Annotated in this window: 198 protein-coding genes, 5 tRNA genes and 1 pseudogene (2 of these 204 cut by a window edge); 67 read left to right on the forward strand and 137 right to left on the reverse strand. The window is 67.2% G+C overall.

The features are described from left to right. Positions 1-1,023, forward strand: partial view of an ATP-binding cassette domain-containing protein gene (locus AC5RWG_RS01840; protein WP_494166306.1) — the 3' portion only. It extends 1,365 nt beyond the left edge of the window; 1,023 of the gene's 2,388 nt are visible here — the last part of the coding sequence; its start codon lies beyond the left edge, outside the window; it ends in the stop codon at positions 1,021-1,023. Positions 1,024-1,615: 592 nt separating this feature from the next. On the opposite strand, the gene AC5RWG_RS01845 is transcribed toward AC5RWG_RS01840, so the two are convergent. From AC5RWG_RS01845 to AC5RWG_RS01855, 3 genes are read right to left on the reverse strand one after another with little or no spacing between them, the layout of a single operon-like run. After that, positions 1,616-1,861 (reverse strand): GNAT family N-acetyltransferase, encoded by a 246-nt coding sequence (locus AC5RWG_RS01845; RefSeq protein ID WP_494166307.1) that lies wholly within the window; start codon positions 1,859-1,861, stop codon positions 1,616-1,618. Continuing rightward, complete coding sequence (locus AC5RWG_RS01850) at positions 1,858-3,042, reverse strand: cation:proton antiporter (protein ID WP_494166308.1); 1,185 nt, start codon at positions 3,040-3,042, stop codon at positions 1,858-1,860. Before AC5RWG_RS01850 ends, AC5RWG_RS01845 begins: the two co-directional genes overlap by 4 nt. A 2-nt stretch (positions 3,043-3,044) precedes the next feature. Next, positions 3,045-3,536 (reverse strand): cation:proton antiporter regulatory subunit, encoded by a 492-nt coding sequence (locus AC5RWG_RS01855; RefSeq protein ID WP_493999740.1) that lies wholly within the window; start codon positions 3,534-3,536, stop codon positions 3,045-3,047. A 309-nt stretch (positions 3,537-3,845) separates the two neighbouring features. On the opposite strand from AC5RWG_RS01855, the gene AC5RWG_RS01860 reads away from it, so the two are divergent. Continuing rightward, on the forward strand, positions 3,846-4,985 hold the full coding sequence (locus tag AC5RWG_RS01860; protein ID WP_494166309.1) for a glutamate--cysteine ligase: 1,140 nt from the start codon (positions 3,846-3,848) through the stop codon (positions 4,983-4,985). A 49-nt stretch (positions 4,986-5,034) separates the two neighbouring features. On the opposite strand, the gene AC5RWG_RS01865 is transcribed toward AC5RWG_RS01860, so the two are convergent. The 5 genes from AC5RWG_RS01865 to AC5RWG_RS01885 form a co-directional block, all read right to left on the reverse strand. Beyond that, positions 5,035-5,511, reverse strand: a complete 477-nt coding sequence (locus tag AC5RWG_RS01865; protein WP_494166310.1) for a VOC family protein — start codon at positions 5,509-5,511, stop codon at positions 5,035-5,037. 112 nt (positions 5,512-5,623) lie between these two features. Then, positions 5,624-5,953 carry a hypothetical protein gene (locus AC5RWG_RS01870; RefSeq protein ID WP_494014006.1) on the reverse strand — a complete coding sequence of 110 codons (330 nt, stop codon included), beginning with the start codon at positions 5,951-5,953 and terminating at the stop codon, positions 5,624-5,626. A gap of 226 nt (positions 5,954-6,179) precedes the next feature. After that, positions 6,180-6,704 carry a hypothetical protein gene (locus AC5RWG_RS01875; protein WP_494166311.1) on the reverse strand — a complete coding sequence of 175 codons (525 nt, stop codon included), beginning with the start codon at positions 6,702-6,704 and terminating at the stop codon, positions 6,180-6,182. Further along, on the reverse strand, positions 6,701-7,288 hold the full coding sequence (locus AC5RWG_RS01880) for a sigma factor-like helix-turn-helix DNA-binding protein (RefSeq protein ID WP_494023067.1): 588 nt from the start codon (positions 7,286-7,288) through the stop codon (positions 6,701-6,703). The genes AC5RWG_RS01875 and AC5RWG_RS01880 overlap by 4 nt, the downstream gene beginning before the upstream one ends. Before the next feature lie 62 nt (positions 7,289-7,350). Continuing rightward, positions 7,351-7,722, reverse strand: coding sequence for a VOC family protein (locus tag AC5RWG_RS01885; protein WP_494166312.1), 372 nt, complete (start codon positions 7,720-7,722; stop codon positions 7,351-7,353). Positions 7,723-7,858: 136 nt separating this feature from the next. Between AC5RWG_RS01885 and AC5RWG_RS01890 the strand changes: the two genes are divergently transcribed. Both AC5RWG_RS01890 and AC5RWG_RS01895 read left to right on the forward strand, forming a co-directional pair. Beyond that, positions 7,859-8,266, forward strand: a complete 408-nt coding sequence (locus AC5RWG_RS01890; protein WP_494166313.1) for a DUF3054 domain-containing protein — start codon at positions 7,859-7,861, stop codon at positions 8,264-8,266. A 47-nt stretch (positions 8,267-8,313) separates the two neighbouring features. Then, on the forward strand, positions 8,314-8,595 hold the full coding sequence (locus AC5RWG_RS01895; RefSeq protein ID WP_493978425.1) for an Lrp/AsnC family transcriptional regulator: 282 nt from the start codon (positions 8,314-8,316) through the stop codon (positions 8,593-8,595). A gap of 103 nt (positions 8,596-8,698) precedes the next feature. Here the strand turns inward: AC5RWG_RS01895 and trpD are convergent, their stop codons facing one another. Further along, positions 8,699-9,751, reverse strand: coding sequence for an anthranilate phosphoribosyltransferase (gene trpD, locus AC5RWG_RS01900; protein WP_494025926.1), 1,053 nt, complete (start codon positions 9,749-9,751; stop codon positions 8,699-8,701). Between the two features lie 148 nt (positions 9,752-9,899). On the opposite strand from trpD, the gene ctaE reads away from it, so the two are divergent. The 4 genes from ctaE (at position 9,900) to qcrB (ending at position 14,201) form a co-directional block, all read left to right on the forward strand. Beyond that, on the forward strand, positions 9,900-10,538 hold the full coding sequence (ctaE, locus tag AC5RWG_RS01905) for an aa3-type cytochrome oxidase subunit III (protein WP_494166314.1): 639 nt from the start codon (positions 9,900-9,902) through the stop codon (positions 10,536-10,538). A gap of 82 nt (positions 10,539-10,620) precedes the next feature. Further along, the gene (gene qcrC, locus AC5RWG_RS01910; RefSeq protein ID WP_493999750.1) at positions 10,621-11,433 is read left to right on the forward strand and encodes a cytochrome bc1 complex diheme cytochrome c subunit; all 813 of its coding nucleotides are present in this window, start codon (positions 10,621-10,623) and stop codon (positions 11,431-11,433) included. Between the two features lie 90 nt (positions 11,434-11,523). Next, the gene (gene qcrA, locus AC5RWG_RS01915) at positions 11,524-12,552 is read left to right on the forward strand and encodes a cytochrome bc1 complex Rieske iron-sulfur subunit (RefSeq protein WP_494166315.1); all 1,029 of its coding nucleotides are present in this window, start codon (positions 11,524-11,526) and stop codon (positions 12,550-12,552) included. 2 nt (positions 12,553-12,554) lie between these two features. Next, positions 12,555-14,201 carry a cytochrome bc1 complex cytochrome b subunit gene (gene qcrB / locus AC5RWG_RS01920; RefSeq protein WP_493999751.1) on the forward strand — a complete coding sequence of 549 codons (1,647 nt, stop codon included), beginning with the start codon at positions 12,555-12,557 and terminating at the stop codon, positions 14,199-14,201. A 240-nt stretch (positions 14,202-14,441) separates the two neighbouring features. Here qcrB and AC5RWG_RS01925 read toward each other — a convergent pair whose 3' ends face one another. From AC5RWG_RS01925 to AC5RWG_RS01950, 6 genes are all read right to left on the reverse strand, one after another. Next, entirely contained in the window at positions 14,442-15,227 is a 786-nt protein-coding gene (locus tag AC5RWG_RS01925; RefSeq protein ID WP_493999752.1) for a GntR family transcriptional regulator, read from the reverse strand. A gap of 143 nt (positions 15,228-15,370) precedes the next feature. Further along, entirely contained in the window at positions 15,371-15,772 is a 402-nt protein-coding gene (locus tag AC5RWG_RS01930) for a cytochrome c oxidase subunit 4 (RefSeq protein ID WP_493999753.1), read from the reverse strand. Between the two features lie 2 nt (positions 15,773-15,774). After that, entirely contained in the window at positions 15,775-17,502 is a 1,728-nt protein-coding gene (gene ctaD, locus AC5RWG_RS01935; RefSeq protein WP_493999754.1) for an aa3-type cytochrome oxidase subunit I, read from the reverse strand. A gap of 17 nt (positions 17,503-17,519) precedes the next feature. Continuing rightward, positions 17,520-18,365: an aa3-type cytochrome oxidase subunit II gene (gene ctaC / locus AC5RWG_RS01940; RefSeq protein ID WP_494025927.1), complete on the reverse strand. Its 846-nt coding sequence runs from the start codon at positions 18,363-18,365 to the stop codon at positions 17,520-17,522. Positions 18,366-18,538: 173 nt separating this feature from the next. Continuing rightward, positions 18,539-18,925, reverse strand: coding sequence for a HesB/IscA family protein (locus AC5RWG_RS01945; RefSeq protein ID WP_493978415.1), 387 nt, complete (start codon positions 18,923-18,925; stop codon positions 18,539-18,541). A gap of 138 nt (positions 18,926-19,063) precedes the next feature. After that, the gene (locus AC5RWG_RS01950; RefSeq protein ID WP_494025928.1) at positions 19,064-20,443 is read right to left on the reverse strand and encodes a M20/M25/M40 family metallo-hydrolase; all 1,380 of its coding nucleotides are present in this window, start codon (positions 20,441-20,443) and stop codon (positions 19,064-19,066) included. A 110-nt stretch (positions 20,444-20,553) separates the two neighbouring features. Between AC5RWG_RS01950 and AC5RWG_RS01955 the strand changes: the two genes are divergently transcribed. Further along, positions 20,554-21,138, forward strand: a complete 585-nt coding sequence (locus AC5RWG_RS01955; RefSeq protein WP_493999757.1) for a DUF3043 domain-containing protein — start codon at positions 20,554-20,556, stop codon at positions 21,136-21,138. 163 nt (positions 21,139-21,301) lie between these two features. On the opposite strand, the gene AC5RWG_RS01960 is transcribed toward AC5RWG_RS01955, so the two are convergent. Next, entirely contained in the window at positions 21,302-22,369 is a 1,068-nt protein-coding gene (locus AC5RWG_RS01960; protein ID WP_494025929.1) for a quinone-dependent dihydroorotate dehydrogenase, read from the reverse strand. A gap of 92 nt (positions 22,370-22,461) precedes the next feature. Here AC5RWG_RS01960 and AC5RWG_RS01965 point away from each other — a divergent pair, with 92 nt between their 5' ends. Beyond that, positions 22,462-23,478 carry an alpha/beta hydrolase gene (locus AC5RWG_RS01965; RefSeq protein WP_494014014.1) on the forward strand — a complete coding sequence of 339 codons (1,017 nt, stop codon included), beginning with the start codon at positions 22,462-22,464 and terminating at the stop codon, positions 23,476-23,478. Positions 23,479-23,502: 24 nt separating this feature from the next. On the opposite strand, the gene AC5RWG_RS01970 is transcribed toward AC5RWG_RS01965, so the two are convergent. The 3 genes from AC5RWG_RS01970 to leuA all read right to left on the reverse strand — a co-directional run bounded on the left by AC5RWG_RS01970 (position 23,503) and on the right by leuA (position 26,872). Further along, positions 23,503-24,303 (reverse strand): isoprenyl transferase, encoded by an 801-nt coding sequence (locus AC5RWG_RS01970; RefSeq protein ID WP_494025930.1) that lies wholly within the window; start codon positions 24,301-24,303, stop codon positions 23,503-23,505. After that, the gene (gene recO / locus AC5RWG_RS01975) at positions 24,300-25,052 is read right to left on the reverse strand and encodes a DNA repair protein RecO (protein WP_494023061.1); all 753 of its coding nucleotides are present in this window, start codon (positions 25,050-25,052) and stop codon (positions 24,300-24,302) included. Before recO ends, AC5RWG_RS01970 begins: the two co-directional genes overlap by 4 nt. A 68-nt stretch (positions 25,053-25,120) precedes the next feature. Further along, positions 25,121-26,872, reverse strand: a complete 1,752-nt coding sequence (gene leuA / locus AC5RWG_RS01980) for a 2-isopropylmalate synthase (protein WP_494166316.1) — start codon at positions 26,870-26,872, stop codon at positions 25,121-25,123. Between the two features lie 211 nt (positions 26,873-27,083). Between leuA and AC5RWG_RS01985 the strand changes: the two genes are divergently transcribed. After that, the gene (locus tag AC5RWG_RS01985) at positions 27,084-29,024 is read left to right on the forward strand and encodes a M13 family metallopeptidase (protein WP_494166317.1); all 1,941 of its coding nucleotides are present in this window, start codon (positions 27,084-27,086) and stop codon (positions 29,022-29,024) included. Between the two features lie 6 nt (positions 29,025-29,030). Here the strand turns inward: AC5RWG_RS01985 and AC5RWG_RS01990 are convergent, their stop codons facing one another. From AC5RWG_RS01990 to AC5RWG_RS02010, 5 genes are all read right to left on the reverse strand, one after another. After that, the gene (locus AC5RWG_RS01990) at positions 29,031-30,722 is read right to left on the reverse strand and encodes an LCP family protein (RefSeq protein WP_494166318.1); all 1,692 of its coding nucleotides are present in this window, start codon (positions 30,720-30,722) and stop codon (positions 29,031-29,033) included. A gap of 115 nt (positions 30,723-30,837) precedes the next feature. Further along, positions 30,838-31,779 carry a GTPase Era gene (gene era, locus AC5RWG_RS01995; protein ID WP_494167086.1) on the reverse strand — a complete coding sequence of 314 codons (942 nt, stop codon included), beginning with the start codon at positions 31,777-31,779 and terminating at the stop codon, positions 30,838-30,840. Between the two features lie 50 nt (positions 31,780-31,829). After that, on the reverse strand, positions 31,830-33,164 hold the full coding sequence (locus tag AC5RWG_RS02000; RefSeq protein ID WP_493999765.1) for a hemolysin family protein: 1,335 nt from the start codon (positions 33,162-33,164) through the stop codon (positions 31,830-31,832). 9 nt (positions 33,165-33,173) lie between these two features. Beyond that, positions 33,174-33,647, reverse strand: coding sequence for an rRNA maturation RNase YbeY (ybeY, locus tag AC5RWG_RS02005; RefSeq protein ID WP_493978405.1), 474 nt, complete (start codon positions 33,645-33,647; stop codon positions 33,174-33,176). After that, positions 33,644-34,750 (reverse strand): PhoH family protein, encoded by a 1,107-nt coding sequence (locus tag AC5RWG_RS02010; protein WP_494167087.1) that lies wholly within the window; start codon positions 34,748-34,750, stop codon positions 33,644-33,646. Before AC5RWG_RS02010 ends, ybeY begins: the two co-directional genes overlap by 4 nt. Before the next feature lie 278 nt (positions 34,751-35,028). On the opposite strand from AC5RWG_RS02010, the gene AC5RWG_RS02015 reads away from it, so the two are divergent. After that, entirely contained in the window at positions 35,029-36,030 is a 1,002-nt protein-coding gene (locus AC5RWG_RS02015; RefSeq protein WP_494014019.1) for a GerMN domain-containing protein, read from the forward strand. 23 nt (positions 36,031-36,053) lie between these two features. On the opposite strand, the gene AC5RWG_RS02020 is transcribed toward AC5RWG_RS02015, so the two are convergent. The 3 genes from AC5RWG_RS02020 to hrcA all read right to left on the reverse strand — a co-directional run bounded on the left by AC5RWG_RS02020 (position 36,054) and on the right by hrcA (position 39,104). Then, positions 36,054-36,881, reverse strand: coding sequence for a 16S rRNA (uracil(1498)-N(3))-methyltransferase (locus AC5RWG_RS02020; RefSeq protein ID WP_494166319.1), 828 nt, complete (start codon positions 36,879-36,881; stop codon positions 36,054-36,056). A 2-nt stretch (positions 36,882-36,883) separates the two neighbouring features. Continuing rightward, positions 36,884-38,017, reverse strand: coding sequence for a molecular chaperone DnaJ (dnaJ, locus tag AC5RWG_RS02025; protein ID WP_494149117.1), 1,134 nt, complete (start codon positions 38,015-38,017; stop codon positions 36,884-36,886). A gap of 73 nt (positions 38,018-38,090) precedes the next feature. Beyond that, entirely contained in the window at positions 38,091-39,104 is a 1,014-nt protein-coding gene (gene hrcA / locus AC5RWG_RS02030; protein WP_493999769.1) for a heat-inducible transcriptional repressor HrcA, read from the reverse strand. A 146-nt stretch (positions 39,105-39,250) separates the two neighbouring features. Between hrcA and AC5RWG_RS02035 the strand changes: the two genes are divergently transcribed. Both AC5RWG_RS02035 and AC5RWG_RS02040 read left to right on the forward strand, forming a co-directional pair. After that, a complete protein-coding gene (locus AC5RWG_RS02035; RefSeq protein WP_493999770.1) occupies positions 39,251-40,093 on the forward strand; it encodes a DUF3097 family protein in 843 nt (280 codons plus the stop codon). 109 nt (positions 40,094-40,202) lie between these two features. Further along, positions 40,203-40,625: a DUF4870 domain-containing protein gene (locus tag AC5RWG_RS02040; RefSeq protein WP_493999771.1), complete on the forward strand. Its 423-nt coding sequence runs from the start codon at positions 40,203-40,205 to the stop codon at positions 40,623-40,625. Positions 40,626-40,681: 56 nt separating this feature from the next. Here AC5RWG_RS02040 and AC5RWG_RS02045 read toward each other — a convergent pair whose 3' ends face one another. Then, complete coding sequence (locus tag AC5RWG_RS02045; RefSeq protein WP_494157144.1) at positions 40,682-41,167, reverse strand: DUF4188 domain-containing protein; 486 nt, start codon at positions 41,165-41,167, stop codon at positions 40,682-40,684. Between the two features lie 55 nt (positions 41,168-41,222). Between AC5RWG_RS02045 and AC5RWG_RS02050 the strand changes: the two genes are divergently transcribed. Further along, on the forward strand, positions 41,223-41,855 hold the full coding sequence (locus tag AC5RWG_RS02050) for a TetR-like C-terminal domain-containing protein (RefSeq protein WP_494166320.1): 633 nt from the start codon (positions 41,223-41,225) through the stop codon (positions 41,853-41,855). On the opposite strand, the gene hemW is transcribed toward AC5RWG_RS02050, so the two are convergent. Both hemW and lepA read right to left on the reverse strand, forming a co-directional pair. Then, positions 41,797-43,026 (reverse strand): radical SAM family heme chaperone HemW, encoded by a 1,230-nt coding sequence (gene hemW / locus AC5RWG_RS02055; protein ID WP_494166321.1) that lies wholly within the window; start codon positions 43,024-43,026, stop codon positions 41,797-41,799. The genes AC5RWG_RS02050 and hemW overlap by 59 nt on opposite strands. A gap of 47 nt (positions 43,027-43,073) precedes the next feature. Next, positions 43,074-44,927, reverse strand: a complete 1,854-nt coding sequence (gene lepA / locus AC5RWG_RS02060; RefSeq protein ID WP_493999775.1) for a translation elongation factor 4 — start codon at positions 44,925-44,927, stop codon at positions 43,074-43,076. 233 nt (positions 44,928-45,160) lie between these two features. On the opposite strand from lepA, the gene AC5RWG_RS02065 reads away from it, so the two are divergent. The 3 genes from AC5RWG_RS02065 (at position 45,161) to AC5RWG_RS02075 (ending at position 47,022) form a co-directional block, all read left to right on the forward strand. Beyond that, positions 45,161-45,739 carry a type II toxin-antitoxin system PemK/MazF family toxin gene (locus tag AC5RWG_RS02065; protein WP_494166322.1) on the forward strand — a complete coding sequence of 193 codons (579 nt, stop codon included), beginning with the start codon at positions 45,161-45,163 and terminating at the stop codon, positions 45,737-45,739. 267 nt (positions 45,740-46,006) lie between these two features. Then, positions 46,007-46,267, forward strand: a complete 261-nt coding sequence (gene rpsT / locus AC5RWG_RS02070) for a 30S ribosomal protein S20 (RefSeq protein ID WP_493978395.1) — start codon at positions 46,007-46,009, stop codon at positions 46,265-46,267. A gap of 248 nt (positions 46,268-46,515) precedes the next feature. Then, complete coding sequence (locus AC5RWG_RS02075; RefSeq protein ID WP_494166323.1) at positions 46,516-47,022, forward strand: DUF2231 domain-containing protein; 507 nt, start codon at positions 46,516-46,518, stop codon at positions 47,020-47,022. 3 nt (positions 47,023-47,025) lie between these two features. Here AC5RWG_RS02075 and holA read toward each other — a convergent pair whose 3' ends face one another. The 3 genes from holA to AC5RWG_RS02090 form a co-directional block, all read right to left on the reverse strand. Next, positions 47,026-48,033, reverse strand: coding sequence for a DNA polymerase III subunit delta (gene holA / locus AC5RWG_RS02080; protein WP_494166324.1), 1,008 nt, complete (start codon positions 48,031-48,033; stop codon positions 47,026-47,028). 143 nt (positions 48,034-48,176) lie between these two features. Further along, positions 48,177-50,366, reverse strand: a complete 2,190-nt coding sequence (locus AC5RWG_RS02085; protein ID WP_494166325.1) for a ComEC/Rec2 family competence protein — start codon at positions 50,364-50,366, stop codon at positions 48,177-48,179. 566 nt (positions 50,367-50,932) lie between these two features. Further along, positions 50,933-51,739, reverse strand: a complete 807-nt coding sequence (locus tag AC5RWG_RS02090) for a ComEA family DNA-binding protein (protein ID WP_494166326.1) — start codon at positions 51,737-51,739, stop codon at positions 50,933-50,935. A gap of 253 nt (positions 51,740-51,992) precedes the next feature. Between AC5RWG_RS02090 and AC5RWG_RS02095 the strand changes: the two genes are divergently transcribed. The 3 genes from AC5RWG_RS02095 to AC5RWG_RS02105 all read left to right on the forward strand — a co-directional run bounded on the left by AC5RWG_RS02095 (position 51,993) and on the right by AC5RWG_RS02105 (position 54,153). Next, positions 51,993-52,568, forward strand: a complete 576-nt coding sequence (locus AC5RWG_RS02095) for a hypothetical protein (protein WP_494166327.1) — start codon at positions 51,993-51,995, stop codon at positions 52,566-52,568. A gap of 214 nt (positions 52,569-52,782) precedes the next feature. Next, a complete protein-coding gene (locus tag AC5RWG_RS02100) occupies positions 52,783-53,337 on the forward strand; it encodes a phosphoribosyltransferase family protein (RefSeq protein WP_494014032.1) in 555 nt (184 codons plus the stop codon). A 105-nt stretch (positions 53,338-53,442) separates the two neighbouring features. Further along, entirely contained in the window at positions 53,443-54,153 is a 711-nt protein-coding gene (locus tag AC5RWG_RS02105; RefSeq protein ID WP_494166328.1) for a hypothetical protein, read from the forward strand. A gap of 146 nt (positions 54,154-54,299) precedes the next feature. Here the strand turns inward: AC5RWG_RS02105 and AC5RWG_RS02110 are convergent, their stop codons facing one another. The 4 genes from AC5RWG_RS02110 to glpK form a co-directional block, all read right to left on the reverse strand. Beyond that, positions 54,300-54,884, reverse strand: coding sequence for a hypothetical protein (locus AC5RWG_RS02110; RefSeq protein WP_494023043.1), 585 nt, complete (start codon positions 54,882-54,884; stop codon positions 54,300-54,302). 97 nt (positions 54,885-54,981) lie between these two features. Continuing rightward, positions 54,982-55,938 (reverse strand): DegV family protein, encoded by a 957-nt coding sequence (locus AC5RWG_RS02115; RefSeq protein WP_494166329.1) that lies wholly within the window; start codon positions 55,936-55,938, stop codon positions 54,982-54,984. A gap of 17 nt (positions 55,939-55,955) precedes the next feature. Next, positions 55,956-58,445 carry a leucine--tRNA ligase gene (gene leuS, locus AC5RWG_RS02120; protein ID WP_494166330.1) on the reverse strand — a complete coding sequence of 830 codons (2,490 nt, stop codon included), beginning with the start codon at positions 58,443-58,445 and terminating at the stop codon, positions 55,956-55,958. 164 nt (positions 58,446-58,609) lie between these two features. Further along, complete coding sequence (gene glpK, locus AC5RWG_RS02125) at positions 58,610-60,124, reverse strand: glycerol kinase GlpK (RefSeq protein WP_494166331.1); 1,515 nt, start codon at positions 60,122-60,124, stop codon at positions 58,610-58,612. A 313-nt stretch (positions 60,125-60,437) separates the two neighbouring features. Between glpK and AC5RWG_RS02130 the strand changes: the two genes are divergently transcribed. The 3 genes from AC5RWG_RS02130 (at position 60,438) to AC5RWG_RS02140 (ending at position 64,570) form a co-directional block, all read left to right on the forward strand. Then, positions 60,438-61,316 carry an alpha/beta fold hydrolase gene (locus AC5RWG_RS02130; protein WP_494166332.1) on the forward strand — a complete coding sequence of 293 codons (879 nt, stop codon included), beginning with the start codon at positions 60,438-60,440 and terminating at the stop codon, positions 61,314-61,316. Further along, entirely contained in the window at positions 61,313-62,398 is a 1,086-nt protein-coding gene (locus AC5RWG_RS02135; protein ID WP_494109270.1) for a glycosyltransferase family 4 protein, read from the forward strand. The genes AC5RWG_RS02130 and AC5RWG_RS02135 overlap by 4 nt, the downstream gene beginning before the upstream one ends. A 615-nt stretch (positions 62,399-63,013) precedes the next feature. Beyond that, positions 63,014-64,570 (forward strand): HNH endonuclease, encoded by a 1,557-nt coding sequence (locus tag AC5RWG_RS02140; RefSeq protein WP_494166333.1) that lies wholly within the window; start codon positions 63,014-63,016, stop codon positions 64,568-64,570. On the opposite strand, the gene AC5RWG_RS02145 is transcribed toward AC5RWG_RS02140, so the two are convergent. The 25 genes from AC5RWG_RS02145 to rpsD form a co-directional block, all read right to left on the reverse strand. Then, on the reverse strand, positions 64,492-66,627 hold the full coding sequence (locus AC5RWG_RS02145; protein WP_494166334.1) for a primosomal protein N': 2,136 nt from the start codon (positions 66,625-66,627) through the stop codon (positions 64,492-64,494). The two genes, AC5RWG_RS02140 and AC5RWG_RS02145, sit on opposite strands and share 79 nt — an antisense overlap. 5 nt (positions 66,628-66,632) lie before the next feature. Next, the gene (gene metK, locus AC5RWG_RS02150) at positions 66,633-67,838 is read right to left on the reverse strand and encodes a methionine adenosyltransferase (RefSeq protein WP_493999792.1); all 1,206 of its coding nucleotides are present in this window, start codon (positions 67,836-67,838) and stop codon (positions 66,633-66,635) included. A gap of 157 nt (positions 67,839-67,995) precedes the next feature. Continuing rightward, positions 67,996-69,276, reverse strand: a complete 1,281-nt coding sequence (locus AC5RWG_RS02155) for a bifunctional phosphopantothenoylcysteine decarboxylase/phosphopantothenate synthase (protein WP_494166335.1) — start codon at positions 69,274-69,276, stop codon at positions 67,996-67,998. Between the two features lie 24 nt (positions 69,277-69,300). Then, positions 69,301-69,564: a DNA-directed RNA polymerase subunit omega gene (gene rpoZ, locus AC5RWG_RS02160; protein ID WP_493999794.1), complete on the reverse strand. Its 264-nt coding sequence runs from the start codon at positions 69,562-69,564 to the stop codon at positions 69,301-69,303. A 42-nt stretch (positions 69,565-69,606) separates the two neighbouring features. Next, positions 69,607-70,179, reverse strand: coding sequence for a guanylate kinase (gene gmk / locus AC5RWG_RS02165; protein WP_493999795.1), 573 nt, complete (start codon positions 70,177-70,179; stop codon positions 69,607-69,609). A 12-nt stretch (positions 70,180-70,191) separates the two neighbouring features. Next, positions 70,192-70,509 carry an integration host factor, actinobacterial type gene (mihF, locus tag AC5RWG_RS02170; RefSeq protein ID WP_493999796.1) on the reverse strand — a complete coding sequence of 106 codons (318 nt, stop codon included), beginning with the start codon at positions 70,507-70,509 and terminating at the stop codon, positions 70,192-70,194. Between the two features lie 173 nt (positions 70,510-70,682). Continuing rightward, positions 70,683-71,558, reverse strand: coding sequence for an orotidine-5'-phosphate decarboxylase (gene pyrF, locus AC5RWG_RS02175; protein WP_494166336.1), 876 nt, complete (start codon positions 71,556-71,558; stop codon positions 70,683-70,685). After that, positions 71,551-74,850 carry a carbamoyl-phosphate synthase large subunit gene (carB, locus tag AC5RWG_RS02180; RefSeq protein WP_494166337.1) on the reverse strand — a complete coding sequence of 1,100 codons (3,300 nt, stop codon included), beginning with the start codon at positions 74,848-74,850 and terminating at the stop codon, positions 71,551-71,553. Before carB ends, pyrF begins: the two co-directional genes overlap by 8 nt. Continuing rightward, positions 74,850-76,055: a glutamine-hydrolyzing carbamoyl-phosphate synthase small subunit gene (gene carA, locus AC5RWG_RS02185; RefSeq protein WP_494025954.1), complete on the reverse strand. Its 1,206-nt coding sequence runs from the start codon at positions 76,053-76,055 to the stop codon at positions 74,850-74,852. The genes carB and carA overlap by 1 nt, the downstream gene beginning before the upstream one ends. Positions 76,056-76,063: 8 nt before the next feature. Beyond that, a complete protein-coding gene (locus AC5RWG_RS02190; protein WP_494166338.1) occupies positions 76,064-76,564 on the reverse strand; it encodes a PH-like domain-containing protein in 501 nt (166 codons plus the stop codon). 1 nt (position 76,565) lies between these two features. After that, positions 76,566-77,894 carry a dihydroorotase gene (locus tag AC5RWG_RS02195; protein ID WP_494166339.1) on the reverse strand — a complete coding sequence of 443 codons (1,329 nt, stop codon included), beginning with the start codon at positions 77,892-77,894 and terminating at the stop codon, positions 76,566-76,568. After that, positions 77,891-78,895, reverse strand: a complete 1,005-nt coding sequence (locus tag AC5RWG_RS02200; protein ID WP_493999802.1) for an aspartate carbamoyltransferase catalytic subunit — start codon at positions 78,893-78,895, stop codon at positions 77,891-77,893. The genes AC5RWG_RS02195 and AC5RWG_RS02200 overlap by 4 nt, the downstream gene beginning before the upstream one ends. Then, the gene (pyrR, locus tag AC5RWG_RS02205; RefSeq protein WP_493999803.1) at positions 78,892-79,485 is read right to left on the reverse strand and encodes a bifunctional pyr operon transcriptional regulator/uracil phosphoribosyltransferase PyrR; all 594 of its coding nucleotides are present in this window, start codon (positions 79,483-79,485) and stop codon (positions 78,892-78,894) included. Before pyrR ends, AC5RWG_RS02200 begins: the two co-directional genes overlap by 4 nt. 233 nt (positions 79,486-79,718) lie before the next feature. Continuing rightward, positions 79,719-80,138: a transcription antitermination factor NusB gene (nusB, locus tag AC5RWG_RS02210; RefSeq protein ID WP_493999804.1), complete on the reverse strand. Its 420-nt coding sequence runs from the start codon at positions 80,136-80,138 to the stop codon at positions 79,719-79,721. After that, positions 80,138-80,701 (reverse strand): elongation factor P, encoded by a 564-nt coding sequence (gene efp / locus AC5RWG_RS02215; RefSeq protein WP_493977527.1) that lies wholly within the window; start codon positions 80,699-80,701, stop codon positions 80,138-80,140. The genes nusB and efp overlap by 1 nt, the downstream gene beginning before the upstream one ends. 340 nt (positions 80,702-81,041) lie before the next feature. After that, entirely contained in the window at positions 81,042-82,139 is a 1,098-nt protein-coding gene (aroB, locus tag AC5RWG_RS02220; RefSeq protein WP_494139205.1) for a 3-dehydroquinate synthase, read from the reverse strand. Continuing rightward, a complete protein-coding gene (locus AC5RWG_RS02225; RefSeq protein ID WP_493999806.1) occupies positions 82,136-82,678 on the reverse strand; it encodes a shikimate kinase in 543 nt (180 codons plus the stop codon). The genes aroB and AC5RWG_RS02225 overlap by 4 nt, the downstream gene beginning before the upstream one ends. Beyond that, a complete protein-coding gene (gene aroC, locus AC5RWG_RS02230) occupies positions 82,678-83,877 on the reverse strand; it encodes a chorismate synthase (RefSeq protein WP_493999807.1) in 1,200 nt (399 codons plus the stop codon). Before aroC ends, AC5RWG_RS02225 begins: the two co-directional genes overlap by 1 nt. A 32-nt stretch (positions 83,878-83,909) precedes the next feature. Beyond that, positions 83,910-84,824 (reverse strand): shikimate dehydrogenase, encoded by a 915-nt coding sequence (locus AC5RWG_RS02235; protein WP_494167088.1) that lies wholly within the window; start codon positions 84,822-84,824, stop codon positions 83,910-83,912. Further along, positions 84,821-86,377, reverse strand: coding sequence for an endolytic transglycosylase MltG (gene mltG / locus AC5RWG_RS02240; protein WP_494166340.1), 1,557 nt, complete (start codon positions 86,375-86,377; stop codon positions 84,821-84,823). Before mltG ends, AC5RWG_RS02235 begins: the two co-directional genes overlap by 4 nt. Beyond that, positions 86,374-86,946 carry a Holliday junction resolvase RuvX gene (gene ruvX, locus AC5RWG_RS02245; RefSeq protein WP_494076820.1) on the reverse strand — a complete coding sequence of 191 codons (573 nt, stop codon included), beginning with the start codon at positions 86,944-86,946 and terminating at the stop codon, positions 86,374-86,376. Before ruvX ends, mltG begins: the two co-directional genes overlap by 4 nt. Before the next feature lie 8 nt (positions 86,947-86,954). Next, positions 86,955-89,633 carry an alanine--tRNA ligase gene (gene alaS, locus AC5RWG_RS02250; RefSeq protein ID WP_494166341.1) on the reverse strand — a complete coding sequence of 893 codons (2,679 nt, stop codon included), beginning with the start codon at positions 89,631-89,633 and terminating at the stop codon, positions 86,955-86,957. Between the two features lie 76 nt (positions 89,634-89,709). Next, entirely contained in the window at positions 89,710-89,943 is a 234-nt protein-coding gene (locus AC5RWG_RS02255) for a DUF6167 family protein (RefSeq protein ID WP_494023022.1), read from the reverse strand. 18 nt (positions 89,944-89,961) lie between these two features. Continuing rightward, on the reverse strand, positions 89,962-90,345 hold the full coding sequence (locus tag AC5RWG_RS02260) for a DUF948 domain-containing protein (protein ID WP_493999812.1): 384 nt from the start codon (positions 90,343-90,345) through the stop codon (positions 89,962-89,964). A gap of 251 nt (positions 90,346-90,596) precedes the next feature. After that, positions 90,597-91,223 carry a 30S ribosomal protein S4 gene (gene rpsD / locus AC5RWG_RS02265; RefSeq protein ID WP_493967703.1) on the reverse strand — a complete coding sequence of 209 codons (627 nt, stop codon included), beginning with the start codon at positions 91,221-91,223 and terminating at the stop codon, positions 90,597-90,599. A 270-nt stretch (positions 91,224-91,493) separates the two neighbouring features. Between rpsD and dtd the strand changes: the two genes are divergently transcribed. Beyond that, positions 91,494-91,946, forward strand: coding sequence for a D-aminoacyl-tRNA deacylase (dtd, locus tag AC5RWG_RS02270; RefSeq protein WP_494014056.1), 453 nt, complete (start codon positions 91,494-91,496; stop codon positions 91,944-91,946). Positions 91,947-91,996: 50 nt separating this feature from the next. On the opposite strand, the gene AC5RWG_RS02275 is transcribed toward dtd, so the two are convergent. From AC5RWG_RS02275 to aspS, 3 genes are all read right to left on the reverse strand, one after another. Next, positions 91,997-93,421 (reverse strand): replication-associated recombination protein A, encoded by a 1,425-nt coding sequence (locus tag AC5RWG_RS02275; protein WP_494166342.1) that lies wholly within the window; start codon positions 93,419-93,421, stop codon positions 91,997-91,999. Positions 93,422-93,473: 52 nt separating this feature from the next. Next, positions 93,474-94,085, reverse strand: coding sequence for a GNAT family N-acetyltransferase (locus AC5RWG_RS02280; protein ID WP_494166343.1), 612 nt, complete (start codon positions 94,083-94,085; stop codon positions 93,474-93,476). 82 nt (positions 94,086-94,167) lie between these two features. Further along, entirely contained in the window at positions 94,168-95,964 is a 1,797-nt protein-coding gene (gene aspS / locus AC5RWG_RS02285) for an aspartate--tRNA ligase (RefSeq protein WP_494166344.1), read from the reverse strand. Positions 95,965-96,175: 211 nt separating this feature from the next. Here aspS and AC5RWG_RS02290 point away from each other — a divergent pair, with 211 nt between their 5' ends. Further along, a complete protein-coding gene (locus tag AC5RWG_RS02290; RefSeq protein ID WP_494166345.1) occupies positions 96,176-97,426 on the forward strand; it encodes an APC family permease in 1,251 nt (416 codons plus the stop codon). Between the two features lie 55 nt (positions 97,427-97,481). Here the strand turns inward: AC5RWG_RS02290 and hisS are convergent, their stop codons facing one another. After that, on the reverse strand, positions 97,482-98,831 hold the full coding sequence (hisS, locus tag AC5RWG_RS02295; protein WP_494166346.1) for a histidine--tRNA ligase: 1,350 nt from the start codon (positions 98,829-98,831) through the stop codon (positions 97,482-97,484). A gap of 195 nt (positions 98,832-99,026) precedes the next feature. On the opposite strand from hisS, the gene AC5RWG_RS02300 reads away from it, so the two are divergent. The 3 genes from AC5RWG_RS02300 (at position 99,027) to AC5RWG_RS02310 (ending at position 102,174) form a co-directional block, all read left to right on the forward strand. Next, positions 99,027-99,818, forward strand: a complete 792-nt coding sequence (locus AC5RWG_RS02300) for a peptidylprolyl isomerase (protein ID WP_494166347.1) — start codon at positions 99,027-99,029, stop codon at positions 99,816-99,818. Positions 99,819-99,881: 63 nt separating this feature from the next. Further along, positions 99,882-101,465: a DUF349 domain-containing protein gene (locus AC5RWG_RS02305; protein WP_494166348.1), complete on the forward strand. Its 1,584-nt coding sequence runs from the start codon at positions 99,882-99,884 to the stop codon at positions 101,463-101,465. Between the two features lie 97 nt (positions 101,466-101,562). Further along, positions 101,563-102,174 carry a type IV toxin-antitoxin system AbiEi family antitoxin gene (locus AC5RWG_RS02310; RefSeq protein WP_494166349.1) on the forward strand — a complete coding sequence of 204 codons (612 nt, stop codon included), beginning with the start codon at positions 101,563-101,565 and terminating at the stop codon, positions 102,172-102,174. 58 nt (positions 102,175-102,232) lie between these two features. Here the strand turns inward: AC5RWG_RS02310 and AC5RWG_RS02315 are convergent, their stop codons facing one another. From AC5RWG_RS02315 to pdxT, 9 genes are all read right to left on the reverse strand, one after another. Then, positions 102,233-104,443, reverse strand: coding sequence for a RelA/SpoT family protein (locus AC5RWG_RS02315; protein WP_494014064.1), 2,211 nt, complete (start codon positions 104,441-104,443; stop codon positions 102,233-102,235). Between the two features lie 270 nt (positions 104,444-104,713). Then, entirely contained in the window at positions 104,714-105,709 is a 996-nt protein-coding gene (gene secF, locus AC5RWG_RS02320; protein WP_494023015.1) for a protein translocase subunit SecF, read from the reverse strand. After that, complete coding sequence (gene secD, locus AC5RWG_RS02325; RefSeq protein ID WP_494023014.1) at positions 105,710-107,437, reverse strand: protein translocase subunit SecD; 1,728 nt, start codon at positions 107,435-107,437, stop codon at positions 105,710-105,712. A 111-nt stretch (positions 107,438-107,548) separates the two neighbouring features. Then, positions 107,549-107,992, reverse strand: a complete 444-nt coding sequence (gene yajC / locus AC5RWG_RS02330) for a preprotein translocase subunit YajC (RefSeq protein WP_494023013.1) — start codon at positions 107,990-107,992, stop codon at positions 107,549-107,551. A gap of 142 nt (positions 107,993-108,134) precedes the next feature. Beyond that, positions 108,135-109,220 carry a Holliday junction branch migration DNA helicase RuvB gene (gene ruvB / locus AC5RWG_RS02335; protein WP_493987107.1) on the reverse strand — a complete coding sequence of 362 codons (1,086 nt, stop codon included), beginning with the start codon at positions 109,218-109,220 and terminating at the stop codon, positions 108,135-108,137. Between the two features lies 1 nt (position 109,221). Continuing rightward, positions 109,222-109,857 (reverse strand): Holliday junction branch migration protein RuvA, encoded by a 636-nt coding sequence (gene ruvA / locus AC5RWG_RS02340; RefSeq protein WP_494014068.1) that lies wholly within the window; start codon positions 109,855-109,857, stop codon positions 109,222-109,224. Positions 109,858-110,021: 164 nt separating this feature from the next. Continuing rightward, positions 110,022-110,582 (reverse strand): crossover junction endodeoxyribonuclease RuvC, encoded by a 561-nt coding sequence (ruvC, locus tag AC5RWG_RS02345; RefSeq protein WP_493999827.1) that lies wholly within the window; start codon positions 110,580-110,582, stop codon positions 110,022-110,024. Between the two features lie 26 nt (positions 110,583-110,608). Then, the gene (locus AC5RWG_RS02350) at positions 110,609-111,364 is read right to left on the reverse strand and encodes a YebC/PmpR family DNA-binding transcriptional regulator (protein ID WP_493999828.1); all 756 of its coding nucleotides are present in this window, start codon (positions 111,362-111,364) and stop codon (positions 110,609-110,611) included. Positions 111,365-111,366: 2 nt separating this feature from the next. Then, positions 111,367-112,032, reverse strand: coding sequence for a pyridoxal 5'-phosphate synthase glutaminase subunit PdxT (gene pdxT / locus AC5RWG_RS02355; RefSeq protein ID WP_494109286.1), 666 nt, complete (start codon positions 112,030-112,032; stop codon positions 111,367-111,369). Positions 112,033-112,208: 176 nt separating this feature from the next. Between pdxT and AC5RWG_RS02360 the strand changes: the two genes are divergently transcribed. Further along, a complete protein-coding gene (locus AC5RWG_RS02360) occupies positions 112,209-113,504 on the forward strand; it encodes a MurT ligase domain-containing protein (protein ID WP_494166350.1) in 1,296 nt (431 codons plus the stop codon). Further along, a complete protein-coding gene (locus AC5RWG_RS02365; protein WP_493999831.1) occupies positions 113,504-114,226 on the forward strand; it encodes a type 1 glutamine amidotransferase in 723 nt (240 codons plus the stop codon). Before AC5RWG_RS02360 ends, AC5RWG_RS02365 begins: the two co-directional genes overlap by 1 nt. 76 nt (positions 114,227-114,302) lie before the next feature. Here AC5RWG_RS02365 and AC5RWG_RS02370 read toward each other — a convergent pair whose 3' ends face one another. Next, on the reverse strand, positions 114,303-115,676 hold the full coding sequence (locus AC5RWG_RS02370) for a CapA family protein (protein WP_494166351.1): 1,374 nt from the start codon (positions 115,674-115,676) through the stop codon (positions 114,303-114,305). Positions 115,677-115,778: 102 nt separating this feature from the next. On the opposite strand from AC5RWG_RS02370, the gene AC5RWG_RS02375 reads away from it, so the two are divergent. Next, positions 115,779-117,827 (forward strand): M3 family metallopeptidase, encoded by a 2,049-nt coding sequence (locus tag AC5RWG_RS02375; RefSeq protein ID WP_494166352.1) that lies wholly within the window; start codon positions 115,779-115,781, stop codon positions 117,825-117,827. A 96-nt stretch (positions 117,828-117,923) separates the two neighbouring features. Here AC5RWG_RS02375 and pdxS read toward each other — a convergent pair whose 3' ends face one another. The 8 genes from pdxS to AC5RWG_RS02415 all read right to left on the reverse strand — a co-directional run bounded on the left by pdxS (position 117,924) and on the right by AC5RWG_RS02415 (position 127,883). Then, positions 117,924-118,838, reverse strand: a complete 915-nt coding sequence (pdxS, locus tag AC5RWG_RS02380; RefSeq protein WP_494014074.1) for a pyridoxal 5'-phosphate synthase lyase subunit PdxS — start codon at positions 118,836-118,838, stop codon at positions 117,924-117,926. Between the two features lie 124 nt (positions 118,839-118,962). Continuing rightward, entirely contained in the window at positions 118,963-119,574 is a 612-nt protein-coding gene (pgsA, locus tag AC5RWG_RS02385) for a phosphatidylinositol phosphate synthase (protein WP_493999835.1), read from the reverse strand. Positions 119,575-119,581: 7 nt separating this feature from the next. Further along, positions 119,582-120,160, reverse strand: coding sequence for an HIT family protein (locus AC5RWG_RS02390; RefSeq protein WP_493999836.1), 579 nt, complete (start codon positions 120,158-120,160; stop codon positions 119,582-119,584). Positions 120,161-120,162: 2 nt separating this feature from the next. After that, a complete protein-coding gene (thrS, locus tag AC5RWG_RS02395; protein ID WP_493999837.1) occupies positions 120,163-122,175 on the reverse strand; it encodes a threonine--tRNA ligase in 2,013 nt (670 codons plus the stop codon). 156 nt (positions 122,176-122,331) lie between these two features. After that, complete coding sequence (locus AC5RWG_RS02400) at positions 122,332-125,925, reverse strand: DNA polymerase III subunit alpha (protein ID WP_494166353.1); 3,594 nt, start codon at positions 125,923-125,925, stop codon at positions 122,332-122,334. 99 nt (positions 125,926-126,024) lie between these two features. After that, positions 126,025-126,339, reverse strand: coding sequence for a DUF6504 family protein (locus tag AC5RWG_RS02405; protein ID WP_493977563.1), 315 nt, complete (start codon positions 126,337-126,339; stop codon positions 126,025-126,027). Positions 126,340-126,600: 261 nt separating this feature from the next. Beyond that, positions 126,601-127,035 carry an SRPBCC domain-containing protein gene (locus tag AC5RWG_RS02410; RefSeq protein ID WP_494166354.1) on the reverse strand — a complete coding sequence of 145 codons (435 nt, stop codon included), beginning with the start codon at positions 127,033-127,035 and terminating at the stop codon, positions 126,601-126,603. Between the two features lie 140 nt (positions 127,036-127,175). Beyond that, a complete protein-coding gene (locus tag AC5RWG_RS02415; RefSeq protein WP_494073861.1) occupies positions 127,176-127,883 on the reverse strand; it encodes an SOS response-associated peptidase in 708 nt (235 codons plus the stop codon). Between the two features lie 168 nt (positions 127,884-128,051). Here AC5RWG_RS02415 and AC5RWG_RS02420 point away from each other — a divergent pair, with 168 nt between their 5' ends. From AC5RWG_RS02420 to AC5RWG_RS02430, 3 genes are all read left to right on the forward strand, one after another. Further along, the gene (locus tag AC5RWG_RS02420) at positions 128,052-128,309 is read left to right on the forward strand and encodes a glutaredoxin domain-containing protein (protein ID WP_127512700.1); all 258 of its coding nucleotides are present in this window, start codon (positions 128,052-128,054) and stop codon (positions 128,307-128,309) included. Between the two features lie 164 nt (positions 128,310-128,473). After that, the gene (locus AC5RWG_RS02425) at positions 128,474-129,562 is read left to right on the forward strand and encodes an S-(hydroxymethyl)mycothiol dehydrogenase (RefSeq protein WP_494166355.1); all 1,089 of its coding nucleotides are present in this window, start codon (positions 128,474-128,476) and stop codon (positions 129,560-129,562) included. Then, a complete protein-coding gene (locus AC5RWG_RS02430; RefSeq protein WP_494023007.1) occupies positions 129,559-130,188 on the forward strand; it encodes an MBL fold metallo-hydrolase in 630 nt (209 codons plus the stop codon). The genes AC5RWG_RS02425 and AC5RWG_RS02430 overlap by 4 nt, the downstream gene beginning before the upstream one ends. Positions 130,189-130,328: 140 nt before the next feature. On the opposite strand, the gene moaA is transcribed toward AC5RWG_RS02430, so the two are convergent. Both moaA and AC5RWG_RS02440 read right to left on the reverse strand, forming a co-directional pair. Continuing rightward, positions 130,329-131,438 carry a GTP 3',8-cyclase MoaA gene (moaA, locus tag AC5RWG_RS02435; protein WP_494166356.1) on the reverse strand — a complete coding sequence of 370 codons (1,110 nt, stop codon included), beginning with the start codon at positions 131,436-131,438 and terminating at the stop codon, positions 130,329-130,331. A 59-nt stretch (positions 131,439-131,497) separates the two neighbouring features. Then, entirely contained in the window at positions 131,498-132,277 is a 780-nt protein-coding gene (locus tag AC5RWG_RS02440) for a lipoate--protein ligase family protein (RefSeq protein ID WP_494167089.1), read from the reverse strand. A 152-nt stretch (positions 132,278-132,429) separates the two neighbouring features. On the opposite strand from AC5RWG_RS02440, the gene AC5RWG_RS02445 reads away from it, so the two are divergent. After that, positions 132,430-133,053, forward strand: a complete 624-nt coding sequence (locus tag AC5RWG_RS02445) for a uridine kinase family protein (RefSeq protein ID WP_494166357.1) — start codon at positions 132,430-132,432, stop codon at positions 133,051-133,053. 7 nt (positions 133,054-133,060) lie between these two features. Here the strand turns inward: AC5RWG_RS02445 and AC5RWG_RS02450 are convergent, their stop codons facing one another. Further along, positions 133,061-133,666 carry a DnaJ family domain-containing protein gene (locus tag AC5RWG_RS02450; RefSeq protein WP_493999846.1) on the reverse strand — a complete coding sequence of 202 codons (606 nt, stop codon included), beginning with the start codon at positions 133,664-133,666 and terminating at the stop codon, positions 133,061-133,063. Between the two features lie 195 nt (positions 133,667-133,861). On the opposite strand from AC5RWG_RS02450, the gene AC5RWG_RS02455 reads away from it, so the two are divergent. Further along, positions 133,862-134,761 (forward strand): ribonuclease Z, encoded by a 900-nt coding sequence (locus tag AC5RWG_RS02455; RefSeq protein ID WP_494166358.1) that lies wholly within the window; start codon positions 133,862-133,864, stop codon positions 134,759-134,761. 108 nt (positions 134,762-134,869) lie between these two features. Then, complete coding sequence (locus tag AC5RWG_RS02460) at positions 134,870-135,124, forward strand: hypothetical protein (RefSeq protein ID WP_494166359.1); 255 nt, start codon at positions 134,870-134,872, stop codon at positions 135,122-135,124. Between the two features lie 59 nt (positions 135,125-135,183). Here the strand turns inward: AC5RWG_RS02460 and AC5RWG_RS02465 are convergent, their stop codons facing one another. Next, a complete protein-coding gene (locus AC5RWG_RS02465; RefSeq protein ID WP_494069123.1) occupies positions 135,184-135,369 on the reverse strand; it encodes a hypothetical protein in 186 nt (61 codons plus the stop codon). A 149-nt stretch (positions 135,370-135,518) separates the two neighbouring features. Between AC5RWG_RS02465 and AC5RWG_RS02470 the strand changes: the two genes are divergently transcribed. Continuing rightward, the gene (locus tag AC5RWG_RS02470; RefSeq protein WP_494166360.1) at positions 135,519-136,355 is read left to right on the forward strand and encodes an aldo/keto reductase; all 837 of its coding nucleotides are present in this window, start codon (positions 135,519-135,521) and stop codon (positions 136,353-136,355) included. 35 nt (positions 136,356-136,390) lie between these two features. Here AC5RWG_RS02470 and pdxR read toward each other — a convergent pair whose 3' ends face one another. After that, on the reverse strand, positions 136,391-137,785 hold the full coding sequence (gene pdxR, locus AC5RWG_RS02475) for a MocR-like pyridoxine biosynthesis transcription factor PdxR (RefSeq protein WP_494166361.1): 1,395 nt from the start codon (positions 137,783-137,785) through the stop codon (positions 136,391-136,393). Between the two features lie 132 nt (positions 137,786-137,917). On the opposite strand from pdxR, the gene AC5RWG_RS02480 reads away from it, so the two are divergent. From AC5RWG_RS02480 to AC5RWG_RS02495, 4 genes are all read left to right on the forward strand, one after another. Continuing rightward, positions 137,918-138,805: a dihydrodipicolinate synthase family protein gene (locus tag AC5RWG_RS02480; protein WP_494166362.1), complete on the forward strand. Its 888-nt coding sequence runs from the start codon at positions 137,918-137,920 to the stop codon at positions 138,803-138,805. Between the two features lie 44 nt (positions 138,806-138,849). Next, a complete protein-coding gene (locus AC5RWG_RS02485) occupies positions 138,850-140,016 on the forward strand; it encodes an MFS transporter (RefSeq protein WP_494166363.1) in 1,167 nt (388 codons plus the stop codon). A 149-nt stretch (positions 140,017-140,165) separates the two neighbouring features. Continuing rightward, entirely contained in the window at positions 140,166-141,239 is a 1,074-nt protein-coding gene (locus AC5RWG_RS02490; RefSeq protein ID WP_494166364.1) for a DNA polymerase IV, read from the forward strand. A 91-nt stretch (positions 141,240-141,330) separates the two neighbouring features. Next, complete coding sequence (locus AC5RWG_RS02495; RefSeq protein WP_494069130.1) at positions 141,331-141,699, forward strand: cupin domain-containing protein; 369 nt, start codon at positions 141,331-141,333, stop codon at positions 141,697-141,699. A gap of 95 nt (positions 141,700-141,794) precedes the next feature. Here AC5RWG_RS02495 and AC5RWG_RS02500 read toward each other — a convergent pair whose 3' ends face one another. Next, on the reverse strand, positions 141,795-142,415 hold the full coding sequence (locus tag AC5RWG_RS02500) for a hypothetical protein (RefSeq protein ID WP_494166365.1): 621 nt from the start codon (positions 142,413-142,415) through the stop codon (positions 141,795-141,797). A 434-nt stretch (positions 142,416-142,849) separates the two neighbouring features. On the opposite strand from AC5RWG_RS02500, the gene cmtR reads away from it, so the two are divergent. Together cmtR and AC5RWG_RS02510 are read left to right on the forward strand one after the other, a co-directional pair. After that, entirely contained in the window at positions 142,850-143,203 is a 354-nt protein-coding gene (gene cmtR / locus AC5RWG_RS02505; RefSeq protein ID WP_494101535.1) for a Cd(II)/Pb(II)-sensing metalloregulatory transcriptional regulator CmtR, read from the forward strand. Next, positions 143,200-143,871, forward strand: a complete 672-nt coding sequence (locus AC5RWG_RS02510; RefSeq protein ID WP_494166366.1) for a cation diffusion facilitator family transporter — start codon at positions 143,200-143,202, stop codon at positions 143,869-143,871. The genes cmtR and AC5RWG_RS02510 overlap by 4 nt, the downstream gene beginning before the upstream one ends. A 164-nt stretch (positions 143,872-144,035) precedes the next feature. Here the strand turns inward: AC5RWG_RS02510 and AC5RWG_RS02515 are convergent, their stop codons facing one another. Next, the gene (locus AC5RWG_RS02515) at positions 144,036-144,776 is read right to left on the reverse strand and encodes an aquaporin (protein ID WP_494166367.1); all 741 of its coding nucleotides are present in this window, start codon (positions 144,774-144,776) and stop codon (positions 144,036-144,038) included. A gap of 46 nt (positions 144,777-144,822) precedes the next feature. Here AC5RWG_RS02515 and AC5RWG_RS02520 point away from each other — a divergent pair, with 46 nt between their 5' ends. Both AC5RWG_RS02520 and AC5RWG_RS02525 read left to right on the forward strand, forming a co-directional pair. Further along, a complete protein-coding gene (locus AC5RWG_RS02520; protein ID WP_494025973.1) occupies positions 144,823-145,497 on the forward strand; it encodes an arsenate reductase/protein-tyrosine-phosphatase family protein in 675 nt (224 codons plus the stop codon). A 158-nt stretch (positions 145,498-145,655) separates the two neighbouring features. Continuing rightward, positions 145,656-146,078 (forward strand): arsenate reductase ArsC, encoded by a 423-nt coding sequence (locus AC5RWG_RS02525; RefSeq protein ID WP_494025974.1) that lies wholly within the window; start codon positions 145,656-145,658, stop codon positions 146,076-146,078. A 128-nt stretch (positions 146,079-146,206) separates the two neighbouring features. On the opposite strand, the gene AC5RWG_RS02530 is transcribed toward AC5RWG_RS02525, so the two are convergent. The 5 genes from AC5RWG_RS02530 to nrdH all read right to left on the reverse strand — a co-directional run bounded on the left by AC5RWG_RS02530 (position 146,207) and on the right by nrdH (position 151,075). Continuing rightward, positions 146,207-146,488, reverse strand: coding sequence for a hypothetical protein (locus AC5RWG_RS02530; RefSeq protein ID WP_494025975.1), 282 nt, complete (start codon positions 146,486-146,488; stop codon positions 146,207-146,209). Positions 146,489-147,007: 519 nt separating this feature from the next. Continuing rightward, positions 147,008-147,985, reverse strand: a complete 978-nt coding sequence (gene nrdF / locus AC5RWG_RS02535) for a class 1b ribonucleoside-diphosphate reductase subunit beta (RefSeq protein WP_493999860.1) — start codon at positions 147,983-147,985, stop codon at positions 147,008-147,010. 166 nt (positions 147,986-148,151) lie between these two features. Further along, a complete protein-coding gene (gene nrdE / locus AC5RWG_RS02540) occupies positions 148,152-150,272 on the reverse strand; it encodes a class 1b ribonucleoside-diphosphate reductase subunit alpha (protein ID WP_494001260.1) in 2,121 nt (706 codons plus the stop codon). Positions 150,273-150,289: 17 nt separating this feature from the next. After that, positions 150,290-150,772, reverse strand: a complete 483-nt coding sequence (gene nrdI, locus AC5RWG_RS02545) for a class Ib ribonucleoside-diphosphate reductase assembly flavoprotein NrdI (RefSeq protein WP_493999861.1) — start codon at positions 150,770-150,772, stop codon at positions 150,290-150,292. A gap of 60 nt (positions 150,773-150,832) precedes the next feature. Further along, positions 150,833-151,075, reverse strand: a complete 243-nt coding sequence (gene nrdH, locus AC5RWG_RS02550) for a glutaredoxin-like protein NrdH (RefSeq protein WP_127513743.1) — start codon at positions 151,073-151,075, stop codon at positions 150,833-150,835. Between the two features lie 646 nt (positions 151,076-151,721). Here nrdH and AC5RWG_RS02555 point away from each other — a divergent pair. Then, positions 151,722-152,645 carry a LysR family transcriptional regulator gene (locus AC5RWG_RS02555; protein ID WP_493999862.1) on the forward strand — a complete coding sequence of 308 codons (924 nt, stop codon included), beginning with the start codon at positions 151,722-151,724 and terminating at the stop codon, positions 152,643-152,645. Positions 152,646-152,876: 231 nt separating this feature from the next. Here the strand turns inward: AC5RWG_RS02555 and AC5RWG_RS02560 are convergent. The 12 genes from AC5RWG_RS02560 to AC5RWG_RS02615 all read right to left on the reverse strand — a co-directional run bounded on the left by AC5RWG_RS02560 (position 152,877) and on the right by AC5RWG_RS02615 (position 165,325). Beyond that, positions 152,877-152,949: transfer RNA gene (locus tag AC5RWG_RS02560), tRNA-Ala, on the reverse strand. Between the two features lie 71 nt (positions 152,950-153,020). Continuing rightward, positions 153,021-153,093, reverse strand: a tRNA-Ala gene (locus tag AC5RWG_RS02565). A 142-nt stretch (positions 153,094-153,235) separates the two neighbouring features. Further along, positions 153,236-153,622, reverse strand: a complete 387-nt coding sequence (gene rsfS, locus AC5RWG_RS02570; RefSeq protein WP_493999863.1) for a ribosome silencing factor — start codon at positions 153,620-153,622, stop codon at positions 153,236-153,238. Between the two features lie 40 nt (positions 153,623-153,662). Then, on the reverse strand, positions 153,663-155,114 hold the full coding sequence (locus tag AC5RWG_RS02575; RefSeq protein ID WP_494166368.1) for a hypothetical protein: 1,452 nt from the start codon (positions 155,112-155,114) through the stop codon (positions 153,663-153,665). 34 nt (positions 155,115-155,148) lie between these two features. Continuing rightward, the gene (gene nadD / locus AC5RWG_RS02580) at positions 155,149-155,793 is read right to left on the reverse strand and encodes a nicotinate-nucleotide adenylyltransferase (protein WP_494001261.1); all 645 of its coding nucleotides are present in this window, start codon (positions 155,791-155,793) and stop codon (positions 155,149-155,151) included. Between the two features lie 45 nt (positions 155,794-155,838). After that, positions 155,839-156,072 (reverse strand): hypothetical protein, encoded by a 234-nt coding sequence (locus tag AC5RWG_RS02585; protein ID WP_493999865.1) that lies wholly within the window; start codon positions 156,070-156,072, stop codon positions 155,839-155,841. Between the two features lie 123 nt (positions 156,073-156,195). Beyond that, positions 156,196-157,512: a glutamate-5-semialdehyde dehydrogenase gene (locus AC5RWG_RS02590; protein ID WP_494166369.1), complete on the reverse strand. Its 1,317-nt coding sequence runs from the start codon at positions 157,510-157,512 to the stop codon at positions 156,196-156,198. Between the two features lie 82 nt (positions 157,513-157,594). Further along, positions 157,595-158,728, reverse strand: coding sequence for a glutamate 5-kinase (proB, locus tag AC5RWG_RS02595; RefSeq protein ID WP_494014138.1), 1,134 nt, complete (start codon positions 158,726-158,728; stop codon positions 157,595-157,597). Continuing rightward, positions 158,718-160,268: a GTPase ObgE gene (obgE, locus tag AC5RWG_RS02600; RefSeq protein ID WP_494166370.1), complete on the reverse strand. Its 1,551-nt coding sequence runs from the start codon at positions 160,266-160,268 to the stop codon at positions 158,718-158,720. Before obgE ends, proB begins: the two co-directional genes overlap by 11 nt. 125 nt (positions 160,269-160,393) lie before the next feature. Further along, entirely contained in the window at positions 160,394-160,654 is a 261-nt protein-coding gene (gene rpmA / locus AC5RWG_RS02605; protein WP_136785451.1) for a 50S ribosomal protein L27, read from the reverse strand. 55 nt (positions 160,655-160,709) lie between these two features. Then, positions 160,710-161,018, reverse strand: coding sequence for a 50S ribosomal protein L21 (gene rplU / locus AC5RWG_RS02610; RefSeq protein ID WP_493977453.1), 309 nt, complete (start codon positions 161,016-161,018; stop codon positions 160,710-160,712). Between the two features lie 485 nt (positions 161,019-161,503). Further along, positions 161,504-165,325: an Rne/Rng family ribonuclease gene (locus tag AC5RWG_RS02615; protein WP_494166371.1), complete on the reverse strand. Its 3,822-nt coding sequence runs from the start codon at positions 165,323-165,325 to the stop codon at positions 161,504-161,506. Positions 165,326-165,719: 394 nt separating this feature from the next. Between AC5RWG_RS02615 and AC5RWG_RS02620 the strand changes: the two genes are divergently transcribed. After that, a complete protein-coding gene (locus AC5RWG_RS02620) occupies positions 165,720-166,394 on the forward strand; it encodes a vitamin K epoxide reductase family protein (protein WP_494166372.1) in 675 nt (224 codons plus the stop codon). Positions 166,395-166,520: 126 nt separating this feature from the next. Here AC5RWG_RS02620 and ndk read toward each other — a convergent pair whose 3' ends face one another. The 9 genes from ndk to AC5RWG_RS02665 form a co-directional block, all read right to left on the reverse strand. After that, entirely contained in the window at positions 166,521-166,937 is a 417-nt protein-coding gene (gene ndk / locus AC5RWG_RS02625) for a nucleoside-diphosphate kinase (protein WP_493977451.1), read from the reverse strand. A gap of 75 nt (positions 166,938-167,012) precedes the next feature. Further along, positions 167,013-167,534 (reverse strand): DUF4233 domain-containing protein, encoded by a 522-nt coding sequence (locus AC5RWG_RS02630; RefSeq protein WP_494166373.1) that lies wholly within the window; start codon positions 167,532-167,534, stop codon positions 167,013-167,015. Between the two features lie 8 nt (positions 167,535-167,542). Further along, the gene (locus tag AC5RWG_RS02635; RefSeq protein ID WP_494166374.1) at positions 167,543-168,895 is read right to left on the reverse strand and encodes a bifunctional folylpolyglutamate synthase/dihydrofolate synthase; all 1,353 of its coding nucleotides are present in this window, start codon (positions 168,893-168,895) and stop codon (positions 167,543-167,545) included. Positions 168,896-168,909: 14 nt separating this feature from the next. After that, complete coding sequence (gene ileS, locus AC5RWG_RS02640) at positions 168,910-172,191, reverse strand: isoleucine--tRNA ligase (protein ID WP_494166375.1); 3,282 nt, start codon at positions 172,189-172,191, stop codon at positions 168,910-168,912. 440 nt (positions 172,192-172,631) lie between these two features. After that, positions 172,632-173,006 (reverse strand): hypothetical protein, encoded by a 375-nt coding sequence (locus tag AC5RWG_RS02645; RefSeq protein WP_494129078.1) that lies wholly within the window; start codon positions 173,004-173,006, stop codon positions 172,632-172,634. Continuing rightward, positions 172,990-173,466, reverse strand: a complete 477-nt coding sequence (locus AC5RWG_RS02650) for a hypothetical protein (protein WP_494129079.1) — start codon at positions 173,464-173,466, stop codon at positions 172,990-172,992. The genes AC5RWG_RS02645 and AC5RWG_RS02650 overlap by 17 nt, the downstream gene beginning before the upstream one ends. Positions 173,467-173,902: 436 nt before the next feature. Beyond that, on the reverse strand, positions 173,903-174,646 hold the full coding sequence (locus AC5RWG_RS02655) for an SDR family oxidoreductase (protein ID WP_494166376.1): 744 nt from the start codon (positions 174,644-174,646) through the stop codon (positions 173,903-173,905). Positions 174,647-174,716: 70 nt separating this feature from the next. Then, entirely contained in the window at positions 174,717-175,028 is a 312-nt protein-coding gene (locus AC5RWG_RS02660; protein ID WP_494129081.1) for a hypothetical protein, read from the reverse strand. 253 nt (positions 175,029-175,281) lie between these two features. Further along, on the reverse strand, positions 175,282-175,650 hold the full coding sequence (locus tag AC5RWG_RS02665; protein WP_494022982.1) for a DUF488 domain-containing protein: 369 nt from the start codon (positions 175,648-175,650) through the stop codon (positions 175,282-175,284). Positions 175,651-175,792: 142 nt separating this feature from the next. Between AC5RWG_RS02665 and valS the strand changes: the two genes are divergently transcribed. Together valS and AC5RWG_RS02675 are read left to right on the forward strand one after the other, a co-directional pair. After that, the gene (gene valS / locus AC5RWG_RS02670; protein ID WP_494166377.1) at positions 175,793-178,417 is read left to right on the forward strand and encodes a valine--tRNA ligase; all 2,625 of its coding nucleotides are present in this window, start codon (positions 175,793-175,795) and stop codon (positions 178,415-178,417) included. Positions 178,418-178,593: 176 nt separating this feature from the next. Next, positions 178,594-180,192 (forward strand): annotated as a pseudogene (locus AC5RWG_RS02675) (class I tRNA ligase family protein); the annotation flags it as partial. Between the two features lie 465 nt (positions 180,193-180,657). Here the strand turns inward: AC5RWG_RS02675 and AC5RWG_RS02680 are convergent. From AC5RWG_RS02680 to AC5RWG_RS02725, 10 genes are all read right to left on the reverse strand, one after another. Then, complete coding sequence (locus AC5RWG_RS02680; protein WP_494166378.1) at positions 180,658-181,278, reverse strand: mycothiol-dependent nitroreductase Rv2466c family protein; 621 nt, start codon at positions 181,276-181,278, stop codon at positions 180,658-180,660. 120 nt (positions 181,279-181,398) lie between these two features. Further along, a complete protein-coding gene (clpX, locus tag AC5RWG_RS02685) occupies positions 181,399-182,691 on the reverse strand; it encodes an ATP-dependent Clp protease ATP-binding subunit ClpX (protein ID WP_494026014.1) in 1,293 nt (430 codons plus the stop codon). A 58-nt stretch (positions 182,692-182,749) separates the two neighbouring features. Then, positions 182,750-184,042: an ATP-dependent Clp protease ATP-binding subunit ClpX gene (gene clpX, locus AC5RWG_RS02690; protein WP_493977441.1), complete on the reverse strand. Its 1,293-nt coding sequence runs from the start codon at positions 184,040-184,042 to the stop codon at positions 182,750-182,752. A 202-nt stretch (positions 184,043-184,244) separates the two neighbouring features. Further along, entirely contained in the window at positions 184,245-184,916 is a 672-nt protein-coding gene (locus AC5RWG_RS02695; RefSeq protein ID WP_493977440.1) for an ATP-dependent Clp protease proteolytic subunit, read from the reverse strand. A 40-nt stretch (positions 184,917-184,956) separates the two neighbouring features. Continuing rightward, positions 184,957-185,571, reverse strand: coding sequence for an ATP-dependent Clp protease proteolytic subunit (locus AC5RWG_RS02700; RefSeq protein ID WP_493999879.1), 615 nt, complete (start codon positions 185,569-185,571; stop codon positions 184,957-184,959). Between the two features lie 489 nt (positions 185,572-186,060). Further along, positions 186,061-187,506: a trigger factor gene (gene tig / locus AC5RWG_RS02705; RefSeq protein WP_494022978.1), complete on the reverse strand. Its 1,446-nt coding sequence runs from the start codon at positions 187,504-187,506 to the stop codon at positions 186,061-186,063. 54 nt (positions 187,507-187,560) lie between these two features. Further along, positions 187,561-187,633 (reverse strand) — tRNA-Pro (locus tag AC5RWG_RS02710). Between the two features lie 138 nt (positions 187,634-187,771). Beyond that, a tRNA-Gly gene (locus tag AC5RWG_RS02715) sits at positions 187,772-187,842 on the reverse strand. 277 nt (positions 187,843-188,119) lie between these two features. Continuing rightward, positions 188,120-189,022: an Fpg/Nei family DNA glycosylase gene (locus tag AC5RWG_RS02720; protein WP_494166379.1), complete on the reverse strand. Its 903-nt coding sequence runs from the start codon at positions 189,020-189,022 to the stop codon at positions 188,120-188,122. Positions 189,023-189,034: 12 nt separating this feature from the next. Continuing rightward, on the reverse strand, positions 189,035-189,508 hold the full coding sequence (locus tag AC5RWG_RS02725) for a ribose-5-phosphate isomerase (protein ID WP_494076846.1): 474 nt from the start codon (positions 189,506-189,508) through the stop codon (positions 189,035-189,037). 126 nt (positions 189,509-189,634) lie between these two features. Between AC5RWG_RS02725 and glsA the strand changes: the two genes are divergently transcribed. From glsA to AC5RWG_RS02755, 6 genes are all read left to right on the forward strand, one after another. Continuing rightward, positions 189,635-191,491, forward strand: a complete 1,857-nt coding sequence (glsA, locus tag AC5RWG_RS02730; protein ID WP_494166380.1) for a glutaminase A — start codon at positions 189,635-189,637, stop codon at positions 191,489-191,491. Between the two features lie 15 nt (positions 191,492-191,506). After that, complete coding sequence (locus AC5RWG_RS02735; RefSeq protein ID WP_494166381.1) at positions 191,507-193,060, forward strand: glycosyltransferase; 1,554 nt, start codon at positions 191,507-191,509, stop codon at positions 193,058-193,060. A gap of 127 nt (positions 193,061-193,187) precedes the next feature. Then, positions 193,188-195,740, forward strand: a complete 2,553-nt coding sequence (gene pepN, locus AC5RWG_RS02740) for an aminopeptidase N (RefSeq protein ID WP_494167090.1) — start codon at positions 193,188-193,190, stop codon at positions 195,738-195,740. Positions 195,741-195,959: 219 nt separating this feature from the next. Beyond that, positions 195,960-198,074: a DUF6541 family protein gene (locus AC5RWG_RS02745; RefSeq protein ID WP_494166382.1), complete on the forward strand. Its 2,115-nt coding sequence runs from the start codon at positions 195,960-195,962 to the stop codon at positions 198,072-198,074. An 88-nt stretch (positions 198,075-198,162) separates the two neighbouring features. Continuing rightward, a complete protein-coding gene (locus AC5RWG_RS02750; protein WP_493999886.1) occupies positions 198,163-198,636 on the forward strand; it encodes an OsmC family protein in 474 nt (157 codons plus the stop codon). Between the two features lie 39 nt (positions 198,637-198,675). Further along, positions 198,676-199,203, forward strand: a complete 528-nt coding sequence (locus AC5RWG_RS02755; RefSeq protein ID WP_493999887.1) for a globin — start codon at positions 198,676-198,678, stop codon at positions 199,201-199,203. Positions 199,204-199,231: 28 nt separating this feature from the next. Here the strand turns inward: AC5RWG_RS02755 and AC5RWG_RS02760 are convergent, their stop codons facing one another. Both AC5RWG_RS02760 and AC5RWG_RS02765 read right to left on the reverse strand, forming a co-directional pair. Further along, a complete protein-coding gene (locus tag AC5RWG_RS02760; protein ID WP_493999888.1) occupies positions 199,232-199,909 on the reverse strand; it encodes a DUF8185 domain-containing protein in 678 nt (225 codons plus the stop codon). Further along, positions 199,906-200,436 carry an acyl-CoA thioesterase gene (locus AC5RWG_RS02765; RefSeq protein WP_494022972.1) on the reverse strand — a complete coding sequence of 177 codons (531 nt, stop codon included), beginning with the start codon at positions 200,434-200,436 and terminating at the stop codon, positions 199,906-199,908. The genes AC5RWG_RS02760 and AC5RWG_RS02765 overlap by 4 nt, the downstream gene beginning before the upstream one ends. 155 nt (positions 200,437-200,591) lie before the next feature. Here AC5RWG_RS02765 and AC5RWG_RS02770 point away from each other — a divergent pair, with 155 nt between their 5' ends. Continuing rightward, the gene (locus AC5RWG_RS02770) at positions 200,592-201,476 is read left to right on the forward strand and encodes an acyl-CoA thioesterase (protein ID WP_493999890.1); all 885 of its coding nucleotides are present in this window, start codon (positions 200,592-200,594) and stop codon (positions 201,474-201,476) included. Positions 201,477-201,568: 92 nt separating this feature from the next. Here the strand turns inward: AC5RWG_RS02770 and ettA are convergent, their stop codons facing one another. Then, on the reverse strand, positions 201,569-203,251 hold the full coding sequence (gene ettA / locus AC5RWG_RS02775) for an energy-dependent translational throttle protein EttA (RefSeq protein ID WP_493999891.1): 1,683 nt from the start codon (positions 203,249-203,251) through the stop codon (positions 201,569-201,571). A 90-nt stretch (positions 203,252-203,341) separates the two neighbouring features. Then, a complete protein-coding gene (locus AC5RWG_RS02780) occupies positions 203,342-203,896 on the reverse strand; it encodes a single-stranded DNA-binding protein (RefSeq protein WP_494022971.1) in 555 nt (184 codons plus the stop codon). A gap of 232 nt (positions 203,897-204,128) precedes the next feature. Between AC5RWG_RS02780 and AC5RWG_RS02785 the strand changes: the two genes are divergently transcribed. The 6 genes from AC5RWG_RS02785 (at position 204,129) to AC5RWG_RS02810 (ending at position 214,192) form a co-directional block, all read left to right on the forward strand. Next, on the forward strand, positions 204,129-204,983 hold the full coding sequence (locus AC5RWG_RS02785) for a hypothetical protein (protein ID WP_493999893.1): 855 nt from the start codon (positions 204,129-204,131) through the stop codon (positions 204,981-204,983). Positions 204,984-205,302: 319 nt separating this feature from the next. Further along, a tRNA-Arg gene (locus AC5RWG_RS02790) sits at positions 205,303-205,375 on the forward strand. A gap of 812 nt (positions 205,376-206,187) precedes the next feature. Beyond that, positions 206,188-207,723 carry an endonuclease/exonuclease/phosphatase family protein gene (locus AC5RWG_RS02795; protein WP_494022970.1) on the forward strand — a complete coding sequence of 512 codons (1,536 nt, stop codon included), beginning with the start codon at positions 206,188-206,190 and terminating at the stop codon, positions 207,721-207,723. 196 nt (positions 207,724-207,919) lie between these two features. Further along, entirely contained in the window at positions 207,920-209,821 is a 1,902-nt protein-coding gene (locus AC5RWG_RS02800; RefSeq protein ID WP_494166383.1) for a glycosyltransferase, read from the forward strand. A gap of 255 nt (positions 209,822-210,076) precedes the next feature. Continuing rightward, a complete protein-coding gene (locus tag AC5RWG_RS02805) occupies positions 210,077-212,944 on the forward strand; it encodes a GH25 family lysozyme (RefSeq protein ID WP_494022968.1) in 2,868 nt (955 codons plus the stop codon). Positions 212,945-212,986: 42 nt separating this feature from the next. Continuing rightward, entirely contained in the window at positions 212,987-214,192 is a 1,206-nt protein-coding gene (locus AC5RWG_RS02810; protein WP_494022967.1) for a CDP-glycerol glycerophosphotransferase family protein, read from the forward strand. On the opposite strand, the gene AC5RWG_RS02815 is transcribed toward AC5RWG_RS02810, so the two are convergent. Together AC5RWG_RS02815 and AC5RWG_RS02820 are read right to left on the reverse strand one after the other, a co-directional pair. Beyond that, entirely contained in the window at positions 214,189-217,632 is a 3,444-nt protein-coding gene (locus tag AC5RWG_RS02815) for a CDP-glycerol glycerophosphotransferase family protein (protein WP_494022966.1), read from the reverse strand. The genes AC5RWG_RS02810 and AC5RWG_RS02815 overlap by 4 nt on opposite strands. Next, the gene (locus tag AC5RWG_RS02820; protein ID WP_494022965.1) at positions 217,629-218,831 is read right to left on the reverse strand and encodes a stealth family protein; all 1,203 of its coding nucleotides are present in this window, start codon (positions 218,829-218,831) and stop codon (positions 217,629-217,631) included. The genes AC5RWG_RS02815 and AC5RWG_RS02820 overlap by 4 nt, the downstream gene beginning before the upstream one ends. 558 nt (positions 218,832-219,389) lie before the next feature. Here AC5RWG_RS02820 and AC5RWG_RS02825 point away from each other — a divergent pair. Further along, complete coding sequence (locus tag AC5RWG_RS02825) at positions 219,390-221,411, forward strand: acyltransferase family protein (RefSeq protein WP_494167091.1); 2,022 nt, start codon at positions 219,390-219,392, stop codon at positions 221,409-221,411. Here AC5RWG_RS02825 and AC5RWG_RS02830 read toward each other — a convergent pair whose 3' ends face one another. Beyond that, a complete protein-coding gene (locus AC5RWG_RS02830; RefSeq protein ID WP_494073829.1) occupies positions 221,412-222,731 on the reverse strand; it encodes a glycosyltransferase family 2 protein in 1,320 nt (439 codons plus the stop codon). It lies immediately after the preceding gene. Between the two features lie 235 nt (positions 222,732-222,966). Here AC5RWG_RS02830 and AC5RWG_RS02835 point away from each other — a divergent pair, with 235 nt between their 5' ends. Beyond that, entirely contained in the window at positions 222,967-224,067 is a 1,101-nt protein-coding gene (locus tag AC5RWG_RS02835; protein WP_494022963.1) for an acyltransferase family protein, read from the forward strand. Between the two features lie 16 nt (positions 224,068-224,083). Here AC5RWG_RS02835 and AC5RWG_RS02840 read toward each other — a convergent pair whose 3' ends face one another. Further along, on the reverse strand, positions 224,084-225,370 hold the full coding sequence (locus tag AC5RWG_RS02840) for a polysaccharide pyruvyl transferase family protein (protein ID WP_494022962.1): 1,287 nt from the start codon (positions 225,368-225,370) through the stop codon (positions 224,084-224,086). A gap of 117 nt (positions 225,371-225,487) precedes the next feature. After that, a complete protein-coding gene (locus tag AC5RWG_RS02845) occupies positions 225,488-225,949 on the reverse strand; it encodes an FAD synthase family protein (RefSeq protein WP_494022961.1) in 462 nt (153 codons plus the stop codon). A 681-nt stretch (positions 225,950-226,630) separates the two neighbouring features. Here AC5RWG_RS02845 and AC5RWG_RS02850 point away from each other — a divergent pair. After that, entirely contained in the window at positions 226,631-228,088 is a 1,458-nt protein-coding gene (locus AC5RWG_RS02850) for a stealth family protein (protein ID WP_494022960.1), read from the forward strand. A 990-nt stretch (positions 228,089-229,078) separates the two neighbouring features. Here AC5RWG_RS02850 and AC5RWG_RS02855 read toward each other — a convergent pair. Further along, positions 229,079-230,686 carry the 3' portion of a hypothetical protein gene (locus tag AC5RWG_RS02855; protein ID WP_494073826.1) on the reverse strand. Its footprint extends 63 nt past the window's final position, so the window shows 1,608 of its 1,671 coding nt (coding positions 64-1,671); the start codon falls outside the window, past its right edge — the gene reads right to left on this strand; it ends in the stop codon at positions 229,079-229,081.

The following is a 230,686-nucleotide window of genomic DNA, read 5'->3' on the forward strand; positions in this document are numbered from 1 at the left end:
GGCGGGACGATCTGCTTCGAAGGCAGCGTTGAGGAACTGCGGGGGAGCGACACCACCACCGGCCGCCACTTCGACGACCGGGCGTCCCTGAAGGAGTCGGTCCGCCCGTTCACCGGTGCCTTGGAGGTCCGGGGCGCCTCGACGCACAACCTGCAGGACGTGGACGTCGACGTCCCGCTCGGAGTACTCGCGGTGATTACCGGGGTCGCCGGCTCGGGCAAGAGTTCGCTGATCCACGGCTCGGTCGCCCGCCGCCCCGGCGTCGTGGTGATTGACCAGGGAGCGATCAAAGGGTCCCGGCGCAGCAATCCGGCCACCTACACCGGATTGCTCGAACCGATCCGCAAGGCATTCGCCAATGCCAACGGCGTCAAGCCGGCTTTGTTCAGCTCCAATTCCGAGGGCGCGTGCCCCGTCTGCAACGGCGCCGGCGTCATCTACACCGAACTGGGCATCATGGAAACCGTCGAGTCCACCTGCGAGGAATGCGAGGGGAAGCGGTTCCAGGCGGCGGTGCTGGAATACAGGCTCGGCGGCCGGAACATCGCGGAGGTGCTCGCCATGCCGGTGACCGAGGCGGAGGAGTTCTTCGGCACGGGCGACGCGCGGACGCCGGCCGCCCACAAGATCCTGGAGCGGCTCGCCGACGTGGGACTCGGCTACATGACGCTGGGCCAGCCGCTCACCACGCTGTCCGGCGGCGAGCGGCAACGGCTCAAGCTGGCGACCCAAATGGCCGAAAAGGGCGACGTCTACGTGCTCGATGAGCCAACGACGGGACTTCACCTGGCCGACGTCGAGCAGCTGCTCGGCCTGCTGGACCGCCTCGTCGACTCCGGCAAGTCGGTCATCGTGATCGAGCACCATCAGGCCGTCATGGCCCACGCCGACTGGATTATCGACATCGGGCCCGGGGCCGGGCATGCCGGCGGCCGCATTGTCTTCGAGGGGACGCCTGCTGATCTCGTCGCCGATCGTTCCACGCTGACCGGCAAGCACCTGGCGGCTTACGTCGGCGCCTGAAGACTAGGTTGCCGCCGGAGTGCCGAACTCCGGCGGCAGCAGGCGGGTGCAGAGTTATGTCAACCTGATGATGGTTTGAGGGGAGTCCCGAAGTCTTGCGAGGGGCCCGCTTGAGCACGCGGCGGCCGATAAGAGCCGTTCCGGCCCGCTATCGGGTCTCGCCTCGAATTTGCAGCACAGATAGCGTGACATTGAGTCCTGGCTGCCTGTGGCCAACGTTCGGTCGTGAGCTCGTGTCTCCGTGGACGACAAGGATCATTGGACCCACGAGCCGAACACAGCCGGCCTGCAGCGAGATGCACCGGTCGGCCGCGCATGCCAGAACATCGAAAGCTGGCCAAAACGCGCAGCCAACGACCGCGTATACATGCGCCGCAGCAGGAGGCGAACCGCCACGGATTGGGTCCCCGCTCAGGCCTTTCCGTAACGCCGATAATCCACATTATGTCAAGTAACGGCTCGGCTGGGGCATCCATCCTGTCCCCTGACGGCCGGGACTTCAGAGACGTGCTGCCCAGGGCCAGATTGCGCTGAAGCGCGGGCGGCGGCGTCTTGAAGAGCACAGCGCCGTCGGTATTTGGACGGTCGCACGTCAGCGGAACCGGGCGAAGACGCGGACGGGACCTGATTCGAAATCCGATCCCTCGGTCAGTCCCATGGATTGGTAGAAGGCGCGTTGCCGAGGTTCATCATCGGTGATGAGCACCGTTTGCCGAACGTGCCGGTACCGCTCTTCTATGTGGGTGAAAAGGGCGCGCCCGACGCCAGTTCCCTGAAAGGCCGGGTGCACCAGGATGTCTTGCCCGCGTGCCCCGGCTTCGGCGTAAAAAGTCTTCACCTCGGTTCGGGGCCCGGTTTCGGCAGGCCCTTACCGTCCGCTCGAGGCACCCATGCGTCGCTGAAGCGGGCCAGAAGAGGACCTGCGACCGCCAGGATCATCACATATGCTGCGGCGATGGGCCCCACCACTGTGTAGCCTGCCGCAACCGCCAGACCGGCAATGACGACGGAAAACTCACCCCGGGTGACCAGGGCGGCCCCCGCCCGGAGCCGTCCACGCTGCCGCACGCCTTCCTTTCCTGCTGCCCACCAGCCTGTACCCAGTTTCGTAGCAGCGGTCACGACGGACAACAGCAGGGCTGCCGGCAGGATGGGCCACATATCCGCAGCATCGATGGCCAGGCCGAAGGTCACAAAGAAGATCGCAGCAAAGAGGTCGCGCAGCGGGCTCAAAACGTGCCGGGCACGGTCGGCAAAGTGCTGAGGAATCGCTATGCCCACCAGGAACGCGCCGACTGCTGCGCTGGCGCCCATACCCTCGGCCACTCCGGCAACGGCCAATGTAATGCCGAGGAGGCGCAACATGACCTGTTCATTCTGGGGATGAGACAACAGACGTCCCATCCGATACCCGGCCTTGCGTGCCGCGACAAGGGCGAGTGTCACAGCGCTTGCGGCCAGGGCGACTCCCCCGGCTGCCTGCCAGGCTCCGCCGCCGGCAAGGACCACCACCAGGATGGGCAGGAACAGTGCCATGGCCATGTCTTCCAGGACCAGTATCGACAGCACCGCCGGCGTCTCCCGATTTCCCAAGCGGCCCAGGTCATCAAGCAACCTGGCGATAATGCCGGACGAGGATATCCAGGTGACTCCCCCAAGCGCCAAAGCCGCCTGCCACGGCAGCTGCAGCACCAGTCCCAGCAGGAATCCAGGTACCGCGTTCAGCAGGAAATCGATCAAACCCGAGACACGATGCCGCTTGAGGCTGTACATCAGCTCGGCCGCGGAGAACTCGAGTCCCAGCAGGAGCAGCAAAAGGACAATGCCGATCTCCCCCGCGGTTTCCACGAAGGGCCCCGCGGCATGCACCGGCAGCAGTCCGTCCTCTCCGAACGGCAAGCCGGAAAGGAGGTAAAACGGGACCGGTGATAGGCCAAGCCTGTGGGCCAGAAGCCCGAGCCCGGATAGGACGGTGAACAGCACTCCCAGTTCGATCAGGAGGAGCGACAGGTGTGTCACGTTCAGGTGGCGGTCGGCGCATTGATGAGGGCTTCAAGTGCGGCGAGCCCGTCGGCCGACCCCAGGGCTATCAGGTCATCGTTGGCCAGGAGTTGCTCTTGCGGGGTCGGGCCCGTGATCACGCGCTCTCCACGTATGATCGCCACGATTGAGCACCCCGTCCGGCTGCGGGCCTTGCTGTCACCCAGCGCCCGGCCCGCATACGGTGAGTCGGGCCGAACGGTGAAGCGGCTGGTTTCCAATCCCGGGACCTCCCTGGAAAGGTCCGCAAAGCGCTGCGTGATCCGGGGCGCGCCCAAGAGCTCGGCCAGCTGTAACGCTTCTTCCGGTTCCAATTGGAGCTTGCTGATTGCCCGGTCCGGATCGGCCTCGTCAAAGGTAAGGATGTCGGCCCCGCCATTCCGGTCTATCACGAGGGAAAAATTGACGTTGGTCCTCGTCTTGAGGTCATAACGCATGCCGACGCCGGGGAGCATGGTTTCGACGATTTCCACAGCACGATCCTAGGGTGAGGGCCGATATACGCCGGCTCACAACGGCACAGACCCCGGGGCGGCAAAGCGGCCTTGCGAAGATCAGGCCGTGGGATTCTGATCGGTTGCGGGCCCTGCCGGAGGTGCATGCGCGCCTCCGTGACGGCTACGGTATCCCGTTTTGCGCCCCGGCGGGACCCCTGAATGTGGTCATGACCGCGGGCGAACCTGATCAACAGGCGTGAACGTGCCGCGTCCGGCCCCCCAAGGAATGTCCGGCGGGCCGCGACGGTCTTTCGCCAAGCCCGCCTGTGGTGAACACTAAACAGCATGCGAACCTTTGGCGTGGAGGAAGAGCTGCTCCTGGTGGACGCCAAGACCGGCGCCCTGGCCTCCGTCTCAGAACAACTGCTCCGGGGGCAGGGAGAGCCTGCGACGTTGGATACACCTCGGGATACGGCGTCCCGCAGAGGCTACAAGGGCAGCCTGATGTCGGAGGTCAAGCAGGAACAGCTCGAAGCGGTGTCCGCTCCGTACAAGGATTTGCAGGAGCTGGCAGCGGGTATCAGGGCCGGGCGCGCCGAGGCTGACCGACAGGCGCGGCGTTTTGGCGCCAGGGCTGCAGCATTGGGCACCTATCCCCTGCCCGCCACTACCAGCCTCGTGCCGCGCCCGCGATACCAGGCCATGGAAGCCCGGTTCGGTCTGACGCTGCACGAACAGCTGACGTGCGGTTTCCACGTGCACGTTTCGGTTGCCTCCGATGAGGAAGCCGTTGCCGTGCTTGACCGGATCCGGGTCTGGCTGCCGGTCCTGCTAGCGCTGAGCACCAACTCCCCCTTTTGGCAGGGCGTGGACAGTGGCTACGCCAGCTTCCGCTACCAGGTCTGGAAACGGTGGCCCACCGCCGGGCCGACCGGCATCTTCGGCTCCCCCGCTGCCTACCACCAACTGTTGGGGATGCTGCTCGAGTGCGACGTGCTGCTGGATAAGGGCATGATCTATTTCGACGCGCGGCTCGGTCAACGGCATCCCACGGTCGAAATACGCGTGGCCGATGTCTGCCTGCAAGCGGAACAAGCTGCCGCCGTGGCCGCCTTGTGCCGGGCGCTGGTAGAGACGGCTGCCCGCCAATGGAGCGACGGCAGCCCGCCGCCTCCGGTACCGGCAGAGCTGCTGCGTCTTGCGTCCTGGCGGGCCAGCAGGTCAGGACTGGAAGACGAACTGCTCCACCCGTTGAAGAGCGACCGCACCCCGGCCCGAAACGTGGTCAGCGCCCTGCTCGAACACGTCGGCCCCGTGCTGGCGGAAACGGACGATCTGGAACCCATACAGGTCGTCGTCGACGGAATCCTTCGCGACGGCACCGGCGCGGCAAGGCAGCGGAGAGTCCTCGCGCGCCAGCACAGACTCACCGACGTCGTCTTCGACGCAGTCAGGAACACGCACCTGCCGGCCGGCATCCTGTGAGCACCCGGCCGGCGGCAGCGGACAGAAAGGGCTCGCGGCGGACAAGGCGCTAGCCGGCGTCGTAGGCGCGCTGCAGTTCGGCGATGTCGATCTTCCGCATCTGCAGCATGGCTTCCATGGCACGTTGGGCCTTCTGCGCATCCGGTCCCCCGATCAGCAGCGGCAGCACCGAGGGAATGATTTGCCAGGACAATCCGTACTTGTCCTTGAGCCATCCGCATTGGCTCTCGGCACCGCCGTCGGCGGTCAGGGCGTCCCAGAGCCGGTCGACCTCCGCCTGGTCCTCGCAATCCACCTGCAGGGACACGGCCTCATTAAACGTGAACTGGGCTCCCCCGTTCAGGGCCGTGAAGGACTGGCCGTCCAACTCGAACTCTACGGTCAGCACCTGGCCTTCCATCCCGGGACCGCTCTCGCCGTAATGCGTTACGTCCAGGATCTTCGAGTTCTTGAACAGCTGGACATAGAACTGTGCCGCCTCTTCGGCTTCGCTGTCGAACCACAGGCATGGCGTGATCTTCTGCATGATGGGCTCCTCCCCTGCGTCAGGCGTACCAGAACCGCCCCTCGAACGTCCATGAATCGGGTGTTCAACGTGAACCGGGCACCCACCGGCAGCCAAACATTATGCCTCCGGCTCAGCCGGGGGCACCGGCCAGCACCGGGGCCGTGGCGTCCCTGCCACCCGGGTCTATCACCTGCAGGCGGCACCCCTCCCCTTCGGGCGCCGCATAACCGGGAAGCTGCTTGCTTTCACTGCAGCGGTGAAGCTCTTCCAGCGCGGCAGCTTCAATCCGGGCATGCTGAAGGTTGATGGTGACGCCCCGACCGGGCGCAAGGGCGCTGGTGCGGCGAACCAACGAATACAGCGCCACGATGTTTCGGGTTGTCACGTGCCCGCGCACTTCGATATTGGCGGATTCCCGATCGATATCCAGCCGGACGACCACTCGCAGTTTGGGATCCATGCTTTGTCCCCTCAAGAGTTCCCCATGGCCGCTCCTTGACCGGTGATCATCATAAGAGGCCGAATGTGGCGTGGGCAACAGACCGCGGGCAATATTTCGTGGGGACGGAACACGGGCCCAGCAGGGGCGGCGGCAGCACCGGGCGGGACCGTGGTTTTTGTTACGGACTGCGCGCCGCTGGCCTGGCGCCGCCGCCTTGGCCCGGGAATGCCGAGCCCGCCTGCGCTCAGCGCAGGAGAACCGCGATGCCGGTAGCGGCCGCGGCCCACAGCACGCTCGCGAAGGTGCCCAGGATAAATCGCTCGGCCGCTCCGGACTGACCGAGTTCGGAATACCGACCCAGGCCTTTCACCGCGAGGACGACTGCCAATCCTTCCGGCCACTCGGCCAGCAGGGTGGCCGCGATGGCCGTCCGCTCGAGCACCCCGATCCAGGCCCCTCCGCGGAGCACCGGGGATGCTTCGGGGTCGGTGTGGTTGTCAGGGTGCGAGGCATTGAACGACAACCGCAGGATGGTCACGGTGGCCGGGCCACCGCCGATCGCGGCGGCCGCCACGCCCAGCGCATAGGCTGCCGGGCCTAGACCGCCCGACCCCAGGACCGCCAACAATGCCGCAATGCCCAGGAGCAACAGCGATACGGCGCTGGCGGCGTACAGCCAGCGGTTGCCCCGGCCCTGGAACCGCTCGAAGTACATGGGCGCCGCCACGGCCGCGGCCACGCAGAGCGTGAGCAGTGCGATGACGCTCATCGGTCGGCCCCTTCCAGCAACGCTTGGGCCGCCAACCGTGCGCGTCGCCACTCGGGCCAGAGCCCACTGTGCAGCCTGCTGGAGACGGCCTGCTGGGTGATCCCCAGCCGGTCGGCAATTTGCTGTTGGGTCAGTCCTTCATCACTGAGCAACCCGGCTTCCGTCGCCTGCCTGCTGCGCTTCCGTGCCACTGATACCAGCAACTGCAGCACCGCTTCGGCATGGCCGGCCTCCTCGCGGGCACCGGAGACGGCGACGTTGCCGGGCGATGTCTTGGCCGCGGTCACCGCTTCGCGCGCGCGCTCGAAGGCCTCGCCGGAACCCGCGCGGGTAGACTCCGGGAGCGGGGTGACGACCCCGCCCACGCCTATTCCCACGCTCCAGTGGTTGCTGACCGCCAGGTCCAGGGCAAGATCAGCCGCGACGGCCGGGTCGGCGACCACCGCCTGCATCTCGTCGCCGGCGGTGCGTTCGAAACCGCGCACCAGCGGACGGGACGGGTCGTCATTCAGGGCGCCGAGCGCGCCCTCGACGAGGTCCACGTGGCGCCGGGAGCGCCGCTGATCGACCGTCAACACATACATACAAATCCGCTTCCTTGTTGCTCAAGCGACAAGTATGCAGGGTTGTGGGCACGGGTGCAACCTTAATCCGCCTGCTCGTGGCTGACCAACCCCACGAGATTGCCTTCCGAGTCGCGGATGAAGCCCATCCATTCATCCATGCCGGCAGGTCCCAAGGCACCATCGGCATGCCGGAAAATGATGTGTGGTTCTTCGGCAACCGGTATTCCCCGGGCGCGCAGTTCCTCGACCCGGTCCCGCACCGAGTCGACCTGCAGATACAACAGGGCGGCCGGCGCGCCCACCTCCAGCAGCAGCCGCACGCCGTCGAGATCGAAGAACACCAGGCCCGGAGGGTCGAAGACCCCGGCCGGCGGATAACCGAGCAGGTCGGTGTAGAAAGCGGTGGCCCGCTCGAGCTCGTGCACACCGAGCGCGACCTGTGCCAACTTCATGGCTTCCGCTCCTCCCCATCCGCCGCGGGCTTCGGCCCCTGACCAGCCGACCGGCTTCGGCCCCTGACCCGTCGCCAGGGACCCGACCGGCTCGTCCTCGAATCGTACGCCCGTGCCTGCCCGATAGTGTGGAGGGGTGACTGAAACATCGCCCCGGCTCCGCGCGGGCATCCCGTTGGTGGCAGCATCGCTCGCCCTGGACCTGGCCGCCATCGTCATTTTTGCGGCGGCGGGCCGAAACACGCACGAACACGGAATGGCGCTGGCCGGAATCCTGATCACCGCGAGCCCGTTCCTGGCCGGGGCCCTCGTAGGCTGGCTGGCCTCGCGCGCCTGGCGCCGGCCGGCCGCCCTCTGGCCGACCGGAGTCGCGGTCTGGCTGGCCGCAGTGGCCCTGGGGCTCGCCCTTCGCGGCCTCGCGGGCGGCGGGCTCGCGCCGTCCTTCCAGATCGTGGCCTTCCTGGTGCTCGGCGCCCTGCTGTTGGGGTGGCGCGCGGCCGCCGCACTGTTCATCAAACTACGTTTCGCCCGACGGGTGGAATAACCTCGGACATAGGGAAGAACACCCAGTTCCAGCAGAAAGGCAGTGCAGTGGCTACAGCATTCGTTCTCATCCGCACCGATGCGACCCGGATTCCGGAGTGCGCCCAGGAGATCTCCGAGATAGAGGGCATCAGCGAGGTCTATTCGGTCACCGGGGAATGGGATTTGATCGCCGTCGCACGGGTCGCCAAGCACGACGAGCTGGCCGATGTCATCGCCGACCGGCTCTCGAAGGTCCAGGGCGTTCAGGCAACGACCACTCACATCGCCTTCCGCGCTTATTCCAAGCACGACCTGGATGCAGCCTTCTCGCTCGGGTTCGAGCACTAGGCTCCACGGCCCAGGCGGAGTGCCCCGGACATTTTGTCCGGGGCGCTCCTTGTTAATTGTTCTTAATTGTTAAGCTGTTGCGGCCCACGCGCGGGCCGGGAAGTCAGCGGGTAGCGTCGATCCAGCGCTGCAGCGCCTCGGCCGCGGCACCGCTGTCGATGGCTTCCTCGGCCCGTTCCAAACCGGCGGCCAGCCGCTCCAGCAGCGGAGCGTCGGCTGTTGCATCGTTGGCCACCAGGGCGGCGGCTGCGTTGAGGACGACGGCGTCGCGCACCGGCCCCTTGTCCCCCGCGAGCACGCGGCGCACCACTTCGGCATTCGCGGCGGCGTCCCCGCCGCGCAGGTCGTCCAGCGTGGCCCGGGGGATGCCGAGGTCCAGCGGGTCCAGGTCGTGTTCCGTCACGGCGCCGCCGCGCACCTCCCATACCGACGAGGGGCCCGTGGTGGTCAGCTCGTCCAGGCCGTCCCCGCCGCGGAAGACGAGTGCGCGGATGCCCCGGGCGGCCAGCACGCCGGCGATGAGCGGCGCCAGCCGGGCATCGGCAACGCCGATGGCCGCCGCCGTGGGATTCGCCGGGTTGGTCATCGGACCCATGAAATTGAAGGCGGTGGCCACCCCGAGTTCCGCGCGCACCGCGCCCGCATAACGCATGGAGGGGTGGAACACCTGCGCGAAGCAAAACGTGATCCCCGCTTCGACGGCGGTCTGCGCCACGCGGTCCACCGGGAGGTCCAGGCGCACGCCCAGGGCTTCGATCACATCGGCCGAACCGGACGACGACGACGCGGCGCGGTTTCCGTGCTTGACGATCCGGGCCCCGGCCCCCGCGCACACCAGGGCGGCCATGGACGAGATGTTGACGGTGTTCTGCCGGTCCCCGCCGGTACCGACGATGTCCAGCTTCTCCCCCGGGATGTCAATCGGCCGGGCGTTGCCGACCATGGCCTCCACCAGGCCGGTCAGCTCGTCGACCGTCTCCCCCTTCGCCCGCAGCGCGACCAGGAAGCCGGCCATCTGCGCGTCGGAGGCCCCGCCGGACATGATTGTGTTCATCGCCCACTGGGTTTGGGCCGCCGTGAGGTCCTGCCGGGAGATCAGGGCAGAGATCAGTTCAGGCCAGGTGGGTGTGTTCTGAGCGTTGGGTTCGGTCGTCACTTCACTAGGTTATCTACGTTTTGTAGAAACTTCCGGATTGTTAACTTCCGCGCCGTTCCGCGGAATCCGGCGCTTCAGGAACCGGAACGCGGCGCCACGCGTTCAAATGCATTGGTGAAGTGGGCAGATTTATAGACATAATGGCCTTGTGACAACTGCAACCCAAGCCCCCAGTACCCCGGCGCATCCAACGCTGAATCGCCCCAACCTGGTTTCCGTCGGAACCGTTGTGTGGCTCTCCAGCGAGCTGATGTTCTTCGCCGGCCTTTTCGCTATGTACTTCACCCTCCGCGCCACCTCCGGCGAGATGTGGGCGATGGAAACCGAGAAGTTGAATGTTCCGTTTGCGCTGGCCAACACCATCGTTCTGGTGTCCAGTTCCTTCACCTGCCAGTACGGCGTCTTCGCCGCAGAGCGCTTGCAGGCCCGCCGCTCCGGCGGGCTCTTCAATGTCGCCAAGTGGGGCATGGTCGAATGGTTCCTGCTGACATTCATCCTCGGCGCCATCTTCGTCTCCGTCCAGGCCTACGAATACGCGATGCTCGTCTCCGAAGGCGTCTCGATGTCCTCGAACTCCTACGGTTCGGCGTTCTACATCACCACCGGCTTCCACGGCCTCCACGTCACAGGCGGCCTCATCGCTTTCCTGCTGATCATCGGCCGCGCCTACGTCGCCAAGAAGTTCGGCCATTTCGAAGCCACATCGGCCATCGTCACGTCGTACTACTGGCACTTCGTCGACGTCGTGTGGATCGCTCTCTTCATCATCATCTACTTCCTTAAGTAGACGGCCGGAAGGTCCGCGCCTCGCTGCGAACCGAGCCAGCCGAACATCTACGCACACGCACCGCAAAGTTAGGAACCAACAAGTGAAGGCACTCTCCCAGAGACGACGACATCCCCTGGCGGCCGTTGCCCTGCTGCTCATGGGATTGCTCGTCACCGGCGGACTGTACGCCGTTGCCGGGAACGTCAACGAGGCCAAGGCCCAAACCACCACCTTTTCCGCGCAGGACATCGAAGAGGGCGAGAAGCTCTTCGTGGCCAACTGCGCAACTTGTCACGGAATCGGTGCTGTCGGGGCCCCGGAGGGTGCGCACGGCAACCAGGCCGGTCCGTCGCTGATCGGCGTCGGCGCCGCAGCCGTGGACTTCCAGGTAGGAACCGGCCGCATGCCCATGCAGATGTCCGGCCCCCAGGCACTGGAAAAGCCGAACCAGTTCAACGAAGAGCAGACCATGCAGCTGGCGGCCTACGTAGCCTCCCTCGGCGCCGGTCCCGCAATTCCGGCGGATGAATTCCTCGACGTCTCCCAGGGTGATCCTGCGGCCGGCGGTGAGATCTTCCGGGTCAACTGCGCCATGTGCCACAACGCTGCCGCAGCAGGTGGTGCCCTGACGCGCGGCAAGTTCGCGCCGGCGCTTAGCGGCGTCAGCGAAGCGCACATCTACGAAGCCATGGCCACCGGTCCGCAGAACATGCCGGTGTTCAGCGACGCGAACATCTCCCCGGAGGAGAAGCGCGACGTCATCGCCTTCCTGAAGACCATCGAAGAGCAGCCCTCCCCCGGCGGGATCTCGCTTGGCGGGCTCGGCCCCGTGTCCGAGGGCCTGCTGATGTGGACGCTTGGATTGGGCGTGGTCATCGCGTTCACCATTTGGCTGACCCAGCGGTCTTCCTAACCTTCGCTTCCGGCGGCCCAACGGGCCGCCGGAGAAGCGCCAACAGTCATTAATGAGTTTTGAACTATTTAGAGAAGGATGAGAGGGATCATGGGCGACCATAGTCACGGCAGTCCGAACACCTCGGGCACCGTTGCTACGGCTGGTCAGAGCGACGTGGAGAAGTTTCAGGATCCTGGACTCCCCCCGCACCGCCCGCGCCGTGCCGACAAAGATCCCCGGGCGGAAAAGCGAGCCGAACGCCAGGTTGCGATACTCTTCGTAATCTCCATCATCGGCACCGTACTTTTCTTCGTCGGGTACTTTGGCATCCGCTTGGATGACACCACCGCAACGCTGCGACTGCAGAACTTCACCCTCGGCATGGGCACCGCTTTTGCCATGCTGGGCATTGGCGTGGGCATTGTCCACTGGGCCAAGACCCTCATGCCGGACCACGAGATCGTCGAAGAGCGCCACGAGGTCCGCACCGAGGAAGACCGCAAGGACGCCGAGCAGATCATCGGCCAGGTCCTGGACGAGTCCGGCATCTCCCGCCGCCCGCTGATCCGCAACACTCTGATCGGCGCCGGCGTGCTGGCGATCCTGCCGGCCATCGGCATCTTCCGCGACCTGTCCAAGGACCTGAACCCTGAGGTGCTGCGGCATACCATGTGGGACGCAGGCGTCCGGTTGACCCGCGACCCCAGCGGCACCCCGATCAAGGCCTCGGATGTCACCATTGGTTCCGCGTTCCACGTCATCCCCGAGGGGCTCAACGAGGCCGAGCACAAGCTCGAGGAGAAGGCCAAGGCCGTCGTCCTCCTGATGCGCCTGAATCCCGACGTCCTCCAGATCTCCCCAGGCCGCGAAGACTGGAACTACAATGGCATCGTTGCGTACTCAAAGATCTGTACCCACGTTGGCTGCCCGGTGGCGCTGTACGAACAGCACACGCACCACCTGCTCTGCCCTTGTCACCAGTCGACCTTCGATGCCGCCCAGGAATGCAAGGTAGTGTTCGGCCCGGCCGCGCACGCCCTTCCCCAGCTGCCGATCAGCGTCGACGACGAGGGCTACCTGATCGCCACGAGCGATTTCCATGAACCTGTCGGACCGAGCTACTGGGAGCGTGGCTAAGCATGAGCGCTTCAACTGATACCTACGTACCCAAGACGCGGGTCGGGCGGATCACCAACTTCGTCGATACCCGCGTCGGCGGTTCGGGGATCGTCAAGGAATTCGGTCGGAAGATCTTCCCCGACCACTGGTCCTTCATGTTCGGCGAAGTGGCGCTGTACTCCTTCGTCATCCTGCTGCTCACCGGAACGTTCCTGACGTTCTTCTTCGATCCTTCGATGGCCGAGACGCACTACGACGGACCGTACGTGCCGCTCAAGGGCGTCGAAATGTCCGTCGCCTACCAGTCCACCCTGGAGATCTCGTTCGAGGTCCGCGGCGGCCTGTTCATGCGTCAGCTGCACCACTGGTCTGCGCTGCTGTTCGTTGCCTCGGTCTCGTTCCACATGCTGCGCGTGTTCTTCACCGGCGCGTTCCGCCGCCCGCGTGAGCTGAACTGGGTTGTCGGCTGCGTCCTGTTGATCCTGGCCCTGGCAGCCGGCTTCACCGGCTACTCCCTGCCGGACGACCTGCTCTCCGGTAACGGCCTGCGCATCATCGACGGCGTGATCAAGGCAATCCCCTTGGTTGGTACCTACATATCGCTGTTGCTGTTCGGCGGCGAGTTCCCGGGTACGGACATCGTGGGCCGCCTGTACGTGCTCCACATCCTGCTGGTCCCGGCCTTGATCCTCCTGATGATCGCCGTCCACCTGTTCATGGTTGTCGTGCACAAGCACACCCAGTACCCCGGCCCCGGCCGTTCCGAGACCAACGTCGTCGGCTTCCCGATCGGCCCGGTCTACGCGGCCAAGGCAGGCGGTTTCTTCTTCGTTGTCTTCGGCATCCTGGCCGTCATTGCCGCGAACTTCCAGATCCTGGCGATTTGGGACTACGGCCCCTACGACCCCTCCCCCGTCTCGGCCGGTACCCAGCCTGACTGGTACATCGGCTGGGTGGACGGCGCGCTGCGTCTGATGCCCGGTGTGGGCGAGTTCGTGATCTTCGGCCGGACCATTTCGCTGAACGTGCTCATCCCGGCCCTCGGCCCGGCGGCCCTGCTGTTCACCGTGATGTTCGCTTGGCCGTGGATCGAAAGCTGGGTGACCAAGGACACCCGCGAGCACCACATCCTGGACCGCCCGCGCAACGTCCCGTTCCGCACCGCCACCGGCGTCGCCGGCATCGTCTTCTACTCGGTGATGTGGGCAGCTGCCAGCTCCGACTTGATCGCCACGCACTTCCACGTGTCGCTCAACGACGTGACGTACTGGCTGCGCGCCCTGTTCTTCCTGGGCCCGATCCTCGGCTTCATCGTCACGCGCCGCATTTGCCTGGCGCTGCAGCGCAAGGACCGCGAGATCGCCCTCCATGGCCGGGAGACCGGACGCATTGTCCGCCTGCCGCATGGCGAGTTCATCGAGGTCCACGAGCCGCTGAACGAGTACAAGCAGTACCGGCTGGTCAGCTACGAGTCGCCCGAGGTAATCCCGGCGCAGCCGAACAGGGCCGGGCACATCAAGCGCTCCGAGAAGCTGCGCGGTGCCCTGTCCCGGTTCTTCTTCGAAGACCGTGTGGCACCGGTTACCCCGGCCGAGCTGGAGGCTGCACACAGCCACCACGCCGAGGTCGAGGCACCCGCCGAGAAGGCGGAAGTCACCGCCCGCTAAGGCAATATCCACATAGAGAAATGGCCCCGGACCTGGTCCGGGGCCATTTCTCTATGTCTCACCCCTTTGCTTCACCGCGGTGGGGCACCCTGCGTATACCGGGCGGGACGGGCTCTCACGGCGACCACGGGCGGCACGCGGCCGCACGGCTAACGCGCTCCCCCGGCGCAGCAGTAGCTCTGGGCCCGGCCGGCGGCGCCGTTTGCGGCCGAGACGGCCTTCAGCAGCGCCGTACAGCCGTTAGAAGCGCTTGACGTTGTAGGAACGCGGCGCACGTCCCCCGGGCCGTTGCAGCGGCACCCACAGCTTGTACCGGTCCGCGCGGTAATACGAGATCGAGAAGTCGACCATGGTTTTGGAGACGTAGGCATGCCGCTGGATCTTCAGCAGCGGCGATCCGATGTCCACGCTCAGGAGCCGCGCGATGGAGGGCTGGGCCGCGGTCGCCTCAATCGTGTCCTCGCCCCACTCCATGATGAGTCCGTATCGTTCGCTCAAGACGTTGTACAGCGACGACGGCGGGCCCTCGTCGAGGATCCCCGGCACGCGCTGAGCTGGAATGAAGTTTTCGTCCACGCTCATCGGTTCGGCGTCCGCCAGCAGCAGGCGGCGGAAGCGCACCACTGGCTGCCCCTCCTCGATCTGCAGCTCGCGGGCCACCAGCGGGGTGGCGCCGATCTGCTCGAAGCTGAGGACGCGGGCATCGGGAACCATGCCGCGGCGTTGCATCTCTTCGCTGTAGGAGGTGAGCTTGACCTGCAGGTCCAGCTTCGGCTGCCGCACAAACGTTCCCAGGCCGACAATCCGTTCGAGCACCTGTTCGGCGACCAGAGAGTCGATCGCCTGGCGCACGGTCATCCTCGCCACGCCGAAGCGTTCGGCCAGCTCCCTCTCCGAGGGAAAAGCGGCCCCGGGTTCGCAGCGCTCCTGGGCATGCCTGCGCAAAATGTCCCTGAGCTGGACGTGCTTGGCGGTACGGGAGGAGCCATCGAGCCCACCCTCGATCGCTGCGGCGTTCACGGACATGCGGCCTCCTGCTCAGCCGGTTGGATTCCCTTTCATCCTATCCGGTCTAGACCAGCGTCGCCGCGCCCGGCCGCCCGGCGTGGACGACGAAAGGGTCCGGAACCCTGACGGTTCCGGACCCTTTCGTCGTGTAGCTGCGGGAATCAGTGCGCGTGGTCCCCGCGGCTGTATTCGTAGACCCAGCCGATGATGGCCACCGTGGTCAGGCCAACGGCGATGTAGACGATCCACCAGCCGACCGCCAGGCCCATGAACCCAGTGGCGGCACCGAGACCGAGCACGATCGGCCACCAGCTCCACGGGCTGAACATGCCCTGCTCGCCGGCACCCTCATGGATTTCGGCGTCGACCCGGTCCTCCGGACGGGCACCGATGCGCCGCGCCGTAAACCAGAGGTAACCGCCGATCATCAGGGACAATCCGGCCGTCAGGTACAGCGCCAGCCAGCCGACGGGCTCTTCCCAGTTCCCCATGTAGCCGTAGACGGTGGCAACGAGGGCGAAGAACGGCGCAAGCGCAATGAATAGCCAGGCTTCAATCTTCACAGTTATGCGTCCTTCTGGTCAGCGGGACCGGCCATCTGGGCCACCGGTGCCGGAGTCGTCGGGGTGTGCCGCGGTGCCAGCTCCGGGTGGTGCAGGTCCAGGGCGGGGCGCTCCGACCGGATGCGGGGCAGCGAGGTGAAGTTGTGCCGCGGCGGCGGGCAGGAGGTCGCCCACTCAAGCGAACCACCGAAGCCCCAGGGGTCGTCGACCTCGACCTTCTTGCCGTTGCGCCAGGTGATGTAGACGTTCCAGAAGAACGGGATCATCGAGGCGCCCAACACGAAGGATGCAACCGTGGAGAACTGGTTCATCGCGGTGAACCCGTCTTCCGGCATGTAGTCGGCGTAGCGACGGGGCATGCCCTCGACGCCGAGCCAGTGCTGGATGAGGAAGGTGCCGTGGAAGCCCAGGAACAGCATCCAGAAGTGGATCTTGCCGAGGCGCTCGTTGAGCATCTTGCCGGTCCACTTGGGCCACCAGAAGTAGAAGCCCGCGAACATTGCGAACACGACGGTGCCGAAGACCACGTAGTGGAAGTGCGCCACCACGAAGTAGGTGTCGGAGACGTGGAAGTCCAGTGGCGGCGAAGCCAGGATGATGCCGGTCAGGCCGCCGAACAGGAAGGTCGCCAGGAAGCCCAGGCTCCACAGCATGGGCGTCTCGAAGGTGATCGATCCGCGCCACATCGTGCCGATCCAGTTGAAGAACTTCACCCCGGTCGGCACCGCGATGAGCATCGTCATGAAGGCGAAGAACGGCAGCAGCACCGAGCCGGTGACGTACATGTGGTGGGCCCACACCGTCACGGACAGCGCGGCGATGGCGATCGTGGCGTAGACCAGGCCCTTGTATCCGAAGATCGGCTTGCGGCTGAACACCGGGAAGATCTCGGAAACGATGCCGAAGAACGGCAGGGCGATGATGTAAACCTCAGGGTGGCCGAAGAACCAGAACAGGTGCTGCCAGAGGATGGCACCGCCGTTCTCCGGGTTGAAGATGTGCGCACCCAAGCGCCGGTCGGCGCCGAGGGCGAACAGCGCCGAGGCCAGGGGCGGGAATGCCATCATGACGAGGATGGCGGTGACCAGCGTGTTCCAGGTGAAGATCGGCATCCGCCACATGGTCAGGCCCGGGGCGCGCATGGTGATGATCGTGGTGATGAAGTTGACCGAACCGAGGATGGTGCCGAAGCCGGACAGCGCCAGGCCGAAGACCCACAAGTCCCCGCCGACTCCCGGTGAGAAGGTGGTGTTGGACAACGGTGCATAGGCAAACCAGCCGAAGGAAGCGGCGCCCTGCGGGGTGATGAAACCGGCCACCGCAATGATGCTGCCGAACAGGAAGAACCAGAAAGCCAGCGCGTTCAGGCGCGGGAACGCTACGTCGGGGGCACCGATCTGCAGCGGCATGATGACGTTGGCGAAGCCGGCAAACAGCGGCGTGGCGAACATCAGCAGCATCACCGTGCCGTGCATGGTGAACAGCTGGTTGTACTGTTCCTTGGTCTGCAGGATCTGCATGCCGGGCTCGAACAGTTCGGCGCGGATGACCAGGGCCATCACGCCGCCGAGGCAGAAGAAGATAAACGACGCGATCAGGTACATGTACCCGATGGTCTTGTGGTCCGTGGAGGTGATCCAGTTGACGACGATGCGCCCCTTGGACACCGGCACGACGCGCGGAGCTACCGTGGTAGCCCGGTCGTCAGCTGTGTATTCGTACGTTGACACTTGTGGCCCTCGCTCCTTTACTCAGACGCTTCAGCGTAGGGGTTGCGGTCGTACTCTTCGCCGAGCTGGCCGTCCTTGAGCTTCGCCATCTGAGCGTCGAATTCAGCCTCGGAGACCACCGCGACACGGAAGAGCATTTCGGAGTGGTACTCGCCACAAAGCTCGGCGCACTTGCCGTCGTAGATGCCCTCACGGGTGGGGGTGAAGTTCAGGAAGTTGGTCTTGCCCGGGATCATGTCCACCTTCTGCAGGAAGGCGGGAACCCAGAACGAGTGGATGACGTCGCGGGAGTTGATCTGCAGCTCCACGCTCTGGTTGACCGGCAGGTACAGCGTGGGCAGGGTCTCCGGGACGCCGGTCTCGCCGGTCAGGTGGGCCTGCACGCCGGCAAAGTACTTGTCCTGCTTGACGTAGTTGAAGTCCCAGGCCCACTGCTTGCCGCGCACGTCGACGACGACGTCCGGGTTGTCCACCCGCTCGGTGATGTTGGACGTGGTCTTGTCCGTGAAGTAAAAGAAGACCATGACCATGACCACGGGAACCGCGGTGTAGAAGATCTCCAGCGGCAGGTTGTAGCTCAGCTGGCGCGGGTAACCCGTTTCGTCCTTGCGGCGGCGGTACGCGATGATGCACCAGAGGATCAGGCCCCAGGTCACGACACCGACGGCCAGCGCGGCGATCCATCCGTTGACCCACAAATCAATGATTTCGGGCGTGTGGTTGGTAACGTCCCGCTCGGTGGGCAACCAACCCAAACGGACTTCTTCTGAACATCCCGTCAACAACAACGCACCGAGTGCACCCAGACCTGTAGCCTTGGCGATTCTGGCGCGTCGACTGCCGGTTCGAACCTGCGAACTCACAGACGGCCCTTCCTCTTTGTTTCGTGCAAGTGATGCGGCCATGGCAGAGCTGAGCCTGGCCGCATATCCAGTTTTACTACTCACTGTAGAGCTTACCCGCCCACATGACTTCCATGTGACAGGCTCCCCCGTGCGTCGGCCGTCCCGGCGGCCGGAGAGCGCCCTGCAGGCCCTTAGTGGAAGGAGTCTCCACAGGCGCAGGAGCCACCGGCGTTCGGGTTGTCGATGGTGAAGCCCTGCTTGGAAATCGTGTCCTCGAAGTCGATCGAGGCGCCCGAGAGGTAAGGAACGCTCATCTTGTCGACGACGACCTCGACCCCGTCGAAATCACGGACAGCGTCTCCGTCGAGCATCCGCTCGTCGAAGTACAGCTGGTAGATCAGGCCGGAGCATCCGCCCGGCTGTACGGCAACGCGCAGGCGCAGATCCGTGCGGCCTTCCTGCTCCAGGAGGCTGCGGACCTTTCCGGCGGCGACGTCGGTCAAAGCGACTTCATGCGTGGGCAGTTCTGCCGCTTCGGGTGCCGTGGTGGGGGCGGACGAGTTGGTCGTTGCGCTCATTGCACTTCCTTATCTATTTCGGGCCGTCCGGTGACCTGCTGCTATTACTCAGTGGTGCGTCGGGCTTCCCATCCATCGTACGTCTGGTGGGCCGAAATGGGATAACTCTCCCCCGCCTCCAGCCTGGCCCGAACAGGCCTAGAGTCCCTCGCCGTTCAACCGTGCCAGGAGCAGGGCCTGGGCCAGGACCGCGTTGCGGAAGTCCCCAAGATGCAGCGACTCGTTGGCCGAGTGCGCCCGCGAGTCGGGGTCCTCGACGCCGGTAATCAGGATCTGTGCCTCCGGATAGACCTCCGTGAGGTCGGCGATGAACGGGATGGACCCGCCCATGCCGGCCTCCACCGGCAGCGTGCCCCACGCCTGCTCCAGGGCCCACAGCGCCGCCCGGGCCGCGGGCGCGGAGGTGTCGGTGGCAAACGCGTGGCCGCGTTCCCCCGGCACGAACGTGGCGGCGGCGCCGAAGGGCGCGTGGGCGGCAACGTGCGCGGCCACCGCCTCCATCGCCCGGTCCGGATCCTGTCCCGGTGCCAGCCGCAGGCTGATCTTGGCGCGGGCGGCGGGGATCAAGGTGTTGGACGCGAGCTCGACGCTGGGGGCGTCAATGCCGATCACCGACAGGGCCGGCTTGTTCCAGAGCCGGTCGGCAATGCTGCCGGTGCCCGCAAGCCGCACGGACTCGAGCACCGACGAATCGCGGCGGAAGTCTTCTTCCGGATAGTCCACCGAGGCGGCGGGAGCGGACACGAGGCCCTCGATGGCGACAGCCCCGTCGTCGTCGTGGAAGGTGGCAATCAGCCGGGCCAGCAGCGTGGGCGCGTCCAGCAGCGGCCCGCCGAACATGCCCGAATGGACGGCGTGTTCCAACACCCGCAGCTCCACGGTGCCGTCCACCAGGCCACGCAGGCTCGTGGTCAGTGCCGGGACGCCGACCTTCCAGTTGCTGGAGTCGGCGACGATGATGGCGTCTGCCCGCAGCAGTTCGCGGTGAGCTTCGAGGAACGGGCGGAAGCTTGGCGAGCCGGCCTCCTCCTCCCCCTCGATAAACAACGTAATGCCGAGCCCGAAATCGTCTCCGAGGACCTCCAGCAGCGTGCGCAGCGAGGACAGGTGGACCATGATCCCGGCCTTGTCGTCGGCCGTTCCGCGCCCATAGAGGCGGCCGTCGATCTCCGTGGCCTTGAACGGTTCCGTCCGCCAGAGCGCCGGGTCCCCCGGCGGCTGCACGTCGTGGTGGGCATACAACAGGACGGTCGGCTTGCCGGCCGCGGCCGGGCGGCGGGCCACGACGGCGGGGCCGCCGGCGGCCTCGCCGTTCGCGACGCTGAGGATCTGCACGTCCTCCAGGCCCAGCTCCCGGACCATGCCGGCTACGGCATCCGCGCTGCGCGCCAGGTCCTCCGGGTCGAAGGCCGGCCAGGCGATCCCCGGGATCGAAACCAGCTGTTCCAACGAGGAGATGGTGAGCCCCATGCCGGCGTCGACTGCGGCCGCAAGTTCGTCTACGTTCACATTGGTCATAGTCGACACCCTATCGCCCGGGCTCCGTCGCGACGATGGCCCCGTGACTCCCCCGGCGGCGCGGGTCCCAAGCGGGACAACGGCCGTACGCGGTCCGGTATTCTTGACTGGTGTTCGGACGTAAAAAAGAGGCTCCCACGCCCCAGGAAACCATCGACCAGGCCAACGACGCCCAGCAGCCTCGATACGGCAAGGGCGCGCCCACGCCCCGGCGCAAGGACCAGGAAGCTGCGCGCAAGCGCCCCCTGGTCCCGAACGACCGCAAGGCCGCCAAGGAGGCCAACCGGGCCGCCATGGCGGATCAGCGGCTGAAGATGCGCGAGGCCATGAACACCGGCGACGAGCGCTTTCTGCCGTTGCGCGACAAGGGGCCGCAGAAGCGCTTCGTCCGCGACTTCGTGGACGCCCGCTGGGTGCTGGGCGAATTCCTGATCGTCTTCGCCCTCATCTTCGTGGTCCTCAGCTTTATCCGCGACCTCAACGTCCAGGCGTTCATCCTGTTTGGCTTCTGGGTGCTGCTGGCGCTGGTCGCCATCGATGCCTTCATCCTCGGCCGCCAGCTCAAGAAGCGCCTGGCCGCCAAGTTTGGCGACGTGGAGCGCGGGGCAGTCTGGTACGGCGTGATGCGCGGGCTGCAGCTGCGCCGGATGCGCCTGCCGAAGCCGCAGGTCAAGCGCGGCGAATACCCCGCCTGATCCAGCGGGGAGGGGCCGGTCGAAGGGTCGGGAGCATCGCGGCTCCCGGCCCTTTCGCATGCCATCGGCCGGGAGCATCGCGGTTTTCGGTCCTTTTGCATCCCATCCGAGGCCCGGTCGCCCTTCGGAGGGCATGCCGGGGCGCCGGATGGCGCGGGTCGGTTCAGCGCCGGCGCTTGGCCAGGCCGCGGTTGATGCGGCTTGCCCAGAAGGGTCCCTCGTACAGGAACGCCGTATAGCCCTGCACCAGGGTCGCACCGGCGTCCAGCCGCTGCTGCACGTCGCCGGCCGTCTCGACACCGCCCACGGAGATTAGCGCCAGGTCGTCCCCGACGGCGGCGCGCAGCCGGCGCAGCACGTCGAGGGAGCGCTGCTTCAACGGGGCCCCGGAGAGGCCGCCTTCCCCGCAGGCCGCGATCTTGGTGTCGTCCGAGACAAGGCCCTCGCGGGAAACCGTCGTGTTGGTCGCGATGATGCCGTCCAGGTTCAGTTCCAGCGCGAGCCGGGCGACGTCGTCGATGTCCTCGTCGCTGAGGTCCGGGGCGATCTTCACCAGCAACGGGACATGGCGGCCGGCCGCGGAATCGGCGGTCTCCCCCACTGCCCGCAGCAGCGGCCGCAGCGTCTCCACGTTCTGCAGCAGCCGCAATCCGGGCGTGTTCGGCGACGAAACATTGACCACGAGGTAGTCGGCGGACCGGGCCAACAGCCGGGTGCTCTTCAGATAGTCCTCGGTGGCATCGGCCAGTTCCACCACCTTCGTCTTGCCGATGTTCACGCCGATGACGGGCCGGAGCGTGCCGTATCGGGAAGCCAGCCCGCGCCGGGCGGCGGCGATCCGCGGCGCGACGGCGGCCGCGCCGTCGTTATTGAAGCCCATCCGGTTGATCACGGCGCGGTCCTCGACCAGCCGGAACAGCCGGGGCTGCGCGTTGCCCGGCTGCGCGCTCCCGGTGATGGTGCCGACCTCCACCGCGCCGAAACCCAGGTCGGCCAGCGCCTCGATGCCGAAACCTTCCTTGTCGAAGCCCGCGGCCAGGCCGAACGGCGAGGGGAAGGTCAGGCCCAGCGCCTCGGTGGCCAGGGACGGATCCGGGCGCGTGACGCGGCGCAGCACTGCCCCGGCCCCGCACCGGTGCGCGGCACGGATGAGCTGGAAACCGATTCGGTGGGCACGCTCGGCGTCCATCCAGGAGAACGCGGCGCGGAAGAAGGCGGGGTAGAGGCGCATGGTCCTAGTTTTCCGTGCGGAGGCCGCCGCACCAAACCGTGTCCACCCGGCGATAACATGGGGGCAGCAACCGGACAGAGAGGAAGGACCACGTGGCGACGGCAGCCGACTGGCAAGAAGACATCCTCGGCCCGGAGTTCGAGTCCACGGTCCTGCAAGTGCCGGCCCCCGGCGGGCGGGAGCAGCGGGCGACGCTGATCCGCTACCTGCCGCACTCCCCGCAGCGCTCCCCCGGCGGGCACGCCGTCCTGTATGTGCACGGTTGGAGCGACTATTTCTTCAACACGGAACTGGCGGAGTTCTGGCACCGCCAAGGCGTGGCGTTCTTTGCGCTGGACCTGCACCATCACGGACGCAGCCTGCGGGAGGGGGATCCGGCGGGCTTCGTGACGGACCTGCGCCAGTACGAGGACGAGATTTCGCTGGCGCTCGATCTGATCCGTGAGGAACGCGGCCAGTCGGAGACGAAGATCACGCTGATGGGACACTCCACCGGAGGGCTGGTGGCGGCCCTGTGGGCGGCGGAACACCCGGGCGAGCTGCGCGCCCTGGTCCTGAACAGTCCCTGGCTGGAAATGCACGGCAGCTCCCTGGTCCGGCGAGCCGCCGGCGCGGTGCTGGAACCCTTGTCCCGGCTCAAGCCGGAAACCGAGATCAAACTGCCGGTCCGGGGCTTCTACTACCGCAGCATCAGCCGCACCGCCGAGGGCGAATGGGATCTGGACCCCAGGCTGCGGCCGCCAGAGTCCTTCCCCGTGCGCGCCGGTTGGCTCAGCGCCATCTGGGAGGGACAGTCGAAGGTCGCGAAGGGGCTGAAGCTCGAGATCCCGGTGCTGGTGATGTCTTCGACGCGCAGCATGAACGGCTCGGTCTGGCACGAGGACATGAGGAGCACCGACGTGGTGCTGGACATCCGCACCATGACCGAGCGGGCGGTCCGGCTGGGATACAGCGTCTCCATCGAGCAGGTGCATGACGCCCTGCACGACGTGTTCCTCTCCCGCACCGACGTGCGGCGGGACGCCTATGCCCGGCTGCAGCGCTGGGCGCAGGCCTACGTGTTGCAGGACGACCGGACCGAGGACCTTACGGACACCCAGCAGCGGTAGTACGGCCGCCGCGGTTGCAACCGGCTAGGCCCCGCCGGCCGCGGCGGCGTCCACCGCTCCCCCGTACCGCCGGTCGCGGCGGGCGTAAATGTCGATGGCTTCCCAAAGGGTGCGGCGGTCCACATCGGGCCAGAGGGTATCCATGAACACCATCTCCGCATACGCGGACTGCCACAGCATGAAGTTGGAGAAACGCTGCTCCCCCGACGTGCGCAGGAACAGGTCGACGTCCGGCAGGTCCGGCTCGTCGAGGTAGCGCTGCACGGTCTTTTCCGAGACCGACGACGCCCGCAGCCGTCCGGCCGCGACGTCGGCGGCGATGGCGGCGGCGGCATCCGCAATTTCCGCCCTCCCGCCGTAGTTCACGCACATGGTCAGGGTGCAGGTGGAGTTGCCGGCCGTCTGTCGCTCGGCGACCTCCAGTTCGTTGACCACCGACTTCCACAACCGGGGCCGGCGGCCGGACCAGCGGATCCGCACCCCCCAATCGTCGAGCTGGTCGCGCTGGCGGCGCAGCACATCCCGGCTAAAGCCCATCAGGAAGCGGACCTCTTCCGGGGACCGCTTCCAGTTCTCGGTGGAAAAGGCATACACGCTGACGTGTTTGACCCCGATTTCGATTGCGCCGGCCATCACGTCCAGCAGGGCCGCTTCCCCGGCGCGGTGCCCCTCGGTCCGCGGCAGCCCGCGCTGGTTCGCCCAGCGGCCGTTGCCGTCCATCACGATGGCCACGTGTTCCGGGACCAGCGCCGGAGGCAGGGCGGGCGGTTTGGCGCCGGAGGGATGCGGCCATGGCTGCTGCGGTTGCCGGGAAATCGGGGTCACACTCGCTCCACATGCTTGAGGGATTTCAGGGTTCGTTCAAGGTGCCACTGCAGGTAACTGGCCACTAGGCCGGCGGCCTCACGGCGCGGGCCGGCGGCGGAGGCGTCCGCTGCCGGCCAGTCTCCGGAGAGCAGGGCGGCGAGCAGCTGCATCGTTTCCGGTGCGGGCGAGGCCGACCCGGGCGGACGGCAGTCGTGGCATACCGCGCCGCCCAGCGGAGCGGCAAAGGCGGTATGCGGCCCCTGGGCGCCGCACCGGGCACACTGGTCGAAGCTCGGGGCCCAGCCCGCCGTCGCAAGCGCCCGCAGCAGGTAGGAATCCAGGATCAGCTCGGGCGCGTGCACGCTGCGGCTGAGCGCCGAGAGCGCGCCGATGACCAGCCCGTACTGCGCTCCTGCCGATTCGCCGTCGACGTCGGTGAGTTTTTCCGCCGTCTCGCAGATGGCGGCGGCGGAGGTGTACTTGGTGTAGTCGGCGGCGATGTCCCGCCCGTACGGCCCGACCATCTGGGCCTGCGTGACGATGTCCAGGCTCCGGCCGGAGACCAGCTGCAGGTCCGCGACCATGAAGGGTTCCAGCACCGCGCCGAACTTGCTGCTGGTGCGGCGCACGCCTTTGGCAACCGCCCGGATCTGGCCGTGCTGCCTGGTGAGCAGCGTGATGATCCGGTCGGCCTCGCCGAGTTTGTGGGTCCGCAGGATGACGCCCTGGTCCCGGTACGTGCGGGAGGCGAAGGATCTGTTGGACACCGTCCCATTCTCCCACTAAAGCGGGCTCCCCCGCCGCGGCACGGCAGGGAAGCCCGCTGGACGGTTCCCTAGAGCGAGCCGGCGGCCTTGGCGCCTTCGTCGCGGATGGCGCGGTTCACCGCGGACACCACGGCTTTCAGGGAGGCCATGGTGGTGTTCGTGTCAATGCCGATGCCCCACAGCACCCGGTCGCCCACGGCACACTCCACGTAGGCGGCGGCCCGGGCGTTGCCGCCCTCGGAGAGCGCGTGCTCGGTGTAGTCCAGTACCCGCACATCCACGCCGTCCTGCCGGAAAATTTCCAGCAGCGCGGCGATCGGGCCGTTGCCTTCGGCCGTGCGGCGGCTCTGGACGCCGTCCACGCCCATGGTGGCGGTCAGCTGGAAGGAACCGTCATCGGCGCTGTCGGTCTTGACGGATCCCAGGGTGTAGTGGCCCCACCGGTTGTCCGGGGTCGGCAGGTACTCGTCGGTGAAGGTCTCCCACAGCTGCGCGGGGCTGACCTCGCCGCCCACGGTGTCCGTGCGCCGCTGGATGACGCCCGAGAACTCGATCTGGGCGCGGCGCGGCAGGTCCAGGTTGTGCTCGTGCTTGAGCAGGTAGGCCACGCCGCCCTTGCCGGACTGCGAGTTCACCCGGATCACGGCTTCATAGCTGCGGCCCAGGTCCTTCGGATCGACCGGCAGGTAGGGCACCGCCCAGACGAGTTCGTCCACCGTCTTGCCCTGGGCGTCCGCGTCGGCCTCCATGGCCTCGAAGCCCTTCTTGATGGCGTCCTGGTGGGAGCCGGAGAATGCGGTGAACACCAGGTCGCCGCCGTACGGGAAGCGTTCGGGCACCGGCAGCTGGTTGCAGTATTCGACGGTGCGGCGCACTTCGTCGATGTTGGAGAAATCGATCATCGGGTCGATGCCCTGGCTGAACAGGTTCAGCCCCAGCGTCACCAGGTCCACGTTGCCGGTCCGCTCGCCGTTGCCGAACAGGCAGCCCTCGATCCGGTCGGCGCCGGCCAGGTAGCCCAGTTCCGCCGCCGCCACCCCGGTGCCGCGGTCGTTGTGCGGGTGCAGGGAGAGGATCACGTTCTCGCGGTTGTTCAGGTTCCGCGACATCCACTCGATGGAATCGGCGTAGACATTCGGGGTGGCCATCTCCACCGTGGCCGGCAGGTTCAGGATGACGTTCCGGTCGGCGGAGATCTCGAAGACGTCGGTGACGGCGTTGCAAATGCGGGCCGCGAATTCCAGTTCCGTGCCGGTGTAGGACTCGGGCGAGTATTCGTAGGTGATCTCGGTGCCCTTCAGGCCCTCTTCATACTTCCGGCACAGCCGGGCGCCCTGCAAGGCGATGTCCACGATGCCGTCCTGGTCTTCCCGGAACACCACCCGCCGCTGCAGCACGGAGGTGGAGTTGTACAGGTGCACGATGGCGCGGCCGGCGCCGGCGATGGACTCGTAGGTGCGCTCGATCAGGTGCTCGCGGGACTGCGTGAGGACCTGGATGGTCACATCATCGGGGATCCGGTCGCCTTCGATCAGCTGCCGGACAAAGTCGAAGTCGGTCTGCGATGCGGACGGGAAACCGACTTCGATCTCCTTGTAGCCCATTTTCACCAGCAGGTCGAACATCTTGTGCTTGCGTTCGGGGCTCATCGGATCGATCAGCGCCTGGTTCCCGTCGCGCAGGTCCACGGCGCACCAGCGCGGGGCCTTCGTCATCACCTTGTCCGGCCAGGTGCGGTCGGGCAGTTCTACGGCGATCTGGTCCTGGAAGGGAATGTACTTATGGATGGGCATTCCGGAGGACTTTTGTGCGTTTCGCATTTTGGTGTGTGGCCTTTTCTCATGTGAGCTAATCGAAAAATTTTGGCCGGGCAACACAAACTCCGCAGCGAGGGTTCGGCCTGTCAAACAGTAGTTCGCGTGGCCTCGCCGCGGCAGCTAAGAAGGAGCATTCCTGCGCGCACAATTTCACACTAGCACGGTGCGTAGGATGTGAGGGAATAGATGAAAGCAACGAAGAAATGAGGCGCACATGAGCCGCTCCGGCATCGTGTTGTCCAACGTCGACCCGGCCGTCCGCCCGCAGGACGACCTCTTCCGGCACGTGAACGGGAAGTGGCTGGCGGAGACCGCCATACCCGACGACCGGGCGCTGGAAGGCTCCTTCACGGCCCTGCGCGACGCATCCGAAGAATCCGTGCGGGCCATCATCGAAGACGCCGCCGCGCACCCGGATCCCACCAGCCCGGCGGGTAAGATCGGCGTCCTCTACGCCGGTTTCATGGACACCGACACGGCCGAGGCCAAGGGCTTCTCGCCGCTGGCGGAGCAGTTCGCCGCGATCGCGAAGATTTCCGACCGGGACGGGCTGCGCGAGGCCATCGGGGCCTTCAGCCGCAGCGGCGCCGCGTATCCGCTCGCGTTCTTCGTCAACAACGACGCCGGCGACCCCACCCGCTACCTGATCTACCTGTACCAGGCGGGACTGGGCCTGCCGGACGAGGCGTACTACCGCGAGGACGACTTCGGCCCCATCCGCGAGGCCTACCGGGACTACGCCCGGAAGATGCTGCAACTGGCCGGCTTCGACCCGGTGCAGGCGGACGCGGCACTGGATCTGGAGCACAAGCTGGCGGCCGGCCACCTGGACAAGGTCTCCTGCCGCGACCCGCAGCAGACCTACAACCTGCGCACCGCCGGGCAGGTGGCCGCCATGGCGGACTGGATGCCTGACTGGCTGGCGGCACTGGGCCCCGAAGCGGGCGGCGCGGCCGAGCTGGTGGTCTGCCAGCCCGGGTTCCTCGGCACGCTCGACGCCCTGTTGGACAGCGAGCCGCTGGAGGCCTGGCAGGCCTGGCTGCGGCTCCACGTGCTGACGACGGCGGCGCCTTATCTTCACGACGAAGCGGTCCAGACGCACTTCGGCTTCTACGGCCGCACCCTCAGCGGCACCCCGGAACTCAAGGAGCGGTGGAAGCGCGGCGTGTCCCTGGTGGAAGGCGCCCTCGGGGAGGCCATCGGGCAGGAATACGTGGCGCGGCATTTCCCGCCGGCGCATAAGGAACGGATGGAAGAACTGGTCGCCAACCTGCTGGCCGCCTACCGGGAGAGCATCTCCGCCCTGCCGTGGCTCAGCAGCGCAACGATCGGGAAAGCGCTGGAGAAGCTGGCGGCCTTCCGCACCAAGATCGGCTACCCGGAGAAGTGGATCGACTACTCCGCCTTCGTGCCCGGGAACGATGTCTGGTCCAACGTCCTCGCCTCCAACGAGTTCGAGGTCCGGCGCAACCTGGCGAAGCTGGGTAAGCCCATCGACGAGGCCGAGTGGCACATGACGCCGCAGACCGTCAACGCCTACTACATGCCGACGATGAACGAGATCGTCTTCCCCGCGGCGATCCTGCAGCCGCCCTTCTTCGACGCCGACGCCGACGCCGCGGCGAACTACGGCGCCATCGGTGCGGTCATCGGCCACGAGATCGGCCACGGCTTCGACGACAAGGGATCGCAGTACGACGGCACCGGCGCGCTGCGGAACTGGTGGTCCGACGAAGACCGGGCCGCCTTCGAGCGGCTCACCGGCCAGCTGGTGGCCCAATACGCGGCGCTCAGTCCGGCGGAGGCTCCCGGCAACACGGTCAATGGCGAACTCACCCTGGGCGAGAACATCGGCGACCTCGGCGGGCTGGCCATCGCGTACCGCGCGTACCGGCTGAGCCTGGCGGGCCGGGAAGCCCCGGTGATTGACGGGCTGAGCGGCAGCCAGCGGTTCTTCTACTCCTGGGCCGAGTGCTGGCGGCAGAAGATCCGTTCGGAGGAGGCGGCGCGCCGGCTGGCGATCGACCCGCATGCCCCGAACGAGTTCCGCTGCAACCAGGTGGTGCGCAACCTGGACGCGTTCCACGAAGCGTTCGGCACCGCTCCGGGCGACGGGCTGTGGCTCGACCCGGCCGAGCGGGTCAGGATCTGGTAGCGGCTGCTAGAAGGCGCCGGGCTGCTGGCAGGTGACCTGGTCGGCGGTCTGGCCCTTGAAGCCGCCGGCCACGCCGCCGGTCTCGGCCAGTTGCGTACCGCTGGCGAAGTCCCGACCGACCGAAAGCGCGACGCCGTAGTGGTCGCCGGAGGCGAGGACGTTGGCCCGGGGGACGTTCAGTTCTTCCGCGAGGGAGAGGGCCACGTGTTCGAATCCGGCCGAGTAGAACAGCTGCGTGGTGGTGCGTTCGGATCCGCCGTCGCCCGGGGCCGCCAGCAGGTACCCCAGCGCCTGCAGCTGTTCGGCCAGTTCCTCGTCGCGGCCGGCCGCGCCGGAGGCGTTGATTACCTCGACGGGCTGCACGGCCGGGTCGAAGGACGGCACGCCGGCCGTCTGGTCCCCGCCCGGCGCGGTCGTCGCCCCGGCCGTCGGCCCGCCGTCGTCGGTTGCCGTCGGGGACGGAGTGCCGCCGCCCGAGGCGCCGGCCGCGGGTTCTCCGCCGGCCTCCCCCGTGGTCGTCGGGTCGGGCGACCCGGCGGTGTTGACCTCCGGTGCGGTGACGTCGCCGTCCTGGCGCAGGATCCGGAACAGGGCCTGTCCCGGTTCCTCGTCCAGGACCAGGCGGTTCTCGTCCATGGGGGCGCTCTTAGTGGGCAGCGCGACGAACGCGACCTTCCCCAGGTCAACGCTCTTGACCCGGTCGGCCAGGGCCAGCAGCCGGGAAACCTCGGCCAGTCCTTCGTCCACCGTGAGGTTGTTGACCACGGCCTCGGCGATGGAGTAGAGGCGGGGCACGTTGGTCAGCGTGCCTTCGGACTGGATCTTGCGGGCCATGGACGCCAGGAAGCTCTGCTGCGCACGGATCCGGCCGCGGTCTCCGCCGTCGCCGAAGGAGTGCCGGGTGCGCAGGAACGCCAGCGCCTGCTCGCCCTGCACGGTGCTGACTCCGGCGGGGAGCCGCAGCTTGGAGTAGGTGTCATTGATGGGCTCGTTGACGCAGACTTCCACGCCGCCGATCACCGTGGAGAGCTCCTTGACGGCGTTGAAGTCGGCCATCATGAAGTGGTCGATCTCCAGGCCTGTCATTTCGTTGACGGCCGCCACGGTGCAGCCGGGGCCGCCATAGGTCAGGGCGGCATTGAGCTGGGCATCCTGCTGCTCCGGGTACACCTCGCCGGTCTCCGGATCGGTGCAGGTGGGGATGGTGGTGAGCAGGTCGCGCGGCAGGCTGACCACGGTGACCCTCTCCCGGTCCGCGGACAGGTTCATCAGCATCATCACGTCCGATTTACCGAAGCCGGCCGACGAGCCGTCCGAGCCGTACCGGCCGTCGCTGCCGGCGCGTGTGTCGGTACCCAGGATGAGGATCTGCACGGGATCACGGCTCAGGTCCACCGGCAACCCTTGGGCGCCGGTGCCCAGGTTCAGCGGCGAGGTGCTGATGCTGTCGCGCAGGCCCACGATTTTGAACACCACGACGCCCACACCGGCCGCCAGGGCCAGCGCCAGCGCGCCCGCCACGACCTTCAGCCACAGCAGTTTGGGCCCGCGGCGGCCCATGTGCCTCGGATTGGCGGCCCGCGCCTGCGCGCGCCGCGGCGCGCCGCCGGCCGGTGACCGCGGGGCGGGATCCTGCCCCGCGGGCGGCTGTCCCGTCGGGGTCTGCGGGTCATCACCGGAACTGCCGCGATGATCCACGGGATACCCCTCTGCACGGTTGTAAGCCAGATAAAAAAGACGCGGCCAGCCCATCACTGGCCGCTAAGTATTCTACGGGTTGCGGCCGGGGAAAGTTCCCGGCGGCGCCGGAGGCTCAGAAACCGAGCCGCACCAGCTGCTTGGGGTCGCGCTGCCAGTCCTTGGCTATTTTTACGTGCAGGTCAAGGTAGACGCGGGTGCCCAGCAGGCCCTCGATCCCCTTGCGCGCACGGGTGCCGACGTCACGGAGCCTCTCCCCGCCCTTGCCGATGATGATGGCCTTCTGCGACGGACGCTCCACGAAGAGGTTCACCCGGACATCCAGCAGCGGGTTGTCGGCGCTGCGGCCTTCGCGCGGAACGATCTCCTCGACCACCACGGCCAGCGAGTGGGGCAGTTCATCGCGCACGCCCTCCAGCGCCGCCTCCCGGACCAGCTCGGCCACCATCACGGCTTCGGGTTCGTCCGTGAGCTCGCCGTCGGGATAGAGCGGCGGCGACAGCGGCATCCGCCGGACCAGCACATCGGCGACCGTCTGGACCTGGTCCCCCTTGGCGGCGGAAACCGGCACGATGTCGGCGAAGCCGTCCGGGCCGAAGATCTCCGCGCCCAGTGCCGCGACCGCCAGCAGCTGCTCGGCCAGCGCCTGCTTGTCCATCAGGTCCGTCTTGGTCACCAGTGCCACCACGGGCTTGCGGGACAGGGCGGCCAGCTGGTTGGCAATGAAGCGGTCGCCGGGGCCGATCTTCTCGTTGGCCGGCAGGCAGAAGCCGATCGCGTCCACTTCGGCAAGCGTGTCCGCCACGAGGTCGTTCAGCCGCTGCCCCAGCAGGGTCCGGGGCCGATGCAGGCCGGGCGTGTCCACCAGCACCAGCTGGGCATCCGGCCGGTGCACGATGCCGCGGATGGTGTGCCGCGTGGTCTGCGGTTTGGCGGAGGTGATGGCCACCTTCTGCCCCACCAGCGCGTTGGTCAGCGTGGACTTGCCCGCGTTCGGGCGGCCCACCAGCGACACGAAACCGGCGCGGTAGTCCTTGGGCCAGCCGCTGGACGGCATGGCCACGGCCTTGTCGGTGCTGTTGGCGCCGGTGGCGTTTTCGGGGTTGGTCATCGTTCCCTCTCCGTCCCGGGCATCCGGGCGGGGTCATCGGCGGCGGCAGCGCCGTCGTCGTTGGCGTACTGGTTCCGGGCGGGCGCTTCGTACCAGGCCAGGACATGGCTGACGCGGTTGCGCCGGCCCTCCAGCCGTTCGGCGCGCAGGTGCAGGCCGTCCAGCTCTACTTCGCTGCCGACGATCGGCACCCGGCCGAGGCTTTTGGCCAGCAGCCCGCCGACGGTGTCCACCTCTTCGTCGTCCAGCTCCAGATTGAACAGCTCGCCGACGTCGTCGATGCCGGTGCGCGCACTGACCCGGTACAGGCCGTCCGGCAGCGCCTCGATTTCGGGGCGCTCGGTGTCGTATTCGTCGACGATTTCGCCGACGATCTCCTCGATGAGGTCCTCCAGCGTGACCAGGCCGGCGGTGCCGCCGTATTCGTCGATCACGATGGCCACGTGCGTGGACTCGCGCTGCATCTCCTGCAGCAGCTCGCCGACCGACTTCGACTCGGGCACGTAGCGGACCTCGCGGCAGATCTGGTCCACCAGCATGCCGGCGCCGTGGTCCTCCCGGCCGTGGATCCGGGCGGCCACGTCCTTCAGGTAGACGATGCCGCGGATCTGGTCCGCGGTGTCCATGATCACGGGGATCCGTGAATAGCCCGACTGCAGGAACAGCGTCATGGCCTCCTGAAGGGTGGAGCCGGAATCGATGCTGAGCATGTCCGTGCGCGGCACCATCACCGCCCGGACCTTGGTATCGCCCAGCTCGAAGACGGAGTGGATCAGTTCCGCCTCGGTGTCCTCGATCATGTCGGACTCGTTGGCCCGGTCCACGAGTTCGCGGAACTCCTCTTCGGTGAAGAAGGCCGCGTCGGCGCGCGGCGCGTTAGGGGCCACCGCGCTGCCCAAACGGACCAGCCATTGGGGCACGGGACCGAGGATCGAGCACAGCAGCCTGACCAACAAGGCGGTGGAAAGCACGACGGCGCCGGCGTGCATCCGGCCCAGCTGCCGCGGGGAGACCCCGACCAGCACGAATCCGACGGCGGCCATGGTGACGGTGGCCAGCAGTCCGGCCAGCCAGATGTTGTCCAGCAGGTCGTGGAACAGCAGGGCGATGGCGACGGCGGCGGCCATCTCGAACCAGACGCGCCAGAAACGCAGCCCGTGCATGTGGGCCGCCGGCGAGGCCAGGATGAGGCGCAGGCTGCGGCTCCGCCCGGAACGCAGCAGGTTTTCGGCGTCGTGGCGCGGCAGGTAGGTGAAGGCGGCCTCGGCGGCGGTCAGCACCCCGGCGAACAGCGTGAAAGCCAGCGTCATGGCGGCGAGTATCCAGAGCATCGCCGGGCTCTACAGGGTGGTTTCGGTGGGGGCTGCCTTGCCGGTGAAGGAGGACAGCAACTGGCGCTGCAGGCCGAACATCTCTTCCTTCTCGGCCGGCTCGGCGTGGTCGAAACCGAGCAGATGCAGGATGCCGTGCGTGGTCAGCAGCAGCATTTCGTCCAACAGGCCGTGGCCGGCCTTCTTTGCCTGCTCCTGCGCCACCTGCGGGCAGATCACGATGTCGCCCAGCACGCCGGGCGGGCCCGGCTTCATCGCGGTGCCGGGACGCAGTTCGTCCATCGGGAAGGACAGCACGTCGGTGGCGCCCGGCTCGTCCATCCACTCGATGTGAAGCCGCTCCATCGCTTCGGTGTCGACCATGATGATGGACAGTTCCGCCTCCGGATGGACGTAGAGCGAGTCCAGCACGAACCGTGCCAGCCGCACCAGCTCTTCCTCGTTGGCGGCGACGGCCGATTCGTTGTTGACCTCGATGCTCATGCTCGATCCTCCGGGCCGGCTTCCATGTCCGTCTTCCGCCTGGCCGCGGGTGCGCGGCGCGGTCCCCGGCCGCCGTCTGAGCGGCGCGACTCGTCCCGGCCGCCCTCGCCGCGGCGGGACTCGTCCCAGCGGCTGTACGCCGTCACGATGTCGCTGACCAGCCGGTGGCGGACCACGTCGGTGGCGTCCAGCCGGGAGAAGCGGACGTCCTCCACGCCGTCGAGTATTTCGCTGACGATCTTCAGGCCCGAGCTGGTGCCGCCGGGCAGGTCGATCTGCGTCACGTCCCCGGTCACGACCATCTTGGAACCGAAGCCCAGCCGGGTGAGGAACATCTTCATCTGTTCCGGGGTCGTGTTCTGCGCCTCGTCCAAAATGATGAACGCGTCGTTGAGCGTGCGCCCGCGCATGTAGGCCAGCGGCGCCACTTCAATGGTGCCCGCGGCCATCAGGCGCGGAATCGATTCCGGGTCCATCATGTCGTGCAGGGCGTCGTAGAGCGGGCGCAGGTACGGGTCGATCTTGTCGCTGAGCGTGCCGGGCAGGAAGCCCAGCCGCTCCCCCGCCTCGACGGCGGGTCGGGTCAGGATGATGCGGTTGACCTCTTTGTGCTGCAGGGCCTGGACCGCCTTGGCCATCGCCAGGTAGGTCTTGCCGGTGCCCGCGGGGCCGATGCCGAACACCACGGTGTGGTTGTCGATGGCTTCGACGTAGTTCTTCTGGTTCAGGGTCTTGGGCCGGATGTTGCGGCCGCGCGAGGAGAGGATGTTCAGCGTCAGGACTTCGGCCGGCCGCTGCGCCGACTGTTCGCCGAGCATGCGCAGCAGCTGGGCGACCACCTGCGCGGTGATCCTCGTATCCTTCGCTGCCAGGGCGCGGATCTCTTCCACCACGTTGAGCGTGAGCTGCACCGCGTCGGCGGGGCCGGTGATGGAAAGTTCGTTGCCGCGTACATGCAGGTCCACATCGCTGAACTCCGACTCGATGACCCGCAGCACCTCGTCGTGGGCGCCGAGCGCCCTGACCATGTGTTCCGACGAATCGAAATGGACGGAACGGCTGCTTGATCCCAGCGGATCGACATCCAGGCGTGATTGGGACATAGTCCGGCCGATGTGGCCTTTCATCGCTCCTTCGGTGGGCGCTTGCTGGCGGTAACCGGAAATGGATCCGGTCCCGACGGTACAAGTCCATGCTACGGCACGAGCCGCCGCGCAGTCCTCTGCGGGGACGAAAAACGCCTTGGTATCGATCCTGCATCAATCCTGCATCAGTCCGGTTGAGCGCCGGTTAAAGCAGCCATCAGCCCCCCTCCCGTATGCCAAGCTAGTGAGGCAGGAAAGGCGGCAGCAGCCCTTTTCGGCCCACAAAAACCCGGTCATTGCCAACGTCAGAAGGGATCGAAAGCATCACCAGCAACCAGCTCCGGCAGCCTGCAGGCTCGGTCCCAACACGCCGCTTCGGTGCGTGGTTGGCCCTGGTCACTGCCTCATCGCTGGTGCTGCTCGGATGCTCGCCGCAGGCCGCCGGCGGTGGCGGCGGCGGACAGACCTCCATGCCCAATCCCACCGACCCCGCTTCGGCCAGCAGCCCCCTGGTCTCCAGCGTGCCGGTCGAGACCCTGCGCTCCTCGGAGCTCTCCCCCGTCTATTGGCTGGGCACCAATGCCGGGAACGTGTTCCTGTACCGCGAATACCGCCAGGCGGAGAACCTGGGTGATCCCATTACGACGGCGGTGGCCGCGCTGACGCGGCTGCAGCCCCTCGATCCGGACTACTTCAATCCGCTCAGCCCGGCGAGCAAGGTGGGCGCCTCCATCACCAACGGGTCGGTCATCACGCTGGACATTTCCTCGGACGCGTTCAGCCGCCGCGTGGATGCCGGCATCGCCGAACGGGCCGTGCAGCAACTGGTCTTCACCGCCACGGCTGCGGCGGCGAACGCCGGGCTGAGCACGTCGGACGATCCGCTGGAAGTGGTCATCCTGGTGGACGGACATCACGGTTACGAAGCCTTTGGCCATGTGCCGCTGGGCCAGCCGATGGGCCGGAACAGCAGTCTGGCGGCCCCGGTATGGATCATTGATCCGGCCGACGGTGCCACCGCCGCCGGACGCGTGGAGGTGTTCGGCCGCGGCGTCGCGTACGAATCGGAACTGAGCTGGCAGATTTTCCGCCTGGCCGGCTCCGACGACACGTCCGAAGGCGACCTGGTCAAGGACGGCACGGCCCTCGTCGATGCCGACAGCGGGCAGATCGGCGAGTTCCGGTTCAGCCAGAAGCTGGACCCGGGCACCTACCGGCTGTACGTGTTCCAAAAGGACCAGGACGGGCGGACCGACGAACGGCAGAATGCGGACAGCAAGGTCTTCACCATCACCTAGGCCGGTGCTGCTGACCGACGTGGTCAGTGCCAGCGGCCCAGCAACTCGCTGAGCAAGGTCAAGGCGGCGGGTCCGGCCGTGGAGGACCGCAGGACGTGCGGCCCCAGCCGCACGGCCACCGCCCCGGCGTCGAGCATCGCCTCCACTTCGGCCTGGCTCATCCCGCCTTCGGGGCCCACGATCATCAGCACGCGCCCCGCGCCGCCGGTACGGGCTCCGGGCAGGGCAGCGCCGCCGCCGTTTCCGCCGCGCTCCCCGACGGAGGAGCCGGCACGCAACCCGGCCCCCTCCACGGCGTCGGCCACAGTGCCTGCGGCGTCCTCGTGCAGCAGCAGCGAGAGCCTGCTGTCCCGGATCAAGGCACAGAGCCCGGCCCGTTCCACCAGCGGCTCCACCTCCGGAACGCGGGCACGCCGCGACTGCTTGGCGGCCGCCCGGACCGCCAGCTGCCATTTCGCCGCGCCCTTGGCCGCCTTGTCCGCCCTCCAGCGCACGATGCTGCGTTCGGCCTGCCACGGCACCACGGCATCGACGCCCAGTTCGGTGGCCGCCTCGATGGCAAGTTCGTCGCGGTTTCCCTTGGCAAGCGCCTGCACCAGCACCAACTCCGGGTCGGGCCGCGGCTCCTGCAGGATCCGGAGCGCGCGGACGGTGAGCTTGCCTGAGGTGCCGGCAACGGCCTCCCCTACCAGCCGCCGGCCCCGCCCGTCGGCCAGATCGACGGCTTCACCCGGTTCGATCCGCTTGACGGTGACGGCGTGCCGCGCCTCGTCGCCGGCCAGGGTGAAGCTGTCGCCCGGAGCGACGTCGTCGAGCTCGCCCGGAGCGGTGAAGAACAGGTGGTTGGTCACGCCTAGAGGTTACCGAGCCGGTCCCGCAGGCGGGCGAAGACGCCCGTGCCGGAGGACGCCAGCTTGCCCTCGGTGTATTCCTCGCCGCGGGCCCTGGCCAGCCGGCGCAGCAGGTCCTCCTGCTCCGCATCCAGCTTGCTCGGGGTCTCCACATGCACGTGCACCTGCAGGTCGCCGCGACCGTAGCCGCGCAGGTGGGTCACGCCCAGGCCGCGCAGGGTGAGGGTCTCGCCCGCCTGCGTGCCGGGCTTGATGCTGACTTCCTGTTCGCCGTCGAAGGTGTCCAGCGTCAGGTCGGTGCCCAGCGCGGCGGCGGTCATCGGCACCGAGAGCGTGACGTGCAGGTCGTCGCCCTCGCGGATGAAATTCTTGTCCGGGTTCACGCGGATTTCCACATACAGGTCGCCCTGCGGGCCGCCGGCGGGGCCTGCTTCACCCTGGCCGGCCAGCTGGATCCGCGTTCCGGTCCCGACGCCCGCCGGGAGCTTGATGGTCAGCGAACGCCGGCTGCGGACGCGGCCCTCACCGTTGCACTCGTTGCAGGGGTCGGGAATGACCGTGCCGAAGCCCTGGCAGCTGCCGCACGCGGCAGTGGTCATGACCTGGCCCAGGATGGACCGGACCGCACGCTGGACCTGGCCGGATCCGCCGCAAATGTCGCAGGTGCGCGGGCTGGTGCCGGGGCGGCAGCAACTGCCGTCGCAGGTGGGGCAGACGACGGCGGTGTCCACTTCGATTTTCTTGTTGACGCCGAAGACCGCGTCCTTGAGGTCGATCCGCACGTTGATCAGGGCGTCCTGGCCGCGGCGGGTCCGGGAGGCCGGACCGGCGCCGCCCGCTCCGGCGCCGCCGAAGAAGCTTTCGAAGATGTCCTGGAAGGCGAACCCGGACCCGGAGAAGCCGCCGCCGAAGCCGGTGTCGTTGCCGTTCTCGTTGCCGGTGGTGTCGTAGACGCGCCGCTTCTGCGGGTCGGACAGCACCTCGTACGCGTGGCTGACCTGCTTGAACTGTTCGGCTGCCTCCGGGCCGGGGTTCACGTCCGGATGCAGCTTGCGGGCCAGCTTGCGGTAGGCCTTCTTGATTTCCTCGGTGGAGGCGTCCTGGCTGACACCGAGGGCGTCGTAGTGGTTACTCACCTTGTAGTACTTCACTTCCTGGGGATCGGTTCACCGGCGCCGACGGCCGGTGCGGACACTGCGCGGCGTGTGGCTAGCCGGCGAGGATCCGTGACAAATAACGTGCGACGGCGCGCACCGCGGCCATGGTGGTGGGATAGTCCATCCGGGTGGGGCCGAGGATGCCGACCTTGGCCGTCGCGCCCGGGCCGTACCCGGTGGCCACTACGGAGGTTTCGGCCAGCGAACCGTAGGGGTTTTCGCTGCCGATGCTCACCGACATGCCACGCGCGTCCTGATGCAGTTCGGAGAGCAACTGCAGCAGCACCACCTGTTCTTCAAGAGCCTCGAGGATGGGACCGATGCTCAGCTGGAAGTCGACCGTGGAACGGGCCAGGTTGGCCGTGCCGGCCATCAGGATCCGCTCCTCGTTCGTGGCCGCGGCAAGCTGCGAAAGCTGCGACGCCAGGGCCTCGGCCGTGCCCGTCGGCCCCGCCTGCGGCGGCACCGGGGAGTTCTTCAGCAGCCCCGGCACTGCCGCCAGCGGCTTCCCGGACAGCACCGACAGGAATGCTGCGCGCAGCGTGGCCAGGGCATCCTCGGTGACGTCCGCCGGAAGCGCCGCGACATGCTGCTCCACCTTGCCGTTGTCCGCGATCAGCACGACCAGGGCCCTTTTGGGAGCCAGAAGGATGAACTCGATGTGCCGCACCTTGGCAGCACCCAGCTGGGGATACTGGATGACGGCCACCTGGTTGGTCAACTGGGACAGCAACCGCACGGTGCGTTCCATGACATCGTCAAGGTCGTCGGCGCCTTCCAGCAGTTTCTGGATGGCGCGGCGCTCGGGGGCAGAGAGCGGCTTGACGTCCGAAATCCGGTCCACGAACAGGCGGTAGCCCTTGTCCGTGGGAATCCGGCCGGCACTGGTGTGCGGGGCGACGATCAGCCCCTCTTCCTCCAGCGCCGCCATGTCGTTGCGGATCGTGGCTGACGACACGCCCAGACTGTGCCGGTCGACCAGTGCCTTGGAGCCCACCGGCTCGCGCGAGTGCACATAGTCTTCGACAATGGCGCGGAGCACTTCCAGCCTCCGGACCTCGCTCACTGCACTCCTCCTGTCTCCAACTCGTCTGCGGACAGACCGTTAGCACTCAACACGTCCAAGTGCTAAGTCTAATACGTCGCCGCCGTTGTTAGCATTGTCGGGCGGCCGTGCCGTGAGGACGACAACCAGCAGAGGACTTAAAGTTTATGAGCAGCTACGGCTGGGGCCCCCAGGATCTCACCGCCCCCAAGGCCCGGGCATTGCGCGAAATCGGCGCCGAACCGGGACTGGTGCTCGAGGACGCACAGAGCGGGTGGGTCGGCGCCGTCGTCCGGGTGGAGAAGTCCGGCGGAGTGCATCTGGTGTCGCTGGAAGACCGCCGGGGCAAGGTCCGCTCGTTCCCGCTGGGTTTCGGCTTCCTGTTCGAGGGCGAGCCGGTGAAAGTGGTGCCGGCGGCGCCGGCGGCGAAGGCTCCCGTCCGGCAACGGACGGCCTCCGGTTCGGTCAAGGTCGAGGGACAGCGGGCCAGGGTCGCGCGGGCCAGCCGGATCTGGGTCGAAGGCAAGCATGACGCCGAACTCGTGGAGAAGGTCTGGGGAGACGACCTCCGGGTGGAGGGGATCGTGGTCGAACCCCTGCACGGCGTGGACGATTTGGCAGCGGCCGTGGCGGACTTCTCCCCCGGACCGCAGCGCAGGCTCGGCATCCTGGTGGACCACCTGGTCCCCAACTCCAAGGAGTGGCGGATAGCCGAGGCGGCCATGGCCGTGCCCGCGGCGGCGGGCAACGTACTGATTGTTGGCCACCCCTACGTCGATGTCTGGCAGGCCATCAAACCGGCGGTCATCGGGCGGTCCGCGTGGCCGGTGGTTCCGCGCGGCACCGATTGGAAGACCGGCATCCTCGCTGGCCTCGGCTGGCCGCACCGGACCCAGATAGACATCGCCGATGGCTGGAAGAGGCTGCTGGGCAGTGTTAACACCTATGCCGACCTGGAGCCCAGTCTCCTGGGCCGGGTGGAAGAAGTCATTGATTTCCTGACGGTTTGAGCCGGCTACGGCCGGCGCCCCCGCCCGCGGAATGCACCGGGAGACGGGCTGGAACAGCTAGGCTAGGAACAGAAGTGAGCCGTCAGAAGATTTTCCGAAGGTAGGTCCAGTGTCCGAGAACTCTGCTCGTCAGCAGCAGCCGGAGCGCAAGTCCGCTCCGCGCCAGCAGTACCAGAGCGCGTCGGCGTCCGCTTTGCCCCTGACCCCTTCGGAGGACCGGCAATGGGCCACCATGGCGCACTTCGGCGGCATCCTGGGATGCTTCCCGTCGCTGGCGATCTACCTGATCTTCAAGGACCGGGGTCCCTTTACCGCCCAGGAGTCCAAAGAGGCCCTGAACTTCACGGTTCCGCCCACGGCGGTGGCCATCATTGCGAACCTGCTGATCGTCATCCCGGCGGTCAGCGGGCTCTTTGCCGTCATCGCGGCCGCCATCTGGGTCTTCCTCACGGTCTATTCCGTCATTGCCGGCGTCAAGTGCAACCGCGGCGTTCCCTACCGGTACGCCTACAACCTGCGCCTGTTTCGGTAGCTCTGACACTCGGCCCGCACAGCCGCTCCACTAGCCCTGCCGGCCCTGCCGCCCTCCTACCCTGACTGCCGGGAAAACCGCTGGCGGGCGGTGTTCATCCCCGCCGCAATCGGCACATGGGCGGTCGCCGCGGCCAGGCCGAAGCGCGGCATGTCGCTGTAAACACTCTCCCGGCCCCCCGGCACCGTCTCGTACGTTTCGTGCCATACGCCGACGTCCCCGCTGCCTGCCGATTCGCGCATGAACCGCCGCCAGGGTTCCAGGTGCGGCGCCGAGCGGTCGGACGCGAACCGCTGCAGATGTTCCGGGCTCTTCCAGTAGCTGAGCATGATCGTGGTGCGCCCGAACCATTGGTGGAAGCCCAGCAGGCCGGCCTCCGGCGATGCCGCCAGGTGCGCCAGCATCGCCGGCATCGCTGACGCGGTGCGGGCCACCTTGCCGATCTTCCACCAGCGGTTGGCCCGCATCCCGATGAGGAAGACCGTGACCCGTTCGCCGCCCGGATCGGCTGTGTACCGTCCTGTGTGTACGTGTTCCGACATGAGCCGATTCCTTTCGTAACAGTGTTACAGAACATTGTTATGGAATACTGGGGTCATGGCAAGACCCATAGTCCACGATGATTCGCTGCGCCGCACACTCCTCGATACTGCCGCGGCCCTGATCGCCCGCAACGGCGCCCCCGCCGTGTCGCTCCGCGCGATCGCGGCGGCGGCCGGGACGTCGACGACGGCGGTGTACTCGCTCTTCGGCGGGAAGGCGGAGCTGCTCACCGCCATCCTCGACGACGGTTTCGCCTCCTTCGCGGCCTCCCAGCAACGCGCCGCTCCCGACGGACTGGAGGCGCTGGGCATGGCTTACCGGGCGTGGGCCCTGGAGCATCCGGTCCTGTACGGCCTCATGTTCGGCGGTTCATTGGCCAGCCAGGTGCCGTGCCAGCCGACGCCCGGCGCCGCGGAACCGGCGATCGCGCCGCTGTTTGCCGCCGTCGCCGCCGCCCTGCCCGGGGCATCGGACGACGACGTCGCGTCCATGGTGGGCGTGGTGTGGGGCCAGGTCCACGGGCTCGTCTCGCTGGAGCTGGCGGGCGCGCCGGCTGCCGGGTGGAGCTGGGACTCCGCCTACGAGGCGGCCCTGCACCGGATCGGCCTGTCGCTGGAGGCCGGCGCGGTCAGTCCTCGAGCAACCGCCGCACCACGGCGTCGGCCAGCAGCCGGCCCTGGAGGGTGAGCCGGATCGTCCCGGCGAAGGCCGCGGCCGGGTCGACCAGGGCGTCGGCGATCAGCCCGGCCACGGCCTTCCGGCCGTTCGGGCCCAGGTCCCGGGTCTGCAGCCCGTCGATGATGCGGGTCTGCAGCATCACGTGTTCCAGCTGGCGGGTGCCGGCGTCCAGCGTTTCGCGGCCGGCTGCCGGAGATACCCCCGTGGCCAGCCGCTGGGCGTAGGCCGCGGGGTGCTTCACGTTCCACCACCGGACGCCGCCCACGTGCGAGTGTGCGCCCGGGCCGGCTCCCCACCAGTCGTCCCCGCGCCAGTAAGCCAGGTTGTGCCGGCAGCGGTCCTCGGGAGTGCGGGCCCAATTGCTGACCTCGTACCAGCCGAACCCGGCCGCGCCGAGCCGCGCGTCTGCGATCTCATACTTGGCGGCGTGGTCGTCGTCGTCGATTCCGGGCACCTCGCCGCGGCGGATCTGCGCCGCGAGCTTGGTCCCGTCCTCGACGATCAGGGCATAGGCGGAGATATGGTCCGGCGCGCAGGCGATCGCGGAGTCGAGGCTGGCCTCCCAGTCCGCAATGGACTCCCCCGGCGTGCCGTAGATCAGGTCCAGGCTGACGTTCAGCCCGGCGTCGCGGGCCCACTGCACCGCCTGCGGCACCCGTTCCGGGTTATGGGTACGGTCGAGGACCTTCAGCACATGCGGCACGGCCGACTGCATGCCGAAGGACACGCGGGTGAAACCGGCGTCGGCCAGGATCTTCAGTGATTCCGGCGTGACCGAGTCCGGGTTGGCTTCCGTGGTGACCTCGGCGCCCGGCTCCAAACCCCACAGGTCCGCGGCCTGGCGAAGCATCGACGCCAGGTCCGCCGCCGGCAGCAGGGTCGGTGTGCCGCCGCCAAAAAACACGGTGGCCAGCGGACGGTCGGGCAGGCCGGAGTCACGCAGCACCCGCGCCGCCAGCTCCAGCTCCGTGTTCAGGGTGCCCGAGTACTCATCCTGCGACGCGCCGGAACCCAGTTCCTTGGCGGTATAGGTGTTGAAATCGCAGTAGCCGCAGCGCACCCGGCAGAACGGGATGTGCACGTACAGGCAGAACGCGCGGTCCTCCGCGCCTGCCGCTGCCTGAGCGGGCAGCAGGCCGTCGGCCGGCGCCGGGTCCCCCACGGGAAGGACGCTAGGCACTGAGGCGCGCCTCCGCCGTCGTCGTTGTGGTCACAAGCACTGCAGAGCTACTTCTTTGCCTTGTCCTTGGAGTCATCCGATGACAGCGCGGCGATGAAGGCCTCCTGCGGGACCTCCACGCGGCCGACCATCTTCATCCGCTTCTTGCCTTCCTTCTGCTTCTCCAGCAGCTTCCGCTTACGGGAGATGTCGCCGCCGTAGCACTTGGCCAGCACGTCCTTGCGGATGGCGCGGATGTTTTCGCGCGCGATGATACGGGAACCGATGGCGGCCTGGATGGGCACCTCGAACTGCTGGCGCGGGATGAGTTCGCGCAGCTTGGAGGTCATCATGACGCCGTAGCTGTAGGCCTTCTCGCGGTGCGTGATGGCGCTGAACGCGTCGACCTGTTCTCCCTGCAGCAGGATGTCCACCTTGACCAGATCGGCCACCTGTTCGCCGTCGGCTTTCCAGTCCAGCGAGGCGTAGCCGCGGGTGCGCGACTTGAGGTTGTCGAAGAAGTCGAAGACGATTTCCGCCAGCGGCAGCCGGTAGCGCAGCTCCACGCGGTCCTCGGAGAGGTAATCCATCCCCTTCATCTCGCCGCGGCGGCCCTGGCAGAGCTCCATGATGGTGCCGACAAACTCGTTGGGCGCGAGGATGGTCGCGGAGACCATCGGCTCGCGGACCTCGGAAACCTTCCCGTCGGGATACTCGCTCGGGTTGGTGACCGTGAGGACCTTCTTGTCCTCCAGCGTGACCTCATAGACCACGTTGGGGGCGGTGGAGATCAGGTCCAGGTTGAACTCGGCCTCAAGCCGTTCCCGGGTGATTTCCAAGTGCAGCAGCCCGAGGAAGCCGACTCGGAAGCCGAAGCCGAGGGCCGCGGAGGTCTCAGGCTCGTAGATCAGTGCCGCGTCGTTGAGCTTGAGCTTGTCCAGCGCGTCGCGCAGTACCGGGTAGTCCGTGCCGTCGATCGGGTAGAGCCCGGAAAAGACCATGGGCTTGGGGTCTGCGTAGCCGCCCAGGGACTCCGCTGCCGGCTTGAGCAGGTTGGTGACGGTGTCGCCAACCTTGGACTGGCGGACGTCCTTCACGCCGGTGATCAGGTAACCGACCTCCCCGACGCCCAGGCCGTTGGAGGGGGTGGGTTCGGGCGAGCTGACTCCGATTTCGAGCAGTTCGTGGCTGGCCCGGGTAGACATCATCTGGATGCGTTCGCGCGGCGAGAGCTTTCCGTCAACCACGCGGACATACGTGACCACGCCGCGGTAGGTGTCGTAGACCGAGTCGAAGATCATCGCGCGGGCCGGTGCGTCCGCGTCGCCCGTGGGGGCCGGCAGGTCGCGCACGATCTTGTCCAGCAGCGCTTCGACGCCCACGCCGGTCTTGCCGGAGACCTTCAGCACGTCTTCCGGATCGCCGCCGATCAGGTTGGCCAGCTCGGCCGCGTACTTTTCCGGCTGCGCGGCCGGCAGGTCGATCTTGTTCAGGACCGGGATAATGGTGAGGTCGTTCTCCATCGCCAGGTAGAGGTTGGCCAGCGTCTGGGCCTCGATGCCCTGGGCCGCGTCCACCAGCAGGACCGCGCCTTCGCAGGCTGCCAGGGAACGGGAAACTTCATAGGTGAAGTCCACGTGGCCCGGGGTGTCGATCATGTTCAGGGCGTAACTGACGTCGTCAAGCTCCCACGGCATGCGCACGGCCTGGGACTTGATGGTGATGCCGCGTTCCCGCTCGATGTCCATCCGGTCCAGGTACTGGGCCTTCATATCGCGCGGCTGGACCACGCCGGTGAGCTGGAGCATCCGGTCGGCAAGAGTGGACTTGCCGTGGTCGATATGGGCGATGATGCAAAAGTTCCTGATGATCGCCGGATCGGTGGCGGCAGGCACCGGTGCGGTGCGGGCCATCGGTGACACAGATGGTTCCTTACTCTCAGACAAGCGGGCTACGGCAATGCGGCCGGGTCGACCAGCACGCTGAATTTGCTCAACTATAAGTGTCCCACGCCTGCCCGCGATCCGCGCACCCGGGGGCGTGCCTGCCGGGACCGCGCGGGTGCCGGATCGCTGGACCCGCCGATCTCGCCTGTGGTGCTGATTCGGCAGCCCCGCCGATATCGCGGCCGTGCCGCCGTCGGTAGCCTAGGGCCATGGCTTTTTCCCAGCGCGGCCTCAACCGTCTGCTTCGTTCCGCCGTGCGGGCCCTGCGCGGTCTGTCCGGTGCCGGACACTCCGGAGGTTCCACCCAAGGACGCGGTCCGGTGGCCGGCAGGCAGGGCCAGCCTCCCGGGGGCGTGGCCGGGCGCCGGGGTGCGGAATCCGGTCCGGGCTCGGCGTATCCGGGCGACTACCGGGGCACGGGGACCATCAGCTACTCCCCCGAGGCCGACGGCGCGCCGGATCCGGGCGAGATTGTCTGGACGTGGGTGCCGTACGAGGAGGACTACACGCGGGGCAAGGACCGGCCCGTCCTGGTCATCGGCTACCACCGCGGCCTTTTGCTGGCGCTCATGTTGACCACGCGGGACCGGAACAACGACGGCCGGCGCGACGGCGACTACCTGGACCTGGGCTCTGGCCCCTGGGACGTGCGGGGCCGCCCGAGTGAAGTCAAGCTCGACCGCGTGCTGCAACTGGAGCCGGCTCGGGTCCGGCGCGAAGGAGCGGTGCTGCCGCGGGCCTCGTTCGACGAGGTTGCCCGGGCCATGCGCCGGCGCGGCTGGAGCTGATCGGAGGCGCGGCTGGCAGTCCCGGGCTGGGCATCGGTCGGGGCGCGGCCTGTCGGCCCCCGACTGGTCCGCCTCCGGGGCGCAGCGTGTCGGCTCCCCGCAGGTCCGCCGCCCTGAGCACGGATCTGCTAACATTTATAGCTGTGTGTCCGCGCAGGTCGACGGGCACCTCGGGCCGGTTGCCATTACGGTACCCCACGCCGCTCAGTCAATGACCGGACCGACTGCCCTCAAAAGACCAAGTTCCTCAACAAAGAGAGTTATTTCGTGGCCAATATCAAGTCCCAGAAGAAGCGCATCCTCACCAACGAGAAGGCACGCCAGCGCAACATCTCGGTTCGGTCCGAGCTGAAGACCGCCATCCGCGCCGTGACCGGTGCCGTCCAGTCTGCCGACCAGGACGCCGCCGCCACCGCCCTGGTCGCCGCGAGCCGGAAGCTCGACAAGGCCGTCAGCAAGGGTGTCATCCACAAGAACAACGCCGCGAACCACAAGTCTTCGCTGGCCAAGAAGGTCAACGCGCTCTAAGCAGCGCGTTCCGGCCGAGAGGCCGACCCAAGCCAAGGCCGGAGGCCGCCACCCGTTCGGGGAGGCGGCCTCCGGCTTTTGTGCATCCGGCTGCAGACGGCGGCCTGCCCGGAGGGTACCTTTGGTTGTGTCCCGTTGGGCGGGTTTTCTCCCGCGGGGCGCTGGGGGCCAGCGCGGGCCGGTAGCTGGGGCGGGATGGGGCGGGCGAAATGAACGGCGCGAATGCTTACTTGCGTTTAGTCGACCGGATGGGGCGTTCACCCGCCCTGGACGGGGCGGTCAGGGTGCTGGGCGGGCTGGGCGCTCCCTTGGTCGGGAAGCCGGCCTTCAGGCGGTTCTTCAGTGGGGTGGACACGGCCATCCCTCCGCACGCGGTCCTGACCGACGCGCCGTTCGGTGCCTGGTTCATGGCCGTGTTCCTCGACTTGTTTGACGACGATGGAGGAGAACGCCGGGCTGCCCGCCGTCTGGTCGGTCTGGGTGTGCTGGCCGCCCTACCCACCGCAGTGGCCGGTCTGGCCGAGTGGACCACCGCGGACCCGGCCACGCGGCGCATCGGCGTTTTGCATTCAGCGGCAACCACGGCAGCCACCCTGGTATTCGCCGGCTCGTGGCTGGCCCGCCGGAGGGGACGTCAGGGGCTGGGGATCGGCTTGGCGCGGGCAGGCTCTGCCGTTGCGATCGCCGGGGGTTTCCTCGGCGGCTACATGGGCAGCCGGGTCCGGGGACACGGCGGAAGCGCAAGCGGCGCCTGAGGTTCAGCGGCGCGCGCTGGTGGCGATCAAGGTGACGGCCCGTTCCACGGCATATTCCGGGTCGCGGCCCTCGCCTTTGACCTGGGCGTCGGTCTCGGCCAAAACCTGGATGCAGCGGGCCAAGGCATCTGATTCCCACAGCCGCGCGTCCCGGCGGGCCTGGTCGAACTGCCACGGCGCCATGCCCAGGTCGCGTGCGTTGGCCGACGCGCTTTTGACCTTGGCAATCTGGCGCAGCTTCATGGCCAGCACGGCGACGATCGGCACGGGATCCACCCCGGTGGCCAGTGCGTGCCGGAGGGACGACAGGGCCGCCGCGCCGCGGCCGGAAACGGCCGCATCCGCGACCTTGAAGCCGGTGGCTTCGACCCGCCCGCCGTAGTACTTCTCGACCGTTTCTTCGGTGACCGCACTGTCGGCGTCGGAGATCAATTGGGAGCAGGCGGCAGCCAGGTCCGGGAGCGACGAGCCGACGGCGGCCACCAGGGCCTGAGCCGCGGCGGGTTCGATGGCCCGGCGGGCCGACTTGAACTCCTGCCTGACGAAGTCCAGTTTTTCGGAGTCCTTTTTCATGGCCTGGCAGTCGACCACGGGGGCGCCCGAAGCCTTGACGGCGTCCAGCAGTTTCTTTCCGCGGGTCCCGCCCCCGTGGTGCAGGACGAGCCAGACGTCCTCAGCCGGTGCCGCCACATACGCCAGCAGGTCCGTGAGGAACTCGTCGTTCATCTGCGCCAACGACGACGCCTCGATGAGTTTCGCTTCTCCGAAGAGGCTGGGGCTGGCCAGCATGGTGAGTTGGCCGGTGGTGTAGGCGGAGGCATCGAGCTGAACCAGCTCGAGGCCCGGGTTCCGGCCACGCAGGAGGCCCCGGACGCGTTCCTTGGCCCGGTGGGCCAGGTACTCTTCCGGACCGCTGACGAGCACGACGGGGGCCGGCTCGACGTCACGCCAGGAGACGGTGACGGCGCTCTTCTTGGCGGCCGAAGAGCGGGATCCGGGTGGCGGGTTCACGGCAGGTTCCTCCTTGTTCAGGTCCAGAGTTTCACGATCCGGGCCTTTTGCCCAAAGCAGTCCCCGCTGCCGCCTCGCTCGGTCTCCGCTACTAAGCGGGCTCAGGTCACCCATACGCGTCGGCTCGGGTCTCCGCTGCCCGGCTAGCGGTTGGCGCGGACGGACAATTCCCGGTGGCCGACGTCCACGAAGACGGTTCCCAGCTCGTCGGTCCTGAGGACGTGCGTGCCGGCCGCCTGAAGCGCCGCCAGGATTTCATCCGCCGGATGGCCGTACTCGTTGCCGGCGCCCACGGAGATCAGGGCCGCCGCGGGCCGCAGCGCTGTGATGAGCGCCGTTCCCCCGTTCCGGGCGCCGTGATGGCTGACCTTGAGCACGTCGACGGGGAAGTCCGGGCCCAACCGGCGCATCAGGGCAGGCAATTGCTCCTCCTCCAGGTCACCGGTCAGCAGCATCCGCGTCGATCCGCCGGCAGGAGAGGGCAGGGTGATATCGATAACGAGGCTCGCGTCGTTTTCGGACAGGCCGGCGCTGCCCTCCACCGGCCAGTGCACCGCCCATTCAACTGCTCCGGACGATCCGGAAAGGCCCGCGAAGGCACGCTCTGCCTGAAGCCGCCGCTCTTCAAGCGAGGCCAGCACGGAAGCCGGTGGCGCTGCCTCGGCGCTCGAGTACAGAACCCGCGCTGTTTGCCGTCCCGCCACGGCTCCCGCGAGTCCGCCGTAGTGGTCCAGGTGCATGTGAGTCAGCACCAGCAGGTCGATCCTTTCCACGCCGAGTCGGTCAAGGCACCGGTCCATCGCCTCCGGGTCGGGTCCGGTATCCACCACGATCGCGCTGCCCTCGCCCGTCCGCACCACCAACCCATCACCCTGTCCGACGTCGCAGGCCGCCACGTCCCACTCCCCCGCCGGTGCCGGCCGCGCCAGCGCAGCCGCCAGCGCCCCAGCCGCGAGCCCGGGCAGGGCCGTCCAGCAGACCAGCTTGAACAACGCAGCGCGCATGCCGGAAGCGACGCCGCGCCCCTGCAACTCCGACCCGCCCTCGTCGTCGGACCCAAGATGCTTCTCCTGCGAATCCCGCCGCCTGTCCGCGGCCCGCAATCCCCACAGGAGCGCCAAGCCGGCACCTGCCGCTCCCGCGGCACCGAGCGGGCCACCTGCCCACGGCAGCGCGGCCATGGGCAATTCGGAGAACCAGCGGGCGACCCCGGCGATCCACAAGGTCATCCAGCCCGCGGCATAGAGCACGGCGGCGCCCGGTCCGGGAAACAGCGGCAGCAGCCCCGTCCCGATCATCCCGGCAACCGTGATGAAAGGAACCAGCGGTCCCGCAGCCACATTGGCGGGGACAGCATACAAGGCCAGTTCGGGCTGGAGTTGGACAATGACCGGGGCACAGAAGACCTGCGCGGCCAGCGGCATGGCGACCGCGTGCGCCAGCGGGACCGGCAGGAAGCGCTGCAGCCGGCGGGAACACGCGGTCCCCAGCAGAACGAGGGAGAGGGTGGCCAACACCGAGAGCACGAAGCTGTAACTGGCGGCCAACCACGGATCCACGATCAGCAACACCAGCACCGCAACGGCCAGGAAGGACAGCGCTGCCCTGCGCCGCCCGCTCAGTACCGCAATTACTCCCAGCGAGCCCATCACCGCCGCCCGCAGCACACTGGGCTCCGGCCGGACCAACAGCACGAATCCGGCGAGACCAACAAGGCCGGCAGCCGCCTTCGCCCACCGGGGCAGCCTGATTGCCGATCCGAGGAGGTAGATGAAGGCCAGCACGTAGGAGACATTGGCGCCGCTGACGGTGAGAAGGTGCGTCAGCCCGGTACGCCGCATGGCCTCCTCGAGGTCCGCACCCTGGTGTTCCTTGTCCCCCAGCACCATCCCGGGAAGGAGCCCCCGGGCGTCGGGCGGCAATCCGGCCAGCGCCGCCACGAACTGGGCGCGCAGGCCCGAGACCCACGCGTCCAGGGGTGGTGCCGACCGCTCCGACGGGGCGGTGGACGTTATCAGCAGGGCGTCGACGGCCTGGCCGGGGTCCGCCCGGACGAGCTTGCCGGAGGTCCGCAGCCGCTCGCCGAACCGCACGTGGGACCACTCCGGCCCACCGAGGACCAGCACCGGCGTGTCGGCCTCGAACCGCACCCGGCCGGCCGTGGCCTCGACGATAGTCGCGGTCAGGTGGAAACGCGGGCCGCTCCCAAACTGCCGCGGCGCCTTCACTTCGGCAGCGTCCCCAGTGGCCACCAGGCGGGCGGTGATGGTCTGCTCGCCGGTGATGGCCGTCCCGATCGGGCCCGCCAGCCGCTCCGCCTGCTGCAGCCCCACCGTCAGGGCAAGCAGCCCGGTGCAACTGCACAGCACAATGACGACGGCGATGCCCCCCGCGCCGCGGCGGCCGCGCCGAGGCCGGTTGCGTGGGTTAGCTCCGTTCCCCTGCTGCCGGGCCTGCGGGTGGTGCCGGTTTCCCTGCCGTGGGGGCCGTGGCTGGGGCGGGTCTTCCCGGGTTCGATGGTGGCGTGCTGGCATGCTGCCCGGTCCAGGCAGGAGCCGGGCCGACCGCAGCGGTAACAGCAAACGGGCGGTCGTTGCACAGGCAGTTCCCAAGAGCACACCCGCAAACAGCAGGGCCACCCCCGGCGGCGCGTGCGGCAGGGCCAAGGCAGCTGCCCAACATGCCGCCGCCGCGAGCCCCAGGCGAAGATCCAGGCGCCGGCCTCGGGCCTCTGCCGCGGCGGCCTCAGCGGCCGCGGGATCCGGCTTGAGGTGCCGCAGCAACCACCGGCCCAGGTCGCTGCGCCGTCTGGGCAGCTGACCCAACTCATTCTGGTCCGGCGCCACGACAGTCGGACGTCGGGCCGCATCCGCGTACCGCTGCCAGCGCGGCGACCGGCTCATACCGACACCAACTCCACCAGCGCCTCCAGCATGACGGGCCCGATGCCTGGCACTGCATCGAGATCCGACGGCTGCCCGTACGGGCCGTGCTGTTCGCGAAACTCGACAATCCGGGCGGCAAGCACCGGTCCGACCCGGGGCAGTTCGAGGAGCTCCTCGGCCGTCGCCGTATTGATGTTGATCTTGGCAGCCGGACCGCTCGCGGCGCCGCCTCCGCCTGACTCCTGGGCGCCGCCGCCGGAGCCCCCGCCGGCACCGCCGCCGCCTCCCGAACCGGCCGCCGGTTGCGACGGCCCGGGCGCATCCCGCGTGGGCACATAGACCTGCTGTCCATCGGTCAGCGGCGCCGCCAGGTTCAACTCCTCAAGCCGAGCCTTCTTCGTCGCACCCCCGGCAGCGTCAATGGCCTCGAACACCCTGGAGCCGTCGGCCAGCCGGACGATCCCCGGCGAGGCGACGGCCCCGGCCACATGGACGATGAGGCCGGGGCCGTCGCCTGACGGTTCATCCGCGGTCTCCGTACCGTCCTCGCCGGCAGCAGAGTGCGCTGCTGACGGCTTGCCTTTCGTTTCTTCGTCGGCAGCCGGGCCGGCAGCCCGGTCGGACGTCAGCGGAATGCTCTCCAGGATGGGAGCAGCCGAGCGGCTCACGTCAGCCGTGGCCAGCGAAACAAGTCCGTAGCCCAGGCACAGCCCGGCCACCACGAACGCTGCCCCGAGGGCTATGCGGAAGCGCGGAGTCCGCTGCGCCCGCGACGCGATGCCGCCGCGGGCGGTTGCCGGAAGCCAGCGGTGTCGGCTCATGCGGCAACACTAGGTCGGCGGTGCTGCGGCCCGGCCGGCTGGCAAGCACCCGTGGACAACGGCTCCGGCGGCGCCGTCTGTGGAGGAAAGGAATACGCAGCCTTGGGATGGCCTTTGCAGTCCGAAGACCTCCGCGACGACGCCTCTCCTGACAACGACGCCCCCTAGTCTCTGCTTCCCTGCTTTTTGACCGACGTGACACGCATGTACCTCTTGACGCGTATTGTCTGTTCGGCAGAAATCAGAAATCTGCATGGACAATCAAATCGCCAGCAATACTGAGTGCATGGGAAACGATCGCCACCGACTAAGTGTCGAAACTGCTACCTCGTACTACACGGAATTTTCCACAGGACGAGAGCACCCGGTGGACTTCCTCGGATTCCTGGTTGACGGTCGGCCCCTAAAGGACCTACTGCGAATTACAGAAGACGCGGCGCGGCCGGAACATGAAACCACCGCACTACGTGATGATTGGTCACCGAAGGCTGCATTGGAGTACTTAGACCGACTGCTGGGACATATGCCGGGTGACTTCGACGACGGGCGTATTGCGCTCCTGCTCTGTCCGGTCTGCGGCGATCTATGGTGCGGCACGGTAAGCATGGAACTGTCGCAGACGCCCCAGACAATCACATGGCAGAGATTTGGCTGGCAGGCCGCTGACGACGAGCCTTGGATCTTCCCGGGCCAGTCCTTCACCTTTGAACGGACCGAATACGAAAACCTTCTGCAGGATCTTCGGGGGCACTATGAAGAGCGAGCTTCCCGGCCTACGCCGCTCAAAGGTTTTCGACGCTTATTCGCGCCCCGCACGGACCGAAAATAGCGGACATACTGGCCGTAGCCCGTCGACTTCGGGCGTGAAGCAGGAGGTTACCCAAGATAACAAGCCCCCGGATTCGTTCCGAAGTCCCCAAGGGACCGCGGCGGCAGGCCAAGCAACGGGGCATTCTCAGCGCTTTCGCACTCCCACTGGTGGCATGGTTCCAGCTAGGCATGGGGATGCCTGCGAAACGGTCTTGGATATTAGGATTCAGCCCATGGCCGCGAAACCTAGAGCACTCCGACAGCGTATGGCGGAGCTATTCGAGTGGAAAACGACCCGCTCAATCAACCAAAACTACTTCAATCTTTTTAGTTGGTGGCGGGAGCCAGAGGTTTTGGCCGGCATAGGCGAACTGCTCGCCGAACCTTTCCGCGCAGCCGCTCCCACCGTTGTCATTGGCCCGTCGGCCAGCGGGTACCTGACAGGGGCACTGACTGCGTCGACTCTGGGCGTCGGGTTCTGTCCAGTGCCAAAAGACGCAGCCCCAACCTTCGACAGCGATCCCTGGGTCACAGTCACGAGCCAGCCCGACTATAAAGACCGCCACCTTCAACTTGGGCTCCCCAAAGGCCTCATCAGATCCGGAGACCGCGTCCTTGCCGTGGACGATTTGGTCGATACAGGCGGTCAACTCTTGGCGCTCCAACGACTCACCCACGAAATCGGCGCGACGTGGGTTGGAGCATCGGTTCTAATCGACAACCTCAAAGAAAGCCAGCCCCGGCGCCAGTTGAACCTCAAGTCTGTCTTCCACGTTCGAGACTTCTGATCAATCCTGCGAACACCCGCATGCTGCCGCGTCCTGATGTGCGGCGTGCAGGATGGGCGGCAGAGCGGGCGGGGTATCTACCGCCCGCTCTGCAATACTGCAGGCATGGAAACCCTGATGCATCGGCGGGCGTGGCTTGACGATGTGGCGGCTCCAGGCCGCCCCTGGGTAGTGGCCGCTGTGGCTGTCGCAGCCATTGGCATGCTGTTCCTCCTCCTTGAGCTGGCGACCCGGCCCGATGCTGAGCTGTTGCCTGGGTATTTGATCGTGTACGCAGTGATTGGGCTGTTCATTTACGGTCCTGGTCGCAGAGATGTCACTTGGGGCCGCGTCTTGGCATTCGTTCTGCCCGGTTTGTTGATGGTGGCGCTGTGGGTGCTGGGCACCGGCTACTGGGGCGGGCTTTGGTTGCTGGGCCTGCCGGCCTGGGCCATCGTCTGCCGGCGCTGGGACGATTACGGCGGGACGCACCGGGCGGCAAAGCTGGCACTTTTCGTGGTGCTCCTGGCGGCGTCGTCGCTGTTCTTCGTCTTTTACGGGCTCTACCCGTTTCTCGGTACCGCCCTACTCGCCATCGTGCCGGTAGTACCGCTGGCACACTTCATCGCGTCGCCTGCTTACAGGCAGCGGCTCCTGCGAGCCGCCGTCGAGTTCCTGCTCTCCTGCGCGGTCGTTGCAGTGGCGCTGACGCTGCCGGAGCTCGGATGGGCTTCGCCGCGGGGCTTCGCCGGCGCGGCGGTGCTGGCAGGGCTGTTGATGGCAGCGTGGGCCGGCCGGCGCTCGGTCGCAGTAAAGCCCGGGCCTAGGTACTCCTGAAGCTGGTGTCGCGTTGAGCAACAAATTTCCCGGTACCTGTTAGAGATGATGGCCCCGTCATGGCTACCTACAAACCGGAGCAGCTCGCTTAGGCCTGGCATCACCGCCGGCTTCGCCCGGCGTGCCTCGACCACGGTTGTGAGCGTTCAATCGCCATCGTTTGTTCCGTAGACGAGCCGGTGCAAGGAGTTGAGGCTCATCTCATCAGCTGCCACTTCCACTTCACCGTCGCTCGTTCGGATACTGACCACGCGCTGGTCCCTTCGGAGCTCCTTTCGCGTATGCGGAGGCGGCACCCGTTGCTCGGGGAGTGGCTGGACATGGAGGATTCGGGGGGCTCCGATAGCCTGGTCCAGGCCAAAGGGTTCGATGACGTTGCGCTCTCTGAACACGATGGTGCCTGGTTTGAGCTGAGCCGACCCGGGTGCCCAGCGGTCGCGCAGTGACCCGGGCACAGCGTTGGGGTACCGGAGGAGGCAATCAATGATCCCGCGTTCTTCGATATCCACGATCAGACGCTTGCGTTTGTCGCGTCTCACACCGGCGAGCAGCAGGGCTTCGACGAGGATGACTACCCCGAGGCTGGCGAGGATCCGGGCGCCCAGGTCCGCATTCGGCAGCAGCATATTTGCAGGCAGCAAAGCCACCATGGGCAGCCACCACATGGCGTGATCAGAGATGCGCTCCAGTTTGCTTTTCGGAGCGCGTGTCCATACTTCGGGCGCGGCCATGTTTCATTGTCGTTCCTTCACCTTTGGAATTACTGGCACACGAGTATCGATATGAGAGTTGTGCCGCAGGTAAGCAAAAGGTTGTTCCCCGGAACGACTAGTCCAGGGGCGGCGTCGGCGGCCCGACGACCACCGCGACCACGCCCAGGCCGGTGTGGGCGGCCAGGACAGAGGGCACCGGGGTCAGCAGCACCTCGTCGCTCAGGTACTGCTGCAGGGTATCCGCGATAGCCCGGCTCTCGGTTTCGTTGCCGAAGTAATGCACCGCAACCCGGGGTTCGTAGTCGAGTTCCTCGATCCGGCGCACCACCAGCTGCTGCAGCCGGGCCTGGGCGCGGGCGGCGGTCCGAACCTTCTCCAGCGGCAGGATGGCACCGTCGCGGATGGCCAGCAGCGGCTTGATCGCCAACAGGGAGCCGAGCAGGCCGGAGGCGGCGGAAATCCGGCCGCCGCGGCGCAGCTGATCCAGGCTGGGCACGTAGAAAAAGACGTCGGAACACACGGCGGCTGCCTTGGCGCGATCCGTCACGGCCTGCCGGTCGAGACCGCTCTGCGCCGCGACGACGGCGTCAATGACGGCGAATCCTTCACCCAGAGCGGCGCTGCGCGTGTCCACCACTTCCACCGGGATGCCCACGCCGTCGGCGGCCAGGCCTGCCGCTTCGATCGTGCCGGAGAGTTCGGCCGAGAGGTGGATGGAGACGATCGCGTCGAAGCCCAGGTCTTCGAGCTCCCGGTAGGTCCGCTCCAACAGCCCCGGCGACGGGCGAGACGTCTTGATGTCGCGCCCCTCGGCGAGCCCGACCGCCAGGGCGGACGCGACGTCGTCGACGCCTTCCCCGTAAATCTGCCCTGAGATCATCACCGGCATCGGCACCACCCGCAGCCAGTCCGCGGTGTCCGGCTGGGTGACCCAGTCCGCGGGCAGCGAAGCCGCCGAATCCGTGACGACGGCGACCCGGTGCCGCGGCGGCTGCCCGGGCCGGGCAGTCGCCTGCTGCTGCTGGTGCAGCAACTGCTTGGACCGCTGTACGAGGTGCTCGAGCCAATTCATCGGGGCCGGGCCGCCGGTCAGGCCGGCACGATGTTGACCAGCTTCGGCGCGCGCACAATCACCTTGCGCACTCCGCGGCCGTCAAGGGTCCGGATGATCTGCGGCGAGGCCAGGGCGAGCTTCTCCAGCTCGTCCGCGTCGACGTCGGCTGCCACCTCCAACCGGTCGCGCACCTTCCCGGCCACCTGCACCACGGCCGTCACGGTGTCCTGCACCAGCAGGGACTGGTCCACGGCCGGCCAGGACGCCTTGACCACGGACGGTTCGTGGCCCAGCCGGGCCCAGAGGTCCTCCGCGGTGTAGGGGGCAAACAGGCTCAGGATGATGGCCACTGCCTCGGTGGCCTCACGGACGGCCGGGTCGGCGGCACCGGGTCCGGCGTCGATGGCCTTGCGGGTGGCGTTGACCAGCTCCATGAGCCGGGCGATGACCACGTTGAACTTGCCGGCGTCGAGCAGTTCTGCGGCATCGGCAACGGTCCGGTGGGTGACCGAGCGCAGGGCGCGGTCGCCGTCGTCGTACTCCGTGCCCGGAGCGGAGGCGACGTCCTGTCCCAGCCGCCAGGCGCGGGCCAGGAACTTGGCCGAGCCGGAGGGGGAAACGTCCGCCCAGTCCACGTCGTCTTCGGGCGGGGAGGCGAAGATCATGGTCAGGCGCACGGCGTCCACGCCGAACTTGTCCAGCTGCTCGCCCAGGTCCACGCCGTTGCCCAGCGACTTGCTCATCGCCTTGCCGCCGTTGAGCACCTGGCCCTGGTTCAGCAGCGCACGGAACGGCTCGTCGAAATCGATCAGGCCCATGTCCTTGAGCACCTTGGTGAAGAACCGGCTGTAGAGCAGATGCAGGATGGCGTGCTCGACGCCGCCGACGTACTGGTCCACCGGCAGCCAGCGGGCCGCGGCGTCCTTCTCGAACGGGCCCTCGGCGTAGTCCGGCGAGGCGAAGCGCAGGTAGTACCAGGACGAATCCACGAACGTGTCCATGGTGTCGGTGTCCCGGCGGGCGGCCTTGCCGCAGTTCGGGCAGTCGGTGTTGACCCAGTCCGCGGCCGAGGCCAACGGCGAGGTGCCCTTGGGCGACAGGGCTTCGCCGCGCAGGTCGTCGGGCAGCCGCACGGGCAGCTGGTCATCGGGAACCGGGACCTCGCCGCACTCGTCGCAGTGGACGATCGGGATCGGCGCGCCCCAGAACCGCTGCCGGGACAGCAGCCAGTCGCGCAGCCGGAAGTTCACGGTCTTCTCGCCGGTGCCGGCCGCCTCCACCAGATCGATGGCGCGGGCGATGGCTTCGGTCTTGGACAGGCCGTCCAGCTCGCCGGAATTGATCAGGGTGCCTTCGCCGCTGGTGGCGATCCCGGTCTCGGCCGGATCCCCTTCCCCGGTGTCGACGACGGCGCGGACCGGCAGGTCGAAGGCCTTCGCGAAGTCGAGGTCGCGCTGGTCGTGCGCCGGGACGGCCATGATGGCGCCGGTCCCGTAGTCTGCCAGCACGTAGTCGGCGGCCCAGACCGGCAGCTTTTCGCCGTTGAGCGGGTTGATCGCGTAGCGGCCCAGGAACACGCCGGTCTTCTCGCGTTCGGTGGACTGGCGCTCGATGTCGGAGAGTGCCTTAATCTGCTCCCGGTAGGCCATCAGCGCATCGTGGTGCTCCGGGGCCACCAGGTCCAGCGCCAGGTGCGCGTCGGCCGCGACCACGAAGAAGGTGGCGCCGTTCAGGGTGTCGGGGCGGGTGGTGAAGACCGTGACGTCCCGGGCCGGGCGTCCGCCCGCCTCCTCCACCGTGAAACGGACGTGCGCGCCCTCGGAGCGGCCGATCCAGTTCCGCTGCATCGCCAGCACGCGCTCCGGCCAGTGGCCCTTGAGCTCGTCCATGTCGTCCAGCAGCCGGTCGGCGTAATCGGTGATCTTGAAGTACCACTGGTTCAGGCTCTTCTTGGTCACGGGCGTGCCGCAGCGTTCGCATGCCCCGTTGACCACCTGTTCGTTGGCCAGGACGGTCAGGTCCTTCGGGCACCAGTTGACCGGGGAGTTCTTGCGGTAGGCCAGGCCGCGCTCGTAGAACCGCAGGAACAGCCACTGGGTCCAGCGGTAGTACTCCGGGTCGGAGGTGTGCAGCCGGCGCGACCAGTCGGCGCTGATCGCGTAGCGCTTGAAGGACGCCGCCTGGGTATCGATGTTGGCGTAGGTCCACTCGCTGGGGTGGGCGTTGCGCTTGATCGCGGCGTTCTCGGCCGGCAGGCCGAAGGAGTCCCAGCCGATCGGATGCAGGACGTCGTAGCCCTTCAGCCGCCAGTAGCGGGCCACCACGTCGCCCATGGCAAAGGCTTCGGCGTGGCCCATGTGCAGGTCGCCGGAGGGGTAGGGAAACATGTCCAGCACGTAGCGGCGTTCGCGGGAACCGTCGTCGGCGGGAGCGAAGACATCAAGTTCCTCCCACACGGCCGGCCACTTGGCCTCCATGGCGGAGAAACTGTACTCGTGCTGTTCCGTTCCCGGCTGCGTACTCACTGTGCTTGCCTCGTCCTCTTGTCTGTACTGCGCACTGGCCTGACTCCCCTAGACACACAAAAGCCCCTCGGCATCGGAGGGGCGGGCCGCTGAAGCAGGGCTTGGGCCCCGCGGCAGCGGCTAGCTAAGGAGCAGTGCGAACATGGGACCACTTTACCGCACGTTCACAGGACATCGTCGTCGACCCAGTCGAAGGTCCGGGTGACCGCTTTCTTCCACAAACGCAGCCTGCGTTCCCGCTCTTCCGCCGGCATCTGCGGCTCCCACACCTTGTCCTGCACCCAGTTCCTAGCCAGCTGTTCCGTGTCCTCCCAGAATCCGACGGCGAGGCCCGCGGCGTAGGCGGCTCCCAGCGCCGTGGTCTCGGTGACCCGCGGCCGCCTCACGGGCACGCCCAGGATGTCCGCCTGGAACTGCATCAGCGCGTCGTTGGCGACCATCCCGCCGTCGACTTTAAGACCGGTCAGCGGCACCGCGGCGTCCGCGTTCACCGCGTCCAGGACCTCCCGGGTCTGGAAGGCCGTGGCCTCCAGCGCGGCCCGGGCAATGTGCGCCTTGGTCACAAAGCGGGTCAGGCCGACCAGGGCGCCGCGCGCGTGCTGCCGCCAGTACGGGGCGAACAGGCCGGAGAACGCCGGCACGAAGTAGCAGCCGCCGGTGTCCTCGACCGTGCCCGCCAGTTGCTCCGCCTCCTGCGCGGACGAGATCAGGCCCAGGTTGTCGCGCAGCCACTGGATCAGCGACCCGGCGACGGCGATGGACCCCTCCAGCACATAGTGCGGCGCCGCCTTGCCCAACTGGTAGCCCACGGACGTCAGCAGGCCGTGCGACGACCTGACGATCTCCTCGCCCGTGTTGACCAGCACGAAGCACCCGGTGCCGTAAGTGTTCTTGGCCTCGCCGGGGTTGAAGGCCGCCTGCCCGAACGTGGCCGCCTGCTGGTCGCCGAGGATGCCCGCGACCGGGACGTGCCGCAGCAGCTGCGAGCCGTGCACGGTCGCATAGGGCTCGGACGAGGAGCGGATCTCCGGCAGCATCGCGGCCGGCACGCCGAAGGCGTCCAGAATCTCCCCATCCCACTGCAGCGTGCGCAGGTCCATGAACAGGGTGCGGGAGGCGTTGGTCACGTCGGTGGCGTGCGTGCCGCCGTCCGGCCCGCCGGTCAGGTTCCACAGCACCCAGCTGTCGGTGGTGCCGAACAGCAGCTCGCCGGCCTCGGCCCGTTCCCGCGCCCCGTCCACGTTGCGCAGGATCCAGGCCAGCTTGGTCCCGGCGAAGTAGGGCGCCAGCGGGAGACCGGTCTGCTCGCGGAAGCGGTCCACCCCGCCGTCGGCGGCCAGTTCGTCACAGATCTGCTGCGTGCGCACGTCCTGCCAGACGATCGCGTTGTAGACCGGCCGGCCGGTGCTCCTCTCCCACACCACCGTGGTTTCGCGCTGGTTGGTGATGCCGACGGCGGCGATGTCGTGCCGGGTCAGGCTGGCCCGGGACAGCGCCGTGCCCACCACCTCGCGGGTGTTGTCCCAGATTTCCAGCGGGTCGTGTTCCACCCAGCCCGGCTGCGGGAAGATCTGCCGGTGCTCGCGCTGGCCGGTGGAGACCGGCGTCCCGGAGTGGTCGAAAATAATCGCGCGCGTGGAGGTGGTCCCCTGGTCGATCGCCAGCACGAACTCCGCCATCTGTGTCCTCCACGCTCCGATCCGGGCCTCGGTGCCCGGCTGCTGTCGAACCTAACCGGCGGCGCACGGCAGCGTCAATCGAGCTCGCCCTCGCCGTCGTCCGCCGTGCGGCCCGCTTGCGGCGTGTGCCAGCCGGCGCCTGCCTCCGTATCTGCGCCCCGCGCCTGTCCGATGCCAGCCCCGGCTGTGCCCTCACCTGTGCCGCTCCCGCGGCGGTCGCCGTCGTCGGCCCTGGGCAACATCGGCCGCGCTGCGCGGCAACGCGCCCGCAGGTCGGTAGAGTCGAAGGCATGAAATCAGGAAGGACCCCGGCGTGACCGCCGTTGCCGACCGTGCGGTGCGCCGCGAACTTCTGCTCGACGGCGCCCGGGTGCGCTACTGGGAATATCCCGCGGACGACGACGGCGCGCCCACCCTCCTGGTCATCCACGGCTTCCGCGGTGATCACCACGGGTTGGAACTGGTGGTGGGCCGGCTGCCCGGTTACCGGGTGATCGCCCCCGACCTTCCCGGCTTCGGCGAATCGGAGCCGCTTACTGCCGGCAGCCACGGGATCGAGGGTTACACCCGGTTCCTGCACGCCCTGGCCGGCGAACTCAAGCTGGGCCCGGACACCTACATCCTGGGACACTCCTTCGGGTCCATCGTGGTGAGTCACTACCTGGCGGCGCATCCGGGCAGCTTCCGGGCCGCCGTCCTAGTCAACCCGATCAGCGAACCCGCGCTGCAGGGACCCAAGGCGATCCCCTCCCGGCTCGCCGGGTTCTACTACTTCGCCGGGGCCAAGCTGCCCGAGCGGCTGGGTCTCTGGCTGCTGCGCCACCGGCTGATCGTCCGGGGCATGAGCATCATGATGGCGAAGACCCGCGACCCGCAGCTGCGTTCCTACATCCACGGGCAGCACGACGCCTACTTCAGCGCCTTCGCGAACCGGAGGGTGGTGCTGGAGGCCTTCCGGGCGTCCATCTCCGCCGATGTGGCGCAGGTCGCCGGCCTGCTGGAGCTTCCGGTCCTCCTGATCGCCGGCGAACGGGATGACATCGGTTCCGTGGCGAGCCAGCGCAGGCTCGCGGCGATGATCCCGGACTCCCGGCTGGAAGTGATCCCCGCCGTCGGGCATCTGATCCATTACGAAACCCCGGCAGCGGCCGCCGCCTTCATCCGGGACTTCATCGACGGAATGAGTGCATGAAACTCCTGATTGACGCCCGGTTCACCCGCACCGACCAGCTGGACGGCATTAGCCGCTACGGCGCCAGCCTCATCGAAGCCGCGTCCAGGCTGGCGGACGTGAGCATGCTGATCAACGACGAGCGGCAGCTGCAGTTCCTGCCCGACGTGCCCTGGGTCAAGATCAATAGCCCCCTCTCCCCCGCCGAACTCTTCGTGGCGCGCCGCGTGAACAAGCTGGGCGCCGACGTCGTCGTCTGCCCGATGCAGACCATGGGCAGTTTCGGCCGCAGATACGGGCTGATCCTGACGCTGCACGACCTGATCTACTACTCCCACCCCAAACCGCCGGGCTTCCTGCCGAAGCCGGTGCAGTGGCTGTGGCGGCTCTACCACAAGGCCTACTGGCCGCAGCGCCTGCTGTTGAACCGTGCGGACACGGTGGCCACCATCAGCCACACCACGCAGGCGCTGATGGAACGTCACCGGCTCACCCGCAGGCCGATCCGGATTGTTTCCAACGCCGCCCAGCCGCAGGGAGCGCCGCGTGATCCCGCCGGCGGCCGCGACAAGACGCTGCTCTACATGGGCTCGTTCATGCCGTACAAGAACGTTGAAACCATCGTTGACGCCATGGCGCTGCTGCCGGACTACCGGCTCCATCTGCTCAGCCCGGTGCGTCCTGATCGGCAGGCCGAATTGGAGGCGCGGGCCGTCGACCCTCGCCGGCTGGTCTTCCACAACGGGATTTCCGACGACGGGTATCAGCAGCTGCTGCAACGGGCCACGGCGCTGGTCACCCTCTCCCGCGACGAAGGCTTCGGCCTGCCGCTGATCGAGGCCATGGCAGCCGGGACACCGGTGATCGCCAGCGACATCCCTATCTTTCGCGAGGTCGGTGGCGGCGCCGTCACGCTCGTGGACCCGGATGAGCCCGCCGACTTCGCAGCGGCGGTGGCGGCGCTCGACCAGCCCGGTGCCTTCCGCGCGGCGTCGGAGGCCAGCATCCGCCGAGCGGCGGCCTACGACTGGAACGAGTCGGCCAAGCAGCTGGTCGCCGCCGCCGAGGAAGTGCTGGAACGACGGCGGGGCCGGTCCCGTTAGTTTGGTGGCCGGCAGGCGGGGAGGAGCCGTTGGATGTCGTTCCTGAAGCGCCCGATCGACACGTCGACTCATTTCTTCTTCCCACACCGCGCGAGCGGGTGGAGCTGCTGACGGCGGATGTCCGTCCCAATGTGGCGCCTTCGGTCAGGGACACTCCACAGTCTGCCGTGCTGCCGTCACCTGCACCGTCGCCGTCATCGTCACCGTCACCGGCACCGTCACTGGCAGCGGCAGCGGCACCGTCAGCGGAGGCGGAGGCCGCGTCCTCCGAAACTGTCAGTGGCGGCGGATAGCCTGTTTTCAGTAGCAGTTCGCACCATCGTTGGCCGCCGGGTTGTGGGTTTGCCGGCGGCGTCCGCGGATCCGCCCAGGGTTCGTGACCGCTCGTAGTCGAGGCCATGCAGTGCGCATGCTGAAGATTGAGACGCTGAGATGTTTGATCCGGCCGTACCCGAACCTCCCGCTGCGGGATTCCCAGCCGCAGGGGCGGGGGCCGCAGCACCGCCTGCCGCAGCCGCGGACACTGCAGCATCGCCTTCACCTGCAGCAGGACCGCCTGCCGGAGCCCCGTGGGTCACAGACCCGGCCGCCCTGGAATCACCTGCTGGCAGCGGTTTGTTGCGGGAGCCCGGACCGGCCTCGGCTCCGCTGGATTCTGCCGCTGTTCGCGCTGCTGCCGTTGCCCTCGCGGGCATCGACGTGGGTGCGTCGGAGCGGGAGTTGGTGGAGGAGCTGACGGCGTTGGAGGGTTTGAAGGCTGCCGCCGCGGCCGCGCAGGCCAGGGTGCAGGTCGCGTTGGAGGAATCAATGCGTGCCCGCCGTGCCTGCGCCGGGATTCCGAAAGACCGGCAGGGCGCCGGGGTGGCCGCCCAGATCGGGTTGGCCAGGCGCGAGTCCCCGCACCGTGCCTCGGTCCTGCTGAACCTGTCCCGGACCCTGGTCACACAGATGCCGCACACCCTGGCCGCCCTCGCCGCGGGGGACCTGAACGAATACCGGGCCGAGATCCTGGCCCAGGAAACCGGCTGCCTGTCCCCGGAGCACCGGGCCCGGGTTGACCGGGAACTGGTCGGGAACCGGGACCGGCTGCACGGGCTCGGGAACCGGGCGCTGCGGGCCGAAGCCAAACGCCTGGCCTACCGGCTCGATCCCCGCTCGGTGGTGGACCGGGCGGCGAAGGCCGAAGCGGACCGGCATGTGTCCTCCCGGCCCGAACCGGACACGATGGTCTCGGTCCGGACCCTGCTGCCGGTGGTCCAGGGGGTGGCGGTGATGGCCGCCCTGCACAAGGAAGCGGACCGGCTGCGCAGCACGGGCGACCCCCGGTCGCGGGGCCAGATGATGGCCGATACCGTGTTCGAACGCGTCACCGGCCGCAGCACCGCCGACCCGGCCCGGCTGGAAATCCAGTTGGTGATGACCGACCGCGCCCTGCTGCGGGGTGAGGCCGAACCGGCCTGGCTGACCGGGCACGGCATCGTCCCGGCCCGTTACGCCCGCAACCTCACCCGCCCGCCGCAAAAGCCGGCACCGGCGCCAGCACTGGCAGCAACCGGCGGCAGCCCGCCGGGCGGGGCCGGGCAGCAGGCGCCGCCGGCCGGGACCGAACCGGGGTGGAAGACCGCCCGCGAGCAGGCCCAACGCACCAAGGTATTGCTACAGGCCAGCGTGGAGGACGTCTGGGTCCGCCGCCTCTACACCGCGCCGGGGACCGGGCAGCTGTTGGGGATGGACTCGGCCGCACGGAGATTCCCGGACGGGATGCGCCGGATGATCCACGCCCGCGACGCGGTCTGCGCAAGGCCCTGGTGCGACGCCCCGATCCGGCACATCGACCACATCGTGCCCTGGTCACAAGGCGGTGAAACGACCATGGCCAACGGCCAGGGACTGTGCGAACAATGCAACCAGTCAAAGGAAGCCGAAGGCTGGTCCAGCCGCACCCTCGACGGACCCCACCACACGGTGGAAACCACCACCCCCACCGGACACACCTACACCTCCACCCCGCCACCACTACCAGGCACGCCGCTGACGGAAGCAAAAGCAGCCCCTGCGTCCCGCGCCCGCCGCCGGACCGCGCGTGCGGAAGGTTACAGCAGGTCGGTCCCATCGCAGCGCACCTGCACCGGGTCGGGGACGCGCTTGGCGGACAGCGCCGCCTTGCGGTGACGAAGCGCGGCAGTCACGCGGGGTCCGTCCTGATAGCTGAAGAACAGCAGCAGGCGGTGCTCGCTGCTCTCCCCGGATCGGGCCGAAAGCTCAACGGGCCCGACGCATCGAAGGCTGCCGCTGAGCTCAAAGTCCGCCATGAAGGCTTCAATGCCTGAGGGCTTCCCGGTCAGGGCGGCGATCCTGACGGCTGGGGGAAGCTGAAGCTCACGCCGCAACTGAATTTCCCGGGCTGCGGCGCCGGAGGGGTCCCACCGTACCAAGGGCGCCACAACCGCGTCTTGGTCGGCGGTGACTACCACCAGCCCCCCTTCGGACGACGGCTGCACCAGCGACGCGGCGCGGAACCACCGGCGCAGCACGTCTTCGGGGGTGCGCAGAGACTCGCGGCTGAGCATGGCGTTGCCATCCAGCAGCAACGCCGCGGCGTACCCATCGGGCGCCACCGGCTCGGCTCCCGGTGTTGCGACCACTAGGGCTTTACGTGACTCGACCACGGACTTGATGTGTTCCCCCGAGGAAGACACGACCGTCGCCCCTGGGAACGCACGTCCCAGTTCTTCCGCCGTGCGCAGGGCGCCGACCGCAGAGGCGCGGAGCCTGTGCGACCCGCATTCCGGGCAGGAGTAGTTCGTGGCCAACCGGCCGCACCACCGGCACGCCGGCGCCGCGGACCGGCCCGGCTGCGCCAGCGGCCCATTACAGTCGGTGCATCTGGCAGGCGTGCGGCAGTCCTGGCAGGCAAGGGCAGGTGAAAAGCCGGTCCGCGCCACCTGGACCAGCACCGGGCCGCGCTCCAGGCCTTCCTTGGCGGCGAGCCACGCGGCATGCGGCAGGCGGGCATGGCGCAGCATGGGATCGCGTTCCTGTTGGAACGAATCCGCCGTGTTGAGGATCCGCGGGGTCGCCTGGCGCACGAACGGCCGGGCAGGTGTGAGCGCCGACGCCCAGCCGCTCTCAACCAGGCGCTGTGTTTCGCCGCTGCGCGAGACACCGGCGAAAAGGGCCGCGCAACCGGCCTGTGCCGTGCGCAGCAACAACACCTCGCGCGCATGCTGGTACGGGGAACGCTGCTCCAGCAACAGGTCGTCGCCGTCGTCCCACATGGCTACCAGTCCCAGATCCTGCACCGGAGCGAAGGCGGCCGAGCGCGTCCCCACGGCCACCGAGACCTCACCATGCAGCAACCGCAGGTAGTTCCGGTAGCGGGGCGTCGGCCCATCCTCGGCAGTCAGGCGGACATACTGGTCCGCGCCGAGGACGCGCTCCAGTTCGGCTTCCAGCCGTGCCAGGTCCTTGGCGTCCGGGACGACGACGACGGCGCCGCGGCCGCTCTGCCGTACGCTCGCCACGGCGTGGGCTACCTGGGCCGTCCACGAAGCAGGGCCGTAGGACTTGTGGCTGGCCAACACGGCACGCGGGGCCGCACCCGACGCCAGCCGGGCCAGAAACTCGCCGGCGCCGTCATAACCGGCGAAGGCTCGCTCTGCGCCATCCGCGACCGGCACGGTAGCCGGAGGCGCGGCGGTAGTAGGAGGTGCCGGGTCAGCCGAAAGTGCCGGGCCGGCCGAAGGCCCGGTGCTAGCCGGAGGTGCCGGGTCAGCCGACTGGCCCGCCTCCCGGGCGGCGAATTCCTTATCCACCTTGGCGACGCGCGGCGGGATGGCGGCGCGCAGTACGTCGCTGACATTCCCTGCGTAGCGCTCGGCCACGGACGTGGCCAGCCGGAGCAGCTCCTCGGTCAGCACCGGCTGCGCGGAAACCACCTTGGCCAAGGGCGCCAGCTTGACCCCTTCCGGCACCTCCGACGTGCGGCGGGTGATGTACCCGCTCATTTCCTGGCCGCCGAAACGAGCCTTGACCCGCGCGCCGGGAACAGCGTCGTCGTCCAAATTCTCCGGCACGAGATAGTCGAAGATCCGGTCCAGATGTGGCAGCGACGTTTCGATCAGCACCTGCGCCACCGGGTCGTTCGCCGCCGCCGGCGAGGTACCCGGCGCCTGCTTGGGGGCACCGAAGCCCTGCAGCAGGCTCAGCTGGTGCGGATCAGAGCCCATCAGGCTCAGGCGTTGAAGTAGCTGCGCAGCGCGTCGGCCCGGTCGGTTCGCTCCCACGTGAAGTCGGGATGTTCGCGGCCGAAATGGCCGTGCGCCGCGGTCTGCTTGTAGATGGGCCGCTTGAGCTGCAGGTCGTCGATGATGCCCAGCGGACGCAGGTCGAAGACTTCCTCGATCGCCTGGGCGATGCGCGCCGGGTCAACGGTCTCGGTTCCGAAGGTTTCGACGTAGATGCCGACCGGCCGCGCCATCCCGATGGCGTACGCGATCTGGATCTCGGCGCGCCGGGCCAGTCCCGCGGCGACCACGTTCTTGGCCACCCAGCGCATGGCATAGGCAGCGGAACGGTCAACCTTGGACGGATCCTTGCCGGAAAATGCGCCGCCGCCGTGACGGGCCATGCCGCCGTAGGTATCCACGATGATTTTGCGTCCGGTCAACCCGGCGTCGCCCACCGGCCCGCCGATCACGAAGTCGCCGCCCGGATTGAGGATGTAGCGCACGTTGGTGGCATCCAGGGAGCTGGCCGCAAGCACCGGCTCGATCACGCGCGAGGCGAGGTCAGCACGCAGGTGTTCGAGGTCCACGCCGCCTTCATGCTGGCTGGAAATCACGACCGAGTTAACCGACACCGGCTTGTCGCCGTCATAACCGATGGTCACCTGCGTCTTGCCGTCGGGCCGCAGATACGGAAGCGTCCCGTCCTTCCGCACCTCGGTCAGACGCTCGGACAGCCGGTGCGCGAGCCAGATCGGTGCGGGCATCAAGACGTCGGTCTCGTCGCTGGCATAGCCGAACATGATGCCCTGGTCACCGGCACCCTGGGCATCGCGCGCATCGATGCCGGTCCCCTCGCGGGTTTCGAACGAGTTAAAGACCCCGGAGGCAATCTCCGGCGACTGCTGCCCGATCGAAACCGACACGCCGCAACGCTCGCCGTCAAACCCCTTATCCGAGGAGTTGTACCCGATCTCCAGGATGGTGTCGCGGACAATCTGCGGGATCTCCACATAGCCCTTCGTGGTGACCTCACCGGCCACGTGTACCAGGCCGGTCGTCGTCAGCGTCTCTACGGCTACCCGCGACTCGGGATCCTCGCGCAGCAGCGCGTCGAGAATGGCGTCGGAAATCTGGTCACAGATCTTGTCCGGATGGCCTTCGGTCACGGACTCGGACGTGAAGAGCCGCAGATTGCTGTCAGAAGAAGTCACAGACATACCTTACTTGCTGGCGAGGACCGCCACGGAACGGTTGAGGCGGCCTCGAAAGGCCGGGTCATGGAGCGAAACGGTAGTACACAGGGGGTCACGGGCGGGCCGGTTCCCGCGGCCGGCCGGAAGCGCCCGCGCGCAGTGTCAGCGCGCAGTTTCAGCGGGAGAGTTCGGCGGTGATGCGCTCGACGACCACGGCCGCCGCGCTGTCTTTGCTGCCGCGGTGGGTCTGCAGTTCGACGCCGCTGCGCGCCAGCACCGTGATCTCGGTGTCATCCTGCCCGAACACCAGGTCGCGGCCCACGCGGTTGAGCACCAGCAGGTCGCAGCCCTTTCGCTCGAGCTTGCTGCGCGCGTAGTCGAGCACGTCGCCGCGGTCGTCGCCGGTCTCCGCGGCGAAACCGACGATCAGCGGCACATCGCCGGGGCCGCGCTGCTGCACGACCTCCACCAGGATGTCCGGATTCCGCACCAGCGTGATCACGGGGTCGTCGGCGTCGTCGCGCTTCTTGATCTTGGTGTCGGTCACTTCAGCCGGACGAAAATCGGCCACGGCGGCTGCCATGATGACGACGTCGGAGCGCGCCGCCGCTTCGAGCGTCGCCTCGCGCAGGTCCAGGGCGGTTTCCACGGAGCTGGACTTGATCCCGTCCGGGATATCCACCTCAAGGTGGGCGGCGATCAGTTCAACCTCTGCTCCCGCGGCCGCAGCGGCGCGGGCCAGCGCCACGCCCTGCTTGCCGGAGGACCGGTTGCCCAGGAAGCGCACGGGGTCCAGCGGTTCGCGGGTGCCGCCGGCGGTGACCAGGACCCGCTTGCCGGCCAGCGGACCGGGTTCCGGAGCCGCGAGGGCGGTGGCGGGCGCATCCGCCGGCCAGCCGGCCTCCGCCGTCGTCCGCGGTTGCAGAGTCCCGTCTGCGAGGGCTGCGGTGATGAAGTCGTAGATGTCCGCCGGTTCGGGCAGCCGGCCGGGGCCGGTGTCCTTGCCGGTGAGCCGCCCGATGGCCGGGTCCATCACCGTGGTGCCGCGGCCGCGCAGCGTGGCCACGTTCGCCGCGGTAGCCGGGTGCTGCCACATTTCGGTGTGCATGGCCGGCACAAAGACCACCGGCGCGGTGGCCACCAGCAGGGTGTTGGTGAGCAGGTCGCCGGCCAGGCCGGCCGCGGCGCGCGCCAACAGGTCCGCTGTGGCCGGGCATACCACCACGAGGTCGGCTTCCTGGCCGAGGCGGACGTGGTTGACCGACTCGACGGCATCGAACACGCTGTTGCTCACCGGGTTGCCGGAGAGGGCCTCCCAGGTGGCGCGGCCAACGAACTTCTCGGCGGCGTCGGTCGGGATGACCGTCACCTCGTGGCCGGCTTCCTTAAACAACCGAAGCAGGGATGCCGACTTGTAGGCGGCGATCCCGCCGCCTACGCCCAAAATGATCCGCATGCCTGCCCCGGTGTTAGACGCTGGTTACTCTGCAACCTTTTCGACGGGCTTGCTGACCAGCAGGCCCTCGTTGATTTCGCGCAGTGCGATGGACAGCGGCTTCTCGTTCAGCTTGGTGTCCACCAGCGGGCCGACATACTCGAACAGGCCTTCGTGCAGCTGCGAGTAGTAGGCGTTGATCTGGCGGGCACGCTTGGCACCGTAAATCACCAGCGCGTACTTCGAATCCGTTGCTTCCAGCAGGGAGTCGATCGGCGGGTTGATGATGCCTTCGAGGTTGGTCGACACAAAATCTCCAATGGGTTCCGGGATGTGTTCTTCGGGGCCCGCTCAGCGCGGGTGCGGAACAAGTCCCATCAATGAAACGAGCTCGTCTGCCGCCCGCTTGACATCGTCATTCACGACGGTGAAATCGAACTCGGGCTCGGCAGCAAGTTCCAGTTTAGCGGTTTCCAGCCGGCGCTGCTGTTCCTCGGGTGTTTCCGTGCCGCGCCCTACCAGCCGGCGGACCATTTCCTCCCAGCTGGGCGGGGCCAGAAACACGAACGTGGCATCGGGCATGGACTGCTTGACCTGCCGGGCGCCCTGCAGGTCGATCTCCAAGAGCACGGACTTTCCGTCTGCCATGGCCTCTTCCACGGTGCGCCGCAGCGTGCCGTAGCGGTTCCGGCCGTGCACCAGGGCCCATTCCAGCATGTCGCCGGCCGCCACCAGGCGGTCGAACTCTTCGGGGCCGACGAAAAAGTAGTGGACGCCGTCCTGCTCGCCGGGCCGCGGTTCCCGGGTGGTGGCGGATACGGAAAGCCAGACGTCGGGGTAGTTGTCGCGGATATAGGTGGAAACGGTGCCCTTGCCGACGGCGGTGGGGCCGGCGAGAACGGTCAGGCGGGGTTTGTCGGACATATCTTCCATCTGTTACTGGGATTCCAAGTGGTCTATCAGGGCTCGCCGCTGGTGGATGCCGAGCCCGCGCAGCCGGCGGCTGGGCGCGATGCGGACCGCCTCCATAATGGCGGCGGCGCGGACCGGTCCGATGCCCGGCAACGATTCGAGCAGGTCGGCCACGCGCAGCCGGCCGACCGATTCCATCGACCCGGCCGCCTCGATTACCTCGGCGACGGTCATGGCGCCGGATTTCACTTTGGCCTTGATTTCCGCGCGCTCGACCCGGGCGGCCGTCGCTTTCAGCCGGGCGGTGGTGCGTTCGCTCTCCGTCAGCGGTCGAAGACCCACAGCTCCTCCAGACAATCCGGCCCGTCGGACAAGATGCCGGGCGGGCATATTGGGCATGAATTGAACTTACCAGAACGGCACCACCGCGGCTGAGGGCCGCTGCCCGGCGCAGGAGGTGTGGACCGGGCAGCCGATTGCCGGCCGCACGAGGCCCCGCCTGGTCGGCTTGCTGCTCAAGCCGAGAGGCCCGCCAAACCGGCCAGGGTGCGGTCCGCGGCGGCGCGCAAGCCGGCGGTGTCCGGGCCGGCCTGGAGGATGTCCCGGCTGGAGGTGGCCAGGACGTTCCCGACGGCGGAGCCGAAGGCCGCCGCGATGTCCGCCCCGGTGGCACCCTGGGCGCCCAGCCCTGGGGCCAGCAAGGGCCCGTTGACCGCGGCGAGGTCCAGCCCGAGCCGTTCCATCACCTCGGCCCGGACCGTGGCGCCGACCACCAGGCCCACGGAGCCCAGCTCACCGGAGCGGCCGGCCTCGGCGTTGTCCGCCGCGGCCGCTTCCGCGATCCGGGCGGCCACGGATTCGGTGCCGCCGACGTGCTGCACGCTGGCGCCCTCCGGGTTGGAGGTCAGCGCGAGCACGAACACCCCGCGGCCGGTTGCCGACGCCAGGTCCAGCGCCGGCCGCAGCGATTCGTACCCAAGGTAGGGGCTGAGCGTCACGGCGTCGGCCGCCAGCGCAGAGCCGTCGCGCAGCCACGCGTCCGCGTAGGCGGCCATGGTGGAGCCGATGTCGCCGCGCTTGGCGTCGGCGATGGTCAGGGCACCGGCCTGGGCCGCGGCCGCCAGCAGCTTCTCCAGCACCGCCATGCCGGCCGAACCGTGCCGTTCGTACAGGGCCACCTGGGGCTTGAGGGCGGCAGCCTGCTCCCCCACCGCGTCCAACACGGTGAGGGAAAAGCGTTCCAGCCCTCCGGCGTCGTCGTTCAGTCCCCAGGCGGAGAGCAGCGACGGGTGCGGGTCGATCCCCACGCACAGCGGCCCGCGGGCCTCCATCGCCGCCCGCAGCCGCTGCCCGAAGGCGGCGCGCTGCGGCCGGGCGTGCGGCTCAGGCATGGAAGGCGGCCTTCAGGTTCTCCGCGTGCTCCTGCAGGCTGGTGACGTCCCACTCGTACTGGCGCATCGCTTCGATGGCCTGGATGGCGGCGCCGAACTCGGACACCGTGGTGATGATCGGCGTGCCCACCGACGTCGCCGCCGCGCGGATCTCGTAGCCGTCGCCGCGGGCCTGGCCGCCGGAGGGGGTGTTGAGCACGAGCCCGATCTGGCCTTCGGTGATCAGGTCGACGATGGTGCCCTCGCCGTCGTCGGACCGTCCCTCGGCGACCTTCCGCACCGTGGTGGACTGGATGCCGTTGCGGCGCAGCACCTCGGCCGTGCCGCCGGTGGAGAGGATCTCGAAGCCCAGGTCCACCAGTAGCTTGACCGGCATGATGATGGAGCGCTTGTCGCGGTTGGCCACCGAGACGAATACCTTGCCGGACGTGGGCAGGGCGCTGCCGGCCGCGGCCTGGCTCTTGGCGAACGCGGTGTCGAAGTACTTGTCGATGCCCATGACCTCGCCGGTGGAGCGCATTTCCGGGCCGAGCAGCGAGTCGACCACGGTGCCCTCCGGCGTGCGGAAGCGGCTGAACGGGAGCACCGCTTCCTTCACCGCCACCGGTGCCTCCAGCGGCAGCCGGGAACCGTCGCCGGTCTCGGGCAGCACCTTGTAGACGCTGCGCAGCATGTCGATGTCCACGCCGGTACCGATCAGCGCCGCGGCCTTGGCCAGCTGCACGCCGGTGGCCTTGGACACGAACGGGACGGTGCGGGAAGCGCGCGGGTTGGCCTCGATCACGTAGAGCACGTCGGCGGCCAGGGCGAACTGGATGTTGATCAGGCCGCGCACCCCCACGCCCTCGGCGATGGCGGCGGTGGCCTTGCGCACCCGGTCCAGCACGTCGGCGCCCAGGGTGATCGGCGGCAGCACGCAGGCGGAGTCGCCGGAGTGGATCCCGGCCTCCTCGATGTGTTCCATGATGCCGCCGACGTAGAGGTCCTTGCCGTCGTAGAGGGCGTCGACGTCGATCTCGATGGCGTCTTCCAGGAAGCGGTCCACCAGCACCGGATGGTCCGGCGTGATCTCGGTGGCGTTGGCGATGTAGCGCGACAGGTTGGCCTCGTCGTAGACGATCTCCATGCCGCGCCCGCCCAGCACGTACGACGGGCGGACCAGCACGGGGTAGCCGATCTCGTCGGCGATCTTCTTCGCTTCCTCGAAGGAAACCGCCGTGCCGTTCTTCGGGGCTACCAGCCCGGCCGAATCCAGCACCCGCTGGAAGGCGCCGCGGTGCTCGGCCAGGTCGATGGCCTCCGGCGAGGTGCCCAGGATCGGGATGCCGGCGTCCGCCAGTGCCTGCGCCAGCTTCAGCGGGGTCTGGCCGCCCAGCTGCACGAACACGCCGAGCACGCCGCCGGTGCGCTCCTCCGCCGCGATGACCTCCAGCACGTCCTCGAGCGTGAGCGGCTCGAAGTACAGGCGGTTGGAGATGTCGTAGTCGGTGGAGACGGTCTCCGGGTTGCAGTTGATCATGACCGTCTCGTGCCCGGCCTTGCGCAGCGCCATGGTGGCATGGACGCAGGAGTAGTCGAACTCGATGCCCTGGCCGATCCGGTTGGGGCCGGAACCGAGGATGATCACCGACGGCTTCGCGTGCAGCTCGACCTCGTCCTCCTCGTCGTAGGACGAGTAGTGGTACGGAGTGTAGGCGGCGAATTCGGCGGCGCAGGTGTCCACCGTCTTGAACACCGGACGGATGCCCAGCGCGTGACGGACCCCGCGGACCACTGCCTCGCTGGTGTGGCTGAGCTTGCCGATTTGTTCATCCGAGAAGCCGTGCCGCTTGGCCAGCCGCAGGATGTCCTCGGTCAGTGCCGGCGCCCGGCGGATTTCGGTGGCCACTTCGTTGATCAGCTGCAGCTGGTCCAGGAACCACGGGTCGATCGACGTGGCTTCGAAGACCTGCTCGACGGTGGCACCGCCGAGCAGCGCCCGCTGCACCATCGAGAGCCGCTCGGTGGACCCGACCCTGGACCTGGCCAGCAGTTCGGGCACGTCGTAGTCGTTGACCGGGTCGAACTCGAGCTGCGACCCCTTCTGCTCCAGCGACCGCAGCGCCTTCTGCAGCGCCTCGGTGAAGTTGCGGCCGATGGCCATCGCCTCGCCGACAGACTTCATGGTGGTGGTCAGCGTCGGGTCGGCGGCCGGGAACTTCTCGAACGCGAAACGCGGAACCTTGACGACGACGTAGTCCAGCGTCGGTTCGAAGGCGGCCGGGGTCTGCTGGGTGATGTCGTTGGGGATCTCGTCCAGCGTGTATCCGAGCGACAGCTTGGTGGCGATCTTGGCGATCGCGAAACCGGTGGCCTTGGAGGCCAGCGCGGAGGACCGGGAGACGCGCGGGTTCATCTCGATCACGACGACGCGGCCGGTGTCCGGTTCGATGGCGAACTGGATGTTGCAGCCGCCGGTGTCGACGCCGACTTCGCGGATCACCGCGATGGAGATGTCGCGCAGCTTCTGGAACTCGCGGTCGGTCAGCGTCATGGCGGGGGCGACCGTGATGGAGTCGCCGGTGTGCACGCCCACCGGATCGAAGTTCTCGATCGAGCACACCACGACGACGTTGTCGTTCTTGTCGCGCATCATCTCGAGCTCGTATTCCTTCCAGCCCAGGATGCTCTCTTCGAGCAGCACCTCGCTGGTGGGGCTGTATTGGATGCCGGCCCCGGCGATCCGGCGCAGGTCGTCCGCGTTGTAGGCCATCCCGGAGCCGAGGCCGCCCATGGTGAAGGACGGGCGCACCACCATCGGGTAGCCCAGTTCCTCGGCCGCGGCGAAGGCCTCGTCCATCGAGTGCACGATCACGGACTTGGCGGACTCGGCGCCGCAGCGCTCCACCACGCCCTTGAACTTCTCCCGGTCTTCGCCGAGTTCGATGGCGGCGATGTTGGCGCCGATCAGCTCCACGTTGTACTTGTCCAGCACGCCGTTCTTGTCCAGCGCGATCGCGGTGTTCAGGGCGGTCTGGCCGCCCAGCGTGGGCAGCACGGCGTCCGGGCGCTCCTTGGCGATGATCTTTTCGACCACCTCCGGTGTGATCGGCTCCACGTAGGTGGCGTCGGCGAACTCGGGGTCCGTCATGATCGTGGCGGGATTGGAGTTGACCAGGATGACCCGCAGGCCCTCCTCCTTCAGCACCCGCAGCGCCTGCGTGCCGGAATAGTCGAACTCGGCCGCCTGTCCGATCACGATGGGACCGGAACCGATGACCAGGACGGACTTCAGATCTTCTCTCTTGGGCATTACTTGCTTTCCTTCATGGTCTCGGAAGCGGTCCCGGTCTGGTTACGGCGGGAGTTCATCAGGTCGGTGAAGCGGTCGAACAGGGGCGCCGCATCGTGCGGTCCGGCGGCCGCCTCCGGGTGGTACTGGACGGAGAAGGCGGGGATGTCCAGGCAGTTCAGGCCCTCGACGACGTCGTCGTTGAGGCAGACGTGGCTGACTTCGACCCGGCCGAAGCGCTCCTCCGGGGCCAGAGTGGGCCCGTCCAGCGGGGCGTCGACGGCGAAGCCGTGGTTCTGCGAGGTGATTTCGACCTTTCCGGTGCTCCGGTCCATGACCGGCACGTTGATGCCGCGGTGGCCGTAGCGCAGCTTGTAGGTGCCGAAGCCCAGGGCGCGGCCCAGGATCTGGTTGCCGAAGCAAATGCCGAAGAACGGCAGGCCGGCGTCGAGCACCTTGCGCAGCAGCAGCACCTGGCGGTCGGCCGTGGCGGGGTCGCCGGGCCCGTTGGACATGAACATGCCGTCGGGCGCGACGGCCTGGATGTCGTCGAAACTGGCGGTGGCGGGCAGCACGTGCACCCGGATCCCGCGCTCGGCGAAACGGACGGGGGTCATGGCCTTGATGCCCAGGTCGAGGGCGGCGACGGTGAACCGCGGCTCCCCGTCCCAGCCGTGGTCGGCCGGGTCTACGGTGTAGGCCTCGGTGACGCTGACCTCTTCGGCGAGCCGGGCGCCTTCCATCGCCGGCTGCGCGGTGACCTCGGCCAGCAGCTCCGCGGCGGGGCGGGCGGCCGCGTCACCGGAGAAAATGCCGGCCTTCATGGCGCCGCGTTCGCGCAGGTGGCGGGTCAGGGCGCGGGTGTCCACTCCCTGGATGCCCACGATGCCCTGGTTGACCAGTTCGTCGTCCAGGCTGCGCTCGGAGCGCCAGTTGGAGGGACGGCGAGCGGGGTCGCGGACCACGTACCCGGCCACCCAGATCTTGCGGGACTCCGCGTCGTCGTCGTTCACGCCGGTGTTGCCGATGTGCGGTGCGGTCTGCACCACCAGCTGGCGGGCGTAGGACGGATCGGTGATGGTCTCCTGGTAGCCGGTCATGCCGGTGGAAAAGACCGCCTCGCCCAGCGCGGTGCCCTGCGCGCCGTAGCTGCGGCCGCGGAAGGTCCGGCCGTCTTCGAGCACCAGCAGCGCCGGTGCGGAGAGGTAAGTTGTTTCTGCGCTCACGATAGGTCCTAGTCTTCCTGTACGGCGGGTAGGTATGTCTGCAGCTGCGCCAGCAGCGGGTGTTTGTCGGCGGCCTGCCGGGTGCGGAAGGCCGTGTCGACCTCGCGCTCCCCCAGCTTCCACGTGATCACGGCCAGGCCCTCGGACTCCACGAACTTGCCCACCATGCCGCTCTCGGTGCGGACGTCGGAGATGCTTTCGGCCGGAATGTAGAGGTCCGTGGAGCCGGGCCGCTCGATCAGCACGCCGTGCGGATAGGTCCGCAGCGCCGCCTTGGTCCGGATGCCGAGGCCGTGGACGGCGACCCGGTCCAGCCAGTCCCCCGCCGTCGTCGTGACCACGTACATGCCCTCGTAGTAGCCGGTCGGGTTGGCGGTGTCCGCCGGGACCTGCGGGAGCGGTGCGATGTCCCGCTGCCGTTTGAGCCGGTTCCGCCAGCCGACGGCCAGCAGCACCATGAGCACGACGGCGACGGCGAGCATCACCAGGCCCGCTTGCATCTGGTTCATCTCAGGCCTCCCCTGCCGGGCGTGCCGGCGTGTTCAGGGCGCGGTCCAGCACCGTCGGGTGTCCGTTGAGGAAGGTGGCGACCACGCGGCCGGGCAGCTCCCGGCCGGCGAACGGCGAGTTCCTGCCCTTGGTGGCCATGGCGGCGGGGTCCACCGTCCAGCGGGCCGCCGGGTCCACCAGGGTGATGTTGGCGGCCGATCCGGCGGCCAGCGGCTGGCCCTGGCCGGACAGCCGGCCGATCCGGGCCGGCATGGCGGAGGTAATCCGGGCGAAGTCGGCCCAGCCGATCAGGCCGGATTCGACCATGGTGTGCTGCACGACGGACAGCGCGGTTTCCAGCCCGGTCATGCCCATGGCCGCCTGCGCCCACTCGCACTCCTTCGCCTCCGAGGGGTGCGGCGCGTGGTCGGTGCCGATGACGTCGATGGTGCCGTCGGCCAGGCCGGCGCGCAGCGCCTGCACGTCCTCGTCGGTGCGCAGCGGCGGGTTGACCTTGTAGACCGGGTCGTAGCTGCGGACCAGTTCGTCGGTAAGCCACAGGTGGTGCGGCGTGACCTCGGCGGTGACCTTGATCCCGCGGGCCTTGGCCCAGCGGATGAGCTCCACCGATCCGGCCGTGGAGACGTGGCAGACGTGCAGGCGGGAGTCCACGTGCTGGGCCAGCAGCACGTCGCGGGCGATGATGCTCTCTTCCGCGACGGCCGGCCAACCGGTCATGCCCAGCACCGCCGAGACGGTTCCCTCGTTCATCTGCGCCCCGTCGGTCAGCCGCGGCTCCTGGGCGTGCTGCGCGATCACGCCGTCGAACGCCTTGACGTACTCCAGCGCGCGGCGCATCAGCACCGGGTCGGACACGCAGATCCCGTCGTCGGAAAAGACCCGGACCCGGGCCCGGGAGTCGGCCATTGCGCCGAGCTCGGCGAGCCGTTCGCCGGCCAGGCCCACGGTCACGGCGCCCACCGGGCGGACATCGGCCCAGCCGGCGGTCCGGCCCAGCGTGTATACCTGCTCGACCACGCCGGCGGTGTCGGCGACCGGCGTCGAATTGGCCATCGCGTGCACGGCCGTGAAGCCGCCGAGGGCCGCGGCCCGGGTGCCGGTCTCCACCGTCTCCGCGTCCTCGCGGCCCGGCTCGCGCAGGTGTGTGTGCAGGTCCACCATGCCCGGCAGCGCGATCAGCCCGTCGGCATCGATGTCGACGGCGCCGGCCGCGCTCAGGCCGGTGCCCGCCTCCGCGATTCTCCCGCCGCGGAGCAGCAGGTCGGCACGCTCGCCGCCGGTCAGCGAAGCCCCGCGGATCAGGTAGGTGGTTTCGCTGGACTCGGTCACTTGGCCTCCTGGGTGGCGGTGGGAGCGGGGGCGGCGGATTCGGTGCCGCCGGAGAGCAACAGGTAGAGCGCGGCCATCCGCACGGCAACACCGTTGCGTACCTGGTCCAGCACGGTGGACCGCGGCGAGTCGGCGGCCGCCGAGGAAATTTCCAGACCGCGGTTCATCGGGCCGGGGTGCATGATGATGGTGCCGGCGCGGCCGGAGGCGTCCAGCGCCGCCAGGCGGCGGTCGTCGAATCCCCAGCGGCGCGAATACTCCTGGGTGGACGGGAAGTAGGCGGCGTTCATCCGCTCCCCCTGCACGCGCAGCATCATGACGGCGTCGGTGCCCTCGGCCAGCGTGGCGTCCAGGTCGTAGCTGATCGTGCACGGCCACTGGCGGCTGCCCACCGGCAGCAGCGTCGGCGGGGCGACCATGGTGACCTCGGCGCCGAGGGTGCGCAGCAGCCACAGGTTGGAGCGGGCCACCCGGGAGTGCAGGATGTCCCCGACGATGGCCACCTTCATGCCGGCGAGGTCGCTCCCGGCCGAGGCGGTGCCCGTGAGCCTGGCCCAGGTGCGCCGCAGCGTGAACGCGTCCAGCAGCGCCTGGGTGGGGTGTTCGTGGGTGCCGTCGCCGGCGTTCACCACGGCGGCGTCGATCCAGCCCGAGCCGGCCAGCCGCGCCGGTGCCCCGGAGGCCCAGTGCCGGATCACGACGGCGTCCGCGCCCATTGCCTCCAGTGTCTGGGCGGTGTCCTTGAGCGATTCGCCCTTGGAGACCGAGGATCCCTTGGCCGCGAAGTTGATGACGTCGGCCGAGAGCCGCTTGGCGGCGGCCTCGAAGGAAATGCGGGTGCGGGTGGAGTCTTCGAAGAAGAGGTTGACCACGGTGCGGCCGCGCAGCACGGGCAGTTTCTTGACCTCGCGCTGGGAGACCGCGGACATCTCCTCGGCAGTGTCGAGGATCTGCACCGCGTCCTGCTTGGCCAGGTCCGCGGTGGAGAGCAGGTGTTTCATGCGCTGACGTCCTCGATCACTACTTCGTCGGCCGCCGGTGCGCCGTTGTTGGTGTCGGTCTCGGCCAGCCGGACCCGGACCTTCTCCTTGGAGGAGGTGGGAAGGTTCTTGCCGACGTGGTCGGCGCGGATCGGCAGCTCGCGGTGCCCGCGGTCCACCAGCACGGCCAGCCGCACGATCCGTGGCCGGCCCAGATCCACCAGGGCGTCCAGGGCGGCGCGGATGGTGCGCCCGGAATAGAGCACGTCGTCGACCAGCACCACGACCTTGTCGTCGATCCCCTCGGCCGGCAGCTGGGTGGGCAGCGGCGAACGCGTAGGATGCCGGCGCAGGTCGTCGCGGAACATGGTCACGTCGAGCTGGCCGATGATTTTGTCGGCGGCGACGGAGGGGTCGGCGGCGGCGATCTTGGCGGCCAGCCGCCGGGCCAGCGGGTAACCGCGGCGCGGGATGCCCAGCAGGACCAGGTCCTGGGAGCCTTTGTTCGCCTCGAGGATCTCGTGGGCGATACGGGTCAATGCGCGGTTGATGTCCGCTTCGGCAAGTACAACGCGCGACGATGCCGGCTGCGCCGGGTGGTCCGTGTTCATCTGTTGCCGCCTCCTTCCCCGCCTCACTGGACGGAATTTAAAGGTTGCTTGCGCCCTCAAAATTACCATGCCCGCCTCCGCTCCTGCCGTTCGTGACGGCTGTGCGACGGCGATGCGCGGACGATGTGCGCAAGCTCACCTGCGCGGTGCGGAGGTGCCGAACGCGGCGACGGCGGGTGCCCGGGAATGCGGGCACCCGCCGTCGCGCGTGGGGATGGTGGCTGCGGGCCGGGTCAGGCCAGGAGCGTGGGCTTGAGCTGCTGCAGCCGGCCCAGCAATCCGTTGACAAAGGACGGCGACTCGTCGGTCGAGAGCGTCTTGGCCAGCTCGACGGCCTCGCTGACGGCGACGCCGTCGGGGACGTCGTCGTTGTAGAGCAGTTCCCAGGAGCCGACCCGCAGGATGATCCGGTCCACCGCGGGCATCCGTTCCAGCGTCCAGCCCTGGGCGTAGGTGGCCAGGAACTCGTCGATGGTGGGCTGCAGGGCGGCGACCCCCTCCACGATCTGGGCGGTGTAGGGGTTGATCACCTGGTCGGTGTTGCCGCGACCGGCCAGCGCATCGGCCGGGGACACGCCGCGCTGTTCGGCTTCAAAGAGGACGTCGACGGCCCTGCGGCGGGCTTTGCCGCGGGCAGAAGTGGGAGCACTCACTAGTCGTTGACTCGTCCCAGGTAGTCGCCGGTGCGGGTGTCGACCTTGACCTTGGTGCCGGTCTCCAGGAACAGCGGAACCTGGATCTGGTAGCCGGTCTCCACGGTGGCGGGCTTGGTGCCGCCGGTGGAACGGTCGCCCTGCAGGCCGGGCTCGGTGTAGGTGATCTCCATGACCACGGAGGCGGGCAGCTCGATGTAGAGCGGGATGCCGTCGTGCATGGCGATGTTGACCTTGATGTTTTCCAGCAGGAAGTTCTCGTCGTCGCCGACCACCGGGCCGGGGACGGTGACCTGGTCGTAGTCCTGCACGTCCATGAAGACGAAGTCGTCGCCGTCCTTGTACAGGTAGGTGTAATCGCGGCGGTCAACCGTGGCGGTCTCGATCTTCAGGCCGGCGTTGAACGTCTTGTCCTGGATCTTGCCGCTGACGACATTCTTGATCTTGGTGCGCACGAACGCGCCGCCCTTGCCCGGCTTCACGTGCTGGAACTCAATGACGTTCCACAGCTGGCCGTCCAGCTTCAGCACGGTGCCGTTCTTGATGTCGTTGGTCGTGGCCACAGTTTCACTTTCGTCGATGATGGCGGGCCGCGGGCGGAAAGTCCGCCCGGCCCGGAGCGAAGTCCAGCAGACATTCTACCTGCTGGCGGGTTGCCGCCCGAAGACGGGGCCTGCGGACGGGCTGGCCGCGCCTTGGCCCGGAGCGGCCTTGGCGGCCGGCAACGCCAGCCGCTGCCGCTGACAGGGTGGGCGGTTGAGTCCCACGTTTGGCCCTAACTGCCCACGTCTTGGCAGCGTGAAGGGCCCTGACGTGCGGCGATGTCCGGGCCCGCCTGCCAAACGTGGGAGCGAACCCAAGGCGCGCCGGACCCCGGCACCACCTCCGGCGCCGGCGTCGGAACTACTCGGCGATCTCCTGGTAGGCGGCGAACAGCAGCGAGGTGTCCGGCACCTCCAGGATCCCGGGCTTGGCGAGGCCGTCGAGCACCACGAACCGCAGCAGGTCGCCGCGGGCCTTCTTGTCCCGCTTCATCCCGTCCAGCAGCGCGGCCCAGCGGTCGCGGCGGTAGGTCACGGGCAGTCCGAGCGACGTCAGGATCGCCTGGTGCCGGTCGGCGGTGGCGTCGTCCAGCCGGCCGACCATCCGGGACAGCTCGGCGGCAAAGGCCAGGCCGATCGAGACGGCCGCGCCGTGGCGCATCTGGTAGCGCTCCGCCAGCTCGATCGCGTGGCCGAGGGTGTGCCCGTAATTCAGGAACTCCCGGCGGCCCGACTCGCGCAGGTCGGAGGAGACGATCCCGGCCTTGACCCGGATGGACCGCTCGATGATCTCGCGCAGCTGCGGCGTGCCGGCGGTGCTGGCGGCCTTGGGGTCCGCCTCGACCACCTCCAGGATGGCCGGGTCGGCGATGAAGCCGCACTTGACCGCTTCGGCCAGGCCGGTGACCAGTTCGTTGGGCGGCAGTGTCTGCAGCGCGTCCAGGTCGGCCAGCACCGCGGCCGGCGGGTGGAACGCACCGACCAGGTTCTTGCCCTCGGCGGTGTTGATGCCGGTCTTGCCGCCCACCGCGGCGTCCACCATGCCCAGCAGGCTGGTGGGGATGTGCACCACCTTGACGCCGCGCAGCCAGGTGGCGGCCACGAAGCCGGCCACGTCGGTGACCGCGCCGCCGCCCACGGCCACGATGGCGTCCGAGCGGGTGAAGTCGTTCTGTCCCAGCACCTGCCAGCAGAACGAGGCCACCTGGATGTGCTTGCCCTCCTCGGCGTCCGGAATTTCGGCGGTCAGCGCCTCCAGCCCGTTGGCGGCCAGGTCCTCGCGCACGGCGTCGCCGGTGGCACGCAGCGCGCGCGGGTGGATCACCAGGACCTTGCGGACCCGCTCCCCCAGCACCTGCGGCAGGCGGCCCAGCAGCGCGTGGCCGACGACGACGTCGTACGCCTCCTGGGGCGTGTTCCCGGTGACCGGGATGGTGGTTGCCTCGGCGGTGTTGCTCACTGTTCGTGCCTTTCATCAAGCAGTTGTCTCAGTTCGGCCAGCAGTTGCTGCTGTGATTTGCCGCGGGTGTCCAGCACCAGGTCCGCCAGCCGCTCGTAGACCGGCCGGCGTTGTCCAAAGGTCTCGATCCAGCGGCCCACGGGGTCGCCGGCCAGCAGCGGCCGGCCGGTGTCCTTGATGATGCGCGGCCGCACGGTATCCACGTCGATGTCCAGGAAAACCACGGTGCAGTCGGCCAGCAGTTGCTGGGTGCCGGTGTCCAGGATGGCGCCGCCGCCCAGCGAGACCACGGCGGGCGGCCGGCCGGCGGCGAGCAGTGCGGCCACTTCGCGGGCCTCGAGCTCGCGGAAGGCGTGCTCGCCCATGGATGCGAAGATCGCGGTGATCGGACCGTGGCGTTCGACGAGCCGCTTGTCGCTGTCGGCGAAGGCGAGGCCGTGCCGGCTGGCGAACTGGCTGCCCAGTGTCGACTTGCCGGACGCCATCGGGCCGATCAGGACCAGGTGGCGCCGCAGCTTGAGCGGCTGCCCGGCTGCCATTAGCGGCCGATCGAATCCAGCGACTCCGGGATCGCCGCCAGGTAGGACCGGAGGTTGCGTGCCGTCTCGCTCACGGAGTCGCCGCCGAACTTCTCGGTCACGGCCTCGGCGAGTACCAGGGCCACCATCGCTTCTGCGACGACGCCGGATGCCGGCACCGCGCAGACGTCCGAACGCTGGTGGTGGGCCTTGGCGGGCTCTCCGGTGGTGACGTCGATGGTGGACAGCGCGCGGGGCACCGTGGCGATCGGTTTCATGGCCGCCCGGACGCGCAGGGTCTCCCCGATGCTCATGCCGCCCTCGATGCCGCCGGCCCGGTTGCTGGCCCGCACGATGGTGCCGTCTTCGTCGCGGACGATCTCGTCATGGGCTTCCGATCCGCGGCGGGCGGCGGTGAGGAAGCCGTCGCCGACCTCCACGCCCTTGATGGCCTGAATTCCCATCAAGGCGGCGGCCAGGCGGGCGTCCAGCCGTCGGTCCCAGTGCACGTAGCTGCCCAGTCCCGGCGGCAGGCCGTAGGCCAGAACCTCGACCACGCCGCCGAGGGTTTCGCCGTCCTTGTGCGCCTGGTCCACTTCCAGCACCATGGCCTCGGACGTCTCGGCGTCGAAGCAGCGCAGCGGATCTTCGTCCAGTGCCAGGACATCGCCCGGCCCCGGAAGCGGACAGCCTTCGGGTACGGAGACCCGGCCGACCGCGGTGGTGTGGCTGACCAGCCGGATGCCCAGCGCGGCGAGGAATTTCGCGGCCACGGTACCCAGGGCCACGCGGGCCGCGGTCTCGCGGGCGCTGGCCCGTTCCAGCACGGGGCGGGCTTCGTCGAAGCCGTACTTCTGCATGCCGGTGAAGTCGGCGTGGCCCGGCCGGGGCCGGGTGAGCGGGGCGTTGCGCGCCAGGTCCGCCAGGGCCGCCGGATCCACCGGGTCGGCGGACATGACGGTTTCCCACTTGGGCCATTCGGTGTTGGCAACCTCGATGGCCACCGGGCCGCCCTGGGTCAGGCCGTGGCGGACGCCGCCCACCAGGGTGACCTGGTCCTTTTCGAACTTCATCCGGGCGCCGCGGCCGTAGCCGAGACGCCGCCGGGCCAGGGCATCCTGGACCTCGGCCGCGGTCAGTTCGACGCCGGCAGGGACGCCTTCAATAATGCCTACCAGGGCCGGACCATGGGATTCACCGGCGGTTAACCAACGCAACATGGTTTCAATACTGCCATGCATCGGCGGGCTGTTTAGCGCCGCGGTGCACCTACCGCGTCACACATCACATTTGTGACTTCGGCGGCGTCGGTGAAGCGATCGCCGGCGAACAAGCGCACCTGTTCCACGGCCTGGTAGATGAGCATTTCCAAACCATGGACTACCGACCCGCCGTGGCGCTGCCAGACGGCTGCCAGGTCGCTGGGCCAGGGATCGTAGGCGACGTCGAGCAGCACGCGTCCGCTCCGGTCCGTTCCGGCCTCCGCCGCCAGCTCCGCGGCCAGTGAATCGGCGGCGCGCGGCGGCAGTGTGCAGATTACCGTCCCGGCCTGCCGCAGCGCGTCGGCCGCCTGGTCCCATCCGGCCACCCGCAGCGGCAGGCCGACGTGCCGGGCGATGCCTTGCACGCTGCCGGCGCCGGCCGGATTCCGCAGGCACAGGGTCACCTCGGACGGTTTCAGGTCCGCCAGCGCGGCCGCGGCCGCGGCGGCGGTGCCGCCGCCACCGAGGATGACCGCCGGCCCGCCCTCTGCGACGCCGCCGTGGCGCAGCGCGCCGACGATGCCGGCCACGTCGGTGTTGTGGCCGGAGAGCGTCACCCGGCCCCCGCCGTCGTACTCGGGAACCACAGTGTTGAGCACTCCCAGCACGTCCACCAGTTCGCTGACCCGGTCCATCTGGCCGACCATGGCGGCCTTCAGCGGCATGGTCACCGACAGCCCTGCCCAGTCCCGCTCCGCGCGCAGGTCCCGGACGAACTGCGGCACCCGGTCCGCCGTGAGATCGATGGCCCGGTAGCTGCAGTCGAAGCCGATCAACTCATAGGCCGCGCGGTGCAGGGCCGGCGACCGGGAGTGGTCGATCGGATGGCCGAGCACCGCCGCCTGGTACTGCCGGGAAGCGGGCCGCGTGCCGGCCGGCACGCCGTCCGCGGGACGGGCGGTCAACTGCACCGGCCCTCTTCCTGCTCGCTGCACCACTGCAGGTATTCCTTGGTGTACGCGTTGTGCTCCGCCAGGGTCTCGGCGAACTTGGTCTCGCCGGTGTCCAAGTTGACCGTCACCCAGTAGTAGTAGGGGACGTCGGCCGGGTTGGCGGCCGCGTCGATGGCAGGCCCGCCGGGTGAGTTGATCGGCCCAGCCGGCAGCCCGGTGTGCGCGTACGTGTTGTACGGATTGGACTTGTCGGCCTTCTCCTCGGGCGTGATGTCGTAGCCCTTCCGGCCCAGCCCATAGGTGACCGTGGCGTCGGACTGGATCAGGCCGTTCGTCTCGGTGTTGTCCGGCTTGAGCCGGTTCTGAATGGCCCCGGCGACCTTGGCGTAGTCGGCCTCGCCGGCCTCGGCTTCGATGATGCTCGCGATGGTCAGCACCCGGAACTGTTCCTGCGGATCGGTGATGCCGTCCGCGGTCAGCCGCTCCTTGGTGTTGGCGACCAGTTCGGAGATGATGTCCTCCGCGGTGGCGTCCAGCGGCCAGCGGTATTCTCCGGGGAACAGGTACCCTTCCAGGTTCCGTGCGTCCTTGGGCAAATCGAACTGCTGCGGATTCTTGGCCAGCTCCGCGAACTCGGAGGCCGGGATCTTCGTGCCCTTACTCAGGGCGTCGAACACCTCGTTCTGCCGCCAGGTGCGGTTGATGGCAACGTAGGAAACCTTCTCCCCCACGTCCGCGAGCAGGATGGCGGCCGCGTCGGCGGCGGGCAGCTTGTACTGCATCTCATAGTCGCCGGGCTGAACCTCGCGGCCGTTGGCCTGGCTGGCCAGCTCGCCCAGGAATATTTCGCTGTTGGAAACGATGTCCTGCTCCACGAGGGAACTGGCGATGGCCAGCGGGCCGGCGCCTTGTTCCACGGTGAAAGTCACCTGCCCCTCCCCGGGGCCGGCGTAGTCTTCGGGGCCGCCGCCCATGCCGAGCAGGTTCTGCAGGAACAGCACGACGCCGACCAGTCCGGCGGCGAAGACCGCGAACACCACCAGCATGATCGTGTTGCGCCGGCGGCGGGCGCGCTGCTTGCTGCGGGGCGGGCCCTTCCGGCCGGGCGCCGGTCCGTCCTCGAAAAAGTCCAGCCGGCCGTCGTGGTAGACCTGTCCGTCGTCCTGGTACACGACGCCGTCGTCGGCGACGTCCCAGTTTTGCTCCGCTTCGCCGTCCTCGGCGGGAACCTGCTGCTGGACGACGGTGGCCGGCTCCGGTTCATCCCAGGCGGCCCGTTCGTCCTCGATAATGGGTTCCGGCTCGGTCCAGCCGACCGCAACCGGTGCGTCCCCGACGCCGGGTTCCGGCTCGTACCGAGCCTCGGCGACGGGGGCCGCGGGCGCGGCGGGGGCCGCGGGCGGAGAAGGCCACGCCTCGTCTACGGGCGCTTCCTCCCATTCGGGTACGGCGTCGTCGTCCCAGTACGGCGGGACGGTGTCGTCGAAGCGCGGGTCAGCGGCCTGGCGGCCGCGTGCGGCGCGCCGGGACGGCAGGTTGTTCCAGTCGTCGGGGTGCTTGCTCATGTCCCGGGGTCCCCGCTTCGGTCATGTCCGTGCGAAATCGTCGGCTCCTCATGGCTGGCAGCCGGCACATGGCTGCCGGCGGGCGGTGCGACAGGTGTCCCCACGTCCTGCCCTTGGGCCCGTTGCATGTCAATAGCCTGCTGCAGTATACCCACTGCGGCTACCTGATCAACTACTTTACGATGTTGACGCGTATCCATACCAGCCTCCCGCAGCCCGCGGTGCGCCGCCACCGTCGTCAGGCGCTCGTCGATCAGGTTGACCCGGGCGCCCGACCCCGCCCCGGCCAGCGCTGCGGCCAGCTTCCGGGCGTAATCGCGGGCCATTTCGGTGGAGGCCGAGTCGCCGCCGGAGAGGGTGCGCGGCAGCCCAACGAACACCTGCACGGCGTCCCGCTCGGCGGCCTCCCGCACCAGGACCCTGACGTCGCTGTCTTTCTTGGCGTCGCGCTTCAGGGTGCGCACCGGGGTGGCCAGGATCCCGTCCGGATCGCAGCTGGCCACGCCCACGCGCACCGCGCCGACGTCGACACCAAGCTTGGTGCCGTGCGGATAATCGGGAACAGACACCGGATGCCCTAGCGGTTGGCGACCGCGGCCGTCACGGCGGCCAGTGCCTCGTCGATCTTGGTGGCATCGGACCCGCCGCCCTGCGCGACGTCGTCCTTGCCGCCGCCTCCGCCGCCCAGTACTCCGGCGGCGGTCTTGACCAAGGCGCCGGCCTTGACACCGGCGGCACGGGCGGCCTCGTTGGTGGCCACAAGGATCAGGGGCCGGCCGTTGGCCACGCCCGTCATCGCCACGGTGACGGGGTCGGAGCCCAGCCGCGTCCGCAGGTCCAGGGCCAGACTGCGCAGGTCGTCCGCGCCGCTGAGTTCGCCGGCATGGTGCGCCAGCAGCCGGACCCCCGCCACGTCCTGGGCCTGGGCCACCAGCGAGGCGGCCGAGGCGGCGAGCTGTTCCTTGCGGAGCTTGTCCAGCTCCTTCTCCACGGACTTGAGCTTGGCCAGGGTGGCGGAAATCCGCTCGGGCAGCTGTGCCCCCGGCACCTTCAGCATTTCGGAGAGTTCGTTCACCAGCGCGCGCTCGGCGGCCATGTGGCGGAAGGCCTCCATGCCCACGAACGCCTCCACGCGCCGGTTGCCCGAACCCACCGATGCCTCGCCCAGCAGGGTCAGCGAACCGATCTGCGAGGTGGCCTCCACATGGGTGCCGCCGCAGAGTTCGCGGGACCACGCGCCGTCGATCTCCACCACGCGCACGGTGTCCCCGTAGGCCTCGCCGAACAGCGCCATGGCGCCCAGCTCGCGGGCCTGGGCCAGCGGCATGACGCGGGTCTGGACCTCGAAGTTGTTGCGGATGGCCAGGTTCGAGACCTCTTCGACCTCCGACTTGGCGGCGTCGGAGAGGCCCTCGCCCCAGGAGAAGTCGAAGCGAAGGTAGCCGGCCTTGTTGAAGGAACCGCGCTGCAGCGCCTCCGGGCCCAGGATCTGGTGCAGGGCCGCATGGATGATGTGCGTGCCGGTGTGCGCCTGCTCGCCGGCCTGGCGGCGCTGGGCGTCGACGGCGGCCTGCACCATGGCGCCGGAGGGCAGTTCGCCCTCGCGCACCACGGCCTTGTGCACGCTCAGACCCTTGACGGGCTTCTGCACGTCGAGCACCTCGACCACGAACCCGTCGCCGGTGATCAGCCCGACGTCCGCGGCCTGCCCGCCGGCCTCGGCGTAGAACGGGGTGGCGTCGAGCACCAGTTCGATTTCCTCGCCCTGGCCGGCGAAGCCGCGCACTTCGCCGCCGCGGACGATGCCTCGCACCGTGGATTCGGTGGTGAGTTCGTCGTAGCCGGTGAAGACGGTCTCGCCGTCGGCGAGCATCTCGCGGAAGACGGTCACGTCGGCGTGGCCCAGCTTCTTGCCGCGGGCGTCGGCCTGGGCGCGCTCGCGCTGTTCGGCCATCAGCGTGCGGAATCCGGCCTCGTCCACCTGCAGGCCGGCTTCCTCGGCCATCTCGAGGGTCAGGTCGATCGGGAAGCCGTAGGTGTCGTGCAGGGTGAAGGCGTCCTCGCCGGAGATCGGCTTGGCGGCGGCCTTGGATTCCTTCACGGCCTCTTCGAGCCGCGCGGTGCCGGAGGCGATGGTGCGCAGGAACGCCTTCTCCTCGGCGTAGGCAATCCGGCTGATGCGCTCGAAGTCCTCGGCCACTTCCGGGTAGGTGCCCTTCATCGCATCCCGGGAGACCGGCAGCAGGTCCGGCAGGCAGGCGCGTTCCACGCCGAGCAGGCGCATGGCGCGCACCGCGCGGCGGATCAGCCGGCGCAGCACGTAGCCGCGGCCCTCGTTGGAGGGGGTCACGCCGTCGGAGATCAGCATCAGGGCGGAGCGGATGTGGTCGGCCACCACGCGCATTCGCACGTCATCGCCGTGGTGCGGGTCGTCGTCGGACTCGGCGCTGGTGTACTCCTTGCCGGAGATCTCCGCGGCCTTGTCCAGCACGGGGCGGACCTGGTCCGTCTCGTACATGTTCTCCACGCCCTGCAGGATCATCGCGAGGCGTTCCATGCCCAGGCCGGTGTCGATGTTCTTCTGCGGCAATTCGCCTAGGATCTCGAAGTCTTCCTTGCCGATGCCGGCGCCGCGCTGGTACTGCATGAAGACCAGGTTCCAGATTTCGATGTAGCGGGTCTCGTCGGCGATCGGGCCGCCCTCGATCCCGTACTCCGGGCCGCGGTCGTAGAAGATTTCCGAGCAGGGGCCGGCCGGGCCGGGCTGGCCGGTGGACCAGTAGTTGTCCTTCTTGCCGGACTTCTGGATCCGCTCGGCCGGAACGCCCACCTGGTCGCGCCAGATGGCCAGTGCTTCCTCGTCCTCTTCGTACACGGTGATCCAGAGCTTCTCCGGCGGCAGGCCGTAGCCGCCCTGCTCCACCGGGCTGGTCAGCAGTTCCCAGGCCATCGCGATGGCCTGTTCCTTGAAGTAGTCGCCGAAGGAGAAGTTGCCGCACATCTGGAAGAACGTGCCGTGCCGGACGGTCTTGCCGACCTCTTCGATGTCCGCGGTGCGGATGCACTTCTGCACGCTGGTGGCGCGCGGGTACGGCGGCGTCTCGCGGGCGGTCAGGTACGGGATGAACGGCACCATGCCGGCCACGGTGAACAGCAGCGAGGGATCCGGCGACACGAGGGACGCGGAGGGGACCACGGAATGGCCCTTCTTCTCGAAGAAGTCGAGCCAGCGGCGGACAATCTCATGGGATTTCATGGTGCCTGTGTCTTACCTTCCGGGGTGCAATACGGTTGTGGGCGCCGGGCTGCGGCTTCGGTGACCGTAAAAAAACTTATCGCTTGCGGACGTCGTCGGCGGAATCGATGCCCAGGGCCAGGCGCAGGTCGGTTTCACGTTCCTGCATGCCGTCGCGGACCGCGTCGGCGAAGTTGGCCACGGAATCGGCCACCTGCGCCAGGGCGCGGTTCAGTCCCGCCGGGCCCAACGCGTCACGCGTTTGGGACACCTTGCGTACCGCGAGCACGCCGATCGCCACGCCGGCGGCCATCCAGATCATTCGCTTCATGTCGGTTCCTCTTTCCGGTCAGCGGCCGCGGCGGCGCTTGCCCTCGGGCGCGCCCTTGCCGGCGGAATTGAAGGCGCTGCGCACGCCGTAGGAGAAGGCGGCCACCTTGATCAGGGGCGAGCCCAGGGTCGCGGAGACCAGCGAGGTCAGGGCCGACAGGTTGGCGGAGGCGTCCGAGACGTGGTTGGAGATCCCGTCGACCTTCCTGAGCTGTTCGTTGGTGGTGCTCACAGTGGTGGTGACTTCGCCGATCAGCGGCGTGGTGCCGTCGCTGATGTCCCGGATTGCCTGGCGCAGTTCGTCAAACACCTTGCCGAGCTTCCAGACCGGTATGGCCAGCAGGGCCACCAGCACCGCGAACACGCCCGCGGCGATCAGACCGGCGATATCTCCACCTGACATGGGCTCAAACGCTCCTATTTGTTGGTTCTTGGCGTACTCCGGTTCCGCGCGCGGCATGGGCGGGCCATCGGCTGCGGGTTCCGGCTAACGACGGCGGGGCGCACCTGGACGCAGGCACCGTACCGCCACTGACAACACCTTACCTACTGAACAGCCCGCGGCGATGCCGCGGGCTGTTCAGCGCCGGCCCCGCGCACGGGGACGGCATCTCGCAGGTGCTGTCCCGGGGTTTCACGCCCGGGACAACGGGCCTAGCGAGCGTAGTATTCGACCACCAGCTGCTCTTCGCAGGTCACGGGGACCTCGGAGCGCTTGGGGCGGCGGACCAGGCGGGCCTGCAGCTTCTCCAAAGCGACATCCAGGTACGCCGGAACGTTGGGGAGCACGTCGCGGTGAGCGCCGGCAGCTGCCACCTGGAACGGGGGCATCTTCTCGGAGCGCTCGTGGACGTGGATCAGCTGGCCTTCGGAAACGCGGAAGGACGGGCGGTCCACGCGCTTGCCGTCAACCATGATGTGGCGGTGCACCACCAGCTGGCGGGCCTGGGCAATCGTGCGGGCAAAGCCGGCACGCAGCACCAGGGCGTCAAGACGCATTTCCAGCAGCTCGATCAGGTTTTCACCGGTCAGGCCGGCGGTGTTGCGGGCTTCCTCGAAGACACGGGTCATCTGTGCTTCGCGGATGCCGTACTGGGCACGCAGACGCTGCTTCTCGCGCAGACGTACGGCGTAGTCACTGTCCTGCTTGCGGCGGGCGCGTCCGTGCTGGCCGGGGCCGTACGGGCGACGCTCCATGTACTTCTCAGCCTTGGGCGTCAGGGCAATGCCAAGGGCACGCGAAATGCGGACCTTGCGGCGGGCTCGTGTGTTGTTAGCCACGATGTCCTTCCAGTTATGTGCGGTGCAATGGTTTGCTGGCCTCCATGTATCGGAGAGCGTTGGTCAACCGCTACCTTCAGCTACAGTCCGTTCGCGGCACGCGTCTGGCCCCACCTCTGATGTGATCCGGGGTTTGACGGCGCGTGAAGAACGGCTTGCCAGTCAGCCAACCATTCTAGCAGCAGCTCGGGTTGCTGCCGCACGCGTCCGGGTGCCGGCTTCCGGCCGCCGCCATTCGTGTGCAGCGGCGGCTTTGCCTAGGCTGGGTCCATGCGAGCCATTTTGCAGCGCGCCAGCCGCGCCAGCGTCAGTGTCGACGGCGCCGTGGTGGGCGCCCTGCCCGGTCCCGGACTGGTGGTGCTGGTCGGCGCTACCCACACCGACACCCCTGACGACGCCGTGGCGCTGGCGCAGAAGACCTGGCAGCTGCGGATCCTCGACGGCGAGCAGTCGTGTGCCACGGCCGGCGCCCCGCTGCTGGTGGTCAGCCAGTTCACCCTGTACGCCGATACCCGCCGCGGCCGGCGGCCGTCCTGGTCGGCGGCCGCCCCGGCGGCGGTCGGCGAACCCTTGGTGGAGGACTTCGTGGCGGCGCTGCGGGTGCTCGGCGCGCAAGTCGAAACCGGCGTGTTCGGCGCCATGATGGAGCTGGAGCTGGTGAATTCGGGCCCGTTTACCATCAGCCTGGACACGGAGGACTTCGGCAAGCCGCGCCGCGATTAGGGTGTGCCGCGCCGGGCAGCGCCGTCGTTGGAGGCCGGGCACCGCCGTCGTTATTGGCCGCGGATGATCTTCCGCAGCCGGTCCACCCGGGAGGAGATCTCCCGCTCGGCGCCGTTGGTGGTCGGTTCGTAGTAGTTCCGGCCCACCAGGTCGTCTGGTGCGTACTGCTGGGTGGCGATCCCGTGCGGGGCATCGTGCGAGTACACGTAGCCCTTCCCGTGGCCCATCCCCTTGGCGCCGGCGTAGTGGGAGTCGCGCAGGTGCACGGGAACTCCCTGGCCGCGTCCGGCGCGTACGTCCGCCACTGCCGCGTTGATCGCCAGGTAGCAGGCCGGTGACTTCGGTGCGGTGGCGATGTGGACCACGGCCTGGGCCAACACCAGCCGGGCCTCGGGCATGCCGATCAGCTGCACGGCCTGGGCGGCGGCGACGGCCGTCTGCAGCGCGGTGGGGTCGGCCATGCCGACGTCTTCGGACGCATGGATTACGATCCGGCGGGCCACGAACCGCGGGTCCTCCCCCGCCTCCAGCATCCGGGCCATGTAGTGCAGCGCCGCGTCCACGTCGGAGCCGCGCATCGACTTGATGAAGGCGCTGGTGATGTCGTAGTGCTGGTCGCCGGCCCGGTCGTAGCGCAGCGCGGCACGGTCCATGGCACGCTCGGCATGGGCGAGCTCGACGAGGACCGGGGCGCCGTCCTCGCCGGTTCCGCCGGAATCGCCCCAGGCCACTCCGGCGGCGGCTTCCAGCGCGGTGAGGCCGCGGCGCGCGTCGCCGGCTGCCAGCCGCACGAGGTGTTCCAGTGCCTCGTCGCTCAGGGCAACCCGCCCGGCCAGCCCGCGCTCGTCCGCGACGGCGCGCACCAGCAGGGCCTCGATGTCGGCGGCGGTCAGCGGCTGCAGCGTCAGCAGCAGCGAGCGGGACAGCAGCGGCGAGACCACGGAGAACGACGGGTTCTCGGTGGTCGCGGCGACCAGCACCACCCAGCGGTTCTCGACGCCGGGCAGCAGCGCGTCCTGCTGCGCCTTGTTGAAGCGGTGGATCTCGTCCAGGAACAGCACGGTGGTGATCCGGTGCAGGTCGCGGGCGGTCAGGGCCTCGTCCATCACCCGGCGCACGTCCTTGACGCCGGCGGTGATGGCGGAGAGCTCCACGAACTTGCGGCCGGGACCGCGGGCGATCACGTGCGCCAGGGTGGTCTTGCCAGTGCCCGGCGGGCCCCACAGGATCACCGAGGACGGTCCCGCCGGTCCGGTGGCCGCTCCGCCGGTGGCCAGCAGCCGCAGCGGCGATCCCGACTGGAGCAGGTGCTGCTGGCCGACCACGTCGTCCAGCGTGCGCGGCCGCATCCGGACCGCCAACGGGCTGCGCGGACGCCCGGATCCGGCGTCGGCCTCGCCGTCGGAATCCGGTCCCCGGCCGTCGCCGTCGTAGTCTTCATCGTCGCCCGCGGCGGCACTGAACAAGTCACTCACACGTCAAGGCTATCGTTGCCCCCTGACGCCCGGGCACCGGCCGCGTTATTCCCTAAAAGTCGATGCGCATCACGGCGCGGCGGGGCGTGGGGCGGGTGACCTCGCGGAACCCCGCCGCGCTGAAGATGCTGTGGCTGCCCACGTACAGTTCGCCCCACGTCAGCCGCTGCCCGGGCTTGGGAATGAGCGGGTAGCCCTCGATGGCGCGGGCGCCGTTCTCCTTCGCCCAGGCGGCGGCCGCGGAAGCCAGTGCCCGGCTGATCCCGCGGCGCCGGAAGCCGGTCCTGGTGGTGAAGCACACCGCCGCCCACACCGTCCCGTCGTCGGGGTCTTCGTCGCGTCCGGCCCACACCACCCTGCTGGTGCGCAGGCGCCGGTAGGCCGTCCGGGGTTCCACGGCGCACCAGCCGGCCGGTTCGCCGTCCAGGTAGGCCACCAGGCCGCTGGTGGAACCGGCCTCTGAATCACCGCACCGGGTTTCGGCCCGGAGCCGGAAAGCCCGTTCCTCGATCAGCCACTCCCGCCACCGGGCCGCCGGGGTCTGGAACCACTGGCATTGGCAACGCGCCGCTTCGCCGCGGGTGCCGAAGACTGCCTGCAGGTCCTCCCAGGAGGCTTGGTTTGCCGGGACGACGGCGACGCCGGCGCCGGTAGCTGTCTGCATGCTCCCAGCAGACAGCACGGCGGGCACGCACCGCAAGGGGTGCGCGCCCGCCGTCGTACGTCAGGGACGGATCAGTGCCCGACTACTCCGCCTTGGCCCCGGCCTCCTTGGCCGCGTCCTTGGGCTGCGGCTTGGCGTCGACGCCGGCTTCCTTGCGCTGCTGCGGCGTGATCGGTGCCGGCGCTGCGGTGAGCGGGTCGTAGCCGCCGCCGGTCTTCGGGAAGGCGATGACCTCGCGGATGGACTCCTCGCCGGCCATCAGGGCGACCACGCGGTCCCAGCCGAAGGCGATGCCGCCGTGCGGCGGGGCGCCGTACTTGAAGCCCTCCAGCAGGAAGCCGAACTTGGTCTGCACGGACTCCTTGTCCAGCCCCATCACCTTGAACACGCGTTCCTGCATGTCCCGCTGGTGGATACGGATGGAGCCGCCGCCGATTTCGTTGCCGTTGCAAACGATGTCGTAGGCGTAGGACAGCGCAGACTCCGGGTCGGTGTCGAAGGTGTCCATGAACTCCGGCTTCGGCGAGGTGAAGGCGTGATGCACGGCCGTCCATTTACCGCCGCCCACGGCCACGTCGCCGGAGGCGACGGCCGCCTCGGCAGGCTCGAACATGGGCGCGTCGACCACCCAGACGAACGCCCAGTCGCCCTCGTTGATCAGGCCGGTGCGGTGGCCGATTTCCACGCGCGCCGCACCCAGCAGCGCTCGCGAGGCGGCACGGTCGCCGGCCGCGAAGAAAATGCAGTCGCCGGGGTTGGCGCCCACGGTGCCCGCGAGGTTCTCGCGCTCGAAGTCGGTGAGGTTCTTGGCTACCGGGCCGGTCAGCTCCCCGTCCTCCTGAACCAGCACGTAGGCAAGGCCCTTGGCGCCGCGCTGCTTGGCCCACTCCTGCCAGGCGTCCAGGGTGCGGCGGGCCTGCGAGGCCCCGCCGGGCATGACCACGGCACCCACGTAGGGCGCCTGGAAGACACGGAACGTGGTGTCCTTGAAGAATTCGGTCAGCTCGGTCAGTTCCTGGCCAAACCGCAGGTCCGGCTTGTCCGAACCGTACTTGTCCATCGCCTCGGCGTAGGTCATCCGCGGGATCGGGGTGCTGATTTCGACGCCGATCAGCCGCCACAGGGCCTGCACGATCCGCTCGCCCAGGGCGATGATGTCGTCCTGGTCCACGAAGCTGGCCTCGATGTCCAGCTGGGTGAACTCCGGCTGGCGGTCGGCGCGGAAGTCCTCGTCGCGGTAGCAGCGGGCAATCTGGTAGTACTTCTCGAAGCCGCCCACCTGCAGCAACTGCTTGAACAGCTGCGGGGACTGCGGCAGCGCGTACCAGGCCCCCGGGGCCAGGCGCGCCGGGACCAGGAAGTCGCGGGCGCCTTCGGGCGTCGAGCGGGTCAGCGTCGGGGTCTCGATCTCCACGAATCCGTCGCCGTGCAGGAGCTCGCGCGCCACCCGGTTGGCTTCCGAGCGCAGCCGCAGCGCCTTCGAGGGGCCCGGCCGGCGCAGGTCCAGGTAGCGGTGCTTGAGGCGGGCCTCCTCGCCCACCTCCACGTGCTCGTCCACCTGGAACGGCAGCGGGTCGGCGGTGTTGAGGACGACGACGTCCTCCGCCATGACCTCCACCTCACCGGTGGCGAGGGCCGGGTTCTCATTGCCCTCCGGGCGCTTCTCCACGGTGCCCTTGATCTGCAGCACGTATTCATTGCGGAGCGAATGGAACACGTCCTCCTCGCGGACTACTACCTGCGCCACACCGGAGGCGTCGCGCAGGTCCAGGAACGCCACACCACCGTGGTCGCGGCGGCGGGCCACCCAGCCGGCGAGGGTAACGGTTTGTCCGATGTGCTCGGCCCTGAGGGTGCCGAGGTCGTGTGTGCGCAGCACAACAGTCCTTCCGGTAGAACGATTCGCTCATCTGTTCGCCGCCCGCTGTTTACCTGGTGCGGCGGCGGGGTACGGCTATGGTGAGTGGAGATGTAGACGAGTTTACCGTTGATCAAGCTGCGCCCCGGACCTCGGCTGCCGCCGCGCGAGGGGAAATGGCCCGGACCGGCCGGCCGGCGCGGGGCGCAGCGGGCAAGGAGCTGGAGCAACTGTGAGTAGTGAATCGTCGCTGGAACGCCGCCTCGGCGGGGTCGACGCGACCACCGTGGGCGTCGGATCCATGATCGGTGCCGGCGTCTTCGTGGTGTTTGGTCCCGCGGCCGCCGCGGCCGGTTCGTGGCTGCCGCTGGCGCTGGGCATCGCGGCGTTCGTGGCCTATTGCAACGCGGCGGCGACTGCGCAGCTGGCCGCCCTCTACCCCACCAGCGGCGGCACGTACATTTACGGACGGAAGCGGCTGGGCGAATGGCCCGGCTTCCTGGCCGGCTGGAGCTTCGTGACCGGCAAGATTGCCTCCTGCGCGGCCATGGCCCTGACCTTCGGCCTCTACGTTTTCCCGGAATATGCCACGGCCGCTGCCGTGGCCGCCGTCGTCGTGCTGACCTCAATCAACCTGCTGGGCATCACCCGGACCGCTTGGGTGACCCGGTGGATCGTGTCGTTCGTGGCCGCCGTGCTGGTGTTCGCGGTCGTTGTGGCCTTCGACGCCGATCCGGTCGGGGTCCCGGGCGGGCAGATTGCCGCGTCCCCGTACGGTGTGCTGCAGGCCGCGGGGCTGTTCTTCTTCGCCTTCGCCGGCTACGCCAGGATCGCCACCATGGGCGAAGAGATCCGGGAACCGAAGAAGCTGATTCCGCTCGCTATTTTCTCCGCGCTGCTGATTACCTTCGTGCTCTACGTGCTGATCGGCCTGGGACTGCTGCGCTACCTGGGACCCGAGCTGCTGGCGGAGAGCGATGCCCCGCTGCGCGCCGTCATGGAGGAGGTCGGCGGCGGCGTGGGCACCACGGCCATGGGCATCGCAGTCGCCCTCGCCAGCCTGGGCGCCCTGCTGGCGCTGATCGCCGGTGTCGGCCGGACCACGTTCGCCATGGCCCGGGAAGGCGACCTGCCGCGCGTCTTCGCCACGGTGGGCACCCGGTTCAAGGTTCCGTGGGCGGCGGACCTGGTGGTGGCCGCCGTCGTCATTTTCCTGCTGCTCACCCAGGATGTGCTCGCCGTGGTCGGGCTCTCCAGCTTCGGCGTGCTGATTTACTACAGCGTCACGAATGCGGCCGCCCTCACCCTCGACGAGCGGCCCTGGCACGCGCCGAAACTGCTGAATGTCGCAGGGCTCCTCGGCTGCCTGCTGCTGGCCTTCACCCTGCCGGTCACGTCCGTGGTGATGATGCTGGCCGTGCTCGGCGCGGGCGTGGTCGGCCGCGCGGCGCTGGCGCCGGTCCGCCGCCGTCCGGGAACCTGAGCGGGGTCGCCGCCAACCGCGGCTGCTGAGCAGGGCCGCCCGACCGCGGCCGCCCTTAGTGGGCGGCCGCGGTGATCTGCGGGGCCAGATCCTCCGCCGGAGGGGTCCAGACCGCCGGATCCGCCGCGGCCTGGTCGCCGGAGCGAATGTCCTTGACCTCATGGCTGAGGCTGCCGTCGTCGGCCACGGAGGTGAACCAGACGTAGGGGATGCCGCGGCGGTCCGCGTACTTGATCTGCTTGCCGAACTTGTCTGCCTTCGCGGCCACCTCCACGCTGATGCCGCGTGAACGCAGCTCCCCCGCCACGTCCTGGGCCTGCGACCAGCTGTCCTCGTTGGCCAGGGCGACCAGCACGGTCGTCGGCACCTGCCGGGACGCCACGGCGAACTCTTGTCCCAGGATCCGCATGACCAGCCGTGTCACGCCGATGGAGAGGCCGACGCCGGGGAAGGTCCGGTTGCCCTTGGCCGCCAGCGCGTCGTAACGGCCTCCGGAGCAGATGGATCCCAGCTGCTCATGGCCCACAAGGACGGTTTCGTAGACCGTGCCGGTGTAATAGTCCAGGCCGCGGGCGATGCTCAGGTCGGCCAGCACCTTGCCCGGGGCGCGCCGGTGCGCCTCGCCGACGACTTCCTCCAGCTCGGCCAGGCCGGTCTCCAGCAGCTCGTGCCGGACTCCGAGCGCCCGCACCTGGTCCACGAAGGAGGTGTCCTCGGTCCGGATGGATGCCAGCTTCAGCGCGGCCTGCGCCTGTTCGTCGGTGGCGCCCAGTTCTTCCTGCAGCAGCGCGGCAACCTTCTCGGGACCGATCTTCTCCAGCTTGTCGATGCTGCGCAGTACCCCGGCGGTGTCGGTCAGCCCGATCCCGCGGTAGAAGCCTTCGGCCAGCTTCCGGTTGTTTACGCGCAGCTTGAACTCGGGGATGGGCAGCGCGCTGAGGGCCTCGACGATGACGAGCGCCAGCTCCACGTCGTAGCGGAAGGGCAGCTCGCCGTCGCCCACCACGTCGATGTCCGCCTGGGTGAACTCGCGGGCCCGGCCCTCCTGCGGACGCTCGCCCCGCCAGACCTTTTGGATCTGGTACCGGCGGAAGGGGAAGGCCAGGTGGCCGGCGTTCTCCACGACGTAGCGGGCGAACGGGACCGTAAGGTCGAAGTGCAGGGCCAGCTTGTCCTCGGACTTGCCCTCGGATTCGTCGGCCTGCAGGCGGTGCAGGCCGTAAACCTCTTTGTCGATCTCGCCCTTGCGCAGCAGCTGGGCCACGGTTTCGACGGCGCGGGTCTCGATGGAGGAGAAACCGTGCAGCTCAAACGTCCGGCGCAGGGAATCCAGAACATGCAGCTCCACAAGCCTCTCCTGCGGAAGCCATTCCGGGAAGCCTGACAGGGAGGCCTTGCGTGCCATACGGACGTATCTCCTAGTAGATGAGGGGTAAGGATGAGGCGGGTGCATTGAAGCCGACGGCGGTGCTGCGGCACCGGATCGCTAGACTTGCTGCTGGACCAGTTTAAGGCCTGCCACGGCAGCGGAACCAAACGCGCTGCCGGGCGCCGCCCCGGCGCCGGGCGGAGCCGTTCAGCGCAACGACCAGGAGGAGCTTTGGCCCGGAGCCGTCATGACCGCGAAACCCGGCGCCGCATCGCCCGGATGGAGGCCAAACGCGACCTGCGCCGGCAGCAGGCGGCGCGGCGCAAGCGCGACAACATCATCGCCGTCGCAGCCTTGGCGGCACTGGTAGCCGGCGGCGTGATCGTCCAGATGACCGTGTTCGCCTCGAACCCCACTCCGTCCGAGGTGGAACAGGTCCGCCGAGGCCTCGAAGACCCGCAAGGCGTCGCCTCGCCGCCGCCCTCCGCCAACGCGGCCGGCATCCCGTCGCCGGAGATCGCCGAGGGAAAGGTCTTCAACGGCACCATCGCCACGAACGAGGGCGATATCGGTGTGGAACTGGACGGCAACGTGGCGCCGCAGGCGGCAGCGGTCTTCAGCACCTTGGCCCGGGACGGTTTCTTCGAGGGCAAGAACTGCCACCGGCTCACCACCGCCGCCAGCATGGGCGTGCTGCAGTGCGGTTCCGTGGACGGGGCCGGCGGCGGCGATCCCGCATACCAGTGGGGCCCGGTGGAGAACACCCCCGAAGACGGCGTGTATCCGGCCGGCACAATCGCCGTCGCCCGCGGTGCCGATACCTACAGCAACGGGACGCAGTTCTTCATTGCGTGGAAAGATTCCACCATCCCGCAAGATACCGGCGGCTACACGATTATGGGTAAGGTAACCGAAGGGCTGGACGTCATCGAGCAGATCGCGGCCGGAGGCGTCGAGGATGCCGACAGCCAGGACGGCCCGCCTAAGATACCGGTAACAATAGAGTCGTTCACCCTCCAGTGAGCACCCCACCACGATGGTGCCGCTGAATACGCGGCCCCAGGCACAAGCGAAAGAGTTCTAGCGGTGACACCCAGTCAGCAATCCGACGAAGCAGCCCAGACCGCCGAGACCGAACAAGCCGCAAACGGTTTGGCAGCGGAACAGGTTCCGACCGACCAAACGGCAAACGGCTCGGCAGCCGGCCAGCCGCCTGCCGCAGAGGCGGCACCCGCTGAGCTGGCAACCGAGGACGAGGCCCAGGCCGCGCCCTCCCCCAGTGCCCCGATGCCGGCAGGCAAACCGGCCCCGAAGCCCGCCCCGGGCCGCAAGCCCACGCCTGCGGCCATGCCGGGAAAGATTGCTGCCGCTGCCCCCGCACAGCACGTCATCCCTGTTCCGGCGGTCGCCTCCACACCGCTGTCCGAGGCGTCCAAATGGGCCCGCGTCACCGACGACGGCCACGTCTTCCTGCTGGTCGACGGGCAGGAGCATCCGGTCGGACAGTACCCGGACGCCAGCAAGGACGAGGCGCTGGCCTACTTCGTGCGCAAGTATGACGATGTGGCGGCCCAGGCTGCCCTGCTGGAACAGCGGGTCGAAGCCAAGGCTCCCTCCAACGACATGCACAAGACCCTTGAGCATCTGAAGGCCCAGGTGGCCGAGCGGCACATGGTGGGCGACGTGCCCGCGCTCGAGTCCCGGCTGGCGAAACTTGGCTCAGCCATCAGCGAACTGCAGAAGGCCGAGAAGGCAAACCAGGAAGCCCAGCGAGCCGCAGAACTGGCGGCCCGCGAAGCCATCGTCGCCGAAGCCGAGGAGATCGCCGGCAAGGACCCGTCGTCGGTGCAGTGGAAAACCAGCAGCGCCCGCATGAACGAACTCTTCGACGCGTGGAAGGCCGCCCAGAAGAACGGCATCCGGCTGGGCCGCAGCACCGAGGACGCACTGTGGAAACGGTTCCGCTCGGCACGGACGGTCTTTGATCGGCACCGCCGCGCGTTCTTCAGCCAACTGGACAGCGACAACGCCGCGGCAAAGGCCGCCAAGGAAGCCCTGATCGCCCGGGCCGAAGAGCTTTCCACCTCCACGGACTGGGGCCACACCGCGGCCGAGTACCGGAAGCTGATGGACGATTGGAAGGCATCCAAGCGCGCCAGCCGCAAGGACGACGACGCGCTCTGGGCCAGGTTCCGGGCGGCGCAGGACAAGTTCTTCGCGGCACGCCAGGCCGCCAACGAGGCAATCGACCAGGAGTTCGCCGCCAACCTGGTGGTCAAGGAAGCGCTGGTCGCCGAGGCGCAGGCGCTGCTGCCAGTGACCGACCTGTCCGCAGCCAAGAAGGCCCTGCAGTCCATCCGTGATCGTTGGGAGGAAGCCGGCAAGGTTCCGCGCGGCGACATGCAGCGGATCGATGCCGGCCTGCGCAAGGTCGAGGATGCGGTCAAGGCCGCGGAGGACGATCACTGGCGCCGGACGAATCCGGAGACCAAGGCCCGCACCAACAGTGCCCTGTCCCAGCTCGAGTCGGCCATCGCCGGGCTCGAGGATGACCTGGTTCAGGCCGAAAAGGCCGGCGACCAGCGGCGGATCGCCAAGGCCCGGGAGGCCTTGGAGGCCCGCCGCCAGTGGCTCGACACGCTGCAGCGCTCAGCGGAGGACTTCTCCTAGAGGACTAAGCCCTACACAACCCGAGGGCCCCCGAACGGCTTTCCACAAGGCGTTCGGGGCCCTTCGGCTGTCCCGGCCCGTTTGGCATGCTGTCTGCATGGCCCGTCTACATCCCGCCGCCACGGCGGCTGAACGTACCGCCCAGCCCGCGCCGGCGGTACTGCGGCCGGGGCATCCGTTCAGCCGCAGCGAACTTGAGTGCATGCGCTTGGAGGGCCTGTTAGTCAACGTCTACGGTCCGGGGTTTGCCTTGCCATGGGAGCCGATCACGCCCCGACACCGGGCGGCAGCCGCGTACTTCAGCCTGCCTGGGCATGTCCGCCGGAAAGTGGTGCTGGGGAGGATGACGGCGGCATGGGTCTACGGCTGCGCGCCGGCCCCGCAGAAACTCTCGGTGCTGCTGGACCACCGGCACAGGACCACGTCGCAGGGCCGGTACCGCCTTGCCCTGATCCACGAAGTGACACTGGGCCCCCTGGATACCGTGACCATCGGCGGGGTCCCGGTCAGCACGCCGCTGAGGACCGCACTGGACGTGGCCCTGCACGTTCCGGACCAAGAGGCCATCCCCGTGTTGCGGGCGCTGGCCGGGGCCAGCGGGCTCGACTGCCCGCTGGACGCCGTCCGGCAGGCGGTCGAGGCGAGGCCGAGGCTGCCGGGCAAGGCCCGGGCCCTGCAGCGCCTGGACTCGGCGACGGGTACGGCCTGACGGCGGGAACGTTCCTGCGGGGCGGCCGCGGAGTGGCGTTTCCCCGCGGGCGGGCGGATCAGCGGCGCTGGGACCCCGAGGTGCGGTACACGTCGTAGACGCCGTCGATGCGCCGGACCGCGCTGAGCACATGACTGAGGTACTTCGGGTCGCCCATCTCAAAGGAGAACCGCGAGATCGCGAGCCGGTCGCTCGAGGTATGCACCGTGGCGGAGAGGATATTGACATGGTTCTCGGCGAGCACCCGGGTGACATCGGAGAGCAGGCTCTTGCGGTCCAGCGCCTCGACCTGGATCTCCACCAGGAACACGCTGGACTGGGTGGGCGCCCAGGCGACATCGACGATCCGGTCGGGGCTTTCGCGCAGCTCCGCCACGTTGCGGCAGTCGGATCGGTGCACCGACACCCCCGAGCCCCGGGTGACGAATCCGATGATGGGATCCGGCGGGACCGGGGTACAGCACCGGGCCAGCTTGACCCAGACGTCGCCGACCCCCACGACGGTGACGCCGGAGTCCGGATGCTTCGGCCGCCTGACTGTCGTCGGGAGCGACGGCTCGGCCTCCTCGACCGCCTCGCGTCCGCCGAGCAGGCCGACCAAGTGCTCGATCACGTTCTGGGCGGACGTATGGCCGTCGCCCACGGCGGCGTACAGCGCCGACACGTCGGCGTGGTGAAGTTCCTGCGCCACTGACATCAACGCGTCGTGCGTCATCATCTTCTGCAGCGGCAAGTTCTGCTTCCGCATGGCGCGGGTGAGCTGGTCCTTGCCCTTTTCGATCGCCTCTTCGCGGCGCTCCTTGGTGAACCATTGGCGGATCTTGTTCCGTGCCCGCGGGCTCTTGACGAAGCCCTGCCAGTCCTGGCTGGGACCGGCGCCCTCCGCCTTGGAGGTGAAGATCTCCACCCAGTCGCCGTGGCTGAGTTCGCTGTTCAGCGGGACCAGCTTGCCGTTGACCCGGGCACCGATGGTGCGGTGGCCGACCTCGGTATGCACGGCATAGGCAAAGTCCACCGGCGTTGATCCTGCCGGCAGCGCCATGACTTCGCCCTTGGGCGTGAAGACGAAGACTTCCTTGGCGTTGATTTCGAACCGGAGGGAGTCCAGGAATTCGGCGGGGTCGCTGGTCTCCTGCTGCCAGTCGACCAGGCTGCGCAGCCAGCCCATGTCACCGCCGTCGGCCGTCCCGCCGCGGGCAATGTCCTTGTACTTCCAGTGGGCCGCGACGCCGTACTCGGCGCGGCGGTGCATCTCGTGGGTGCGGATCTGGATTTCCACCGGCTTGCCGCCCGGGCCGATTACCGTGGTGTGCAGCGACTGGTACATGTTGAACTTGGGCATGGCGATGTAGTCTTTGAACCGGCCGGGCAGCGGGTTCCAGCGCGCATGCAGGGCACCGAGTGCCGCGTAGCAGTCGCGGACCGTATCCACCAGTACCCGGATGCCCATCAGGTCGTGGATGTCGTCGAAGTCCTTACCCCGCACGATCATCTTCTGGTAGATGGAGTAGTAGTGCTTGGGCCGGCCGGTAATCGTGGCCTTGATCTTCACGGCGCGCAGGTCGTCGCCGATCTTGGTGCGCAGCGTCGTCAGGTACTTCTCCCGTTCGGGGGTGCGCTCCCCCACCATCCGCACGATCTCTTCGTAGACCTTCGGGTGCAGGGCCGCGAAGGAGAGATCTTCAAGCTCCCACTTGATGGTGTTCATGCCCAGCCGGTGCGCCAACGGGGCGAAGATCTCCAGGGTTTCGCGCGCCTTCTTCGCCGACGACTCCGGCGAGACAAAGCGCCAGGTCCGGGCGTTGTGCAACCGGTCGGCCAGCTTGATCACCAGGACGCGGATGTCCTTGGCCATCGCCACGACCATCTTGCGCACGGTCTCGGACTGGGCCGCGTCGCCGAACTGCACCTTGTCCAGCTTGGTGACGCCGTCCACCAGCATCGCGATTTCCGGACCGAACTCCGCCTTCAGGTCGGCGAGCGTGTACTCGGTGTCTTCGACCGTGTCGTGCAGCAGGGCGGCGGCCAGCGTCGTGCCCGTCATGCCCAGTTCCGCGAGGATCGTGGCCACAGCCACCGGGTGGGTGATGTACGGGTCGCCGCTCTTGCGTTTCTGCCCGCGGTGGCTGCGCTCGGCCACCACGAAGGCGCGGTGGATCAGGTCGAAGTCCTCGCGCGGGTTGTTGGCCCGGACGGTGCGCAGCAGCGGCTCCAGGATGGGCGAGTAGCTGGTCCCGCCCCGGCCGGCCAGCCGGGCAAGCCGGGACATCGTCCGTTCCCGGCGCCCCGGGAAGGCATGGCGGACCGGTGCGTTGCCCGGGACTTCGGCGGCTGCGGGCACCACAGAAGGACCAGGATCCGGTGTCACACCGGCGTCACTGGCCTGGTCTGTCGACCTGAGGTGTTCGGCCAATCCTTCCCGCCTTCCCGATGAGTCCTGGAACCGACGCTACAGCCCGCAAGGCAGCGGCGCACAGCCCAGCACTGTTCCGCAAACCATTCTATGCTCGTCCGGCGGCCCGGTCGTTCCGGTACGGCATCACCCGACGGGGGCGGCCTCGGTGCGGCGCCGTTCTTCCACCTTCTTGGCCTGCTTGAGCAGCGCCGGTTCCTTGGCCCGGAGCCGCGCATACATCGGCGCCGCAATGAAGATTGTGGTGGCGGTGCCGATGATGATGCCGATGAACAGTGCCAGGGACACGTCCTTCAACGTGCCGGCGCCGAGCAGGAACGCGCCGATGAACAAGATGGCGGCGACCGGCAGGACGGCGACCACCGAGGTGTTGATGGACCGGACCAGAGTCTGGTTCACGGCGAGATTGACCTCCTCCGCGAAGGTCCTCCTGGTGGACTTGTCCAGGTCTTCCGTGTTCTCGCGGATTTTGTCGAAGACCACCACCGTGTCGTACAGCGAGTACCCCAAAATGGTCAGGAAGCCGATGATCGCCGAGGGCGTCACCTCGAAGTCGCTCAGCGAATAGATGCCGGCGGTCACGATGAGCACCACCACCAGGCCGCTGAGCGCGGCGACGGACATCTTCCAGGTCCGGAAGTACAGCGCCATCATGATCGCCGCCAGCACAACGAACACCACCAGGCCCCAGATCGCCTGCCGGGTCACGTCGGCACCCCAGGTGGGACCGACATACGAGGACGTCACCTCGTCTGACTCGACGTCGTAGGCTTCGACGAGGGCGTCGCGCAGTTCCAGGGTCTGGTCGTCGTCCAGGCGCTCGGTCTGGATCCGCATGGTCCCCGGGGCGATGTTCGTCACCCGGGGATCGGCATCCGCCGCGACTTGGGCCACGGCCGCCTCGCCGGGGCCGACGTCGGTGTTTTCCACGTTGGACACGGTGAACTCGGAGCCGCCGCGGAAGTCGATGCCCAGGTTGAACCCGCCCTTGACGAACGGCACCACGATGGACAGGAGGATCGCGGCGGCGGCAATGCCGAACCAGAGCCTGTACTTGGAGACAAAGTCGTAGGAGCGCTTGCCGGTGTAGAGATCGTTGCCCCACTTAGCAAAGTTGGCCATTTAGTTGCTCTCCTTGTCGGACCCGCGGCCCGCGCCGCTGGTGGCGCGCTGCTTCTCGGCCGCCCGGCGTTCGGCGATGGTCTGGCGGCGGTCGGCTTCGGCAGCCGCCGCGGCGTTCTTGGCCCGCACCGGCACCTTGCGTTCGCCGGGCTGGCGGATCCTGCCCGCCCCGCGGTACAGCGGCACCGCGTCCAGCAGGCGCGGATCCAGGCCGGAGAAGCGGTGGCCCTCGCCGAAGAACTTGGTGCGTGCCAGCAGCTGCATGGTCGGGTGCGTGAACATGAAGACCACCAGGAGGTCGGCCACCGCGGTCAGGCCCAGCGTGAAGGCAAAACCGCGCACGTTGCCCACCGCCACGAAGTAGAGCACGACGGCGGCCAGCAGGTTGACCGCCTTGGAAGCCAGCACGGTTTGCCGTGCGCGCTTCCAGCCGTTGTCCACGGCCGAGACCAGGCCCCGGCCCTCGCGCAGTTCGTCGCGGATGCGTTCGAAGTAGACGATGAACGAGTCGGCGGTCTGGCCGATCGCCACGATCAGGCCGGCGACCCCGGCCAACGACAGCCGGTAGTTTTCGGTCCAGCCCAGGATGGCAATCGCCAGATAGGTCATGAGGCCGGCCACCACCAGCGACGCGATGGTCACGAGGCCGAGCATGCGGTACTGGAAGATCGAGTAGGCGGCGACCAGCACCAGGCCGATGAGTCCGGCGATCAGGCCCATTCGCAACTGGTCGGCGCCCAGCGTGGCGGAAATCTGCTGCTCGCTCTGGATCTCGAAGCTGATCGGCAGCGCGCCGTACTTCAGCTGCTCGGAGAGGACACGGGCCGATTCTTCCGTGAAGTTGCCGGTGATCTGCGGCTTGCCGTCGGGGATGACCGCGTTGGTCGTGGGAGCGGAAATCACCTCGCCGTCCAGCACGATGGCGAACTGGTTCTGGGCGCCGGAGAGCCCGAACAGCCGTTCGGTCACTTCCTTGAAGGTTGCGGTTCCCTCGCTGTTGAACTCGATGTTCACCGCCCACTGGTTCAGCGTCTGTCCCTGGGTGCCGCGCACCTGGCCAAAGCTGGAGTCGGCGATGTCGGTGCCGGGCACCTCCACCGGGCCCAGGATGTACTTCATGCCGGTATCCGGTTCGCAGGCGACCGTCGGCTTGGCCGGGTCGGCCGGCTCGGTCTCCTCTGCGGCCGCGGCCGGGTCAAGGCACTCCAGCGCCTCGAACTCCTGGTAGAGCTCCGGGGTGATCCAGTTCAGGTCGCTGGCGTTCTTCGGTTCGGCCGCCGGTTTCGGAAGGTCCGCTTCGGGCGTCCGCTCCTCCTCCGGAACGGCGGAACCCGGTGCAACGGTGAGCACCGGGCGGAATTCCATGGCGGCTGACGCCTGGATCAGTTCGCGGGTCCGCTGGTCCGGGACACCGGGCAGGCTGACCACCACGTTGCGGCCGGACTGCGTGGTGATCTCGGCCTCCGCCACGCCGGAGCCGTCGACGCGCTGGCGGATGATCTCCACGGCCTGGTTGAGCTGCTCGGCGGTGATCTCGCCTCCGCCGCCCTGGACCTGCGGAGCCAGGATCATCTGGGTGCCGCCCTCAAGGTCGAGCGCCAGCTTGGGCGCCCAGCTTGCCTGGCCGGTGAATACACCGCTGCCCAGGATGACGGTGCCGGCGGCCAGGAGCACACCGAGCCAGATAAGTGTCCGCCGCGCAATGCTGGTGGAACCGGATCGTGCCATGGAAGATCTTTCTCTCATCGGCTCAGTCGGCCGGAGGAACCGGCCGGTACATGGCGAAGTGGCGGGGCATGCCCCGCCACTGCACGCCTATACGGCTAAGCCGTCGCTGGCCTACTTGGTGTCTTTGTTCTGCTCTTCGTTGAGCCGCTTAAGGGTGTCCTCGGCGGATTCCTCCGGGCGGGTAGCGCTTTCCGCGGTGAGGGACGAGGCGTCGTCAGGAACCTCGGGGGCCTCCGGCGTGACGACTTCGTTCACAGCCTGGGTGTGCACGGTGGCGGTGTTGCCCGGCGACAGTTCAAGGACCACCTTGTTGTTGTCAGGGTCGAGGGAAACGACGGTGCCGAAGAGGCCGAACTGAGTCATCACCTCGGTACCCGGCACCATCTGCTCCTTGATGCGCTCGGCCTTTTCGCGCATCTGCGCCTGGACCTTCTTTTGCTTGCGGAACATGAAGAAGATCAACAGCGCGAAAACGGCGAACAGGGCGATGGTCATCACGTCGATGCCGCCCGACTGCTGCTGGGGAGTGGTGCCGGTGAAGAGATTTACGAACACAGGGAAGTTCCGTCCTAGAAGTCTGGAGCGGACCGGTAGGAAAATCCGGACCGTGTACGCAGCCTGCCGCGTCCCGTGGGGGACGGCGCACTCCGCACGTTCCTACCATTCTACGCGGTGACCGCCCTGACACGGTCAAGCTTCAGTTTTCGGCGAAATCCGTGTCCGGCTCCAGCAGTTCCGAGAGCAGGTCTTCGGTCTGTCCCGCGGCCAGGTGATCCGGCACCGCCAGCCCCAGGTGTTGCCAGGCCGCGGCGGTGGCGATCCGTCCGCGCGGCGTCCGGCCGAGCAGCCCTTCGCGGACCAAGTAGGGCTCGGCCACCGTCTCCACCGTCTCGGTTTCCTCGCCGACGGCTATGGCCAGGGTGGATAAACCGACGGGCCCACCGCCGAACTTGGTGATCAGGGCGGTCAGCACCGCACGGTCCAGCCGGTCCAGTCCCCGTTCGTCGACTTCGTACATATCGAGCGCCGCCGCTGCCGCACGCGCATCGATCTCCTCGATCTTGTGCACAAGGGCCCAGTCCCGCACCCGGCGCAGCAGACGGTTGGCGATGCGGGGCGTGCCGCGGGAGCGCCCGGCGATCTCGGCGAAACCGGCCGAACTGACCTTGAGGTCCAGCAGCATGGCCGAGCGGCGGAGCACCAGCTCAAGCTCCGCGACGGCGTAGAACTCCAAGTGCCCGGTGAAGCCGAACCGGTCGCGCAGCGGCCCCGGCAGCAGCCCGGCCCTCGTCGTGGCCCCGACGAGGGTGAACGGCGGCAGGTCGAGCGGGATGGCGGTGGCGCCGGCGCCCTTGCCCACCACGATGTCCACCCGGAAGTCCTCCATCGCCATGTAGAGCATTTCCTCCGCCGGCCGCGACATCCGGTGGATCTCATCCAGGAAGAAGATCTCCCCTTCGGTCAGCGACGACAGGATCGCCGCCAGGTCGCCCGCGTGCTGGATCGCCGGTCCGGAGCTGATGCGCAGCGGCGCGTTCATTTCCGCGGCGATGATCATGGCCAGCGTGGTCTTGCCCAGTCCGGGCGGGCCGGACAGCAGGACATGGTCGGCTGTCCGTTCGCGGATCCGGGACGCCTCCAGCACCAGCGACAGCTGCTGGCGGACCCGGGCCTGGCCCACGAAATCGTCCAGGTTCTTGGGGCGCAGCGCCGATTCGATCGCCCGTTCTTCGGTTTCCGACGTGTTGGCGACCAGCCGGTTGTTCTCGGAATCCTCCGCCACGCTAGTTCACTCCCGCGGTCCGCCGGGACGCGCCGGTCCGGGCGCCGTCCTGGCCGAGCCTGCGCAGGGTTAGCCGCAGCAAGTCGCCCACGTTACCTGCCGCTGCCGCCTCCGGATTTTCCTCGGCGGTGGTGTCCACCGCCGCGGCGGCGTCCTTCTCGGACCAGCCCAGGCCGGCCAGGGCCTCCTGCACCTGTCCCTTCCAGCCGCCCTTCTGCTGGGGGGCCTGCTCGCCGGTGGGGATCAGCTTCCCGGCCAGCTCGAGCACGATCCGGCCGGCGAGCTTCGGCCCGATACCCGGAACCTTGGTGAACGCCTTGCTGTCCCCCTCCGCGGCGGCAACCCTCAGCGCCTCGGGCGAGTGCACCGACAGCGCCGCCAGGCCCAGCCTCGGGCCGACCCCGCTGACCGAGATGAGGGTTTCAAAAACTTCCCGTTGCGCTGCGTCCTCGAAGCCGAACAGCGTCATGGAGTCTTCGCGCACAATCATGGTGGTGGCCAGTTCGGCCTCCCGCCCCACGAACAGCGTGCCCAAGGTCTGCGGCGTCGCCTGGACGAGCATGCCGAATCCGTTGACGTCGATCACGGCCGATTGCAATCCCACGTGGGCGACGACGCCGCGCAACGAGCTAATCATGAACTCAACTCCCAATTCCGGCACTGCGGCCCGGAGTCCGCCCCGCCGGCAGCACGGCGGCGGATTGTCCGAACATATCTACGAATAGCTTACGGGGCAGCACGGACATTGCCGGCCACCGCCACACCGTGGCACCGGTTCCGGCGGCCGCCGCCGGCCCCACGTCAGCGGCGGGTGCGCTTGGCCTTCGCTTCGGCCTCCGCCCAGAGCCGCTGCGCCGTCGTCATCCCGCCGCCGGCAGCCGGTCTCGCAGCTCCGCCGCGCCAGGCATGGGTGATGGCCAGCGCCAGGGCGTCCGCGGCATCGGCCGGCCGCGGCGGGGTGTCCAGCCGAAGGATCCGGGTCACCATCTTGGTCACGGCGGCTTTGTCCGCCTGCCCGTTGCCGGTGACCGCCGCTTTCACCTCGGTGGGCGTGTGCAGCGCGACGGCGATCCCGCGGCGTGCTGCCGCCGCGATGACCACCCCGGATGCCTGCGCGGTGCCCATCACGGTACTGACATTGGTCTGGCTGAAGACGCGTTCGACGGCGAGCACGTCCGGGGTGTGCGCGTCGAGCCATTCGTCGATCGCGTCGGCAATCTTCAGCAGGCGCAGCTCCAGCGCCATGTCCGGGGTGGTCCCCACCACACCGACGTCCACAAGGGAGGAGCGCCGGTTCGGTTCAACATCGACCACGCCCAGGCCGCAGCGGGTCAGGCCCGGGTCCACTCCCAGCACGCGCATGACGGGCGCCGACGGCCGGACCGGTGTCAGTCGTTCTCGATTTCGGCGAGGACGTCCGCGCTGATGTCGGCGTTGGAGTAGACGTTCTGGACGTCGTCCAGGTCCTCGAGGGCATCCACCAGCTTCATGAACTTCCGGGCCGCGTCCGCGTCGAGCTCCACGGCCATCGAGGACACGAACTCGATCTCGTCGGTTTCGTATTCGATGCCGGCTTCTTCCAGTGCGGCCACGACGGCGCGCAGGTCCGTGGGATCGGCGTGGACCTCGAAGTTGTCGCCCTGCTCCTTGACTTCCTCCGCGCCGGCTTCGAGCACCGCCATCAGAAGGTCGTCTTCCGTGAGTTCGTTCCTGGGCAGGGACACCACGCCCTTGCGGGAGAACATGTAGGACACCGACCCCGGGTCGGCAATGGTGCCGCCGTTGCGGGTGATGGCCAGGCGAACCTCCGAGGCGGCCCGGTTCTTGTTGTCGGTGAGGCACTCGATCAGCACAGCGGAGCCCTGCGGCCCGCGGGCCTCGTAGATGATTTCGCTGTAGTCCACCGTTTCGCCGGTCAGGCCGGCACCGCGCTTGACCGCGCGGTCGATGTTGTCGTTAGGAACCGAGGTCTTCTTGGCCTTTTGGACGGCCAGTTCCAGCGCGGGGTTGCCGGACATGTCCGCTCCCCCGTTGCGCGCCGCTACCTCAATGTTCTTGATCAGCTTCGCGAACGACTTGGCACGCCTGGCGTCGATCACGGCCTTCTTGTGCTTGGTGGTTGCCCACTTGGAGTGTCCGGCCATGCTTACGCCTCTCCTCTGACGATGCGGATGAAAAGTTCGTGGATGCGGCGCTCCCCCGTAATCTCCGGGTGGAAGGATGTCGCCAGCAGATGCCGCGAACGCACTGCCACTATTCTAGCTGTCCCGTGCAAAGTGTCGGTGTGGGAGGCCTCCTCCGGCTGAACGGCAGCCAGGACCTCCACGCCCTTGCCCACGCGTTCCACCCAGGGCGCACGGATGAACACGGCGTGGACCGGCGCCGGGTCCTGGCCGGGAGACGCCGCGCTGAACTCCAGGCCCCGGAAGTCCAGGTCGGACTCGAACGATTCGCGCTGCCGGCCGAAGGCGTTCCGCCGCACCGTTATATCCAGGCCGCCCAGCGTCTGCTGCGGTTCGCCCTTCAGGTCGGTGGCCGGGTCTGCAATCTCCCGGGCCAGCATGATCATGCCCGCGCAAGAACCGTAGACCGGCATGCCCGCCTCGATCCGCCCCTTCAGCGGGTCGGCCAGCTCAAAGATGCGGGTGAGCTTGTCGATCGTCGTGGATTCACCGCCGGGGATCACCAGGCCGTCCACGGCCGCCAGTTCCGCCGGCCGCCGCACCGGCACCGCCGTGGCGCCGCTGTGCTCCAGGACGGATAGATGTTCGCGGACATCGCCCTGCAGGGCAAGCACACCAATCGTGACCACGGTGACGGTTCCTCGGAGTTCGCATCGGGGCCGCCTCAGTGGCGGCCGTACGGAAAAACAGTAGTGCCAACCGGTCCGGCGGTGTTAAACGGTGCCCCCCCCTCCCCTGTGGTGACCGACACTGTTCGGCCCGGGCCGACGGCGCCGGGGCACGGCGGCTTGTATAGTCTCTACTCATGCGACACCTCCTTGCGACCGTTGCCGGAAAGGCCGTAAAGGCGGTAGCCAGGCTCCGCGGCGGCGGTTCCGCACTGCCCGGCCTGGTGGCCGAAAAAATCGATCCGCAGTTCCTGCCGCGCACGCTCGGCGAGCTGCCGCGCGGCGTCGTGGTGATCAGCGGGACGAACGGCAAAACCACTACCACCAAGATGGTGGTGGAGCTGCTGCAGGGGCAGGGCCTGAAGGTGTTCACGAACCGGACGGGCAGCAACTTCACCCGCGGCGTGGTCGCTGCCGTGCTGGGCGACTCCGACGCCCGGGGCCGGCTTGACGCGGACATTGCCGTGTTGGAGCTGGACGAGGCCCACGCGGTTCACTTCGTCAAACTGGTGGCCCCGCGCTACAGCCTGCTGCTCAACGTCATGCGCGACCAGCTGGACCGCTTTGGCGAAATCGAAACGACCGCGGGTTTCCTCCGGCAGATCGCCGCGGCGACGACCGAGGCAGTGGTACTGAACCGGGAAGACCCGCGCATCGCGGCGCTGGCGGGCGCCGTGGCCGCGCCCCGGGTCGAATACTTCGGCCTGGCGCCGCAGCTGCGCCACATGTTCCCGCACGACGACGAGATGCGGTCCGCCGCCTCAGCCGACCCATCCGGCGCCACCGCCGCCGACGCCGGCCGGCCGAGCGCCGACGTCGTGCTTTCGGCCTGCGAAGGGGCCGCCGCAACCTTCCAGCTGGACGGCCGCGAGCTCGAGGTCGAGCTGAAGCTGACCGGCGTCTACAACGTGTTCAACGCCGCCGCGGCGTTGGTGCTGGCGCGGACCGTGTTGGGCCCCGCGGTGGACGAGCCGGAGCTGCTGGCGTCGCTGGAGAACGTGACGCCGGCCTTCGGCCGCGGCGAATCGCTGACCGTCAACGGCCAGCCGCTGGACCTGGTGCTGGTGAAGAACCCAGCCGGCTTCCGGCTGGCATTGAAGTCCTTCCCCGCCGCCGGCTACCGGACCATGATCGCCATTAACGACAACTACGCGGACGGGCGGGACATGTCCTGGCTGTGGGACGTCGACTTCGATTCGCTGCGGGACACCGGCGTGGCCGAGGTCTCCGGGGTCCGGGCACGCGACATGGGGCTGCGCCTCTTCTACGAGGACGTTCCGGTGGACCGGGTGGACACCGACCTCAATGCCTCGCTGCAGCGGTTCATTGCGGGCGGTCCGGAGACGCCGAAGCGCATCTACTGCACCTACACCGCCATGCTGGCGCTGCGCCGCGAGCTCGGCAAACTGACCGAAGTGGAAGTGGTCTCCTGATGGACGCTCCTGTTATCGACCTGCTCCAGCTCTACCCGCGGGACATGAACATCTACGGCGACTGGGGGAATGTCCTGGTGCTGCGCAAGCGCCTGGAGCTGCGCGGATACGACGTCCGGCTGCACGAGTACAACCCCGGCGACGCGTTCCCCGAGCAGGTGGACCTGATCGTGGGCGGCGGCGGCCAGGACTCCGGCCAGAACAAGATCCAGGCCGACCTGCTGGCCCAGGGCGGCCGGCTGCGGGAGCTGGCCGAGGACGGCCTGCCGATGCTGGCGGTCTGCGGCCTCTACCAGCTGTTCGGCCACCGGTTCACCACCCACACCGGCGAGGTCATCACCGGCATCGGGCTGCTCGATGCCGAAACCGTGGGCGGGCCCACCCGGTTGATCGGCAACACCGTGCTCGAAAGCGGCGAGTTCGGCACGGTTATCGGGTACGAGAACCACAGCGGACTGACCACCCTCGGCAGCGATGTCCGGCCGTTGGGACGGGTCACCAAGGGCCAGGGCAACAACGGCACCGACGGCACTGAGGGAGCCCGCTACCGGAACGTCATTGCCACCTACCTGCACGGTTCCCTGCTGCCCAAGAACCCGGCCGTGGCCGACTACCTGATCCGCCACGCCGTCGAGCGGCGCTACGGCAGCTTCAACGACGTGCCGCTGGACATTCCGCATGAGGCCGAAGCCCGCGCCGACGCGGCCGCCCGTCCGCGCTGACGCCGGCGGACGCTGACGCTTGGCAGCCACTGACGCCAGGCCGTCGCTAAGCCAGTCCGGGCGACGGCCCGCGGCGTCAATCGCCGCTGAGCAGCCACTCGCGGGCGACGTCCGTCGGGGCTCCCATGGACTCGACGGTCGCCTTGGTCCGTAGCCGGCTGGCCGCGTCCGCCTGTTCGGACACGCACCAGTCCCCGGACTTCGCGGCTGCCGCCAGCGCATCCGCTGCCACCGGGCACCAGCGGTGCCCGGGTCCGTCGAACGTGGCCGGCAGCCAGTCCAGCCCCGCCACCTCCCAGGCGCCGTCGTCGCCGGCCTGGCTGAACCTGGCCCGAACCATCAACCCCTCGGTGTTGAGGATGTTCGGGGTTGCATGCGCGGCGAGGGTGTTGCCCAGCCCGTAGACGATCCAGGTGCCGTCGTAGCGCTCAATCGGCTGGACGGAGTGGCTGTGGTGCCCGTACACCAAGGAGAACTCGCCGCTGTCGGCCAACGCGTGGGCAACCTCCTGCTGTTGCGGGCTGGCGTAGGCGGTGTATTCGTCCCCGGCATGCACCGCTCCCAAGACGATGTCCGCGCCCTGCGCCCGGGCCTTCCTGGCCTTGGCGATCATCGCCGGGGGATCCAGCACGTCCACCTGCCAGGGCCGGTCCGGCTCCAGCCCGTTCAGCGAGAAGGTGCCGGTGATAACCGCGATCCGCGCGGCCGGGGTGTCCAGGACCAGTACCTCCTCGGCCTCGGCCGCGCTGGCGTAGGTGCCGGTGTGTGCCAGGCCGCGCGCGTCCAGCGCCTGCAGGGTCCGTTCCAGGCCGGCGGTGCCGTGGTCGAACGCGTGGTTGCTGGCGGTGGTGCAGGCGTCGTAGCCCAGGGCGGCGGCGGCGTCGAGGATCTGCGGCGGCGCGTTAAACGCCGGGTAGCCGGAGTACGGTCCGTCGTCACCGGCCAACGGGGTTTCCAGCTGGCAGACGGCGAGGTCGGCGGTGTCCAGGTATTGCTCCTGGGCCGCCAACATCGGCTCGAAGTCCAAGGTTCCTTTCCCGGTCCGCCGGGCGTCGGCGGCCGCCTGCTCCCAGAGCGGCTCGTGCAGCAGCAGGTCGCCGGTGAGGGCCAGGGTGGCGCAGCGGATTCCCGGGCACGCCGGGCCCGCGCCGGCCGTCGCCGCCGTCTCCGGGGCGGGCTCCGGTGCGGAGGTCGACGGCGGCGCCTCCCCCGCGCCGCCGCTCCCCGGTGGGCCGGATCCGGAGGGCGCAGCCGCCGGCTTAGTCGCGGCCGGCGCGGTGCCGGGCGGTCCGGCGGCCTCCGGCCCCGGGCCGCAGCCGGCCAGCAGCAGGGCCGCGATGGCCAACGCCGCCGCCGGTGCGGGAGTCCGCGCCACCGCTGCCCGGTGTATGCATCGGCCCGCTTCCCGCACCGGGGAACCGGCCGGCCCGTCGGGCGGCTGCCTGTTCATGCCGCCAGTGTAAGTCCGGCTGTGCCCTGCACCACGGCGGCGCGGCGGCGTGCCCCCGGCAGGGACGGCGGGGACGCCGGGTACCCATGGCAAAGTGGTGGCATGGCCAACCCCTTCCTGGAACCCAGTGTCCTCCCCTATGAGCTGCCCGATTTCGCCGCGATCCGTCCCGAACACTATCCGGAAGCGTTCGAGGCCGGGTTCCGCGAGCAGCTGGCGGAAATCGACGCGATCGCGGCCAATCCGGCACCGGCGACGTTCGAGAACACCGCCGTTGCCTTCGAACGCTCCGGCCGCACGCTGTACCGGGTGAGCGCCGTGCTGGACAACTTCGCCGCCGCCGACGCCACCGACGACGTGCTGGAGTTGCAGCAGCGGATGGCCCCGCAGCGGGCCGCCCACCGTGACAACATCTACCTGCATGCGGCGCTCTGCCGGCGGGTCTTGGCTGTCGACGAAGCCGCCGAAGGCCTCGAGGGCGAAGACCTGCGCCTGCTCGCCGAGCTGCGCAAGAAGTTTCGCCGGGCCGGCGCCCAGCTCCCCCCGGCAGACCAGGAGCGGCTGCGCGCCATGAACGTGGAGCTGTCGGAGCTGGACGCGGAGTACTCTCGGGAACTGCTAAACGCCGGCAATGCCGCCGCGGTACATGTCACCGACCGCGCACAACTGGCCGGGCTCGCCGACGACGACCTGACCGCCGCCGAACTCGCGGCGCGGGACGCCGGTTACGACGACGGATGGCTACTGGTCCTGACCCTGCCAACCGCCCAGCCGGCGCTGGAAACCCTCACCGACCGCGGCACCCGCCGCCGCCTGCATGAGGCATCGGTGGGCCGCGGCGAAGCGGGCCACCGGACGCTGGAGCTGGCGGCCCGCACGGCGGAGCTGCGGGCCGAGCGGGCCGCGCTGCTCGGCTTCGCCAATCATGCCGAGTATGTGCTGGACGGGCAGACGGCGCCCTCGCTCGCGGCCGTGCAGGACATGCTGGCGCGGCTCGTCCCGCCGGCCGTCGCCAACGCCCGCGCCGAGGCGGAGATCCTCGCCGAGGCGGCCGGCCACCCCCTCGAGCCGTGGGACTGGGCCTACTATGCGGAGGTTGTGCGCCGCCGCGACTACAGCGTGGACCTGGCCGGACTGCGGCAGTACTTCGAGCTCGAACGCGTGCTCGCCGACGGCGTCTTCTTCGCCGCCAACCGGTTGTACGGGCTGCGGTTCGAGGCCAGGCCGGACCTCGCCGCCTATCATCCGCAGGCCCGGATCTGGGAAGTGATGGACGACGACGGTGCCCGGCTGGGCCTGTTCATCGGCGACTTCCATACCCGGGACACGAAGAACGGCGGTGCCTGGATGGATTCGCTGGTCGAGCAGTCCCACCTGCTGGGACAGCGCGCCGTCGTGATGAACAACCTGAACATCCCGAAGCCCGCTCCCGGCGAGCCGGCCCTGCTCAGCTACGACAACGTGGTGACGCTTTTCCACGAGTTCGGCCATGCGCTGCACGGCCTGCTGTCCCGGGTGGAGTACCCCGGCCTCTCGGGCACCAACGTGCCCCGGGACTTCGTGGAGTACCCGTCGCAGGTCAACGAGATGTGGATGCTGGAGCCGGAGGTCGCCGGCAGCTACGCCAGGCACCACCTGACCGGCGAGCCGTTGCCGCGGGAGGTGGTGGACCGCATCAAGGCTGCGCAGCTGTGGGGCGAAGGCTTTGCCACCACCGAGTACCTGGCCGCGTGCGTGCTCGACCTGGCGTGGCACAGCCTGTCCGCCGGGCAGCGGGTCGAGGATCCGCCGGCCTTCGAACGGCGGGCGCTGGCCGACGCCGGAATCGACCTGCCCCTGGTCCCGCCCCGCTACCGCACCGGCTACTTCAAGCACATCTTCGCCGGCGGCTACGCGGCGGGCTATTACTCCTACATCTGGAGCGAAATCCTCGACGCAGACACGGTCGCCTGGTTCGGCGAAAACGGCGGACTCCGGCGCGGCAACGGAGACCGTTTCCGCCGCGAACTACTCTCACGGGGCAACAGCATGGACCCGCTGCAGGCCTACCGGAGCTTCCGCGGACGGGACGCCGACCTCGCGCCGCTGCTGGCCAGGCGCGGCCTCGACCGGGCCAGCAGCGCCCCGGCCGGCCGCGGGGACGTCCCGTAACGGCGGCCCCGGAAGGGCACCCCCCCCGGAAACGGCAAACGCCCGGTCCCGCACTGTCGTTGTCGTGCGGGACCGGGCGTTCGCCGTCGTCGGTACTTACCAGCCGCGCTCGGCGAGGCGGTGCGGCTGCGGGATCTCGTCCACGTTGATGCCGACCATGGCCTCGCCCAGCCCGCGCGAGACCTTGGCGATGACGTCCGGGTCGTCGTGGAAGGTGGTGGCCTTGACGATCGCGGCGGCGCGCTCGGCCGGGTTGCCGGACTTGAAGATGCCGGAGCCGACGAACACGCCGTCGGCGCCCAGTTGCATCATCATCGCGGCGTCGGCCGGGGTGGCGATGCCGCCGGCGGTAAACAGCACCACGGGCAGTTTGCCGGTGGCGGCGATTTCCTTGACCAGCTCGTACGGGGCCTGCAGTTCCTTCGCGGCCACGTACAGTTCGTCTTCGGGCATTGCCGACAGGCGCTTGATCTCGGAGCGGATCTGGCGCATGTGGCCGGTGGCGTTGGAGACGTCGCCGGTGCCGGCTTCGCCCTTGGAACGGATCATGGCCGCGCCCTCGTTGATGCGGCGCAGGGCCTCGCCCAGGTTGGTGGCGCCGCAGACGAAGGGAACGGTGAAGTTCCACTTGTCGATGTGGTTGGTGTAGTCGGCCGGGGTCAGCACCTCGGACTCGTCGATGTAATCCACGCCGAGGGACTGCAGCACCTGCGCCTCGACGAAGTGGCCGATGCGGGCCTTGGCCATCACCGGGATGGAGACGGCGTCGATGATGCCGTCCACCATGTCCGGGTCGCTCATCCGGGACACGCCGCCCTGGGCGCGGATATCCGCCGGAACGCGTTCAAGGGCCATCACGGCCACCGCACCGGCGTCTTCGGCGATGCGGGCCTGTTCGGGAGTCACGACGTCCATGATGACGCCGCCCTTCAACATTTCGGCCATGCCCCGCTTGACGCGGCTGCTGCCGGTCACGGGCGCGTGAGTTGAAGTTTCTTCACTGCTGGACACTAAAAGCCCCTAGGAGTCGGTAGGAAACGTACACCTAATCATACGTCCGGCCCGGTGCGCTGGGTCACCGATGACGTAACCTTCCTCGGGGCCCCAACCGGGGGCCTGGGCGGTCCGGGGCGGATCAGGCGGTTTGCTGTGTCTGACGGTAGACGGCCATGATCCGCTGGGCCACGGTCAGCAGGCTGGCGGCGGCCAGCAGCACCAGGACCACCAGCAGGACCACCTCCGGCAGGCCCAGTCCGGTCAGGCCGGTGAAAACCAGGACGGATACCAGGCGCTCGGAGCGTTCGGCCAGGCCCACCGCGGCGGTGCAGCCCAGCGACTCGGCCTTGGCCCGGGCATAGGAGACCAACGAGCCGAGCAGCAGGCATACGAGCGCGGAGACGGCGATGGCGGTGTTCTCCCCGCCGGTGAAGAACCAGATGGCCACGCCGGCGAACACCGCGCCGTCGGCCAGCCGGTCGAGGGTGGAATCCAGGAAGTTGCCCCAACGGCTGTTGCGCTCCAGCATGCGCGCCATCAGGCCGTCCACCATGTCGGAGAAGACGAACGCCGTGATGAAAACCGTTCCCCAGAACAGCTCCCCCAGCGGGTAGAACACGAGCGCCCCCACGGAGACCCCGAGGGTGCCCACGATGGTGACGGCGTCGGGCGAGACGCCCATCCGGATCAGGGCACGGGCCAGCGGCGAGAACAGCTTTCCGAAGAACCCGCGCGCGTACTTGTTGAGCATCGCCGCGCTACCGTGCCGGCCAGGCTTGGGATACCTGCTTGCGGACCTCGTCCAGGGTCTCGGTGATCGCCTTGGTCTGGGCGATGATCGGGAAGAAGTTCCCGTCGCCGCCCCACCGGGGCACCACGTGCTGGTGCAGGTGCGCCGCCACCCCGGCGCCCCCGGCTTCGCCCTGGTTCATGCCCAGGTTGAAGCCGCTGGGGTTGGCCACCTTCCGCAGGACCCGCATCGCCGTCTGGGTCAGCTCGGCGAACTCGGCGGTCTCCTCCGCGGTGATGTCGGTGTAGTCGGGCACGTGGCGGTACGGGCAGACCAGCAGGTGCCCGGGGTTGTAAGGAAACAGGTTGAGCACCACGTAGGCGAACTCGCCGCGGTGGACGATCAGCGATTCCTCGTCGGGGCGGGCCGGAGCCACACAGAACGGGCACTCGTCCTTGTTCTTGAACTGGCCCTGGCCGCCCTTGACGTAGGCCATGCGATGCGGCGTCCAGAGCCGCTGGAAGGCATCCGGCACGCCGGGCAGCTCAAAGCCGTCCGTCACCTCGTCGCCGGTCCGGTCGGTCATGGCTTCGGTCGTCTCGGCCATCGTCAGTTGCCGCGCCTGGCGGCGGCCTGCACGATCCGGGACACGGCCTCGTCCACCGGGATGCCGTTGTCCTGGCTGCCGTCGCGGAAGCGGAAGGAGACGGCTCCGGCCTCGGCGTCCTCGCCGCCTGCGATCAGCACGAACGGAACCTTGTCCTTGCTGGCGGTCCGGATCTTCTTCGGGAAGCGGTCCGAACCCAGGTCGGCCTCGGCGCGGATGCCCTGAGCGCGCAGCTTGGCCACGATCTCCAGCATGTAGTCGTTGAACGCCTCCGCCACCGGGATGCCGACCACCTGGACCGGGGCGAGCCACGCCGGGAAGGCGCCGGCGTAATGTTCGATCAGCAGGCCCATGAAGCGCTCTACCGACCCGAACAGGGCGCGGTGGATCATGACCGGGCGCTGGCGGCTGCCGTCGGCTGCCTGGTATTCGAGTTCGAACCGTTCGGGCAGGTTGAAGTCCAGCTGGATGGTGGACATCTGCCAGCTGCGGCCGATCGCGTCGCGGGCCTGTACCGAAATCTTGGGGCCGTAGAAGGCCGCTCCGCCCGGGTCCGGCACCAGTTCCAGGCCGGATGCCTCGGCGACCTCGGCCAGGGTGCGGGTGGCCTCGTCCCAGACCTCATCGGCGCCCACGTACTTCTCCGGGTCCTTGGTGGAGAGCTCCAGGAAGAAGTCGTCGAGCCCGTAGTCCTTGAGCAGGTCCAGCACGAAGTTGAGCGTGGTGGTCAGCTCGTCCTTCATCTGCTCGCGGGTGCAGTAGATATGGGCGTCGTCCTGGGTCATGCCGCGCACTCGGGTCAGGCCGTGGACTACGCCGGACTTTTCGTAGCGGTAGACGGAGCCGAATTCGAACATCCGGAGCGGCAGCTCGCGGTAGGACCGGCCGCGCGAGCGGAAAATCAGGTTGTGCATCGGGCAGTTCATCGGCTTCAGGTAGTAGTCCTGGCCGGGCTTGACGACCTCGTTGGTTTCGGGGTCGCGGGTCTCGTCCACATGCATGGGAGGGAACATCCCGTCCCGGTACCAGTCCAGGTGGCCGGAGACCTCGTACAGGTTGCTCTTGGTGATGTGCGGGGTGTAGACGAACTCGTAGCCCGCCTCGGTGTGCCGCTGCCGCGAGTAGTCCTCCATCGCCTTGCGGACGATGCCGCCCTTCGGGTGGAAGACGGGCAAGCCGGAGCCGAGTTCATCCGGGAAGGAGAACAGGTCCAGTTCGGCGCCCACCCGGCGGTGGTCGCGGCGCTCTGCCTCGGCCAGCCGCTCCTGGTAGGCCTTCAGGTCTTCCTTGGTGGGCCAGGCGGTGCCGTAGATGCGCTGCAGCTGCTTGTTCTTTTCGTTGCCCCGCCAGTAGGCGGCGGCCGAGCGGGTCAGCGCATAGGCGTTGGAAATCAGCTTGGTGTTGGGCAGGTGCGGCCCGCGGCAGAGGTCCTTCCAGACCACTTCGCCGCTCTTGGCGTCCACGTTGTCGTAGATGGTCAGTTCGCCGGCGCCCACTTCGATGCTGGCGCCCTCGCCGGCCTCGTCGGAGTGGCCCTTGAGCCCGATCAGCTCTTCCTTGTACGGCTCCCCCGCCATCTCGGCGAGCGCTTCGGTCTCGGAGACGGTGCGGCGGACGAAGCGCTGGTTGGAGTTGACGATCTTGAGCATCATCTTCTCCAGCTGCTTCAGGTCCTCCGGGGTGAAGGGCTCATCGACGTCGAAGTCGAAGTAGAAACCGTCGGTGATGTACGGGCCGATCCCGAGCTTGGAGTCCTTCCGCAGCTGCTGGACCGCCTGGGCCATGACGTGCGCGGTGGAGTGGCGCAGCACGTTGAGCCCGTCGGGAGAGTCGATGGTCACGGCTTCGACCTTGGCCCCGGCCGGGATCGGCTGGTCCAGGTCCTTCAGTTCGCCGTCGACGCGGACGACGACGACCTCCCGCCGGGCGCCGTAAAGGTCGGCTCCCGTCGTGCCCTCGGTCACCTGGTTCTCTTCGCCGTCGACGATGAGGGTGATGTTCTGGGGCGCTGACACAGAGGTCTCCTTATGGTGGATGTAAGCCGTTACTGCAGCGACATACTTGGGCGCTGCAAGCCTCTACGATCGTATCCGCTGACGCGAAGCCCGACCAACACCGCCGCGGCGGGGCTACGCGCCCGCTGGGGCCGGCGAGCCGCCTCTGGCCGCGCATCATCCTGCCCGGTTCCCGTGGCTACCGGCCAGCCAGGACCCGGCCGGAACGCGGTGATCCAGTCCTTCGGCGGCCATGCGGCGGGCAAGTTCGCCAGTTCCAAGCTTTTCCTGGCGGGCGGCGTCCCTGCCGGCCGCCGGTGTTGCCGGCCCTCGTCCTGCCGCCGGTGTTGCCGGCCCCCGTCCTGCAGCGGCCCCGGAAGGAACAGGGTGCCCCGGCAGCGGCAGGCTGGCGGTGTCCGAAAGGTCCCACGCCTCCAGCGCCTGCAGCCCGATTCCCCTGGGGCCGGTCCGCCGGGTGAGGCCGCGGATGAGCAGCATCTCGGTGCCGAACAGCAACGGGCCGGAGCGTTCCTGGGCTTCCTGGAAGAAGGTGGCGTCCACGCAGCCGGTGCCGTCGTCCACGCTGATGAAAACCACCCGACGGCCGCCGCGCATGGGCGGTGTCTGGGTGGCCACACGGATGCCGGCCACCATTACTTCGCTCCCGTTGCGCATCTGCAGCAGGTCCTTGGCCTGGGTGACTCCGAGTTGGGCCAGCAGCGGAGCGTAGCTCTCCATCAGGTGGGAGCTGGCGTCGATCGAGAGCAGGTCCAGTTCGGTGCGCACCTTGTCCACCGTGGTCGGTTCCGGGAAGACCGGGACCAGATGGCGCAGCTCCAAGTCCCCCAGCGGCAGGGACAGCTGGCCCTCGGTGGGCTGGTAGCGCTGGGGAACCGGGCGGCTGTCCGGCTGGTCCAGATGGTAGACCAAATCCGTCCGGCTGGCCGCCCGGCCGCCGCGCTGGCCGGTCCGGCGGTTCAGCTCGTCGAAGGCGCCCAGCTGGGCCAGGCGTTTGAGCGCGGGTTTGCCGACCTTGGCCCGCGCGCGCAGGTCGGCCAGCGATTCGTACGGCTGGCCGACGACGATGCGTTTGAGCTCGGCCGCCGAGAGCCCGTAGATGCCGGTCAGGCTCAGCCGGATCCCCAGCTTTTCGCCGCTGCCGGAGGGAACGCGTTCCACCTGGTAGCGGTCGGTGCTGCGGTTGATGTCCAGCGGCAGGATCGGGATGCCCAGCCGCCGCGCTTCGGCCACCAGCAGGCGCAGCGGGTACATTCCCGGATCGTGCTGCCACAGCCCGGCCAGGAACGCCTCGGGGTGGTGGGCCTTCAGCCAGGCCGTCTGGTAGGTGGGCACCGCGAAGGCGGCCCCGTGGGCTTTGCAGAAGCCAAAGCTGCCGAAGGACTTCAGCGTGCCCCACACCGTGTCGACCACCTCCGGCGGATACCCCCGGTCCAGCGAGGCGTTGCGGAAGTATTCCTCCACCGCGGGTTCGGCTTCCTCGTTGCCCAGCAGCCGGCGGAATTCGTCCGCCTTGGCCAGTCCGCAACCGGTGAATACGTCGAAGGTCCGCAGGACCTGTTCGTGGAAGATCGTGACGCCGTGGGTTTCCTTGAGGACCGGAATCAAATCCGGGTGCGGGAAGCGCTCCGGCGCCCAGCCATGGCGGTGTTCCAGGAACGGCCGGACCATATCCGATTGCATCGGCCCCGGACGGAACAGCGAAATGTCGATAATCAGGTCGTTGAAGTCCCGCGGGGCCATCTTGCCCACCAGCTCGCGCTGGCCCGGCGATTCAATCTGGAAGCATCCCAGGGTGTGGGTGCTGCGGATCAGCTCATAGGTCGGCTCGTCGTCCAGCGGGACCTGTTCCAGGTTGATGGTCCCGTCCGCGGCAATGTAGTCGGGCCCGGTTCCGTCCTCGCCCACCGGATGCCGGCCGGCTGCCGTCACGGCGTCCTTGCCCGGATGTATGCGGGCTATTTCCTTGAGCGCGTAGGCGATGGAACTCTGCATCCGCACGCCCAGCACGTCCAGCTTGAGCATGCCCATCGGGTCCATGTCGTGTTTGTCGAACTGGCTCATCGGCAGACCCAGCCCGCTTGGCTGGGTAGGGGTGCGGTCCAACAGCGAGCTGTCGCCCAGGATCACGCCGCAGGGGTGCATGGAGATATGCCGGGGCAGCCGGTCCAGCCGTTCGGTCAAATCCACCAGCAGGTCCAGTTGCTGGTCCTGCTCCACCTGGGCGGAAAACGCGCGCAGCTCCGGCTTCTCCGCCATCGCCTCACGGAACTGGCGCGCGGAGAACCGCCAGAGCTGTTTGGCGATGCCCGAAATCTCCTCCTCCGGCAGGCCCAGCGCCAAGCCGGCGTCGCGGACCGCCCCGCGGGCACGGTAACCGTTCTGCATGCTCATCAGGGTGACCCGCTGGCTGCCGAAACGGTCGAAGATTTTTTGGTAGACGTTGTGCCGCTCTGCACTTTCCACATCGATGTCGATGTCCGGCAGGGTGGAACGGTCCTGGGAGAGGAAGCGCTCGAAGATCAGCCCGTGGTCCAGGGGGTTCACGTGGCTGATGTAGAGCAGATAGTTCACCAGGCTCGAGGCACCCGATCCCCGGGCCGCGGCGCGCACGCCCATCCCGGTGATCATGCGCGACACTTCGGCCACCGTCAGGAAGTAGGAGGCGAAGCCCAGCCGCGAGATGATGCCCAGCTCATGGGCCAGCCGGTCCCGCAGTTCCTTCTCCGCCCGTCCGGACATTCCGCCAAACCGTTCGGCGATGCCGGTTTCGCAGCGCTGGACCAGCTCGGCCACGGGATCCCCGTCGATCCCGATGACGGAGGCTTCGGGGACCACCGGGCGCTTGAACCCCATGTCCCGGTAAGGATCCATGCGGCACCGGTCGGCCACCGCTTCCGTCGTGGCCAGCAGGCGGATGACGTCCTTGCTTCCGCCGCCGGCTGCCTGCACGATTTCCCGCGCCAGGGCCTGCATCCGGTCGGGGGATTTCAACCAGCCCTGGGCGCTCGGCTGCAGATCCGGCAGCTTGGACAAGGCTGTCAGCGCCCTCGCCGAGTCCAGCACATCTGCAGTGGCGGCGCCGTCCTCTTCGCAGTAGCGCACGGCGTTGGTAAGCACTGCGGGAAGATTCAACTCCCCGGCCAGGTTAAGCATCCGCACCGCGTGGGCGGTACTGAGATTCTCCCCCGGGGCACTCAGGTGGGAGACAATTTCCACTGCGAGCGCCCCGGCCGGCAGTCCGCTGCGCCAGCGTCCGGCCAGCCGGCGGGCTTCGGCGTAGCTACGGCGGCGCAGCGCCTGTCCGACGTCGGAAAAAGGACCCACCAGCACCGTCAGGGCCGGTCCGCCGTCCGGAATGCCCGCATGCCGGGCGAGTTGATCCACCGTCACGCCGGGCGTCCGGCGGCTGGCGGAACGCCCGCGGGCAGCCGTGCCGGCGTGGGCTTCCGAGACCAGGCGGCAGAGCGCATGGTAACCGCTGCCCTGGTTCCCGCCATGGGCCAGCACCACAACGCGGCCGGTGTCCCGACCGCCGCCGTCTTGGACGGCCAGGTCCACGCCGACTATCGGATCCATCCCCGTCGCCAGGCATGCCTTCAGGTGCTTGACCGTGCCGTAGAGACCGTCCCGGTCGGTGCAGGCCAAGGCGTCGGCACCGAAGGAAGCGGCCGCTGCGGCCAGTTCCTCCGGCCAGGAGACACCGTAGTGGGCACTGTACGCCGTGGATACGTGCAGGTGGGTAAAGCTCATGGACATTCCAAACAACGGTCGGGTCTCGGGATCGGCATCCGGCGGACTGCCGGGGCGAACCGGGGGCTGACAGAAAGGCCGGCGGGTACCGTGGTGCGGTCAGGCGCTCAGCTCCCGGACGGCATCATGGACGCGGATCAGGCGCCAGCGTCCGGTATCCACCTGATGGGAAAGGTCCAGGGTGCGGATCTGCGACCGGCCGTTCAGCCGCGCCTGCACCCGCCAGATCTCATGGTCCACCAGTCCCGCGCCCCGGCCCCGTTCCGCACGCAGTTCCTCCGCCCACCATTTGCGGCGTTCGTACCAACGCACCGGTTCCGCGACGATGCGGTAGCTCCTGCCCTGCCAGCGCAGCCGGAGCGGCTGTCCGGCAGGGGAACACACAACGTCAACTGCTTCGCTGAAAACACCCATGTCCCAGTCGCCTTTCATCTGGACAACGGGTCATAATCCCCGGCGAGCGCCCCTGCCAACACGCCCGCCGAAGAACTTGACCCTCTTATTCTATTCGAATATGTATTCGAATCCAAGATCAAGCCTAGGTTCGGGCACTGACAAAATCGGGCCTCCCGCCGACGTCGGCTCAGCGCGCGGCCGCACTGCGGCTAAGTGCAGCAGCACGGCCTACCGTGCAGGTAGGACGGCCAGGTGCGTGCCGTGCGGCGGCCAAGGAGCCTAGCCGTCGTGCTCGGCGAGGTACTTCACGTCGCCGACCAGCTTGTCCCACATCAGCTTGGAGTGTTCCGCCGCCTCGGCGGTCTCGTTGTTGTCCTGCGACAGCGTGAACTCCGTGCCGCCCGGAACTTCCTCCAGCGTCCAGACGAGACGGTGGTAGTTCTCGGGCACGTCCTCCCGGCCGGACAGCGGGCTGAAATGCGTGACGACCAGCCGCCGTCCGGGTTCGAACTCCAGCACCTGGCCCTTGTCCTCGTACGCCTCGCCCTCCCACTCGCCCCGCCAACGGATGGGCCCGCCAACGCTCCAATCGGTCTGCACGTCGGTGCCGAACATGAATCCCCTGATGGCCTCGGGGTCCGTGATCACGGACCAGACACGGTCCGGCGGCGCCGCAATGGTCGCCGTCGAACTGGCCACGTACCGTCCGGACATTGGCTTCCTCCCCTGGTTCCCGCCGTGGCGCCGCGGGTGCGGCTACTCCATCCCAGCTTCCGGCAGCCGGGGCCGGCGCACAATGGCTGCGGGGACACCGCTCAGGGAACGATCCCCGCTTCCGGGCCGCCCGACGGCGCTCATGCTGCCTCGTCGATGAGGTCGGGCCCGTTGTTGCGCACGTTGTTGACCTTCGAACTGACCCGCCGCGGGACAAGATGCGGTTCGGGCATGGCCTCCAGCAGCTGCCGCACGTCGGCCTCGGATGTTGTTTCCGGATCCAGCCAGTCCGCATAGAGGCCGGGCGGAACGATCAGCGGTGTCCGGTCATGGATATGCCCGAGCGCATCGGCCGCCTGGGTGGTGATGATGGTGCAGGTGCGCAGCCACTTCTCCGGGTGGTCTTCGGGCAGGGCCGGGTCGGGCCAGTTCTCGAACAAAGCCGCGAAAGCCAGCGCCTCGTCGCCTGCGCCGTGCAGGTAGGTCGGGATCTTGCCGTCCTCGGTCTTCTGCCATTCGAAATACCCGTCGGCAACAAGCAATCCGCGCTTCCTGGCCGCCGCCTTGCGGAACGAGGGTTTCTCCGTCACGGTCTCCATCCGCGCGTTGATCAGGCGGGCGCCGGAGCGGGGGTCCTTGGCCCACGGCGGCACGAGGCCCCACCGCGCCAGGATGAGTTTCCTGGACACTCCCTCGCCGTCGGCCTGCTTGCGGTCGATGATCAAGGGGACCTCGTCGGTCGGAGCCACGTTGTAGGAAGGCTGGATCTCTTCGACGTAGGACTCATCGACGTCGAAGGAAGCCACCAGGTCGCCGGTGCTCCGGGCCATGACGTATCTGCCGCACATGCCTCCATTATGGTCCAGCCGCGCGGCGGAAGCCCGGCAAGCGGCCCGAAACAGCCGCGCACCCCGGCCGGACTCCCCGCCCGGCAGCCGCCGCCGCCGGCGCCGGGAATGACCGCGCCCGGTGCGACGTTGACATGTACACAAGCTTTCAGACCAGAAGGAGCCATCTTGGATTACACACCTGCTGCCGGAACCGTCACCATGTTCTCCACCACCTGGTGCGGGTACTGCCGACGCCTGAAGACCCAGTTCGATGCGCAGGGCATCGGCTACACCGAGATCAATATCGAAGAGGTCCCCGGCACCGCGGAGCTCGTCGAGAAGCTCAACGACGGAAACCAGACGGTTCCCACCCTGCTCTTCCCGGATGGCAGCAGCGCCACGAACCCGCCGCTCTCCCTGGTCAAGGAACGCCTGGGCGTCTAGCAGCGGCAGGCTCCACCGGCGGAATCCGGACCGCGGGCCACGGGGCGCCGCAGTTTCCATAACAATCGTTTTGGAAATTGTGGCGCCCCTCTTTTGTTCCTAGGATGGGGCAGGAAGGCCGACGACGGCCTCGCCAGACTTCGCTAGGAAGGAATCACTCCCGCATGGTTCACAAGGTTCGGGCAGTAGTGGCCCTGGAAAAGAATGCTCCGGTCTCCATCGAAACCATCCTGGTTCCCGATCCGGGCCCGGGCGAGGCGCTGGTGGACATCCTCACCTGCGGCGTCTGCCATACCGATCTGCACTACAAGCAGGGCGGGATCAACGACGACTTCCCGTTCCTGCTCGGCCACGAAGCCACCGGCGTGGTCAGCGCCGTCGGCCCCGACGTGACCGATCTTGAGCCCGGCGACCGCGTCATCCTGAACTGGCGCGCAGTGTGCGGCGAGTGCCGGGCCTGCCGGCGCGGTGAAGCCCAGTACTGCTTCAACACGCACAACGCCACCCAGAAGATGGCCCTCGAGGACGGCACCGAGCTCTCCCCCGCCCTGGGCATCGGTGCCTTTGCCGAGAAGACCCTGGTGGCCGCCGGCCAGTGCACCAAGGTGGACGACGACGTCGACCCGGCGGCGGTCGGACTGCTCGGCTGCGGCGTCATGGCCGGCATCGGCGCGGCGATCAACACCGGCGAGGTCAAGCGCGGCGAATCCGTGGCCGTGATCGGCTGCGGCGGCGTAGGCATCGCCGCCATCGCCGGTGCCAAGCTGGCCGGCGCCACCACGATCATCGCCGTCGACATCGACGACAACAAGGTGGAGCTGGCCAAGTCGCTGGGTGCCACGCACGGGATCAACTCGAAGGAACAGGACCCGGTGGAGGCCATCCGGGCGCTCACCGGCGGCAACGGCGCCGACGTCGTGATCGAAGCGGTCGGACGTCCGGAAACCTACAAGCAGGCGTTCTACGCCCGCGACCTGGCCGGGCGCGTGGTCCTGGTGGGTGTCCCCACGCCGGACATGAAGATCGAACTGCCGCTGCTGGACGTGTTCGGCCGCGGCGGCTCGCTGAAGTCCTCCTGGTACGGCGATTGCCTGCCGTCCCGCGACTTCCCGATGCTGGTCAGCCACTACAAGCAGGGCAACCTGGACCTGGACGCCTTCGTCACCGAGCGGATCAAGCTCGACGAGGTTGAGGCCGCGTTCGACAAGATGCACGAGGGCAAGGTGCTGCGTTCGGTGGTGGAGGTCGCATGAGCGCGGCAATCGAAAACCTGGTCACCTCGGGCACGTTCTCGCTGGACGGCGGCACCTGGGACGTGGACAACAATGTGTGGATCGTCGGCGACGCCACCGAGGTCATCGTCATCGATCCGGCACATGATCCGCAGGCCATTGCCAACGCCGTCGGCTCCCGGAGCGTGAAGGCCATCCTGCTCACGCACGGTCACGACGACCACATCCGCGCCGTCGGTGAATTCCGGGACCTGGTGAAGGCACCGGTTTACCTGCACGACGCCGACCGGATGCTCTGGGACGCCGTCTTCCCGGACAGCGCGCCCGACCACGCGATCGAGGACGGCGACACCTTCGAGATCGCGGGGGCGCGGCTGCAGGCCATCCACACTCCGGGCCACTCCCCCGGATCGGTCTGCTTCCACCTGGCCTCGCAGAACGTCCTGTTCAGCGGGGACACGTTGTTCAACGGCGGTCCGGGAGCCACCGGCCGCAGCTATTCCAGCTTCGAAACGATCATCGAGTCGATCAAGGGCAGGCTGCTGACGCTGCCGGCCGAGACCACGGTGAAGACCGGTCACGGCGATTCCACCAGCATCGGCGCCGAAGCGCCGCAGCTCGACGAGTGGATTGCCCGCGGCCACTGAGTAAGTCCGGGCCCAGTCCCGCACCGCCCGCGCCCGACCGTATTCCGGTTCGGGTGCGGGCGGTGTGCTGTCCGGGGCCGGATCCGGCTTGCCGGCGGTGGCGCCATCGGTTCCAGCGCGGCTGCGGTGCGGCCGTCCGATCAGCCGCCGATGTAGTGCATCTCGACCCTTTGCCCTGGCCAGCCGGTGGCCGGGGGCGCCTCGCGCGGCGCCCGACCGGTCCCGTTTCCGGCGGCCACGCCCGCGGTCTCGGCGCTACGCAGTTCCGAGTAGCGGTCCGAGCGGCCCCGCCAGACGCCGGAGAGCACGCGCGTCAGTTCGCCGTCGTCCGCGCCGCCGCGCAGCAGGGCGCGCAGATCCGTCCCGCCGGTGCCGAACAGGCAGGTGAAAAGCTTCCCGTCGGTGCTCAGCCGGGCGCGGGTGCAGCCGTGGCAGAACGCCTGCGTGACGCTGGAGATGGTCCCGATTTCGCCGCCGCCGTCGCGGTATCTGAAGCGCGTGGCCGTCTCGCCGGGGTACCGGGGTGCCAGCGGTTCCAGGGGCAGGTCGGCATCGATCCGCCGCACGATCTCGGCCGACGGGACGACCTGCGCCAGGTTCCAGCCGTTGGTCGTGCCCACATCCATGTATTCGATGAACCGGACGATGTGGGGTGTGCCGTGGAAGTGGCGCGCCATGGCCGGGACGCCGCCGTCGTTCTGGCCGCGCTTGACCACCATGTTGACCTTGACCGGGCCCAGCCCGACCGCGGCCGCGGCCTCGATGGCCTCCAGCACCGCGGCGACGGGATAGTCGACGTCGTTTATCGCGCGGAAGGTGGCGTCGTCAACCGAATCCAGCGAGACGGTTACCCGGGACAGCCCGGCCGCCTTGAGCGCCTCGGCCTTGCGGGTCAGCGCCGAGCCGTTGGTCGTCATCGCCAGGTCCAGCGGACGGCCTTCGGGCGTGCGGAGCCCGGCCAGCCCGGTGACCAGGTCCTCGATTCCCCGCCGCAGCAGCGGTTCGCCGCCGGTCAGCCGCAGCTTTTCCACCCCTTCGGCGGCGGCGATCCGGGCCACCCGGACGATTTCGTCGAAGGTCAGCAGCTGGTCCTTGGGCAGGAACACGAAGTCGCGGCCGAATACTTCCCTGGGCATGCAGTAGACGCAGCGGAAGTTGCACCGGTCGGTGACGGAGATCCGCAGATCCCGCAGGGGCCGGCCCAGTGCGTCGTCGAGGGTGTGCGGACCGTGCTGCGCTGGCCCGTCCATGGTGTGCCTCCGCTGCCGGGACTCGAAGTCCCCTCCAGACTAGGCTGGCCGGGCGTCGACTACAACGGGGCCGGTTCCGGGACCTGCACGCGGGCCAGCAGGTCGGCAAACGCCCCGTCCGCCACGTCGGCGTAGCCGGCGTACGCCGCCCGCAGCGCCTGCTCCACCGAGTCCACGCCGAGGCCGGGCAGCAGGTCCTCGGCCGCGCCGGCCGTTGCCGGATCCCAGTCCAGGCCGAGTGCGTCGTAACTGGCAGTGAGGACCTCGCGCAGCGGTGCCGCATCCTCCACCACCACGACGGAGGAAAACAGCCAGGCACCGGCCACGACCCGCTGCGCGGTGCCCACCAGCTTGATCCTGCGCAGGGGATCAACCGGGTACGCGCCGTGGATGCTGAACTCACCCGGGCAGTACTCCCCCGGGATTTCGCCCACGCCGGCCTCCAGCCCGGTGGCCCGCAGGCCGCCGGCGATGAGCTCCCCGAACCGGCCGAAACGCTTTTTCGCGCCGGCAATGGCATCGGCCAGCGGCTCCACATGGTCCAGCACCAGGCAGCCTTCGTGGTACGCGGCCGCGCGGCCGCCCGCCTTGCGCACCAGCGGTTCGAATCCACGTTCGCGGCAGCGGCGGGCCGCCTCCGGAAAGCCGGGCAGATGCGCGTCCCGCTGCCCGAACGCCACCGTCGGTGCCGGACGGTACACGCGCATGGTAGGGCCGAGCCGTCCCTGCTTGGCCGCGGCCAGCAATGCCAGTCCAAACTGCAGGTCCGCCTCCGCGCCGAAAGACTCCGGCTGGCGGACCCAGTCGAGCCCGCCAGGGCCCTGCGCCGACTGCTCCAAAGTGATGCCTGCTTCCTGAACCTGCTGATCCGCGCCGCCGGTCGCGGCGGATGCCCCTGCCATTTTACGGCCCGGGGCCATAAAGTGCAGTCCGCGCCGGGGCCGGGCATTCGAGGACCTTGCCACCGTGCCGGACACGGAATAATAGCCATGTGACTTCTCCCCAAACACCGCTCGTGCTGCTCGGCGGCGTCTCCGGCTCCGGTAAGTCCTACCTGGCAGCGCGGTTCGGCCGTCCGCATGTGGAGCTCGACGCGTTTTACCGGGAGATCAGCGAGCACACCGGCGCGTCCCCCATGCCGCTCACCCCGTACGGGGAAATCGACTGGGACCATGCCGACACCTGGAACAGCGGCGCCGCGGCCGGCGCCATAATGGACCTGCTGGAGACCGGCAGCACCCGGATCCCCAACTACTCCATCGCCACCTCCAGCTACAGCGGGCACCGCACCGTGGAACTCGCGGAGGGACCGGTGATTGCCGAGGGGATCTTCGCCGACGCCGTGCTCGGTCGGCTGCGCGGCCTCGGGGCGGAGGTTGACCCCGTCTTCATAAAGGTCTCCCCCATCACGACGGCGGTGCGCCGCCTGGTGCGCGACCTGCGGGAGCACCGCAAGCCACTGCCGTTCCTGCTCAAGCGGGGCTGGGCAATCTTCCGTTCCGAGCGCGCCGTGCGCGACCGTTATGTGGCGGCGGGATTTCGCCCTGTCGCCAAGCGGCAGGTGAAGAGGGAGCTGGCCGCCCTGCGCCGGACACCGGCCGCCCAGCGGAAGTAGCGCCCGGCTATTCGGTCACGTCCCACATCCGGCGCCACCATGGCCGCTTGGGCTCGGGCTCCGGTTCCTCGCGTGCCGCCGCGGCCGCCCTGGCCGCCCGGCGTTCCCGCCAGCGTTCCAGTTCATACTCCACGTCCCGGGTCTTGGTGATCACCGGCGGGCCGCCCTGTAACTGTCGCCGCGCGTTGACCACCCGGGCGTTGAAGTCCTCCAGGATTTCGCGCACCCGCCGGTCCGAGATCTGCTGGTCCAGGCGTCCGTCCAGCTCGGCGTCCTCGGTCCGCAGCAGCAGGGCTTCGGGGCCCAGCCCCGTGAGGTTCTCCCGCTCGATCAGCCCCTTAAGCCACCAGTCGGGGTCATACCCGTTGCCCAGGTTGGGTATCGGTTTTCCGGCGTATTTCAGGTCATCGAAATCCCCGCGGGCCATGGCATCCCGGATCAGGTAGTCCGCGCGCCGGGAGGTGTCCAGCTCCCGGATTTTCCGGTGCTTCTCCTCTTCGGCCTCCGCCCGCTCCTCTTCCTCCGCGTCGGCCGGCCCGCGTTCGCGTGACGCCCGCAGCTCCGCGGCGCGTTCCAGCCGCCGGCCGTTGTCACCCGCTGCCCTGCTGTTCACTCGTCAGACACCGCCTCCGGTACGACTTGGGCCCGATGCTCGGCCACCGGGCTTTTCCTGACATTTTCCCAGCCCCGTTGCGAGCCAGCAATGCGTCGCCGTCGTTCATGCGCCGATCGCAGATTCCCCGGCCGGCCGCGCCGGCGCGCTTCAGGCGGTGGCCGCCGGCGCATCCGCGATGGCAGACTCGGCCGCATGCGCGAATTTGTCGTCCTGGGCACCGCCTCGCAGGTTCCTACCCGGAGCCGCAACCACAACGGCTACCTGCTGCGCTGGGACGGCGAGGGAGTGCTGTTCGACCCGGGTGAGGGAACGCAGCGGCAAATGATCCTCGCCGGGGTTTCGGCCAGCCGGATCACGCGCATCTGTCTGACGCATGTGCACGGCGACCACTGCTACGGATTGCCCGGCGTGCTCTCGCGCATGGTCCTGGACGGCGTTGAGCATCCGGTTCATCTGCACTATCCGGCCTCCGGTGCTGATGTGGTCCGGGCCCTGGTCTCACTCGCCTCCCCGGGACTTGACCTGCGCCTGCATCCGCACGGCGGCGCCGGGGCCATCGCGGACGGCCTCGAGGTGCGACCCCTGGACCACCGGATCGAGGCCTACGGCTACCGGCTGGTCGAACCCGACGGCCGCACCCTGCTGCCCGACCGGCTGGCTGCCGCCGGGATTTCCGGCCCCGACGTGGGCCGCCTGCAGCGGGAAGGAACCTGGAAGGGGGTGCGGCTGGAGGATGTCAGCGTGGCCCGCCCGGGACAGCGCTTCGCCTTCGTAATGGACACCGCGGTCTGCGCCGGGGCGGAGGAACTGGCCGACGGCGCCGACCTGCTCGTGGCCGAGTCCACCTTCAGCGACGACGACGGGGCGCTTGCCGTCCGGCACCGCCACCTCACCGCCGGTCAGGCCGGCGGACTCGCCGCCGGCGGCGGCGTGGGCACGCTGGTGCTAACCCATTTCTCCTCGCGCTACCCCGACCTGGCCCCGCTCGAGGAACAGGCCAGGGCGCGGGCGGGAGGGGCCGAGGTGGTTGCGGCCCGAGACCTGGACCTGATCCCGTTTCCCCAACGCCGGCGGACCGGCATCGGCCGATGAAGCACGCACTGGCCGGTCTTCCGGCAGCCCTGCCTGTTTCCCTCACGGCTCGTCCGGGTTACGGTGGCAATCTCAGCGCAGGGTGGATCACGATCGAAGGAGGCTGCAATGAGCGAGCAGAACCGCCCGGAGGACGAACAGGCCTTGCCGGATCCGGAGCTGAACATCCAGGGTGAAGACCCGCTCATCCCGGATGAGGGCGTCGACGCGGTGCCGCCGGAACTGGTGGACGCCGGGATCGATACGGACTCCGAGCGTCCCGTGGACGAGACTCTGTCAGACCCGCTCGAAGGCGGGATGGCGGACGACCGGCTGGGAGCCCCACTGGAGGATTTCGACCCGGATGAATCGCCGAGCCAGTAGGCGCAAACGAAGCCCCGCAGATTCACTGCGGGGCTTCACTGTTTCGGTAACGGTTTCGGCTACGTGGTCCGGTCGCTGGCTGGCTCTTCCACTGTTGACTTGTCCAGGAAGGCAATCACTTCGGAGTCATCAGTCTTCGTCCAGGTTTCGCGCCCGGTGTCCTTGTCTTCGCGGCGGGTTTCCGGCGTGTCCACGGCTTCCTTGCGGAAGCCCCAGCGGGAATCCCTATTCGAGGCGTAGCACATCTCGAACCTCCTCTTTATCGGTCCCTTAATCGTCCTCCGGTCGCCGTCGGATGCCAAGGGCCGCTCGCTCGAAGATTCAGTGATGCAGGGTGGGCACTTTCGTCTCTGAACGATCGTTTCTGCGGGCCCCGCAGACTAGAGTCTCGTCCATGGCGGCCGAGCAGAAGACAGCGCTCAACAACGGTGTGTGGATAGACCGTCTCGGCTTCGGCACGGCCAGAATCCCCCCGCCGGAGACCGCCGGGCTTTGCTATCGCGCTTTGCAGGCCGGTTTCCGCCACATCGACACCGCTGCGCTGTATGGCAACGAGCAGGGGGGGGGTGAGGCCGTCCGCAAATACACGGCCAGCAGGCTGGCCTCCCGCGAGGAAATCTTTGTCACCACCAAGGTTTACAACCATAACCACGGCCATGACCTGGCGCTCCGAGCCTTCGAAGATTCGGCCCGGCAACTGGGACTCGACTACATCGACCTGTATCTAATTCACTGGCCCCAGCCCAAACGTGGTCTGTTTGTGGAAACCTACAAGGCGCTCGAGCGCCTCTACCATGAGGGGCGTGTACGGGCGGTGGGCGTTTCGAACTTCCTCCCGAAACATCTCGAACAGCTGCTCCAACACACCGACGTCGTGCCGGCGGTCAACCAGATCGAGTTGCACCCCTGGTTCCAACAAGCGGAACTGCGGGAATTCAACGCCGCCCACGGCATCCGCACCGTGTCCTGGAGCCCCCTGGCCCGGGGGGCAGCGCTAAAGGATCCTATCGTGGTGGACCTGGCCCGCGGCCTGGGCGAAACCCCTGCACAGGGGGTCCTGCGCTGGCATCTCCAGTTGGGCAATATCGCCATCCCCAAGGCAACAGGTCCCCGCATTCAGGAGAACTTCCGCGTCTGGGACTTCCTGCTGGACAACGCCGCCATGGAGTGCCTGGCCGGCCTTGACCGCCGGGAGGGCCGGATCGGTTCCCACCCTGATCAGATCAACTGAGGCGAGGAGTTGCTGCCGGTGTCCAGTTGCAGCGGTCAGGGCGCGCTCAGCAGTTCGACGATGACGTCGAGGGCTTGGGTGAGCTGCAGATCGCTGGGGGCGCCATAACCGATAACGAGGCCGTTCTCGGGTGCCCGGTCGGCGTAGTAGGCGGCCAGGGTGGCCAGGCGGACTCCGCGGCGAAGGGCGTCGTTGGCCAGTAAAGGGGCGTCCTTTCCATGGAACCGCAGGACTGCGTGAAGTCCGCCGTCGAGGGCGGCGAGCTGAAGGTCCGAACGGGTTCCAAGGCGTTCCAGCAGCAGGGCCCTGCGATGCGCGTATTCGCGGCGCGCACGCGAGATGTGCCGTGCCAGGCCCCCGGCCTGGATGTAGTAGGCAAGGGCCGTTTGCATGATTCCGGCCACCGGCGTGTCCAGGTCTTCGCGGATCGCCTTCAGCGCGCGGCCTGATTCCCCGCGGACCACGAGGTAGCCGCACCGCAGCCAGGGACTGAGGGACTTTGAAAACGTCCCCAGCAACGCGACGTCGGCTGTGGAGGGAAGCGAAGCAACGGCAGGCAAGGGCATCCTGCGGTGACGGAATTCGCTGTCGTAGTCGTCTTCGAGGACGAGCACGCCGTGTTCGGCTGCCCAGTTCAAAAGATTCAGCCGTTCCTGCACCGGCATCCGGCCGCCTAGCGGGTACTGGTGGCTCGGGGTGATCAGCACGGCGTCCGGCGGCCGACCCAGGGACGCCAGCTGGGCGGCTTTGAGTCCGTCGTCGTCGACGGGCACTGTCTCCACCACGGCACCTGCGGCGGCCATGACCCGTCGGGCCGTTGGATACCCGGGATCCTCGACGAGTATGCGGGGATGCTCTCTGCTGTTGCGCAGGGCTGCCACGGCCAGAAGGAGGGCGTCGCTGGTTCCGGCGGTAATGATGACGTCATCGGGTTCGACGGCCAGTCCCCTGGCTGCGGCCAGGTGCCCTGCGACTTCCTTCCGCAGGGTGGCGGTCCCCAGCGGTGGGGGCAGGTGCGTGGGTCCCTGTTCGGATACCGCCCTGCGCCAGGCCGTGTGCCACTCGCGGTCGCGGAAAGGTGCGGACGAGGGACGTCCCGGCGTGAGGTCGATGATCGGCCTGCTGTCCTGGAGGTGCGGGACTGGGCGTTCCTCGCGGGCAGGGTGTTGAACGTCCGGGCGGAGCACGACCCGGGTTCCACCGGCGCCGTGGCTTTCCAGGAATCCCTCACCGGCCAGCTGCTCGAACGCCCGGACCACGACCCCGCGTGAGATGCCGAGCTCGGAGGCCATCCTGCGTGTTGCCGGGAGCGTGTGCTCCGGCCCCAGCAGCCCACCAAGGATGGCCCGGCGGAGTTGATCGGCCAGTTGGGCGGCGAGTGGAGCCGGCGCATTCCTGTCGAGTGTGAGCGGAAGCTCGGCCTCTCCCACATGGACCTCCTGATTTGATCTTTCTTGGACCTAGTGTAGGACCAAGGCGCTTGCCACCATGGAAACCGCAACCAGACGCCCACGCCGCTGCTCCGCTTTTTCCCGGCCCGGAGGCGGATGAGAGAAGGACTCATGTTTCACGGACTCTGCGCTTTCCCCCTCACACCGATTGTCGATGAGCGCATCGACGTGAAGTCCGTTGCACTCTTGGTGTCCCGGGCCGCGAGAGCCGGCGTGGATTCCCTTGGGGTACTCGGCTCCACCGGAAACTACGCGTACTTGTCTCGGGAGGAACGCCGTGCAGTACTTGAGGCAGCTGTCGATGCCTCCGACGGGGTCCCGGTTATCGCCGGCGTGGGTGCGGTGCGTACGCGCGATGTCTTGGCGCATGTTGAAGATGCCCAGGCGGCAGGGGCTTCGGGTTTGCTGCTGGCCCCGGTGTCATACCAACGCCTGACGGAGGCGGAGGTGTTCGGCCTGTACCAGGACGTCTCGGCGGCATCTTCGGTACCCATCGTCGTCTACGACAACCCCGGCACGACCGGGTTCACATTTTCCGATGCCCTGTATTCGCGCATCGCCGACATGCCGGCGATTGTCTCCATCAAGATCCCGCCTCCCCCGCCGGGGCAGGCTTCTGCACGCCCGAGGGAATTGCGCTCGCTGCTGCCGGAACGCATATGGGTAGGTATCAGCGGCGACTGGGCCGCTGCGGAAGCGCTGCTCGCCGGCTGTGATGTGTGGTACTCGGTGATCGCCGGCGTCCTTCCCGAAACGGCCAAGGTGATGGCGGATCATGCGTTGGCCGGGCGCAGCGACCGGGCCCTGGAAGCGTCGGCGAATCTCGAGCCCCTGTGGTCGCTCTTCCGGACGTACGGCAGCCTGCGCGTTACCGCAGCAATTGCAGAGCAGTTGGGGCTGATTCCGTCACCCAGCCTGCCGTTGCCGCTTCACGGTCTGGACAGTGAAGGCAGCCTGAAAGTTGCGGACGCTATTCGCCAGTGCGGTCTTCGGGCGTGACCCAAGGGGTGACTACCGGCCACGCGCCCGGCCGAGGCACCGATGTGCGCGGGGCACTCGCCCGCTATATCGTGGCGGCCACCCTGGCCCGCAGCGCGGACGGGGGTGCGGTCGTTGCCATCATTCTTCTGGTGGCAACGAGCGGGTCGCCGGGATGGCTGGCCGGCCTTCTGGGCGCCTGCATTACCGCTCCCCACCTCTTTGGCCCCTTCGTCGCCCGGCGCCTTGATACTGCCCCCGACGGTCGTTCCGTGATTGCCCTGGCCTGCATGGCCCACGGGGCAACGCTCGCGGCCGCTGTACTGCTGTATCCGGTGACCTGGCCCGTGATCACGGGAGCACTGCTGGTCGCTTCCGGACTCGTTGGTCCCCTGCTGACCGGGGGCATCAGCAGCCGGCTGCCGGCCATAGCGGGACCGGAAAAATCCAGCCAGCGCCGCGCCCAAGGCTGGGACGTGGCCACCTACGGCATCGGCGGCACCATCGGACCCTCCCTTGTCGCCGCCGTCTCGGCGTGGTCGGGTCCCGCTGTGGCAGCGCTGATCCTGGCCGCCGCCACGTTCGCCGCCGCGGCGGTGATCAGGCTCCTGCCTTATCGCCCGCCTGCCGCCGCGCCCGCGGAGGTGCCTCAGCCGGGACGGACGCTCGTGATGATGCTCTCGTCGGGTCCTTTGCGCCGAACGCTCTATCTGACGGTCGTTGTCGCCCTGTCGGTTGCGGTCCTGCCCATCACGGCCGTAGCCTCCACCGCGGAGCTCGCCGTCGCACCTGCTGCAGCGGGCGTCCTGGCCGCGGCCTACGGGCTGGGTGGGCTGGCCGGTTCGGCGGGGGTGATGATCCGGCCGATGCAGGCCGACGCCGACCGACTGATGACATGGCTTGCGGCCGGGGTAGGCCTAGCCCTGGCCGGGGCTGCATTCGCCGGCAGCTTCCCTGTCGCGGTGGCGGCCTACTCCTTGGCCGGGATCGCGAACTCGTACTTCTTCGCCGCAACCCTGGCCGCCCGCAGCGAATATGCGCCGCCGGAAGCACGCGGCCAGGTGTTCGTGTGGGTCGGAGCCCTGAAGATCACTGCCGGTTCGGCAGGAACTGCTGTTGCCGGTGCCGTTGTTTCGCAAGCCACCCAGTTGCCACTGTTCCTTGCAGTGTCCATCGTTACGGCCGTCGTGGGCGCCTCGGTTGTGGACCGCCGTGCCACCGCCAAGTCCTGAAGAAAGGCCAGATCAACGCACGGCTGCGCCACACGCTCTACGCTGGTGCGGGACTCCCGTCGGCACCGCTGGAATTCACTGAAGGCCAATTGCGGCCAAGCCGGCGGCGCCCCGATGCTTGCCGGGGATGTTTAGGGCACACTGGTGGCGTGAGCGGAATCCCGTGGGTGCTGCACGTCGATCTCGACCAGTTCATCGCTGCGGTCGAAGTGCTCCGGCGGCCGGAGCTTGCGGGCAAGCCGATCATTGTCGGCGGCCGGGGCGACCCCACGGAACGGGCTGTGGTGTCGACCGCATCCTACGAAGCCCGGGCCTTCGGTGTCGGTTCGGGAATGCCTTTGCGCACGGCGGCACGGAAAGTGCCCGACGCCGTCATCCTCCCCGTCGATCACGAGGCGTACCTCGCGGCGTCAGAAACGGTGATGAATACGCTGCGAGCGCAGCCGGGCGCCACGGTGCAGGTGCTGGGCTGGGATGAAGCCTTCGTCGGCGTCGAGACAGAGAATCCCGAAGCCTACGCCCGGCAGGTGCAGGCCGCCGTACTGGAGCGAACGAAGCTGCATTGCAGCGTGGGCATCGGCGACACTCTGGTCCGCGCCAAGGTCGCCACCGGTTTCGGCAAGCCGGCCGGCGTCTTTCGCCTCACCGCCGGGAACTGGCTTGATGTCATGGGCGGCCGGCCCACCAAAGACCTGTGGGGCGTCGGCACCAAGGTGTCGGGCCGGCTGGCCAAGCTCGGCATCAACACCGTTGCCGAGCTCGCCGCGTCCGACCCCCAGGACCTGGTCCCTGAGTTCGGCCCCAGGATGGGGCCCTGGTACGCGGAACTTGGACGCGGGGACGGCGCCAGCGTTGTGGACGACACCCCGTGGGTTGCCCGCGGGCATAGCCGCGAGACCACCTTCCAGCGGGACCTGACCGAGCCCGCCCAGGTCGACGACGCCGTCAGGGAGCTGACAGCGCGTGTCCTTGAGGACGTTGTGGCCGAGGGACGGCCCGTCATCGGGCTGACCCTCAAGGTTCGATATGCTCCGTTCTTCACCAAGACCCATGCGCGGAAGATTCCCGAGACGTTCGACCGGCACGAAATCCTGGCGCGGACCCTGGACCTAGCAGCCGGAATCGAAGCGGGCCGTCCCATCCGTCTCTTGGGCCTGCGGGCCGAGATGGCGATGCCCGACGACGCCCGAAAGGGACATACGCCGACGCGCGGCGGTTGGTGACGGTCCCCGTCAGGCCGGCACACGTTGACCCTGTTCCCGGCGTGCTGCCACACTTGTGTGTGCAGGGCAGGTTGGTTCAAAGGAGACCCTCATGTCACCCATGATCCGCAAGAGTCTGAACGAGCCCGAAGAAACCCGGCCTTTCGAGGACGGTAAGGGGAAACTGGATCTGATCAATCTCGAGTCAGGCGCCGTCGGGCGGGCGGTTTTCGAACCCGGTTGGCAGTGGTCCAAGCACGTCAAACCCATCGCCGGGACGGACAGCTGTCAGGTGGCCCATACCGGCTATGTGTTGTCCGGACGAATCAAGATCGTCATGGACGACGGCGAGGAAAACGAGTTCGCCGTCGGCGACCTGATGTCGGTTCCGCCCGGTCACGATGCATGGGTCGTAGGCGATGAGCCATGCGTGGTCCTTGACTGGCACGGATACAGTGACTACGCCAAGCGACAGGACTAAGAGCGCCATCTCGCGTCGCCGCAATTGGCTCGGCTGACGGCACCTGGGGCGCCTCATCCTCGATTCCTCCTCCCCGGCCCGGGGAGGAGGACGTGTTACTTCTCGGCCGCCTCGTCGAGCATTTCGCACACATCGTGAACGTGCCGAATGGTGTTCATCACGATATCCACTGAAATTGGCTCCATCACCTCCGGATCCTCAGAGAGTTGATTATGGAAGGCCAGCCACCCCCGCTCGAAGTACAAGAACTCGGGTAGGCCTTCTTCTTCCAGCGCCGCGGCATCAGCGGGGCTTACGGGGTAGATGATCGAGGCACCCTTGAGCGAGTCGACGATGGTTAACTGATCGGCCGAGAAGTATTGGAAGCCCGGTCCGGAGATGTCTAGTTCGTCGATGAAGGCACCGTCCGAAGCGCGCGTCAGGTCCACGGTGGCATCGCCCCGGAACTTCACCAGTGTTGACCCGTTCTGCCTAACCCGGGCTTTGTAGTGGACTTCCCGAACGTCTCCGGATTCCAGGGTGACGGTCGTGCCGCATGCCTCGATCTCTATTGGAGCGTAGTAATCGTCGGGGACCGGTAGATAATGCCCCCCGGTGTCCTCGGGCGGCCACTGGGTGGGGGTTTCCTCTTGGGGCGTTGCAATGGCCGGCGCGGTCCCCGCGGCGAGGGCAAAAGCAATGAAAATGGGCAGGCGCAGTGTCTTCTTGGTGATCATGATGGGGCTCCTGGGCGGGCAGGAGGCTTCTCGCTCATCCTGCAGGGAGATGCGTTGGATGCCGTAGTGGCGACAGGTCCGTTGAGAGAACCACGGTCCCTGCGTTCCTCCCCCAGCCAGGCGCACAGTGCGGTCAACCTACGCCTGCGTTTCTGCGACTGTCAACGAGTTCTGACGCAGTTCCACTACCCTCTCTCATTAAGGGTGTATAAAACCGAGCAAAAAGAAATGCACCGTTTCTCCCAGTTGCGAATGGGATATCAGGAGGCAGGCGATAACGTCACATCCAAAGGTGAGTATTAGGGGCGGAAGCGATGTCGATGCCCGAATTAAGGTTATTTCCCGCACCAGATTCTCTTCCAGTTATTGCCCATCCGAGCAGGGGCACCCCTTTTGGTTGTGGGATAGTTCAGCAACAACTGTATAGTCAGTCCATGCTGACTATAACTTCGAGGCTGGATGTCATGAATCGCCTAGGGCGGGCCATGGCCGATCCAAGCCGAGCATCCATCCTCATGACCCTGCTCAAGGAGCCAAGCTACCCAGCCGTCCTCGCGCGCAGCCTGAACTTGACGCGGTCGAATGTTTCCAATCACCTGACGTGCCTTCGTGATTGCGGCATCGTCATTGCCGAACCTGAAGGTCGGCAAACCCGGTACGAGATCGCCGACCCCCATCTGGCGAACGCTCTACAGGCCCTCGTCGAAGTGACACTGATGGTGGACGAAAACAACCCCTGCGCCGACCCGGCATGCCCATTGCCCGGGTGCTGCGAGGGGTCCCGATGACAGCACCGACTGCGCTCTCTGCCGAGCGGCGTTTTGTACTGCACCGCCGTGTGCGACTCATTGTCGCTTCCACCATCACGTACAACGTGATCGAAGCGATTGTCGCGATCTGGGCCGGCTCCATGGCTTCGTCTGCGGCGCTCATCGGCTTCGGCCTCGATTCCATCATTGAGGTTCTCTCCGCGGCAGCCGTCGCCTGGCAGTTCACACGCAAAGACCCCGAACGTTGGGAGAAAGTGACTGTCCGCGCAATCGGCATTGCCTTTTTCGCCTTAGCGGCCTACGTCACCATAGACGCGGTACTGGCTCTCTCGGGCATTGAAAAGGTCGAGCACAGCCCCCTCGGCATCGGTATCGCTTCACTGAGTCTCATCGTGATGCCCGTGCTCGCGTGGTTCGAGTTCCGGACCGGGCGTGAGTTGAACTCGAAGAGCGTTCAGGCAGATGCCAAACAATTGTTGCTCTGCATCTACTTGTCCGGGACTGTACTGATTGGTCTAATTCTGAACACCTTGTTCGGGTGGGCCTGGGCAGATTCGATCGCGGCTCTGGTGGTTGCCGCCCTTGCCGTCCGCGAAGGCATCGAGGCCTGGACGGGAGATGTCGAGTCACCGTTCGAGGTCCTCGAAGAACTCCACGACGACGGCGGCCAAGAAGACCGTGAGTGACAGAGAGCAGGCGCAGTCGGCTCAGGTCAGACAGGGCCTTGAAAATGGTGGCCGTTTCCTTCGCCACGTCGGCACCCAGGAACGTCCCCGCTGGCGGGGGGGCCATCAACACCTGGGCCCCGCCTGCCAGATTCCGGCGGGGAACGAAACCCATGCCCTTGCGGTCAGGATCCGCCCTTTCGCGAGGGGTGCGGGACAACGACGTCGTCCGCCATACGCGAGGCCGCAGGGAAGAGGAGCATGAGGAGGCCGACGCCCACTGCCGCACCGATGATCTGCGCCAGCACGAAACCGGGGACGGAGCTCGGAGCGATGCCGGCAAACGTGTCACTGAAGATGCGGCCGACCGTCACCGCAGGGTTGGCGAAAGACGTCGAGGACGTGAACCAGTACGCCGCGCCAATGTACGCACCTACAGCGGGAGCCGCGAGGATACCCCTTCGAGTGGCAGCCAGGGAGAAGATCAGCAGAATGAGCCCGGCCGTCGCAACCACCTCGCCCAGCAGCGTTCCCGCAGTTGCTCGATCGTTGGTCGAGACGGTCGTACCCACTTCAAACATGGCGTTGGCGAGTACGCTGCCGCCGATCCCGCCGACCATCTGCGCCACCAGATACGTGCCCAATTCCGCAAGGGTCAAGGCGGTGCGGCTGCGCCTGCCCAGAAGCCAGTCCGCGAGCGACACCATGGGATTGAAGTGGGCGCCGCTGACCGGTCCAAACATGAGGATCAGAACCGTGAGGCCCAGCACCGTGGCGGTGCTGTTCTGCAGCAGCTGCAGTCCCACATCGTTCGGGGAAAGTTGCTGCGCGGCAATGCCCGAGCCGACGACGATGCAAACAAGCAGTGCCGTACCGAGCAGCTCGGCGACAGCGCGGCGCCACAAGGGCGGCAGGTGTGAAGTCATGAGATCCAGCTTGACCGAATAAATTAACTCAGTCAAAATTGAATCAATGACTATTGAGCTAAACGGGGACTTTCAGGCGCGAGTTGCAAAACATGCCGCCCTCGCAGACCCTGCCCGCCTGCGGATTGTCGATCTGCTGACGCTCGGAGACTACTCACCGACGGAGCTTCAGGCGGAGCTCGGCCTCCCCTCCAACCTGCTGTCCCACCACCTGCGCACCTTGGAAGCTGCCGGCCTCGCGACCCGCCGCCGCTCGGAGGCGGATAAGCGGCGCAGCTACATCAGACTCACCTCCGGGGCGCTGGAGGGGCTGTCGCCCCGGCGTGAACACGGCGTGCGCCGCGTCCTCTTCGTCTGCACGCGCAACAGCGCACGGTCTCAGCTGGCGACTGCCCTATGGCGGCGCGTGAGTAAAATTCCGGCGACGTCGGCGGGCACTCAGCCGGCAGACCGCGTCGCCCAGGGGGCCATCGATATCGCGCAACGTCACGGCGTCAATCTCGGGAACGCAAGTCCGCGCCAACTGACTGACGTTGCAACCAGCGACGACTTTATCGTCACCGTGTGCGACAACGCGCACGAGGAACTGCCGAGCCTGGAAGGAATTCACTGGTCCGTTCCGGACCCCGTCCGATCGAACACCAACGACGCTTTCGAACACGCCTTCCTCGACATCTCCAACCGCATCAGCGATCTCGCGCCACGCCTGCGCGCCGCCTGACCAGCCGGGCAGAACAAGCGCATTGCAAATATCGACAATCATCAATATGGGGGCCGGATGCTGCTCACATCGACAGGCATCAATGCGGAGTCGGTGCAGCGATGGAGCGGCTGTACACCCAAGCAAAACCACCACCGTTCGAACCACTGGAGAAACCCGTGAGCACCGGTACCATCAAAAAGCCTTCCGTCCTCTTCGTCTGCGTCCACAACGCAGGGCGTTCGCAGATGGCGGCGGCATTCCTGACCACCTTCTCCGAAGGCGCCATCGAAGTCCGCTCGGCCGGCTCCCAGCCCGCTGACAAGGTCAACCCGGCCGCAGTGGAGGCCATGGCCGAACTCGGCATCGACATGTCCGCCGAGATCCCGAAGGCCCTCACCACCGAGGCCGTCAAGGAGTCGGACGTCGTGATCACCATGGGCTGCGGCGACGAATGCCCCTATTTCCCCGGCAAGCGCTATGAGGACTGGGTCCTGGATGACCCGGCCGGGCAGGGTGTGGACGCTGTCCGCCCCATCCGCGACGAGATCAAGACCCGCATCGAGGGATTAATCGAATCCCTGATCCCGGCCGCCAACTAGTCCAACCCGTCTGTCGCCGGCCCCTGCGGACCGCCAGCCGGGCCACCGCCATTAGCCGAAGAGCACTCGTCTCGAGTCCGGAAGGGGTGCCTGACGGGCCGTTGCGGACTCAAGCACAAGGCAGCGGGTTAGCCAGGCCGCACGTCAGTGACCCCGTCCCCGGCAGGGCGTACCGTGTCGGCCGATGCCCCTGCCGAGATCTGCCGCTTGATCTGCTCGAGCTCATCTTTGAGCAGGTCAACGGTGACGCGATACTGGTCGAACTGCGCCGTCCGGCGCCTGGCCACGGAGTAACTGATGCCGGCCGCAAGGATGCCCAGCGGGAACGCCACCATCAGGGCCCAGCCGGACGCGGCAAGGAACTCGAGCGCTACGGGAAGCGCATGCCTGAAGGCCAGGAACTCGTTCACGCCACCGACGACTCCATCAAGAGCGGTGTCCAGTGGGCCTAGAAACTGCCCCACGACAGGCGTCCCGGAAAACGACGGAGCGCTCAGCGGCGGTTCTCCCCCTGTGGACCAGCGTGAATCACGGAAATGGTTCAGGACGTAGATCCCGGCACCCGCATTAAGGGCCCCGAAGAGGAGGACGGAACCAAGAACAGTCCAATGAAGCCTGCGCGGACGCCACGCGCCGGCCACTAGCGCAAAGACGGCGGCCGCACACCAGGAAAAGACGCGGAGTTCGTCGCGGCTCATCCCGCCCAAGAGATCCAAGATATTCTCCGCCCCTCACAGTTGGAATCAATGGTTGTTCCGGTTACAAGCGCGCCTGTCCCAGTCACTTCCGGCCGTTCCCGAAGGCAGCGCCCGCTAAAGGAACGGCCTACCTGAGCGTTGCTCAGATAGGCCGTTCATATTACCCGGAGGCGACCATCTTGCTGGGGCGGCCGCGATCCCCCAATGGAAGAAAGAGGGAGGGAGGAGGACCTAGAAGTCCCAGTCTTCGTCTTCGGTGTTGACGGCCTTGCCGATCACGTAGGAGGAGCCGGAGCCGGAGAAGAAGTCATGGTTCTCGTCCGCGTTGGGGCTCAGGGCGGAGAGGATGGCCGGGTTCACGTCGGTCACGGTGGACGGGAACATGGCCTCGTAGCCCAGGTTCATCAGCGCCTTGTTGGCGTTGTAGTTCAGGAACTTCTTGACGTCCTCGGACAGGCCCACGGCGTCGTAGAGGTCGTGGGTGTACTGCACTTCGTTCTCGTACAGCTCGTAGAGCAGCTCGAAGGTGTAGTCCTTCAGCTCCTGCTTGCGCGCCTCGGACTCCCCCTCGACGCCCTTCTGGAACTTGTAGCCGATGTAGTAACCGTGCACCGCCTCGTCGCGGATGATCAGCCGGATCAGGTCCGCGGTGTTGGTTAGCTTGGCCCGTGAGGACCAGTACATCGGCAGGTAGAAGCCGGAGTAGAACAGGAAGGACTCCAGCAGCGTGGAGGCGACCTTGCGCTTGAGCGGGTCATCGCCGTAGTAGTAGCCCTCGATGATCCGGGCCTTCTTCTGCAGATTCTCGTTCTCGGTGGACCACCGGAACGCCTCGTCGATCTCCTTGGTGGAGCACAAGGTGGAGAAGATCGACGAATAGCTCTTGGCGTGCACCGACTCCATGAACGCGATGTTCGTGTAGACGGCTTCCTCGTGCGGGGTCAGCGCATCCGGGATCAGGCTGACGGCGCCGACGGTCCCCTGAAGCGTGTCCAGCAGGGTCAGGCCGGTGAAGACGCGCATGGTGAGCAGCTTTTCGTCTTCAGTCAACGTGCCCCACGACTGCACATCGTTGGACAGCGGGACCTTTTCGGGCAGCCAGAAGTTGTTGCAGAGCCGGTTCCAGACCTCAACGTCCTTCTCGTCCTCGATCCGGTTCCAGTTGATCGCTTCCACGTGGTGCAGAAGCTTGACCTTCTCGGCTGACATCGCGTCCCCTTCTTCCCAAAGTCTGTCTTGTTCCATGGTGCCCGAATGCCGGCCGGGGTGCGGCCGGCTGGGCCAGCGGGTGGTGGCCGGATGTCCGGCATCCCGTCGGTGCCCGTACGACGGCGGGCGGGCACCCGCCGTCGTACTTTTCAGTTGTCCGGGTCTGCTACAGCATGCAGCTGACGCAGCCCTCTACCTCGGTCCCCTCCAGCGCGAGCTGGCGAAGACGGATGTAGTAGATGGTCTTGATGCCCTTGCGCCAGGCGTAGATCTGCGCCTTGTTGATGTCGCGGGTGGTGGCGGTGTCCTTGAAGAACAGCGTCAGCGACAGGCCCTGGTCCACGTGCTGGGTGGCCGCGGCGTAGGTGTCGATGATCTTCTCGTAGCCGATTTCGTACGCGTCCTGGTAGTACTCCAGGTTGTCGTTGGTCAGGTACGGGGCCGGGTAGTACACGCGGCCCAGCTTGCCTTCCTTGCGGATCTCGATCTTGGAGGCCACCGGGTGGATCGAGGACGTGGAGTTGTTGATGTAGGAGATCGAACCGGTGGGCGGGACGGCCTGCAGGTTCTGGTTGTAGATCCCGTGCTCCATGACGGAGGCCTTTAGCTCCCGCCAGTCGGCCTGGGTGGGGATTTCCACGTGGGCGAAGAGCTCCTTGACCCGGTCGGTCTGCGGCACCCATTCCTGCTCGGTGTACTTGTCGAAGAACTCGCCCGAGGCGTACTTGGACTTCTCGAAACCGCCGAAGGTCTGGCGGTGTTCGATCGCGAGCTTGTTCGAGGCACGCAGCGCGTGGAACAGCACCGTGTAGAAGTAGATGTTGGTGAAGTCCAGGCCTTCCTCGGAACCGTAATGGACCCGCTCGCGGGCCAGGTAGCCGTGCAGGTTCATCTGGCCCAGGCCGATGGCGTGCGACTGGAGGTTGCCTTCGGCGATCGAGGGCACCGAGTTGATGTAGGACATGTCCGACACCGCGGTGAGCGCGCGGATGGCGGTCTCGATGGAGGTGCCGAAGTCGGGCGAGTCCATGGTCTTCGCGATGTTCATCGAGCCGAGGTTGCAGGAAATGTCCTTGCCGATTTCGGCGTAGGTGAGGTCCTCGTTGTACAGCGACGGCGAGGAAACCTGCAGGATCTCCGAGCAGAGGTTGGACATGATGATCTTGCCGTGGATCGGGTTGGCGCGGTTTACCGTGTCCTCGAACATGATGTACGGGTAGCCCGATTCGAACTGGATCTCGGCCAGCGTCTGGAAGAACTCGCGGGCGCTGATCTTGGTCTTCTTGATCCGGCTGTCGTCGACCATCTCGTAGTACTTCTCCGAGACGGAGATGTCGGAGAACGGCACCCCGTAGACGCGTTCGACGTCGTACGGGGAGAACAGGTACATGTCCTCGTTCTTCTTCGCCAGCTCGAACGTGATGTCCGGGACGACAACGCCCAGCGAGAGCGTCTTGATCCGGATCTTCTCGTCGGCGTTCTCGCGCTTCGTGTCCAGGAAGCGGTAGATGTCCGGGTGGTGGGCATGCAGGTACACCGCGCCGGCACCCTGGCGGGCGCCGAGCTGGTTGGCGTAGGAGAAGCTGTCTTCGAGCAGCTTCATGACGGGGATGACGCCGGAGGACTGGTTCTCGATCTGCTTGATCGGCGCGCCGTGCTCGCGGATGTTGGTCAGCGACAGCGCGACGCCGCCGCCGCGCTTGGACAGCTGCAGGGCGGAGTTGATGCCGCGGGCGATCGACTCCATGTTGTCTTCGATGCGCAGCAGGAAGCAGGAGACCAGCTCGCCGCGCTGCTTCTTGCCCGCGTTCAGGAACGTGGGAGTGGCCGGCTGGAAGCGGCCGTCGATGATCTCGTCCACCAGGCGGTTCGCCAGTTCCTCGTCGCCCCTGGCCAGGTGAAGGGCCACCATGCAGACACGGTCTTCGTAGCGCTCCAGGAAACGCTTGCCGTCGAACGTCTTGAGCGTGTAGGACGTGTAGAACTTGAACGCGCCCAGGAAAGTCTCGAAGCGGAACTTTTTCTTGTAGGCCCGGTCGTAGAGCGACCGGACAAAGTTCATCGTGTACTGGTCGAGCGTCTCGCGCTCGTAGTAGTCGTTCTTGATCAGGTAGTCGAGTTTTTCTTCCAGGTCATGGAAGAACACGGTGTTGTTGTTAACGTGCTGCAGGAAGTACTGGCGGGCAGCTTCGCGGTCGGCCTCGAACTGAATCTTCCCGTCCGGACCGTAAAGGTTGAGCATGGCATTGAGTTCGTGGTAGCCCAGTCCCTTAAATGCCGCCGGCAGTTCTGCCTTGGCATCGGCTACGGCTGCGGGTGCAACTGTCGTTTCCAAAAGTGTTCCAATCCTTGCTTGACCCGGTCGACGTCCTCGGACGTGCCCATGAGTTCGAATCGATAGAGAAGCGGCACCTGGCACTTTGCGGCGATCTTCTCCGCCGCCAGGCAGTACGTTGTGCCGAAGTTCGTGTTGCCGGAGCCGATCACTCCACGGAGCAGGCGCCGGTTCTCCTCGAGGTTGAGGAATTTGATGACCTGTGGCGGAATCGAGTTCCGGCCGGATTCGCCGCCGTACGTCGGCAGTACCAGGACGAACGGCCGGAGCGCGTGCAGCGTCTCCTGCTGGGTGCGCAGCGGGATCCGTGCCGCCGGCAGCCCCAGCTTCTGCATGAAGCGGTCGGTGTAGCCGGAGGCGGAGGAGAAATAGATCAGGTCCGTCTCGGCGGTCCCGCCGGTTGCCGGACCCGCCTCACGCCTGGCGGCCTCACTCATCAGCAGCTCGGTCATGGCGTTTGGTTCTGGTTCCGAACGAATCCGCTCATTGGTTCTGGTTCCGAACGAATCCGCTCAGGCTACCGAGGCAGCGGCCTGGGCCAGCTCCTCGATCTTGTCCGGGCGGAACCCGGACCAGTGGTCCTGCTCGGTGACGACGACGGGCGCCTGCATGTAACCAAGGGAACGGACACGCTCCAGCGCTTCCGGATCCTGGGACAGGTCAACGCTCTGGTAGGCGATGCCCTTCTTGTCCAGAGCCCGGTACGTGGCATTGCACTGCACGCATGCTGGCTTGGTGTAAACCGTTACAGTCATGGTCCTTCTCCCCTAATTCTCGGTACGGCGTTCTGCTGTTTTCTGGCTGTGCGGCTGTCCCTGAGAAGAACCCGCGCTCGCTGCCCGCCAGCGGTTCCAATACTACATCTAGTGGACTCGGCCGTTTGGAACCCCAAGATGATGTATTACAAGTATGTCATTCCGTGCCCACCTTCGTCCACAGCCCATGGGGATATTTTCGGGGGTTAAACAGTTGATATTCCGGCCTTTCCAGGGCGCCATCCACAGCCTGTGGATGGGCTGCCCACAACTTCGGAAAGTCTCGTGTCGCCGTTTCGTCGGCGTGTCGCCCCTAGTTCCGGCACCACTAGATGTTGTGGTCCCCGGCGTCCGTCGTTTTCTCTGCTGCCGCTCCCGTACTCGGAACCTTAGCGGCCGCCTCGGACAATCGGCCGGACGATACGGCCGGACCATTCGGGCGGCTCCATGCTCCGTGGTCGGGCGGCTTTCACCCCCTGACTGCCAGTGCAGCACGTCCGGGCTTCGAACCACTCCCCCTCGCGTGAATGCGGCACCCTTAACACAACGCTGTGGCGGCCCGCGGCATTCCTCCAAGTGCGGCCCGCGGCTCTCGCAGAGCCCAAGGTAGGCTTAGCGCAAGGGTGAATGAGCCACAGGAGGGCTGATGGTCAACACGGTGCACCTGCGCACCTTGCTCGAAGTGACACGTCGCGGGTCGTTTGCCGCGGCCGCGGCCAACCTAGGCTATACGGCCTCGGCCGTTTCGCAGCAGATGTCCGCGCTGGAGCGCGAGACGGGCGCCAAGCTGTTCGAGCGCTCGGCGCGCAGCGTGCAGCCGACCGAAACGGCGATGGTGATGTCCCGGCACGCGGCCAAGGTCCTCACGGACATCGATGCGCTGCTGGCTGCCACCGCCCGCAGCCAGGACACCAGCACGCAGGAGGTCAGGCTCGGGATCTTTCCCAGCCTGGCCACCTACGTACTCCCCCGGTTGCTGCAGGCCCCCGGATGGCCGGGCCTGGGGATCAACCTCAAGGTATCCGTCGCCGAGCCGGGCCAGACGATCCAGGGGTTGCGGGCCGGCGGCGGACTCGACGTCGCCCTGGTGTTCCAGGTCGGCCAGGGCGGGCTGGCCTGGCCCAACACGGTGAGCCGGCAATGGATCGGCGACGACAATTTCAGGGTGGTACTGCCCGAATCATGGGGCATTCGGCCCGGGGCTTCGGTGACGGCCTCCCAGTTGGCGGAGATGCCCTGGATCATGCACCATCCCGGCACGGCGGACGCCACCGTGATCGAGCGCCTCTTCGCCAGCTGCAACCTCCACCCGCGGGTGGTCGCCTACTGCGACGACTTCAACGCCAGCCTCGCCATGGCCGCCGCGGGTCTGGGCGCTGCGCTGGTTCCGGAGCTCGCCATGCACAACGGGCCCGACGGCATCGTGGTGCTGGACGTCCCGGAAATCCGGCTGGCACGGAACATCTTTGCGCTGCTGATCAACGACCGGCAGAACGCCCAGCTCGGCCTCTTCATGGACCAGCTGTCGGTGATCCTGCGCGACATGAGCATCACGACCAGGCGCACCTGAGGGCTTCGCCAGGGCAGGCGCCGCCGGTTCCCGCCACAGGTTCTTTCTTTCCCAACCGGACCAACGGTGCGTTCGCCCACAGCTGAATCTGTGCGCAGAATCCGCAGCGAAAAGGCAGGAGCACAGCGCCTTCGCCTTGAAGTACCGGGGGTTTGTAGGAGTTGTGGCGCTTGGCGGATACGAAAAGGTCCGGTGCAAACAGTTTGTTTGCACCGGACCTTCGCTGATGGGTGGAGCTGAGGGGACTCGAACCCCTGACCCCCTGCATGCCATGCAGGTGCGCTACCAGCTGCGCCACAGCCCCTGGAATGGAATGATTCGCCTAAACGGCAATATATTCCGCTGCGTGAATATCACCGATGGTGCTTCACGGAGTGGAGCTGAGGGGACTCGAACCCCTGACCCCCTGCATGCCATGCAGGTGCGCTACCAGCTGCGCCACAGCCCCGTTATCCTCGCGGATTCCGCGCCGCTTCCTTCGAAGCAACTTGAATATTCTATGCAGAGACTCGCACGGATTCCAAATCAGCGGATGGTTCCGGGCGGCCGGCGGAGGATCGGTTCCGGCCGGCAGTACCCATCCGCCCCGGCTACTCCGTGTCCGTCGATGCGGCCTTCGCGTCCAGCTGCAAGTCGATGAACGGGCAATCCTTCCACAGCCGCTCCAGGGCATAGAAGACGCGGTCTTCCTGATGCTGGACGTGGATGACCACGCCTGCGTAGTCGAGCAGCACCCAGCGCCCCTCGGACCGGCCTTCGCGGCGGACCGGTCGCAGGTCCTGCTTGTGCAGCTCCTCTTCGATGCCGTCGACGATGGCGTTGACCTGCCGCTCGGTGGGTGCCGAGGCGATGAGGAACACGTCGGTGATCGCCAGCCGTTCGCTGACGTCGATGGCGACGATGTCTTCGGCGATTTTATCGCTGGCTGCCTTCGCGGCAGTGCGCGCGATGGCGATTGAGCTCTCGGGTGCGGTCATGTGTCTCCTTGGAATGTGAACCAGCGATTGAGCGGCGGCCTTAGCCGCCAAAAATACCGAGCATCATGGCGATGCCCGCAGCGAACGCAGCGGCGCCGAGCACCAGCGCACCACCGACTGCGAGCCTCACCCGGCGGACCCGGTCGAGCCCTGCCGTCCGGGCGTCGAGGGGGTCCAGCCCGTAGGCGCTGGTGGCCTTGAGCGGATGGATGGTGGCACCGCGCCCTTCGGCCAGCGCTTCGGCCTGGGCCAGGATCTTCGATCGCGGCGGTGCCGATGCGGCCGTGTCCACCGGCGTCGGAACGGGTTTGCGGTCCTGCCCGGCCGGCTTCCCTGATCCTGCCGGCACAGCTTGCGTCGCCGCCGGCGGTTGCGGCTTGACCGTTTCGTCTGCCGGCTTCCGGCGGGCCGGAACCTGCTGCCGGCCGGGCGGGGCCTGCGCCGGAGCAGACGGTGCTTGGTCCGGAGCCGGCGTCGTCACCACCGGAACGTAGGATGTCGACGACGGCCGGAGCACGTGCCGGTCGGTCCCCGGGACGGCCACGAATTCCATCGGTGCGGAGGCAATGTCCGCCGCCGGCCGCTCCATGGCCGTGTGCCGGCGCTGTTCGTTTTCGTCGCTGAGCCGCTTCTTGTCTGCGGCCCTGCGGTTCAGGACGGCGGCACGCTCGGCGAGGGCCTTTTGCTGGGCCAGCAGTTCCAGGTCCACGTCATGCGGGTCCTGCTCCTGCCGGGATTCCATCATGGCCACCATGTTCTTGGCCTGGCCCATCAGCAGATCGCGGGCGGCCAGCGCCTGCTCAACGGTCATCTCGCCGGCGTCGACGGCCTCGCGCGCGGCCTCCGAGAGCGGCTTGTCCGGCGCGGCGGCCGGAGACTGGACCGGATGCCGGCCGGTGTCCCCGCTGCGCCGGGCCCGTCGCCCGCCCTCGATCGGCGGTCGCTGCGGCTCATACGGGACATCCGCCGGCGCGTCCGAGGTCCGGGCGCGCGCGTCTGCCGGGGCGGCCGGGGCACCGGATGTCCGGGCCCGCGCGCCGGCGGGAGCGCCCGACGTGCGCGCGCGGCTGCCCGCCGTGGCGGCGGGGCCGTTGGGGTTCCCGGGCCGGTCCCCGGTCGGGGCGCCGGACGTGGGGAGGCGGTTCTCGCGCTCCAACTGCTGTTGGCGCAGCTGGCGCCGGGTGGGAATCTGTTCCTGCTCGGGCGCCGGGATCTTGGGCAGCGCCTCGGTCAGGGTCTTGAGCGCACGGCGGGCCTCACGCTCGCGGGCGCGGGTCTGCGAAGACCGCTCGCCCTGGCGTTCGCGAGACTCCGTCCGGCTGTCGCCGGACGGCGCCTGGGCAACTTCTCCCCCGCCATCGACCGTGGCACCTGCCTGGTCATCCGGTGTCTGGGAGACATCCCCGGAGGCGTTCTCCGGACCCGTACCGGCGCCGTCGCGCTGCCGCCGGATGTCCCGGCGGCTGGGCGGCGGCTGGGATTGATTGCTCATGCTTTGCTGATCACCCAGAAGTAAACGACTGATTTCATTGGCTTGGTTGCAGTTGGCTCAGGGCGACGGCGCCGTCCGGCGCGCGCCGGTAGAGACCATACTTGGCTATGTACTGTACTACGCCGTCCGGCACCAAGTACCAGACAGGCTGGTTCTCGGCCACGCGCTCCCGGCAGTCCGTGGAGGAAATGGCCATCGCCGGAACCTCCAGCAGGCTCACATCCTTGCGGCCCAAATCGTGCAGCTCGTGGCCCGGCCGGGTCACTCCGACGAAGTGCGCCAACGACCACAGCTCGTCAATGTCCTTCCAGGACATGATCTGCGCCAGCGCGTCCGCGCCGGTGATGAAGAACAGTTCCGCGTCGGGACGCCTCGCGCGCAAGTCCCGCAGCGTGTCGATGGTGTAGGTCAGACCCGGGCGTTCAATGTCCACCCGGCTCACCGTGAACTGCGGATTCGATGCGGTGGCGATCACCGTCATCAGGTAGCGGTGCTCGGCCGGACTGACCTCGCGTCCGCTCTTCTGCCAGGGCTGGCCGGTGGGCACGAAGACCACCTCGTCCAGGCCGAAGACCGACGCCACTTCGCTGGCCGCCACGAGGTGCCCGTGGTGGATCGGGTCAAACGTTCCGCCCATGACGCCCAGCCGGAGCTTGCGCCCCGGGTAAGTGAGGTGCAGGTCTCCGGCGTGCGGGGCTTTGACGGGCAGCGCGGACACGAACGGCTAGCGGCGCGCGGCCTGGCCGTGATCGTGCTTGTTCGGATGCTGGCGGTGCGGGTCAACGTGCTCCTCGACCGCCGAGTGGCGCTGTCCGACGCTGGTGAACGCGATGGTAGCGAACATCATGATCAGGAAGGCGGCCATGAAACCGGCGCCGATCGCCCAGGCGGGGACCGGTAGTTCGACGTGGGCGGCTTCGCTGGCCACGAGTGCGGCGTCGAGGACCTGAGACAGCATGATTCTCCCTTGCGGTTCTTCAGCCCGGCCGCGCGCAGGCGGACGGGATATGGCTTCCTACTCATGGTACGCGTTCCGGGCGCGGAACCGTGATTCGGCCGGAGCGGGCCGTCCGGCACATGCCTAGTCGCGGACCTGTCCGTCGCCCTGGACGATCCACTTCGTGGTGGTGAGTTCGCGCAGCCCCATCGGCCCGCGGGCGTGCATCTTCTGCGTGGAGATGCCCACCTCCGCGCCCAGGCCCAGCTCCCCGCCGTCGGTGAACCGGGTGGAAGCGTTGACGATCACTGCCGCGGAGTCGATCTCGGCGATGAACTTCTCGGCGTTGCGCAGGTCGTTGGTGATGATGGCCTCGGTGTGGCCGGTCGTCCAGGTGCGGATGTGCTTGACCGCGTCGTCCACGGAGTCCACCATCGCCACCGCCAGGTCCAGGTCCATGTACTCGCGGCCCCAGTCCTCGTCGGTCGCGGTCTGGGCCTCGACGCCGGACGGCAGGATGCCGGCCACCCGCTGGTCCACATGCAGCCGCACGCCGGCGCCGGCCAGCGCCGCGAGCACGTCGGCCGAGGCGGCCGCGTCGCGGTGCACCAGCAGGGTCTCGACGGTGTTGCAGACCGACGGCCGCTGGGTCTTGGCGTTGAGCAGGATGTCCACGGCCATCTCCGTGCCGGCCGATTCGTCCAGGTAGATGTGGACGTTGCCCTCACCGGTCTCGATCACCGGCACCTTCGCGTTGTTCACCACGGACTGGATCAGCTCGCGGCCGCCGCGCGGAATCAGCACGTCCACGAGCCCGCGCGCCTGCATCAGCGCGGTGGCGCCGTCGCGGCCGTAGTCGTCCACGCTCTGCACCGCGTCGGAGGGCAGGCCCACCCGGTCCAGCGCGTCGCGGATGATGCCCAGCAGCGCCACGTTGGTGTGACGCGCCGCGCTGCCGCCGCGCAGGATCACTGCGTTGCCGCTCTTGAGGGCCAGGCCGGCAATGTCGACGGTGACGTTCGGGCGCGCCTCGTAAATGGCGGCGACCACGCCCATGGGGACGTGGACCTGGCGCAGCCGCAGCCCGTTCGGCAGGGTCTGCCCGCGCATGACGGTGCCCACCGGGTCCGGCAGCGCGGCCAGGTTCTGCAGGGCAGCGGCCAGGCCGTCGATGCGCTTGGTGTCCAGGGTCAGCCGGTCCAGCAGTGCGGCACTGGTGCCGTTCGACTTGCCCTCGTCCAGGTCCTGGCGGTTGGCCTGCAGCACCAGGTCGCGCCGGGCGATCAGCGAGTCGGCGATCTCCTGCAGCGCCTTGTCCTTCCAGGCCCGGTTGGCGCGAGCCATGCGGCGCGCCGCGGTCCGGGACCGTCCGGCGATCGCCGCGACGGCGGCCGAGGCGTCCGGTTTCCGGCCGCCTTCGAGCTCGTCGGCCGGGGACTGGGAAGAGGCTGTCTGGGTCATACCCTCGATTTTAGCCCGTGGGTGCGGCACAGCACGACGACGGAGGTCACGTTACGCTGCCGCCGCGGGCCGGCGCGGTGGTTCAGAGCAGGACGAGGTCGTCGACGTGGATGACTTCGCGCTCGTACTGCCGGCCGAGCGACGCGGCCAGCTCCCGGGTGGAGCGGCCCAGCATGCGCGGGAGTTCGTAGGAGGAGAAGTTGACGAGGCCGCGGGCGACCACGCGGCCGTCCCCGTCGGCCAACTCCACCGGATCCCCCGGTTCGAAGTCGCCCTTGACCGAAACGACGCCGGCCGGCAGCAGCGACCGGTGCTTCTCGCGCACGGCCTGCACGGCGCCGTCGTCCAGCACCAGCCTGCCCTGCACAGAGGCCAGATGTGCCAGCCAGAGCAGCCGCGGGGGCCGGCGGGTGCCGCTGGCCGCGAACCACGTGCCCACGTCCTCGCCGGCCAGGGCCCGCGCCGCGTTCGGCGTGGAGGTGACCAGGGCCGGGATGCCCGAGCCGGCGGCGATGCCGGCGGCCTCCACCTTGGTAACCATGCCGCCGGTGCCCACGCCCGCGGCGCCGGTGCGGCCGATGTTCACGCCGTCCAGGTCCTGGGGCCGGGCCACCAGCGGGATCCGCCGCGCGCCGTCCTTGGGCGGGCCGTCGTAGAGCGCGTCCACGTCCGAGAGCAGCACCAGCGCGTCGGCCTTGACCAGGTGCGCCACCAGGGCGGCCAGCCGGTCGTTGTCGCCGAAGCGGATTTCGTGGGTGGCCACGGTGTCGTTCTCGTTTACCACGGGGACGACGCCGAGGTGCAGCAACCGGTGCAGCGCGCGGTAGGCGTTGGCGTAGTGCTGGCGCCGCATCAGGTCCTCGGCGGTCAGGAGCACCTGGCTGACGGTGATGCCGCGGGCGCCGAAGGCCTGGGTGTAGCGGGCCATCAGCAGGCCTTGGCCCACGCTGGCGGCGGCCTGCTGGGTCGCCAGGTCCCGCGGCCGGCGGGCCAGGCCCAGCGGGGCCAGTCCGGCGGAGATGGCACCCGAGGACACCAGGATGACTTCGCTGCCGGCGTTCCGGCGGGCGGCCAGCACCTGCACCAGGGACAGTAGCGCCTCTTCGGAGATGCCTCCCGCCACCGAGGTCAGCGACGACGAGCCGACCTTGACCACCAGGCGTCCGGCCGTGGCCAGTAGGGTCCGGTCGGCCGCCGTGGCCGGCTCAGCGCGCATCGTCGTCGTCACTGTCTTCCTCTGCGGTCCAGATGCCGGACTTGCGTTCGGCCTCGAGCTCGGCGCGGGTGGCGGCCCTGGCCTCCTTCCGCTCCTGGTACTGCTCGCGCTTCTCTTCGCGGGTGGGCCGGATGTACTCCATCAGGCGCAGGTCCGTGCCGCGGGGGGAGGAAAGCAGTTCGGCGCCGGCGGCCATGGTGGGCTCCCAGTCGAAGACCACGGCGTCGTCTTCGCCGATCACCACCGTGTCGCCCGGGCGGGCGCCGGACTTGAACAGCTGGTCCTCGACGCCCAGCTTGGCCAGCCGGTCGGAGAGGTAACCCACGGCTTCGTCGTTGTTGAAGTCGGTTTGCTTGACCCAGCGCTCCGGCTTGTCTCCGAGCACCCGGAACAGCGGTTCCAGGTTCTTTTCCTCGCGCCGGATGATGAAGCCCCGCTCGTTCACCGAGCGCGGGCGCAGGACGGCGGGGGCCACCTTCGGCGGGGCGGCCTTCGCTTCGGCGCGGGCGGCGGCGACGATCCCGGCCATGGCAAAGCCGAGCTGGCGCAGCCCCTCGTGGGTGGCCGCGGAGACTTCGAACACCTGGTAGCCGCGCTTTTCCAGCTCGGGGCGCACGAATTCGGCCATGTCGCGGCCGTCGGGCACGTCCACCTTGTTCAGCACCACCAGCTTGGGCCGCTGGTTCAGCGGGACCACGTCCCCGTCGGCGCCGGCGTAGCTCATGTCCACGGTGTACTGTTCCAGTTCCCGCTCGATGATCTCGAGGTCGGAGAGGGGGTTGCGGTCGGCTTCCAGCGCCGCGCAGTCCAGCACATGCACCAGTGCGGCGCAGCGCTCCACATGGCGCAGGAAGTTGTGGCCAAGTCCCTTGCCTTCGCTGGCGCCCTCGATCAGGCCCGGCACGTCGGCAATGGTGAAACGGATATCGCCCGCCTGGACCACGCCCAGGTTCGGCACCAGCGTGGTGAACGGGTACTCGGCGATCTTGGGGCGGGCGGCGGACATGGCCGCGATCAGGCTCGATTTGCCCGCGGACGGGAAGCCGACCAGCGCCACATCGGCGATGGACTTCAGCTCCAGGACGATGTCCCGCTCGTCGCCCGGAATGCCCAGCAAGGCGAATCCGGGTGCCTTGCGCTTGGCCGATGCCAGCGCGGCGTTGCCCAGCCCGCCCTGGCCGCCGGCGGCGGCGACGAACTCGGCACCCTCGCCCACGAGGTCGGCGAGAACGTCACCGTTCTTGGTCTTGACCACGGTGCCGTCGGGGACGGGCAGCACCAGCGTGGCGCCGTTCTTGCCGCCGCGCCAGTCCCCCATCCCCGGGCCGCCGTTGGTGGCGTGCCGGTGCGGGGCGTGGTGGTAGTCCAGCAGCGTGGTGGTCTGGGGGTCCACGCGAAGGATCACGTCGCCGCCGTTGCCGCCGTTGCCGCCGTCGGGCCCGCCCAGCGGCTTGAACTTTTCGCGCTTGACGGAGACGCAACCGTGGCCACCGGATCCGCCGGATACGTGCAGGACTACCCGGTCAACGAATGTTGCCACGTGATCGATCTCCTCTGTGCCGGTGGGCGCGAACCGAAACGGCCCACCAGTGATTCTAGTCTGGTTAAAACACCAGTGAGGCGGACCGACGGCCCGCCTCACTGGAAAGCTGTTAGCTGCTTGGATTACTCCGCAGCGGCAGCGACGATGTTCACGACGCGGCGTCCGCGGCGGGTACCGAACTCAACGGCACCGGCCTCAAGGGCGAACAGCGTGTCGTCGCCGCCACGGCCGACGTTGGCGCCGGGGTGGAAGTGCGTGCCGCGCTGGCGGACGATGATCTCGCCGGCGGAAACTACCTGGCCACCGAAGCGCTTCACACCAAGGCGCTGTGCGTTGGAATCGCGACCATTGCGAGTGGAGCTCGCACCCTTCTTATGTGCCATCTGATTTGCCTACCTTTGTTTCTGAAGGAACGTTTACTAAAAGTCAGCCGACCGCTTACGCGATGTCGGTGACCTTGACCTTGGTCAGTGCAGAACGGTAGCCCTGGCGCTTCTTGTAGCCGGTCTTGTTCTTGTACTTCTGGATAACGATCTTCGGGCCGCGGAGATTTTCGACAATCTCGGCGGTGACCTTGACGTTGGCCAAAGCATCGGCAGCAGAGGTGACCTTGTCGCCGTCGACCAGGAGCAGAGCAGGCAGCTCGATGGTGCTACCGGCCTCGCCGGGGACGCGGTCAAGGGTCACGAGGTCTCCAACGGAAACCTTTTCTTGGCGGCCGCCGGCGCGGACAATCGCGTACACCACTTGGGAACTCACTTCTCTAGACGTTTATTACAGTTTTTGCTCGAATACGCAGGCACGACATGACGGCCTGGAAAGCACTGTGCATCCGCGCCTGCGGGTGGAAACCCTTCGAAGGCGTACGCACCGAAGATCTAGATTACGCTATTACGGCTATCAGCCGCAAACCAGCGGGCTCCGGGGGTGCCGGACGGGCTCTGGCGTCATCTTCTCCTGGCACGGGCGGACTGCAATCCGCTCGGGCGCACCTGACAATACTACCGGCGGAGCCGGCCAGGCACGTGCATTTCGCCGCCGCGACACGGCGTGCCTGGATTCCGCTGCGGGAAGTGGGCTGAAGACGGTGTCCGCACCTGCCGGCCGGCCAGCGGTGGCGGCCAGCCGGGGCGGGCACCGGGCAGCCCAGCCGGAACCAGGCACAGCCGCGCCAGACGCAGGCAGGCCGCGGAACCGATGCGGTCCGCGGCCTGCCCGGTATGCGACCCTGCCTACAGTTCCGAGGCCGGTACTCCTACACCCAGCACCACCGGAGCGGCGGCTTCGTTCTTGTCCGCTGCCGCTTCGGCCAGTGCGGACGCGGCCGGGGCCGTGGCGGCGTGGCGGTGGCCGCCGTCGTTCTCCGCCGGGATGGCGGCGTCCACCGTCTGGACGGGAGCGTCCGCGGCACCCTGGGGGCTGCTGGCGGCACGACGGCGACGCGGCTTGCGGACGGCGGCCGGCGCAGGCGCCTGCGGTTCGCCGGTCGCCGCGGACCGGGCGTCACCGTGCGCGGCCTGTGGTTCGGCAGCAGCGCCGGATGTCTCCGCCGCGGCCGGCTCCGGTTTCTCCACCGGAGCAACCTTGGGCTCCGGTTTCTCCACCGGCGCTACCTTGTTGAAGGCCTCGGTGAGGCTCTCCAAGGTCAGCGACGGCTCTTCCGGGGCGGCCGCCGGGCTGCGCACGGCGCGCGGGATGGCCACCGTCTCTCCGTTAATCTCCAGCACGGCGGCTTCGGGTCCGTCACCGGCCGATGCAGCGGGCACGGCGGGTGCCACGCCGGGATCGTCGGCACGGCGCGACCTGCGCTTGCGTCCGGACGGCTGGCCCGACGCTCCGGCGGGCGTACCGGCCGCCGCCGCTTCGGGCTTGCCGGCGCCGGCGGGTTGTTCGCCGCCCTGCTGCTTGGCCTTGGCCGTCTCCGGGTGCTCTTCCGCCTCGTGGGCGGCGTGCGCGGCGGCGGCGATCGTGGCCAGTGCCGCGCGGGCGGCCTCGGCCTTGGCCCGGCGCTCGGCGTCGTCGTCATGGCCCACGGCGGCCGGGGCCTCGGCGGCAGTCTCCTGCCCGCCCTGGCCGCGGTTGCGGCGCTTCTCGCTGCGCGACTGCCGTTCGGAGCGCTTTTCGATGCGGACCTGGTGGTGCTCGGTGGCCGCGGCGGGGCGGCGGTGTTCCACCGGCTCGTCGTGGGTGATCACGCCGCGGCCGGCGCAATGCTCGCACTGCTCGCCGAAGACTTCCAGCAGCCCGGTGCCCATGCGCTTGCGGGTCATCTGGACCAGGCCCAGCGAGGTCACCTCGGCCACCTGGTGCTTGGTCCGGTCGCGGCCCAGGCATTCCACCAGCCGGCGCAGCACCAGGTCGCGGTTGGACTCCAGCACCATGTCGATGAAGTCGATGACGATGATGCCGCCGATGTCGCGCAGCCGCAGCTGGCGGACCACCTCTTCGGCCGCTTCCAGGTTGTTCTTGGTGACGGTTTCTTCCAGGTTGCCGCCGGAGCCGGTGAACTTGCCGGTGTTGACGTCCACCACGGTCATGGCCTCGGTGCGGTCGATCACGAGGGAACCGCCGGAGGGCAGGAAGACCTTCCGGTCCAGCGCCTTGTGGATCTGCTCGTCGATCCGCTGGGCGGCGAAAATGTCCGTCTCCGACGTCCACTTCTCCAACCGGTCCACCAGGTCGGGGGCCACATAGGTCACGTAGGCCTCGATCGTGTCCCAGGCTTCTTCGCCGGAGACCACCAGCTTGGAGAAGTCCTCGTTGAACACGTCGCGGACCACCTTGATGGTCAGGTCCGGCTCGGCGTAGAGCAGCTCCGGTGCCAGCGTCTTGGTGGACCCGGCACGCGATTCGATGCCCTCCCACTGCGCCCGCAGCCGGTTGATGTCGTTCATCAGCTCTTCTTCGCTGGCGCCTTCGGCCGCGGTGCGGACGATCACGCCGGCGCCGTCGGGAACATGTTCCTTCAGGATCTTCTTCAGCCGGTTGCGTTCCACGTCGGGCAGTTTCCGGGAAATGCCGGTCATGGAGCCGCCGGGCACGTAGACCAGGAAGCGGCCCGGCAGCGAAATCTGGCTGGTCAGGCGGGCGCCCTTGTGGCCCACCGGGTCCTTGGTGACCTGCACCAGGACCGAGTCGCCGGACTTGAGCGCGAGTTCGATCCGGCGCGGCTGCCCGTCGAGGTGTGCCGCGTCCCAGTTGACCTCGCCGGCGTAGAGCACGGCGTTGCGGCCGCGGCCGATGTCGATGAAGGCCGCCTCCATGCTGGGCAGCACGTTCTGCACCTTGCCCACGTAGACGTTGCCGATCAACGAGTCCTGCTGGGTCTTGGACACGAAGTGCTCGGCCAGCACACCGTCTTCGAGCACGCCGATCTGGATCCTGTCATCGCGCTGGCGGACCACCATCTGGCGGTCGACGGATTCGCGGCGGGCCAGGAACTCGGCCTCGGTGATGACCTGGCGGCGGCGGCCCGTCTCGCGCGATTCGCGCCGGCGCTGCTTCTTGGCCTCCAGCCGGGTGGACCCCTTGACCGAGGCCACCTTGTTGCTGGGTGCGGTCTCGGTGATCGGCCGCGGTGCCCGGACCCGGGTGACCGTGTTGGGCGGGTCGTCGTCGGCACCGCCGGTGAGTTCAAGATCGGCATCCCCGCGGCGGCGACGGCGGCGGCGGCGCGAGGTCACGCCGTCCTTCTCCCCCGCGGCACCCTCGTCGGCGGCTTCGGCGGCCTCGTCGCTTTCTTCGGTGCTGCCGGCCTCGTCGCTGCCGGTTTCGGCCTCGGAGCGGTTGCGGGTGCGGCCGCGGCGGTTGCGCCGGCTGCGGCGACGCCCGCCGTCCTCGTCGTCCTCGTCCGACTCGCCGGCGGCGGCGGCCGGTTCGGGCTTGGCGGCGACGGCGGACAGGTCCGGGGCGTGGAAGAGCAGGGATACCGGCGAGGAGGGGATGGTGAAGGGATCGGCCCCGAGTCCCGCGTCTGCGGAGGTTTCTTCGGCCGGGTCTCCCCCGGCGGCTGACTGCCCCGCTTCGGGCGCGGCCTGCTCCGGCTCGCCGGCGGCCGGGGCCGTCTCCGTGGCGGCGGGGGCTTCCCCAACAGCAGGGGCGGCGGCCGCGGTGGAACGACGACGGCGGGCGGGCGCCTTTGCGGGCTGCTCCCCTGCCGTGCTTCCGGCTTCGGTTTCCGTCCCGGCGGTGTGTCCGGCGACGGCTTGGGCGGCGTCTCCGTCGGCCGCCACCGAGGTGGCCTGCGTGGCGGCGGGTGCGGTGGTGGCGGGGGCCGTAGCCGGCGCTTCACCCTCGGCGACGGTGAGTTCGGCGGCTGCCGCTGCCGTGGCCTGCGCCTTGCTGCTGCGGCGGGTGCGGGTGGCGGCGGTGCGACGTCGGCCGGCCGGCTGTTCGGCGGGCTCGGCCGCTTCTCCGGCGGCCAGGACGCCTTCGGCTTCGGCGGGTTCGGCGGCCAGGACGCCTTCGGCTTCGGCGGGTTCGGCGGCGGGCTGAGCCTCGGCGCCGTCCTGCGGAACGCTTTCCTGTGCGGCGGCTTCGGCGGCCCTGTCGGCGGCGGTCTTGCGCGGCCGGCGCGTGCGGGTCTTGGCGGGCGGCGCTTCTTCGCCCGGCTGGTCGGCGCCGGATTCACCGGCGGCTGCCGGGACGGTGCCCGGCTCCGCCGCGGCGGCATCTTCCGTCGGAGCGTCCTGGGCGGCCGCCGCTTCGGCGGCCTTTTGGGCGGCGGTCTTGCGCGGCCGGCGGGCCCGGGTGGTCGCCGGAGCGGCCTCGGCGGGCTGGCCGCCTGCGGGGCCCTGGCCTGCGGGCTGCTCCCCTGCCGGCTGTTCCCCGGCGGCTATCGCGGCGTCGGACACCGTGGCCGCGGGGGAAGCGGCGGAGGCATCGCCGTCGTTGTTGGGGCCGGTGTGCGCCGCTGCAGGCAGTTCAACGTCCAACTGGTCCTGCGACGGTGCGGACACAGTGGGCTTGCGGCGGGGCCGCGGCGGTTTCTTGGCTGGTACCTCCGGCGCGTCGACCGGAGAGGAGGTAGCGGGAATTACCTGTTCATTGTCCATTTAAAGTTGTGCTCCAACCCTTGCGGCACCGGCCACATCCCGGTGCCCTTGGGGGCATGTAGCCGGGTATCCGGGTGCCTTGGGCTGCCCGACACCGAAAGTCGTCTTGGTATCACCCGAGCTCGCGCCATCACGTGGGGCGCGGCACACCCGGGGACCAGCGGCGCTTTTCCGTCTGCCGTAACCTTCTCTTCACCGGCAGGGCCGCCCGGCGGATTCCCAGCGCCCATCCGGATTGATGGGCTCCTTGTTCGGGAAGCGTCGCCGACGGACCTGGAAGCCTGTCGCTGGACCAACAGCAGCATGTGGGGCTGCTGTTAGCCACGATCATTCTCTCACACCGGGTGCGATTTAGTGAGTAATGGGCGTTCTCTCCGGCGTAGAATCGAGCCACATGCCCCCTAGCCCGAGGAACACGGTGCAGACCCACGCGCAGACCTCCACATCCCCGGCCGCGACGGCGCCCGGCCAACTCCCGGACAGCGGGGTTCCCGGCGTTGCCCGGGAGAAACCCTTCGCGTGGCTGCTGCTGGCCACGGGTGTTGTCGGCTGGATCATGTCCGGCATCCTGGTTCTGGAGCGGCTGGCGACCTACGAAAATCCGGGCCATGTGACCAGTTGCGATATCAACCCGTGGGTCTCCTGCGGCAAGGTGTTCCTGCACTGGCAGGCCGGGTTTTTCGGCTTCCCCAACCCGCTGATCGGGATCGTCGCCTTCGCGGTTCCCATCACGACGGCGGTGGCGATCCTTGCGGGGGCGCGGTTCCGCCGGTGGTACTGGATGGGACTGCAGGCCGGCGTCACGCTGGGCTTCGTCTTCGTCGTCTGGTTGTGGAGCCAGGCGCTCTACGACATCCACATCCTGTGCCTGTACTGCATGGGCGTGTGGGCCGCCATGATCCCGATGCTGGTGCACACCACGGCGCGGAACCTGGCGCACGGCGTGATCAAGGCGCCCGCGGCGGTGGTCCGTTTTGCCGGCAGCTGGGCCTGGACCCTGACCGCCCTGCTGTGGATCGTGACCGCCGGGACGATCTTCCTGGCCTTCATCGACGCCTTCCTGGGCTGACCGGAATCGTCTTCCCGGGCTGACCGGGACAGCTTGGACTCCCCGCGATTGCCTTCCAGGGCTGAACCCGGATAAACCAGAGGCCGCGTCCCCGTCGGGGGACGCGGCCTCTGCTGCTTCAGGGGTCTAGGAGAACCAGATCCCGATCTCGCGCGCGGCGGACTCGGGCGAGTCGGAGCCGTGCACGAGGTTTTGCTGCACCTTCACGCCCCAGTCGCGGCCGAAGTCGCCGCGGATCGTCCCGGGGGCGGCGGTGGTGGGGTCGGTGGTCCCGGCCAGCGACCGGAAGCCCTCGATTACCCGGTGCCCCTCGAACACGGCGGCGGCGACCGGGCCGGAGAGCATGAACTCGACCAGCGGCTCGTAGAACGGCTTGCCGACGTGCTCTTCGTAATGCTGTTCCAGCAGTTCGCGGGTGGCGTTGACCAGCTTCAGTTCGACCAGCGTGTAGCCCTTGGCCTCGATGCGGGCCAGGATGCTGCCGGTGAGACCGCGGGACACGCCGTCAGGCTTGACCAGTACCAGTGTGCGTTCAACGCTCACAATTTCTCCTCATTCGCTTCACGATTAGCTCCGAAAACCCCGTTCAATCCTAACGGGACGCGCTGGCAGCGCAGGTCAGCGCCCGGCGTCGTCCGCAGCGCCGGCCTCCGGGCCACCGGCGGTTCTCTCCGCGGCGCCGGCCGCGGTGGCGTCCCCGGTGCCGGCCCCCGTGCCATGCCGGCGTTCCCATTCCGCCTGTTCCGCGTCGCGCTGCGCGTTCTCACGGTCCAGCCGGCCGCCCGTGCGCACGGCGTACCACCAGGACAGCGCGAACAGCACGCCGACGACGAACATCACCGGTTCGACGATGCCGGTGGCGATCAGGAGCACCTGCATCGCCCAGCCGATGGCGTAGCCGGACGGGCGGCGGAGCAGGGCACAGCAGAGCACGAGCAGGACGCTCAGGCCGATCCCGAGCCCGAGGATCAGCGCCGGCGGCACGTCGTCCCGGTAGAGCCCGAACACCACCAGCGTGGCGAAGAAGGCGACGAAGGCTTCCAGCAGCAGCACGGTGGAGGCGAACATCGTCTTGATCGAGCGCCGTTTTTTCGGCATGTCCGGACGCCACTCGCGCTGGGCTTTGGTCAGTTTGGCCATGGATCTTGTTACTTTCCTAGCAGGATGCGGGCGTCGGCGACCAGGGTAATGGACCCGGTGATCAGCACGCCGCCGGCGAGGTCGTTGTCGGCTTCGGCCCGCCCGACGGCCCATTCGATCGCGTCGTCGAGCCGGGGCGCGATGTGCACGGCGTCCTCGGGGAAACCGGCGGCCATGGCATCCTCGGCCAGTTGCTCGGCGGGAATGGCCCGCGGTGAGTTGGACTCGGTGACGCAGATTTCGTCGGTGAGGTCGCTGAGCTGCTCGCGCAGCTGTGCCAGCAGGCCGACGGCGTCCTTTTCCTGCAGGACGCCGACCACCGGGATGAGCTTCGTGAAGTTGAACGCCTCCAGGATGGCCTGCGCGCTGGCCTTCATCCCGTCGGGGTTGTGGGCGGCATCCACGATGATCGTCGGCGCTGTGCGCACTACTTCCAGCCGGCCCGGCGAGGTCACCTCCAGGAACGCCTCGCGCAGGACTTCCACGTTGAGTTCCTTTTCGCCGCCGCCGAGGAACGCTTCCAGCGCGGCCACGGCGACCGCCGCGTTCTGGGCCTGGTGCGCGCCGTGCAGGGGCAGCAGCAGGTCCTGGTAGCGGCCTGCCAGCCCGTTGATGGTCAACTGCTGGCCGCCGACGGCGACCTTGCGGGACTCGACGCCGAACTCCACGCCTTCGAAGCGGAAGGGCACCTGAAGGTCCCGCGCCTGTTCCAGCAGCACCTGGGCTGCGTCCAGTGGCTGGGCCGCGCTGACCAGGTAGCCGCCGCGCTTGATGATCCCGGCCTTCTCCCGGGCAATGTCCTCGGTGGTGTCGCCGAGCAGGTCGGTATGGTCCAGCGAGATCGGGGTGATCACCGAGACCTGGCCGTCCACCACGTTCGTGGCGTCGGTGATGCCGCCCAGGCCAACCTCGATCACCGCCACCTCCACCGGCTCGTCGGCGAAGATGGCGATGGCCAGGATGGTCACGCACTCGAAATAGGTCAACCGGGGCGCGCCCTCGGCGTCCAGTTCCTGGTCGACGATTTCCAGGTACGGCCGGATTTCGTCCCAGACCCGCACGAACGTCTCGTCGGCAACGGGCTCGCCGTCGATGCTGATCCGTTCGGTCACCTTGGACAGGTGCGGGCTGGTGTAGCGGCCGGTCCGCAGTCCGTGCGCCCGCAGCCCGGCCTCGATGATCCGGGCCGTGGACGTCTTGCCGTTCGTGCCGGTCAGGTGGATGCTGGCGAAGGCCTTGTTCGGTTCGCCGAGGATGTCCATCGCCCGGAACAGCGGTTCCATGCGCGGTTCCATCTTGTTTTCCGGGGCGCGGCCCAGCAGTTCCGCGTAGACGCTCTCGACGCCGAATTCATCACTCATGGTTTGGTGTCCCTTCAGGATCCGGCTTTTTCCACGGACACGGCGTCGCCGTCCCCGGCGACCAGGACCAGGTCCACGGTGAGGGTTTCCTGCGAGACGAGCCCCTGGTGCAGGGTCAGCGCGTCCAGGACGGACTGGTCCGCCGTCACCGTGGTGCGGATGCGGTCGCTGACCACCAATCCGGCATCCTTGCGTGCCTGCTGGATGGTGCGCACGTAGTCGCGGGCCACGCCTTCGGCCTCCAGTTCGGCGGTCACGGTGGTATCCAGCACCAGGAACCCGCCGCCGGGCAGCATGGTCACCGCCGCGCCGGCCGCGGCGTCCCCGGACACGACGGTTTCCAGGGAGTACTCCGACGGCTCGAGCAGCAGTCCCCCGGCGGTGACGGCGCCGGCGTCGTCCACCGACCAGTCACCGGACTTGGCGGCCTTGATGGCCTGCTGCACATTCTTGCCCAGCCGCGGGCCGGCCGCACGGGCGTTGACCACCAGCTTCTGCGAGATGCCGAACTCTTCCGGGGCGGCGTCGGCGGCGTCGATCAACCGGACCGACTTGATGTTCAGCTCGTCCTGGATCATCACGGCGTACTGGCCGGAGAGCCGCTCGGCGCCCGGCACCACCACGGTCAGCGAGGCCAGCGGCAGCCGCACGCGCAGGTTCGCGGCCTTGCGCAGGCTCGAGCCGGAGGAGCAGATCTGCCGGGTGGCGTCCATCAGTTCCACGAGTTCGGCCAGCTGCGGGAACTCGCCGGCGTCGGGCAGGTCAGTCAGGTGGACGGAACGCCCGCCGGTCAGCCCGCGCCAGATCTCCTCGGTGACCAGCGGCAGCAGCGGGGCCGCCACGCGGCAGACTGCCTCCAGCGCGGTGTAGAGCACGTCGAACGCGTCGCGGTCCTCGTCGAAGAACCGCTGGCGGGAGCGGCGGACGTACCAGTTGGTCAGGGTGTCCAGGTACTCGCGCAGCGCGTCGCAGGCGCCGGAGACGTCGTAGGCATCGAGCGCGGCCGTCATGTCGCGGACCAGGTCCCCGGTGTTGGCCAGGATGAACTGGTCCAGGGACTCCATGCCCTTGATCCGTTCGGTATCGCCGAGGACGGAGACGGCCTCATGCCCTGCCCCGTTGTTCGCGGAGTTGGTGTAGAGCTTGAAGAAGTGCCACACGTTCCACAGCGGCAGCATCACCTGGCGGACGCCGTCGCGGATGCCCTGCTCGGTGACGATCAGGTTGCCGCCGCGCAGGATCGGGGAGGCCATCAGGAACCAGCGCATGGCGTCGGAGCCGTCGCGGTCCAGGACCTCGGACACGTCCGGGTAGTTGCGCAGGCTCTTGGACATCTTCTGCCCGTCGGAGCCGAGCACGATGCCGTGGCTGATCACGTTGCGGAAGGCCGGGCGGTCGAACAGCGCGGTCGCGAGCACGTGCATGGTGTAGAACCAGCCACGCGTCTGGCCGATGTACTCCACGATGAAGTCGGCCGGGTTGTGGCTGTCGAACCAGTCCTTGTTCTCCATCGGGTAGTGCACCTGGGCGTAGGGCATCGAACCGGAGTCGAACCAGACGTCGAGCACGTCCTCCACGCGGCGCATCATGGACTGGCCGGTCGGGTCGTCCGGGTTGGGCCGGACCAGCTCATCGATGTACGGGCGGTGCAGGTCGACCTCGCCGTCGTGGTTGCGCGGCAGGGTGCCGAACGCTTCCTCCAGCTCGGTTAGCGAGCCGTACACCTCGCGGCGCGGGTAGTCCGGGTTGTCCGATTCCCACACCGGGATGGGCGAACCCCAGAAGCGGTTGCGGCTGATGGACCAGTCGCGGGCGTTCTCCAGCCACTTGCCGAACTGGCCGTCCTTGACGTTTTCCGGGATCCAGTTGATCTGCTGGTTCAGCTCGACCATGCGGTCCTTGAACTTGGTGACCTCCACGTACCAGGAGGAGATGGCGCGGTAGATCAGCGGCGTGCGGCAGCGCCAGCAATGCGGGTAGCTGTGCTCGTAGCTGGCCTGGCGGACCAGCCGGCCGTCGGCCTTCAGCACCCGGGTGATCGGCTTGTTCGCCTCGAACACCTGCACGCCGGCGATCTCGGCCAGCGGGCCCTCGGCGAAGTAAGGCAGGAACTTGGCGCCCTCGTCCACGGAGACGATCACGGGGATGCCGTTGTCTTCGCAGACCTTCTGGTCGTCTTCGCCGAACGCCGGCGCCTGGTGAACCAGGCCCGTGCCGTCGGTGGTGGTCACGTAGTCGGCCACGACGATCTGCCAGGCGTTCTGCATGCCCCACTTTCCGGCGTCCGCGTAGTGGTCCCAGAGCGGCTCGTAGCGCAGCCCGGCCAGCTGGGAGCCCAGGTACGTGGCCGCCACCGCCTCGGTGGCGGCAGCGGCGTCGTCGTACCCCAGGTCCTTGGCGTAGGAGCCCAGCAGGTCCTCCGCCACCAGGAACTTCTCCCCCGCGGCCTGCGTCCCGTTGGGGCCGGCCGGCAGCACCGCGTAGCTGATCTCCGGCCCGACGGCGAGGGCTGCGTTGGTGGGCAGCGTCCACGGCGTGGTGGTCCAGGCGAGCGCGTTGACGCCGGCAAGCTCCGCCGCCAGCGCGTTGTCCGACCCGTCGGCGCGGATCGGGAAGGTGACCGTGACCGTCTGGTCCTGGCGCATCTTGTAGACGTCGTCGTCCATCCGCAGCTCGTGGTTGGACAGCGGCGTCTCGTCCCGCCAGCAGTACGGCAGCACGCGGAAGCCCTGGTAGGTCAGGCCCTTTTCGTGCAGCTGCTTGAAGGCCCAGAGGACCGACTCCATGTACTCGACGTTGAGCGTCTTGTAGTCGTTCTCGAAATCCACCCAGCGGGCCTGGCGGGTGACGTAGTTCTGCCATTCGTCGGCGTACTTCATCACGGAGGTGCGGCAGGCGTCGTTGAACTTGTCGATGCCCATGGACAGGATCTGCTGCTTGTCCGTCATGCCCAGCTGCTTCATGGCCTCCAGCTCGGCCGGCAGCCCGTGCGTGTCCCAACCGAAGCGGCGCTCCACCTTGTGGCCGCGCTGGGTCTGGTAACGGGCCACCAGGTCCTTGACGTACCCGGTGAGCAGGTGGCCGTAGTGCGGCAGGCCGTTGGCGAAGGGCGGGCCGTCGTAGAAGACGAACTCGTTGCTGCCGTCGCTGCCGGCGTCGCGGGCATCGACGGAGGCCTGGAAGGTGCCGTCCTGCTGCCAGTATTTGAGCACCAACTCCTCGATCTCGGGGAACTTAGGCGAGCTCTCGGCAGCGGCAGCGCCGGCGGTGGAAGCCTTGGGATAGATCTGTGGCATGTTCGTCATCCTGGAAAGACAGCTCGGCAAGTGTGGGTACTTCTGCGAGGACGTGCCCTGCTCCGGTGCCTCCGGTGCGGCTGAAAAAGCCTCACCGTGCTGCCGGGGCGGAACCCGCGGTACCACCTCACTTGCCGGCCTGACGCGCCGAAACCGGCGCAAAGGGACAGCCACTCATTCGCTGCTGTGACGGGCATACCCGTCCGGTTCTACTGGGCCCAGGATGTTGGCCTGGGCTGTTCTTCCGGAAGCTCACCGGTGATGGCCGGGTCAGCGCTGATGACTCAAGTTTACGGCCCTGGCGGCGCGGCTGTCGAAACGCGGGCGAAATACGTGCTGGAGATGAGACCGTCCACTCCCTGCGTGGCAAACATCTTCATGCCCAGGGAGCCTACTTCTTAGCGCCGACGCATGCGTTCAGATCTTGATGGGCGGGATTGTTAGAATGGCGCTTCATTGCCGCCAGCCTTCTTCAGTTCCGCCAGGAGCTTCCCAAATATCTGCGGGGCGCCTTTCGCTGAACGGAATGCGAGATTCCGCAGTTCAACGAGTCTCTCGCCGGCAGTCCAGTCCCGATCTTCACTTACAGGCTCTGATTCGAGTCTCGCGATTTCTGTGGTGACATCATTCTCACGGATCCTGACACCCAAGAAGTAAGGGATTCGGCCGTCCTCGTCCACAGATCCGATCTCGTATGAGCTGTCTCCGACGACGGCTATCGCACTATCATCCTGCTCCGACCAATTCAGGACATTGGAGCGAGTTGCTGCCATGAGCTCCGTCACGAGCTGCATCCACTCATCTTCTTCGAACATCAGGGTCCTCCTGCAACTTGTAGCGTATCTGGGCAACGACACCCGCCAATTCACTGGACAGCTTTCCTATTTCTGCCGAAATAGCCTTAGCTGTGCGGGCGACGTCTGGATTTTGCTTGCCAGCAAGCGATTGCTTAACGTCGAGCGCTCGACCACCTGCGACTTTCACTCTTTCAATGAGCTTCGCCGCTCCCTCCTCGATGTTTTCGAGAAGAGATGCAATTTCATGGGCTGCATGCCCAAATCTGACCAGGGCGCGCTGAGCTGCTTCGGCTTCGTTGGCACTTATTGCGAGGTCCAAATCAGCCTGCAGATCCCGAAGCACCGGCATGGCCGCGGACAAAGCGTCCCCGCTGAGCTTCACTTGGGCCGCACCCAAGGCCTCGGTAGCCGCAGCCGCTGCTTTTCGCGTTCGGGATAGCTGAATGAAGGCTACGAGGAAACCAATAGCAGTTCCCACCAGACCCAACCAATCCCACCACCCCGGCCCGTCCAATCGCTGTCACCTCAAATAATAGATTTGGTCCTGGTTGTTCGCTTCTCAGGAACCTTTTGAGAAGGACCCTACTGCATAGAGTCTGAGGTTGCTTTATTGCTGCTCATTTATTTCAAGGAGTGTGCAATCCGGCGCTCATCTCCGCGACCTCCACAAAGGAACGATTGAACTCCGGAGCGACAAATCGGTCTGCCACCTTTAAGAAGGTGAGGCGGCACATTGAAACTATTGTGCGCTCTTTTAGACTCCGCTTGTAGTTGCCTCCGTCCACTCCCCAGCGTTGGACAGTCAGGAACGCGCTCGCTCGCGCTGCAATGGCACCACTTTATTCCGTTCGGAACACGTCTCAGGCAGAAACTTCCTGTTGTGCCCGAAACGGTAAGGCTACCGACCGGAAGTGCTACTTCCGAATCAGCTTGTGCGCGGCGGCCTGGGCCACGGGACGCATGACGATCTGGTCAAGGTTGACGTGATGCGGCAGGTTGAGCGAGTACGCCACGACGCCGGCTACGTCCTCGGCCAGCAGCGGTTTCTCCACACCGGCGTAGACGTTCTCGGCCGCTTGCCGGTCACCGCCGAGCCGGTTCAGTGAGAACTCCTCCGTCTGCACCAGGCCGGGCAGGATGTCGATCACGCGCACGTTGTGTTCCGCTTCTTCCAGGCGCAGGGTATTGGCCATCGAGTGCTGGGCGAACTTGGCTGCTACGTAGCCTCCACCGCCTTCGTAGGCCACCAGCCCGGCCGTTGACGTCAGCAGCACCACCGATCCCTCGCCGTTAGCGCGCAAAGCCGGAAGAAATGCCTGGATCATGCGCAGGGAGCCGAGGACGTTGACCTCGTACATCTTCTGCCAATCGGCCGGCTTTCCCTCCCCGATGGTGTCCACGCCGAATGCTCCCCCGGCGATGTTCACCAGCGCGTCGATCCCTCCGTCGGACAAGACGGTAGCTGCGAGCCGGTCCACTGAAGCTTGGTCGGTCACGTTCGCGGGCATGGCGAAGGCGCCGGTCTCCCGGGCGAGGGCGGCCAGCCGCTCGGCGCGGCGGGCAACTGCCACCACGTCCCAGCCGCTTCCCTGCAGCGCCCGAACGGTAGCTGCCCCGATACCCGAACTTGCTCCGGTGACTATTGCGCGCCTGGTCATGAACCACAGCGTAGCGGCAGACGAAGAAAGTGGTTCAGGCGTGGCATTCACCGCGCGACTTCGGGCGACTTCACCGCTCGACGGTGAGCGGTCTAAGGGGGACCGCGCAGGCCGCCCTTTCCAGTTGGCCGCCGGCAACCGTGGCGGCTCTGTTGTTCCGGCCGGTGTCATCGCACCAGTCGATGTGACGGGGCATGGCCGTCACAGCCGCCTCGCCCGCGGCCGCTTGTTCGGGGATGACGAACGCGTAGCTGAAGCCGCCGCCGTCGTTCATAGGGGCGGTGGCGTTGACGATTTCCGCTCCCGACGCGTCCACCACTGTCACCTCGATCTGCGCATTGCTGCCGTAGCGGGGATTGCAGTCGGCGTCGGCAGCCGCCACGGTGACGGTCTGTCCTGGCCGGGCATCCGTCGGACTGACTGAATATTCCGGCGGGAGACACGGAGGGGCCGCGCCAGGCCCCGCGTAAGCACCGCACCCCGGCACCGAAGCGGCCAAGGCCGCAGCAGCCGGCAGCGCGAAGGCGGCGAGGCCCCCGGCACGGTGCCTCGTGGCCGGAGGCGCCCCGCCGTCGCCCCTGCCTTCGCCACTTGTGCCCCGGCTGTTCCTTGCGCCCCGGGTGTTCCGCGGTACGTCAGCCGGATTCCACACCGAGGTGCTCCAAAATCATCCCGCGCAGCACCACTGCCTGATTGTGCTCCTTGTCCTTGGCCCCGTACAGCAGGCAGAGCTTGGGCTGCTCGCGCGCCAGCTCCACCAGCCGCTCCAGCGCCTCCGAACCGTCCAGTTCCTGCCGGTACGCCACGGCAAAGGCGTCGAATTTCTCCGGCCGGTGGCTGAACTCCTTGCGCAGCTCGGCCGAGGTTCCCGCCTCCTTCAGCCACAGGTCCACCCCGGCGCCCTCCTTCTTGATGCCCCGCGGCCAGATCCGGTCCACCAGCACCCGGTAGCCGTCGCCGTCGTCGGCGGGTTCGTAGACGCGCTTGATGTGAACGTTCGCCATGGGCGCATCCTACGCATTCACCCGCTGCGGCGGGTAGGTCTGCACGCCGTCCCCGGCCCTAGCGGCGAGCCGGGGCAATCAGGTGCTGCGCCGCCGTCGTGCAGAATCTTCATTCCCTGCCCGGCATGAAAGAATGGCCAGCATGGCAGAACATACCCCGGGCACAGACACGCCCGTTACCGTTAACGTTCCCGACAAGCCCGCCCTCGAAGGCCTTGAGGATGCCCTGACCCGGCGCTGGCGCGAGGAGGGGACCTACAAGTTCAATCCCGAGACCACGCGGGAGCAGGTCTACTCGATCGACACTCCCCCGCCGACGGCTTCGGGCTCGCTGCATGTGGGACACATGTTCTCCTACACCCAGACCGACGTGCTGGCCCGCTATCAGCGGATGCGCGGCAAGAACGTGTTCTACCCGATGGGCTGGGACGACAACGGCCTGCCCACCGAGCGCCGGGTGCAGAACTACTACGGCGTCCGCTGCGACCCGTCGGTGGCGTACGACCCGGACTACCAGCCGCCTGCCACGCCGGCGAAGAACCAGCGCGATTTCGACGTCGTCTCGCGCCGGAACTTCATCGAGCTCTGCGAAACCCTGGCCGTGGAGGACGAGAAGGTCTTCGAGAACCTCTTCAGCACCCTTGGCCTGTCGGTGGACTGGGATCTGACCTACCGGACCATCGATGACGTGTCCCGCTCCGTTTCCCAGCGTGCCTTCCTGGCCAACCTGAACTCCGGCGACGCCTACGTGGCCGAGGCCCCCACGCTCTGGGACGTCACGTTCCGCACCGCCGTGGCGCAGGCCGAGCTCGAGGACCGGGAGATGCCCGGCGCCTACTACCGCTACGCGTTCGAAACCGCCGACGGCGAAAAGGTCCACATCGAGACCACCCGCCCCGAACTGCTGCCCGCCTGCGTGGCACTGGTTGCCAACCCCGACGACGAGCGCTACCAGAAACTCTTCGGCACCACCGTAAAGTCCCCGCTGTTCGGCGTGGAGGTGGAGGTCAAGGCCCACCCGCTGGCCAAGCCCGACAAGGGCGCCGGCATCGCCATGGTCTGCACCTTCGGCGACCTGACCGACGTGACGTGGTGGCGGGAACTGCAGCTGCCCACCCGCTCCATCGTGGGCCGCGACGGGCGCATCATGGCCGACACCCCGGAGTGGATCACCACCGAGGAAGGCAAGGCGAACTACGCCGAGCTGGCCGGCAAGACCGTTTTCTCCGCCAAGGAGAAGATCGTGGAGCTGCTGTCCGAGGCCGGCGAACTGGATGGCGAGCCCCAGAAGATGACCCACCCGGTCAACTTCTACGAAAAGGGCGACAAGCCGCTGGAGGTCGTCACCTCACGGCAGTGGTACATCCGCAACGGCGGTCGCGACGCGGACCGGCGGGAACGGCTGATCAGCCGGGGGCGGGAGATCGAATTCCATCCGGCGTTCATGCGCTCGCGCTACGAGAACTGGATCGAAGGACTTAACGGCGACTGGCTCATTTCCCGCCAGCGCTTCTTCGGCGTGCCGATCCCGGTCTGGTACCCGCTGGACGCCTCCGGCAACCCCGACTACGACAACCCGGTGGTGCCCTCCGACGAGATGCTGCCGGTGGACCCGGCCGCTGACCCCGCTCCGGGCTACGAGGAGTCGCAGCGCAACCAGCCCGGCGGCTTCATCGGCGACGCCGATGTGTTCGACACCTGGGCCACGTCCTCGCTGTCGCCGCAGATCGTGGGTAAGTGGAGCCGGGACGAGTCGTTCTTCAACAACGTCTTCCCGTTCGACCTGCGCCCGCAGGGCCACGACATCATCCGCACCTGGTTGTTCTCCACCGGGGGGCGCGGCGACTCGCTGAACAGCTGCGCGCCGTGGAAGCACGCGGCGCTCTCCGGCTGGATCCTGGACCCGGACCGCAAGAAGATGTCGAAGTCCAAGGGCAACGTGGTGGTCCCCACGGACGTGCTGGACCAGTTCGGCGCGGACGCGGTGCGCTACTGGGCGGCTTCCGCCAAGCTGGGTGCGGACACCGCCTACGAGGTCGCGCAGATGAAGATCGGCCGCCGCCTGGCCATCAAGCTGCTGAACGCCTCCAAGTTCGTGCTGAACCTGGGTGCCACCGAGGCTTCGGTTCTTGCCGAGGACGACGCCGTGGTTACCAACCCGTTGGACAAGTCGCTGCTGGGTCAGCTGGCCGAGGTGGTGGAGACCGCGACGGCCGCGTTCGAGAAGTACGACCATGCGCGCGCCCTGCAGGTCACTGAGAGCTTCTTCTGGTCCTTCACCGACGACTACGTCGAGCTGATCAAGGACCGCGCCTACGGTGCCGCCGGCGAGGCGGAGCAGGCCTCGGTCCTGGCCACGCTGGCCACCACGCTCGACGCCCTGCTGCGTCTCTTCGCACCGTTCCTGCCCTTCGCCACCGAAGAGGTCTGGAGCTGGTGGCGCGCCGGCTCTGTGCACCGCGCCGAATGGCCGACGATGGCGGGGCTCGCCTCAATTGCGTCCGCCGCCGACACGGGGCTGCTCGGGACGGTCGGTCAGGCGCTGGGCGGCATCCGCAAGGCGAAGTCCGAAGCCAAGGTCAAGCAGCGCACCGAGGTCCTCACCGCGACCATCACCGGATCGGCCGCACAGGTGGCCCAACTTGAGGCAGGGCTCGGCGACCTGAAGGCCGCCGGCAATGCGCGCGAAGTCCTGCTGAGCGAGGCGGAGGGCGAGCTGACCGTCGCGAAGGTCGAGCTGGCGGCCGCCGAGGCACCGGCCGAGTAGCAGGGCCACGGCCGGTCGAGCAGCAGAGGCTTGGCCGGCCTGGTAGCAGAGGCTTGGCCGGGCGGGTAGCTGGGTCAGGGCCTGCCCACTGGCTGGCTCCAGGCCGTTCGGCAGCCGGTTCCGGCCCGTTAACGAGGGGAAGCCCCATCAGCGTTTCGCCGTTGGTGGGGCTTCGACTCACCACCGAGGAAGGCAAGGCGAACTACGCCGAGCTGGCCGGCAAGACCGTTTTCTCCGCCAAGGAGAAGATCGTGGAGCTGCTGTCCGAGGCCGGCGAACTGGATGGCGAGCCCCAGAAGATGACCCACCCGGTCAACTTCTACGAAAAGGGCGACAAGCCGCTGGAGGTCGTCACCTCACGGCAGTGGTACATCCGCAACGGCGGTCGCGACGCGGACCGGCGGGAACGGCTGATCAGCCGGGGGCGGGAGATCGAATTCCATCCGGCGTTCATGCGCTCGCGCTACGAGAACTGGATCGAAGGACTTAACGGCGACTGGCTCATTTCCCGCCAGCGCTTCTTCGGCGTGCCGATCCCGGTCTGGTACCCGCTGGACGCCTCCGGCAACCCCGACTACGACAACCCGGTGGTGCCCTCCGACGAGATGCTGCCGGTGGACCCGGCCGCTGACCCCGCTCCGGGCTACGAGGAGTCGCAGCGCAACCAGCCCGGCGGCTTCATCGGCGACGCCGATGTGTTCGACACCTGGGCCACGTCCTCGCTGTCGCCGCAGATCGTGGGTAAGTGGAGCCGGGACGAGTCGTTCTTCAACAACGTCTTCCCGTTCGACCTGCGCCCGCAGGGCCACGACATCATCCGCACCTGGTTGTTCTCCACCGTGGTGCGCGGCGACTCGCTGAACAGCTGCGCGCCGTGGAAGCACGCGGCGCTCTCCGGCTGGATCCTGGACCCGGACCGCAAGAAGATGTCGAAGTCCAAGGGCAACGTGGTGGTCCCCACGGACGTGCTGGACCAGTTCGGCGCGGACGCGGTGCGCTACTGGGCGGCTTCCGCCAAGCTGGGTGCGGACACCGCCTACGAGGTCGCGCAGATGAAGATCGGCCGCCGCCTGGCCATCAAGCTGCTGAACGCCTCCAAGTTCGTGCTGAACCTGGGTGCCACCGAGGCTTCGGTTCTTGCCGAGGACGACGCCGTGGTTACCAACCCGTTGGACAAGTCGCTGCTGGGTCAGCTGGCCGAGGTGGTGGAGACCGCGACGGCCGCGTTCGAGAAGTACGACCATGCGCGCGCCCTGCAGGTCACTGAGAGCTTCTTCTGGTCCTTCACCGACGACTACGTCGAGCTGATCAAGGACCGCGCCTACGGTGCCGCCGGCGAGGCGGAGCAGGCCTCGGTCCTGGCCACGCTGGCCACCACGCTCGACGCCCTGCTGCGTCTCTTCGCACCGTTCCTGCCCTTCGCCACCGAAGAGGTCTGGAGCTGGTGGCGCGCCGGCTCTGTGCACCGCGCCGAATGGCCGACGATGGCGGGGCTCGCCTCAATTGCGTCCGCCGCCGACACGGGGCTGCTCGGGACGGTCGGTCAGGCGCTGGGCGGCATCCGCAAGGCGAAGTCCGAAGCCAAGGTCAAGCAGCGCACCGAGGTCCTCACCGCGACCATCACCGGATCGGCCGCACAGGTGGCCCAACTTGAGGCAGGGCTCGGCGACCTGAAGGCCGCCGGCAATGCGCGCGAAGTCCTGCTGAGCGAGGCGGAGGGCGAGCTGACCGTCGCGAAGGTCGAGCTGGCGGCCGCCGAGGCACCGGCCGAGTAGCAGGGCCACGGCCGGTCGAGCAGCAGAGGCTTGGCCGGCCTGGTAGCAGAGGCTTGGCCGGGCGGGTAGCTGGGTCAGGGCCTGCCCACTGGCTGGCTCCAGGCCGTTCGGCAGCCGGTTCCGGCCCGTTAACGAGGGGAAGCCCCATCAGCGTTTCGCCGTTGGTGGGGCTTCGACTCTTTGATCCAAAGGTGACGCTTTGGGTCTCGCGAACTCCGCCGATCTTCAGGTCTTCCGAGCCTCGTCACAGGCTGGCAGTTTGTGGAACTGGTCCACTACTTGTCACTGAATCTTTGGTGTTCGGTCCCGCATCTTTTGGGGGATGCGTATAGATATTTATACTCCTGCGCAAGCCGACACGCCATAGTTTCGCGGATTGTTTTCCGAAACCAGGGCGCGCCGGCCGGCGGCGTCTGGGTCCCGCGGACGACGCCCGCTTGAGGCGTTCGCTCCAGGCCCGAACGGTTAGTCGAACTCGGGGCTGGTGGTCCGGGAGCGCTTGATCTCGTAGAAGTACGGGAACTCGGCCAGGGCCACGGCGCCGTCGAAAATCTTTCCGGCGGTTTCGCCGCGCGGGATGCGGGTCAGCACCGGCCCGAAGAAGGCGGTGCCGTTGAAGGCCACGACGGGGGTGCCGACTTCGTCGCCCACCTTGGAGATGCCTTCTTCGTGGCTGGCGCGCAGCTGCTCGTCATATTCGTCGGAGGTGGCGAAACGGGCCAGGTCGGCGGGCAGGCCGACCTCTTCCAGCGCGGCGGCAGTCACGGCCTCATAGTCCTTGTTGCCCTCGTTGTGGATGCGGGTGCCCATGGCGTCGTAGAGCTTCCCCACGTAGGCCTCGCCGTGCAGTTCACGGGCGGCGATGATCACGCGGACCGGGCCCCACGCCTTCTTCAGGAATTCCTTGTACTCCTCCGGCAGCTCGTCGCGGCCGTCGTTGAGCACGGCCAGGCTCATCACGTGCCAGTCGATCTTGACGTCGCGGACCTTCTCCACCTCCAGCATCCAGCGGGACGTGATCCAGGCGAACGGACAGGCCGGATCGAACCAGAAGTCAACGGTGGACGGCGCAGCGCTTTCAGACATACGGCAAGAGCTCCTTCTTGAGGACTGGTTATACGTACTGTTGTGGGTAACTGCCGCGCCGGTGGTTTTGTTCCGCCGACCCGGCAGGTGCCCGTGCACCGGCGCCCCCGATACGGGCGGTCAGGCGGAATCGCGGCGGCGGATGGCTTCGACGTCGTGCGGGATGAGGGTGGGGTCCGCCCCGGTCAGGACCGTCTCCGCGGTAATCACGGCGGTGGCGATGTCGTCGCGGCCGGGCAGGTCGAACATGATCGGCTGCAGAGTTTCTTCCATGATGGCCCGAAGGCCCCGCGCGCCGGTTCCGCGTTCCAGCGCCAGGTCGGCAACCGCTTCCAGGGCGTCCTGCTCGAAGGACAGCTCCACGCCGTCCAATTGGAACATCTTCTGGTACTGGCGGATCAGCGCGTTCTTCGGCTCGGTGAGGATCCGGATCAGCGCAGGCTTGTCGAGTTCGGCCACGGTGGTGATCACCGGCAGGCGGCCGATGAACTCCGGGATCAGCCCGAACTTGAGCAGGTCTTCGGGCATGACTTCGCCGTAGTTGTCCTGCTGGGCGACGGCGTCCTTGAGCGGGGCACCGAAGCCGATGCCCTTGCGTCCGGCCCGCGAGCCGATGATTTCTTCCAGGCCGGCGAAGGCCCCGGCGACGATGAAGAGGATGTTGGTGGTGTCGATCTGGAGGAACTCCTGCTGCGGGTTCTTCCGCCCGCCCTGCGGCGGCACCGAAGCCACAGTTCCTTCCAGGATTTTCAGCAGGGCCTGCTGCACGCCTTCACCGGAGACGTCGCGGGTGATCGAGGGGCCCTCGCTCTTGCGGGTCACCTTGTCGATCTCGTCGATGTAGATGATGCCCTGCTCGGCCTTTTTGATGTCGTTGCCGGCGGCCTGGATCAGCTTGAGCAGGATGTTCTCCACATCCTCGCCCACATAGCCGGCTTCGGTCAGCGACGTCGCGTCCGCCACCGCGAACGGCACGTTCAACTGGCGGGCCAGCGTCTGGGCCAGGTAGGTCTTGCCGCAGCCGGTGGGGCCGATCAGCAGGACATTCGACTTGGCGATTTCCACGTCCTGGAGTCCGCCGGCGGCGGCCAGGCCGGCGCTGCCCGGGGCGGCGTGGCCGGAGCGGATGCGCTTGTAGTGGTTGTACACGGCCACGGCCAAGGCACGCTTGGCCGGTTCCTGGCCGATCACATACTCCTGCAGGAAGCCATAGATTTCCCGGGGCTTGGGCAGCTCCAGCAGTTCGGAGGCGGCACCGGCGCCGAATTCTTCCTCCAGCAGTTCGTTGCACAGCCCGACGCATTCGTCGCAAATGTACACGCCGCCGCCGGCGATCAGCTTCTTCACCTGCTTCTGGCTCTTGCCGCAAAACGAGCACGTGAGCAGCTCTGCGCTTCCGCCGGTCCGGGCCATAGTGTGTCCCCTTGTCTGGTCCTCGATCGATCGTCCGGTGGTCCGGAGCAGTGCAGTGTCAGGCCGACTTGTTCCGGCGCTTGGCGACCACGTCGTGGGAGATCAGCGCCGGTTCCGCCTTGTTCAGCACCACGTCCGCGGTGATCACGACGGAGGCGATGTCCTCGCGGCTGGGCAGGTCGAACATGACCGGCTGCAGGGTCTCTTCGATGATCGCGCGCAGCCCGCGGGCGCCGGTGCCACGCTCCAGCGCGAGGTCCGCCACGGCCTCCAGCGCTTCCTGCTCGAAGCTCAGTTCCACGCCGTCCAGCTGGAACATCTTCTGGTACTGGCGCAGCAGGGCATTCTTCGGTTCGGTCAGGATCTTGATCAAGGCCGGGCGGTCCAGGTTGGAGACCGTGGTGATCACCGGCAGGCGGCCGATGAACTCCGGGATCAGGCCGAACTTCAACAGGTCTTCGGGCATGACCTCGCCGTAGCTGTCCTTCTCCCCCGCCGCGTCCTTGAGCGGGGCGCCGAAGCCGATCCCCTTGCGGCCGGCGCGCGAACCGATAATCTCCTCCAGCCCGGCGAAGGCGCCGGCGACGATGAACAGCACGTTGGTGGTGTCGATCTGGATGAATTCCTGGTGCGGATGCTTCCGGCCGCCCTGCGGCGGCACGGACGCGACCGTACCCTCGAGGATCTTCAGCAGCGCCTGCTGGACGCCCTCCCCGGAGACGTCCCGGGTGATGGACGGGTTCTCGCTCTTGCGCGAAATCTTGTCGATCTCGTCAATGTAGATGATGCCCTGCTCGGCCTTTTTCACGTCGTAATCGGCGGCCTGTATGAGCTTGAGCAGGATGTTCTCCACGTCTTCGCCCACGTAGCCGGCTTCGGTCAGCGCCGTGGCGTCCGCGACGGCGAACGGGACGTTCAGTCGGCGGGCCAGCGTCTGGGCCAGGTAGGTCTTGCCGCAGCCGGTGGGCCCGATCAGCAGGATGTTGGACTTGGAAACTTCCACGTCCTCCAGCGGGCTGGCATCGGAGAGGTTGGCGGTCCCCTTGGGCGCATGCCCGGACTGGATTCGCTTGTAGTGGTTGTAGACCGCCACGGCCAGCGCCCGCTTGGCCGGCTCCTGGCCGATCACGTACTCCTGCAGGAAGTCGAAGATCTCCCGCGGCTTGGGCAGTTCGAAGCTGCCCAGGTCCGACACCTCGGCCAGCTCCTCTTCGATGATCTCGTTGCAGAGCTCGATGCATTCGTCGCAGATGTACACGCCGGGGCCGGCGATCAGCTTGCGGACCTGTTTCTGGCTCTTGCCGCAGAAAGAGCACTTGAGCAGGTCAGCGCTCTCACCTATGCGAGCCATATCCGTCCCCTTACTTGGTCTACGTCGGCAGCTGTGTCGCGGCAGCTGCGCCGCCCGAACTATTGCCGGACAGACGCTGCGCCGCCGAGGCCAGCTGACAACAACTCTAATTCACTGCGCCGACAGTTTCAGTAACAACACTGCCCGCGGTGCGATATGACGCGCCACGGGCAGTGCAGGCATTGAGACTATTTTACGGTACTTACTTGGTGATCGCCGGTTTGTGGATCTTGCGGGAGTCGAGCACCTGGTCGATCAGCCCGTATTCCAGGGCACCCGCGGCCGTGAGGATCTTGTCCCGTTCGATGTCCTTGTTTACCTGCGCGGCGTCCTTGCCCGAATGCATGGCCAGCGCGTCTTCCAGCCACTTGCGCATCCGCATGACCTCGTCGGCCTGGATCTGCAGATCGGAGGCCTGGCCGTGTTCGCCGCCGCCCAGCGCCGGCTGGTGGATCAGCACGCGGGCGTTCGGCAGGGCCAGCCGCTTGCCAGGGGTGCCCGCTGCCAGCAGCACGGCCGCGGCACTGGCCGCCTGGCCCAGGCAGACGGTCTGGATTTCCGGGCGGATGTACTGCATGGTGTCGTAGATCGCGGTCATCGCGGTGAACGACCCGCCCGGCGAGTTGATGTAGATGGTGATGTCGCGGTCCGGGTCCGTCGACTCGAGGACCAGCAGCTGGGCCATGACGTCGTCGGCCGAGGCATCGTCGACCTGGACGCCCAGGAAGATGATCCGGTCCTCGAACAGCTTGGTGTAGGGGTCCTGGCGCTTGAAGCCGTAGGGCGTGCGCTCCTCGAACTGGGGCAGCACATAGCGGTTCTGCGGCATGTTGGCGGCGAAACCGCCGGCAGCGGCACCGAAGTTGTAGTCCATGAGATTCTCCTGCTTGTATTCGGGTCGGTGGCGCGTGGGCTCAGGAATCCTGGGAGGCGGAGCCGCCCTGGGTCCCGCCGCCGCCGGAAACGCCGCCGGCGTGGGCCGAAATCTTGTCGAAGAAGCCGTAGGCCAGGCCTTCCTCGGCCGTAAACCACTTGTCGCGGTCGTTGTCGATCAGGATCTGCTCCACCGACTGGCCGGTCTGCTCGGCGGTCAGTTCGGCCATGACCTGCTTCATATGCAGGATCAGCTCGGCCTGGATCTTGATGTCGGAGGCCGTGCCGCCGATGCCGCCGGAGGGCTGGTGCATCAGGATGCGCGCGTGCGGGGTGGCGTAGCGCTTGCCCTTGGTGCCCGAGGAGAGCAGGAACTGGCCCATGGAGGCCGCCAGGCCGGTGGCCACGGTCACCACGTCGTTCGGGATGAACTTCATGGTGTCGTAGATGGCCATGCCGGCGGTCACCGACCCGCCGGGCGAGTTGATGTAGAGGTAGATGTCCTTCTCCGGGTCCTCGGCCGAGAGCAGCAGCAGCTGCGAGCAGATGGCGTTGGCGTTCTCGTCGCGCACCTCGGAGCCCAGCCAGATGATGCGCTCTTTGAGCAGGCGATTGTAGATGTAGTCTTCGCGGCTGGCCGCATCGACCGAAGCCATTCTCGGAGTGGCGGATTCATTCGACATGCTGAAATACCTCTCGCTTCTTCCCCGGGCGGTACCGTCACCGGTGGCCCTAAGGTCGTTTACCTACTTGGACAGTAACGTGTTCCGCTGCCCGATTCCTCCCGCACGGCGCGCTGTTCGCTGACGGCGCATCAGGCCCGTGACGGCGCGGGAAAACGCTCTGCCCGCAGCAGAAAATGACGACGGCCGAGCGACCTTTGGGGGCACACTCGGCCCGGGCGGGGGCCCGGTTCCACCGGCACGGCCGCCGCCGGTGATGGAGGGAAAGCGCCCCGGTTCCTCCGGCACGGCCGCCGCCGGTGATGGAGGGAAAGCCGCCCGGTTCCGCCGGCTCGGCCGCCGGTCAGGGAGGGAAGCCCGCGCACCGGAGCCGGGCGCCGTCGTCGTCCGCGGGAGTTAAAGCGGCGGACCGCCGGTTCCCCAGGAAGGGATCCGGCGGTCCGTCCAGCGGCAGCGCCGCTACTACTTCTTCGGTGCGTCCTCGGCGGCCTCTTCGGCGGCGTCGGTGTCTTCGATCGACTCGGTGTCGGCAGCGTCCGCTTCGGCTTCTCCGGCCTCGGCGTTGGCGGCCTCGGCCTCGGCGGCCTGGATCATGTCTTCGACGTTGGGCTCTTCTTCGCCGGCGGGGCGGACGAAGTCGCTCAGGTCCACCTCGTTGCCGTTGGAGTCGGTGACCTTGGCCAGCTCCAGCACCTTGGCCAGGGCCTTGCGGCGGCGGACCTCGCCCACCATCATGCCGACCTGGCCGGACTGGTCCAGCAGCTGCGCGAACTGGTTCGGGTCCATGCCGTACTGGCCGGCGGAGGACACGATGTAGTCGATCAGCTCGGCCTGGCTGACGCCCAGCTCTTCCTTGTCGGCCACGGCGTCGAGCACGATTTCGTTGCGGAAGGCCTTCTCGGTGTTCTCGCGGACCTCGGCGCGGTGCTCCTCGGTGTCGTGGTCTTCACCGTGGCTGTTCTCCGGGCGGAAGTGCTGTTCCATCTGCTCTTCGACGACGGAGTCCGGAACCGGAACCTCGACCAGTTCCATCAGCTTGTCCAGCACCTTGTCGCGGGCCTCGACGCCCTGCTCCATGATCTTGGCGTCGGCGGCCTGCTTGGCCAGGTCTTCCTTCAGCTCGGCAATGGTGTCGAACTCGCTGGCCAGCTGGGCGAAGTCGTCGTCGGCCTCGGGAAGCTCGCGCTCCTTGACGGCCTTGACCTTCACGGTGACCGTAGCGTCCTTGCCGGCGTGCTCGCCGCCGGCAAGCTTGGTCTCGAAGGTGGCGTCCTCGCCGGCGCTCAGCGCGGTAACGGCCTCGTCCAGGCCCTCCAGCATAGTGCCGGCGCCCACCTGGTAGGACAGGTCCGCGGCGGAGTCCACTTCTTCGCCGTCCACCTTGGCGGACAGGTCCATGGTGATGAAGTCGTCGGCAACGGCCGGACGGTCAACGCTCTTCAGGGTGCCGAAGCGGCCGCGCAGGTCGTCCAGCGCCTTCTGGATGTCTTCCTCGGAAGCCTCGGTAGCTTCGACGGTGACCTCGAGGCCTGCGTACTCGGGCAGCTCGATCTCGGGGCGGACATCGACCTCAACGTGGAAGGCGAGCTGGCCCTCGGTGGCGGCCGGGTCGGGAACCTCGGTGATTTCAACCTCGGGGCGGCTCAGCGGGCGGATGCCGGTCTCTTCGACGGCGCCCTGGTAGAAGCCGTTGAGGCCCTCGTTAATAGCCGTCTCGATCACGTAGCCGCGGCCGACGCGCTGGTCGATCAGCTTCGCCGGAACCTTGCCCTTGCGGAAGCCCGGAACCTGGATCTGGCTCGCGATGGTCTTGTACGCCGCGTCGATGCTGGGCTTCAGTTCCTCAAAGGGGACCTCAACATTGAGCTTGACCCGGGTAGGGGTGAGGTTTTCGACAGCGCTCTTCACAGCGTTAGAACTCCTGATTGCTATTGGGGTTAAATCTGCACCAAGAATACAGAGTCGGGGCGACAGGACTCGAACCTGCGATCTCCTGCTCCCAAAGCAGGCGCGCTAGCCACTACGCTACGCCCCGTAGTGCACACGCAAGTCTACGGGCATTCCCGGCCTGCGGCACAATCACCGTGCAACCGGACGCCGCCAGCACACGTCGCATGACTGAATCGGCTGCGAACAGAAAAGGCGGCCCGTGCCGGACCGCCTCCCTGACGCGAGGGGATGACGGGAATCGAACCCGCGTAATCAGTTTGGAAGACTGAGGCTCTACCATTGAGCTACATCCCCGAGGACGTTGAAACTTTAGCACGAGGGCGGGCCCGTTCGACAAATCGTCGGGCTCCGCGGACCCGGCGGAAGCGGGCGACGCGACGCGGCGGAAAACCGTGCGCCGCGACGCGGGGGGAAACCATGCGCCCCTACCCCGACTCGTCCGTTGCAGGGTAAATCGTCGAGAGCAGGGGCTATGGACCCTGCGTTGGCCGATAAACCCTGCAATGGCCGAAAATTCGGGTGGGCAAGGCGGGCGCGCCGGCGGCGCAGGGCACGCTGCGGCCCGAACGCTTCAGGCCCGCTGGCAGGTTGGGCACCAGTACAGCTTGCGGGCGGCCATGTCCGTGACGGCGACCGGCGTGCCGCACAGCCGGCACGGCATCCCCTGCCGCTTGTACACGTAGTGCGCGTTGTCGGGCCAGACCGGCAGCGACCGGCCGGCGGCCTCGGCGTCGCGGTGTTCGGGGCGAGTGGTGATGATCTTGCCGTCGCGGACTCCGTCGCGCATGACGGCCTCGATGTCCGCCCACAACAGCGCCGCTTCCGCGGGCGGGACCCGTTGGCCGGGCAGCCACGGGTTCAGCCCGCGGCGGAACAGGGTCTCCGCGCGGTAGACGTTCCCGACCCCGGCCACCACGTTCTGGTCCATCAGCAACTGCCCCACCGCGGTGCGCTTCGCGGTCAGCCGGCGGACGAACTCGGCGCCGCGGTTCGCCGCGTCCTGCAGCGGGTCCGGCCCCAGTTTGCGGACGACGGCGGACGCCTCCGCGGGCGTGAGCACCTCGCAGGCGGTGGGGCCGCGCAGGTCGGCCCAGCCGTGGGCCGACACCAGCCGGACGCGCACCTGGCCCACCGGGTCCGGCGGGCCGGAGTATGCGGCCGGCGCATCGTCGTCGTACGTTTCCTGCTCCCCCACCCGGCGCGGCGCCCCGATACTGGAGGCGCCGCGGAAGCTCTCGTCCCCGCCGAAGCTCCACGCCCCGTAGAGACCCAGGTGCACGCGCAGGACGAGGCCGTTGTCGAACTCCAGGAACAACTGCTTGCCGTGTGCCCGGGCGGCCAGCAGCCACGCCCCGTCGAGCCGGGCGGCGCCGGCGGCGAAGCGGCCCTGCGGGCTGGACACGGCGAGGCGCTGGCCGGCGAAAACGTCCTGGAACTGGCGGGCCAGGCGGTGGACGGAATGGCCTTCTGGCATGACCGGCGGCCGCTAGGCCGGGATGTCGCCGGTGGTCTCGTAGGAGGCGATCTTGCCGATCCTGCGGACGTGGCGCTCGGCGTTGGAGAACGGCTCGGCCAGGAACGCCTCGATGATGGCGGTGGCTTCCTCGACGCTGTGCTGGCGGCCGCCGACGGCGACGACGTTGGCGTCGTTGTGCTCGCGGGCCAGCTTCGCGGTGTCCAGGTTCCAGGCCAGCGCGGCCCGGATGCCCTTGACCTTGTTGGCGGCGATCTGCTCGCCGTTGCCCGAGCCGCCGAGCACGATGCCCAGCGACTCCACGCCGGCGGACTGGTCTTCGACGACGGCGAGCGCGGCGCGGATGCAGAACGAAGGGTAGTCGTCCTCCGGGTCGTACGCGGTGGGACCGTGGTCGGTGACGTCGTGGCCCTGGCCGGCCAGATGCTTGATCAGGTGGTGGCTCAGTTCCAGGCCGGCGTGGTCGGTGGCAATGTGAACGCGCATGGACGGTCCTTCTGTGGCGTGCGGGAGGCAAATAACGGCTTCCAGCCTACTGGAGCGGAGCCGGCGGAACGGATTCCGGTGCGGCTCCCCCTGTCGGGCTTCGGCCGCCGTCGATAGTGTGCCCCTATGGAGCCAGTAATCAGCGACTACCTCGAGTCCGTCCTTGCCGGCCTCGCCGGCAACACCGAGGGGTCGCTGGCCGGTGATCCGGAAGAACTCGGGCTCGAGGATCCGGATCTGTTCGCGCTGAGCATGACGATGGCCGACGGATGCACCTATGAGGCCGGCGACACGCGGTCCGAGTTCTCCATTCAGTCGATCTCCAAACCCTTCACCTATGCCATGGCGCTGGCCGGACACGGCTTCGAGGACGTGCGCGAGAAGATCGATGTGGAGCCCTCCGGGGACGCGTACAACGAGATCAGCCTGGAAGCGGATACCGGCCGGCCGCGCAACGCGCTGATCAACGCCGGGGCCATCGCCGCCTCGTCCCTGGTGGTCGACCGCTACGGTGACGACGCCTTCGAGCGGCTCCGACTGAATTATTCGGCCTGCGCCGGACGCGACCTGGTTATGAACCAGACGGTGTACGAGTCCGCGCTCCGTACGGGCGACCGCAACCGGGCCCTCGCCTACCTGCTGAAGAGCCAGGGCGTGATCGAGCACGACACCGAGGCCGCCCTGGACCTGTACTTCCGGCAAAACTCCCTCAGCGTCTCCTGCCGCGACCTGGGGATCATGGCAGCCACCCTGGCCAACCGCGGAGTCAACCCGATCACCCGCAAGGAGGTCCTGACGCCCCGGATCGCCGAGCACGTGCTCAGCGTGATGACGACCTGCGGCATGTACAACGACGCCGGCGACTGGGTGGCGGGCATCGGGCTGCCGGCCAAGAGCGGGGTCAGCGGCGGCATCCTGGCGGTGCTGCCCGGCCAGCTGGGGCTCGCCGTGTTTTCGCCGCGGCTCGACCGGCACGGCAACAGCGTCCGCGGCACCGAGGCCTGCCGCAAGCTGTCGGCCGAGCTGGGACTGCACTTCATCCACGCGGCCCGCAGCGCCCGGTCCACGATCCGCGCCGACTACACACTGGCCGGGAGACGCTCACCGCGGGTTCGCCCGACGCCGGAGCTGGCCGTGCTGGCCGAACACGGCCACACGGTGCGCTTCCTCGAGGTCCACGGCGACATGCTCTTTCCCGAGGCGGAAACAGTCATCCGGATGGCCGCCGAACTGGCCCCCGCGCACGAGGTTTTGGTGATCGACATCAGCCGGCTGGACGAGCTCGGCAGCCGCACCAAGACCATGTTCCTCCGGCTGCAGGCAACCTCGGATCCCTGCCTGCTGATCTTCGTGGACCCGGCCGGGTTGCTGTCCGCGGAAGAGGACGGCACGGGCGGCCGGCCGACGGCGTTCCCGTCCCTGGACGCTGCCGCCCGGTGGTGCGAAAACCGCCTCCTCGGCCGGCACGGAGGACAGCTGGCAACCGGCGAACGGCTGCAGTTGCAGGACCACCCTGTGGCGGCGACCCTGCCCGCCGGCGAGCGCGAGACGCTCGCGGGCTACCTGGAGCGGCGAACGTACGACGACGGCGCGGCCATCGTTTCCGCGGGCGGACCACGCCCGGGCCTGGTCTTGGTCATGGAGGGGCAGGCACGCACGGCCGCCAACGCCTCCGGGAACGCCAGCGCCTCCAAGGACGATCACACCGCCCGGTATTTCTCCGCCGGAACCAGCTTCGGGGGCCTCGGCGGCACTCGGTCCCGGATCCACCTGCGAGCCGAGGGGAAGGTCCTCGTGGAGATCCTCACGCCGGAGGGCTATGCGCGCCTGCGCCGGGACGCCCCGGACACGGCGCTGAGCTTGGCCGAACGACTGCTGGACATCGCGGCCGAGCAACACGACCTCACCGTGGCGGCCGGCCATCCGCCGTCGTCCGCCCCTTTACTAGCGCCCGGCGGGCCGGAACAATGGCGGCATCCCTGACGACAGGATGCCATCGTGCCGCTCACCGTCCACTTCCCCGTCAACACTTTGGCGCTCAAGCGCGGCGGCCTGGTCAAGGCGGTGCGCACCCGGGCCAACACTCTGGCCGGGAACGGCGCGGTGGAACGGATCTGGATCGAGGTGCTGGGCCTGCAGCAGCGGCTCGCCCGCGATGTGGCCGGTCTCAAGGCGGACGGCCACCTGCATCCGGAGGTCAGGGTCCGCAGCGTCGTGTACGCGCTGGATCCGAGCCCCGGGACCGATACCCGCCAACCGGTGCAGCCCCCGCCCGAGGACGACTACGACATCGTGCCGGTCGGCAACTCCGGGCTGGCCTTCGGGTACTTCCGCGACGGGATCCAAGAGTCCTACGTGCGGTTCCACCCCGAAGGCACGGTAGGCGCCGTCGAACGGCTGGCTCCCAACCGCGCGCGGCTGCGCCGGGACGAGATGGACGAACAGGGCCGCCTGGTGCTGGTCCAGCATTTCCAGGAATCGTCCAAGACGCCCACCGCCCAGCGGCTGATCGGCCGCGACGGCGGCTGCTTCCTCACGATCACGCACCACCCCGGCTCACCCAAGTGGGGGCGCAGCTACCTGTTCGACGGCGTGGCCCGCGACGACGGCGATGCCCTCACCTTCGCGGACCCCGGTGAGCTCTACCGGCACGCCTTCGAGCAACTGCTGGCCGGCGAGGACGCACCGGTGCTGACCTCGGAATTCCGCGAGAACCTGAATAACCTGCCCGGCCGAAACCTGGACGATGTGGTCGGCAGCGTCAGGCATCCGAACCTGCGGCGCATCGCCGCGGTGCACAGCAACCACATGGAGCCCCCGTACGTGGCAGGGTCCGGCGTCAGCCGCAACTGGCGCCGCTTCCTGGACAACCTGGACAGCTGGGACGGCGTGGTCCTGCACACCGATGCGCAGCGCGAAGACATCGCCGCCGAGTTCGGCCACGCCGACCGGCTCCACACCATCGGCCAGCTGGCGCCGCCGGAGCAGCCGGACCCGTGCCCCGCCACCGATCCGGACCGGCTGGTGATGGTGGCCCGGCTGCACCCGAAGAAGCGGGTGGACGAGGCGATCCGGGTCTTCGCCCTGGTGCGCGAGGGCAACCCGCGGGCGCGGCTGGAGGTCTTCGGCTTCGGCTACGGCGACGAGGAGGAGGGAGCGGTCAAAGCGCTCATCGATGAACTGGGCGTCGGCGCCGCGGTCAGCTTCCCGTCGTTTACCAACAGCCCGTCGGACATCTACGCCACCGCGTGCGCCACGGTGCTGACGTCGGCGTCGGAGGGCTTCCCGTTGATCCTGCTGGAGAGCATGTCCTACGGCGTGCCGGTCGCGGCCTACGACGCCAACTACGGCCCCCGCGACGTCATCCGGCACGGCGAGAACGGCTTCCTGGTGCCCTTCGGCGAGCGGCAGGCGCTGGCGGACGGCATCCTGGCGCTGATGCGCGATCCGGAACTGCGCTCGCGGTTCGCCCGCTCCAGCCGCGAAACCCTGCAACGCTTCGACGAACCCGGCTATGTCTCGGCGTGGACCAAGGTCCTCGCGGGTGGCTAGGCACCCCGCCGCGGTGAGACAATGACCACATTGTGCAAGGGTTGTTTCATATCGCGTCCCGCCACGCACACCGTCCGGTCCCGCGCAGCCGGGGCACTAAGTACTTCTGGAGGCGAACTTGCCAGGTTTGAATCTCACCCGTGACGAAGCGCGCGCCCGCGCCGAACTGCTCCGCGTGGAGTCGTACGACGTCACGCTGGACCTCACCCGCGGCGACAAGGTGTTCGGCTCGCGCACCGTGGTCACCTTCACCGCCACCCCCGGCGGTTCCACCTTCATCGACGCCGTCACGGACACCGTCCGCTCGGTCACGCTCAACGGCAAGTCGCTGGATCCGGCCGAGGTCTCCGACGGCGTGCGCATCCAGCTGCCGGATTTGGCGGAGCACAACGTGCTGGAGATCGACGCCGACGCGCTGTACATGAACACCGGCGAGGGCCTGCACCGGTTCGTGGACCCGGTGGACAACGAAGTCTACCTGTACAGCCAGTTCGAGGTGCCGGATTCGCGGCGCATGTTCGCCGTCTTCGAGCAGCCGGACCTGAAGGCGGCCTTCCGCTTCACCGTCACCGCGCCGTCGCACTGGGATGTCATCTCCAACTCCCCCACCCCGGCGCCCCGGCACATCGGATCCACGGACGACGGCGGTGCGGCCGCCACCTGGGCGTTCGAGCCCACCCCGCGGATCTCCTCCTACATCACCGCGCTGATCGCCGGCCCGTACCAGTCCGTGCGCAGCGAGCTGACAAGCTCCGACGGCCGCACCATCCCGCTGGGCGTGTTCGCGCGCAAATCGCTGATGCAGTACATGGACGCGGAGAACATCTTCACCCTCACCCGGCAGGGCTTCGAGTTCTACGAGAAGCAGTTCGGCACCCCGTACCCCTTCGAGAAGTACGACCAGCTGTTTGTGCCGGAGTTCAACGCCGGCGCCATGGAAAACGCCGGCGCGGTCACCTTCCTGGAAAACTACGTGTTCCGCTCCCGCCCCACGAATGCCATGGTGGAGCGCCGGGCCATCACCGTGCTGCACGAACTGGCGCACATGTGGTTCGGCGACCTGGTGACCATGCGCTGGTGGAACGACCTGTGGCTGAACGAGTCCTTCGCCGAATTCATGTCCACCCTGGCCGCCGCCGAGGCCACCGAGTACGAGAATGCGTGGACCACCTTCGCGTCGATGGAGAAGTCCTGGGCCTACCGGCAGGACCAGCTGCCCTCCACCCACCCGATCACCGCCGAGATCAAGGACCTGGAGGACGTGCAGGTCAACTTCGACGGCATCACCTACGCCAAGGGCGCCTCCGTGCTCCGCCAGCTGGTGGCCTGGGTGGGCCAGGAGGAGTTCATGGCCGGCGTCCGCGAGTACTTCGGCAAGCATGCCTGGGCCAACACCGAGCTGGCCGACCTGCTGGGCGAACTGGAAACCTCCAGCGGCCGGGACCTGAAGGACTGGTCCGCCAAGTGGCTGGAGACCGCCGGCGTGAACACCCTGCGCGCGGAGATCTCCACCGACGACGACGGCGTCATCACCTCGTTCGCGATCCTGCAGACGGCGCCGGACGGCTACCCGACCATCCGCCCGCACCGGCTCGCCGTCGGCTTCTACAACCTGGACGACGCCGGCAAGCTCGTGCGCACCCACCGCGAGGAACTCGATGTTGACGGCGAGCGCACCGAGGTGCCGCAGCTGGCCGGCCTGGCCCGTCCCGCGCTGGTGCTGCTCAACGACGACGACCTGGCCTACGCCAAGATTCGGCTGGACGAGGTGTCCCTGGCCACCTCGAAGAGCCACCTGAAGGACTTCACCGCGTCGCTGCCGCGCACCCTGGTGCTCGGCTCGGCTTGGGACGCCACCCGCGACGGCGAGACCCCGGCCCGAGAATACGTGGAGCTGGTGCTGAACAACATCGCCTACGAGACGGACTCCTCGGTGGTGCTGGTGCTGCTGCGGCAGCTGGCCACCACGCTGACCTTCTACGTGAACCCGGACGACCGCAAGCGATTGACCATCGCGGCCGCCGACCGGCTCTGGGAACTGGCCGGAGAGGCGGCCGAGGGGTCCGATTCGCAGCTGCAGTTCGCCAAGGCCTTCGCCGTGCACGCCCAGACCGGCGGGCAGTTGGACACCGTGGCCGCGCTGCTCTCCGGCGAGCGCACGCTGGAGGGCCTGACCGTGGACGCCGACCTGCGCTGGGAACTGCTCACCTCGCTCGTGGCCGGCGGCCGCTTCGGCCAGGCCGAAATCGACGCCGAACTCGAGCGGGACCAGACCGCCACCGGCCAGCGCGCCGCCGCCCTTGCGCAGGCCGCCATCCCCACCGCCGAGGCGAAGGCGGCGGCCTGGGAGTCCGTCGTCGTCAAGGGCGAACTGCCCAACGCCACCCAGCAGTCGGTCATCGCCGGCTTCACCCGCGTCCATGACACCACGCTGCTGGAGCCCTATGCCGCGAAGTACTTCGACGCCATCGAAGACATCTGGAACACCCGCACGCACGAACTCTCGCAGCAGATCGTCGTCGGACTGTATCCGTCGCAGCTGTCCACGCAGGCCACCGTTGACGCCACGGACGCCTGGTTGGAGTCCCTGGCGGACCGCTCCCCCGCCCTGCGCCGGCTGGTGCTGGAAAACAAGGACGGCGTCGTCCGGGCCCTGAAGGCGCAGGCCGCCGACCGGTAGCCAGCCGAGCATCGTCCAAACCAACTGCTGCCCGCCGAAACGCGCGTTTCGGCGGGCAGCGCCGTCTCGGCAAGGCCCGGAACCAGGAGTGCGTTCTCCCGCCGTTCACCGGCGCGACATCTGCCGCCCCTACGGTTCCATGAGCACGCGGCGGGAGTACTGCACGGCCCGCCCCCGGATCTACAATTCCACAACGGTTGGTGGCGCAAGGGAGTCCTCATGGCAGTTGCCGGACAGCTGGCTGTCATGCTCGCCGTCTTCTACCTGCCCGGCTTCCTGGCCCTCCGGGCGCTGCGCCAGCCCGCCATCCGCTCCCTCGTGTTGGCCCCGGCCGCCGGGACGGCGCTGGCGGCTGTCGGCACCATGGTCTGCCTGGCGGCCGGCGTGCGCTGGAACCTGCTCTCGGCCATCGTGCTGGCGGCGCTCGGCATCGGCGGGTGCTGGCTCCTCGGGCGGGCCATCGCTCCTCCACCCGCGGCGCGCCTCGCCGTCCCGCGCTCGGTGAAGTGGTTGCTGGCGGCGTCGCTCGCCCTCGCGGCGCTCGTCCTCGGCCGGGTCATGCTTGAGGCGATGGGCTCGATCCACCGCGTCTCGCAGGGCTGGGACCCGACCTACCACGTGAACGTCCTGCAATGGATTAAGGACAACGGCCAGGCCAGCCCGTGGAGCATCTGGCCGATCTTCGGCGGGGCGCCGCCGTCGTTCTATCCCGCCGGCTGGCATGCGATGGTGTCGCTGGTCCCGGGCGACGTGGTGACGGCGGGGAACCTGGCCTGCCTGATCATCGGCGGCCTGATGTGGCCGGCCGCCCTGGCCCTGCTGGCCCGCGCGCTGTTCCCCGCCCGGCCGCTCGTGTGGGTCCTCGCGCCGGTGATAGCTTCCTCCATGCTGGCCTTCCCTGTTGTCCAGATGTTCCGTGCCGGGCAGTGGCCCAACGGCTTCGCGGCCGCGCTGCTGCCGGCCATCCTCGCGCTCGGCGTCGAACTGCAGTACCGGGTGCCCGTGGAGGCAAAGGCGCATGCGGATGCCGCGGGCACCCGGAGCGCCATTGCTGTCCGTCCCGTTTCTCCGGGCGCGGCCGACCCTGGCGCCGAAACCGCTGTCCGTACTGCCGCTCCGGCCGCGGCAGGAGCCGGCGAAAGTCCCCCGTCCCGCAGCGGGCACCGAAGGACGACGGCGGACCTCACCGCGCTGGCGGTGGTCGCGTTGGGCGTGACGTGGATACACCCCTCCGCCGCCGGCAGCCTGCTGGTGCTCGGCGGGTTTTACCTGGCGCGCTTCGTCGTGCTCCGCCTGGCCCGGCTCTGGAGGAGCCGCCGCGCGCTTTTCTACGCTGCGGCGGGGCTGCTGGCGGCCGCCGCTGGTGCCGCCGGATTCGTCCTGGCCACCTCCACCCTCCTGGCCGCCGTCCTGTCGTATCCACGGGGGTCCACCGCGGGCTGGGCCGACGCCCTGGCGTGGCTGTTCTTCGACCTGCCGCGCCAGCCGGACAGCGACGACGCCACCCCGGAGAGCTACGCCGTCGTCGTCGGGATCCTCATGGCGGCCGGAACCGTTTGGGCCTGCTTCATCCCCCGCGCCCGGCCGGCCGTAGCGGGCATGGCGGCGGCCATCGTGCTCTTCATCCTCGCGGCCGGCCCGGAAGAGCGCCCCTTCCGCTGGCTCAGCGGCTTCTGGTACACCGACCCGCCCCGGATCGCCCCGCTGGTCCACACTTTCGGCGTCGTCTTCGCTGCCCTGGCCCTGGAGCGGCTGTGCACGCTGCTGGCCGGGCTTTTCCGGAAAGGCAATCCGGCCGCTACGCGCCAATCGGTGGCCGCGGTGCTGGCGTTTGCCGTCCTGGCCGCCGTCTTCGTGACCTCCGGCGGCTTCCGGCATGAGGTCCGGGTGGAGGCGGGCTCGATCCGCTACGGCATCACCGAGCACGGCGACGGGCGCGCGCTGATGGGCGGCGAGCAGGAGTTCATCCGCTCCTTGGAACCGCTGCTGCCCGACGACGCGATCGTCATCGGCGATCCCTTCAACGGCCTGCCCTACATCTACTCCCTCACCGGCCACCAAACCGTCTACTTCCAGAACGTCAGCAGCGCCGGCAGCGCGGACAAGGACTACCTGCGGCACCATTTCCGCGACATCGGGTCCGATCCGCGGGTCTGCCGCGCGCTGCACAGCACCGGTGCCACCCACCTGTACGACGACCAGCCGATCCGCGGCTACCAGCACAGCGAAAAACACCGTTGGCCTGGGTTTCAGGACATTGACTTCTCCCGGGGCTTCCGCCTGATCGCCTCCCGCGGCACGGCTGCGCTCTACGAAATCACCGCCTGCCGCTGAGACGTCTGTGCCCGGCAGAGGCGGTCTCCAAGCAGCTGCGGCACGGCCGGTACAGCCGGTCTGCGGGAGCACGGGGTTTAATGGCGGCATGAACCTTTCCGAGCACCGCTACGCAGTTTCCCTCCACTGGACCGGCAACCGCGGCGAAGGCACCGCCAGCTACCGCGGCTACGGGCGGGACCACGTGGTGCGCGCGGCAGGGCTGCCGGAGCTGGCCGGCACCGCCGACCCCACCTTCCACGGCAAAAAGGACCGCTGGAACCCGGAACAGCTGCTGCTCACGGCCCTGTCCCAGTGCCACATGCTCTCCTACCTGCACGTCGCGGTGAAGAACGGGCTGGTGGTGACGGCCTACGACGACGACGCCGAGGGCACCTTGCGCCTGAACCGCGACGGCAGCGGCGAATTCACGTCTGTGACGCTGCGGCCCCGCGTGGCCATCGGCGATCCGGGCCAGGCCGAACTCGCCCAGCGGCTCCACACGGATGCCAACAAGGTCTGCTTCATTGCGCGCAGCGTGAACTTCCCCGTCCACCACGAACCCCGGGTCGTCTCGGGCTGAGACAATGGTCATGACAGCATCAGCGAACAGAGACCATCGATGAGCGAAACACCCCAGACCCCCGAACTGCCCGCCGCGCGTCCCGGTTCGGCACAGCCGGCCGACAGCGCGGCCCTTCCGTCCCGTTTCGGCCAGCCGCTGGCCACGCTGACCCCGGCGCCGGCCGCCGCGAACGCGTTCAGCCAGCCCTCGTACACGGACAACTTCTACGACGCCGTCGGCGGGCACGAGACGTTCGTGAAGCTCGTGGACGTCTTCTACGACGGGATCGCAGAGGACGACGTGCTGCGCCAGATGTACCCCGAGGAAGACCTCGGGCCGGCCAAGGTCCGGATGCGGATGTTCCTGGAGCAGTACTGGGGCGGCCCCGGCACCTACAGCGAACAGCGCGGCCACCCGCGGCTGCGGATGCGGCACCAGCCGTTCAAGGTGGACTTCGACGCCCGCGACCGTTGGCTCAAGCACATGCGCCGCGCCGTGGATGCCCTGGAACTGCCGCCGCTGCACGAACAGACGCTCTGGGACTACTTCGAGCGCGCCGCCCACTCCATGGTCAACAGCGCCTGACCTGCTCCTGCGACACGGCCGGCTCCCGCTACAGCGAGGCGCCGCTGCGCACCAGCACGTGGCCGCGGCCGGTGCTGAGCCGCAGCCAGCGGCCGTTCCGGTACACCGCCGCCGGGTTCCCGTCGAGGAAGCCCAGCGTGAGGGCGGCAAACGCCGCCCCGGCCGGGAGTTCCGCCGACTCGGGCAGTCCGCCGCCGGCGGGCAGCGGCCTGCTCCAGACCGTGCTGCGCGCGTTGTTGACGATGAGCTGTCCCGGGTTGTCCGGCAGGGCCTCGGAAATCTCCCGGATGCCCGCCCGGGCAGCCTCCTCCAACACCTCGGCTTGGAGGCGGCCGACGTGTTCCCACCCGGACCGCGGCGGCAGCACACCCGTCCAGGATTCCGTCACGGTCGTGGGCGGAAGGGCCAGGCCGGTCTCCTCGTTCCCCATCCTGGCCAGCCGGTCTCCGACCGAGGCCAGCGTGACGGTCTCCTCGACGGCGGCCGGCGCCGCCAGCGGCATGACCCGCAGCCCCAGGATCGTCGGCGTCGCCTCGCCCAGAATCCGCGGCCGCATCAGGCACACATAGGCCGCCAGCACACTGCCGAAGGCCTGCAGGTGGATGGCGCCGTCACCGGCGGCACGGGACCGGCTGACGAAGGTCTTCAAGTCGGCCGCGACCTGAACATCGGACAGCTGCAGGACGGGTGTTCCGGAGGACATCATTTTGCGGCCTCTTCGGTCGTACCGGCCGCGCCCGCACTGTTGCGGAACGGAACCGGCGGCCCGGCCCACAGCTGCAAGGCGGCGCGGTACGCGTCCGGCAGCGGCACCGGCCTTCCCGTCGCCGCAGCAACCAGCACCATGGTCGAGGCTCCCAAGGCATGCACGGTGCCGCATTCCCCTGTGTCGGCATCCACGACGGCGTAGCCCAGGTCGAAGCTCGAAGAACCGATCCTCGTCACCCAGACGCCCACGTGCACCGGTTCGGTCCGGTAGTCCAGCGGTACGCGGTACTCGATTTCCTGCCGTCCCACCAGCGTCTGGTTCCCGGCGCCGCCCAGTTCACGCAGGGTCGCACCCGGCTCGTGGCCGGCGGTAGCCGGCAGCTCCGGCCGCAGCTGGTGCAGCAGCACCCGGGCCGTTTCCAGATAGCCCAGGTAGGTCACATTGTTCACGTGGCCGTAGGAATCAATGTCGCTGAACCTCAGCTGGATCGGAAACCTCGGGGCATGGTGCGGAACGGTAGGCATGATGCCATCCTCTCAAAGCGCGGGAGCCGCAACTAACCCGCCGCTGGCTCACCGGCGTCCTCCGGCATCCGGGGGCGCCCCGGAGTTGAGCGGTTGAGCGGTGCCAACTACTGTCGGAGGTGTTCGTACCCGCGGGTAATCGGCAAGGAGACTACATGACCGCCATCGAGGAACACGTCGATCCGACGGCGGTGCTGCTGGAGCTGTTGGACCTCTCCGATGCCGACGGCGCGAACACGGACGAGGAAATTTTCGTCGGCGTTTCCGAAAAGCAGCCGCGCGGCCGGGTCTTCGGCGGCCAAGTGCTGGCACAGTCCGTCATCGCGGCCGTACGGACCGTGGAACCGGACCGGCCCATCCACTCCATGCACGGGTACTTCCTGCGTGCCGGCGACGCCGACCTGCCGATTACCTTCGGCGTCGAACGGCTGCGCGACGGCCGTTCGTTCTCCGCCCGCCGCACCCATGCCTACCAGAACGGCGTGCCGATCCTGTCCATGATCGCCTCGTTCCAGACCCCGGCCGAGGGGCTCGAACACCAGGAAGACTTCCCGGACGGAATCCCGGACCCGGAAACCCTGCCGAGCACCGCAGATCTGCTCGGCAAGGTGGACCACCCGGTGGCCCGGCACATGGCCTACCACCGCCCGTTCGACGTCCGCCATGTCCAGGACGCCCTCTATGTCCAGGCCAAAGGCGAACGCCAGGCGGTCAACGCCGTCTGGATGAAGACCAAAGGGCCGCTGCCCGACGACCAGGGCCTGCACCGGGCCGCGCTGGCCTTCGGCAGCGACTACACCCTGCTGGAGCCCATCCTGCGCCAGCACGGCGTCAGCTGGGTCACGCCGGGCATGAGCGTCGCCAGCCTGGACCACGCCATGTGGTGGCACCGGCCGGTACGGGTGGACGACTGGCTGCTCTACGTCCAGTCCTCCCCCAGTGCCTCCGGCGCGCGCGGCCTCGCGGTCGGCAAGATTTTCAACCGGGCCGGCGAACTCGTCGCCACCGTCGCCCAGGAAGGCATGATCCGGATTCCGTAAGCCGGAGTCGCCCCGCCCGACGGGCGACAGCGAACCGGACAAAGAGAACGGCCGGGCTCCGTAGCGGGGCCCGGCCGTTCTCTTTGTCCGTGTTAGTCGCGGGTCAGGCGGCGGTGCGTGACGCGGTGCGGCTTGGCCGCGTCCGGGCCGAGCCGCTCGACCTTGTTCTGCTCGTAGGAGTCGAAGTTGCCCTCGAACCAGTACCAGTTCGCGGGCTCTTCCTCGGTGCCCTCGTAGGCCAGGATGTGCGTGGCCACCCGGTCCAGAAACCAGCGGTCGTGCGAGACCACCACGGCGCAGCCGGGGAATTCCAGCAGCGCGTTTTCCAGGCTGGAGAGCGTTTCCACGTCCAGGTCGTTGGTCGGCTCATCGAGCAGCAGCAGGTTGCCGCCCTGTTTCAGGGTCAGCGCCAGGTTCAGCCGGTTGCGCTCACCGCCGGAAAGCACGCCGGCCTTCTTCTGCTGGTCCGGGCCCTTGAAGCCGAACGCGGAGACGTAGGCGCGGGACGGCATTTCGACCTGGCCGACCTGGATGTGGTCGAGCCCGTCGGAGACGACCTCCCACAGGGTCTTATTCGGGTCGATGCCGCCGCGGGACTGGTCCACGTACGAGATCTTCACGGAATCGCCGATCTTCAGCTCCCCGCCGTCCAGCGGTTCGAGTCCGACGATCGTCTTGAACAGGGTCGTCTTGCCGACGCCGTTAGGGCCGATCACGCCGACGATGCCGTTGCGCGGCAGCGAGAAGGACAGGTCCTTGATCAGCTCGCGGTCGCCGAAGCCCTTGAACAGGTCCTTGGCCTCGATGACCAGTTGGCCGAGCCGGGGTCCCGGCGGGATCTGGATTTCTTCGAAGTCCAGCTTCCGGGTGCGCTCGGCCTCGGCAGCCATTTCCTCGTAGCGGGCCAGACGGGCCTTGGACTTGGTCTGGCGGCCCTTGGCGTTGGAGCGGACCCAGTCCAGTTCCTCGGTCAGGCGCTTGGCCTGCTTGGCGTCCTTCTTGCCCTGGATTTCGAGCCGGGCGCGTTTCTTCTCCAGGTAGGTGGAGTAGTTGCCCTCGTACGGGTAGAGGTGGCCGCGGTCCACTTCGGCGATCCATTCGGCCACATGGTCGAGGAAGTACCGGTCGTGGGTCACGGCGAGGACGGCGCCCGGGTAGGACTTCAGGTGCTGCTCCAGCCACAGCACGCTTTCCGCGTCGAGGTGGTTGGTGGGCTCGTCGAGCAGCAGCAGGTCGGGCTTCTGCAGCAGCAGCTTGCACAGTGCCACGCGCCGCCGTTCGCCACCGGAGAGCACGGTCACGTCGGCATCGCCCGGCGGGCAGCGCAGCGCGTCCATGGCCTGCTCCAGCTGGGAGTCGATATCCCACGCGTCGGCCGCGTCGATGGCCTCCTGCAGCTTGCCCATTTCCTCGAGCAGCGCGTCGTAGTCGGCATCCGGGCTGGCCATCTCTTCCGAGATTTCGTTGAAGCGCTGGATCTTGCCGTAGATTTCGCCGACGCCTTCCTGGACGTTGCCCAGGACGGTCTTCTCCTCGTTCAGCGGCGGCTCCTGCAGCAGGATGCCGACGGTGTAACCGGGGCTGAGCCTGGCTTCGCCGTTGGAGGGGGTGTCCAGGCCGGCCATGATTTTCAGGATTGTAGACTTGCCCGCACCGTTGGGGCCGACGACACCGATCTTGGCGCCGGGGAAGAACGACATGCTTACGTCGTCCAGAATGACTTTGTCGCCAACGGCCTTGCGGGCCTTGGACATCGTATAAATGAATTCCGCCATGCCCTCAAGGCTAGTCGCTGCGCGCCACGATCACATATTCTGCCGCACCGCATCCCCCTGTCCCGGCGGCCCATTGACTCCACCAGCCGATCAACTCGCCCGGGGTAGCTGTGCCTCCTCCTGCCGGTCCTCGTCGGCGTTGCCGCCGCTGCCGCCCAAGCCTGGCTCGAGGCCGAACTCTCCGTCGGTTGGATTTCCGTCCCCGGCGCGGGCACCGGCCAGGGCCATCGCGCGGTAGTCGGCGCCGCCCTGCCCGGCGTCAGCGGCCTCGCGCGATGCAGCCGGCACAGCGATCTTGGTGAACGAGGCAGAGCCGCGGCGCAGGTCGTGGCCGACTGTGTCGGCGTCGATCTCGGGAGCGGTTCCGCGTCTCCCGTCCTCGGTCGACCACTGCCGCAGCTTGAGCTTGCCGCTGACCACCACCGGATCGCCCTTGGCCAGGCTGCGCCACAGGTTCTCCGCCAGGCCCCGGAACGCTTGAACGGTGTACCAGTTGGTCTGCCCTTTGACCCACTCGCCGGTCTCCCGGTTCAGCCAGTCCCCCGAGCAAGCCAGCCGGAACTCCGCCACGGCATCTCCGCCGTGCGTGCGCCGCTGCTGCACCTCGGTACCAACCGTCCCGCGCACCGTAATGTAGTCGCTCATGCTCTTCTCCCGTCCGCTGTAGCGCCGGCGCCCTGCCGACACCATCGAGCCTCGCGGCTCCAGCGCCTGCGGTGAAGCGGGCCACGCGGCATGTGGACCGCGGCGCCGGGCGGTGTCCTTGTGGAGGGCGGGTGTGGGCAGCGTCTCACTCAAACAACGGCCGTGCCGGGAACCGTCCGCGGGCAGGTATCGTTACCTATCCGTAATAATCTCCGACCGGATTAGGTATCAAATGGCTGACGACTCCGCTGCCGACGACAAGCCCAAGCCCTCTCTCGGACTGAGTGGCGCCCAAACTATCGCCTCGGCGCTGGCCGCGGTAACCTCCGCATTGGTGGGGTCCTTTCTCGGCGTCGCCGGAACACTGATCGGCGCCGCAGTTGGCTCCGTCGTCGCGACCGTTGGCGCCGCGCTCTATGCCCGGACGCTGAGCTCGGCCGCCACTGTGGCCATGAAGAAAATCCCTAAGGCTCGAATGAGCGCCCTGCGGAACGTCGAAAAGGTGGCCGCCAGCGCCCCGTCCGAACCGATCGAACCGCAGCCTAAACCCGCCCGAAAGCCCATCGCCCCGATGACGTGGGTCAAGGTTGGACTGGCCAGCGCCGCGGCTTTCGCCATCGCGATGGTCAGCATCACCGCGGTGGAGCTCGGCACCAGCCAGCCGATTTCCAGCCTGGTCTCCTCGACTACGGGTATCGACCATGCCTCAAGCGCCCACAAGACGACCCTTGGCACCCTGGGCGGAGACCAGGAGGCCACGGATCAAACGGACAAGCCGGCCAAGCAGGACGAGGAGCCCGCGAAGACTGGAGATGGCGACGCCGACGACGCCGTGACCACGGACGATCCCTCGGTCGGCGGCAACAGCTCAACCGAGACTGAAGAGCCGGGAAGCGGCGGATCTAACGGCACCGAACAGGGCCCAACTCCTGCCCCGGAAACAAGCCAGACTGCCGAGCCTGCCCCGCAACCGAGTCAGGCACCGGAGCCGAGCCAGACACCGGCACCGGAAGACATCCCGGAACAGGGCTTGGATGGGCAGGGCGGCACGGTCGATGGTGGCGCCGACACCGGAACCGGCCAGTAGCAAGTACCTTCCGCGGCTGGGCGCCCGCCGGACGCCCAGCCGCGGAAGTCTGTGCCGCCCCGACGGCGCAGCCTGGGCGACGGGCGGCAGGACGGAACGGGGTCTGATCGATCGGTACACCCTTCTTCCCTGTGGCAGTGCGTCGCAGCCCTGGGCGACGACGGACAGCACGACCGCGGCCGCCATCGCGCCCGGCCTTGAACGAATTGCTAGACTAAGCACCGGCCGCAGTGGCGTCCACGAGAGTGGGCACACACTGGACACATTTGGAGACTCCGGAATTGGAGTGGACAAGTGAGTGAACAGTAGCCGGCCATCAGCCTCGGTAGCTCAGCGGATAGAGCAGGAGCCTTCTAATCTCTTGGTCGCAGGTTCGATTCCTGTCCGGGGCGCAACAAAAAGCGGCTCTGCCCAGGCGTTATGCCTGAACCGGGCCGCTCTTTTGGCTCTACTGAGGGGTAAGCGGATTCACCGCTTACCCTCCGGATTCGTTCTACACTGGTTTCTCCGACGGCTCCGTAGAATGCGACCACGCAGGTAGGACGCCCCCCCCCTGCTTATCGATCGGCGGATCTATCCCAAAACTTCGCGGAGCACATTCAACGGTCATTGCTCGTCGTCGAATTGCCGCTAAAGAGACTTTGAGGAACAGGAGAGCCTCCGAAGTCAGAGTGCTCGGATTCTTTAGGGACCGCACCGTACCCCGGAGTGCCGTCCGGAACATAACCTTGCAGGCCCAACTCGTGTGGGAAAAGGCGGATGGGCAGTTCCGTGTCACGCCTATCACTGCGTTCTCGGACTTGGGAGGACGGCTTGCAGGTTTTGTCGTCCGCCACAACGAGCGAAGCCTGCGGCAGTTGCGGCGTGAGATCCTGACCGACGCCTAGGCAGCGCGGAACGACAATTGTTCAGCCGGAGTGCCACGTCACTTCGTTCCCGACGATTACGTGTGCCGCGACGAATGCCACTCTGGCGGGCAAAAGCAGGCTTCCTTCCAAGAAATTCTCCAGCGGTGGCCGGCCATTTCCGAGTACCTCTAACCCGCTATTGGTAGGTGATAGCGGTGGGCCGGCGCGCCGGATGACAACGCACGGATGAATCGTTTCGCAAAACCGGGTAAATAGCTCATACTTTGAGCGGGGGAAGGCTTCGGGGTTTCGGCGCGTGTCTCCTGTAAGAGACCGTTCACTCCCCCAGGAGCGTCATGAAGACCACTCCCCTGCGCCGCACCGCGGCCGCACTGCTCACCGCGTCCCTGCTCGGCGGATTCGTCTCCGGCCCCGCTACGGCGGCACCAGTCAGCGCAGAGATTCAGGTGGCTGCCACCCTGGACAGACCCGAACTGGTCTCCGCCGGCCATACCGGCTTCGCACTGGCCTGGGATCCGGTGTCCGGAGCAAACCGCTACGAGGTCCGCTACTCCACGCGCTCGGACATGGCCGGCGCCCCGGTCATCGAAAAGGTCAACAGCCGCTACCTGGGCGACTTGGATGACGCCACGACCTACTACATCCAGTACCGGGCGCTGTACCGGGAACCGGGCAGTGATTACGGAGAATACCTCCGCTCGGCCTGGTCGCAGACGCTGAAGGCGACCACCCAGGCCAACTACCCCGGCGCGTTCACCACCCTGGAGACGGCCGGCGGCACCGACAGCATCACCGTTTCCTGGAACCGGACCGCGCACACCACCCACTACACCGTAAAGATCGCGGACAACATGGCCATGACCCTGCGGCCGCGCACCTTCTCCAATGTGACGGGCACCAGCCTGAAGATCACCAGGCTCACGCACGGCTCCCGCTCCTCGATGCCCAGCTTCATCCGCGTCTACGCCCACAACAAGACCTACAAGACCCGCACCTCCACCCGGCTGACCGCCTACCCGGCGGCGCCGGCCGTGTCCGGCGCCGAGCCACTGACCGTGGCCAGCCAAAACCTGCTCTGCGCCAGCTGCAAACTCACCGGAGCCCCGCACTGGAACACCCGCAAGATGACCCACCTGCGGACCATCAAGGCGAAAAACCCGGACGTGCTCCTGCTCCAGGAGGCCCTGAACGTCAATATCCCGGGCACCGCGAACACGAAAGCCATGACCGACTTCCAGCCCCGCCTGAAATCGCTCGGCTACGCCCTCGACCGAGCCCCGGAAAGAGCCGGCACGAAGCAATACGTGAACCGCATCGCGTACAAGACCTCCAAGTACACACTGCTCAAGCGCGGCACCTTCGCCCTGCCCGTCGCCAAGGGCGAGGACCCGCGCGGCGCGGCCTGGGTGCTGCTGAAGTCCAAGAAGACCGGCAAGCAGTTCTACGCCGTGTCCTTCCACGTCTCCCCCAAGCTGCCGCTCCGCGGCAGCGTGTCGAAGACCTCAACCATGGAGACCGTCAACCGGAAGATGAACGCGATCAACACCCGCAGCCTCCCGGTCGTCGCCGGCGGCGACATGAACAGCAGCTTTTACCAACTGCCCTCGAACGCGCCGCACGAGGCCTTCATCAAGGGCGGCTGGACCGACAGCGCCTCCTCGGCCAGGAAGACAGATTTCCGCTACCCCACGACCAACGGCTACAAGAAGCAGCAGAACTCCACCTTCGGACGCATCGACTACGTGTTCACGAAGAACATTGCCGGCACCGTCTCCTATGAGAACGTGCTCGACATCGACGCCGCCGGCCGGTTGCGCTCCACCCCGGGCTCGGACCACAACATGGTTGTCGCCAAGATGAGGCTGAAGTAGGCCCGGCCGCAGGGCACGGAGCGACAGGGGCCTTGCACCCGGAAGCCAGCGGCATATGAGCTATGTTGAGAAAGGACCAAAACCAGCAGCCCCTGATCGCTTGGTCGCAGGTTCAATTCCTGTCCGGGGCTCACACTTGCCGGCTCAGCCCTCCTAGGCGAGCCGCTTGATAACGATGGGGACAACAGCCACCGCAATGCAGACACCTGAGCCGAAGCCGACCGCGCACTTCCCGGTCAACACCCTCGCGCTGAAGCGCGGCGGTCTGGTCAAGGCCGTGCGGTCCCGCGCCAGCGCCTTGGCCGAGCAGAACCGTTTCGCTGATGTTTGGATCGAGGTCCTCGGCTTCCAGCCTCGACTGGAAGCCGACGTAGCCGAGTTGAAGGCCGACGGCCACCTGCACCCCGACGTCAAGGTCCGCAGCGTGCTGGCCTCATTGGACCCGAGCCCGGATCTCGAGACAAGACCCAGCGTCCAGGCGCCCGGCGACGCCGACTTCGTCCGGTTCCCAGTCGGAACTTCCGGCCGGGCCTTCGCCTACTTCCGCAACGGAGTCCAAGAGCACTACGTCCGGTTCCACGCCAGCGGGATCCCGGCCGCCGTCGAGGACCTCGGCCCGGACCGGCTGCGCACCCGCCGCTGGGAACTGGACGAGCACGGCCGCGTCGCTAGGATCCTGGACTACCAGCCCGGCTCCGCCACCCCGACCGCCCAGCGCTACATCGGCCGCGACGGCCAGTGCTTTCTCACCATCCTGCAAAACCCCGGCGAGAAGCAGTGGCGCAAGGCATACCTCTTCGGCCCTGAGCCACAGCCCTTCGCGTCGATGGGCCAGCTGTACAAATTCGCCTTCGAACGCCTGCTCGCCGGCGAACGGGCGCCGGTCATCACCTCGGAATTCCGGGAAAACCTTCCCAACCTGCCGGCCGAAAACCTCGACGACGTCGTCCATTCGCTCCGCCACCCCAATCTGGGAAAGGTCGCCGCGGTCCACAGCAACCATTTGGAGCATCCCTACACGCTTGGTTCCGGTGTCAGCCCGAGCTGGCGCCGGCTCCTGGGGACCCTTGGCGGATGGGACTCGGTGGTTCTTCTCACCGAAGCCCAGCGGGAAGACATCCGCTCCGAGTTCGGCCACGGCGACCAACTGGCTGTGATCCCCCAGGTGGCGCCGGCGGCAAGGGAAGAAGACAAGGCGGTCGACGCCGACCGGATCGTACTGGTGGCCCGCACCCACCCGAAAAAGCGCGTAGACGAAGCCATGCGCGTCTTTGCCAAGATTCTCGCTTCCCGTCCCAGCGCGCGCCTGGAGGTGTTCGGCTTCGGCTACAGCGACGACGAGGAAACCCGGATTCAGACGCTGATCGACGAACTGGGCATCCGCCCGCACGTCCGTTTCATGCCGTTCGCCAACAGCCCGGATGACATCTACGCAGGGGCATGCCTGACCCTCCTGACCTCACAATCGGAGGGATTCCCGCTGATCCTGCTGGAGAGCATGTCCTACGGCGTCCCGGTGGCGGCCTACGATGCCAACTACGGCCCCCGGGACGTCATCGTGGACGGAGAAAACGGGTGTTTGGTCCCCTTCGGTGACACCGGACTGCTGGCCGACCGCGTCCTCGCCCTCATGGAGGACGAGGAGCTTCGCCGGAAGATGGGGGAAAACGCAATCCGGACCCTGGGCCGGTTCAACGCCGAAACCTTCGTCGAGTCATGGCAGCAGGTTCTGTCGGCGCCTCCGCGCGCGGCCCGCGTCACCGGGAAGACAGTGGAACGCCTGTTCGAGCGTGCGTGGTGGGAAGGTGACATCCTCCGCCTTGCTCCCCGGCCGGGGAGAGTCGAGGCGGCGGAGGTTTTCGTACGCCGTAGGCGCGACAAGGCGACGACAGCCGCCCACCTTCACGACGGAACCTGGCAGCTGCAGGTGCCGGAGTCTGCACCGGGCGACATCTTTGACTTCCACGCCCGCCTGGCCGGGAACGACCAAGAACTGCGGCTCGCCTTCAGCACCCTCGAGGTGGAGGCCAGGCCGTCGTACCGGCTCTACGCCACGAAGCATGGTTCGCTGTCGATGAAGCACAACCCCCAAGACTGACCCGCCGCCCGCCGCCACATCCCGGCGCACCGGCTCCCGCCCGGCTGGCGGCCACGCCGTGCGGAAGGCAGCAGCGCACATTAACGGCCGGCTAACAGTTGGTGACTTTCGTGGAAACGCGCGCCCTCGCTCAGTGTTTCCGCCCCTACGGCTGATAACGTTTAACCCACCTTGAGCCGACGCTTCGCCTTTGCTGACCGGAGGTTGTGGCTCTCTTGACCCGGCCCGTTCGTGCCCTATTGTCCGGAGCATTTCATGCCCAGCTTCCGCAGCCCCGCAGCCTCTCCCAAACGAAACCAGCGAGCCACTGCCCGCGTCGCCAGCGCAACCGCCGTCGTGATGGCGCTGGGCCTCCTGATGGCCCCCGGTGCATCCGCACAGGCCCTGCAGCAGCCAGCACCGGAATCGCAGGCGCCGACACCCGATGGCGCCGCGCTGCAGGCCCCCGCGGCCACCGGGCTGGGAACGGCACAGCCTTCGCCCTCCGATCCGGCGTCCGGCGACTCGTCCGGCAATGAACCCCGGACCGAGGAAGAAACCCGACCTACGCCGGACCTCGAACAACCGGCCGAGGGCCAATCGCCTTCCTCCCCCGCCATCACCCCGGACGAACCAACGGCCCAGCCCTCTCCCGAAACCGGCGACACGACCCTGACGGAAGACGAACCGGAATCCATCGAGGTGCCGGTTGAGGAGCTCAGCCAGGAACAACTCCTTGAGCTCCTGAAGACCCTGCAGGGCGAACACGGCGCCGACATGGGCCAAGGTCTCCAGCAGCGCCGGGAACGCGAGCGGGAGCTGGAACAGCCGGAAGTGCTGGCGGAACTCGACGCCCAACTGGAAGTCCTCGACATTGAACGCACCAGTGTTGCGGCACCTGCGGCGCTCCCCTCCTTCAGCCGCACCAAGTGGAAGCCCAGCGGGGTCCAGGGCATGGACGTCAGCAGCCACCAGCCGAACCTCAACTGGACAACCGAGTGGAACTACGGGGCCCGGTTCGCCTATGTAAAGTCCACCGAGGCCCTGTCGTACAAGAATCCGTTGTTTCCCTCGCAGTACGCCGGTTCCTATAACGTCGGCATGATCCGCGGCGCCTATCACTTCGCCATCCCCAACGTCTCGTCGGGCAAGGCGCAGGCGGACTACATGGTGAACAACGGCGGCGGCTGGTCCGCCGACGGAAAGACCCTGCCGCCCCTGCTGGACATCGAATACAACCCCTATCCGGAACTGGGCAACACCTGCTACAGCATGTCGCCGACGGCGATGGTCAACTGGATCAAGGACTTCTCGAACACCATCAAGGCCCGCACCGGCCGCCTCCCCGCCATCTACACCACCGCGGACTGGTGGAACACGTGCACCGGCAACAGCACCGCCTTCAAGAACCACCCGCTGCACGTCGCGCACTACACCACCGGCACCCCCTGGCTGCCGGCTGGCTGGACTTCCTACGCGATTTGGCAGTACAGCTCCACGGGCCCCTACTCGGGCGACTCGAACGTGTGGCGGGGTTCGTACACCGACCTGCAAAACTTCGCCTACAACCGGACCGCCACGTGGGATCTCACCCAGCGCTACGCCGCACCGGGCGACTTGAACCGGGACGGCAACGGCGACCTGCTTTCCCGCCGGACGGACGGCTCGCTCTGGTTCTACCCCGGCAACGGCGCCGGCGGTTACAAAACGCCTTCCCGGATCGGCGGCGGCTGGCAGATCTACAACCTGCTCATCGGCACCGGAGACTATAACGCAGACGGGCTCGGCGACCTGTTGGCGCGGCAGACCGACGGCTCGCTCTGGCTGTACAAGGGCAAGGGCAACGGGACGTTCCAGCAGCGGGCGCGCATCGGCAGCAGCGGCTGGAACGGGTTCACCCACATTATCGGCCCCGGCGACCTGAACGCCGACGGCACCAATGACCTCCTCGCCCGGCGGTCCGACGGCACGGTATGGCTGTACGCGGCTCCCGGCGACGGCAAGCCCGGGCCACGAAGCCAGATCGGCAGCGGCTGGGGCAACTATGACAAGTTGGTTGCGACCAGGGACTTTAACGGCGACCGGCACATGGACGTCGTGGCATCCAAGGATGACGGCACCCTGTGGCTGCACACGGGAACGGGAAGGACCGGCAGCGGCACCTTCTCTGCAGCCCGCAAGATTGGTTGGGGCTGGGGGTCCTTCGCGGACATCCTTGGAGTGTGGGACAACGACCGGGACAAGAAAAACGATCTCCTCACCATCAGCGCCGGTGGCTCGCTGGGCTTCTACAAGGGCACTCAGATGGTCGATTCCGAAGGCTACAACGCCAGGACGCTGGTCAGCAGCACCTGGAAACAGTTCGACACCGTGGCCACTCCGGGTGACTTCACCGGCGACGGCCGAAGCGACCTGATCGGCCGCAAGCCGGACGGAACCCTCTGGCTGATGCGCGGAACCGGCAAGGGAACCTTCGGCACACCGGAGCGGATCGGGAACGGCTGGCACATCTACAGCTCCATCGTCGGGATCGGAGACTACAACGAGGACGGCAAGAACGACCTCGTGGCCCGTCAGACCAACGGAACCCTTTGGTTCTATGCCGGCACGGGCACGGTCAGCAGTTCCAGCGAAGGCTATAAGCGCCGGGTGAAGATCGGCACCGGCGGGTGGAACCAGTTCGCGACGCTGGTGGGCACGGGCGACGTCAACCGTGACGGCAAGAACGACCTGCTCGGCGTCGGCGCCGACGGAACCGCCTGGCTTTACGCCGGCCCGGGCAACGGCCAGCATGGCTCGCGCACACGTATCGACACCGGCTGGCATTACTCGCAGATTGTCGGCGTCGGCGACTATGACCGCAACGGCACCGTCGACCTGGTGGCCAGCAAGTCCGACGGCACTCTCTGGCTGCGGCAGGGACGCACCGCCAGGACTGCTTCGGGAGCGTGGTTCAACGCCGAGCGGCAGATCGGCAGCGGCGGATGGCAACAGTACAAGCAGATCCTCGGACCCGGTGACACGACCTCGGACAACAAGGTGGACCTGCTGGCCACAACCGGTGCCGGCGCCATGTGGCTCTACCGGGGGAACGCGATGACCAACGAGGGCTATGCCAAACGGCGCAACGTGGGGAAGCTCTAAGCTGTTCAGGTAGGTCCACCCCTCCGACGTCAGGATTCACCGTTGCCCATCGCGTCCCGCCTTCAGCCTCTCGCCGCCCGGATCCTCACCGAGGCCAACAGCGTGCTGACGGAACGCCGCGTGCGAATCCGGCTGGCCGACGCCAACAGGGACGCCGGCAACCGGTTCGACTGCGTCCTGTACTTCGCTGACGGCCCGGACAGTGCCTATCAGGTAAGGCAGTGGCTCGCTCCCATGGCGAAGCTGGCGGAGCGCCACCGGGTAGCGGTTCTGGTCCACCGGCCGGCCACGGCCGCGGAGCTGCTTCCTGATTCCCCGCTGCCGGTGTTCCTTACCAAGGGCATCGCGGAGGTGGAGGCATTCATTGAACGCGCGGGCGCCCGGATGGTGTTCTACGTCAATAACAACCGGGATAACTTCACGGTCCTCCGCCTGCCGGGTCAGGTGCACGTGCACCTGAGCCACGGGGAGAGCGACAAAGTGTCGATGGTCTCCAACCAGCTGAAGGCCTACGACTTCGCCTTCATCGCGGGCCCTGCTTCCCGGGAACGCATCCTCGCCGCCCTGCGGCGGTTTGATGAGTCCCATCTGGTGGAGGTGGGACGGCCGCAACTGGACTTCGCCGCTCCTGCCCCGCAAACCAAGAACGACGGCGGACGCCTCACCGTGCTGTACGCCCCCACCTGGGAAGGGGACCGCCCGGCCATGGCGTACGGCTCGCTGGCCAGCCATGGACGGGAGATTGTCGGCTCCATCCTGGCTGATGCCCGCTACCGGCTGGTCTTCCGGCCGCACCCGCGGACCGGCAGCAGGCTCGGCGCACACCGTGCGGCTCTGCACGAGATCAAAAAGATGATCGTCTCTGCGGAAAAGGAGGAGCCAGCGGGCCACCGGGTGGACACGTCGGCCGACTTTTCAGCCGCCATGGCGGAAGCGGACCTGTGCATCTGCGATATCTCTGCCATGGCCTTGGATTGGCTTCCCAGCCGGAAGCCCCTGCTCATGACGAGGCCGTCGGACCCAGGCGCCCACATTGACGCACAGGGCGTGGCCGCCAAGACCAGGCTCATTGACCAGTCCGAGGCGGCACGAACGCCGGCGCTGCTGGCCGAGGCCGCAGCAGCCGGAATCAGCCCCGACCAGCTGCAGCTGATCGCCCACCACTTCGGCGATACCACGCCGGGCGCGAGCACGGCGCGGTTCGTCAACGCCGTGGGTAGGATCCTCTCGGAACAGCCGGCGCCCTAAGACAGCAAGCGGTCCACCACGCGTCCGGCGGCGTTGCCGTCGTCGCGCGGTGCGTACTTGGCCACAAAATTCTTGAGCCTTAGCTCGCGCGCAGGGTCGCTCGAACGGCTCTCGTCTATCGCGTCGAACAGTTCATCCTCGGTTTGCGTCACAGGCCCGGGCAGTTCGGTGTTGTAGTCCAGGTAGAAACCGCGCAGCGTGTCGCGGTAGTTTTCCAGGTCGTAGGCATAGAAGATGATGGGCCGCTGCAGGATGGCGTAGTCGAAGAAAACGGACGAATAGTCGGTGATGAGGACGTCGCTGGCCAGATAGAGTTCCTGGATTTCGGGGAACTTGGAGACGTCGTAGACGCAATCGCCCGCTTCTTCCGGGATCTTCACCGCGTCGCTGACCAACACATGCATGCGTAGCAGCAGCACGGTGTCGTCGCCGAAGCGGTCTTTGAAGGCTTCCACGTCGAACGGCAGATCGAAACGGAAGCGTCCCGTGCCGGTCGGCTGGTCGTCCCGGAAGGTCGGAGCGTAGAGGACCACACGTTTGCCCTCGGGGATGCCCAGCTTCCGCCGGACGGCCGCGGAGCGCTGCCCGGCGTCGGGTCGCACAAGGATATCGTTGCGGGGGTACCCCAACTCCACAACCTCGCCGCCGTAGCGGAAGGCACTCCTGAACGCTTCCGTAGCATAGGGGCTGGGTGAAAGCAGCGTGGTCCATTGCTTCACCGCCTCGTCCACGCGTGCAATGTAGCCCGGATCCCGGCCGTGCACGGTGTCCAGGTCGTGGACCATCCGCTTGAGCGGCGTTCCGTGCCAGGTCTGGATGAAGACCCCGTCCTTCCGGCGCCGGAAGTAATGCGGGAAATTCTGATTGTTGATCCAGTACTTGGCCTTGGCCAAATACCAGTAGTAGCTCGGCGAGAGCCGCTTGACCACCTTGGTGTAGGGATCGGGCGCCGGGAGCTTGCCTTGGTAGACCCAAACCTTGCGGCGGGTGTCCCCCCGCCGCAGCAGCTCTTCGTAGATATAGCGCGGACTGTCGGCGTACTGTTTCCCAAGCCCGGACTCGAACACCATCAGGTCCGTGTCCATGGGCGTCTTCGAGACCAAGGCGAACATCCGCTGCATGGCCGGGAAGTAGAAGCGGCTGCGTCGGAACCTGCCGAACAGCCGTTCGAACAACTCCGGGTCTATGGCTTTTTTCCACCGCGGGTCAGCGGGGCGGGCTTCCGCTACCGCCTCGAAGATTCGCTGGCAGTTGTTGGTGTCTTGGAAGGTCAGGAAGCGGCGGGAGCGGGCGACGTTCTCGGGCTTGGGGGTGCAGCCGCGCCCCAGCGTGGCCTCCAACTGGTCCAGCACGGCGGACCGGGCAAAAGCAATCTCGCCCGGCAATTCCTCATCCAGGTCCAGGTGGGATCCCTGCGGTCCCAGGAAGCGCTCGCGGTCGAACTGGAAGTAGTGCACCGGTTTCTCAAGAAAACTGAAGTCGAAGCCCACGCTCGAGTAGTCGGTCAGCAGGACAGCGCTTTCCTTGAGCAGGAACTGCACATCCACCTCGCCCTGCGAGATGACACGCGCCGGCGCCCCGGAGAAGTGGTGCCGGAACTGCTGCATGTTCGGATGCAGGCAGAAGATCACCTCGGCGTGGTGCTTCTCCGCCAGGGCACGCAGTCGTTCGTCGTGGAGCAGCGTGTTCCACTCCTGGAAGTACTCGGACTCTTCGAACTCGTCCGGATTCTGGAGCCAGTCCCGCCACGTGGGAATGATCAGGATCTGGTTTGGCCGCACCGACACATCGCCGGCGAAGAGCGCGTCAAACCGTGACAGGCCGGTCACCAGCACGTCCTTGGGCGGATAACCAAAGTCGCTGACGATGTATTCTTTTTCCCGCTCGGAGCTCACCATGAACAGGTCGGTGTCGAATCCGGGAGCTTTTTTGCCGTAATTCGGGACCATCCACTTGGTGCCCATCACCCCGTGCTGCAGGAACACCTTGACGCCGCCCACCGCCTTGCGGAACTGCGGGAGCCACGTGGGGTACAGGAAATCGGGATGGTGCGAGCCGATGAACCGTTCGGCCCGCAAGGCCAGCTCGAAATGTTCCTTGGAGCGGTAATTCACCACGTGGTCCAGCCCGTCCAGGTTGCGAAGGTCCGGCGACGCAGGGTCGATCACGTAGTAGGTGTCGATCTCAGGGTGCTCCCGCCGCATGTAGCGGAAGAAATGCAGTCCGGTGTCTTGGGCCTTGTAAGGCCGCTCCCCCACCAGCCAGACCGGCTTGCGCTCCGTCCGGGCCTCCGGCAGCCGGCGCTTCCGGGTCTGCTCCCGCAAGAATTCGAAGGCGTCGGTATCCAGGAGTTCAACGTGGAAAGACGTGTTTTTCGCTTTGAACGTGTAGTAGGGCGTGATGGCCAGGGTTTTGTCTCCCCGCTTTTGCCATCCGGGACGGGTGAGTTTACGCGTCACGTATCGGGTACGTCCCACGCGCGTACGCTGTGGCTCGGTTGCGCCTACCGCACGGATTTGGAGCCAGGCGTCCAAAATCTCGTCGCGCGCCAATTCTTCATTGGGGACGGCGCGCAAGTCCAAGCGGGCATGCACCTTGTACCGCCGAAGCCCGTATTTGCGCCGGGTCGCCTCGGAATCCACCACGAAAACGGCGGTTGACGTGTAGCGGGCTCCACTCTCACGCCCTAGCAGCATCAACTCCACTGCTTCAGCCTCACCGTGGCGGGTGACCAGCGTTGCCCGCAGGTCCACCCTTCCCCTGTGGACAGTCAACCGGTGGACGTAGACGGCGTTATAGGGCTTCAACGGCCGGTTCACCGCCAAGGACAGCAGCCCGTGCCGGTTGATGTACGGCTCAAAGGTGCTCCCTTGAACCAAGACCCGGCGGAGTGAGCCAACTTCGGTTTCCGCGAACCGTCCGAATGACGCCCACGCCGTCATGATGTCGTCGCGCGCCAACGACCCGTCCGCCAACGCGGATTGAATGTCGGCGTACCGTTTTCCGTTAGCCTCCGTCAGGACCGTGGCGGCCGGATCACCGTCGAGGATGTTGGTGCTGAACTTCGGCAGGTCCTTGGCCGCCGCCCGGAACTGGACGAAGAGACCCAGGATTTGGCCGTCCTCGCCCTCCGGGAGTGGTATTGCCGCGTACGCAAGGTCCGTCAAATCAAGCTGGACGTCGTAGCTGCGGCTTTCCCTTCCTGCTGTGGCGGGGACCTCGGTTACGTCCGCCACCTTGGTCCAGTTGCCGGCCGCATTCTTGCTCCACAGGGAGGCAGGTCGGAGTTTGGTGGAAACACTGAACCGGGCATGCAGAACCGGGCCCCGCTGGTCCAGGCGCAGCGAATGAAAGTCCACCCTCGCCGTCCCGCCGCCTTTGCGGGCGCCCCTGCGGGCAACGGATACTGCGCCCCGCAGGGCGCCGGAAGCTGGTGTCATGACTTTTTGCTTTCGAAGGAACTAGCGACGGGGAAGTATGCGTTCAGGAAACCGCGGGTCAGTGCGTCCACCTTTCGGGTGTTTATTCCGGTGCTGTCTATCTCGTTGAGGCAGAACACGTCTGCGTCCTGGCGCCGCAGCAATCGCAGCAGCTTTGCCTGGGCCGACGGCTCGTTGATGTCACAGTAGCGGTAGGAGAGCTTCCCCGGAACGGCCGCACCGATGGCGAAACCGTAGTAGTGCGCCAGCGAGGACGCCACGGAGAGGTCAGCTGGATCCCTGAATCTGCTGTGCTGCGTCCGCCGCATCTCCTGCGCATGTTCCTGTTCCAGCCGCGACAAGGTGCTGACCCGCTGCGGATGGGCGGCATGTTGGAACTTTCGTTCAACTGTGCGTCCGAAAGCCGCTTCCAGCAGTGCACGGTTGTTCTTGGCCGCGCTGTCCACGGGCAGGTCCTCCGCCGAGCGCGGCTGGTAATCGACGGCCTGCTCGGACAGGAAGAACTTGGCAAGTCCGCTCCCGTGGAAGAACAGCTCCGGATCCACCGGCCGCCCGAAGAACACGTCGTCGTTCAGGTAGAGGAAGTGTTCGCTCAGGCCGTCTATGTGGTGCAGCTGGGACTCGATGGCGTGCGAGTTGAACGTGGGCAGTGCTGTGGGGTCGGAGAAGATGTCCCGGTGATCGACCACCGTGATCCGGCTGCTGGAGGTATCCAGCCACGGCGGCGTCTGTCCCGCCGTCACCAGATAAACGTGATTCACCCAGGGGGCGAAGTAATCGAGCGACCGGAGCGAATAGCGCAGCTCGTCGCGGGAGGCGTAGCGCGCCTCATTGGCTGCCGTCTTGTTGCGCAGGCCTGAGTCGTCGCCGGCCTGCGCCTTGGCCTTGCTGCGCAGCCACTGCGGGTCGTCGCCGTCCACCCAGGTGTAGACCACGTCCACGGGGAAACCAACCGAGGTAAGCAGGTCCAGCTCGGGCAGCCCGGCCTCGCGCGGCACCAGCGTCACACCCAGGTGCGGGCCGCTCAGGAGTCTGCTGCCGTGTCCCACCGCTTCGAAAACCACAGAAGGCGAGGGCGGCCATCCGTCGGCGATCGGGCGGGTTTCTCCGTCGGCCCGGACATAGAAGGGGCGGGTGCCGGCGGCGTCGGCGATCGCTTCCGCGGCGGAAAACCACTGGCTGGCGGGGAGATCTATCATGGCGGGGATCCCCGCTTGGGTGCGCAGCACCCTGTGATCCACCTGCGCCTGCTCCAGCGCACGTCTAACGAGGGCGCAGGTGTCCGCCGCCACCTCGCGTGCTGAAAAGCGGTCGACGCTTGGAAAACCAGCGGCCGGAAATGCGGCCAGACGCGGCCGTGGCGCGGTGGGGCGGGGAGCGGTCAGCGCCTGCAACGTATTCCGCGGGGTGGTGCCGCGGCTAAGTGCCCGGAAGGCAGCACGGATAACACTCTGCGGAACAACTGCCGCTGCACGGCCCTTGAGTCCGACGCGCATGGGCTCCTTTCACGCAGCATTTTTCGCTGCTCCACGGCCACTGGTGGCGCCGCGGTGCGGCGGCACAACTGGAATAGCTTAGCAAGCTGGCTGAGGATTAGCTGAACGGCGCTGCCGCTGCCCGGCACGGGGAACGATGGCGTTCGATAGACTAGCGGCTGTCGTTCCGGCGCAACTTTCAGGAGCAAGACCATCGCTGTAGCAGCACCGCCTCGCACCGCCGCCTCGCCGAAGAAAACCGGCAAGGACCTTCGGCTTGATATCCAAGGGCTTCGGGCCATAGCCGTGGCCCTGGTGGTCATTTACCATCTGTGGCCTGAACGGTTGACCGGCGGTTTCGTCGGAGTCGACGTCTTTTTCGTCATCTCTGGCTTCTTGATCACCTCCCATCTGGCCAAGCGGCCACCGCTGGACTGGCAGGGGCTGGCAGCCTTCTGGGGACGGCGCATCCGCCGCCTCCTGCCGGCCGCTTTTGTTGTCCTCGCCGCGACCGCCGTGGCGTCGAGGCTGGTGGCCCCGCCGACGCAGTGGGGGTCGATTGCCAAGGAAATCATTGCCTCGGCGCTGTATGTGCAGAACTGGGCTTTAGCCGGTAGCTCCGTCGACTATCTGGCGGCAGAAAACGCCCCTACTCCGACCCAGCATTTCTGGTCCTTGTCGGTAGAGGAGCAGTTCTACCTGTTTTGGCCGGTCCTGGTCTTCGGGGTGTTTTGGGTAGCGGCAAAACGAGGACTGAACGCACGCCGCCTGCTCTTCGGCGCGGTGACCGCCGTCGTGGTCCTTTCTCTGGCGTTCTCCATCGCCGCAACTGCTTCTGAACCGGGCAGCGCGTATTTCATCACCCCCACCCGTATGTGGGAACTGGGTCTTGGCGGCCTGGTGGCCTTGGCTGCGCCGACCTTGGTGCCATACGTGCCGCAGGTTTTCCGGACCGTCTTGGCGTGGCTCGGCCTCGCGGCAATCGTCGGGGCGGGCGTCCTCTATACCGGGTCCACGCCCTTCCCCGGATATACCGCGTTGCTGCCGGTCTTGGGGACGGCCTTCGTGATCCTCGCTCACGCTGAGGGCAGGTTCTCCCCCACTGCCCTGGTGCGAAACCGCCCGGTTCAGTGGCTCGGTGAAGTTTCCTACTCGGTTTACCTGTGGCACTGGCCCCTGATCGTTCTTCTGCCATACGTCAGCGGCGGTGAACTGGGCTGGCTCGACAAGTCGCTGATTCTGGTTGCGACGCTGGTGCTGGCAGGACTCAGCAAGACCTTCGTTGAGGACCGTTTCCGGTTCCCATCCGGCAAGAAAGGCCTGGCGCCCACCTACCGGTTCGCGGCGGTGGGCATGGTGCTTCTCACGGCAGTGGGCAGCCTGCAATTGGTGGAAGTCAGCCACCGCACGTCACAGGCTGAACAACAGCTCGCTGCCACGGTCAAGAATGGTGATCCCTGTTTTGGTGCCGCCGCCATCGCCAAGGGGTTTGACGAATGCGTCCCGGACCCCCATGCGCCGGTAGTACCCGAGCCATCGCTGGCCAAAGACGACAAATCCGACGCCTACGCCGACGGCTGCTGGTCGAACCAGCCGTTTACTGACCGCCCTGTATGCACGTATGGGGACGGGCCAACGAAAGTCGCGCTGGTCGGAAACTCGCACGCCGGGCATTGGCTCCCGGCCCTGCAGGTGCTGGCTGAACGGAACGACTGGACTGTCTCCACGTACCTGGTGTCAAGGTGCAACCCGACCTCGGTGCCCCTCCAGTTCGATACCGAGGAAAAGACCGCCAACTGCCTCGCCTACGGCGAGTGGGTACTGGATGAAACTTCCGGCGATGCCTTCGACCTGGTCATCACCTCGGAACGCCAGTCCGTGCCTGTCCAGGGGGAATCGTGGGACACCACCGAAGCTCCCGCCGTCGAGGGCTACCGGGACTATTTGTCCCGTTGGGCCGACAGCGGTGCCAACGTCGTGGTGATCAAGGACCCGCCGTTCCCCGGCAACACCATCGATTCGATTCCGGACTGCCTCGCCGAGAATCCGGGAGCCCCCCAGGAATGTGCGAGTACGCCGGAAGAGTGGCATTGGATGGATCCGGTCACCACTGCGGCCCTCGAACTAAACCATCCGAAGATTCGCGCCGTTGACATGGATGGCTACTTCTGCGTGGACGGTTCCTGCCCTGCCGTTGTGGGATCGGTCGTCACGTACTTTGATGCCTCGCACATCACCGCCACGTACGCGCAGACCCTGGCCCCGTATCTGGAACGCCCCATCCTTAAGGCTTTGCGCAACTAGTCAGCCGCGGAGGTCCAGGCTCAAATTGCCGTGCACGGTGGCATAGGGCCGCTCCCCCTTTGCCCCCTGCGGCAAGGCTGCGTCGGGGGCCACGCCAATTCGCCTCTGGCTCCCAGTGCGGCCTTCGCGGGACAACTCGCCGAAGGCGTCGACGATGGTCCCGCGAAAGCCCGCCAGCACACTTTCGCTGATGTCGAAGTCAAACCGGCCGCGGCCTGCGGCCTGGACATCCGGGATGGACACTTCTTTGCTGCCATCGCGGGTGCGCAGGATGATGGAGACCCGGTCGGCCGGCGAGTCCACCTCCAGCGTCATCGTCAGTCGACTGTCGCTCCACGCGCTCCCGGAGACCCGGGGATCCACCTCAAGTTCCTCTTCCTGGCGGCAATTCTCAATCATGGCCGTGACGTCGCGTCCGCGGATGATGGACGTTTTGCGCTGCATCGTCACGGGCAGCGAGGAGACCAATTCCTCGGGGACATAGGTATCGACGAAGTCGGCATGTGCCATCACCCAGCGCCGCTGGGTGTCGTCCGACATCTTCAGGTACCGGTGCGGTTCGTAGATGCGCAGGCACTTGCGCCGGTAGAGGTCGAGCACCAAGAGTCGGGCCAGTTCCGGGTCAGGGGCTCCGGACAGGAGGATCTTGGCGATCTCCCCCACCGACCACGTATAACCTTCCGGGATCGTGGCAGCGCTGCTGATATTGGCCCCGTCAGTGCGTGTACGGATGAAGTAGTAGTCATAGTCCGCTAGGACCGAGATCCTCTTTGCTTTCAGGTAGCACTGGGAAATGACCATTCCGTCTTCCAGCCGGACCTTGTCCTCGTGAAAGCGGATGCCGTTCTCCACCAAGAGGTCCCGCCTGATCATCTTTTGCGGCGACAGTGACCGGAGTATGGTGCGCAGGTCTGCGTCTACGACCGTTTCCCGGAACAGCGCGCTCTGCACACGGCGGCCGCCAATGCCCACCATCTTGGGCACCAGCACATCCGTGCCGTTCCGGTCGGCGAACTCCACCATCCTGCGCAGGGCCTGCGGTCCAAGCTTGTCGTCGGCGTCGCAAAAGAACACGTAGTCGGCGTCTGTGCTGGCCATGCCGACGTTGCGGGGCTTACCGGGCCATCCGCTGTTCTGCTGGTGGATAACGCGCATGTTGCCCATCCGCTGGGCATAGGCATCAAGGATCGCGCCGCTGGAATCCGTGGAGCCGTCGTCGACGGTAATGATTTCGAAGAGCTCGGGAGCCAGATCCTGGGCTTCGAGGGAGTTGAGCAGTTCAGTCAAATACGGCATGGCGTTGTAGACCGGAATGATCACGCCGACCCGTGCGCTCGAAGCGCTCCCCGAGGGGCCAGTATCCCGATTCGATTCTTCCGAGTCTCTCGCCCGGGTCGTCAGTTTGCGGGCAACGCCCGAAAGCCTGTTGCGCAAAGACATCTGCCACCGTCCCTTCATCCGGTCATGAAGCTCAAGCCTATCGGGCCGCCGGGAAGCCGGAAACTCGCGGGAGCAGGTAACCTTTTACCGATCCGTCACCCAATAGTGGAGTACCGTGCCTGCAGCAAAAACTGACCTCGATCCCTCACCGCCAAGGCAGACATGGATAGACCAGGCCCGTTGGGCCGCCATCGTGCTGGTGGTTGTGGGTCATTTCATGGGCCAGCTCCGCGGCGAAAGCGGACTGGCGCTTATGGTGTCCAACTTTGTGTACATGTTCCACATCCCGGTCTTCGTGCTCTTGGCGGGGTGGGGCGCCCGCCGTGCAAACGCCAACGGCGAGAATTTACAGAAAATCTTCTGGCAGCTCCTCGCTCCCTACGTCGTGTTCCAGTTGATCGCTTTCGGGGTGAACTACGTGATCGAGGGAAGTACCCCGAGTTGGTCCTTCACGTCCCAGACCTTCGGTCTTTGGTTCCTTGTGGCCCTTGCCGGCTGGCGGCTGATCGGACCGTGGTTCAGCGGACTTCCCCGACCGGTGCTGCTCGCCACGGTCATTGCGCTGCTGGCTGGCCTGAGCGAGAACATTGATGGCTTCCTGTCGCTGTCCCGCATCCTCTACTTCCTGCCGGTATTTCTCTTGGGCCCGTGGCTGGTCGACAAGATATCGGTGTGGCGCCAACAACGCTCTTGGCGTATCGCCGGCGCAACGGCGCTGGCCCTGGCTGCAACAGTCACCGCCGTCCTTAAGGAGGGCTTCTGGCGGCGTCCGTTCCTCGGCAACGCGGGGTACGAGGCAATGGATCTCGGCCCCGCCGAAGGCATGGCGTGGCGTCTGGGGGCTTTGCTCGTCGGCACGCTTTTAGCGGCGGCCTTCATGCTGGTTCTTCCGGGGACTCCCGGTGCTCCAAGTGCGCCAGGGAGATGGGTGGCGGGTGCAGGGCGCTCGACGATGTACCCCTATCTTCTCCACCTGCCGGTACTCACGCTGGTAGGAGCAGCTTCTCTTGCCGAGGAAGTACCGCCCACGGGGCGGGCGGTCCTCTTCATCGTTGTGGCCGCGCTTTTCTGCGTCTTCACGGTGACCAAGCCGGTGAAAGCCGTCGCTCAGCCCCTAGTCGAGCCGCAAGCCTTCGGATCCAGGCTCCGCGCGAACCGAAGGCGCACCGCGAAACCGGAGGCCGCCGCGGCCCGTTCGGACGTCCCGCACCAGTAAGGAATATTGATTGACGCTACCGTCCGGCCGAAGCAAGCCGGCCACCAAGCCTGCGGGCGCCGTTGATCAACCGCCTCCGCTGCTGCTGGCGCCTTAAGGGTCCCCCATATAGTGCTTCGTGCGGGTAAGCGTCGCAGAGTTGATCGAGATCTACGTTCAAGGCGGGCACTGTGGCGCGTTGGACAGCCGCGGCAAGTGCAGCACCGGATAACATCTCGGGGCCCAAAGAGAAGCGGCTAACGGAATTCGTGTCAAGCGTCGAGAAGAAGTCCTCAAACTTGAAGTAGTCTCCCGCGAGCTCCTGGCCCTCGATCTGCAGCCAGGTCCACGGAACTCCATAGGCTTGAGCAACAATGAGGCCGTGGAGGGATGTCGCCACCACGTGCGAGGCCATGGCAATTTCCCTCACCACGCTTTGCGCGTCCCTTTCCACGTCCAAGACCGTGATGTCCCGGTCGAGTCCCGGCGGGAGCAGTGCCTTGTGCTTGTAGTGGGGAATAAACACCGGTTCTGCCCTTTGCGCGGAGGCCTGCGGCTGAAAGATCCGGGGCAACAAGAGAGCGGGGTCTCCGTATACTTCGGGCACGTCCCAGCCCATCCCCCGTACGAGTTCTTGCCTGGTTAACCGGCCCCGTACTGCAGCTACGCGCTTGGGCTTGCGGGCCCGGAGACGCCGCACCGTGCCGCTATGAAGAGGAGCGAGCAACCCGGATCCCCAAATGTTGTACCCGGGACGTTCCAACATGTTGATGACCGACCCGACGGACATGATGGCGCCAGGATGAGCCAACGTCCCGCGGACATTTACCGGCCGCTTGCCGGTAAGCGACGAGACAAGCCACGGCCCGATGAGGTCGCCGAAATTGACTCTTCCATTCCACCAAAATGCCGGAATCTCGTCTCGCTTCAGCTTTGGAGTCCTGGCGTCTATTCGCCCCCATGCTGCCCCGCGGACAAGCGAGGCGATGATTTTGTGCGTTTCCTGTGCGATCTGCTCCGCGCTCGCATGCCCCCGCCACGTCTCCAAAAGGTGTTTGTCCCCATCCCGTTCGGGAGACCATGCCATGTTGCGCAGCAAGGAGCGCACGTACGTTCTGGCGGTATGCGTGCGGCCAAATAGCAGAAGCCGCACTTCAGCCGGTTGCACAAACAGGTCGAAGGCGACGCGATCCCCCTGCAGGGAAACATCCAAGGCAAGGAGATTATCCGCATGTCGCCTGATACGGATGCGATCCGCTCCAGGCATGCTGCTCAAAGCAGCCGCAAGCCGATCGAGGAAGTGCGCTTCGGGAGGTATGTTCATGAGAAGTCCTCAAAGATTCTGGTGGCACCACTGTAGGACCCGGCACACTGGACGCGACGCAGGACACGCTCGTTGGCGGCGAAGTTTTGCCAGTCGGGCGAAGGGGTTGAACCGACGCTAGGACAGTTCCTTGACGATTTGGCTGATGCTGTCCAACGTGCGCTTGAGCTCCTCGACGTGGCGCTCGTCGAAGGCGCTCAAAACACGCTTCATCTCGGTCGTGGAGATGCCTGAGGTCCGGGGTAGGTAGACCACCTCTACTTTGTCCTCCAGGTCATCGAACTTGCCTCTCCAGTCCTCACCGATTCCAAAGACGTCCGCCCCGTACTTCTCTATGTCTGACCGCTTCTGCTCCCAGTTTTCTTCCGGGATGGCTTCGGAGACGTACCGGATGGAGCGCACGATCTCGATCCGCTGCTCGAACGGCACTACCGGCTTTTTCCCCTTGACGGCATTGAACTCGTCGGTGGAGACCCCGACAATCAAGCGGTCCCCGAGGGCGCTGAGACGCTTAAGGATGTTCAGGTGGCCAATATGGAAGAGGTCGAAGGTACCGTACGTCAGTACTGTTTTGCTCAAAAGAGATCCTCACGGTGCACTCAAGTTTGTCACCCATCCTATCGGGTAACGGTCCACTCGGACGTAGCGGACGGGACACAGTTCAGCTTGGGCTGTATAAAAAAGCAAAGGGACTGGACGCTGCACTCCACCGTCCCTAATGATGTTTGCAGCAGGCAAGAGGGGTTCGGGCATCCCACGCCCTGAGCCTCATGCTTGGGTAAGCCCAAAGCACGATAGTGCGGCGGACCAATCTAGGAGCGCGTTAAATAGTCTCCAATACACCTGCGCCTGATACGGTTGTTAGTTGAACTAGCGGCTGGGCGCGCGGCAGTAGGTGCAAAGCGTACGACGGTAATACGTCAAGCCGTTTTTCCACTTTCGGTACTCTTGGGAAGGGACAAGGGTATTTAGAGGAGTTGGACGTTAGACAACCACCACGGGGCACAAACAGATATGACGGCAACTAACAAAAAAGCGATACAGGTCCTAATCCGAAAGTCGGGCCTGCCTTACGGGTTAAGGGCAGCCATGGGCCCCGACGCTTATCGTCATTTCAGACGAACTGTGCGAAGCCTGGTCTCCTCTCTCACTTTCACACGCGTTACACGGAAGCGCCGGCTCGCGGAAAATCGAATCTTGCAGACTGACCCTCGACCGGTGCGCTCAAGAGGTGTGCTAAAGCTTCCAATAGAAGGCCGAATGCCTGAGCAGATACGAAAGTATCATCTCGACCTGCTTTCCAACGTCATGACCAAAGCCGGCATCGAGTGGGCCCTGGTTCGCAATGAGTCCAAAACGCGCCATACCGTAGCAGTACGGGAGACCGACAGAGCGGAACTTTTGCAACAAATAGCTCGGGCAATGCTGGACGTTCCGCTTTACGTTCAGGACGTCAGCAGCCGCGCTCTGGACAAGCGTCTCCATCTCGCCAGTTCGCTAGAGGAACTCGAGTTCTCCTCCACTGCAGAAATCTTGCGGTTCGCGTCTTTCTTTGAGGACCAACACACAGGTTTCCGCACAGGTACCGGGTTCGCGTGTGATGTCGAGTTTTGGAAGCGAGACCCCTTAGTTCCTTCCAATATTCTGACGCCGCGCCGTAACGTCGCAGCGCAGCTCATCACAGAATCAGAGTTGCAGCTGGACAAGGTGCAAATTGGAGACGACGACTACCCTACATTTGCGCTTTTCAACGAGCGCATGCTTGACGATGTCACCTTTCCCATCGACGCTGTTTACACATGGGTAGACGGAGATGATCCGCAGTGGATTGAATCCAAGAGGCGCCTAGAAGCCGAGCAGCGTGGCGTCGAGTACCATGCAGAAGCAAACCACGTCGCGCGCTTCCGGTCCCGAGATGAATTAAGGTATTCGCTCCGGTCGTTAGAAATGTATGCACCTTGGTTTCGCAAGATCTTCATTGTGACCAATGGGCAGGTTCCATCATGGTTAGATGTGAACCACCCTAAGATTGAACTGGTAACGCACGACCAAATATATGAAGATAAGAATTGCCTACCTACGTTCAACAGCAATTCCATTATCTCTCGTCTTCACCATATTCCTGGACTAAGCGAGCACTACGTTTACATCAATGACGATGTTTTCTTCGGCCGCTCTGTCTCCGCAGATCAATTCTTTTGGCCAAATGGAATTGCTAAGGTCTCTCCGGCCAATAATCGGCGCCCTTTCGGCGAGCCCAGCGTACTGGACGAGCCACACATCAATCTAACTCGCAATATGCGCGCCCTGCTCAGAGATGAGTTTAATATCACAATATCGCGCGCTATCAAGCACACTCCACACCCCCAAATCCGCAGCGTGCACATGGAGATGGAAGAACGCTTTCCGAACCATTTCAAGCGCACATGGGCAAGTCATTTTCGTCATCATGATGACATCGTCGCCGATCAATTGTTCCATTACTACGCGCAGATCACTGGTCGAGCAGTACCGGGCAACCTGCGTTACAATTACATAAACATCTTGGATGACAATTACACAAGCGTTTTAGCGGCGACTCTGCGTTACCGTGATCGCGACGTCTTCTGCATCAACGATGCTCCCGTACCTGGCGCAACCCCTGTGCCTGATGAAACAGTGACAAACTTTCTAATTCGCTACTTCCCCTTTCCGAGCGAATATGAGTTGGGCCAGTAGCGCGACGTGGGCGCGATGGCGTCATTGATTCTGGCACGGCAGGTCCGAGATCATCGCATAGGAATTCCTAACCTTTCTTCTCATAGCTAGCGCAGAGCTCCGTTGCCTCTCAACTCGTTCGATTGGTCCGCCATAGGTTTGCCAACTGTTCCCGCGTTCCACCTGCTTGCGCTCTGACTGTACTCGGACTCCAGCTTGTTGACATCGGACGATACGTGCTCGGGTTACCCGGGGACTGCTGGCGCTGTGGTTGTTGCAGAACTCTAGCCCTGCGGCCAAGGCGTCGACTCGTTTCTCGTTGGAGCGCCGTTAAGCTGGCGCGCGTGGCCCGAGAGCCCTTTCAATGGCGCTCCCTGCGCCGCCAAGAAGGTCGCGTCCAGGAAAAAAGTGGGTCTGGTGGACTTTATTTGTTCGCTAGGCAGCCGGAAAAGAATGCCACCGGCTTCTTGGGAAGTAGAAGCTCATACCGCGCAGGCGCGTGCGCGCCAGCCGGCGCGGCAGGCATGCTGCCGAGCTTTTATCCGTCAACGTGCAGCAGCAAGCAGGGTTCGCCGCGTTCGTCCCGGTCTCCGCGGCCGGTCCCGTGCCCCCTCCCGCCGGCGCCCAGCTCTCGAAGCCTGCGGGTGCCTGCCGGGCGAGCCATCCGAGGGAAGGCGCGCAGAAGCATCCCGCAGTGCGAGACGTATTCGACGGGCCTTCGTTTGCTCAGCTCGTAGATTAGCCACACGTGCGGGAGAAGCTCACTTCTCTGGCCAGGTGTGCCCCTGAACGGCCGGATAGGATCCGCTCAGATATGATTCACCCACGGGCGAGCGGGCCGCAGTTGCGCACCAGAAGGTCTCTAGGATCCGTTGCACTTGTGATAATTCACCAACGGGAGGGGTAGCACCCCTTCAGCGTGTAACCACGCTCAGGTCCTGGCGTCCATATCGCGCTGCCAAGACCGTTAGGAAAGGCAGGAGATACGCTAGCTAGGACGAAACGGGCAGCCTATGAGAGCTCTTCCGTCAATTCTACGGAACCGTTTGAGGACACGCGCAACACCTTACCGCTGTCATGGGAATAGACGGCTCCGGCAGAAAACTCAGCGGTTAGCCATACACGATATTCCCCGGGCGCAAGATGCGGAAGCCTTTGTCCAAGATATCGCTTGCTGGCGAAGTATGCGTGACTGTAATCGCTCCATTGATCCCCAAGTTTAAAGGCCAGATTACGCTTTCTACTGCTAGCCAGCGCAATCCCCTTGGACAAAGTCTCGCCATCCAGTGCATCAAAAACGACGTAATACTTAACGTGATCGTATGAGGAGACTTCCACTCCGCGCACAAAGAAGTACCCCTCCAAGTGAATGAGGTCATCCTTGATCCAAGCACCACGAAGTGAAAAATAGGAACTATCAGGGGTGAAACCGATGATCGGCCTTTTGACCAGCATCAACCCCAGTCGTCCCTTCCGTACCTGCAAAAGCGCGTTGCCGTGTATGGTTGACGATTCCGCGCCGGTCCATACTATTCGCGCTAGCGGAGGAGATACACGAGCGTGCTTGATCTTCAGCTCACACTTGTACCTGCCGAAGGGCAAACTTTCCAGGCTTACTGGGCGGCCACTTGTTGTGAAAGCGCCAAACGAATAGTCGATGAAGTCGCCACTATAGTACTTTGACGAAAGCTTTGAATCCGATGTCTGATGAAGCAGGATTTCGTGAGTGGTCTCATCGGATGTGAGTACCAGCTTAGTCGCAACGTCTCGTGCGGTTCTCGCGGAGCGGCCGCGAAGGAAGGCCGACCCTTCCATATGAAGATACCCATTGTCCAAATGCACCCTGTCCATCTCGAGCACTGTTTCGTCCCGAGCCGGCGAACCAAGCATCTCGGAGGCGACCGGTGGGTATTTCCTGTTGCCGTTAATTACCTCTCCAAAGCGCGGGACTGCCCCCTCTCCCAACGCGGCCAAAATTGAAATGATCAGAGGCATATTATAAAGGGTGACATCCTTATGTTTTCTAACGAGGTGGCTGTCAGTTTCAAAGTAGTTGAAGTTGGTATATTGACGGTAGTGTTGCAGATAAGGCGCGGTCTCGGTTGCATGGAAATGATCCGATTTCGACGAAAACAGATATATGTTTTTATCCCGACTACCGGTCGATGACAATAGACTGGGAACCGCCTCGTCCAGCTCCTGCAATTCGCGGTCAGAACCGCAAACAGTCATATTTGCTATGACTTCGGGACGTCCCTCTCGATTCCCGCTCCCGATATTCATTCGAGGCGCTGATGCTAAGATGTTCGGGTAGCCGAAGGCTAGCCCATGGTAGAGAGCAGCTGTGCCTCCTTTAGAGAAGCCGACGAAAGTGCAGTCAGATTTTTCAAGGCCGAGCTCCAACCTAACCATCTCAATTAGGGAATTAACGGAATGGCTGATGCCGTATCCCTCGCGGTCCCTAATGTAGTAGGTAATTCCTCCAGCGATATCATCCGCTATCCAGAGCATGTTGCTTCGGAGATTCGCAGAGGCACTGCCGTCGAAATCGTAAGGCGAATGTGCAGGACGAAACCCAGAAAAAACCACGATGAGGTGTTTGCGATCCTGCTTTGCAGG

This window comes from Arthrobacter sp. Y3221160, from assembly GCF_059092585.1.

What these genes read in the sequence shown, in the direction of transcription:
- AC5RWG_RS02785 (WP_493999893.1), top strand. Translation starts at nt 204,129, where the DNA reads ATGGCTGACGACTCCGCTGCCGACGACAAGCCCAAGCCCTCTCTCGGA.
- pyrR (WP_493999803.1), bottom strand. Translation starts at nt 79,485, where the DNA reads ATGAACACGGACCACCCGGCGCAGCCGGCATCGTCGCGCGTTGTACTT.
- AC5RWG_RS02360 (WP_494166350.1), top strand. Translation starts at nt 112,209, where the DNA reads ATGCGACACCTCCTTGCGACCGTTGCCGGAAAGGCCGTAAAGGCGGTA.
- AC5RWG_RS02465 (WP_494069123.1), bottom strand. Translation starts at nt 135,369, where the DNA reads ATGTGCTACGCCTCGAATAGGGATTCCCGCTGGGGCTTCCGCAAGGAA.
- AC5RWG_RS02750 (WP_493999886.1), top strand. Translation starts at nt 198,163, where the DNA reads ATGAACCTTTCCGAGCACCGCTACGCAGTTTCCCTCCACTGGACCGGC.
- AC5RWG_RS02400 (WP_494166353.1), bottom strand. Translation starts at nt 125,925, where the DNA reads ATGAGCTTTACCCACCTGCACGTATCCACGGCGTACAGTGCCCACTAC.
- ileS (WP_494166375.1), bottom strand. Translation starts at nt 172,191, where the DNA reads ATGCCACAGATCTATCCCAAGGCTTCCACCGCCGGCGCTGCCGCTGCC.
- AC5RWG_RS02255 (WP_494023022.1), bottom strand. Translation starts at nt 89,943, where the DNA reads ATGAAGCGAATGATCTGGATGGCCGCCGGCGTGGCGATCGGCGTGCTC.
- AC5RWG_RS02745 (WP_494166382.1), top strand. Translation starts at nt 195,960, where the DNA reads ATGGCAGTTGCCGGACAGCTGGCTGTCATGCTCGCCGTCTTCTACCTG.
- pgsA (WP_493999835.1), bottom strand. Translation starts at nt 119,574, where the DNA reads ATGCTCAACAAGTACGCGCGCGGGTTCTTCGGAAAGCTGTTCTCGCCG.
- AC5RWG_RS01945 (WP_493978415.1), bottom strand. Translation starts at nt 18,925, where the DNA reads ATGAGCGCAACGACCAACTCGTCCGCCCCCACCACGGCACCCGAAGCG.
- AC5RWG_RS01865 (WP_494166310.1), bottom strand. Translation starts at nt 5,511, where the DNA reads ATGCAGAAGATCACGCCATGCCTGTGGTTCGACAGCGAAGCCGAAGAG.
- AC5RWG_RS02510 (WP_494166366.1), top strand. Translation starts at nt 143,200, where the DNA reads ATGACAGCACCGACTGCGCTCTCTGCCGAGCGGCGTTTTGTACTGCAC.
- nrdH (WP_127513743.1), bottom strand. Translation starts at nt 151,075, where the DNA reads ATGACTGTAACGGTTTACACCAAGCCAGCATGCGTGCAGTGCAATGCC.
- AC5RWG_RS02780 (WP_494022971.1), bottom strand. Translation starts at nt 203,896, where the DNA reads ATGAGCGACTACATTACGGTGCGCGGGACGGTTGGTACCGAGGTGCAG.
- AC5RWG_RS02590 (WP_494166369.1), bottom strand. Translation starts at nt 157,512, where the DNA reads ATGACCCAGACAGCCTCTTCCCAGTCCCCGGCCGACGAGCTCGAAGGC.
- clpX (WP_494026014.1), bottom strand. Translation starts at nt 182,691, where the DNA reads ATGGCCCGGACCGGCGGAAGCGCAGAGCTGCTCACGTGCTCGTTTTGC.
- AC5RWG_RS01860 (WP_494166309.1), top strand. Translation starts at nt 3,846, where the DNA reads ATGCGAACCTTTGGCGTGGAGGAAGAGCTGCTCCTGGTGGACGCCAAG.
- ruvC (WP_493999827.1), bottom strand. Translation starts at nt 110,582, where the DNA reads ATGCGCGTGCTGGGAGTGGACCCGGGCCTGACCCGCTGCGGCCTGGGC.
- AC5RWG_RS02820 (WP_494022965.1), bottom strand. Translation starts at nt 218,831, where the DNA reads ATGATAGATCTCCCCGCCAGCCAGTGGTTTTCCGCCGCGGAAGCGATC.
- AC5RWG_RS02090 (WP_494166326.1), bottom strand. Translation starts at nt 51,739, where the DNA reads ATGAGCCGACACCGCTGGCTTCCGGCAACCGCCCGCGGCGGCATCGCG.
- cmtR (WP_494101535.1), top strand. Translation starts at nt 142,850, where the DNA reads ATGCTGACTATAACTTCGAGGCTGGATGTCATGAATCGCCTAGGGCGG.
- AC5RWG_RS02480 (WP_494166362.1), top strand. Translation starts at nt 137,918, where the DNA reads ATGTTTCACGGACTCTGCGCTTTCCCCCTCACACCGATTGTCGATGAG.
- AC5RWG_RS02135 (WP_494109270.1), top strand. Translation starts at nt 61,313, where the DNA reads ATGAAACTCCTGATTGACGCCCGGTTCACCCGCACCGACCAGCTGGAC.
- AC5RWG_RS02460 (WP_494166359.1), top strand. Translation starts at nt 134,870, where the DNA reads ATGAGCGAGCAGAACCGCCCGGAGGACGAACAGGCCTTGCCGGATCCG.
- AC5RWG_RS02050 (WP_494166320.1), top strand. Translation starts at nt 41,223, where the DNA reads ATGGCAAGACCCATAGTCCACGATGATTCGCTGCGCCGCACACTCCTC.
- qcrB (WP_493999751.1), top strand. Translation starts at nt 12,555, where the DNA reads ATGAGCGCTTCAACTGATACCTACGTACCCAAGACGCGGGTCGGGCGG.
- rsfS (WP_493999863.1), bottom strand. Translation starts at nt 153,622, where the DNA reads ATGACCGCACCCGAGAGCTCAATCGCCATCGCGCGCACTGCCGCGAAG.
- AC5RWG_RS02635 (WP_494166374.1), bottom strand. Translation starts at nt 168,895, where the DNA reads ATGAGTGATGAATTCGGCGTCGAGAGCGTCTACGCGGAACTGCTGGGC.
- alaS (WP_494166341.1), bottom strand. Translation starts at nt 89,633, where the DNA reads ATGAAATCCCATGAGATTGTCCGCCGCTGGCTCGACTTCTTCGAGAAG.
- AC5RWG_RS02000 (WP_493999765.1), bottom strand. Translation starts at nt 33,164, where the DNA reads ATGCTCTGGATACTCGCCGCCATGACGCTGGCTTTCACGCTGTTCGCC.
- carB (WP_494166337.1), bottom strand. Translation starts at nt 74,850, where the DNA reads ATGCCCAAGAGAGAAGATCTGAAGTCCGTCCTGGTCATCGGTTCCGGT.
- qcrA (WP_494166315.1), top strand. Translation starts at nt 11,524, where the DNA reads ATGGGCGACCATAGTCACGGCAGTCCGAACACCTCGGGCACCGTTGCT.
- AC5RWG_RS02455 (WP_494166358.1), top strand. Translation starts at nt 133,862, where the DNA reads ATGCGCGAATTTGTCGTCCTGGGCACCGCCTCGCAGGTTCCTACCCGG.
- AC5RWG_RS02575 (WP_494166368.1), bottom strand. Translation starts at nt 155,114, where the DNA reads ATGAGCAATCAATCCCAGCCGCCGCCCAGCCGCCGGGACATCCGGCGG.
- AC5RWG_RS02225 (WP_493999806.1), bottom strand. Translation starts at nt 82,678, where the DNA reads ATGGCAGCCGGGCAGCCGCTCAAGCTGCGGCGCCACCTGGTCCTGATC.
- AC5RWG_RS02495 (WP_494069130.1), top strand. Translation starts at nt 141,331, where the DNA reads ATGTCACCCATGATCCGCAAGAGTCTGAACGAGCCCGAAGAAACCCGG.
- AC5RWG_RS02190 (WP_494166338.1), bottom strand. Translation starts at nt 76,564, where the DNA reads ATGAACCAGATGCAAGCGGGCCTGGTGATGCTCGCCGTCGCCGTCGTG.
- AC5RWG_RS02770 (WP_493999890.1), top strand. Translation starts at nt 200,592, where the DNA reads ATGACCGCCATCGAGGAACACGTCGATCCGACGGCGGTGCTGCTGGAG.
- AC5RWG_RS02665 (WP_494022982.1), bottom strand. Translation starts at nt 175,650, where the DNA reads ATGGCGAACGTTCACATCAAGCGCGTCTACGAACCCGCCGACGACGGC.
- mltG (WP_494166340.1), bottom strand. Translation starts at nt 86,377, where the DNA reads ATGAGCAAGCACCCCGACGACTGGAACAACCTGCCGTCCCGGCGCGCC.
- AC5RWG_RS02725 (WP_494076846.1), bottom strand. Translation starts at nt 189,508, where the DNA reads ATGCGCGTTCACATTGCCACCGACCACGCCGGCCTGGAACTGAGCCAC.
- nrdI (WP_493999861.1), bottom strand. Translation starts at nt 150,772, where the DNA reads ATGACCGAGCTGCTGATGAGTGAGGCCGCCAGGCGTGAGGCGGGTCCG.
- AC5RWG_RS02470 (WP_494166360.1), top strand. Translation starts at nt 135,519, where the DNA reads ATGGCGGCCGAGCAGAAGACAGCGCTCAACAACGGTGTGTGGATAGAC.
- gmk (WP_493999795.1), bottom strand. Translation starts at nt 70,179, where the DNA reads ATGTCCGACAAACCCCGCCTGACCGTTCTCGCCGGCCCCACCGCCGTC.
- ettA (WP_493999891.1), bottom strand. Translation starts at nt 203,251, where the DNA reads ATGGCGGAATTCATTTATACGATGTCCAAGGCCCGCAAGGCCGTTGGC.
- AC5RWG_RS02260 (WP_493999812.1), bottom strand. Translation starts at nt 90,345, where the DNA reads ATGTCAGGTGGAGATATCGCCGGTCTGATCGCCGCGGGCGTGTTCGCG.
- glpK (WP_494166331.1), bottom strand. Translation starts at nt 60,124, where the DNA reads ATGGCGGAGTTCGTGCTGGCGATCGACCAGGGGACCACCTCCACGCGC.
- AC5RWG_RS02280 (WP_494166343.1), bottom strand. Translation starts at nt 94,085, where the DNA reads ATGCAGACAGCTACCGGCGCCGGCGTCGCCGTCGTCCCGGCAAACCAA.
- AC5RWG_RS02390 (WP_493999836.1), bottom strand. Translation starts at nt 120,160, where the DNA reads ATGGCCGAGACGACCGAAGCCATGACCGACCGGACCGGCGACGAGGTG.
- AC5RWG_RS02555 (WP_493999862.1), top strand. Translation starts at nt 151,722, where the DNA reads ATGGTCAACACGGTGCACCTGCGCACCTTGCTCGAAGTGACACGTCGC.
- AC5RWG_RS02720 (WP_494166379.1), bottom strand. Translation starts at nt 189,022, where the DNA reads ATGCCAGAAGGCCATTCCGTCCACCGCCTGGCCCGCCAGTTCCAGGAC.
- AC5RWG_RS01950 (WP_494025928.1), bottom strand. Translation starts at nt 20,443, where the DNA reads ATGACCAATGTGAACGTAGACGAACTTGCGGCCGCAGTCGACGCCGGC.
- AC5RWG_RS02375 (WP_494166352.1), top strand. Translation starts at nt 115,779, where the DNA reads ATGGCCAACCCCTTCCTGGAACCCAGTGTCCTCCCCTATGAGCTGCCC.
- AC5RWG_RS01880 (WP_494023067.1), bottom strand. Translation starts at nt 7,288, where the DNA reads ATGTATGTGTTGACGGTCGATCAGCGGCGCTCCCGGCGCCACGTGGAC.
- AC5RWG_RS02655 (WP_494166376.1), bottom strand. Translation starts at nt 174,646, where the DNA reads ATGACCAGGCGCGCAATAGTCACCGGAGCAAGTTCGGGTATCGGGGCA.
- AC5RWG_RS02695 (WP_493977440.1), bottom strand. Translation starts at nt 184,916, where the DNA reads ATGGACTACAACTTCGGTGCCGCTGCCGGCGGTTTCGCCGCCAACATG.
- AC5RWG_RS02680 (WP_494166378.1), bottom strand. Translation starts at nt 181,278, where the DNA reads ATGTCTGAAAGCGCTGCGCCGTCCACCGTTGACTTCTGGTTCGATCCG.
- moaA (WP_494166356.1), bottom strand. Translation starts at nt 131,438, where the DNA reads ATGGACGGGCCAGCGCAGCACGGTCCGCACACCCTCGACGACGCACTG.
- AC5RWG_RS02840 (WP_494022962.1), bottom strand. Translation starts at nt 225,370, where the DNA reads ATGAACATACCTCCCGAAGCGCACTTCCTCGATCGGCTTGCGGCTGCT.
- AC5RWG_RS02815 (WP_494022966.1), bottom strand. Translation starts at nt 217,632, where the DNA reads ATGACACCAGCTTCCGGCGCCCTGCGGGGCGCAGTATCCGTTGCCCGC.
- AC5RWG_RS01925 (WP_493999752.1), bottom strand. Translation starts at nt 15,227, where the DNA reads ATGTCCGTGAACGCCGCAGCGATCGAGGGTGGGCTCGATGGCTCCTCC.
- AC5RWG_RS02585 (WP_493999865.1), bottom strand. Translation starts at nt 156,072, where the DNA reads ATGCTGTCTCAGGTCCTCGACGCCGCACTCGTGGCCAGCGAAGCCGCC.
- AC5RWG_RS02200 (WP_493999802.1), bottom strand. Translation starts at nt 78,895, where the DNA reads ATGAAACACCTGCTCTCCACCGCGGACCTGGCCAAGCAGGACGCGGTG.
- AC5RWG_RS02700 (WP_493999879.1), bottom strand. Translation starts at nt 185,571, where the DNA reads ATGGCTTCGGTCGATGCGGCCAGCCGCGAAGACTACATCTACAATCGC.
- AC5RWG_RS02065 (WP_494166322.1), top strand. Translation starts at nt 45,161, where the DNA reads ATGGCTTTTTCCCAGCGCGGCCTCAACCGTCTGCTTCGTTCCGCCGTG.
- secF (WP_494023015.1), bottom strand. Translation starts at nt 105,709, where the DNA reads ATGGCCAACTTTGCTAAGTGGGGCAACGATCTCTACACCGGCAAGCGC.
- AC5RWG_RS01870 (WP_494014006.1), bottom strand. Translation starts at nt 5,953, where the DNA reads ATGGATCCCAAACTGCGAGTGGTCGTCCGGCTGGATATCGATCGGGAA.
- AC5RWG_RS01885 (WP_494166312.1), bottom strand. Translation starts at nt 7,722, where the DNA reads ATGAAGTTGGCACAGGTCGCGCTCGGTGTGCACGAGCTCGAGCGGGCC.
- pyrF (WP_494166336.1), bottom strand. Translation starts at nt 71,558, where the DNA reads ATGCCTGAGCCGCACGCCCGGCCGCAGCGCGCCGCCTTCGGGCAGCGG.
- AC5RWG_RS02500 (WP_494166365.1), bottom strand. Translation starts at nt 142,415, where the DNA reads ATGATCACCAAGAAGACACTGCGCCTGCCCATTTTCATTGCTTTTGCC.
- secD (WP_494023014.1), bottom strand. Translation starts at nt 107,437, where the DNA reads ATGGCACGATCCGGTTCCACCAGCATTGCGCGGCGGACACTTATCTGG.
- AC5RWG_RS02110 (WP_494023043.1), bottom strand. Translation starts at nt 54,884, where the DNA reads ATGGCCGCGCCCGAAGTATGGACACGCGCTCCGAAAAGCAAACTGGAG.
- AC5RWG_RS02075 (WP_494166323.1), top strand. Translation starts at nt 46,516, where the DNA reads ATGGGGCGTTCACCCGCCCTGGACGGGGCGGTCAGGGTGCTGGGCGGG.
- hisS (WP_494166346.1), bottom strand. Translation starts at nt 98,831, where the DNA reads ATGGCACGCAAGGCCTCCCTGTCAGGCTTCCCGGAATGGCTTCCGCAG.
- AC5RWG_RS02350 (WP_493999828.1), bottom strand. Translation starts at nt 111,364, where the DNA reads ATGGCCGGACACTCCAAGTGGGCAACCACCAAGCACAAGAAGGCCGTG.
- glsA (WP_494166380.1), top strand. Translation starts at nt 189,635, where the DNA reads ATGGAGCCAGTAATCAGCGACTACCTCGAGTCCGTCCTTGCCGGCCTC.
- AC5RWG_RS02410 (WP_494166354.1), bottom strand. Translation starts at nt 127,035, where the DNA reads ATGTCCGGACGGTACGTGGCCAGTTCGACGGCGACCATTGCGGCGCCG.
- proB (WP_494014138.1), bottom strand. Translation starts at nt 158,728, where the DNA reads ATGCGCGCTGAGCCGGCCACGGCGGCCGACCGGACCCTACTGGCCACG.
- AC5RWG_RS02645 (WP_494129078.1), bottom strand. Translation starts at nt 173,006, where the DNA reads ATGTTCGAAGAAGATGAGTGGATGCAGCTCGTGACGGAGCTCATGGCA.
- AC5RWG_RS02630 (WP_494166373.1), bottom strand. Translation starts at nt 167,534, where the DNA reads ATGGCCAAACTGACCAAAGCCCAGCGCGAGTGGCGTCCGGACATGCCG.
- AC5RWG_RS02415 (WP_494073861.1), bottom strand. Translation starts at nt 127,883, where the DNA reads ATGTGCGGCAGATACGTCATGGCCCGGAGCACCGGCGACCTGGTGGCT.
- AC5RWG_RS02115 (WP_494166329.1), bottom strand. Translation starts at nt 55,938, where the DNA reads ATGAATTGGCTCGAGCACCTCGTACAGCGGTCCAAGCAGTTGCTGCAC.
- nrdF (WP_493999860.1), bottom strand. Translation starts at nt 147,985, where the DNA reads ATGTCAGCCGAGAAGGTCAAGCTTCTGCACCACGTGGAAGCGATCAAC.
- AC5RWG_RS02760 (WP_493999888.1), bottom strand. Translation starts at nt 199,909, where the DNA reads ATGATGTCCTCCGGAACACCCGTCCTGCAGCTGTCCGATGTTCAGGTC.
- ybeY (WP_493978405.1), bottom strand. Translation starts at nt 33,647, where the DNA reads ATGAGCATCGAGGTCAACAACGAATCGGCCGTCGCCGCCAACGAGGAA.
- AC5RWG_RS02795 (WP_494022970.1), top strand. Translation starts at nt 206,188, where the DNA reads ATGAAGACCACTCCCCTGCGCCGCACCGCGGCCGCACTGCTCACCGCG.
- AC5RWG_RS02425 (WP_494166355.1), top strand. Translation starts at nt 128,474, where the DNA reads ATGGTTCACAAGGTTCGGGCAGTAGTGGCCCTGGAAAAGAATGCTCCG.
- AC5RWG_RS02800 (WP_494166383.1), top strand. Translation starts at nt 207,920, where the DNA reads ATGCAGACACCTGAGCCGAAGCCGACCGCGCACTTCCCGGTCAACACC.
- ruvA (WP_494014068.1), bottom strand. Translation starts at nt 109,857, where the DNA reads ATGATTAGCTCGTTGCGCGGCGTCGTCGCCCACGTGGGATTGCAATCG.
- AC5RWG_RS02620 (WP_494166372.1), top strand. Translation starts at nt 165,720, where the DNA reads ATGCCCCCTAGCCCGAGGAACACGGTGCAGACCCACGCGCAGACCTCC.
- dtd (WP_494014056.1), top strand. Translation starts at nt 91,494, where the DNA reads ATGCGAGCCATTTTGCAGCGCGCCAGCCGCGCCAGCGTCAGTGTCGAC.
- AC5RWG_RS02615 (WP_494166371.1), bottom strand. Translation starts at nt 165,325, where the DNA reads ATGGACAATGAACAGGTAATTCCCGCTACCTCCTCTCCGGTCGACGCG.
- AC5RWG_RS02765 (WP_494022972.1), bottom strand. Translation starts at nt 200,436, where the DNA reads ATGCCTACCGTTCCGCACCATGCCCCGAGGTTTCCGATCCAGCTGAGG.
- valS (WP_494166377.1), top strand. Translation starts at nt 175,793, where the DNA reads ATGGCAGAACATACCCCGGGCACAGACACGCCCGTTACCGTTAACGTT.
- AC5RWG_RS02370 (WP_494166351.1), bottom strand. Translation starts at nt 115,676, where the DNA reads ATGAACAGGCAGCCGCCCGACGGGCCGGCCGGTTCCCCGGTGCGGGAA.
- AC5RWG_RS02100 (WP_494014032.1), top strand. Translation starts at nt 52,783, where the DNA reads ATGGCCGCGAAACCTAGAGCACTCCGACAGCGTATGGCGGAGCTATTC.
- AC5RWG_RS02405 (WP_493977563.1), bottom strand. Translation starts at nt 126,339, where the DNA reads ATGGGTGTTTTCAGCGAAGCAGTTGACGTTGTGTGTTCCCCTGCCGGA.
- era (WP_494167086.1), bottom strand. Translation starts at nt 31,779, where the DNA reads ATGCCGTCCAGCGGCTGGCCCAAGGACTACCGCGCCGGTTTCGTGTCG.
- AC5RWG_RS02755 (WP_493999887.1), top strand. Translation starts at nt 198,676, where the DNA reads ATGAGCGAAACACCCCAGACCCCCGAACTGCCCGCCGCGCGTCCCGGT.
- AC5RWG_RS02430 (WP_494023007.1), top strand. Translation starts at nt 129,559, where the DNA reads ATGAGCGCGGCAATCGAAAACCTGGTCACCTCGGGCACGTTCTCGCTG.
- AC5RWG_RS02850 (WP_494022960.1), top strand. Translation starts at nt 226,631, where the DNA reads ATGCCTGAGCAGATACGAAAGTATCATCTCGACCTGCTTTCCAACGTC.
- leuA (WP_494166316.1), bottom strand. Translation starts at nt 26,872, where the DNA reads ATGCGAAACGCACAAAAGTCCTCCGGAATGCCCATCCATAAGTACATT.
- clpX (WP_493977441.1), bottom strand. Translation starts at nt 184,042, where the DNA reads ATGGCTCGCATAGGTGAGAGCGCTGACCTGCTCAAGTGCTCTTTCTGC.
- AC5RWG_RS02105 (WP_494166328.1), top strand. Translation starts at nt 53,443, where the DNA reads ATGGAAACCCTGATGCATCGGCGGGCGTGGCTTGACGATGTGGCGGCT.
- aroC (WP_493999807.1), bottom strand. Translation starts at nt 83,877, where the DNA reads ATGTTGCGTTGGTTAACCGCCGGTGAATCCCATGGTCCGGCCCTGGTA.
- AC5RWG_RS02520 (WP_494025973.1), top strand. Translation starts at nt 144,823, where the DNA reads ATGACTATTGAGCTAAACGGGGACTTTCAGGCGCGAGTTGCAAAACAT.
- AC5RWG_RS02310 (WP_494166349.1), top strand. Translation starts at nt 101,563, where the DNA reads ATGGCCCGTCTACATCCCGCCGCCACGGCGGCTGAACGTACCGCCCAG.
- AC5RWG_RS02010 (WP_494167087.1), bottom strand. Translation starts at nt 34,750, where the DNA reads ATGTCCCAATCACGCCTGGATGTCGATCCGCTGGGATCAAGCAGCCGT.
- rpmA (WP_136785451.1), bottom strand. Translation starts at nt 160,654, where the DNA reads ATGGCACATAAGAAGGGTGCGAGCTCCACTCGCAATGGTCGCGATTCC.
- AC5RWG_RS01985 (WP_494166317.1), top strand. Translation starts at nt 27,084, where the DNA reads ATGAGCCGCTCCGGCATCGTGTTGTCCAACGTCGACCCGGCCGTCCGC.
- AC5RWG_RS02045 (WP_494157144.1), bottom strand. Translation starts at nt 41,167, where the DNA reads ATGTCGGAACACGTACACACAGGACGGTACACAGCCGATCCGGGCGGC.
- AC5RWG_RS02365 (WP_493999831.1), top strand. Translation starts at nt 113,504, where the DNA reads ATGGACGCTCCTGTTATCGACCTGCTCCAGCTCTACCCGCGGGACATG.
- AC5RWG_RS01960 (WP_494025929.1), bottom strand. Translation starts at nt 22,369, where the DNA reads ATGCGCCTCTACCCCGCCTTCTTCCGCGCCGCGTTCTCCTGGATGGAC.
- AC5RWG_RS02095 (WP_494166327.1), top strand. Translation starts at nt 51,993, where the DNA reads ATGGACAATCAAATCGCCAGCAATACTGAGTGCATGGGAAACGATCGC.
- AC5RWG_RS02805 (WP_494022968.1), top strand. Translation starts at nt 210,077, where the DNA reads ATGCCCAGCTTCCGCAGCCCCGCAGCCTCTCCCAAACGAAACCAGCGA.
- AC5RWG_RS02315 (WP_494014064.1), bottom strand. Translation starts at nt 104,443, where the DNA reads ATGTCCCGGCTTGCCCGGCTGGCCGGCCGGGGCGGGACCAGCTACTCG.
- AC5RWG_RS02155 (WP_494166335.1), bottom strand. Translation starts at nt 69,276, where the DNA reads ATGCGGATCATTTTGGGCGTAGGCGGCGGGATCGCCGCCTACAAGTCG.
- AC5RWG_RS02035 (WP_493999770.1), top strand. Translation starts at nt 39,251, where the DNA reads ATGAGCAGCTACGGCTGGGGCCCCCAGGATCTCACCGCCCCCAAGGCC.
- AC5RWG_RS02515 (WP_494166367.1), bottom strand. Translation starts at nt 144,776, where the DNA reads ATGACTTCACACCTGCCGCCCTTGTGGCGCCGCGCTGTCGCCGAGCTG.
- AC5RWG_RS02145 (WP_494166334.1), bottom strand. Translation starts at nt 66,627, where the DNA reads ATGGGCTCTGATCCGCACCAGCTGAGCCTGCTGCAGGGCTTCGGTGCC.
- AC5RWG_RS01875 (WP_494166311.1), bottom strand. Translation starts at nt 6,704, where the DNA reads ATGAGCGTCATCGCACTGCTCACGCTCTGCGTGGCCGCGGCCGTGGCG.